Origin of the sequence: Gottfriedia acidiceleris, assembly GCF_004138285.1 — a bacterium.
In the GTDB taxonomy this organism is placed as follows: Bacteria; Bacillota; Bacilli; order Bacillales; family Bacillaceae_G; genus Gottfriedia; species Gottfriedia acidiceleris_A.
The window spans coordinates 288,358-483,925 of record NZ_SCFN01000004.1; the positions used below are offsets into that span (position 1 = coordinate 288,358).

The 195,568-nt window shown below is 33.4% G+C and carries 154 protein-coding genes, 6 pseudogenes and 4 riboswitches (1 of these 164 cut by a window edge); of the genes and pseudogenes, 42 read left to right on the forward strand and 118 right to left on the reverse strand.

Features of this window, described 5'->3' with window-relative positions:
• Positions 1 to 2,232: the 5' portion of a bifunctional acetaldehyde-CoA/alcohol dehydrogenase gene (adhE, locus tag EP747_RS08045; RefSeq protein WP_129689368.1), read on the reverse strand. It extends 372 nt beyond the left edge of the window; 2,232 of the gene's 2,604 nt are visible here — the first part of the coding sequence; its start codon is at positions 2,230 to 2,232; its stop codon lies off the left edge, out of view.
• Positions 2,233 to 2,868: 636 nt separating this feature from the next.
• Between adhE and EP747_RS08050 the strand changes: the two genes are divergently transcribed.
• Positions 2,869 to 3,477: a YitT family protein gene (locus EP747_RS08050; RefSeq protein WP_129689556.1), complete on the forward strand. Its 609-nt coding sequence runs from the start codon at positions 2,869 to 2,871 to the stop codon at positions 3,475 to 3,477.
• Between the two features lie 291 nt (positions 3,478 to 3,768).
• On the opposite strand, the pseudogene EP747_RS25330 reads toward EP747_RS08050, so the two are convergent.
• Positions 3,769 to 3,967 (reverse strand): annotated as a pseudogene (locus tag EP747_RS25330) (histidinol dehydrogenase); the annotation flags it as partial.
• Between the two features lie 196 nt (positions 3,968 to 4,163).
• On the opposite strand from EP747_RS25330, the gene EP747_RS08060 reads away from it, so the two are divergent.
• Positions 4,164 to 4,589: a MarR family winged helix-turn-helix transcriptional regulator gene (locus EP747_RS08060; RefSeq protein ID WP_129689372.1), complete on the forward strand. Its 426-nt coding sequence runs from the start codon at positions 4,164 to 4,166 to the stop codon at positions 4,587 to 4,589.
• A gap of 79 nt (positions 4,590 to 4,668) precedes the next feature.
• On the opposite strand, the gene EP747_RS08065 is transcribed toward EP747_RS08060, so the two are convergent.
• The 5 genes from EP747_RS08065 to EP747_RS08085 form a co-directional block, all read right to left on the reverse strand.
• The gene (locus EP747_RS08065) at positions 4,669 to 5,715 is read right to left on the reverse strand and encodes a polyamine ABC transporter substrate-binding protein (protein WP_129689374.1); all 1,047 of its coding nucleotides are present in this window, start codon (positions 5,713 to 5,715) and stop codon (positions 4,669 to 4,671) included.
• A gap of 142 nt (positions 5,716 to 5,857) precedes the next feature.
• Positions 5,858 to 6,664, reverse strand: a complete 807-nt coding sequence (locus EP747_RS08070) for an ABC transporter permease (protein ID WP_129689376.1) — start codon at positions 6,662 to 6,664, stop codon at positions 5,858 to 5,860.
• On the reverse strand, positions 6,665 to 7,516 hold the full coding sequence (locus tag EP747_RS08075) for an ABC transporter permease (RefSeq protein WP_328590713.1): 852 nt from the start codon (positions 7,514 to 7,516) through the stop codon (positions 6,665 to 6,667).
• A complete protein-coding gene (locus EP747_RS08080; RefSeq protein WP_129689377.1) occupies positions 7,513 to 8,487 on the reverse strand; it encodes an ABC transporter ATP-binding protein in 975 nt (324 codons plus the stop codon). The genes EP747_RS08075 and EP747_RS08080 overlap by 4 nt, the downstream gene beginning before the upstream one ends.
• 115 nt (positions 8,488 to 8,602) lie before the next feature.
• Entirely contained in the window at positions 8,603 to 9,991 is a 1,389-nt protein-coding gene (locus tag EP747_RS08085; RefSeq protein ID WP_235832787.1) for an aldehyde dehydrogenase, read from the reverse strand.
• 329 nt (positions 9,992 to 10,320) lie between these two features.
• On the opposite strand from EP747_RS08085, the gene EP747_RS08090 reads away from it, so the two are divergent.
• Positions 10,321 to 10,941: a DUF47 domain-containing protein gene (locus tag EP747_RS08090; protein ID WP_129689379.1), complete on the forward strand. Its 621-nt coding sequence runs from the start codon at positions 10,321 to 10,323 to the stop codon at positions 10,939 to 10,941.
• 11 nt (positions 10,942 to 10,952) lie between these two features.
• On the forward strand, positions 10,953 to 11,963 hold the full coding sequence (locus tag EP747_RS08095) for an inorganic phosphate transporter (RefSeq protein ID WP_129689380.1): 1,011 nt from the start codon (positions 10,953 to 10,955) through the stop codon (positions 11,961 to 11,963).
• A gap of 45 nt (positions 11,964 to 12,008) precedes the next feature.
• On the opposite strand, the gene EP747_RS08100 is transcribed toward EP747_RS08095, so the two are convergent.
• Positions 12,009 to 13,214, reverse strand: a complete 1,206-nt coding sequence (locus EP747_RS08100) for a D-alanyl-D-alanine carboxypeptidase family protein (RefSeq protein ID WP_129689381.1) — start codon at positions 13,212 to 13,214, stop codon at positions 12,009 to 12,011.
• A gap of 221 nt (positions 13,215 to 13,435) precedes the next feature.
• On the reverse strand, positions 13,436 to 14,104 hold the full coding sequence (locus EP747_RS08105; RefSeq protein ID WP_129689383.1) for a DNA alkylation repair protein: 669 nt from the start codon (positions 14,102 to 14,104) through the stop codon (positions 13,436 to 13,438).
• A gap of 197 nt (positions 14,105 to 14,301) precedes the next feature.
• On the opposite strand from EP747_RS08105, the gene EP747_RS08110 reads away from it, so the two are divergent.
• A complete protein-coding gene (locus EP747_RS08110) occupies positions 14,302 to 15,513 on the forward strand; it encodes an MFS transporter (protein WP_129689385.1) in 1,212 nt (403 codons plus the stop codon).
• 239 nt (positions 15,514 to 15,752) lie between these two features.
• On the opposite strand, the gene katG is transcribed toward EP747_RS08110, so the two are convergent.
• The 6 genes from katG to EP747_RS08140 form a co-directional block, all read right to left on the reverse strand.
• Positions 15,753 to 17,936, reverse strand: a complete 2,184-nt coding sequence (katG, locus tag EP747_RS08115) for a catalase/peroxidase HPI (RefSeq protein WP_129689386.1) — start codon at positions 17,934 to 17,936, stop codon at positions 15,753 to 15,755.
• Between the two features lie 487 nt (positions 17,937 to 18,423).
• Positions 18,424 to 18,705: a cytochrome aa3 quinol oxidase subunit IV gene (gene qoxD, locus EP747_RS08120; RefSeq protein WP_069035468.1), complete on the reverse strand. Its 282-nt coding sequence runs from the start codon at positions 18,703 to 18,705 to the stop codon at positions 18,424 to 18,426.
• Positions 18,702 to 19,292, reverse strand: coding sequence for a cytochrome c oxidase subunit 3 (locus EP747_RS08125; protein WP_025672298.1), 591 nt, complete (start codon positions 19,290 to 19,292; stop codon positions 18,702 to 18,704). Before EP747_RS08125 ends, qoxD begins: the two co-directional genes overlap by 4 nt.
• Positions 19,270 to 21,234, reverse strand: a complete 1,965-nt coding sequence (gene qoxB / locus EP747_RS08130; protein WP_129689388.1) for a cytochrome aa3 quinol oxidase subunit I — start codon at positions 21,232 to 21,234, stop codon at positions 19,270 to 19,272. Before qoxB ends, EP747_RS08125 begins: the two co-directional genes overlap by 23 nt.
• Entirely contained in the window at positions 21,234 to 22,133 is a 900-nt protein-coding gene (gene qoxA / locus EP747_RS08135; protein WP_129689390.1) for a cytochrome aa3 quinol oxidase subunit II, read from the reverse strand. Before qoxA ends, qoxB begins: the two co-directional genes overlap by 1 nt.
• A gap of 675 nt (positions 22,134 to 22,808) precedes the next feature.
• Positions 22,809 to 23,498, reverse strand: coding sequence for an alpha/beta fold hydrolase (locus tag EP747_RS08140; protein WP_129689392.1), 690 nt, complete (start codon positions 23,496 to 23,498; stop codon positions 22,809 to 22,811).
• 161 nt (positions 23,499 to 23,659) lie between these two features.
• Here EP747_RS08140 and EP747_RS08145 point away from each other — a divergent pair, with 161 nt between their 5' ends.
• The 3 genes from EP747_RS08145 to EP747_RS08155 all read left to right on the forward strand — a co-directional run bounded on the left by EP747_RS08145 (position 23,660) and on the right by EP747_RS08155 (position 26,285).
• Positions 23,660 to 23,989, forward strand: coding sequence for a DUF1904 family protein (locus EP747_RS08145; protein ID WP_129689394.1), 330 nt, complete (start codon positions 23,660 to 23,662; stop codon positions 23,987 to 23,989).
• A 249-nt stretch (positions 23,990 to 24,238) separates the two neighbouring features.
• Entirely contained in the window at positions 24,239 to 25,597 is a 1,359-nt protein-coding gene (locus tag EP747_RS08150; RefSeq protein WP_129689396.1) for an arsenic transporter, read from the forward strand.
• A gap of 22 nt (positions 25,598 to 25,619) precedes the next feature.
• Positions 25,620 to 26,285: a DUF2642 domain-containing protein gene (locus EP747_RS08155; RefSeq protein ID WP_129689398.1), complete on the forward strand. Its 666-nt coding sequence runs from the start codon at positions 25,620 to 25,622 to the stop codon at positions 26,283 to 26,285.
• 118 nt (positions 26,286 to 26,403) lie between these two features.
• Here EP747_RS08155 and EP747_RS08160 read toward each other — a convergent pair whose 3' ends face one another.
• The 5 genes from EP747_RS08160 to EP747_RS08180 form a co-directional block, all read right to left on the reverse strand.
• The gene (locus EP747_RS08160) at positions 26,404 to 27,615 is read right to left on the reverse strand and encodes a DUF4097 family beta strand repeat-containing protein (protein ID WP_129689400.1); all 1,212 of its coding nucleotides are present in this window, start codon (positions 27,613 to 27,615) and stop codon (positions 26,404 to 26,406) included.
• Positions 27,612 to 28,067, reverse strand: coding sequence for a hypothetical protein (locus EP747_RS08165; RefSeq protein WP_129689402.1), 456 nt, complete (start codon positions 28,065 to 28,067; stop codon positions 27,612 to 27,614). The genes EP747_RS08160 and EP747_RS08165 overlap by 4 nt, the downstream gene beginning before the upstream one ends.
• A 14-nt stretch (positions 28,068 to 28,081) precedes the next feature.
• Positions 28,082 to 28,543, reverse strand: coding sequence for a hypothetical protein (locus EP747_RS08170; protein ID WP_129689404.1), 462 nt, complete (start codon positions 28,541 to 28,543; stop codon positions 28,082 to 28,084).
• Positions 28,540 to 29,088 carry an RNA polymerase sigma factor gene (locus EP747_RS08175; RefSeq protein WP_129689406.1) on the reverse strand — a complete coding sequence of 183 codons (549 nt, stop codon included), beginning with the start codon at positions 29,086 to 29,088 and terminating at the stop codon, positions 28,540 to 28,542. The genes EP747_RS08170 and EP747_RS08175 overlap by 4 nt, the downstream gene beginning before the upstream one ends.
• Positions 29,089 to 29,399: 311 nt before the next feature.
• Positions 29,400 to 30,560 (reverse strand): CapA family protein, encoded by a 1,161-nt coding sequence (locus tag EP747_RS08180; protein ID WP_129689407.1) that lies wholly within the window; start codon positions 30,558 to 30,560, stop codon positions 29,400 to 29,402.
• Positions 30,561 to 30,975: 415 nt separating this feature from the next.
• Between EP747_RS08180 and EP747_RS08185 the strand changes: the two genes are divergently transcribed.
• The 3 genes from EP747_RS08185 to EP747_RS08195 are packed head-to-tail and all read left to right on the forward strand — an operon-like array spanning position 30,976 to position 34,331.
• A complete protein-coding gene (locus EP747_RS08185; protein WP_129689409.1) occupies positions 30,976 to 31,926 on the forward strand; it encodes an AAA family ATPase in 951 nt (316 codons plus the stop codon).
• A complete protein-coding gene (locus EP747_RS08190; protein WP_129689410.1) occupies positions 31,927 to 33,126 on the forward strand; it encodes a DUF58 domain-containing protein in 1,200 nt (399 codons plus the stop codon).
• A gap of 17 nt (positions 33,127 to 33,143) precedes the next feature.
• The gene (locus tag EP747_RS08195) at positions 33,144 to 34,331 is read left to right on the forward strand and encodes a hypothetical protein (protein ID WP_129689412.1); all 1,188 of its coding nucleotides are present in this window, start codon (positions 33,144 to 33,146) and stop codon (positions 34,329 to 34,331) included.
• Positions 34,332 to 34,490: 159 nt separating this feature from the next.
• Here the strand turns inward: EP747_RS08195 and menC are convergent, their stop codons facing one another.
• The 4 genes from menC to EP747_RS08215 are packed head-to-tail and all read right to left on the reverse strand — an operon-like array spanning position 34,491 to position 38,526.
• Complete coding sequence (menC, locus tag EP747_RS08200; protein ID WP_129689414.1) at positions 34,491 to 35,606, reverse strand: o-succinylbenzoate synthase; 1,116 nt, start codon at positions 35,604 to 35,606, stop codon at positions 34,491 to 34,493.
• Positions 35,607 to 35,633: 27 nt separating this feature from the next.
• Positions 35,634 to 36,476 carry a GNAT family N-acetyltransferase gene (locus tag EP747_RS08205; protein WP_235832788.1) on the reverse strand — a complete coding sequence of 281 codons (843 nt, stop codon included), beginning with the start codon at positions 36,474 to 36,476 and terminating at the stop codon, positions 35,634 to 35,636.
• Positions 36,477 to 36,489: 13 nt separating this feature from the next.
• Entirely contained in the window at positions 36,490 to 37,626 is a 1,137-nt protein-coding gene (locus tag EP747_RS08210) for an amidohydrolase (RefSeq protein WP_129689415.1), read from the reverse strand.
• A gap of 24 nt (positions 37,627 to 37,650) precedes the next feature.
• The gene (locus EP747_RS08215; protein WP_235832789.1) at positions 37,651 to 38,526 is read right to left on the reverse strand and encodes a MurR/RpiR family transcriptional regulator; all 876 of its coding nucleotides are present in this window, start codon (positions 38,524 to 38,526) and stop codon (positions 37,651 to 37,653) included.
• A 295-nt stretch (positions 38,527 to 38,821) separates the two neighbouring features.
• Here EP747_RS08215 and EP747_RS08220 point away from each other — a divergent pair, with 295 nt between their 5' ends.
• Together EP747_RS08220 and EP747_RS08225 are read left to right on the forward strand one after the other, a co-directional pair.
• Entirely contained in the window at positions 38,822 to 39,931 is a 1,110-nt protein-coding gene (locus EP747_RS08220; RefSeq protein WP_129689417.1) for a glycosyltransferase family 4 protein, read from the forward strand.
• Positions 39,924 to 40,706: a HipA family kinase gene (locus EP747_RS08225; RefSeq protein WP_129689419.1), complete on the forward strand. Its 783-nt coding sequence runs from the start codon at positions 39,924 to 39,926 to the stop codon at positions 40,704 to 40,706. The genes EP747_RS08220 and EP747_RS08225 overlap by 8 nt, the downstream gene beginning before the upstream one ends.
• Positions 40,707 to 40,774: 68 nt before the next feature.
• On the opposite strand, the gene EP747_RS08230 is transcribed toward EP747_RS08225, so the two are convergent.
• From EP747_RS08230 to EP747_RS08245, 4 genes are all read right to left on the reverse strand, one after another.
• Complete coding sequence (locus EP747_RS08230) at positions 40,775 to 42,085, reverse strand: UDP-glucose dehydrogenase family protein (protein ID WP_129689421.1); 1,311 nt, start codon at positions 42,083 to 42,085, stop codon at positions 40,775 to 40,777.
• Position 42,086: 1 nt separating this feature from the next.
• Positions 42,087 to 42,998 carry a UTP--glucose-1-phosphate uridylyltransferase GalU gene (galU, locus tag EP747_RS08235; protein WP_129689422.1) on the reverse strand — a complete coding sequence of 304 codons (912 nt, stop codon included), beginning with the start codon at positions 42,996 to 42,998 and terminating at the stop codon, positions 42,087 to 42,089.
• Between the two features lie 729 nt (positions 42,999 to 43,727).
• Entirely contained in the window at positions 43,728 to 45,347 is a 1,620-nt protein-coding gene (locus EP747_RS08240) for a glycosyltransferase family 4 protein (protein ID WP_129689424.1), read from the reverse strand.
• A complete protein-coding gene (locus tag EP747_RS08245) occupies positions 45,344 to 46,441 on the reverse strand; it encodes a CotS family spore coat protein (RefSeq protein ID WP_129689426.1) in 1,098 nt (365 codons plus the stop codon). The genes EP747_RS08240 and EP747_RS08245 overlap by 4 nt, the downstream gene beginning before the upstream one ends.
• 288 nt (positions 46,442 to 46,729) lie before the next feature.
• On the opposite strand from EP747_RS08245, the gene EP747_RS08250 reads away from it, so the two are divergent.
• Positions 46,730 to 47,704: an NAD-dependent epimerase gene (locus tag EP747_RS08250; RefSeq protein ID WP_129689427.1), complete on the forward strand. Its 975-nt coding sequence runs from the start codon at positions 46,730 to 46,732 to the stop codon at positions 47,702 to 47,704.
• A gap of 251 nt (positions 47,705 to 47,955) precedes the next feature.
• On the opposite strand, the gene EP747_RS08255 is transcribed toward EP747_RS08250, so the two are convergent.
• Together EP747_RS08255 and EP747_RS08260 are read right to left on the reverse strand one after the other, a co-directional pair.
• Complete coding sequence (locus EP747_RS08255) at positions 47,956 to 52,110, reverse strand: S8 family serine peptidase (RefSeq protein ID WP_129689429.1); 4,155 nt, start codon at positions 52,108 to 52,110, stop codon at positions 47,956 to 47,958.
• Between the two features lie 138 nt (positions 52,111 to 52,248).
• Positions 52,249 to 53,529: a helix-turn-helix domain-containing protein gene (locus EP747_RS08260; protein ID WP_165346914.1), complete on the reverse strand. Its 1,281-nt coding sequence runs from the start codon at positions 53,527 to 53,529 to the stop codon at positions 52,249 to 52,251.
• Positions 53,530 to 53,971: 442 nt separating this feature from the next.
• On the opposite strand from EP747_RS08260, the gene EP747_RS08265 reads away from it, so the two are divergent.
• Genes EP747_RS08265 through EP747_RS08275 form a run of 3 tightly spaced genes read left to right on the forward strand, consistent with a single transcriptional unit; the run spans position 53,972 to position 57,813 of the window.
• The gene (locus EP747_RS08265) at positions 53,972 to 55,534 is read left to right on the forward strand and encodes a spore germination protein (RefSeq protein WP_129689433.1); all 1,563 of its coding nucleotides are present in this window, start codon (positions 53,972 to 53,974) and stop codon (positions 55,532 to 55,534) included.
• Positions 55,535 to 55,559: 25 nt separating this feature from the next.
• Positions 55,560 to 56,663 (forward strand): GerAB/ArcD/ProY family transporter, encoded by a 1,104-nt coding sequence (locus EP747_RS08270; RefSeq protein ID WP_129689435.1) that lies wholly within the window; start codon positions 55,560 to 55,562, stop codon positions 56,661 to 56,663.
• Positions 56,650 to 57,813, forward strand: coding sequence for a Ger(x)C family spore germination protein (locus EP747_RS08275; RefSeq protein ID WP_129689437.1), 1,164 nt, complete (start codon positions 56,650 to 56,652; stop codon positions 57,811 to 57,813). The genes EP747_RS08270 and EP747_RS08275 overlap by 14 nt, the downstream gene beginning before the upstream one ends.
• A 62-nt stretch (positions 57,814 to 57,875) precedes the next feature.
• On the opposite strand, the gene EP747_RS08280 is transcribed toward EP747_RS08275, so the two are convergent.
• The 4 genes from EP747_RS08280 to kynU form a co-directional block, all read right to left on the reverse strand.
• Positions 57,876 to 58,916: a CotS family spore coat protein gene (locus tag EP747_RS08280; RefSeq protein ID WP_165346916.1), complete on the reverse strand. Its 1,041-nt coding sequence runs from the start codon at positions 58,914 to 58,916 to the stop codon at positions 57,876 to 57,878.
• 391 nt (positions 58,917 to 59,307) lie between these two features.
• Positions 59,308 to 60,099, reverse strand: a complete 792-nt coding sequence (locus tag EP747_RS08285) for an alpha/beta hydrolase (RefSeq protein ID WP_328590715.1) — start codon at positions 60,097 to 60,099, stop codon at positions 59,308 to 59,310.
• A gap of 164 nt (positions 60,100 to 60,263) precedes the next feature.
• The gene (locus EP747_RS08290; protein WP_129689443.1) at positions 60,264 to 61,694 is read right to left on the reverse strand and encodes an amino acid permease; all 1,431 of its coding nucleotides are present in this window, start codon (positions 61,692 to 61,694) and stop codon (positions 60,264 to 60,266) included.
• A gap of 38 nt (positions 61,695 to 61,732) precedes the next feature.
• The gene (kynU, locus tag EP747_RS08295) at positions 61,733 to 63,019 is read right to left on the reverse strand and encodes a kynureninase (RefSeq protein WP_129689445.1); all 1,287 of its coding nucleotides are present in this window, start codon (positions 63,017 to 63,019) and stop codon (positions 61,733 to 61,735) included.
• Between the two features lie 223 nt (positions 63,020 to 63,242).
• Between kynU and EP747_RS08300 the strand changes: the two genes are divergently transcribed.
• Positions 63,243 to 63,854, forward strand: coding sequence for a TetR/AcrR family transcriptional regulator (locus EP747_RS08300; RefSeq protein ID WP_129689447.1), 612 nt, complete (start codon positions 63,243 to 63,245; stop codon positions 63,852 to 63,854).
• 51 nt (positions 63,855 to 63,905) lie between these two features.
• Here the strand turns inward: EP747_RS08300 and EP747_RS08305 are convergent, their stop codons facing one another.
• Together EP747_RS08305 and EP747_RS08310 are read right to left on the reverse strand one after the other, a co-directional pair.
• Positions 63,906 to 65,435 carry a long-chain-fatty-acid--CoA ligase gene (locus EP747_RS08305; protein WP_129689449.1) on the reverse strand — a complete coding sequence of 510 codons (1,530 nt, stop codon included), beginning with the start codon at positions 65,433 to 65,435 and terminating at the stop codon, positions 63,906 to 63,908.
• A 30-nt stretch (positions 65,436 to 65,465) separates the two neighbouring features.
• Positions 65,466 to 66,647, reverse strand: coding sequence for a CaiB/BaiF CoA transferase family protein (locus tag EP747_RS08310; RefSeq protein WP_129689451.1), 1,182 nt, complete (start codon positions 66,645 to 66,647; stop codon positions 65,466 to 65,468).
• Between the two features lie 241 nt (positions 66,648 to 66,888).
• Between EP747_RS08310 and EP747_RS08315 the strand changes: the two genes are divergently transcribed.
• Complete coding sequence (locus tag EP747_RS08315; RefSeq protein ID WP_129689452.1) at positions 66,889 to 67,122, forward strand: hypothetical protein; 234 nt, start codon at positions 66,889 to 66,891, stop codon at positions 67,120 to 67,122.
• Between the two features lie 520 nt (positions 67,123 to 67,642).
• Here EP747_RS08315 and EP747_RS24195 read toward each other — a convergent pair.
• The gene (locus EP747_RS24195) at positions 67,643 to 67,792 is read right to left on the reverse strand and encodes a hypothetical protein (protein WP_165346918.1); all 150 of its coding nucleotides are present in this window, start codon (positions 67,790 to 67,792) and stop codon (positions 67,643 to 67,645) included.
• 262 nt (positions 67,793 to 68,054) lie between these two features.
• Between EP747_RS24195 and speB the strand changes: the two genes are divergently transcribed.
• Together speB and EP747_RS08325 are read left to right on the forward strand one after the other, a co-directional pair.
• A complete protein-coding gene (gene speB, locus EP747_RS08320) occupies positions 68,055 to 68,993 on the forward strand; it encodes an agmatinase (protein ID WP_129689453.1) in 939 nt (312 codons plus the stop codon).
• A 762-nt stretch (positions 68,994 to 69,755) separates the two neighbouring features.
• A complete protein-coding gene (locus tag EP747_RS08325) occupies positions 69,756 to 70,337 on the forward strand; it encodes a TetR/AcrR family transcriptional regulator (protein ID WP_165346920.1) in 582 nt (193 codons plus the stop codon).
• Between the two features lie 41 nt (positions 70,338 to 70,378).
• Here EP747_RS08325 and EP747_RS08330 read toward each other — a convergent pair whose 3' ends face one another.
• From EP747_RS08330 to EP747_RS08355, 6 genes and pseudogenes are all read right to left on the reverse strand, one after another.
• The gene (locus EP747_RS08330; protein WP_129689455.1) at positions 70,379 to 70,633 is read right to left on the reverse strand and encodes a spore coat protein; all 255 of its coding nucleotides are present in this window, start codon (positions 70,631 to 70,633) and stop codon (positions 70,379 to 70,381) included.
• 13 nt (positions 70,634 to 70,646) lie between these two features.
• On the reverse strand, positions 70,647 to 70,835 hold the full coding sequence (locus EP747_RS08335) for a hypothetical protein (RefSeq protein WP_129689456.1): 189 nt from the start codon (positions 70,833 to 70,835) through the stop codon (positions 70,647 to 70,649).
• Between the two features lie 123 nt (positions 70,836 to 70,958).
• Positions 70,959 to 72,446 carry an amino acid permease gene (locus EP747_RS08340; RefSeq protein ID WP_129689457.1) on the reverse strand — a complete coding sequence of 496 codons (1,488 nt, stop codon included), beginning with the start codon at positions 72,444 to 72,446 and terminating at the stop codon, positions 70,959 to 70,961.
• Between the two features lie 732 nt (positions 72,447 to 73,178).
• A pseudogene (locus EP747_RS25335) lies at positions 73,179 to 73,343 on the reverse strand (alkyl sulfatase C-terminal domain-containing protein); the annotation flags it as partial.
• Between the two features lie 17 nt (positions 73,344 to 73,360).
• A complete protein-coding gene (locus tag EP747_RS25340) occupies positions 73,361 to 73,549 on the reverse strand; it encodes an alkyl sulfatase C-terminal domain-containing protein (protein ID WP_419179291.1) in 189 nt (62 codons plus the stop codon).
• Between the two features lie 313 nt (positions 73,550 to 73,862).
• On the reverse strand, positions 73,863 to 74,885 hold the full coding sequence (locus EP747_RS08355; protein ID WP_129689459.1) for an AI-2E family transporter: 1,023 nt from the start codon (positions 74,883 to 74,885) through the stop codon (positions 73,863 to 73,865).
• Between the two features lie 364 nt (positions 74,886 to 75,249).
• On the opposite strand from EP747_RS08355, the gene EP747_RS08360 reads away from it, so the two are divergent.
• Positions 75,250 to 75,636, forward strand: a complete 387-nt coding sequence (locus EP747_RS08360; protein WP_235832790.1) for a hypothetical protein — start codon at positions 75,250 to 75,252, stop codon at positions 75,634 to 75,636.
• Positions 75,637 to 75,701: 65 nt separating this feature from the next.
• Positions 75,702 to 75,830 (forward strand): hypothetical protein, encoded by a 129-nt coding sequence (locus tag EP747_RS25080; RefSeq protein ID WP_268895602.1) that lies wholly within the window; start codon positions 75,702 to 75,704, stop codon positions 75,828 to 75,830.
• A 7-nt stretch (positions 75,831 to 75,837) separates the two neighbouring features.
• Here EP747_RS25080 and EP747_RS08365 read toward each other — a convergent pair whose 3' ends face one another.
• Genes EP747_RS08365 through EP747_RS08375 form a run of 3 tightly spaced genes read right to left on the reverse strand, consistent with a single transcriptional unit; the run spans position 75,838 to position 79,488 of the window.
• Positions 75,838 to 76,335: a (2Fe-2S)-binding protein gene (locus EP747_RS08365; RefSeq protein WP_129689460.1), complete on the reverse strand. Its 498-nt coding sequence runs from the start codon at positions 76,333 to 76,335 to the stop codon at positions 75,838 to 75,840.
• Positions 76,335 to 77,168: an FAD binding domain-containing protein gene (locus EP747_RS08370; protein WP_129689461.1), complete on the reverse strand. Its 834-nt coding sequence runs from the start codon at positions 77,166 to 77,168 to the stop codon at positions 76,335 to 76,337. Before EP747_RS08370 ends, EP747_RS08365 begins: the two co-directional genes overlap by 1 nt.
• A gap of 1 nt (position 77,169) precedes the next feature.
• Positions 77,170 to 79,488 (reverse strand): xanthine dehydrogenase family protein molybdopterin-binding subunit, encoded by a 2,319-nt coding sequence (locus tag EP747_RS08375; protein WP_129689462.1) that lies wholly within the window; start codon positions 79,486 to 79,488, stop codon positions 77,170 to 77,172.
• Positions 79,489 to 79,807: 319 nt separating this feature from the next.
• Here EP747_RS08375 and EP747_RS08380 point away from each other — a divergent pair, with 319 nt between their 5' ends.
• Genes EP747_RS08380 through EP747_RS08390 form a run of 3 tightly spaced genes read left to right on the forward strand, consistent with a single transcriptional unit; the run spans position 79,808 to position 83,386 of the window.
• Positions 79,808 to 81,196 carry a spore germination protein gene (locus EP747_RS08380; RefSeq protein WP_129689463.1) on the forward strand — a complete coding sequence of 463 codons (1,389 nt, stop codon included), beginning with the start codon at positions 79,808 to 79,810 and terminating at the stop codon, positions 81,194 to 81,196.
• Positions 81,186 to 82,256: a GerAB/ArcD/ProY family transporter gene (locus EP747_RS08385; protein WP_129689464.1), complete on the forward strand. Its 1,071-nt coding sequence runs from the start codon at positions 81,186 to 81,188 to the stop codon at positions 82,254 to 82,256. The genes EP747_RS08380 and EP747_RS08385 overlap by 11 nt, the downstream gene beginning before the upstream one ends.
• The gene (locus EP747_RS08390; protein WP_129689465.1) at positions 82,253 to 83,386 is read left to right on the forward strand and encodes a Ger(x)C family spore germination protein; all 1,134 of its coding nucleotides are present in this window, start codon (positions 82,253 to 82,255) and stop codon (positions 83,384 to 83,386) included. Before EP747_RS08385 ends, EP747_RS08390 begins: the two co-directional genes overlap by 4 nt.
• Before the next feature lie 45 nt (positions 83,387 to 83,431).
• Here the strand turns inward: EP747_RS08390 and EP747_RS08395 are convergent, their stop codons facing one another.
• From EP747_RS08395 to EP747_RS08455, 13 genes and pseudogenes are all read right to left on the reverse strand, one after another.
• A complete protein-coding gene (locus EP747_RS08395; RefSeq protein ID WP_129689466.1) occupies positions 83,432 to 84,331 on the reverse strand; it encodes a LysR family transcriptional regulator in 900 nt (299 codons plus the stop codon).
• Between the two features lie 789 nt (positions 84,332 to 85,120).
• Positions 85,121 to 85,969, reverse strand: coding sequence for a lipase family protein (locus EP747_RS08400; protein WP_129689560.1), 849 nt, complete (start codon positions 85,967 to 85,969; stop codon positions 85,121 to 85,123).
• A 2-nt stretch (positions 85,970 to 85,971) separates the two neighbouring features.
• Complete coding sequence (locus EP747_RS08405) at positions 85,972 to 86,838, reverse strand: lipase family protein (protein WP_129689467.1); 867 nt, start codon at positions 86,836 to 86,838, stop codon at positions 85,972 to 85,974.
• 216 nt (positions 86,839 to 87,054) lie between these two features.
• On the reverse strand, positions 87,055 to 87,495 hold the full coding sequence (locus EP747_RS08410) for a ferritin family protein (RefSeq protein ID WP_129689468.1): 441 nt from the start codon (positions 87,493 to 87,495) through the stop codon (positions 87,055 to 87,057).
• Between the two features lie 204 nt (positions 87,496 to 87,699).
• Positions 87,700 to 88,125, reverse strand: a complete 426-nt coding sequence (locus tag EP747_RS08415; protein ID WP_129689469.1) for a MarR family winged helix-turn-helix transcriptional regulator — start codon at positions 88,123 to 88,125, stop codon at positions 87,700 to 87,702.
• Between the two features lie 101 nt (positions 88,126 to 88,226).
• The gene (locus EP747_RS08420) at positions 88,227 to 88,763 is read right to left on the reverse strand and encodes an NAD(P)H-dependent oxidoreductase (protein WP_129689470.1); all 537 of its coding nucleotides are present in this window, start codon (positions 88,761 to 88,763) and stop codon (positions 88,227 to 88,229) included.
• Between the two features lie 146 nt (positions 88,764 to 88,909).
• The gene (locus EP747_RS08425) at positions 88,910 to 90,814 is read right to left on the reverse strand and encodes an APC family permease (protein WP_129689471.1); all 1,905 of its coding nucleotides are present in this window, start codon (positions 90,812 to 90,814) and stop codon (positions 88,910 to 88,912) included.
• Positions 90,815 to 90,892: 78 nt separating this feature from the next.
• Positions 90,893 to 91,027: riboswitch (cyclic di-AMP (ydaO/yuaA leader) on the reverse strand.
• A 128-nt stretch (positions 91,028 to 91,155) separates the two neighbouring features.
• The gene (locus tag EP747_RS08430; RefSeq protein WP_129689472.1) at positions 91,156 to 91,344 is read right to left on the reverse strand and encodes a hypothetical protein; all 189 of its coding nucleotides are present in this window, start codon (positions 91,342 to 91,344) and stop codon (positions 91,156 to 91,158) included.
• A 108-nt stretch (positions 91,345 to 91,452) separates the two neighbouring features.
• Entirely contained in the window at positions 91,453 to 91,641 is a 189-nt protein-coding gene (locus EP747_RS08435) for a hypothetical protein (RefSeq protein ID WP_056473887.1), read from the reverse strand.
• Between the two features lie 235 nt (positions 91,642 to 91,876).
• Positions 91,877 to 93,007: a cation:proton antiporter gene (locus EP747_RS08440; RefSeq protein ID WP_129689473.1), complete on the reverse strand. Its 1,131-nt coding sequence runs from the start codon at positions 93,005 to 93,007 to the stop codon at positions 91,877 to 91,879.
• A 261-nt stretch (positions 93,008 to 93,268) separates the two neighbouring features.
• Positions 93,269 to 93,562 (reverse strand): annotated as a pseudogene (locus tag EP747_RS08445) (ArsB/NhaD family transporter); the annotation flags it as partial.
• A gap of 23 nt (positions 93,563 to 93,585) precedes the next feature.
• Positions 93,586 to 94,239 carry a potassium channel family protein gene (locus tag EP747_RS08450; RefSeq protein ID WP_129689475.1) on the reverse strand — a complete coding sequence of 218 codons (654 nt, stop codon included), beginning with the start codon at positions 94,237 to 94,239 and terminating at the stop codon, positions 93,586 to 93,588.
• Positions 94,240 to 94,275: 36 nt separating this feature from the next.
• Complete coding sequence (locus EP747_RS08455; RefSeq protein ID WP_129689476.1) at positions 94,276 to 95,616, reverse strand: TrkH family potassium uptake protein; 1,341 nt, start codon at positions 95,614 to 95,616, stop codon at positions 94,276 to 94,278.
• A gap of 162 nt (positions 95,617 to 95,778) precedes the next feature.
• On the opposite strand from EP747_RS08455, the gene EP747_RS08460 reads away from it, so the two are divergent.
• Entirely contained in the window at positions 95,779 to 97,020 is a 1,242-nt protein-coding gene (locus EP747_RS08460; RefSeq protein ID WP_129689477.1) for a cation:proton antiporter, read from the forward strand.
• A gap of 199 nt (positions 97,021 to 97,219) precedes the next feature.
• On the opposite strand, the gene EP747_RS08465 is transcribed toward EP747_RS08460, so the two are convergent.
• The 7 genes from EP747_RS08465 to EP747_RS25345 form a co-directional block, all read right to left on the reverse strand.
• The gene (locus EP747_RS08465) at positions 97,220 to 97,588 is read right to left on the reverse strand and encodes a MerR family transcriptional regulator (RefSeq protein ID WP_129689478.1); all 369 of its coding nucleotides are present in this window, start codon (positions 97,586 to 97,588) and stop codon (positions 97,220 to 97,222) included.
• A gap of 12 nt (positions 97,589 to 97,600) precedes the next feature.
• On the reverse strand, positions 97,601 to 98,311 hold the full coding sequence (locus tag EP747_RS08470) for an SDR family NAD(P)-dependent oxidoreductase (RefSeq protein ID WP_129689479.1): 711 nt from the start codon (positions 98,309 to 98,311) through the stop codon (positions 97,601 to 97,603).
• 193 nt (positions 98,312 to 98,504) lie between these two features.
• Positions 98,505 to 100,868: a universal stress protein gene (locus EP747_RS25190; RefSeq protein WP_129689480.1), complete on the reverse strand. Its 2,364-nt coding sequence runs from the start codon at positions 100,866 to 100,868 to the stop codon at positions 98,505 to 98,507.
• Positions 100,869 to 100,917: 49 nt separating this feature from the next.
• On the reverse strand, positions 100,918 to 101,478 hold the full coding sequence (gene kdpC / locus EP747_RS08480; RefSeq protein ID WP_129689481.1) for a potassium-transporting ATPase subunit KdpC: 561 nt from the start codon (positions 101,476 to 101,478) through the stop codon (positions 100,918 to 100,920).
• Positions 101,479 to 101,502: 24 nt separating this feature from the next.
• On the reverse strand, positions 101,503 to 103,542 hold the full coding sequence (kdpB, locus tag EP747_RS08485; protein WP_129689482.1) for a potassium-transporting ATPase subunit KdpB: 2,040 nt from the start codon (positions 103,540 to 103,542) through the stop codon (positions 101,503 to 101,505).
• A 32-nt stretch (positions 103,543 to 103,574) separates the two neighbouring features.
• Positions 103,575 to 105,248 carry a potassium-transporting ATPase subunit KdpA gene (kdpA, locus tag EP747_RS08490; RefSeq protein ID WP_129689561.1) on the reverse strand — a complete coding sequence of 558 codons (1,674 nt, stop codon included), beginning with the start codon at positions 105,246 to 105,248 and terminating at the stop codon, positions 103,575 to 103,577.
• Positions 105,249 to 105,281: 33 nt separating this feature from the next.
• Entirely contained in the window at positions 105,282 to 105,359 is a 78-nt protein-coding gene (locus EP747_RS25345) for a potassium-transporting ATPase subunit F (RefSeq protein ID WP_098121507.1), read from the reverse strand.
• 481 nt (positions 105,360 to 105,840) lie between these two features.
• Positions 105,841 to 105,982: riboswitch (cyclic di-AMP (ydaO/yuaA leader) on the reverse strand.
• Between the two features lie 130 nt (positions 105,983 to 106,112).
• Positions 106,113 to 106,250, forward strand: a riboswitch (cyclic di-AMP (ydaO/yuaA leader).
• Between the two features lie 114 nt (positions 106,251 to 106,364).
• On the opposite strand from EP747_RS25345, the gene EP747_RS08500 reads away from it, so the two are divergent.
• The 4 genes from EP747_RS08500 to EP747_RS08515 all read left to right on the forward strand — a co-directional run bounded on the left by EP747_RS08500 (position 106,365) and on the right by EP747_RS08515 (position 110,835).
• Positions 106,365 to 106,742 (forward strand): DUF2294 domain-containing protein, encoded by a 378-nt coding sequence (locus tag EP747_RS08500; RefSeq protein WP_129689483.1) that lies wholly within the window; start codon positions 106,365 to 106,367, stop codon positions 106,740 to 106,742.
• Between the two features lie 29 nt (positions 106,743 to 106,771).
• Positions 106,772 to 107,197 (forward strand): CBS domain-containing protein, encoded by a 426-nt coding sequence (locus EP747_RS08505; RefSeq protein WP_129689484.1) that lies wholly within the window; start codon positions 106,772 to 106,774, stop codon positions 107,195 to 107,197.
• A 779-nt stretch (positions 107,198 to 107,976) separates the two neighbouring features.
• Positions 107,977 to 109,350 carry an aspartate aminotransferase family protein gene (locus EP747_RS08510; RefSeq protein ID WP_129689485.1) on the forward strand — a complete coding sequence of 458 codons (1,374 nt, stop codon included), beginning with the start codon at positions 107,977 to 107,979 and terminating at the stop codon, positions 109,348 to 109,350.
• Between the two features lie 18 nt (positions 109,351 to 109,368).
• A complete protein-coding gene (locus EP747_RS08515; protein WP_129689486.1) occupies positions 109,369 to 110,835 on the forward strand; it encodes a CoA-acylating methylmalonate-semialdehyde dehydrogenase in 1,467 nt (488 codons plus the stop codon).
• 306 nt (positions 110,836 to 111,141) lie between these two features.
• Here the strand turns inward: EP747_RS08515 and EP747_RS08520 are convergent, their stop codons facing one another.
• The 6 genes and pseudogenes from EP747_RS08520 to EP747_RS08545 form a co-directional block, all read right to left on the reverse strand.
• Positions 111,142 to 111,363: a hypothetical protein gene (locus EP747_RS08520; protein WP_129689487.1), complete on the reverse strand. Its 222-nt coding sequence runs from the start codon at positions 111,361 to 111,363 to the stop codon at positions 111,142 to 111,144.
• Positions 111,364 to 111,388: 25 nt separating this feature from the next.
• The gene (hydA, locus tag EP747_RS08525) at positions 111,389 to 112,786 is read right to left on the reverse strand and encodes a dihydropyrimidinase (RefSeq protein WP_129689488.1); all 1,398 of its coding nucleotides are present in this window, start codon (positions 112,784 to 112,786) and stop codon (positions 111,389 to 111,391) included.
• On the reverse strand, positions 112,783 to 114,090 hold the full coding sequence (preA, locus tag EP747_RS08530; protein ID WP_129689489.1) for an NAD-dependent dihydropyrimidine dehydrogenase subunit PreA: 1,308 nt from the start codon (positions 114,088 to 114,090) through the stop codon (positions 112,783 to 112,785). Before preA ends, hydA begins: the two co-directional genes overlap by 4 nt.
• Before the next feature lie 15 nt (positions 114,091 to 114,105).
• Positions 114,106 to 115,443, reverse strand: a complete 1,338-nt coding sequence (locus tag EP747_RS08535; protein WP_419179288.1) for an NAD(P)-dependent oxidoreductase — start codon at positions 115,441 to 115,443, stop codon at positions 114,106 to 114,108.
• A gap of 886 nt (positions 115,444 to 116,329) precedes the next feature.
• On the reverse strand, positions 116,330 to 116,899 hold the full coding sequence (locus EP747_RS08540) for a TVP38/TMEM64 family protein (protein ID WP_129689491.1): 570 nt from the start codon (positions 116,897 to 116,899) through the stop codon (positions 116,330 to 116,332).
• 206 nt (positions 116,900 to 117,105) lie between these two features.
• Positions 117,106 to 117,294: pseudogene (locus tag EP747_RS08545) on the reverse strand (zinc metallopeptidase); the annotation flags it as partial.
• Between the two features lie 179 nt (positions 117,295 to 117,473).
• Between EP747_RS08545 and EP747_RS08550 the strand changes: the two are divergent.
• Genes EP747_RS08550 through EP747_RS08560 form a run of 3 tightly spaced genes read left to right on the forward strand, consistent with a single transcriptional unit; the run spans position 117,474 to position 121,128 of the window.
• Positions 117,474 to 118,913 (forward strand): spore germination protein, encoded by a 1,440-nt coding sequence (locus EP747_RS08550; RefSeq protein WP_129689492.1) that lies wholly within the window; start codon positions 117,474 to 117,476, stop codon positions 118,911 to 118,913.
• The gene (locus EP747_RS08555) at positions 118,910 to 120,007 is read left to right on the forward strand and encodes a GerAB/ArcD/ProY family transporter (protein WP_129689493.1); all 1,098 of its coding nucleotides are present in this window, start codon (positions 118,910 to 118,912) and stop codon (positions 120,005 to 120,007) included. The genes EP747_RS08550 and EP747_RS08555 overlap by 4 nt, the downstream gene beginning before the upstream one ends.
• On the forward strand, positions 120,004 to 121,128 hold the full coding sequence (locus EP747_RS08560) for a Ger(x)C family spore germination protein (protein WP_129689494.1): 1,125 nt from the start codon (positions 120,004 to 120,006) through the stop codon (positions 121,126 to 121,128). Before EP747_RS08555 ends, EP747_RS08560 begins: the two co-directional genes overlap by 4 nt.
• 160 nt (positions 121,129 to 121,288) lie before the next feature.
• On the opposite strand, the gene EP747_RS25195 is transcribed toward EP747_RS08560, so the two are convergent.
• On the reverse strand, positions 121,289 to 124,834 hold the full coding sequence (locus EP747_RS25195) for a S8 family serine peptidase (protein WP_129689495.1): 3,546 nt from the start codon (positions 124,832 to 124,834) through the stop codon (positions 121,289 to 121,291).
• Between the two features lie 461 nt (positions 124,835 to 125,295).
• Here EP747_RS25195 and EP747_RS25350 point away from each other — a divergent pair.
• Positions 125,296 to 125,361 (forward strand): annotated as a pseudogene (locus EP747_RS25350) (hypothetical protein); the annotation flags it as partial.
• A gap of 211 nt (positions 125,362 to 125,572) precedes the next feature.
• Here EP747_RS25350 and EP747_RS08570 read toward each other — a convergent pair.
• From EP747_RS08570 to EP747_RS08630, 13 genes are all read right to left on the reverse strand, one after another.
• Positions 125,573 to 125,851 (reverse strand): gas vesicle protein, encoded by a 279-nt coding sequence (locus tag EP747_RS08570; protein ID WP_129689496.1) that lies wholly within the window; start codon positions 125,849 to 125,851, stop codon positions 125,573 to 125,575.
• Positions 125,852 to 125,864: 13 nt separating this feature from the next.
• Entirely contained in the window at positions 125,865 to 126,149 is a 285-nt protein-coding gene (locus EP747_RS08575) for a gas vesicle protein K (RefSeq protein WP_129689497.1), read from the reverse strand.
• The gene (locus EP747_RS08580; protein ID WP_165346922.1) at positions 126,124 to 126,324 is read right to left on the reverse strand and encodes a gas vesicle protein; all 201 of its coding nucleotides are present in this window, start codon (positions 126,322 to 126,324) and stop codon (positions 126,124 to 126,126) included. Before EP747_RS08580 ends, EP747_RS08575 begins: the two co-directional genes overlap by 26 nt.
• Positions 126,321 to 127,127 carry a GvpL/GvpF family gas vesicle protein gene (locus tag EP747_RS08585; protein WP_165346924.1) on the reverse strand — a complete coding sequence of 269 codons (807 nt, stop codon included), beginning with the start codon at positions 127,125 to 127,127 and terminating at the stop codon, positions 126,321 to 126,323. The genes EP747_RS08580 and EP747_RS08585 overlap by 4 nt, the downstream gene beginning before the upstream one ends.
• Entirely contained in the window at positions 127,124 to 127,360 is a 237-nt protein-coding gene (locus EP747_RS08590) for a gas vesicle protein GvpG (protein WP_129689498.1), read from the reverse strand. The genes EP747_RS08585 and EP747_RS08590 overlap by 4 nt, the downstream gene beginning before the upstream one ends.
• Positions 127,357 to 128,109: a GvpL/GvpF family gas vesicle protein gene (locus tag EP747_RS08595; RefSeq protein ID WP_129689499.1), complete on the reverse strand. Its 753-nt coding sequence runs from the start codon at positions 128,107 to 128,109 to the stop codon at positions 127,357 to 127,359. The genes EP747_RS08590 and EP747_RS08595 overlap by 4 nt, the downstream gene beginning before the upstream one ends.
• A 1-nt stretch (position 128,110) precedes the next feature.
• Entirely contained in the window at positions 128,111 to 128,995 is an 885-nt protein-coding gene (gvpN, locus tag EP747_RS08600; RefSeq protein WP_165346926.1) for a gas vesicle protein GvpN, read from the reverse strand.
• An 11-nt stretch (positions 128,996 to 129,006) separates the two neighbouring features.
• A complete protein-coding gene (gvpO, locus tag EP747_RS08605) occupies positions 129,007 to 129,267 on the reverse strand; it encodes a gas vesicle protein GvpO (RefSeq protein ID WP_129689501.1) in 261 nt (86 codons plus the stop codon).
• 54 nt (positions 129,268 to 129,321) lie between these two features.
• Positions 129,322 to 129,558: a gas vesicle protein GvpJ gene (gvpJ, locus tag EP747_RS08610; RefSeq protein ID WP_069033480.1), complete on the reverse strand. Its 237-nt coding sequence runs from the start codon at positions 129,556 to 129,558 to the stop codon at positions 129,322 to 129,324.
• A gap of 326 nt (positions 129,559 to 129,884) precedes the next feature.
• Positions 129,885 to 130,916, reverse strand: a complete 1,032-nt coding sequence (locus EP747_RS08615) for a C40 family peptidase (protein ID WP_129689502.1) — start codon at positions 130,914 to 130,916, stop codon at positions 129,885 to 129,887.
• A gap of 21 nt (positions 130,917 to 130,937) precedes the next feature.
• Positions 130,938 to 132,023 (reverse strand): dipeptide epimerase, encoded by a 1,086-nt coding sequence (locus EP747_RS08620; RefSeq protein WP_129689503.1) that lies wholly within the window; start codon positions 132,021 to 132,023, stop codon positions 130,938 to 130,940.
• A 165-nt stretch (positions 132,024 to 132,188) separates the two neighbouring features.
• Positions 132,189 to 132,506, reverse strand: a complete 318-nt coding sequence (locus EP747_RS08625; protein WP_129689504.1) for a DUF3870 domain-containing protein — start codon at positions 132,504 to 132,506, stop codon at positions 132,189 to 132,191.
• A gap of 510 nt (positions 132,507 to 133,016) precedes the next feature.
• On the reverse strand, positions 133,017 to 136,604 hold the full coding sequence (locus tag EP747_RS08630) for a bifunctional 2',3'-cyclic-nucleotide 2'-phosphodiesterase/3'-nucleotidase (protein ID WP_129689505.1): 3,588 nt from the start codon (positions 136,602 to 136,604) through the stop codon (positions 133,017 to 133,019).
• Between the two features lie 132 nt (positions 136,605 to 136,736).
• Between EP747_RS08630 and EP747_RS08635 the strand changes: the two genes are divergently transcribed.
• Positions 136,737 to 137,639 (forward strand): LysR family transcriptional regulator, encoded by a 903-nt coding sequence (locus EP747_RS08635; RefSeq protein ID WP_129689506.1) that lies wholly within the window; start codon positions 136,737 to 136,739, stop codon positions 137,637 to 137,639.
• A gap of 691 nt (positions 137,640 to 138,330) precedes the next feature.
• Here the strand turns inward: EP747_RS08635 and EP747_RS08640 are convergent.
• From EP747_RS08640 to EP747_RS08650, 3 genes are all read right to left on the reverse strand, one after another.
• A complete protein-coding gene (locus EP747_RS08640) occupies positions 138,331 to 142,497 on the reverse strand; it encodes a S8 family serine peptidase (RefSeq protein ID WP_129689507.1) in 4,167 nt (1,388 codons plus the stop codon).
• Between the two features lie 100 nt (positions 142,498 to 142,597).
• A complete protein-coding gene (locus EP747_RS08645) occupies positions 142,598 to 146,653 on the reverse strand; it encodes a S8 family serine peptidase (protein ID WP_129689508.1) in 4,056 nt (1,351 codons plus the stop codon).
• Between the two features lie 390 nt (positions 146,654 to 147,043).
• Positions 147,044 to 148,288, reverse strand: coding sequence for a helix-turn-helix domain-containing protein (locus EP747_RS08650; RefSeq protein ID WP_129689509.1), 1,245 nt, complete (start codon positions 148,286 to 148,288; stop codon positions 147,044 to 147,046).
• Between the two features lie 425 nt (positions 148,289 to 148,713).
• Here EP747_RS08650 and EP747_RS25200 point away from each other — a divergent pair, with 425 nt between their 5' ends.
• Positions 148,714 to 152,904: a S8 family serine peptidase gene (locus EP747_RS25200; protein ID WP_129689510.1), complete on the forward strand. Its 4,191-nt coding sequence runs from the start codon at positions 148,714 to 148,716 to the stop codon at positions 152,902 to 152,904.
• Between the two features lie 549 nt (positions 152,905 to 153,453).
• Here the strand turns inward: EP747_RS25200 and EP747_RS08660 are convergent.
• From EP747_RS08660 to EP747_RS08690, 7 genes are all read right to left on the reverse strand, one after another.
• Positions 153,454 to 154,161 (reverse strand): hypothetical protein, encoded by a 708-nt coding sequence (locus EP747_RS08660; RefSeq protein WP_129689511.1) that lies wholly within the window; start codon positions 154,159 to 154,161, stop codon positions 153,454 to 153,456.
• A gap of 361 nt (positions 154,162 to 154,522) precedes the next feature.
• Entirely contained in the window at positions 154,523 to 154,804 is a 282-nt protein-coding gene (locus EP747_RS08665) for a hypothetical protein (RefSeq protein ID WP_129689512.1), read from the reverse strand.
• Positions 154,805 to 155,002: 198 nt separating this feature from the next.
• Positions 155,003 to 155,992, reverse strand: a complete 990-nt coding sequence (locus EP747_RS08670) for an aldo/keto reductase (protein ID WP_129689513.1) — start codon at positions 155,990 to 155,992, stop codon at positions 155,003 to 155,005.
• A 76-nt stretch (positions 155,993 to 156,068) separates the two neighbouring features.
• The gene (locus EP747_RS08675) at positions 156,069 to 156,653 is read right to left on the reverse strand and encodes a histidine phosphatase family protein (protein WP_129689514.1); all 585 of its coding nucleotides are present in this window, start codon (positions 156,651 to 156,653) and stop codon (positions 156,069 to 156,071) included.
• 281 nt (positions 156,654 to 156,934) lie between these two features.
• A complete protein-coding gene (locus EP747_RS08680) occupies positions 156,935 to 157,891 on the reverse strand; it encodes an ATP-grasp domain-containing protein (protein WP_129689515.1) in 957 nt (318 codons plus the stop codon).
• A gap of 15 nt (positions 157,892 to 157,906) precedes the next feature.
• Entirely contained in the window at positions 157,907 to 158,956 is a 1,050-nt protein-coding gene (locus EP747_RS08685; RefSeq protein WP_129689516.1) for an LLM class flavin-dependent oxidoreductase, read from the reverse strand.
• Between the two features lie 186 nt (positions 158,957 to 159,142).
• A riboswitch (SAM riboswitch) is annotated at positions 159,143 to 159,249 on the reverse strand.
• Positions 159,250 to 159,703: 454 nt separating this feature from the next.
• A complete protein-coding gene (locus EP747_RS08690; RefSeq protein ID WP_129689563.1) occupies positions 159,704 to 161,137 on the reverse strand; it encodes a flavin monoamine oxidase family protein in 1,434 nt (477 codons plus the stop codon).
• Between the two features lie 279 nt (positions 161,138 to 161,416).
• Between EP747_RS08690 and EP747_RS08695 the strand changes: the two genes are divergently transcribed.
• Positions 161,417 to 161,968: a DUF3231 family protein gene (locus EP747_RS08695; protein WP_129689517.1), complete on the forward strand. Its 552-nt coding sequence runs from the start codon at positions 161,417 to 161,419 to the stop codon at positions 161,966 to 161,968.
• Positions 161,969 to 162,134: 166 nt separating this feature from the next.
• Here the strand turns inward: EP747_RS08695 and arsC are convergent, their stop codons facing one another.
• From arsC to EP747_RS08725, 5 genes are all read right to left on the reverse strand, one after another.
• Positions 162,135 to 162,542, reverse strand: coding sequence for an arsenate reductase (thioredoxin) (gene arsC, locus EP747_RS08700; RefSeq protein ID WP_129689518.1), 408 nt, complete (start codon positions 162,540 to 162,542; stop codon positions 162,135 to 162,137).
• 24 nt (positions 162,543 to 162,566) lie between these two features.
• The gene (gene arsB, locus EP747_RS08705) at positions 162,567 to 163,622 is read right to left on the reverse strand and encodes an ACR3 family arsenite efflux transporter (protein ID WP_129689519.1); all 1,056 of its coding nucleotides are present in this window, start codon (positions 163,620 to 163,622) and stop codon (positions 162,567 to 162,569) included.
• Positions 163,619 to 163,984, reverse strand: a complete 366-nt coding sequence (locus EP747_RS08710; protein ID WP_129689520.1) for an ArsR/SmtB family transcription factor — start codon at positions 163,982 to 163,984, stop codon at positions 163,619 to 163,621. Before EP747_RS08710 ends, arsB begins: the two co-directional genes overlap by 4 nt.
• A 635-nt stretch (positions 163,985 to 164,619) precedes the next feature.
• Positions 164,620 to 165,327 (reverse strand): SDR family NAD(P)-dependent oxidoreductase, encoded by a 708-nt coding sequence (locus EP747_RS08715; protein ID WP_129689521.1) that lies wholly within the window; start codon positions 165,325 to 165,327, stop codon positions 164,620 to 164,622.
• A 251-nt stretch (positions 165,328 to 165,578) separates the two neighbouring features.
• Positions 165,579 to 165,995: a MerR family transcriptional regulator gene (locus tag EP747_RS08725; RefSeq protein WP_129689522.1), complete on the reverse strand. Its 417-nt coding sequence runs from the start codon at positions 165,993 to 165,995 to the stop codon at positions 165,579 to 165,581.
• Between the two features lie 239 nt (positions 165,996 to 166,234).
• On the opposite strand from EP747_RS08725, the gene EP747_RS08730 reads away from it, so the two are divergent.
• Positions 166,235 to 167,275, forward strand: coding sequence for an NAD(P)-dependent alcohol dehydrogenase (locus EP747_RS08730; protein ID WP_129689523.1), 1,041 nt, complete (start codon positions 166,235 to 166,237; stop codon positions 167,273 to 167,275).
• A 227-nt stretch (positions 167,276 to 167,502) separates the two neighbouring features.
• Positions 167,503 to 167,916: a cupin domain-containing protein gene (locus tag EP747_RS08735; RefSeq protein WP_205753814.1), complete on the forward strand. Its 414-nt coding sequence runs from the start codon at positions 167,503 to 167,505 to the stop codon at positions 167,914 to 167,916.
• 185 nt (positions 167,917 to 168,101) lie between these two features.
• Here the strand turns inward: EP747_RS08735 and EP747_RS08740 are convergent, their stop codons facing one another.
• The 14 genes from EP747_RS08740 to EP747_RS08805 form a co-directional block, all read right to left on the reverse strand.
• Positions 168,102 to 168,866: an ABC transporter permease gene (locus tag EP747_RS08740; RefSeq protein WP_129689524.1), complete on the reverse strand. Its 765-nt coding sequence runs from the start codon at positions 168,864 to 168,866 to the stop codon at positions 168,102 to 168,104.
• Positions 168,866 to 169,627 carry an ABC transporter ATP-binding protein gene (locus tag EP747_RS08745; protein WP_129689525.1) on the reverse strand — a complete coding sequence of 254 codons (762 nt, stop codon included), beginning with the start codon at positions 169,625 to 169,627 and terminating at the stop codon, positions 168,866 to 168,868. The genes EP747_RS08740 and EP747_RS08745 overlap by 1 nt, the downstream gene beginning before the upstream one ends.
• A gap of 148 nt (positions 169,628 to 169,775) precedes the next feature.
• On the reverse strand, positions 169,776 to 170,120 hold the full coding sequence (locus EP747_RS08750) for a DUF1048 domain-containing protein (RefSeq protein WP_129689526.1): 345 nt from the start codon (positions 170,118 to 170,120) through the stop codon (positions 169,776 to 169,778).
• Positions 170,121 to 170,138: 18 nt separating this feature from the next.
• A complete protein-coding gene (locus tag EP747_RS08755; RefSeq protein WP_129689527.1) occupies positions 170,139 to 170,516 on the reverse strand; it encodes a DUF1048 domain-containing protein in 378 nt (125 codons plus the stop codon).
• A 1-nt stretch (position 170,517) separates the two neighbouring features.
• Positions 170,518 to 170,841, reverse strand: coding sequence for a PadR family transcriptional regulator (locus EP747_RS08760; protein ID WP_129689528.1), 324 nt, complete (start codon positions 170,839 to 170,841; stop codon positions 170,518 to 170,520).
• A 654-nt stretch (positions 170,842 to 171,495) separates the two neighbouring features.
• Positions 171,496 to 172,956 carry a spore germination protein gene (locus EP747_RS08765; RefSeq protein WP_129689529.1) on the reverse strand — a complete coding sequence of 487 codons (1,461 nt, stop codon included), beginning with the start codon at positions 172,954 to 172,956 and terminating at the stop codon, positions 171,496 to 171,498.
• Positions 172,957 to 173,173: 217 nt separating this feature from the next.
• Positions 173,174 to 173,977, reverse strand: coding sequence for an SDR family NAD(P)-dependent oxidoreductase (locus EP747_RS08770; protein ID WP_235832791.1), 804 nt, complete (start codon positions 173,975 to 173,977; stop codon positions 173,174 to 173,176).
• Positions 173,978 to 174,052: 75 nt separating this feature from the next.
• Entirely contained in the window at positions 174,053 to 174,829 is a 777-nt protein-coding gene (locus EP747_RS08775; RefSeq protein WP_129689531.1) for a crotonase/enoyl-CoA hydratase family protein, read from the reverse strand.
• A 349-nt stretch (positions 174,830 to 175,178) separates the two neighbouring features.
• On the reverse strand, positions 175,179 to 175,568 hold the full coding sequence (locus tag EP747_RS08780) for a YidH family protein (RefSeq protein ID WP_129689532.1): 390 nt from the start codon (positions 175,566 to 175,568) through the stop codon (positions 175,179 to 175,181).
• Between the two features lie 119 nt (positions 175,569 to 175,687).
• A complete protein-coding gene (locus EP747_RS08785; RefSeq protein WP_129689533.1) occupies positions 175,688 to 176,959 on the reverse strand; it encodes an MFS transporter in 1,272 nt (423 codons plus the stop codon).
• 151 nt (positions 176,960 to 177,110) lie between these two features.
• Positions 177,111 to 179,015: an alkyl/aryl-sulfatase gene (locus tag EP747_RS08790; RefSeq protein WP_165346928.1), complete on the reverse strand. Its 1,905-nt coding sequence runs from the start codon at positions 179,013 to 179,015 to the stop codon at positions 177,111 to 177,113.
• 62 nt (positions 179,016 to 179,077) lie between these two features.
• A complete protein-coding gene (locus tag EP747_RS08795; RefSeq protein ID WP_129689535.1) occupies positions 179,078 to 180,595 on the reverse strand; it encodes a long-chain-fatty-acid--CoA ligase in 1,518 nt (505 codons plus the stop codon).
• A gap of 205 nt (positions 180,596 to 180,800) precedes the next feature.
• Positions 180,801 to 182,009 (reverse strand): iron-containing alcohol dehydrogenase, encoded by a 1,209-nt coding sequence (locus EP747_RS08800; protein ID WP_129689536.1) that lies wholly within the window; start codon positions 182,007 to 182,009, stop codon positions 180,801 to 180,803.
• An 89-nt stretch (positions 182,010 to 182,098) separates the two neighbouring features.
• The gene (locus tag EP747_RS08805; RefSeq protein WP_129689537.1) at positions 182,099 to 183,616 is read right to left on the reverse strand and encodes an aldehyde dehydrogenase family protein; all 1,518 of its coding nucleotides are present in this window, start codon (positions 183,614 to 183,616) and stop codon (positions 182,099 to 182,101) included.
• Positions 183,617 to 184,070: 454 nt separating this feature from the next.
• On the opposite strand from EP747_RS08805, the gene EP747_RS08810 reads away from it, so the two are divergent.
• Complete coding sequence (locus EP747_RS08810) at positions 184,071 to 184,979, forward strand: LysR family transcriptional regulator (protein WP_129689538.1); 909 nt, start codon at positions 184,071 to 184,073, stop codon at positions 184,977 to 184,979.
• Positions 184,980 to 185,114: 135 nt separating this feature from the next.
• On the opposite strand, the gene EP747_RS08815 is transcribed toward EP747_RS08810, so the two are convergent.
• Complete coding sequence (locus tag EP747_RS08815; protein WP_129689539.1) at positions 185,115 to 192,332, reverse strand: immunoglobulin-like domain-containing protein; 7,218 nt, start codon at positions 192,330 to 192,332, stop codon at positions 185,115 to 185,117.
• A 558-nt stretch (positions 192,333 to 192,890) separates the two neighbouring features.
• Complete coding sequence (locus tag EP747_RS08820) at positions 192,891 to 194,354, reverse strand: flavin monoamine oxidase family protein (RefSeq protein WP_235832792.1); 1,464 nt, start codon at positions 194,352 to 194,354, stop codon at positions 192,891 to 192,893.
• A gap of 181 nt (positions 194,355 to 194,535) precedes the next feature.
• On the opposite strand from EP747_RS08820, the pseudogene EP747_RS08825 reads away from it, so the two are divergent.
• Positions 194,536 to 194,712: pseudogene (locus tag EP747_RS08825) on the forward strand (TetR/AcrR family transcriptional regulator); the annotation flags it as partial.
• Between the two features lie 119 nt (positions 194,713 to 194,831).
• On the opposite strand, the gene EP747_RS08830 reads toward EP747_RS08825, so the two are convergent.
• Positions 194,832 to 195,568 (reverse strand): BclA C-terminal domain-containing protein (locus EP747_RS08830; protein ID WP_165346930.1); only part of this gene is annotated, 737 nt, incomplete at its 5' end.

A 195,568-nucleotide genomic window follows, 5' to 3' on the forward strand; every position in this document is an offset into this window, starting at 1 on the left:
TCTGCCATGAGGAATATGGAATTCCGCTCCAATTTTATGCGCTAAACTGTGGTTAATTCCTAAGAACGCATTTGCAAATGCCATACCAGCGATAGCTGATGCATTATGCATTTTTTCACGTGCTTCAAAATCGTTTCCATTTTCATATGCTTTAGGCAAATATTTAAATACTAATTTAATAGCTTGTAATGCTAATCCATCTGTATAATCATTAGCTAGAACACTTACATAAGCTTCAATTGCATGTGTTAATACATCCATACCTGTATCTGCTGTAATGCTTTTAGGAACTGTTGATACGAATTGAGCGTCAATAATTGCAACATCAGGCGTTAATTCATAATCAGCTAATGGATATTTAATATTATTAGCTTTATCAGTAATTACAGCAAAAGGTGTAACCTCTGAACCAGTACCAGAAGTAGTTGGTATTGCTACAAACTGAGCTTTACGACCTAATTTAGGGTATTTATAAGCTCTTTTTCGAATATCTAAGAATTTTTGTTTAGGTCCGTCTAAAGTAGTTTCTGGGTACTCAAAAAACATCCACATACCCTTGGCTGCGTCCATAGCTGACCCACCACCGAAAGCAATAATTGTATCTGGTTCAAATGATAACATTCTATCTGCACCCTTCATTACAGTAACATCTGAAGGATCTGGTTCTACATCTGAAAAGATTTCAATCTGAATATTCTCTTGTCTTTTTTCTAGATAATATTTAATTACGTCAACATAACCTAATTTAACCATTGCTTCGTCTGTTACAATAAATGCTTTTTTAATATTAGGCATTTTTTCTAAATATTGAGTTGAATATTTTTCAAAATAAATTTTTGGTGGCAGTTTGACCCATTGCATATTCATATTTCTTCTTCCTAATTTTTTTATATTTAATAAGTGTACAGTTGTTACATTAGTCGATACAGAGTTTTTACCGTGCGATCCACAGCCTAATGTAAGTGAAGGAATAAATGCGTTATATAAATCCCCAATTCCACCATGTGCTGAAGGAGCATTTGCAATAACACGACAAGCTTTCATTCTTAGTCCAAACTCTTTTTGAATTTCTTCATTATTACTATGAATAACTGCCGAATGTCCTAATCCTCCAAGCTCTAACATTTCTTCACAACGTTTAAATCCTTCTTCTTTACCATTTACTTTAATTGCAGCTAAAACCGGACTTAGTTTTTCTCTTGTTAAAGGTTCATTCGCACCCACGCTATTACATTCAACGATAAGAATTTTTGTTTCTACTGGTACATTTACTCCAGCTAACGCTGCTATTTCATATGCAGATTTACCAACGATGTCACCATTTACAGCACATGTAGTTTCATTTATGACAAGCTTTTCTAATTTCTTTTTATCTGCTTTTGTAGCAAAATAACAATTATTTGCTATTAACTCTGCCTTCACTTCGTCATAAACTTCTTTATCTACAATAACTGCTTGTTCAGATGCACAAATCATTCCATTATCAAATGTTTTTGAAAGAATAAGATCATTTACTGCACATTTTATTTCAGCAGATTTCTCGATATAGCATGGTACATTACCAGGGCCAACACCTAAAGCAGGTTTTCCTGTACTATAAGCCGATTTAACCATTCCAGCACCACCTGTTGCTAAAACAAGTGCTACTCCTTCATGATTCATTAAACACTTAGTTGCTTCAATAGATGGTACTTCAATCCATTGTACACAGTTTTCAGGTGCTCCAGCTTTTATTGCCGCATCACGAACGATTCTTGCTGCTTCTCTACTACATTTTTGTGCGGAAGGATGAAAAGCAAAAATAATTGGGTTTCTTGTTTTAATCGCAATAATTGCTTTAAATAATGTTGTTGATGTAGGATTAGTTGTTGGAGTGACACCTGCAATTACCCCAACAGGTTCAGCAATTTCTGTTATTCCAGTTTGTTGATCTTCACTTATAATCCCAACTGTTTTATTATCTTTTATTGAATTCCATATATATTCTGTAGCAAATATATTTTTAATAATTTTATCCTCATAGATTCCACGCCCTGTTTCCTCAACTGCCATTTTTGCTAGTGGCATATGTTGATCTAAGCCTGCTAGAACCATTGAATGTACAATTTCATTGATTTGAACTTGATTAAAGTTTTCAAATTCCCTTAATGCTTTTTGTCCTTTTACGACTAATTCATTTACCATTTCAGAAGCGTTACATATTTCATTGACAATTTTTTCTTGAACAGCCATTTGGCTCTCCTCCTCTGATGTTGGACATTAATAATCCTATTTTAGATTCATTAAGTCCCATTTATCATTTACATTTGTGAAGAATTTCACAATTTCGTTTACAAATATAATATATATCTTTTTTATTGAAAAAGCTATGTCTATTTTGTGAAATATTTCACATATTTTTCAACAAAACATGTTACCTATCTACTTATTCCATTCACTACTTCTAACATTTTGTAGATTTTTGTTAATTCTTTTCTTTTTTCAAATATTTTCGCATATGATAAAATTAAGAATAAGTTCTCATAGAACTTATTTTTCACCTGTTAGATTTTTCTAACAAAACTGGAAAAAAGGACGTGTAACCATGATTGCTCGAAGGAGCATTTGGCAACGTAAAGACTTATCCTACACTTAGCGGTTTTTATTTAGAGAACCAAAAGAACTCTAAAATAAAACTGAAGGTAGGCGAAACTATGGTTGACAGGCGATTATGTTATTTCTTCAATGATATATAGCTTTGTAGTTAGAAAGATAAAAAACTAACTACGAGCTCTATATGTACGTAGTTAGTTTAAAGCTGTACTTTTTAACTACTAACTACGAAAAGAGGAAATAACAATGAGTAACAATCGTTTGGGTGAGACCTTAATGATTTTAATTGGTTCATTTATTTTAGCCACTACACTGTATCATTTTCATTATCAAAATAATTTGGCTGAAGGTGGATTTATTGGTATTGCTTTATTAGTAAAGAATGCACTAAATATATCGCCTTCAATTACAACTTTGCTACTCGATATTCCGATTATCTTGACCGCTGGATTGTATTTAGGTAGAAAATTATTAATCAATACTACTATCGGAGCAATCTCATTTTCTGCTTTTTATTCTATTATTGAAAAAACATCTAATATTACATTTAACTTTGGAAATCATCTTTGGATACCCGCTATTTTAGGTGGAATTTTCGCTGGACTTGGTTTAGGATTAATTCTAAGAAGTGGCGGTGCAACTGGTGGAGATGATTTAATAACAATTATAATGAGCAAAAAATCAAAAATATCGATCGGTAAAGTATATTTTATTTTTGACGCTGTAATTCTTCTTTGTTCACTAACTTATCTATCATGGAATGAAGTAGGGTATACAATTCTTTCAGTTGCAATCTGTGCGAAAGTAACTGAATTGGTCTATGAAAGTAAATTTCAAAAAAAATCTGTTACAATTAAAACTAATGAAAAAAGATTACATGCTTAATGCATGTAATCTTTTTTTGTTGTTAACAGTCTGAACCTTAATGCATATAATCTTTTTTGGATTCAGAAAAATCGGTGAGCTCATTTAGAACATTTTCTGCAGCTAAATCGTATAGACAATCTTTGAATAGTATTGCCAGTCTTCGATAATCATTATATTTATCTAATAGCTCGTCCACTGATGAAGCTTCACCGATGTTTGTTTTCTTTACTTCTTCTTGTTTTTTAGCAAACTTAATTGTAAATGTGCCTAGTTTTTCAAACATTGAACCGTAGAATTCATCAAAGTTCGATACGCTTACTAATTCTTCTTCTTCAGCGTCAACTTGAAGACCATCAAATTCTCGTAAGAGTTCGTATATAATGCTACTGTACTCATCATTTAAATAAATACTTTTTTCGATCCTGTACCCGATCACTCGATAGAAATGACCATCGTTCTTTACAAATTGAACAGTATCATTTATTTTAAACTTAAAATACTTAAACATTGAACTTCACCCCTACCAATGTCTTTTATCATACTATTTACAAAATACTATAGAAACTATACAACCAAAACTTGACAAATTTAAAAATCCTGCCCAAAATCCGTGCATTCTTGAAAATGATTTAGAAAATTGGTAACCTATACGTACAATACCCAATTTATCAATTTTAAATCATAATTTAGGAGGGGATTCTGCCTTGTTAACCGAAAACGACAAACTTCTTCTAGATGATTTAACAAGTTTAATGATTCGAGTTCGAAAAAACTGGCAAAAAACTGATGAGGAAGTAAAAAACTCTTTAACTCCACCAAAATATTTGCTTTTATATTTAATATATAAAAATCAAAAAATTACTGCTTCTGAACTTGGAAGACAAATTGGATTATCTTCAGGTTCTATTACAACCGCTGTCAATAAATTGGTTAATAATCATTTAATTTCTCGAAAAAGGGATATCCGTGATCGAAGAGTTACATGGCTTGAATTAACAGATGAAGGAAAACGTTTGATTGAAGAAATCTTCAATTTCCGTCAAGAATTGTGGCTAACTTTATTCGAAAACCTATCACATAGTGAAAGAGACCAATTTCGATTTTTATTAAATAAATTAATCTCAAACTAAAAAGGTTATCTCGTAGGAGATAACCTTCCAGTGTGTAGACAAAGTACAAAAAACTTGATTTTCAGACTGTCTGAAATGATTACTTTCCAGTTTTCAATTCTGTCCAATACTTATCATATAATTCTGTTTGGTCCCCAACGTCCTGAATCCAGTTGGTTGCATCAGTTTGTTCTTTTGTTACATTAATAAACGGATTTAGTTTATACTCCGCCGAATGATATGATCCTGATTTACTATTTGGATCAGCATAGCCAATCGCCTCATAATTTTGTGCACTTACTTTCGGGTCATATAGATAGTTAATAAACTTTTCAGCTAGATCTTTTTGTTTTGCATCTTTTGGTATTGCTAAAGTATCTGCCCATCTTGATGATCCTTCTTTTGGTACAACCCATTTAATATCTTTAAGCTCTTTTTGAATATAAGCAGCATCTCCGGACCATACTTGACCAATCCAAGCATCTTCGGTAATAAACTTTTGTTTTACCGTATCTGTGTCGAATGCTAATAAGTTAGGTGTTAATGTTTTTAAATTGCTATAAGCTTTTAGCAATTCGTCTTCATTTGTTGAACTATTTGAATAGCCATTTTTAATTAATCCCATCCCAAATACTTCTCTATTGTCATCAAGTAAAGTAACATGACCTTTGTATTTTGGGTTCCATAGATCATCCCAGCTATCTATATTTTCTTTTACATATTTTGGATTATAGGCAATTCCCGTTAATCCCCCAGTATAGACAACTGAATAGTCACCTTTTGGATCAAACTCTTGATTTGTATACTCTGGTGAAATATTATTTAAATTTGGCATCTTACTTTTATCCAATTTAGCCAATATATTTTGATGAATCATTAGTTTAACCATATAATCTGAAGGTTGGATTACATCATAATTCGAACCACCAGCTTTTAGTTTTGCATACAACTCTTCATTACTTGCAAAAACTTGATAATTAATTTTAACATCATATTTCTTTTCAAATGATTCTAAAACTTTCTCGTCAAAATTATCCGCCCAGCTATAAATATTTAATTCTTTTTTTCCAACTGAACAGGCAGATAAAAGTAAACTTACTAAGCCTAAAGAAACCATTATTGTAGCAGTTTTTCTAAATATACTCATAATGCCTACTGACTACCTCCTTAAATTTTGGCTGTACTTTAGATCTATTATCTAAATCCAGTATGCCTTGGTTGATTTCTATTCCAGATGTTCGTTTTTTAGTGGAACTAGACCTAAATAAGGCACTAGATGCACTTTTACTTTAAACGATATAGGATTTTTTCTCTGATTCTTCTTGATTGTTAAGACCTTTTGTACGATAAACCTCAGAAATTACCATTAGGAAAATAATTGTAACAATTAAAATCGTCGAAATTGCATTTATTTCAGGAGTTACACCTTTTTTTACCATTCCATAAATATAAATTGGCAATGTAGTTGAACTCGGTCCCGAAACAAAAAAGCTTATGACAAAATCATCAATACTTAATGTAAAACATAAAAGTGCGGAAGCAATAATTCCAGGCATTAGCGCTGGTAAAGTTACAAATCTAAATGTCTGCCATGGTGTAGCACCTAGATCACTTGCAGCATCTTCTAAATCAGATGACATTCCTGAAAGTCTAGCTGCTAAAAGAATAATTACATATGAAATACAAAAAGTGACATGGGCAATAATAATTGTGATACTACCTAATTCAATATGAAAATTAGTAAATAGTATTAGTAATGAAAGTCCCATTAATATATCTGGAACGACAATTGGTAAGTAAACTAGCCCACTAATAAGGTTTGAAAATTTATATTTATGCTTATGTAAAGCAAGAGCACAAATAGTACCAAGAATTGTTGAAAGGATTGTCGTTACAATTGCAATAAATAAACTATTCATAAAGGCATCAATAACTTGCGGGTTATGAAATAAATTTAAGTACCAGTCAAACGTAAATCCAGTCCACTGTGCATTAATCTTTGATTTATTAAATGAAAATAGGATTAAAATTAAGATTGGTAAATATAAACAAATCAAGATAATTGTTGAAAATCCAATAAGTATAGGTTTTTTCATTTATTTTTCACCTCTACTTTTATCAGCACCAATATTTTTTGTAGCTAAATAGTAAAGTCCTATTAAACCGATTGAAGTAATAACTAAGAATATTGAAAGTGCGGAACCAAATGGCCAGTTCCTTGCTGCTAAGAATTGATTTTGAATGACATTTCCGATTAAAGCAACTTTTGATCCACCCATTACATCCGAAACGACAAACATTCCAAATGATGCAACAAAAACCAAAATACTACCTGCAAAAATCCCCTTCATCGTTAATGGAAGAGTTACATATATAAAGGTTTGAAATGGAGTAGCTCCTAAATCATTAGCAGCGTCCAATTTCCGGTTATCCAATTGTTCAATTGCAACAAAAATCGGCAACACCATAAATGGTAATAATGTATAGACCATTCCCATTATGACTGAAGGTGTATTATAAAGTAGTTGTAAAGGTTCTTTTATAATCCCAAGTTGGATTAATAATGTGTTAATAATCCCTTTTGAACGAAGGATAACAATTAATGCATAAGATCTGACTAAGAAATTTATCCAAAAAGGGATTGTAATTAATAATAGTAAAATCCTCTGCCATTTTTCATTTACAACTGTAGCTGTATATGCATAAGGATATCCAATCAAAAGAGTAATTATTGTAGTTACTAAAGCGATCCAAAAAGTTGTCCATAAAACTTTTAAATAAAGTGGGTCAAGAACTTTTACAATGTTTTCTAGTGTAAATGTTTTTTCTATTTCTCCGTACATTCCATTTTTCATAAATGCAAAACCAAAAATTAATAATAAAGGTACTAGAAAAAAAACTAATAGCCAGATAATCGTAGGTGCAATTATGTACTTTTCATTTCTCAATACATAACCACCTCATCTTCCGACTTCCAACTAATCTCAACTTTCTCATTTCTATTAAAACTTGTTTGGTCTGGCATTTGATAGACAATGATCGTTTGTTCATGTTTATGTAAATCAATGAAGATTTTATTTAGAGTCCCAACAAATTCTACATCTCTTATTATGCCTGAATACGGATTATTTTCATTTGTAGCATGCGAAACTTTAATATTCTCTGGTCTAACTGCAATTTCTTTCGCACCTTTATCAAAGAAATTATTTTCACCAATAAATGTAGCAACAAATTTGCTTGCTGGATTTTGATAGATTTCTTTCGGTGTTCCGATTTGTTCGATTTTCCCATTATTCATTACGACAATTCGATCACTCATACTCATCGCTTCTTCTTGATCATGGGTTACATAGATAAAAGTAATTCCTAATTCGCGTTGAAGATTTTTTAGTTCTCTCTGTAAATCTTTACGAAGCTTAAAATCAAGTGCTCCTAATGGTTCATCTAATAATAAGACTTTTGGATTGTTCACTATTGCACGAGCGATTGCAACCCTTTGCTGTTGACCACCGGATAACTGACTAGGTTTACGATTTCTAAACTCAGTTAATTGGGTTAATCTCATTGCTTCTTCAGCACGAACCTTTTGCTCTTCTAAGGAAATGCCTTTCATTTTTAATCCAAATTGAATATTTCTTTCAACATTCATATGAGGAAATAACGCATAGTGTTGGAACACTAAGTTCATATCCCTTTTATATGGGGGTAAACTATTAATTGCTTCTCCATTTAGTTTGATTAAACCTGACGATGGTTCTTCAAAACCAGCAATCATTCTTAAAAGAGTCGTTTTCCCACAACCACTTGGTCCTAAAATGGTTAAGAATTCTCCAGAATAAATTTCTAATGAAAGTGGAGAAATCACATTATTTTCACTAAAATTTTTCTCGACTTGTTCAATTTCAATTATATTTTTCATTTTCGCGTCCCATCTATATTAATATTTTATTATTATGTAAAAATGAATTAATTATTTTCAACATATAAAAAGCCCCTTTTGTCAAGGAGCTAAGAAACTAAGTTACAATTAACCTTTATTTTAACAATTTACGAATAAACCGTAAAGCGTTTTTTGTTGTATGATATCTAATTTTCAAGTCAATTTTAGTAGTTTGTAAAAGGACACTTTTTTCATGTGTAAAAGCAGCAAAACTGTACTCCCCATGATAATTTCCTGAACCACTTTCTCCTACCCCACCGAAAGGTAAATGCGGATTCGCCATATGATAAAGCGTATCGTTTACACATCCACCACCAAATGGAACTCTCTCTATTACTTTATTAGCTATCTGTTTACTTTCTGTAAAGACATATAGTGCTAATGGCTTAGGGTGTTGATTAATTTCATTTATTACTTCATCTATATTTTCATAGGTAAGGATTGGTAAAATGGGACCGAATATTTCTTCAGACATAATTGGTGAATCCCAAGATAGATCTGAAATTAATGTCGGTTCGATTTTATGAGATAATTGATCAAATTCCCCTCCATGTAGAATTTCACCATTATTCAAAAAGCCGACCAAACGATTAAAATGGCGATCACTGATGATCTTTGTATAATCATTATTTAGCAAAGGATTATCACTATAAAACTGAACAATTTCATTCTTTAATGCATCAATAAAATCTTTTTTTACTGAATTGTGGACATAAATATAATCTGGAGCAATACAAGTCTGTCCTGCATTCGTAAATTTCCCCCAAACAATTCTTTTCGCAGCTAGTTGGATATTCGAATCGCTATGTACTATTGTTGGGCTTTTCCCACCTAATTCAAGTATTAATGGCGTTAAATTTTTACTTGCTGCTTCCATCACAATTTTTCCAACTTGAACACTGCCAGTAAAAAAGATGAAATCAAACTTTTGTTGTAATAATATTGTGCTTTCTTCAATTCCACCATCAACTACCGCGATATATTCTTTATCAAAATTCTCATTAATAATTTTATTAATAATGATTGATGTATTTGGCGTTAATTCTGATGGTTTAATAATAGCAGTGTTTCCTCCAATTATTGCACCAATTAACGGAGCCATCGTTAATTGAAATGGATAATTCCAAGGTGAGATAATTAATGTTACTCCATAAGGTTCTCTGTAAATATATCCTTTCGTACCAATATGCGTAATCGGAGTTTTAACTTTTTTAGGCTTCATCCATTTTTTAATCTGTTTAATGGCTTCTGATATTTCTTTTAAAGTAAATCCTATTTCAGTCATATACGCTTCAAAATCTGACTTATTTAAATCCTTTTTTAAGGCTATTTTTATTTCATCCTCGTTCTCTACAATTGATTTATATAATTTTTTTAATTGCTCAATTCGAAAATTTGAAGTTTTAGTTGCACCAGTCTGAAAAAATGCTTTTTGCCTAGTTACTAATTGTGTAATTTCAGATGCTTTATATGTACTTTCCAAAATCATCACATCCTTTTTTAGTTCAATAGTTTAAACGTATAATCTAATGCTAAATTAAAATCTCACATAAAGTCAATAATTCTGTGAATACTATTATTAATATTAACTAGTGTAGGAAACGAAATATTAACTTTGTTAAGGGAATGTAAAGATATTGTAAATTTGTAAATTAATTAAACGTTTTTAATTGATTAATTTCAAAAACCAATTATTATTATTAACGTGGCCTTTACTTTTTTCGACATTTTTACATAGTTTCTGACATTTTAAAATTAACTGACAAATGTGAAGGTGATAATAAATTATATGTTTTAGTTGGAGGAATCATAATGTTTTTTGGACAAAAAAAGGATGTATTCTTTGAAAAGCTTTTAAGTATAGCTGAGAACTTGCACGTATCATCAAAGTATTACGTTGATTTTAAAATAAAAAATGCAAGCGACTTAAAGAAGTTTCAAGAAGAAATGAAAGAATATGAAACAAAAGGTGATAAGTTTATTCACTCTTTAATCGTTGAATTAAACAAAACTTTTATTACTCCAATTGAGCGAGAAGATATTTTACAACTTGCAATGAAAATGGATGATGTATTAGATGGATTTGAACATTGTTCAGCACGATTTGAAATGTATTCAATCACATCTGCTGATGATTATATGGTTAAATTCGTTGATATTCTTCAAAAAGCTGTTGAAGAAATTTTACTTGCAGTTAAGTTACTTTCCAATAAAAAATTATTAGAGATCCGTGTTCATGCAATTAAAATTAAGGATTACGAGTCTCAGTGTGATGAGCTATTACGTACATCAATTAAACAATTATTTATGAATGAGAAAGATCCAATTAAAATTATTCAGTATAAAGAAATCTACGAAAATCTAGAATCTGTAGCTGATAGTGCGCAGGATGTAGCAAACACACTTGAGCAAATTATCATGCGAAATGCGTAAGGAGTCATAAAATGGAGCATTTATTTTTACTTACGATTTTAATCGTGATTTTTGCATTTTTGTTTGATTTTATTAATGGATTTCATGATACTGCAAATGCAATTGCAACGTCAGTTTCAACAAAAGCATTGAAACCGCGTACAGCTATTTTATTAGCTGCAATAATGAATTTCATTGGTGCGATTACATTTACAGGTGTTGCAAAAACGATTACAACTGGTATCGTTGATCCGATTACAATTGAAGGATCAAACGGACTAGTTGTCGTAATCGCTGCTTTATTGGGCGGCATCTTTTGGAACTTATTGACTTGGTATTTCGGTATTCCAAGTAGTTCCTCTCATGCAATCATTGGTGCCATAGCTGGTGCTGCTGTCTCTGCAAAAGGATTTGACGTTTTAGAGGCAGACGGTTTTATTAAAATTATCGAAGCTTTATTAATTTCCCCTGTCATTGCAATTACGCTTGGTTTTATCGTTATGACAATTTTAGCAGCTATTTTTCGACGTTCTAACCTATCTAAAACTAATAAAGGTTTTAGATTAGTCCAAATTTTCACTGCTTCTTTACAGTCATTTACCCACGGTACAAATGATGCACAAAAAGCAATGGGAATTATCATGATCGCTTTAATTGCCGCTAAAATTGAACCAGCAGGTGCAGATGTTCCTTTATGGGTACGTATTGGTTGTGCTATGGCAATGGCTATTGGTACATCAGTTGGTGGATGGAAAATTATTAAAACTGTTGGTGGAAAAATCATGAAAATTCGCCCGATTAATGGTGCTGCAGCTGACTTATCATCAGCAGCTATTATTTTCACATTTACTGCTTTACATTTACCAGTAAGTACAACTCACGTAATTTCTTCTTCTATTATGGGGGTAGGTTCTGCTCAACGTGTTAAAGATGTAAACTGGGGTACTGCTCAACGTATGGTAATTACTTGGATTATTACAATCCCAATTTCAGCAACAGTATCTGCAATTTTCTATCAAATTTTAAAACTAATCTTACTTTAATGATAAAAAAGGCGAATCGTAAAAAATACGATTCGCCTTTTAAATTTACATATATTCTCTTTTTCTTTTTGGTTTTGTAATAAAGAATATTAACACCAAAAGTAAAATTACCGATCCTGCAATGATAAATGTATTCATAGAAAGGATTGTCGGTCGGTCATATGAATTAGCAGCTAATAACTCGGTACTGAAAAGTTTTTCGTTATTGGCCCATACTTCAACTCTACCAAGTTTTTGATTTTTAGAAATTCCATTTTCCTTGTATGACTTACCTATTGCATTTAAGGGTTTTATTTTAATATCGTAATTTGTATTCGTGCCTAGTGCAGTCAAAAAGGATAAATCGTTTTGTATTTTTGTTTGAATTTGATCATTTCTAATTTTTAATTCTCTCTGCCAATCACTTTGTTTTATAAGAGTTTTTTTATGGATTCTTGAAAATGCATAGGAATCTAATAACTTAATATCTTGTAGATATTGCGGTTTTGATGAGCGCAATAAAATATTAATAATCATTTGGCCGTCTTTTTTATCTATTTCAATTAAAGTATTCCTAGCTGAATCAGTATATCCAGTTTTCCCTGCATAAAAGTAAGGATTTTTAAACATTTTTCCACGATTAAAAATATATACATTCTTTTGCTTAGATGTACTAATGCGAGCATCTTTTGTACCCATTGCTTTAATTATTAATGGGTATTTTAAAGCTTCCTTTGTAATTAACGCTAAATCATGTGCAGTTGTATAATGATTTACATTGTGAAGACCATTTGGATTCATGAAATTTGTGTGATTTGCGCCAATCTTTTTAGCTTTTTCATTCATCATTTTTACAAAGTTGTCCATATTTCCGCCAACTCTTTCACCAATAGCATATGCTAAATCATTGGCACTTAAAATCATCATTGTTTTTAATGCTGTATTTCGATCTAAAACCTCTCCTTCAGAAAAAAGAATTTGGGAATTACTTTTTTCTTCTTGGATACTTCTTTTTGTCATTTGAATTTTATCATTCTCTTTTAAATGATCCATCATAACCATTGCGGTCATTATTTTAGTTGTGCTAGCTGGGAAATCAACTTTATTTGCGTTCTTACTATAAATTACTTCCCCATTATCAGCCAATATTGAAATTGCCTTATCACTAAATAGGTTTATTGCGTCTGCGTGTACAGTTTTTTGAATAAAGAAGCTACTAATTAAGCTAATACAAAGACATAATTTTATAATATTATTAAAAGTAGATTTCATAAACACTAAATCTCCTTTGAACTTTTTTCATTTAGTTATTTCGTACAGGATACATAACTCAAATTTAAATAACACAACTTGATAAAAGAGGTGTCGTTTGAAAAAACAATAATGCACCTATTATACCCTTTTCATACTAATGTCTCAACTAACTTAAATTAGCAGTAGTTTTCACTTAAAACAAAATATATCGGTTATTTCCCGGAAAATCGACACATTTATTACTTTAATTTATCAATATATTTTAATCCCTCCCTTTTGCTTAAAGGTGATAAATTAGTTTGTTTGATAAATAATTCAACCTCTTTAGGATTGATATAGGAATATTCTCTCAATGCCCAACCTATTGCTTTTTGAATGAAAAATTCTTTGCTTTCTTTGAGTAGACTGCAATAATGAAATAATCGCTCCTGTTCGGTTTTCTCCTTAAACTTCATTTGAAATAATAACGCTACTCTATTCAGCCACATATTATCTGAAGAGATCCACTTATTAGCGTACTCATCAATCAATTCTGGATAAATTAAAAAATGATAACTAATCAATCGTCCAGCAATTGTATCAACGGTATCCCACCAAGATTTTTCGACTATTAGTTGTTCATATAATTTAATCCGCTCGAGCTCTGCTTTTTTATACTGGCGGTCTAAACAAGTTAATGCAATATATTGAAATTCTCTTTCCTCTAAGCTCCAAATATCGATTATTGATTCTAAATTTGGTGGTTCACCATTACTCATTCGAAACTGTCTCAACAGTGCATTTCGTTCTGGTGCTTTAATTCCTAAAAATGCAAATCTATTTTTCATATACGCTTCCATTGCGGGTCTATTTTTATTATTTTTATGTTCTTTAAAAAATCTCATTAACTCAGTTGAATAGTTGTCCATTCTACACTCCCTATCGCTTACTATCATTATCATCTTTAAAAAAATTCGCTTAGCATAGCTACTTATTAAATGTAGTTTAAATCATTTCTTCTATTATAAATGAGCATAAAGTTTAATGAAAAGTGTATAAGGCAAAATTGTGTAAATTTTCCGAAGATTGGTTTATGATAGATAAGTCAATAAGAAAGGAGGATATTATGCAACCAGCAGTTAATACAAAGGTTATTAATCAGTCAACAATGTATCAAATTTTATTTGCAATCAGTTTAGGCCATTTATTAAATGATTCTATGCAAGCAGTTGTACCAGCCATATTTCCAATTTTAGAAAAGACAATGAATTTAACTTATACAGAAATTGGATTCATAGCCTTTGCGCTAAATATGACTTCCTCTGTAATGCAACCAGTCTTTGGGATTTTTTCCGATCGAAAGCCATCACCATTTCTCCTACCTATTGGAATGGCATCCAGTTTATTAGGAATGCTTTGCTTAGCATTTGCACCTAATTTATTTATTGTATTATTATCAGTTCTATTAATTGGTATAGGTTCTGCCATCTTCCACCCAGAGGGCTCAAAAGTAGCCTTTTTAGCGTCTGGTTCAAAAAGAGGACTCTCGCAAGCTATCTACCAGGTAGGTGGAAATACAGGGAACTCACTGGCTCCAATCTTTACAGCACTAATTTTCGTACCACTAGGACAAAAAGGTGCTGCATGGTTTACAATTCTAGCTGCCATTGGAATTTGTGTATTAATTTATGTATCTACATGGTATCGAAATAAACTGAAAGAAAACCCGTTTAAATTAAAAAGTAAGGGTCAGTCTTCAGGTGAAAATATCAAAATTACTTCAGCTGTAAAATTTGCTATTATACTGCTAATATTTATTACATTTGCACGTTCTTGGTACTCAGCAGGCATAGGTAATTATTATCAGTTTTATTTAATTAAAAGTTATGGTTTATCGATTAAAAGCACACAATTATATTTATTTATCTTTATGATTGCAGGCGTAATAGGTACTTTCATAGGTGGAACGCTAGCTGATCGATTTGGAAAACGGAATATGATTTTATTCTCATTAGTTGGTACATTTCCATTAGCCTTGTTATTGCCTCATATCTCTTTGCTAGCAGTTATTCCAATATTATTTTTAATTGGAATCATTAGTTCAAGTTCTTTTAGTGTAATTGTTGTTTACGCTCAAGAACTCGTTCCTGGAAAAGTTGGTTTAGTGAGTGGATTAATAGTTGGTTTAGCATTTGGAATGGGTGCTTTAGGAGCAGTATTATTAGGTGTAATTGCCGATGCAACTAGCCTAAATTTCGTAATGAATTTATGTAGCTTCTTACCACTATTAGGATTAGTAGCTTTTATGCTGCCAAATGATCGTAAAAAGTCAGCTTAGGTAAGAAGGTATTTTCCAAAAAAACTTTAAAACTTAATTTACATGCTAAAAAGGCTGTCTATATGACGGCCTTTTGTATGCTGTTGAAAAAGAACTTTGTTAATTAATTATATAAATTTATCACTTATTAGCAAGACTTGCTCCCTATAATCTGCTGGGCACAAAAGAAATATCCTCCCTGATTGATCAGGAAGGATTTTTCTTTAACGCATATTATTAAGAATATATTGTATGTTGCCTCATACGAGGTCGAAGCGATCTGCATTCATGACCTTAACCCATGCAGCTATAAAGTCACGTACAAACTTCTCTTTGTTATCGTCTTGAGCATACACTTCAACTATTGCACGTAGCACTGAATTTGAACCAAACACTAGGTCAACACTAGTTGCTGTACGTACTACTTCACCAGACTTGCGATCACGTCCTTCAAATACGTCTCCGTCTACAGGTGTCCACGCAATTCCCATGTCTAGCAAGTTAACAAAGAAGTCATTAGTAAGTGTACCAACTCGGTCAGTAAATACTCCGTGTTGTGTGCCATTATAGTTTGTACCTAATACGCGCATGCCGCCAATAAGTGCAGTCATTTCTGGTGCGGTAAGGCCTAACAATTGTGCTTTATCTACTAATAACTCTGCTGAATTTACACTATACTGTTTCTTTTGATAGTTACGGAATCCATCAGCGATAGGCTCTAGCACTGCAAAGCTTTCTATATCTGTTTGCTCTTGTGTTGCATCGCCACGTCCTGGAGTAAAAGGAACCTTTACATCAAAACCTGCATCTTGTGCAGCTTTTTCTACCGCGGCACTACCACCAAGTACAATCAAGTCGGCCATGCTGACTTTCTTATGTAGATGGTTTTGAACGCTCTCTAATACATTCAGTACCTTTGAAAGTTGGTCAGGCTGATTTACTTCCCAATCCTTCTGTGGGGCTAGTTGGATACGAGCTCCATTAGCACCGCCACGCATATCTGAGCCACGGAAAGTACTTGCTGAAGCCCAAGCAGTATTTACCAACTCGCTAATTGTAAGTTCTGTGTCTAGGATCATTAATTTGATCTTTTCAACCTCTTCATCAGTTATCTCATATTCAGAAGCAGGTACAGGATCTTGCCAAATTAGAACTTCCTCTGGGACTTCTGGACCTAAATATCTAGAACGAGGCCCCATATCTCTGTGTGTTAGTTTAAACCACGCACGAGCAAATGCATCAGCAAAATCTTCTGGATTTTCATGGAAACGACGAGATATCTTTTCGTAATCTGGATCAAAACGCAATGCCATATCAGCGGTAGTCATCATTGTTGGAACGCGAACGGTTGGATCTTCTGCGTCTGGAGCAAGATCCTTCTCCTCAGGATTTACAGCAAGCCACTGAAATGCACCTGCCGGACTCTTAGTAAGCCACCATTGATATCTAAACAATAGATCAAAGTAACCATTATCCCACTTTGTTGGGTTTGCAGTCCATGCACCTTCAATACCACTAGTAATCGTGTCACGTCCTTTCCCAGAGCCATGAGTGCTTAGCCAGCCTAAGCCTTGTGATTGAATAGGTGCTGCTTCTGGTTCTGGACCAACATGAGCTGCATCTCCTGCGCCGTGAGCTTTACCAAAAGTATGCCCTCCCGCGATTAGTGCAACTGTTTCTTCATCATTCATTCCCATACGAGCAAATGTTTCACGAATGTCACGACCACTTGCAATAGGATCTGGATTACCGTTTGGCCCTTCTGGGTTAACATAGATAAGACCCATCTGAACAGCAGCCAGTGGATTCTCAAGCTCACGATCACCCGTGTAACGCTTATCCCCTAGCCATTCCGCTTCAGTACCCCAATAGACGTCTTCTTCTGGATGCCAAACGTCTTCGCGACCTCCTCCAAAACCAAATGTTTTCCCGCCCATTGATTCAATAGCAACATTACCTGTTAGTATAAATAAATCAGCCCAAGAAATCTTGTTACCATACTTTTGCTTAATCGGCCAAAGCAGTCGACGAGCTTTATCGAGATTACCGTTATCTGGCCAACTATTAAGTGGAGCAAAACGCTGTATACCAGTTCCTCCTCCTCCACGGCCATCACCTGTACGATATGTACCTGCTGAGTGCCAAGCCATACGTATAAAGAATGGACCATAATGTCCATAATCAGCAGGCCACCAATCTTGACTGTTTGTCATTAGATTGTGGAGATCCTGTTTAAGCGCTTGATAGTCTAACTTTTTAAATGCTTCTGCATAATTAAATTCTTCATCCATAGGGTTAGATTTTCTGTCATTCTGGTGTAGAATGTTCAAATTTAACTGGTTTGGCCACCAGTCTTTATTTACTGTACCACCTGATTTAGGAGTAGTGGTGCTACCGTGATTAAACGGGCACTTTGCAATGTTAGAATTGTCATTCGTTTCCATATTTTTTTCCTCCTTAAAAGTAAATAAATACCCAAATAATTATGTATCTTGTATTACATTTCAAACAAGATATGATTAATTATTATGCAATCATTATATTAAACTATTACATATATTAATAGAAATAACTATCACAAATATGATATTATTCATAACATTGTGAACAATTGATGACATAACCCTGAAGGGGAATACTTTTTCCAACTTTGAAACCTTTAGTTAAATTTGAGACATCAACCAACTATTAATATAGTCTCATTTCCAACCATTTCCCTCATTGTTTTAATATAATCGTTCATTATAGCTTCGAATATTTTTTATTACCTATTTCTACATTTAATGCCAGACTACCTGCTATTTAATTAATATACCGCTTTTTTATTTTTCTTAATTAAAGGATCTTTCATTAAGTTGTGTTAGAAAATCAAAGAATCTACCTTAAAAAAGCAAAAAAAAAGCTCTTCAAATTTCGAAGAGCTTTTAACTATTACATACCCCAAATTAATGTCCAAAGAGTACCAAATACGATTGCTACTGCAATAAATACTGCGTAACCTAAATTGATATATAATACTCCTTTATTTTCATTTTCATTCATATGCATGAAAACAATTAACTGAAGACCGCCTTGTAATAATGCAGTTACAATTAAAATAATAAATGATACATTAAACGGTAAATTTAAATAGTAAACACTTAAAGCTATGATTGTTAGAACAAGTGATTGGATGAAGCCAACCACTTGATGCTTAGGGAATAATGCGCTCATCCAATCAGTCCTTTCACGTAAACAAAACTAAAGATAAAGATCCATACTACGTCTAAGAAGTGCCAGTATAATGAATAAATAAATGTTTTGTTTGCTGTAGTTTCTGTAATTCCCTCACGAGAAACTTGAATTAAGATTGCAATACCCCATAACATACCGAATGATACGTGGGCACCGTGAGTACCTAATAATACGAATAATGCTGATAATGCTCCACTACTTTGGATTGTTGCTCCTTCATGAACATAAGTAAAGAACTCTGTAATCTCTACTCCTAGGAAGACTGCTCCTAAAGCTAGTGTTAAAACAAGGAAGCTTATAAAAGCTTTTTTATGATTTAATTTTATTGCGTTCACGACTAAACCAATCGTAAAACTACTTGTTAATAGGGCAAATGTTTCTATCATTACACCTTTCATCTCAAATAATTCTTTTTGAGTAGGTGCTGAACCAGTGTTATTCGCTAAAGTGAAGTAAACTGCGAACAATGTTCCGAATAAGGCAATCTCAGCTCCTAAAAATATCCAGAAGCCTAGAATCTTATTAGAACTTTCTTCACCTAGACTATACAGAGGCCTGCTGCTCATAGTGATCACCTCGTAATTTTTTCTCTGTTTCAATAATTTCTTCTTTATGAATATGGAAGCCATGATCGCGTTGGAAAGAACGTGCAATTAAGCAAAGTGCGATAGGAACTGCAAACACAATCATTGGTACCCACCATTCAAATATTAAGAAGAAACCAAATGCCATAAATGCTGCTCCTAAAATGAATGGTATACCACTATTACTTGGCATATGAATATCTGTAATCTCACCTTCAAGTAATGATTTACCTTCTTTTTTAGCTTTCCAGAATGGATCTAAAGAATCAACTTTTGGAATAACTGCGAAATTATAAGGAGCAATTGGACTGCTTGTAGCCCACTCTAATGTTCTTGCATTCCATGGATCACCAGTTGTTTCTCTTGGTGCGTAACGTACACTGTAATAAATATTGTAAACAAGTAAAATGAATCCGATTGCTAACCCTACAGCTCCAATTGTAGCAATCATATTTAAAGGTCCGAAACCTGACTCTGCACTATAAGTATAAGTACGACGAGTCATACCTTTTAATCCTAATAAGAATAATGGGAAGAATGTTACGTTAAAGCTAACGATAATTGTCCAGAACGTAATCTTACCAATTTTTTCATCTAATTTGAAACCAAATACTTTAGGGAACCAATAGTAGAATCCTGCGATTACCGCAAAAACAGTACCTGGGATTAATACATAATGGAAGTGAGCAACTAAGAACATCGTATTATGATATTGGTAGTCAGCACTTGCCATAGCTAGCATTACACCTGTAACCCCACCGATTGTAAAGATCGGAATAAATGCTAGTGAGTACATCATTGGAACGGTAAATTCGATCTTACCTTTTCTTAATGTAAACAACCAGTTAAATATTTTAACACCTGTTGGTATACTAATTGCCATTGTTGTAATACTAAAGAAGCCATTTACAACAGAGCCTTGACCCATCGTATAGAAATGGTGAACCCATACAAGGAAACTTAACGCAGAAATGGCAATCATACTGACAACCATGCTCTTATATCCGTATAAATTCTTTCTAGAGAAAGTAGCTATAATTTCACTATATATACCGAATGCCGGAAGAATAACGATGTAAACTTCAGGATGTCCCCAAATCCAGAATAAGTTCGCCCAAAGCATGTCATTACCATGTGCCATCGTAAAGAATTGAGTACCAAATTCACGATCAAACATCATTAATGCTAAGGCTACAGTTAATACTGGGAATGCGAATACGATAATAACGTTTGTAATTAAAATACTCCAAGTAAACATTGGCAATTTCATTAATTTCAAGCCTGGAGCACGCATTTTTAAAATTGTAACGATAAAGTTAATACCAGTCATTAAAGTACCTAGACCAGCAATTTGAAGTGAAATTGCATAATAGTTATTCCCAACACCTGGGCTGAATTCCTTACTAGCTAGTGGGAAATAAGCAGTCCAACCAGCATCAGGTGATCCACCGATAACAAAGCTTAAGTTTAGAAGCATTGCACCTGCAAAGAATAACCAGAAACTAACTGCATTTAAGTAAGGGAATGCTACGTCACGAGCTCCGATTTGTAAAGGAATAACGATGTTCATTAATCCAATAATGAAAGGCATCGCCATGAACAGAATCATAATTAAGCCGTGAGTTGTAAAAATTTCATTATAATGTTGTGCATCTAATATTTTTAAATCTGGTCCTGCTAACTGTGCTCTCATTAATAACGCATCTACTCCACCACGGAATAGCATTAATAATGCACATAGAATATACATTACACCGATACGTTTATGGTCAACAGTTGTTAACCATTCTTTCCATAAATAACCCCATTTTTTAAATTTGGTTAAACCAATTACAATAGCAAGAGATACAACAACGATACTCACCATTGCGCCATAGATCATTGGTTCACCTGTTACAAAAAAGTGATCCCATTTATAACCCATTATTTCATCCCCTCCATATTATCCATGTCATGGTGATCAGATGAATCCTTCATAGAACCATGTTGATGTCCTGCATTTTTTCCTTCTGGAGCTGGTCTAAATCCTAAATGAGTCGAAGTATATGTCTTTCTACCTAAATGCTCAATTTTTAGTAATTTATTAAACTCTTTTTCTGTTAAAGCAGGAGCTGTTTCTTTAACGTCTTTAACCCAGCCGTTAAAATCTTTATCATTCATTGCCAATACTTCAAATTCCATTCCAGCAAAGCCTTTACCATTGAAGTTACTGTTCTTACCAATGAAAGAGCCTTCATTTGAAGCAACAAAATTTAATTTAGTTACCATGTCACTCATTGCGTATTTTTGTCCACCTAATTGTGGAATCCAAAAACTTGTAATCGGACCGAATGAATAAAGTCTGAATTCTACATTTCTATTCGTTGGAATATTTACATAGTTAACAGTTTCAATTCCTTGTTCAGGATAAGAGAAATGCCATTTCCAGTTTGAAGAACTTGCATAAATAACAAGTGGTTTATCATTTTCATGACCTTTTGGTACACTTTCAACTGCATTTGTTGTTTTAACAGTTACTACTGATAAAACTGCAACAATAATTATTGGGATGACAGTCCAAATAATTTCTAGTGTTTTACTTCCTTCTTCATGAGGAGGTTCGTAATCTTTTGGAAGTTTACTAGCACGATATTTATATAGAATAACAATATAAAGAATGTAAACTACTAGTAAAACTCCTAACATCATCAACATCGAGAAGATAATCGTATCCGCTTGCGTTTTAGCAACAGGACCCTTAGGATCAAGTACTGTAATCTTGTCACAAGCACCCATTACTAATGCAACCAGCATGATCATCATGCCCATTAGAAATTTTTTCATTTCGCTCTTCCTTCCTATAACGTAAGTAAAAGTTCAAAATAGTTTTTTTGAATTATTTCTTAGATAAGTATTTTTATAAATTGTCACTAAAATGACAAACAATGTCCACAGTTATAGTAAGATACTTTAATTAAAAAAACAAACAATTAATTTCCATTTTGAAGGGAAAAAAAGAGTGTTCACATTTTAGACATATTTAAAAATATGTTTTTTTCTAAAAAACCTATATCTATCAATGGTTGAACACGATTGCTCACTTATTCACAACGTTCACATTTTAGACAAATATTAGATTTTGATTAACTTTTTGTTCACATTTTCGCAACTTACATATTAGTAAATTAGTATAATAATTTTTATGAAATTTTACAAAATAATCTGTATTTTCGCACAAAAAAATAACGCAGAATGATCTGCGTCAAAAACAGGGTTATTAATTTGGTGAAGAGAAAAACTACTGTCCTAGCGCGTTCTTCTCTTCTTTAGGGTTGGGGGGGTTCTAGGGTCGCATTCCACATTTTACTTTTTAATGTGCATACAAACTAAGAACTAAGAAAAACAATGACTTATTTCTTAAACTTCTTTTATTAATCCTAGAATACCATAATTGAAAATGATTATCAATACCAATTGTTGGTTTTTTATCATCCACAGAAATATTCTAATACCAAATGATCAAGATAATATGTTCAGTAAGAACTGTGCAATCAAAGCTGGATTTTCAATATTAGGAATATGTCCTGCTTTCAAATTATGAATTGTCATCCCTCTTTCCTTTGCACGCTCTACTGATCGAAAAATTCCATAGTAAAATGGATTTTGTTCTTTTTCTGTACAGTTTATATAGGAAGTCTTAATATTGTTTAACTCCTTATTTTTAAGGTTAAGCGGAGTTTTAAAACATTTGTGAGGATGATCAGTTAGACGATGATCATATCTGTCTTCTTCTACAACAGGAACTTTCCACCCATCACCTTTTGTATCAATCAATCGCTGAATAAAATTTGCTATTTCATCTGGAAACAAATTAACAACTGCTTCACCGTCATTTAATAACATTGCATCTAAATAGATAACTTCATCAATTAATTCTGGAATTAGATCAACTACTCCTGATGCTACTGCACCACCATAGCTATGACCAATCAGAACAATATTATGTAAATTTTCATAATTAATCACATTAACAATGTCATTTATTGCTGTGTTTAAATCAACTTCTTTATTCGCTAAATGAAACCTTTCTCCGCAACCAGTCATTGTAGGTGTATATACTGTATGCCCCTCTTTTTCTAATAATATTTTTACCTCTTTCCATGCCCAGCCCCCTGAACTCATTCCGTGACAGATAACGATTGTTTTCATCTATTTCACCTTTTCACATTTTTTTGATCTTTGTGTTTTTTATACAAAGCCAAATAAATATATTCCATGTAAACGTGGTAAATCCCTATATAGTAAAAATTAAACTCATTTAATTTTCAAAGTAATTTAAGTTATAATTGTAGAAAAAAGGTGGGACATTTATGCCTCAATTATTAATTAAAGGGATTTCAACTGATGATATTTGCAAAATTAGTAAGCCATTAATCGAAGAACTCGCAGTGGTTTGTGAATGTGGAACTGATAATTTTACGATTGATTGTATCCATTCAACTTCAATTTTTAATGGTGAAATTGTAGAAAGCTTTCCATTTATTGAAGTAAAGTGGTTTGAACGTGGCGATGAAACTAGAGATCGTTTCGCAGCTACAATCGAAAAACATATTAACACATTGAATATTCCTGAATTTGAAATTGCTTTTATTACATATCAAGAAGATTGTTATTATATAAATGGAAAGAGATTTTCGTAATTGATATTTCAAAATAATTTCGGCCAGCATAACAGCTGGCCATTTTTTTTTTTGAAAGTTGAATTTTCTGAGGCAACTGTACCTATAGGACGATGTCATTTCAGGACATTTCAACTATGTGGACAAATATACAAACTAAAAAAAATGGTCTACTAACTAAGTACGAGATTACTAAAATTGAATATTAATATATTAATCGGACAAGTAGGTGACGAAAAAATACTACCGATTAGAGAAAGGTGAATAAAAATGAATTTTGAAATTGCAATGACAGCATTTATTTTCATTATGACAATGGCTGTCATATTTTGGAGACCTAAAGGAATTCATGAAGCATGGCCCGCTTCAATTGGGGCGGTATTAATTCTAATAACTGGAATTGTAAGTCGCCATGACCTACTTGACATCCTTAGCAAAATCGGTGGAGCCTCCATAACAATTATAGCAACAATTGTTATGGCTGTTATTTTAGAAAGCTTTGGATTTTTTCACTGGTCCGCAGCACGACTAGTAACATTAGCGAAAGGTTCAAGTTATCGATTATATTGGTATATACAATTACTATGTTTTTTAATGACACTACTTTTTAATAATGATGGTAGCATCCTCATTACTACACCTATATTAATTATTCTTTTAAAAAATCTCCGCCTGAAACCACATCAACAAATACCATACCTTTTATCTGGTGCATTAATTGCTACAGCTTCGAGTGCTCCAATCGGCGTAAGTAATATCGTAAATCTAATAGGATTAAAAATCGTTCATATGCCACTATATATGCAACCCTTAATGATGTTTGTACCCACAATGTTAGGCTTAATATTTATGTCGTTCATGATGTATTTCGTACTAAAGAGTAAACTTCCAGAAGTTTTACCTGCCTCAACGAATGACATTGAAGAATCTTTTTTCATCAAAAATTTTCATCCATTAAAAAGTAAAATCTCTGTTGAAACAAAAAGAAAAAGAACAAAGTTTATGCTTAAAATTCTAACTTTCGTTTTTGTTATGAGATGCTTACTGTTTGTTGCATCCTTTCTTTCAATTCCAATTGAAATTGTTGCAGTAATAGGTTCACTTATTTTACTTATATGGAGATGGTACCATTTAAGAACAAACCCTGTAGATATCTTAAAAAAGACACCATGGCAAATTCTTTTGTTTGCTTTCTCTATGTATGTAATTATTTTCGGGCTTCATAATGCTGGTCTAACTGAATTTCTTGTTAAAGAAATGGAACCAATAGTTAATCAAGGACTTTTTAACGCAACCTTGGTTATGGGTGGATTAGTAAGTTTATTATCAAATTTATTTAATAACCACCCTGCTCTTATGATTGGCACAATCAGTTTAACTGAAATGGGGCTAGATCCAGTAACATTAAAAGCAATCTATCTTGCAAATATAATTGGTAGTGATATTGGCTCTTTGTTATTACCGATTGGAACATTAGCGTCTTTAATTTGGATGCACATTTTAAAAGAAAATAAAATTAAAGTAAAATGGAAAGATTATTTAAGCGTTACAATAATTGTTATCCCATTAACAACAATTATTACATTAGTATTATTATTTTATTGGATACAATTATTTTTTGCTCATTAATTACCTATAGGAGGAGATTAAAGTGAGTGATGTATCTACATTGCTTGGAGAACAAGTCTCAGTAAGATTATCTGGAGATGTCATATTCGAAGGAATTCTTACCGATTTAGGACAAGATATTTTAGTGCTTTTTAACGGCATAAAATATTATTATATCCCTTGGATGCATATCCATATGGTATATCAAGATAATGATTTGAAAGAAAAAATAAAAAACCCTATTGAACCATCCATTAGTCAGGAAATGGAGACAATTTCTTATCGTAAAATTTTACTAAATGCAAAAGGTATATTTTCAGAAATCTATGTAACTGGTAATATAACTTTTCATGGCTATGTTATGAACGTACTAAGTGATTATTTAGTTTTTTACTCACCTGTATTTCATACAATGTATATTTCTTTATCACATTTAAAATGGATCACACCATATAACCATAAAATTATTCCGTATAATTTAAATGATGAGTCTTTCGTCGTTCATCCATCTACTACTCCTTTACACAGATCTTTAGAAACTCAACTAAAAAAAGAAATTGGAAAGCTTGTTATTTTTGATGGTGGAACAGATCCAATGAAAATTGGGCTTTTAAATAAAGTAGATAATAATCAATTAGAACTTTCCGTTGCGAGTGGACAAAATGTTTATCTAAAACTAGGACATATAAAATCTGTACACTTACCTTAGCTGGATACAACCTTTGATACAAAATGTATTTAAAGGTTTTTTTTTTTTGATTAAAAAGCAAATTCTAATGCGTCTTTAGGAAAAAAAGCCCCATGCAATGCTTGGGGCTCTTAATCTACTAATCTTTATTTACGTAAATTGATCCATTCCTCGTTTTTAAATTAAGTTGATGTTCGCCACTTCCAACGATTGCCTTATTTGTATGATTTTCATCTTTATTTTTCATTTCCCATCCAATATTCCCACTAAAACTACCATCATTTGTTTCCGCATTGATCGCTAGATTATTATCCTTTAGTAGGTCGATTTGAATTTCACCATCATCAGAAGAAATTTTACTATTACCATTTAATAATGCATCCTCAACATTAATTGCACCATTATTTGTTTTTGCGTTAATTTTTCCTTTATAATCACTTAAGCTGATTTCTCCATCATAAGTCGTTATTTCACTTGTTCCTTCTATATTTGCATGTTCAATCGAAATGCTACCATCTCTTGTAGTGGAATTTAAATAACCAGAAATATTTTTGATTGTGATTTCACCATCATTCGTTGCAATTTCACTATCACTTTTTAAATTTGCATTCGTTAAGCTGATCGAACCATTTCTGGTTTTTGCAATTAAGTTTCCAGTTATATTCTCAATATTGATTTGACCGTCATTTGAATTTATTACTGTTTTATTGTCTTTATTTGATACATTTACAGAGCCATTTTTTACGTTTATATTCGCTAAAATGCTTTTAGGCAAATCAATATTTAGCTGCGATGTATCATTATCAAAGTGAAAAATCTGACTGTCATCATTACGAATCTCGATAATCATTTTATTACCAAGTGTTTTTACTGAATAATAGTCTGATACTTTTTCACTGTCTTTTTTATCACGATCCGGAACTCTTATATTACCATTTACGTTTATCGCACTAGAATCAGTTCCATTTACACTAATTTCACTATTATTAGCTTTAATCATAACTTCATTAATTGACGAAGATAACGTTTTTGAATCATTTATTTCAATATTTTTAGATTTGAATGTATAACCAATTTCTTTGACAAACAGTTGACCAATACTAAATAGTATTGAAACAACCATCATTAATATAAGTAAAAAAATACTAAATCCATGAAAACGAAGTGAGTCTTCTTTTCTTACTAAATGGAATAGTAATATTTCAATTCCTAATAAAATACAAGCAACTGGCCATGCACTAATTAGAATCTTCGAATAAGGAATTGAAATAAAATTTTGTAGAAACCATAGTAAACCAATTGCGATTAATAGAATGCCCGCTGTTATAGTGCCAACCTTCCAATTTTTCATACTTCTTTTTTCGACTTTCCAGTTAATAATTTAATACCAAGTCCGACAAAAACAATACTGATTAGTAAATTTTGTACTAAATTATAGTCTATAAAGATATTGTAATGTCTTGAAATATAATCAGATGCGTTCTCTAATAAAGATAAGCAACCAAAACCGATTAATACCCAACCAATTAAAAACTTATTAAATTTAAATTGATGATTTACAATTGGCTTATCTACCAATTCAATGTCCTCACGATATTTACTATGATATTGAAGTGCATCAAAGTAGCTATAAAATACGATGACTGGTATAAAAAATCCAAAGCTTGAAATTAAATGTGTTAAAAATACTGTACCGAAAAATAACAGCATAAACTGCAATCCTCGACTCATTAATCCTAAATAAAAATGGCCAAGACCAGGTAAGATTGATAATAAATAAACCAATTTTTTTCGTTTTTTCAAAGTTTGTACCTCCATTATTTTTTATTTCCTTTCAAAATTTTGGGAATTGGAATTGATAGTTTAATTTTTTCACTTTTTTCAATTAACGAAGACGTCTGATCAATCGTTTGTACAACGTGACGATTTGAATTTGTAATACGTTCAGTTAATTGAAATTGGAAGAATAAAAATGTTGCTGCAGCAGCCAATACTAAATGGATTAAGCGAACTTTTTTTGAATTAGTTTTAGATTTTTTTTCATACGTTTTTTCCGAAAACTGTATTGATTCTGTTTGTTTCATTATTTCGTTCACTAGCTCATCTGAAAAATGGAAATCAGTTGGATTCATCCATTCATTGTCTAATTCATTAAGAAGTTCGAGTTCCGCCTGGCATGAGATACATTCATTTAAGTGCTGTTCAAGCAAAAGAGATTCTTTATTTGAAAGCTTCTTTTGTTGATACGATAATAGTTGGTCAGAAGTTAAATGTTTCAAATGATCCCTCCTTTATGCTTGTCTTTAATTAATCGTTTAGCTCGATATAAACGTGATTCTACAGTTTTAACGGCTACATTTAATTTCAAAGCTATTTCCCCATAGGTAAGTTCTTCAAAATAATATAATTTCAATACATCGCTATATGCCTGTGGTAATTCAATTAAATATGAATGAATAAGTTCTTTATCAATTGTTTTTATTAAAGCTTCTTCAGGTGATAATAAATTCTCTTCTGGTAAAGTAGAAAGTAATTCACTAGTTTCATTTTCCAATTGTTTAACTTGTTTTCTTTTAAAATCAATTGCTTTATTCATTGTAATTCGATAAATCCATGTGGCCAAACTTGATTCCCCGTTAAAGTTTTCGAGAGAACGATACAATTGGAGAAAGACTTCTTGCGAAATATCTTCAGCATCCTTTTGGTTATTTGAAACTTTCAGTGCTACTGCAAATACCTTTGATTGGTATATTACTATTAATTCCTTAAATAGTTGATGATTCCCCTTTACTATATTCCTTACTATTTGTTCATCCGACTCCATTGCATCACCTCGCTTCCTCTTCCATAACTTTAGACGAAGACAAATTTAAAAACCCTGCAAAAAAAATAAAGTTTTTTAAAAAAGTTTTTTAAAACAATCTTTCTTACTCAAATAAAAGAAGAATACTTGATTTCCACTACAGGTTGCCTGCTTTCCATATAACGTGACCTGATTACCCCAAATAAAATAAAAACTAATACATTAGTTAGAATATAGTTTGTGAGTAATACACTTATTTAATGAATAAACAACAAAAAAAGCTTGGAAAAACCAAGCTTTCAATGTTTAGTATAAAGCCAACATTTTAGACTCTATTGAACCTCAGGAATACTTTTTAAATCCTTAATATTTGTTCGCATATGGTTCATTATTTCGTTGTATCTCAATTTGCCATTTTTTAGATTGACATCATTAATATTTTCCAAAGACATAATTTTAAAATTACGATTATCGCGATAGTAATTATAAGTTGGAAAAAAGCTTGGATTTGCTAATTCAATTTTTACATTTTGATCAGTTTCAGTTTTAACTACATCAATTGTACCCATACCACCTATTAACTCATAGATTTCATCTTGAGCTGATAAGTAATTTCCTAATGAGTAAAAGACGATTGTTTTATTCCCCATTTTTCCAGTGATCCATGCCGGTGGTTGCAGGACGTGTGGATGATTTCCAATAATAATTTGGACTCCCATATCAGCTAATTGTTTTGCAAGATTCTTTTGGGTATTGTTCGGCATTCTTTCATATTCAATACCCCAGTGCATGGCAACTACTACTACATCTGATACTTTCTTTGCCCTTTCAACATCACTACGTATTTTAGCAAGGTCGATCAAATTTACTAAATAATCTTTTCCTTTAGGGACGGGAATCCCATTCGTACCAAATGTGTAAGCAAGAAATGAAAATCGAATATTATTTTTATTCATCACTCTAATTTGGTCGCGATCTGCTTGTGATTTAAAAGCACCTGTATATGGCATATGAATAGCGTCCCAATGGGAAATTGCACTTCGTATAATTTTTTCACCTCGATCAAGCGAATGATTATTGGCCAATGTTACAAAATCAACCCCAGCCCCTTTAAGTGCATCTCCGACTTCATATGGACTATTAAACGCTGGATACGTAGATAATCCGAATTGCTTTCCACCAATCATCGTTTCTTGATTTGCTACTAAAATATCTGGCTTTTCCATCGTTTTTCTAACTTCATCAAACATTTTATTAAAGTTATATACACCATTTGGAAGCATAGCATCTTCATAAACTTCATTATGTATTAATAGGTCCCCCACGGCACCAACAGTCACCTTCGAAACAACCTGATTCATTTTTTTTATAGGTTCTTTCTGCTCTGTATTTCGTTTATTTTCTTTTACATTGTGTTCTTCTTGAATATTATTTGTACACCCGCAAAGTAAAGCAAAAAAACAGGTCACTAATACTACAATTATTTTTTTCATCTTTTCTCTCCTGTTAAAGGGAGGTTCAGTGGAATGCATGGTATAGGTAAAAACAAAACAATCCGGAACCTATATGTAATCATATTTTTATCCTTATCATCATTTAATACTCTTTAAGAACCTTTAAAACTTCAGTCTGCCACTTACGTTTCTGACTGTCCTTCTTTTAAGTTATTTCCATTTTTTTACAAACAGACATTATATTCTACAGTGTTTATTTAAAAATATCAACCATTATTAGTCGTTTACTATAATAGATTTTAAAAATTGAGAATTATTGGACTTTACTATTGTTGAACTATTAAAATAATAGCATATTCAACAATTTTTTTGTTTTTTAAACAGTCACAATTCATATTTAATAATTCTTAAAACGTTTTGAAAGATAAGGAGATAAGGAGATAAGGAGAGAACAATGAATAGATCAGATAAGTTATTACAATTAAAGAAAGAGATTGGTAACGTGATAATTGGTAAAGAGGATGTCGTTGAAATGATTTTCATCGCTCTCATTAATAATGGGCATATTCTATTGGAAAGTGTCCCTGGTACTGGTAAGACACAATTAGCTAAAAGCTTTGCCAAAACAATTAACGGTTCGTTTAAAAGAATTCAATTTACTCCGGATTTATTACCTAGTGATGTAACAGGTATTCAATTTTTTCATCCAAAAGAACAAGACTTTCAACTTCGAATCGGTCCTGTTATGACAAATATTTTATTAGCAGATGAGATTAATCGTGCTACCCCTAGAACCCAAGCTAGTTTATTAGAAGTAATGGAAGAACGCCAGGTAACAATTGATGGAGAAACTATTCCTCTACCAAATCCGTTTATCGTTATTGCAACGCAAAATCCAATTGAATCACAACAAGGTACGTTTCCATTACCTGAAGCACAAATGGATCGATTTTTTATGCAAATTCGTTTGGAATACCCTACATTTGAAGAAGAAAAAAGCATTATGAAGTCATACCGTTCAAATACTCCATATTCGAATTTAAAAAATGTACTAACTATAGAAGAAATTGATGAAATGAAAGAACAGGTGAAGACTGTTACAATTTCGGGAGAAGTAGAGGATTATATTTTAAATATTATTCATTCAACGAGAAATCATGAAGATATTCAACTCGGCATTAGTCCACGTGGTACATTGGCACTAATGAGAGCTTCACAAGGTAAAGCATATATAAACAATAGATCATTTGTCACTCCACAAGATGTGAAAGATGTTGCGATTTATCTCCTTTCACACAGATTAGTCTTAACTCTTGAGGCATCCTTAAAGAAAAATGCTATACAAGTTATTGAATCAGTTTTAAATCAAGTTGAAGTTCCTGTAGAAGCTGGAGCTGGTCAATAAATGACTTGGAATAAAGAAATACATGGTAAAAATTCACTTGATATCCTAATTATTTTCGGGGTCATATTTCTAATTATTAATTTCTATCAACCTTCCTATTTATTAATGTTTTTAGGAGGATTTTTAATAATCATTAGTTTGATGAGCCGATACTATTTAAAGCATATTGCTGATCACCTTATCATCGAAAACGACAAGGAGCCCATTCGAGTTTCAGTCGGAGAACAGTTTAATTTACCAATAAAGATAACCCAGAATCATTGGTTACCAATTATTAACGCAACAGTTCGAATAAAATTAGAACCAATAGTAGATAGTATAAATTTTAAAACAATTAGTAGCGATTCAAATTTAGAACTAATTATCCCTATTCAACTAAAAGGTAACGAAGCGATTCAGATTTCATTACCACTTTCAGCTACTAAACGAGGTGTTACTAGAATAAAACAAGTAGAATTAAAAATTTCAAACTTTTTCAGTTTAGGTTATCTATATTTAACCTATAAACCATTTTTACATAAAGAAATTATTATTTATCCTACTTTAATTCCAGTACCTCAAATTGACCAAATAATTTCAACTAACTCATATGGTAGTTTTGTAACAAATACTAGTATGTTTGAAGATTTTCTAGCTCCGATTGGAACAAGAGACTATGTCTATTCGGACTCATTTCATCGAATTCACTGGAAAGCTAGTGCTAAAACTCAAGTACTTCAAACGAAAATTTATGAACGAACTGCTGATTATTCAATTACATTTATTATAAATTTACGAGATACTCATCATGATAATTTAAGATTAAGTATAATTAAAAACATCGAATCAATTGCTAGTAATATTGCGTATATAGTCCAATACGCTGCAATTAAAAATATTAATTATGAAATCTTTCTAAATTTGAACATGGAAAGTGGAGTTCCTGTTTATCATTTACCTATTGGTGGCGGTAAATCTCAATTAGGTAAAACTTATGATATTCTTGCTCGAATCAATGGCGCAAGAATGACACAGCCGATTGATAGATTACTGCATTACGTAGAAAAGCAACAACGAAAATCTCCAGTTGTTATTTTATGTGGGCCGTTCGGTAAGCATGGAGATCGGTATTTCGCTCAAATGCGAAAACGTGGCCAAAGCATCTATTATCTACAAGATGATTTAGAAAGTCCAACGCTAGTTCCATTTGGACAACATTAAATCGAAAGGATAATGAAATGATTTTACGTTTACTTTCTACTTACTTTTTTTCATTAGAATATCTATTACTCTATTTAATCGTTTTATTCATATATGAATCAAAAAATCAACTGCCACCTACTTTGGCAATCATTTGTATTTTTATGATTGGAACTCTATTTTTACTTTACTCATTAAGAAAAACTCAAGTATCACGAGTTATTCCGTTTCTAGCAGCCATTATTTCTGGAGGAATCAGTTACACTCTTGGCTTAAATTCCGTTACATCTATTTTATGTGCTAGCTTTATATATTTTCGACTTGATGCTTTTCTTAAAGACACTTCGTTATGGATCGAAGAACGAAATAAATTACAAATCACTTTTTATTTAACGAGTTTGGTAGTCCTCTTTTTCGGCTGGACTTCACATTATTCTTATATGAACTTGATATTATGGATAATAATCATTTTTACAATTCTATTTAGTTTAGGTAGATACTTTCAGCAAGCAGTTACTACACAAACAATTAAAAACTATCGGGGTATTATAGGTTCTATTAGTATAGCAGTCCTGCTTACTGGTATCATATCTTTAATATTACCTATCTTAAAGTGGGCGATTTTTAAATTACTAGACGGTTTATTTAGTACAGTTGGTTTTTTAGGAACCCCTTTCTTTAACTATGTAGATCACATCACTCTTAAAGAGAAAAAAATTAAGCTAGGTCAAAATTCAAGCGCTGAAGATAAACTTCCACAAAATATCCGTAATCACCATTACATTTTAGAGTCGACTCCTACTTGGGTATGGATATTATTACTGATAATCGTTTTACTCGTAATTTGGCTAGTCATCAGAAAACTTACTTATATACGTAATGAAAAACATACTGACAGGCAAGATTTCAGCATTGAATATAATGCAATACCAGAACATAATAGGAAAAAAAGACGCTTTTTCAAACACTCTGCCCCAACAGAGCAAATCAGAAAACTAATCTTCCAACTCCAAAAATATGCATCTAAATACAAGATGGGTCGACACCCAAATGAAACATTAAAAGAATGGTTGGAGCGAATACAAATATCGAATGAAGATGAATTAATCAATGCGTATAACTCTGTACGCTATGGTAAAGGTGAAATAAAGGATATTGAGAAATACGAAGAACAAGTGAAAAGAATCAAGGAAAGGATTAAAAACAAGAATAAGGAAGAAGATTAAGAACAGAGTGAAAACCCAAACCTTGTACTTAACTAGTAATGTTCGTCAAAGCAAACTGTTGATATTTACTTACGCATAAGTGGGTCATGAGTCAACACGCTAAAAAACACAAACCTATGCTTAACTTAGGTTTGTGTTTTCCTTTATATACCCTTGCATTTAATTCTTATTATATACTTTCGTACCAATTGTATATTTTTCAATATTTTTCATGTGCGGATCATATCCGATCCCCGGTTTGTTTGGTACGGTAATCATTCCATTTTCTACTGTTACTTCAGGTTCGATAATATCTTCAGCCCAATATAATGAAGATGCAGCTGTGTCACCTGGCAAAATGAAGTTAGGTAATGAAGTGATCGCAATATTATGGGCTCTTCCGATTCCTGATTCTAGCATTCCACCACACCATAATGGAATTCCATTTTCCTGGCATAGATCATGTATTTTTCTGGATTGAGTTAGTCCTCCAACTCGACCAATTTTAATATTAATAATTTTGCAGCTTTCTAGTTTTAGTGCTTTTCTAGCATCTTCTAGTGAGTGAATACTCTCGTCTAAGCAGATTGGAGTATTCATTCTTTTTTGTAAATCTGCGTGATCGATAATATCGTTGTATGCAAGTGGTTGTTCGATCATCATTAAATTATAATCATCTAATGCAATTAATTGGTCCATATCAGATAATGTGTATGCTGAGTTAGCATCCGCCATTAAAGGAATAGTTGGATAAACTTTTCGTACTTTATCGATCAGTTCAATATCCCAGCCTGGTTTTATTTTTAATTTAAATCTTTTATAGCCTTCTGCAAGTCGGTTTTCGATAATTTTAAGTGTAGAATCGATCGAATCTTGAATCCCAATGCTTACTCCTACTTCGATTTCCTTTTTAGTTCCACCTAACGCAGTTGAAAGTGAAATATTTTCTTGTTTCGCATAAAGATCCCAAATTGCGCCTTCTATGGCAGCTTTAGCCATATAGTTCCCACGAATATGTGAAAAATACTTTTCGGAAAGTTCGTCTGGATGGTTAATATCATTATTTAAAACGATTGGAATTAAATAATCTTCTAGAATATGCCAGTTTGTTTTTAAAGTTTCTTCATTATATAGTGGATCAAGCATAGCAACAGATTCAGCCCAACCTGATATACCGTCTTCGCTTATCGCTTCTAATAGAATAAACTCACGATCATACTCAGTACCAAAGCTTGTTGTAAATGGATGCAATAAATCTAGCTTCATATGGCGTAATATTACTTTTTTAATTTTCATTTACGAACTCTCCTTTATATTACTTTTCTATTTTGTCAGTACATAAAAATGAACTGGCATTTCTGATTCTGCATTCTTATAAAATCCAGTAACTTTCCATCCGCTTTGAAATAATTTTTTAAAGGACTCTCTAGTAAGCATTCGCCACTGGCTTGCAATTTTTATATTCGTTTCTCTAATTGTTCGGAAATCTTTTGGTACCGCAACAAAGGCTAAATCGTTAAACACATCAGTATCGTTTTGAATCGGTATTGGTAATCCGTCATTGTTTTCTTCCCATTTAATGAGAGAATTTTTAACTGCTTCATCTAATTCAAATGGTCTCAAATTCTCCTTTTCTTCTTCCCCTTTTGCAATATACCATTCAACTAGAAAACGGTCAGATGGAATTCCACTATTTAATAAGTCTTCCATTTCTCCATAGCAGTTTTCAATATACGTATTACAAACTCCACCTAACTTAGAAATATTTAAATATCCATTTGCTGTTTCTAATGGATCATAAGTCCAAGTAATCAGTTTATAGCCGAGTTTAAGAGCTTCTTCTCGCTGGGCAATTTTAAGCAGTTTTCCAATCCCTTTATTGCGAAACTCTTGATCAATTCCAAGCATATGAGAACAAAGATAAATATTTTGTCCATCATAGCCAGGAAAACTATATTGAAATCCAATTATTTTATCTTCAAAATATGCACCTAAAACTAAGCCGCCATTTTTTGCAGCTGTAATTGTTTGATGTATTGGAATCGAATCCTCAAAACCCCAAATTTTAGATTCTAGTTCTCGTACCTGCTCCATTTCTTCGATGGAATGGAGAACACGGAACTTAATTCCTGTATTAACTTCAGATTGATTCAGTTTGTTTAGCACATAGTTCACCTCTTCATTGTTCTTGTTCTGATGCTAATAAAATTGTTTGAGTTAGAATTTTCGCTCCATAATGAAGTGCTTCTAAATTAAAACTCATATGAGGATGATGTAACCCCGGAGTTAATCCACATCCTAAACCGACCATTGTAGCAGCAATTTGAGGATATTTATTTGTATAGAAATGGAAGTCCTCACCTCCATTTGAAATGCATTCAGGCACTACGTTTTCATGTCCGATTATTTCAGAAATGGCTCTTTCGGTAATTTTTATTGCCTGCTCGTTTTGTACGGCCGCTGGAACAAACTCTTCCATAGACCACGAAATCTTAGCTTTTGTTTCAATCATCGTTTCCTCAAAAACGTCAACTGTACGCGCGTTTAATTGATTCATAATGTCATTTGTTTGCGCTCTAACATCAAGTGAAAACTTCACCGTTTCTGGTATCGTATTTGATGCTTCATTTTCTGTTTGAATTTGGGTCATTTTAATTGAATGAGGGATATCTGTATTTAAATTTATTTGCTTTAATTTATTAACTATTTCAGCAGCTACTTCAATCGCATTAATACCATCTTGTGGCCTTGATGCATGAGCCTGAATTCCTCGAATTGTACCTTTAATCGTTTCAGCAGAACCATGTATGATCACTGGAGCTGCCTTTTGAAAAGGTACTTCCCTTTCTGGTCTTAAATGTACGCCAAACAATGAAATGACATTGTCTAATGCACCATCTTCCATCATTTGAAGGGCTCCTTCACCCTTTTCTTCGGCTGGCTGGAAGATAAATCGAATCGTATGTTTTGGCTTTATACCACTTGCAGAAATCGCCAACGCTGCATATAAAACCATCGTACTATGAGCATCATGACCACATGAGTGGTTTGCCATTACAACACCATCAACTTCTTGAACAAGTGCATCCATATCAGCTCTTAGCGCAACAACTGTATCATATTGACCTTTAATTTCAGCAATAAATCCAAAATGATTTTTAAACGTTTTAATCTCAACTTCCGAATCATTCAGTCGTTCTCTTAAATACTTTGCAGTTTTTTCTTCTTGCCAACTAGGCTCAGCTAACTTATGTAATTCCCGGTAAGTTTTTAAAATAGATTCTTTATAATAATCTAGATAAGATTGTGGATTCATAAGATTTTCTCCTAACTGTTTTTTCTATTCTATAAACACTTCATAGGTAGAATAAATTTTTTCCAATTTTTGTTGATACATTTGAATTCTTTTTTTGTCTTTTTCATATAATCCAGCAATCACTAAATTTAATAGACTAATAACTGATGCGATTGAGTTAGAACCACTTTCCACATTTTCTTCTGTAGTTAGAACAATATCTGCAATTCGACCAATTGGTGATAATAATCGATCAGTAACTGAAATTAAACTTACTCCATTTTCTTTCGTACATTCTGCAATTGTTAGTGTTTCCTTTGCATACCTTGGGAAAGAAAATGCAACAACAACTGATTTTTCTGTTAAATTACAAAACTTTTCATAAAAGTCACCCGCTGGAGAACAATACATTACGTTCCCTCTAATTGAACTTAACGTATTCGAAAACCAATACGCAGCTATATGGGATACACGATGACCAACTATTAACACATGATCAGCGTCAATAATTGCTTCAACAGCTTTTGAAATTTCTTGAATATTCGAAGGTTGTAATAAGTTTCTTAAAATATTTACTTCATTTTCGATAATTTTTGTAAAAGTATTTTGACCTTCTACATTTTTTATCTCTTCTTTTTCTTTTATATAATCGGCTTTATTTAAATGAAGAAACTCATTTTGAACACATAACTGCATATCACTGAAGCCTTCAAATTCGAGTGCATATGAAAGACGAATGACCGTCGTTTCACTTACATCAACTTTTTTTCCAATTTGATAAGCAGTTTTAAAAGCACACTCCTCAAGATTTTCAATCATATAAGTCGCTACTTTTTTTTGCCCTGGTGATAATTGAGAAAATTTTTCCTTAACTAACAATTTAAAATTAGGTCGCTCCATTATTTTTAATCCTTCCGCCACTGAAGTTTATCCTTCATTTATTTTAAATGTTGCAGTTAATACTTCTTTTTCTAATACAATATCATATCCCTAAATCAGGAGCAAGGAAAAAAAAGGTAAGTTATTCTGCTTTTAACCTAATAAATATTTGTAGTTAGTAGTTAATTGCCCTTACAATTTACCTCAATTTGAATTAACTAAAATAGGACTACTATTCAAAATTTGAATTCGGTCAAAAGCCGTAAACGTGTATACAATTAGTTTTCAAATAGGTTTAAAAGTTATTTGTATACCCTAAAACCAAGGAGGGGAAAATTTGAAAGTCTTAATAATCTGGCGTCTCTTAACAGTTGGTGGAGTAAATGCTGGCTGGAGGAATCGTTCAATTTATTTTAAAAAGTTTGGAATTGAAACTGAGTTTCTATACACAACTGATCATGGTGGATTACACATAATGGAAGATATTGCACCAGTCTATTTAACGAAGGACGAAAACGAAATTATTGATATTATTAAAAACAATGCATATGACGCAATCATTGTAGTAGATACGGGATCAGCATATAAGTGGTTACAAAAAGCTAAATATAAAGGTCCAGTTATTGTAGAAGCACGTACGCCCGAGCTCATTAAACTACAACCTCATGTAAAGAAATTCAGATCCATTGAACCTGTTTCTATTATTGTTCCATCAAATTATCAAAAAAGATTAGTTTCCATCTTAACAGATAATATCCCCATTAAAGTAATCTACAATGGTGTTGACACATCATTTTTCCATCCATTAACTCAAGAAGAAATCGCATATACAAATAACCCAATTCTTCCAAGCGATAAAAAAATTGTGTGCTGTATTGGTAGAGTCGATAAACGAAAAAACTGGCCGATGTTAATCGAAATTGCAAAATTGATAAAAAGTGAACGGTCAGATATTGAAATATGGTTAATCGGTGGCGCACAAAGTGTACAACGTGAAGAATTTGCATTGACATGGAAGGATGAAGGTTTAACTGATATCATCAAATGGTTTCCGGTCATTCCTTATCAACAAATGCCTCATGTATACGCAAAAGTTCGTCAATCAGGTGGTTGCACAATCGCTACTACAAAAGTAGAGTCATTTGGTAATACTTTTATAGAATCCATGGCATGTGGGGTCCCTGTTGTTGCTTCTAATATTATGCCTATTTCGGAAATCGTTCTCCAAGGTGAAACAGGTATGCTTTTTCGAGGACATGATGTACAGGATGCTGTAAAGAAGATTTATTCGATAGTTGATAATCAAAAACTTCATCAAAAGCTCTCACAAAATGCCATCAAACATGTTGAGCAAAATTTTGCTATTCAAAAAGTTGCCGATATTTATCGAGAGTATCTTTTAAAAATTGGTAATAGTAAAAATAGTGATGTGATTCAAAATGATTGAACCAGTTTCCTATATTAAAAAATTAGAAGGAAAATCAAATGCTCATTTAATTACTTTTAATGATGGTAGAGATTATGTTGTGAAATATTTTCGGTCTGGATTTGAGAAAACGTTACCTAACGAATGGGTTGCGTATTGCATTGCTAGATTTTTAGATTTACCAGTTCCTTATGCTCAAATCGTTTCTATTCCTGAAGAATTTTCTAAAACAATACCGGATATAGAAATGGAAGAAGTTCAACATTCAAAGTTTCAGTTTGCTTCTTTATATGTACCTGAAACGTTAAATGGGCACCAAGTTGGATCAGTTCCTAGTATTTTAAATAATAATCAGCTTGCTGGAATCATTTTATTTGATTATTGGCTGTGTAATGGAGATCGTACTCGAAAAAACATTTTACTTCGCCAAGAAAGTTTAGATCAATTTAAACTTTGGATCATTGACCATGCTGAAGCATTTGGTTCTTACAGCTGGTTAGTTTCAGAGTTAGAAACTTTGCCTCAAAAAATTATGAAAAGTTCAACCCATCAATTTATGTCCCAATATATAAATAGTGAAGAAGAATTTAATAAACAACTGCAGATCATCCAAAGATTCCCGGTACTGCTAATAGAAGAAATTGTAGAAGTAATACCTGATGATTGGGTATTATCAAAGGAAGACAAAAAGGCAATTGTAGGTAGATTAGTAAATCGTAGAAAAAAAATTCTCCCTTATCTTAAACATAAATTCGTCAAAACGATTTACCGTCCACTACATGAACAAAATGAGTAGAATATTTACTAATAAGATAAAAACGACTTCAATTTATATTGAAAGTCGTTTTTTTCATATTTATAACGTTATCGAATTATGGACGGTTTCCCAACTGGGTAATACTCTATTTTCTCACAATCTCTTACTCTGTCTTCCATAATACAGTTTCTTCCGTCAAAAATAATTGGATTCTTCATTTTATTTAGTATGCTAGGTAAGTCTAGTTCTCTAAATTCTCTCCACTCAGTAACAATAAAAATTGCATCAGTATCAGTTACACATTCATTTATTGAGCTAGCAAACGTAATATTGTTACCTAGAATTTTTTTTGCGTTTTCCATTGCAACAGGGTCATATGCAATGACTTCTGCTCCTAATTCTGTTAAAGAATTTATGATATTAATAGAAGGTGCTTCTCTCATATCGTCAGTATCTGGTTTAAAAGATAATCCTAGACATGCAATCTTTTTCCCTTTTAATATACCAAATCGTTCAATAGCTTTCTTTACGAGCAATTCGCGTTGAAAATTATTGATTGAAATAGTTTCCTTTAGAAAACCAAATTCAACCCCATTTAACTCGGCTGTATGCAATAATGCTTTAACATCCTTTGGGAAGCAAGAGCCGCCATAACCTATTCCAGCATATAAAAATGCTTCTCCAATTCGTTTATCTTTTCCCATTCCTCTTGCCACATCTTCAACATTTGCACCGAGTACTTCACAAAGATTTGCTATTTCATTTATATAACTTATTTTGCTAGCTAAAAATGCATTGGATGCATATTTAATCATCTCTGCACTTCTAATACTAGTAATTAAAATTGGTACATTTAATGGTTTATACATTTCTTCAACAATTCTAGCAGACTCTTGATTATTGCTACCAATAATGATTCGATCTGCTTCCATCGTATCTTTTATTGCAGAACCTTGTCTAAGGAACTCAGGATTTGATACCACGTCAACTACAATATCTTTACTGCAATTTCGTTGAATAATTTCCTTTACGTTTTCATTCGTTCCAACCGGAACCGTGCTTTTAATAGCAACTATTACATCTTGTTTAATATTTTTCGCAATATCAATCGCTGCACTTTCAAGATAGGATAAATCTGCTGCCCCATCTTCTCTTTGAGGGGTACCTACTGCAATTACAATAACTTGAGCATCTTCTAAGCCTTTATCATATGAGGTTGTGAAAAATAATTTTCCTAACTCTATATTTCTAGTTATTAATTCTTCTATTCCTGGTTCATATATTGGCGAAATACCTGCACATAAATTATTAATTTTAAGTTCATTTATATCAATACAAGTTACTGTGTGACCAATCTCTGCTAAACAGACTCCTGTTGTTAAACCTACATAGCCTGTACCTAATATAGAAATTTTCAAGTTACTCCACTTCCTGAATCTTCATATTTAGAGCATTATCTGATATGACCTCATTTAAAAAAGCAATCACTTCATCTTTTATATCTTCTCTATTAATCGCAAAATCAATTGTAGCCATTATAAATCCGATTTTATTTCCGATATCATATCGTTTGCCTTCGAAATTATATGCTAATACAAATTGATTTTTATTTAGTTCATTAATCGCATCGGTTAATTGTAATTCACAGCCTTGTCCCACTGAAATTTTTGTTAAAATATCAAAAATTTCCGGAGTAAGAACGTAACGGCCCATAATTGCATAATTAGATGGAGCATCTTTCAATTTTGGTTTTTCTACTAAACACTCAACTTGAAATAGATTTGCATTTTTATCGTAAGTACTTTCTTTTTGTTTAATAACGCCATATTTACTTACATCTTGATCAGGAACATTCTGAACAGCAATAACTGGAGCATTATATTTCTCGTAAACATTAATAATTTGCTGTAAGCAAGGTGTTGTAGACATAACAATGTCATCCCCTAACAAAACGGCAAACGGTTCATCTCCTATAAAACTCTTAGCACATAATATTGCATCTCCTAATCCTTTCGGTTCCTTCTGACGCACATAAAAGATTTTCACCATATTGGATATTTTCTGCATTTCTTCCAATACAGTTAGCTTGTTTGTTCGAGATAATGATTCTTCTAATTCATATGATTTATCAAAATGATCCTCGATTGCTCGTTTGCCTCTACCACTAATAATAATGATTTCTTCAATGCCAGAAGCTACAGCTTCTTCAACGATATATTGAATAGTTGGTTTATCAACTATAGGTAACATTTCCTTAGGCAACGCCTTCGTTGCCGGCAAAAAACGAGTCCCGAGACCAGCAGCGGGAATAATAGCCTTGCGGATTTTCATTAAACTTGCCTCCAAACATTTGTTCATTATACTTTATATGTAAATGAAGGAGGTCTTGTCACCATATATACCTATTATGTTTAGAAAGTTTATAACTTAAAAACTAGGTTTTTTTTAACCTGCAGTTTATTTAAATAAGAACACTAGAACAATCTATTACAAGGAAATATTTGTAGGAATTCATGTACTTATATAAATATATTTGAAAGACTTTTTGTGTTATTTGAACTAGTTTTATGCTATTGGTTCCGTGTTTTGTTATTAATTACTTTTAGTCTGACATACATTAGGCGATTTGAAGATTAATTGAGCCGTTTTAAGCATTATTTAAGACAGATTTATCATCCACGGTAATGTCATTCATTGCACCAGGATAAGCGTAAATTAGGATGGTAAGGCTTATTAAACCAAGTTTGCCGTTCATGGTATTCGCATTCATTATGCAAGTTTTAGCGTTAATTTAGTCGGCTCAAGCATTAATTAAGCCAATTTTGCCGTTCATGGTATTCGGATTCATTAAGCCAATTTTAGCGTTAATTTAGTCAACTCAAGCATTAATTAAGCCAAGTTAACTTTAATTACACAGAGTCCACAAAGTGTTCGTTTTATACGTTGCTCTCGTCTTAAAACCCATCATCAATTATTTCAAACTAAAAAAAGCTATCTCAAAAGTCCTTAAACTTATGAGACAGCCTTTTTCTATTAAGACATTTTCCAAAATATGAATTTTTATAGATTTCTATTTCTATTTCTATATAATTCAATGACGCTAGGAAATCTCTTTAATTGAAAAGGTTCAGAATTAACTTGATTAGATAGATTGTTAGATCTATTTTCTACTCTTCTTACTTGATTAGAGTATGGTTTTGAATTTGAATTATTTGTGACCTGATCAGTTACTCTTCTAATTCGTCTTAATACCCTTGGATTCTTATTAGAATTATATTCTTCATCTCTTGGAACTAATTTAGCTTTTTCAACTAGGACTTTTTCCATTGGTTCTGTTTCAATCTGAGTTAGAGTTTCTGATTCTTCTACTTTTGATTCAACAGTTGGCTCTTTTACTTCAATGATTTCTGCTTCCGGTTGTTCGTTTACTTCAGCTACATTGTTATTAGTTTCAATCAACTGTGTATTTTGTACTGCAGTTTTAAATAATGTTTGAGGTTCATATTGCTCTAATTGTTCTGTCGAAATTGATGAAGCATATTCAGTTTGGCTCCATGCAGAAAGAATTTCATCCGCTACACGACTCCATAAATATTTAGTAACTGCAAGTTCTCTACCTTTTATTCCCATATTCTTCATTAGCGTTTTGTTTGATAATATTTCTGTGATTTTGGTAGCGAATTCATTTGGATCAACTGGATTTTCTACGATTAATCCATTCTCACCTGGAATAATGACTTCAGGATTTCCCCCTCGAGCAGTTGTTACAATTGGAAGTCCAGCTGCCATTGCTTCATAGTGAACCCTTGCAAGTGGCTCTTGCCATAATGAAGTACATACAAATAAATCGGCTACTGCAAACCAGTTGTGTATTTCAAAAGGTGATACAAACCCTGTTGTAATAATCGGTACATCTTGCTTTTTTGCTATAGCTCGAATATAGGCAACATAGTCCGTAACATTATTTTGACTAAACCAATTGCTTCCTACGATGACTAAAGCTAAATCTTTGAAGGTTTTTGAAAGTGTTGGCAAAGCTCTTATTAGACGGTCTACACCTTTGTTTTCTGAAAGTCTTCCTGCAAATAAAATAACCGTTTTATTTTCTAAGCCAAACTCTTTTCTAAGTGTATTTCTCGTACTAATCATTTTTGAATCATTTCCAGGTAAGAAACGGTCAGAATCAACACCTGAGTAGATCGTTCTGATTTTATTTGCACTTTGAGGATAAAGTTCACGAATTACATTTCCTACATAATCACTTACAGTAACAATACTGGAAACTTCTTCTAATACTAAATTCGCTTCATCAACAGCGATTTTCCCAATATTAAACATATCATTATGCATGCTTAATGTGATTTTTGATTTTGGTGCTACTTTTCTAATCGGAAGGACAAGACGTGGTCTGTTAAAAATGTGGATTAAGTCAAATTGATTTTCTTTAATGTATTGAACTACGCCTTCACGATATAGTTCTAATACTTTCCCCGGCACACGAACATAATGAACACCGTCGATTGTTTCTTCATCTGGTAATGTTGGATCATTAACACCTAATACTGTTATATCGTGTACTTTACTTAAATAAGGTAAACTTCCTGCAATATAAGTCTGAATCGCACCACCTAAAACTGGAGGTACTGGTAGGTTTTCTGTACATACCATTAATATTTTCATTCTTTTCCACTCCAGTCGTTGCGAACCTCATTCAATGTTGCCCACTTTGACTGCTCTAAGTCAACGATTGATTGAATTAATTGTTTAGTAGTCTCGCCTAAAAATAATTCTGGTTCATAAAGTACTTCTTTAATGTTTTTATAAAATTCATTTGGCATTGAAAAATCAATCATTAATACTTCATATAATTCTGGTGAAATTGGATTTGCTTCGTGATATGCGTTAATCATTTCCCTTACCCATGTAGCATCCCAAGCGAATAAATCAGACATTGTACCAGATATCAATTTTCTAAGATCACGAATTGGCAAATCATATGCAACTCCATCTAAATCAATGATCCACATTCCATTTGGACCCATTTGACCATTGGACCATCCGTAATCTTGGTGAACTAAGCCCCAGCTTGCGTTTCCTTCATTCACCAAATTAAAGTAACTCGAATTGTTTAGGTCTTCCATGCTCTTTCTTGCTTGCTCTTCAAATGTATCTACTACATTTAATAAATCCTGACTAGCAGGCATTTCTTCATAAGCCAAGGCAATTGTTCTGAACCAATTCATTTTGTTATATATTTTTTCATAGCTTTTTGGCCATTTGTGCAATCTTGATGCAATTTCTGCTTGAATCGGTGGTTCATAGCCTTTACTTAATCGATGAAACTCACCAAGAGCATAACATAACTGCTTAGCACCTTCTAAATCTTTAGAAACTGGTGCCAACTCTTCAATCCATTCTGCAACGAACCATAGCTTTCCACCAGCTTCTACATATTCCTCACCATCTCTAGTTCGAACAATTGCTGGGACTCTAGCCTGTTGAACCTCAACTAAATACTTCTGAGCCCCTAAACTAAACATACTTCTAGTAGGTCTTCTGTGTAAAAGCTTAAAACTTTTTGGACCATCGTTTGTTTCAATTTTCCAAATTGCTCCGCCTTTGTCAGCTTTCGTCGTTATTACTTGCATGCTATTTACTTGAAGGTCATAAAATTTAAGTACTTCAAGCCCAATTTTTTCAATATATTCAGGCACATAGAATTCATCATGAATAAGCTCATCGACAATCCATGGCTCAATTATTATATTATTCAATTTCTCCCTCCTACTTTTTAGAGCCCATAAAAAATTCACATTTCTTTTTAATGAAATGTAATAAATAGTTGCTATTTACTTTATTGCCCTAATATTTAGACCTAATGTAATAATATGATTTTGTCCAATTATTGTGAGGGTATATGTGTATTCTATTAAAAAAGTATTTTCCCTAATCTAGTTATATACATATTTCTATTTGTATTCGAACTTTGTCGTTTTCTCCATCATATGATATTCCAACCCTTGTTAGATAAGGAGGTTTTTAACATTAAAAAAGTAGATACTATGCGCATCTTAATTACTGGATGTGCCGGATTTATTGGATTTCATCTAAGCAGGCGCCTATTAGAACAAGGTTTTCAGATCATTGGAATTGATAATCTAAATGATTACTATGACAGACGTCTAAAATTTGATAGATTGGAGCTTTTAAAGAAATATGATCATTTTAGTTTCATAAATGGCTCAATACATGAAATGGAACTACTAGAAGAACTCTTTGTACAATATAATTTCGATCTAGTCATTAATCTAGCAGCACAGGCTGGGGTGAGATATAGCTTAGAAAATCCAGGGTCATATATCCAATCAAACCTTGTAGGTTTTGCCAATTTATTAGAGTGTTGTAAAAATCATCAAATTAAACACCTCATATACGCCTCTTCTAGTTCTGTTTATGGTAATAATAAAAAAACTCCCTCTTCAATTAATGATCGAGTTGACCAACCAATTAGTTTATATGCAGCCACAAAAAAATCAAATGAATTAATGGCATATTCATATAGTCATACTTTTAATCTACCTACTACTGGATTACGTTTTTTTACGGTCTATGGGCCATGGGGTAGACCAGATATGGCACTATATAAATTTGCTAATTCAATCACTAACGGACAACCGATAGATGTTTATAATTATGGAAATATGAAACGAGATTTTACTTATATTGATGATGTAGTTGAATCAATTGTAAGAATCATTAAAAATGGGCCACCAAATGAATCCTCCTCGTATTATAAACTTTATAATATTGGTAACCATAGCCCAGTGAACTTAAATTATTTTATCGAAGTTTTAGAAAAGCAACTTGGAATAAAAGCGAATGTTAGACTATTGCCGATGGTTACGGGGGAAGTACTTGAAACATATGCCGATATTGATCAACTCGTAAATGATATTCAATATAGTCCAACTACTTCAATTGAAGACGGTATTGCTAAATTCGTTGACTGGTTTAAGGAGTATAAAAAGATAGACTAATAACTTATGTAAATAAGGTAACAAATGAAAATAACCACAAGATTGTAATTTCCCTTGTGGTTTATTTGTCTAATCTAGGTGATTTCAAGACGAAGATGAAAGCAAAATATAAACAAAAATAACTACTTTTCAAGCAATGTTCACAGCTTTTTCAATAATTTATATATTTAGTTTGCATTCATATAGCTATTCAATTTCAATAAAAAAGAAACCTCAAAGAATTAGTATCTTTAAGATTTCAAAATAAATTATTATTGAATGCCTAATGCACTCTTAACCGTTTCTAAAGTTTGAGATTTGTATTTCTTATTAGGTGTTGGTGCAAATTTAATTGTTGGATTTTGCATTAAGTAATTCTTTTCTACATAAGCCATATCCTTTGCATCAACAACACCATCAAAATTAATATCCGCTGCACGTTTATTTGTTCCCCAATAAGTTTGGATGTAAATTGCATCCATTACGTCGATTACATCATCTTTATTAACATCCCCTGCAATCGCTGGATTTAATTTATAGTAAAGATTTTGATTTACAACTTTTCCATCTTCATGGAAACCAATTGTAAAGTCTTTGTGTACTGTAAAGTGACCTGGGAAATCTAATTCTAGCTCATATTGGTCATCAGTCAATGGTAGATTTTGAATCTGGAAAACCGATGGAGAATCATCTTTACCATTGTACACAGTTCCATTTGAACTTGTTGCTTTTACTTTAACACCTAATTTTGAATAATTAATTCCTTGAGTTGCTGCTCCATTTGGATCTAGGAAAGCTTCAGCTCTTTTACTACCTCGGAACATAGAAAAAGTTGGTTCTGTAAAGAAGATTCCAGGATTACCACTTGAAACTGCTTTTGTCGTATTATTCGTATCTGTGACAGTAACACTCGACATATAAGCTGGCCATATCTCAGGCTGCGGAGTATATTCAGTGCCCATTTTGAAAGCGATATCCGCTAGTTTTAAGTCACCATTTAAAGGAGCTACACCATCTTTTGTCGTAATTGTTACGGTCGCTTCATTTAAATTTCCACTCCATACTTTATCTTCAACTTTAACATTAACTTTATCTGTCAAATTTGGAGTTGGAGTAATATTCATTGTTGCAACATCTGAGTAATGATAGAATTTATAAACAGCTTGTTTTACATCATTTGCTTTATTTAAATTCAACGTCGCATGAACGGTTTCACCCGTTTTCGCAATACGTTTTTCAGGCTGCATATAACCGTAAGTTACATCATCACGTACGACGAAAATCTCTCTACCTTCTTTAAATGTCTTATTTGATGCTGCATCTAACGCGTAGAATGAAAGTAACATAGCTCTTGTCGGATTTGTTGGAATCGTAGCAGTAAACGTTCCATCAGGATTTACAGGTACTGCTATTGCTCTTCCGCCTAATTGATCTTGATAATATAATTTTGTACTTCCTTGATTAAAGTTCATACCAAGTTTTTGCATTTCTTCTGTTTCTTTATCATAAACAGAACCAGTAATCGTTACGCTCGCTTGTCCATTTTTATATTCAAGTACATCAGGAGCATTCACTGTCATTTTTGGAGCCGTGTTATCAAAATAGAAATCGCCTTCTGATGTGAATTGTTTACCTGCATCATTTGTACCAATAATTTTCAGCTTATAATAACCTGGTTTCGCTATATCTGTGTCATATGCGATTGGTTGATCTTCATCACCAGTGAATTTGTAGTAATATCCATTAAATATTTGTGATACACCGTAAGTAATATTTTCGTCCATTCCTAAACCGTCCATTGTACCAATGAATCCAATATCTTGGCCTGTTTTTCCATCTTCAAGGATAACATCTAACGTACGCATATGAGATTTAATACTCATATATGCATTTGTATAAAGCAACTGACCAGCATAAGCTGAATCAAACACTTGAGTAAATGCTTGAGGACTCATCGCAACTGAACCCATACCCTCTTCCACTGTTTTAATACCAAACGGAACTTGGAATGTTTCTTCAGGATTATCATGATTCGTATACGTTACAAATCCTTCGTAAATTCCTAATTTCGCTGATTTCGGAACTGAGATTGCTACAGTTGATTTCTTTTTCGAATTTGCACCAACTTTAATTGACTTATCCGTAACAATCATAACGCCATTATCGTCAGCGTCTAATGAACCTCGACGATTTTTTTGGAATGTTACTTTTACGTCATACGTTTTTGCTTGATTACTATTGTTATAGATATTTAGTGAGCGTTGATCGCCAATATTTTCACCAGCAGGAGTAAATACACCAAATGCAAGTGCACCTGTTAGATCCTTAACTGTTTTTAAATTACCCTTTTTATCAGAGATGCCTTTTGTTTCATCCACAACTTCAATTCTAGTTTTTGAATGAATTGCTTCATATGGATCAACTTGTCCAGCACCAGATTCAAACACGCTATAGTCTCCGTTTAAAGGATCAGCTGTGTTCATTAAAGTTTCTTTAATTTCCGCTGGTGTTAAATCTGAATTTGCTTGTAATAATAATGCAGCTACTCCAGTTACGTTAGGCGTTGCCATTGATGTACCAGATAAATTGTCATATGCATATTGATATTTTCCATTTTGATCTGCTCCGTGCATGTAAGATGGAACAGTTGAGAAAACAGCAACACCAGGAGCCGTTACTTCAGGTTTTATATCATAAGTAATTCGAGCTGGTCCACGAGAACTGAATGAAGCTAATTTACTTCCTTCATCTGTTACTTTTCCCATTTCGTCAAAAGAGAACGTTGGAGTAGTACCAAGTTTTGAAATCATAGCAGTTGCTTGTTCGTATGACATTGTAAACGTCGGAACTAAACCATAGCTTGCACCTAAGTAAGTTGGAATAAATCCTTCATTTGCAACATTATTCGTAATGATGACTGCAACAGCACCGTGATTTTTAGCAAACTTTATTTTATCGACTAGTGCAACTGTTCCTCGGTTTACTAATGCAATCTTTCCATTAACATCAATTGATTTATAGTCAGCATCTGCACCAGTATTTGGTACTTTAACAATCTGCAGATTTCTTCCTTTTAAACTGTCAACATTGTCGCCGAAGCCTTTGCCTAATAATTTTAAATCAGCAGCTACGTCTGTAGTCCCATGTAAAGTACCTTTTGACGTTGCAATCTCTGTCTTTGTATCGTTAGCACCAACTGTTATTGCTAACGCAGATGCCCCAGGTGCACCTAAAGTGTACATTCGATCTCCAGCATTTCCCGCTGCTACAACTGCTGTGACACCTGAAAGTACGGCATTATTTAATGCAAGACTTTCGATATTCTCTGGGTCATTCGAGTTACTACCTAGAGATAAATTGATAACGTCCATTCCGTCTGCTATAGACTTATCAATGCCTGCTAAAACATTTTCAGTTGTCCCAGAACCATATTGTCCTAACACTCGATAAACATATAAATCAGCATCAGGCGCAACACCAGTTACAGCATAATCCGTATTATTTTTACCGCGTCCAGCGATAATTCCAGAAACATGTGTCCCGTGCTCTGTGTAAAAAGTTGATCCACTAAGACTTGTTTCTGCAAGACCAGATTTTTTCCAATCGTCGTATGTTGTTTCCATCGGGTCTGCATCATTATCGACAAAGTCCCAGCCTTTTACTGAGTTCGGATTGATTGATTTTGGATCTACTCCAGTTTGTGCACGATAGCCTTTATAAGCATCTGTTAAATCTGGATGATTATAGTCAATACCAGTATCGATTACCCCTACTTTGATTCCTTTTCCAGTTAGTCCTTCATCATGAAGTTTATTAATACCTGGGAATACTTCAGTTGCTACCTTGCTTGTATCCTGTGTACCTTCTGCAGCTTTAGGCGGTTCTACTTGAATAACATTATTTGGCCACACAGCTTTAACAGCATTCGATTTTAATAATGACTTTACTTTATTTGCAGGAAGTTCCATCGAAACTCCATTTAAAGAGCTTGTATATGTACGTTTAATTTTATAAACGTTTTTATTCTCTTTTAAGTCATCTTTATAAATTGTTTGTAAATCATTTTTAAATGTTTCTTGAGCCGCATCTGCTTTTTGCTCCGCATCTGAAAGTGATAAACTATTTCCGTTTGCTGCTTCTTCAATTACTGCAACTTTTGCAGGCTTGTCTTTTAATTCAACGATTACTGATAGATTTTTAGAACTCTCTAAATCTACCGAAGAAGGTAACTGTAATCCTTCTTGACTAGCAAGCTCTAATTTTTTTAAAGCTTGGCGTTGCTCTGGTGAAAGTTTAGACAGTACTTCTTCAATAGAAGATTGCGCTGCAGCCTTTACTAAAGGTGTATGATGTTTAACTGGAAATGAGCTCAAAATAACACCAGTACTTAAAGTTAAAATTGCTGTACTCTTAATCAAACGATTCATCTTGCTTTTCTCTCCCCCAACTTTATAATGTTCCCTTTCTAATTGATTATAAGTCGAGTTTATGGAATTTACTTTTTTAAAAATTCTGTCAAATGAAAATATATTCTTTCGAAATTTAGCAAAAAAAAGAAGCCCAATTTATGGGCTCATGGCATACGTATTACTTACCTGACTTTTATCGTCACTTAACATTTGAATATAATCCTCATTTAATTGATCTGTTAAATGATCTCTATAGTGCCAAATTGATAATAAGCAAATTTTAAATTTTTCTATTATTCCTGCATTCTTTACTTTTCTTGCTACTTTTATTAATTCTTTTAACCCTTCAATATATTGCTTATTTTCACATTTTAAAAGAGATTGTGCGTAGCAGAAATCCAAATACAATTGCTGTTTATACAAATTTGAGCTATTTGCCATTTCATTAATTACTTTTTCATGTAGATTGATTAACGCTGAGGCATCTTCCAATCTACCTAATTTTACAAAGGATTCTATAATTCGTGGAATGCCTACATATAGATCATCTCGGTCTTTAATCCAGTCATAGTATTCATCAACATAATGTAATTCGTCAAAATCAAGTAATGTAACATAACGATTACCTATTGCAGCCTCTGCAAAAAAATCATTTATCTGACCATATTTATTTATGATTTCAAGAACTTCATCTAAAGAATTACTTAATCTATTTAAAGCGAAGCCTTGGTATACTAACGCATAACCAAAATGTCTTTCATTCTTTGCCATTTTTTCTAATCGCTTAGCATAATGAAGGACTTTGTCCCATTGTTTTAACATATAGTACGTAGCCGTAATCCACAAAATTGTTAATTCCTGAAAATCATCTGGCATATAGCTCACATATTCTAGTACATGGACAAGCGTAGCTGGTCCTTCCTCTGTTAATCTATTTAAATAGTATTTTCTAAAATAACTAATAGCTACTTCCTCTGCAGTTTGATCTGGCATGTGATGAATAATGATTTCATATAAAGGCAAAGCCTCTTGCTCTTTCCCTTCAGCAAATAACTTTTCAGCGATTTCAAATAAATTTTGTAAATTCTTAGTACGAATTGTCTTAGATTTTTCTTCTAACATTTCTGAAATGATAAACCTTAATTCTTTTTTAAATCCATTTATTGCACATTTATAAATAAACGCTACACTTCTTCGTTTATCTAAATATCGATTCTGATTAAAGCATAATTGTGTATAGCTCGAGTAAAAATATCCTTCTGCCAAACCGAACGCTTCCGTAATGGCATCTAAATAATGCAAAGAAAGTGGCTTTTTATTATTAAATACTCTACTAATATCACTAATATGGATTCCAGAATATTTAGCTAAATCAGCTTTATTCCAATTTTTGTCATTCATTAATGTAAGAAAATCATATAGAAGTATCTGATTCATAAGCTTTCCTCTCCATACTTGGTAATAATCTTTCAATTCATCGTTTCCGCCATTTTGTCTAGATAAAAAAATGGACATTTAGGTAATATTGCACGTGATCTATTAGGTTAATTATACTATTTTGTCCTTTTTTTAAAATAGAAAATATTCAATTAGTTAATTAAATTTAATTAATTAAATAAATACTGTTTCATTATTTATTGTTTTTATTTCAGTTTGTATATTACTTTTCCTGCCCTTCTGCATTCTTTTCCTATAATGGGAAATAATACCTTTATATTTTATTAATATTTTACCTGAGGATGATTAAATTGTTCAAAAAGATTATTTCTTTTATTCCTGAATATCCAATTTTTATACAAGCTTTTGTTACTTTTATCGTTCCTGTAGGTTTATGGAAGTTTTTTAAATGGGTTCATTTTATGGAGAAAGAGTGATTTAAATGAAGCGGTGGAGGTCCAAACTAAATCAGGAAAATGCGGTATCTCTAAATGATGAAGCTCAAAATAGTAATGAGAATTTATCCAGTGATCTCCAAGTTAATTTGGATCGGATGTTTAATGAAATTGGACATAATTCTGATGTTAAATTTAGAGAATTTTTATTAGGTGAAACAGAAATTCAACTTGCAATTATTTTTATTGAAGGTTTATCAGATACTGAGCTAATTCAAAGTCATATAATGAGCGAGTTAATGGCTGGACTTTCTGCAATTGCAAATGAACAAAAAACAAATGGATTCTCTCTAAAACAAAATGAAATTAAAAAATATATTAAAGAGCAATCACTCGCAGTTTGTACAATTGAAGATGTTAATACTTATAAAAAATTAAAATCGGGAGTACTATTTGGTTCAATTGCATTATTAATAGATGGTATATCTGAATGTTTTTTAATCGGTGAAGCATTAACAAAATCAAGAGATATTAAAGAACCAGATTCAGAAGCACTAGTACGTGGACCAAGAATTGGCTTTGTTGAAAACTTATCTGATAATACAGCCCTGCTTAGGCGTTCCGGAAAAACTCCAGATTTATCATTTATAGGATTTGAGATTGGAGAAGTATCAAAAAAAGAATTAGTAATAGCGTACATTACAAATCTTGCTGATTCTAAACTTGTTGAAGAAGTAAAAAAAAGAATTAAAAGAATTGAAATTGATGCAGTCCCAGATTCAGGTTATATTGAACAATTAATTGAAGATAATTACTTAAGTCCATTTCCACAAATTCAAAGTACAGAACGACCAGATCGAGTTATGAGTGCATTAATGGAAGGTCGAGTTGCCATTTTATTAGATGGGTCACCATTTGCATTGATAGCCCCTGTAACATTTCAAATGTTAGTGCAATCACCTGAGGATTATTATGAGAGATGGGCTGCTGCTACATTGGTACGATTATTACGCTATCTTGCTTGTTTTATTGCTTTATTTGCTCCATCTTTATACATTGCATTTATTTCTTTTCACCAAGGCTTAATCCCGACAAAACTAGTATTTCATATAGCAGCTACTAGAGGCGGGGTACCTTTTCCTCCATTAATTGAAGCATTAATAATGGAAATCTCAATCGAAGTATTAAGGGAGGCTGGACTACGCTTACCTAAACCAATCGGGCAATCTTTAGGAATTGTTGGAGGGTTAATTATTGGTCAGGCCGCAGTTGAAGCAGGTATTGTTAGTACAATCATGGTTATTGTCGTTGCAGTAACGGCAATTTCCTCATTTACATTGCCACAATATAATGTCGGAATTGCCCTTCGTATGCTTCGTTTTTTATCCATGCTTTTTGCAAGTGTATTTGGTTTATATGGAGTCATATTATTTTTCCTATTAGTATGTAGTCATTTAGTTAAACTCAAAAGCTTTGGTGTCCCTTACCTAAGTCCCGTTGCTCCAGTTCGATTTAGTGATTGGAAAGATTTCATCGTAAGAGCTCCTTTATTTATGATGAAAAATCGACCTAAAAGCTTGCAGTCAAAAAGAACAAGAAGAATGAAATAGAATATGAAAGGAGGAGTACTGAGTTATGAATTCAGAGCCAATTGATCGTATATCAGCACATCAAACTGTGATGCTAATAGTAAATTTTATTTTTGGTGCAGGTATTTTATTATTACCAAGAACGATTACTGACAAAGTAAGAACGCCAGATGGTTGGATTTCCGTTATCATATCCGGCTTGATCATTACCCTCTTAGCCTTTTTGCTAGTTATGCTATGTAAACAATATCCTAACGAAACATATTTTCAATTCACTCAAAAAATAATTGGGAAATGGTTAGGAATTTCATTAAGTGTCATTATCATCATATATTATATTTGCCTTTCAGCTTTAGAGGTTCGGGTAATGTCAGAAACGACTAGATTGTTCTTACTACAAGGTACTCCTTCTTGGGCTATTTTAATTCCCTTTATGTGGGTGGGTTTATATCTAGTTCTAGGAGGGATTAACCCAATAGCTAGAATTTTGGAAATTATTTTTCCAATCACTGTATTATTCTTTCTATTAGTTATTTTTTTAGGAATAGGAATTATTGAAATTGATAACTTACGTCCTGTACTAGGTAATGGTATTAAACCTGTTCTTAATGGACTCAAAACAACTTCACTTTCTTTTTCAGGGTTTGAAGTAATTTTATTTATCTTTATGTTTATGAATGATAAAAAGAAAGTGTCAAAAACCATTCTATTCGGAATAGGTATTCCATTTGTTTTTTATACAATAACGGTTGTTGCAGTAGTCGGTGCTTTCTCGGTAGACGGTGTTTTATTGCAAACTTGGCCCGTACTTACTTATATTCGCAGCTACGATATACAAGGTCTATTTGTAGAAAGATTTGACTCATTACTCCTAGTTATTTGGATTATGCAAATTTTCGCTACATTTATCATTGCATATTATATTTGTGCCATGGGAATGGCTCAAATTTTTAATAAAAAAAGTATGAAACCGTTTCTCTTTGGTACATTACCATTTATTTACATTATTGCAATGATTCCTAAAGATATAAATCAAACTTTTGTACTGGGTGATACAATCGGAAATGCTGCCTTTTATTTATTTGGGATTATCCCTCTTCTCCTACTCGTAATTTCTTTTGTGAGGAAAAAATTAAATGAGAAAATGTAGGTATATGAGGATTTTAATAAGTTCAGTTTTTAATATAAGTCTTATAATTTTATTATCGGGATGCTGGAGTAGTAAACCAATTGAGGACTTAAACATTATAGTAGGTTCTTCTATAGATAAAGATGACAACGGTAAATTAAGATCGACTCTTCAATATGTTGTTCCTGAGGCAATGACCACAAAATCAGGTGGAGGAGTTCCCACAAAACCTTATATAAATGTGATCGGAGAAGGCATTTCTTTAGAACCTTCTGGATGGGAAACAACTTTAAGTAGGGAAGGATACATTTTTGGAGCGCATCAAAAATGTGTTGTAATTAGTGAAGAACTTGCTAGAGAAGTAAACCTACGTGAGTTGACTGATTTGTATTTCCGAGATATAGATATTCGAGGGAGTACTCTAATCTTCATTTCAAAAGGCAAAGCTACAAAAGCACTGGAAACGAGTGAACCAAATGTCATCCCTTCATTACGGATCGTTGAAACTGCTAATGAATCATTGACTTCAGAAATTGTCAGTAAAACACCATTAATAAAAATAGGTGGATTAATGAACTCTGGCTCTAGTTTCCTCCTCCAATTGTTAGAAACTACAGATAAAGGAGCTAAGTTCTCAGGCGGTGCAATTTTTAACGGTAAGAAAAATAAAATGATTGGTACTATAAATACACAAGAAGTAGAAGGGATTAATTGGATCACTGCTCAAGGTAGAGGCGGAGCAGTTAAGGCTTACACAAAGAAATCCGATGGTCCGACATGGTTTCAAATTGAAACGATGAAAAGTAAGGTGACACCTCATATAAAAGGTGACAAAATCTCTTATGACGTAAAAATTGAGGCTGAAGGTAGAATTGCAGAATATTGGAATCCTAAATTAAGACCTTTATTTGAAGAGAAAAATGTTAAAAGAATCGAAAAAGCAACTGAAGAGGAAGTTACAAAAATAGTAGAAAATGTAACAAATAAACTTCAAAATGAATATAAATCAGATGTTGCTGGATTTGGAAACGAAGTAAGAATTCAATACCCAAAAAAATGGAAAAAAATGAGTAAAAATTGGGATGAACGATTTAGTAAAGCTAAAATAAACTATGATGTTCATATTACGATCAAAGACTATGGAATGATTGGAAAGAAAAAAAACAAATAATAAATAAAGCTCGAATCCATAAATTAAAAGGATTTGAGCTTTATCATTTTAAGATTTTCGTTTTATCCTCGATAAGGTGCTTCATTTGTTTGTATGAAGACGCTAGAAATGACTCTTTCTTTACTTAATTCCAATGTAATTATTTTTTTCATTTTTAAAACTATACTAGGATCAGCCCAAAGTGTTTCCTTATTTTCGTACTGTGCCGAAAATACGTCATAAAATAAATGAGGAAATAATAAATCAGCTTTTAGAAACTGGTACTGCAAACATGCTAACGGATTGTTTTCATGATATGCGATGATTATTTTCTTCATTAACTTTGGATTCCAATTTTTTTCTTTTTTCATTACGATATTTAAAATTCTTCTCAAATCATGAATCGGCAATTCGATTTTTAACGAACTCATATTTAAGAAATATAAATTCTCGTCTTCTCCAATTATAAGATCGTTCACATCAAAATTCTGATAGCATAATGTTTTCGTTTTCGCTGTCTCCTCAACCACTTCAGCAATATATTTATCAATTATTGCTAAAGCTTTTTCACATTGCATTAAAACCGAATTTATATTTTTTAAATACAGCTTATCGATTTCATTTTGATGCTTTAACTTAGCTCGTTCTTCTTTCCATTTTGTTAATTTTATAAATTTAGTTTGTAAATCATTTTTCCAATTTGATTGAATGGATGAAACATGCTCATTTGTTAATTCTATGCCTATTGAAGCTTTATGAAAAGAAGCAATCCCATTCATCATCAAAATGAGATCTTCTTCACTCTCAAAATTCGGTCTCCTCCCATTAACAGGTTCAAATAACATAAAATATTCATCTTTTATCCTTACAAAACCATCACCTAATTTGGTTGTTAATACCTCTGGTGTAAATATGCCATTATCCCTAAGATAGTCAATTGCATAGATCATAAATTCTATATATCTTTCATCAATTAAAACTTTCTTCAATAATACTTCACCGATAGTTGTATCAATGGGCCACTCAGCTTTTTTTTCATCAATGTATTCTAAGGAACTATGTTTTACTTCTAAAGGGTAATTTGCAATTACTTTTTTTACTAAATCACTAAAAAAAGCGTCCAAAAAAGATACCTCCCAAATAATACTTATCCACTGTTAATCTATGAATATGTACATGTTTAGAGACGGCTAATCTACTAAATAAATTAGGAAGTAAATTATTTTCTACTAATAAATTTCTTACTTTTTTCTGAAATGACTGTTTGAGCTTCAAAATGTATGAATTATCTTCTTTCTATTAAGTTTACTTTTAATTTCCTAATAAATTACAACAAAAATTTCATATATTCTTATGCGTTTAAATACTTTTTGAAATAATAAATTGTTTGGGCAAAAAAAAAAAAGATCTTTTGGCTAAGATCTTTTTCATGTCCTTTTAAAAAAAATTTCTTTTAAGAAGGTCTTTTTAATCATTTTTCTTTTCCCTAAATCCCCTACTTTAATTTTTCTGCACTTAAAACGAATTTAAAAAATCCTTCATTTCATTAACTAACTCTTCAGGTGACTCATACATGCTCATATGCCCGGCACTGTTTAAAGTAGCAGTTTTAATATTATCTTTTTTGACAGAAAAAGTCTTTTCAGGTGGTATAATCTGATCGTCTTTACCTGCAAGTAAAAGTACAGGTAAACTTGTATCATTAAGGACATGATTTCGGTCGGGTCTATTTTTCATGCTTATTAGTGCATTTACGGTGCCATCTACTGAAGTTTTATACCCTATTTGCTTTGCTAATTCTATTTCTGCACTATTAGTTTGTATATTTTTTGGAGAGAAAAGTTTAGGAATTAATCCGTCCACTACGTTTTTCACTCCTTCATTTTTCACTTTTTCACTAGTTGCTACTCTACCTTTTTTTGCTTCTTCACTATCCGGAAATGCAGTAGAGTGTATTAATGAAAATCCATTTAAATAGTTAGAATATCTTTCCGCAAACGCAAGTGTAATATAGCCTCCTAGCGAGTGCCCAAACAAAGTTATTTGTTTAATGTTTAATTGATCAAGTAAATCTTTCATCACATCTGCATAATCTTCAATTGAATGCTCTTCTTTTATAGCAGTAGAGTCTCCATGTCCTGGTAAATCAACTGCTATCACACGATAATCCTCTGACAACTTTGGAATTACTTTTTCCCAATATGCATGACTTCCCATAAAACCATGAATTAAAACGATTGGCTTCCCTTTGCCTTGATCTTTATACGCAATTGATAAATTTTCAAGTTCTACTTTACTATTAATGATCCTTCAACTCCATTCGAATATAAAATATCTCTTACTAACTTAAATGAATCTTATGAACAAAATTCTGCACTTTAATTATTTTCTCCTCTCTTTTCTCTAAATAATCTTTAAATTAAAAAGGAGTGTCTCAAAAACAAGAGACACCCCTTTATACCAGATTGACATTAAAATTTATCTACTTTCTGCTTGAATACTGCTTCGTTATGTTGAATTTTCTGACCTTTATTTTTATTTATAAAAAAGTAAGCCACAGATAATACAATTAACCACGGTATACCGAATTGAAGCATAATCTTAAAGCCAGTAAACCAAGAAGTAATTGTTAGTCCTAACAATAAAATTGCTCCTAAAATTGTGAAATAAGGGAAACCAATCATTTTTACCGGTAATTTTCGCCCGCCTGCCTTTTCCCACTTCCTTCTAAAAAATAGATGCGAAATAAAGATTGTCATCCAAGTAAACATAGCACCAAACATTGAAATACCCATCATAAATGCATATGAGGAATCTGGTAATACTGCATTTACGATTCCAGCAACTACAATACCAATAGTTGAAACTGCAAGAGCATTTACCGGAACACCTTTTTTACTTACTTTTCCTAAAATATTTGGTGCATGATTAGTTTTTGAAAGTGAATATACCATACGGGTTGAAGCATATAATTGGCTATTCATCGCTGACAAAGCTGCCGTTAAAATAATAAAGTTCATAAGGCCTGATGCAAAAGGTATATTTAATATTTCCATCACCTTTACGAACGGACTTTCATCTACCCCTGCCGATTTCCATGGAACGATGATGAGCATGATTGCAATTGTTAATACATAAAAAATTGATAAACGAAAAACCGTTGCTTTAAGAGCTTTTGGAACAGCAATATCAGGCTCTTTTGCTTCACCTGCTGTAACCGCTATCATTTCTGTCCCTAGAAAACTAAATAATGAAATAAAGACGGCTACCCACATTCCCCACCAGCCAAATGGCATAAATCCTCCGTCATTTGTAAGGTTCTCTACACCAATATTTGAGTGGTTAGATGTTCCAAACAAGACATACGATCCAAGAAGGATAAAGCCAACAATTGCGCTTACTTTAATCATTGAAAACCAATACTCAAATGTTGCAAATGTATTAACACTTGTAGCATTTATATAGATTAATACTGCTGCAAAAAAGGCGATCCAAACGATTCCAGGTACAGTTGGAAACCAATATTTCATATAGACTGCAATTGCACTTACCTCTACTCCAACAGCAAGTACCTGTGCCACCCAATATGAGTAGCGAACAAGATATCCCGCCATAGGATGTATATATTTTTCGGCAATTGTTCCAAACGAACCGCTAGTAGGATGTGCAACAGTCATTTCAGCTAAGCACCCCATGAGCAGCAAAACGATGAAAGCCCCAACTGCATAACTGAGTAATACGCTTGGACCAGCAGTTTTTATTGCAAGTCCGCTTCCAAGGAATAACCCCGTCCCAATCGCACATCCCATTGCAATCATCGTTAGTTGACTAGTTTTCAACTCCCTTTTTAAGCCTTTTTCTTGCTCGTTTTCAATTTTATAATTAGTGGTGGATTTCTTCATGATTTCATCCCCTTGTCCCCTAAGATAGCCAACTAAACTTATGCCACAACTTCACGTTCATTTTTAAATTTTTCATAATGCTTTTCAGTCATGATTTTCTTAAGAGTTTGTACCACTTCCCAAACTTCCTCGTAAGAAGTGTAAAGTGCAACTGGTGCAAGACGAATAATATTTGGAGCCCTAAAGTCAGGAATAATACCATTTTCTTTCAAAGACTTACAAATACGTGCTGCTTCTTCATGCTCTAGACTTACATGTCCTCCTCGTCGTGCATCCTCTCTAGGAGATCCAATGAAAAATCCCATTTCTGCTAATTCTTGTTCAATACAATCCATTAAAAATTGATTTATTCGAAGTGATTTTTCTCGAATTGCATCAATTCCAGCTTCTGTAAAAATCTCCAAAGATCCTATTAATGGTGCACAGCTTAATACATGTGGAGTACCGATTTGATAAGCTCCAGCAGTTTCAGCAGGAGTTAGTGTGTGTTCCATATCAAATTGCTTATCCTTTCTAGAACCAAACCAACCTGCAAGTCCTGGCAATGCACCAAAATGTTTTCGATTAACAAATAATCCACCTACACCACCTGGTCCACCATTTAAGTGTTTATAATTACACCAATAGGCAAAATCAACATCCCACTTACTAAAAGAATGTGGAATTGATCCAACTGAATGACAACCATCAAAACCGATTAAAATTCCTTGTTTATGAGCCTCTTCAGTTAAGCGCTTCATATCTAAAATTTGACCACTGCGGTATAAAACTGTTGGTAAAATAATCAAAGCGACTTCTTCCGTCATTGCATTGATAATGTCGTCCTCATCTAAATAACGTCCATCTTTACTTTTTACGCAAATAAGATCTTGCTCAGGATCTAGCCCGTGTATACGTAGTTGACTTTGAAGAGCATAAATATCTGATGGGAATGTAAGCTCATCAGCTAATATCTTTTTTCTAGTCCCCTTTGGTTGGAAAAAAGTAGCTACTAACTGATGTAAATTAACCGTCGTGGAACCGGTTACAATTACTTCCTCAGATGAAGCACCAACTAATGGAGCTAACTTTTCTCCTAATTTTTCGGCCATGAAAAACCATGGATGATTTCCGTTTGTCCAACCATCAATTCCATAATGCTTCCAATCATCTAATGATTCTAGTAAAGTTCGTTCAGCTCTTTTAGAAAGTAGTCCTAATGAATTACCATCCATATAGATAGAGCCGGGTTTTAAGTAAAACTCATCTCTAAACTGTCTAAGTGAATCAAGACTGTCCATTTGTTTAGCGAATTCTAATGTTGTTTCTGAAACTTTCGTACTCATACTGTTCCTCCTCTATCATTCTACTATTTAACTATTTGTGAAAAAATCATATCAAAATAACTGACATCATGTCAATGACACGATGTCAAATTTTCTGATAATAAAAAAATTTACATTTAAAGTGCTGTTTTTTACGTTAATCATACATAGTTTTTCGGTCATTTCTTCCATTTTTATGAATTTACCTATATGCTAGAAGTAACATATGTTGGAGGATCGTAGTATGAGTAATGACAAAGTAGAATCTAAGCGTCAATTACGTTCATTAATGACAAAACAAAAACTACTAGAAGCTGCTAAAGAAGTATTTCTTGAAGAAGGATTTCAAAAAGCAACTATAACACAAATGATAAAAAAAGCTGATATTGGTTATGGAACGGCTTATGTCCACTTCAAAGGTAAAGAAGAGCTTTTAATTGTGTTAATGGAAAATGTAATGGAGAGGTTTTATGAAATTGCCGAAACTCACTTTTTTCCTGAAACGAAAGAATCCGCTGAATCGATTATTTATAAACAAGCTACTTCTTTTCTAAAAATGGCAGAAGATGAGCGAAATATGATGCAAATTTTTGAACAAGCTATTGGAGTATCTGAAATCATCTCAGACAAATGGAAAACGATTCGTGAAAAGTTTATTGATCGCATCTCGATCGATGTTAAATATGCACAAGAAACAGGTTTAGCAAGAAAAGAACTAAATCATGAACTAGTCGCGCGTGCTTGGTTTTTTACAAATGAGATGTACTTATGGGAAATCGTTCGTAATGAACAGCATTATACAATTGAAGAAATTGCAAAAACGATCACATCACTTTATACAACTGGTCTTTATTAAGAACCAAATTTAAAAGCTCAAACTTAAAGTTTGAGCTCTTTTTAATTTCTATTATGAATTTGTGCTACAATACATTTCTCGTAATATAAACTTCTGAACTTTCCCAGATGCGTTTCGAGGAAGTTGATCGATAAATTCAACAACTTTAGGAATCTTATACCCTGCCATTCTTTCACGGCAAAAAGTTTGAATCTCCTCAAGAGATGGACGATGATTTGGTTTTAGTACCACAATCGCCGTTACGACCTCTCCCCATTTAGAATCAGGCGTACCGATCACTGCTGCTTCTAAAATAGCATTATGCTCATATAAAACGTTTTCAATTTCAACTGAATAAATATTTTCTCCACCAGAAATTAGCATATCCTTACTTCGGTCAACTAACGTTATATATCCTTCTTCATCTACTACAGCTAAATCTCCTGTATAGAGCCAACCATCTTTAATCGTTTCTGCTGTTTCTTTCGGTTTTTTATAATATTCCTTCATGATTGTTTCACCTTTTAAGATCAATTCACCAACTTCACCAGGTAAAACTTCTTCATTTTGCTTATTAACTACTTTAATAATTGTATAGAGTAAAGGTGTTTTTCCTGTTTTTCCTAAATGGTGCTCATGATCTTCTGGAGAAAGATAAACCCCTGTAGGTCCCCCTTCCGTTAAACCACATAAACTGAAAAATTGATTTGTATTAAATAATTTCATGCTTTTCATTAAGATTTCAGGAGGCATAGGGGCTGCGCCGTATGCACATCTTTTTATTGAAGAAAGATCATATTGGTCAACACTTGGAACTTGCTGTAAATAGTTATACATTGTAGGAACACCAAAAAATAAAGTAATTTTATATTTTTCTATATCCTTTAAAACATTTAACGGGTTAAATTCTCGATGAATTATATTTGTCATACCTAAATATAAACCTGGTAATAGAAAGATTACGAGTTGAGCACAATGGAATAATGGAGCAACATGTAAAAGCCGATCCTGACAGCTTTGTCCCATTACCGCACTCAATCCATTTATGAGCTTTTCAATTCGTTTATAGTCGAAAAGCGCACCTTTTGGTTGTCCAGTCGTACCTGAAGTATATAGCAAATGAAAATCATCGTCTCCTGAAATCTCTACTTGGGGATCTTCGTCAATAGATGTCAACACATCAAAGAAGCTTAAACAATCCGGCGATGAAGTTGCTGGAGCAGTAATGATATTTCTTACTTTCGATGAGGACTTTGAAGCATCTAAAACGACTTTTTCTAGTTCTGAATCACAAACAACAAAAACACTATCCGACTGTTCTAAAATATATTCAACTTCTCGAGAAACAAGCCGGAAGTTAATTGGAACAACAACAGCTCCTACTTTTACAGCAGCACAATAACTAATCACAAACAAGTCAGAGTTTGCCATCATAAGAGCTAGTTTTTCACCTTTCTTTAAACCTAGTTTCTGTAATCCCCATGCAAAACGATTAACCACTTTATTGAATTCCATGAATGTGTATGTACGGTCTTGATAGACTAATGCTAATTTATCTGGGTGCCTTTGTGCGTTTAACGATAATACATTTCCAAAACTCATTTGCTTACCCCCATATTAAATAATTTAGATTTAATCAGCTGACCTAATAACTCCTTTTTCAATGAATTGATTAATTGTTTGATCATCGTATCCTAAATTTAATAAAACCTCTTTTGTATTCGTCCCAGGTTTTACCCCAACATGTTGATAAGTAGGTTTAAACACTGAAGATTTAAAAGGTGAACCAATTTGCAATTGATTTGTACCGTCATTTTTTTGGACGTTTACTAAAAGCCCCCTTTCTTTTACTTGCGGATGCTCACATGCTTCTTCAAAAGTTAAAATTGGCTCAACACACGCATCAAATTTACTAAAAATTTCGATTAACTCATTAAACGTTTTTTTACTAAATGCACGCTTTACTTCATCTTTAAATAAATCCAACTCATCCTTATCTTCACTAAAAGAATAAGGAAGAAATGGCATGATTTCTAATGCCTCACATAGTTGCTTTCGAAATGAAGGTTCAAGACTGCCAACTGAAAAGAATCGTCCATCTGCAGTTTCGTAATAGTCATAAAACACACCTCCATTTAAAAGGTGTTCCTCAGGCTTTGGATTAATTTTTTGAGTTAACCAACCAGAACCCATTAAAGATTGCAACGCAAAAGTACAATCTGTCATGCTAATATCAACCCACTGTCCTTCACCAGTTTGCTCACGATGAATTACAGCAGATAAAATGCCAATAATAGCGTGTAACGATCCACCTACTTGATCTGCAACTTGGATTCCCATCGGAACAGGACGCTCATTCTTTCTTGTTGAATAACTCAAAACACCAGTTAATGAAAGATAGTTATTATCATGTCCTGCTCGATTTCGATACGGACCTGATTGTCCATAACCAGTAATTGAACAGTAAATTAGTTTCGAATTTATTTTCTTTAATTGCTCATAACTTAAGCCAAGCTTTTCCAGCACTCCTGGTCGAAATTGTTCAATGACAATATCGTACTCCTTTACTAGCTTATAGATTATTTCAGTGCCTTCTTCGCTTTTTAAATCAAGGGTAATAGATTTTTTAGAACGATTAATCGTTTGATGTGCGGCAGATTGGTCCCCATCAAATGGAGGTGAAGTTTGTAATAAGTCGGGATGATATGGAGATTCGATTCGTAATACTTCTGCACCTAAATCCGCTAGTATCATAGTTGCATAGGGACCCGGTAATAGACGTGTAAAATCCAGAATTTTCAATTTATTCAACATAAAGTAAACCTACAATTCAATATAATTCCTCCCTCCATCTCAATAGTTTCTCGTTGTACATTAATTATTCTAGATTACTTGGTATCTCTCCTTTTTTAAAAACGAATGATAAAGCATATTATTGAATATTGATTAAAATCCACCATTTTTAACCTACTTATTTAAATTAGAAAAAGGGTTCACATATAGGCTGTGGAATATTTTTAACTTCAATAAAATAAAAAAAAGTAGGTGAAATTTTATGAAAAGATCCCATGAAACAGAAAACTCTGATGGGAAAGTTTATGTGGATGAGCACAAAATATATTCACCGATAGAGGATCTACAAAAAATAGAAGGTGTCAGTCCTTTACAGAGAAATAGTTTAGACTTAGAAAAGAAACCAAAAGCAATAAGATTTATTGGATATTTTATAATTGCATTTGTAGTCGTATCTATTTTATTTGTTATTATTGCAAATTTATTTTACTACTAAAGTATGCCGCATCTTCTTTGTTTCGATAAGCACCTTGTTTTTCAAAACATAAAAACCACCCAAAATGGACTTAACTTTTGATATGCCAATGCAAATCGATAGAAGGTTTTAAAACATGACATTGTATTAGACTAAATTTTGCAAGTAGTATTGGACAAAATTACACTATTTGAATTTTTATTAAAGTTTTATAATAAATATACACTTTTAAATATTCTTAATACTTATTATAACTGTACTTGTAAATTTCGTTCATTCAAGGAGACAAAAAATATGTACAACACACAAGCAAGTTTTAACAATCGATTTTACGATCTAACCTTAACAAACACTTATCCGAACGATATTATAACTATCGAACCTCAAAAAAAAACGTTGAGTTCGAAGTGAATGGCGATTACTGATTTAACAATTAAATGCAAAAAATGAACCGATCAGAAATGGTCGGTTCATTTTTTACAAGTTTTCATTATTCATTCAAATGAATTCACTGCTTTTAAAAACCGCTTAAAGTGGTTTTTTAATCACGCATTGCTCCTGCCTCACGAGAAGTCATTGCTCCCTGTCCATGGCTAACATCATTTTGTATTTGTTGTTTTACTTTTTGTGGATTAGTTCCTGATTTCATATCAGTTCCCATATTACCTTTTCCTTGCTGATTCTGTGGCATAAAATCCCTCCTAATATTATTGTTAAACAATCATATTATTTACAAAAACCCTTCGCATATCCCATGGAATTGACTAATTTCAAATAAAGTATGAGCAATAGTTAATTGTTAAAAAAGGCTGAATAGCCAATCCCTTTTTTGGATTCAAAAATAAATATCTTTCTAAATAATAGTTTGACTATTCAGATTTAACGAACTATAATCAAATTAAACTAACTACCGGTAGTTAATAACCGGAATAAAAAATTAGGAGATGATTTTTGTGAAATATCCACTTTCACCTGATGTAAAACCTGAGTTTTGTACAACTGGAACGTTTATGAGATTACCATCTGCAAGAGAAAATGCGAAATTAGCAATCGTTGGCATGCCTTTTGATACTGCAGCCTCATTTCGTGTTGGTGCACGATTTGCTCCTCAAGCAATCCGACAAGCTTCTATGACTTTATTTCCATATCATCCAATTCATAAGGTATATCCATTTGACGACAGCAATGCCATCGATATTGGAGATGTATCAGTTATTCCTCATAATATTCATCGAAGCTATAAACTAATGGAAGACGCAATGTTTGAATTAATGGATCGTAATATTATCCCAATTGGTTTAGGCGGTGACCATTCAATTACTTTAGCAAACCTACGAGCTGCAGCTAAAAAACATGGTCCGGTTGCGATGATTCACTTTGATTCGCATACTGACACTTGGGATACATATTACGATGAAAAATATTGGCATGGTTCACCTTTTATCCGAGCTCACGAAGAAGGACTTCTAATTCCAAACAAGGTATTCCAATTAGGTATTCGAGGCACACTGAATCATCCAGGAGACATAGATGCTAGCCATGAGCTTGGTTACAACGTTATTACTACACCGGAAATGTGCGAACGTGGTTTTGAAGGTATTTTAAAAGAAATGAAAGAAGTTATTGGAGATACACCGTGTTTCTTAACTTTTGATATTGATTTTGTGGACCCTTCTTGTGCACCAGGAACTGGGACTCTTGAAGTAGGTGGATACAATAGTATGGAAACATTAAAAATGATTCGCTCATTAACTGATTTCAATTTTATTGGCTTTGATATCGTTGAAGTACTTCCATCCTATGACCCAACTCAAATCACATCACTACTAGCTGCAACGCTAGTTCATGAATTTGCTAGTTTAGCTACATTACAAATTAATAAAGAAAACTAAAAAGTAATTTAGAAAAGCTCTGTTTCTTTTAGACAGAGCTTCCATGCTGTTGAAAAAAGAATTTGTCAATTAAACTGTTGGATTGATCATTGATATTTAAGTTGTGTCATATTGATTTCCACTACAGGGTATTCGCTTTCCATGGGGCGAGATTCTTGAGCCTCCTCGGCGCCGCCTGCTAAGGTCTCAGCCTTCCCGCTTCTCCCATAGGAGCCTGGCACCCTTTCGTCCCATTCAAGCTCTTTATAAGAAAAGAATGATCTTAAAAACAATAGAATAGGCAATTGATGAATTTTCCTTTATTAATCAAATTTGTAACTTATGATGACGACTTACACATCTTTACAAATATTAATCGTCAAAAATGTATATATTTTAATTTTTGCAAGTTAGTTAAAACATTTAAAAATCAACCAAAATCACTTATTTATCAAAAAGATATGGTAGATAAAACAATAATAAATAGACTGTTTTTCATAAAAATTCAATTAATGTTTGTATTTTTCAATATTGACTACATATTTCAACACTCTGAAAGCTCTGTTTCTTTTATACAGAGCTTTTTCCTAGTATTGAAATATAGCTGCTTTTTTATTTAATCATGAACCCTTTATGAGTAACTCATTTTCAATATTTTGCTTTTTTACTTACCACTACTCCTCCAAACAAAGCTTTTTTTACAATAAATATAAACAATATTTAGACTTCACAATGATTCCAGTTTATAATCTAGCTAACAAGAGTTAGTTTCGGAGGATGAAGATGACAAAGGATAAGATTATTGCAGCAGCACTTGCCCTGTTTTCCAAAAATGGCTATGAAGGTACAAGTTTAACTGAAATCGCAAAAGCAGTTGGAATTCAGAAACCGTCAATATATAACCATTTTAAAAGTAAGGAGGAAATCTTTCTTACAATTTATGAAAATATTTTATGGCTTCATGTGAAAAAAGTAGACGAGCTAATGGGAGAAATAAGCGAATTATCTGCAAAGGAGCAACTTTACCAAATTCTAAACTTAACATTTGAATATTATATTGAGTTCGAGGAACAATCTACTTTCGTGAACCGCGCTGTCTTTTTTTCTCCTGAACCATTAAAGGAGCAATTACATACACAGTTCATGGAATCTGAGGAAGCCATGTCGACTATTTTAAGATCAGTGATCGATAAAGGGATTAAAAATGGTGAAATTCGAATAGGAAATGTAGAAGATTTTGTCATGTCATATTATTGTCTAATTGATGGCATCTTTATTGAACTGTCCTATTATGGAGCTGAAAAGATGAAACCAAGGATTTCAAATATATGGAGAAATTTTTGGTACGGTTTTAAAAATGAATAAAAAAAGGCGTTCGATTACTCGAATGCCTTTTTTTCAGTATTTTACTGATTTGAAGTCAATTCAGATTTGAATTGTTGTACGATCTCATCTGATGCAGGTGCTGCAGGTTTGTAAAATCCTTTTTGAAGTGCATAATTGTACAATGTACGCTGACGTGCTTCATCTTGATTGCGTAATTGAATTAAAGTTTGTCTTAATTCGTTATTATTAGACTCATTAATGAATCCAGCGTAAGCTGCTAAACTAGCGTTAAGCCCTGCTAAGTAATCATTGACCATATCTTTATCTTGAAACATAATAATAATCCCCTTATCCTAAAAAATTTAAAAGCTGTTGCTTTGATTGTGTTGCTGATTGGGCGTCTCTTTGTAATAAAGCTCTTAATTCAGGATCAGAGCAGGCTTGAGCATATGCCTCTAATTTATTAGCGATTGTACTATGCCCTCCGATAATATGACGAAGGTTTTCTAATTCAAGTTCTGTTAATGAATTACTCATACTTACGATCTCCTTTCGAACATAAATTGACATTCTAACATTATTAATTTTCCAAAATCCTGTAAAAAAATACGTAAAAAAAACTCAATCTATACGAATAATAGATTGAGCTTTTTAATTTAACTATATCTCACTGCTGAAATCAGCTTCTTCTAATTTAACCTTCTTCGTTTTCATCACTACTTTATAGCCAAGGTATCCAAGAATAAATAATGGTAGTCCAATATAAGAAACTGCAATACCATACCAGTCAATTTTTTCTCCGGTAAATGCTCCATAATTCGTTCCAAGCATTGCAACTAAACATAAAACTGTCGCTAAAATCGGACCTAATGGGAACCACTTTGCTAAATAAGGTAGATCCTTTAATTTTCTTCCTTGCGCGATATACGCTTTACGGAAGCGGTAATGCGTAATTGAAATGCCTAACCAAGAAATATAACCGGCTAGTCCTGCTGCATTTAGTAACCAAGAGTATACTGTACCATCACCAAATAATGAAGTTAAAAAGCAAAGGGCACCAATTAGAGTCGTCGCAATTAATGCACTAACTGGAACTCCACCTTTGTTTACTTTTCTTAAGAACTTTGGTGCTTTTCCTTCTTCAGCTAATACCCATAGTACACGAGAACCAACATATAAGCTTGAATTACCCGCTGATAAAACTGAAGTTAATATAACTGTATTCATTGCAGCAGCTGCAAAAGCAAGTCCTGCATGTTTAAACACTAAAGTAAATGGACTGATCGCAATATTATCAACGTCTCCACCTAATAAGTTTGGATCTGTATAGCTGATTAAACAGCCGATAACGAAAATCGCTAATACGTAGAATAATAAAATACGCCAAAAGATTTGCTTGATTGCTTTTGGAATATTCTTTTCAGGATTTTCACTTTCCCCTGCAGTTACTCCGACCATTTCGGTTCCTTGGAAAGCAAAACCTACAATCATAAATACACTAAAAATCGATAAGAAACCACCTTTAAATGGTGCTTCTCCTTTTGTGAAATTATCAAATCCACCTGTATGACCGCTCATAATACCAAAAATCATTAATAATCCAATTACAATAAAAATAATGATTGTAGCTACTTTAATAATTGAAAACCAAAACTCAGATTCTCCATATCCCTTTACAGATAGTACATTTAACCCAAAAATTAAAACAAGGAATATAGAACTCCATACGATCCCTGGAGTATGTGGGAACCAATATTTCATAATTAAAGCCGAAGCCGATAATTCTAATGCAAGGATGATTGCATTGTTATACCAATAATTCCAACCAACAGCGAAACCAAGGGCTGGATCGACAAATCTTGAAGTATATGTGCTAAATGAACCCGAAATCGGAATTAAGGTTGCCATTTCAGCTAAGCTAGTCATTAGGAAATAAACCATGATACCAGCGATTAAATAAGCAACAAGAGCTCCACCTGGTCCTGCATCATGTATAGTTGCTCCACTCGCTAAAAATAGACCAGTACCAATCGTACCACCCATAGCGATCATTGTTAAATGTCTCGTTTTTAGTTTTCTTTCTAATTGCTCTTTTTTAGGCGCGTTACTTTGAATAGTGAAATCATTTTTACGGTTTGTATTTTGCATGAATACACCTCTTTGCTATAAATTAAAATTCCCCCAAATACGTAAAAGGCAGTTTAAATCTTTTAATAGCTCACATTCCAATCTATCCATTGGCATTGTCATTCGGTCAACAATTTACAAATCACAGACTAAGTTACCTATTTAATACTAAGCCTGGAAACTGAGCGATGTAAAGATGAAAATCCTCCCTTCTGAATTAAACAAAGGAACAAATCGAATACCCTCAATGCTGATAGCGTTTTCATTTTTTTTGCTTTCATCATCGAATTGTACTTAATTAAAATTATCATAATATGGCGAAAAATAGAAGGAGTTTTTTCATTGTTTAGATAATTTAGAGTTATTTAAGAATAGTTAAATTTTCAAAAATCGTATATTTATTTGAAACAATAAATATATATTAAATCCAAGTACAACATACTTCAACTATTAATTATTAGATTGGAAAAAATTATATAATGAAAGCGCTTTGTTATCGTTTAAAATTGTTTTTCCTTATTTATTAAAGCTCTAGACTTGTAAGCAGTTCCCAATAAAAGAATCTGTATATAGGAAAATCATCACTCTTTTTCAGGTGAAATGTCCTGATTTTTTATCTTTAATTTCATCGACTCTATACAAAAAAATGAATAAAACCAGTTCAAATTTTTTCTGAATTTTTAGAACGAAAAATTCAAAAAAAACATTCTTCATATCTCCAGAAGAATGTTTTTTCCACCTAATTTTAATTTCTTATGGGGTAACCCACAGATTAAAGAGATCAAATAAAGTTAACATCTCTTTAAACTTCTCTTTATTCCCAGTAATGCTTAACTTTCCATTTACAATTGCCTTATTTACATCGAGTTTCCCATACATAATTAAATAAAAAGTTACTTTATCTACAAATAATGTTGCATCAAGATTTGGAGCAGTTAAACAACACTATAATTAAAAACGGCGTCCTTTATATCAATTGTGTAATTTGTTTTCAAATCAGTAAAATTCACATTAAATGTAAAACGCTTATTCTCTGCTTTTGGACCATTAAGCGTGATCGAAATATAATCAAAAAAATCTTTTACACTCATATTTAAGATCGATTGTGCCCACGAATTTGATATACCCCATCGACTACTTTATAAAGTCCACACTAAAAATCACCTTAAACATATTTTTGTTTAGTTTATCCGGTAGATTCCAATTTATGTCAATATTAGTGCGGTCTCAGAAATTCAAAATAAAAGTGTAGTACTTTTTGATTGAGGTATCCGAATACTTTGTGTACTTTATTCATAAGGTTAAAAAGAAATCATTATCTAAAATTGAAAAACAGTTCATTAAATTTATTAAATTGAAAATGAATGAATATGTAGGTTAAATAGAAAAAAAGATGATATCGTCAACACGATATCATCTTTTAATTTATTCAGTTGATTATACTTCTTTTTTTTCATGATCTGTTACGCCTAATACATCTAATAAAAAGATGAAAACTGGTATCCCGATTATAAGACCCCATACGCCAAAAAATCGTTCAGAAAAGACTAGAATAAGAAATGTATAAAAAACTGGTAAGTTCGTTTTTGCTGAGATCAACTTTGGATTTAATAAATAACTTTCTAGCGCGTGTAAGATCAAAATCATGATGATCACATACATAATATGAGCCATTCCACCGATTGTATAGGCAATCGTACAAAGCGGAATTAATGAAATAAACATTCCTGCTACAGGGATTAATCCAAGTAAGAAAATCAAAAAGCCTAAACCGATTAACTGAGGAAATCCCATAAATCTTAAAGCTATTACCGATAGAATACAATTCACAAATGCAATTATAAACTGCGCTTCAATCACTTTTCCAAAAGAACGCGAAAATCTTTCACCAAAATAGGCCATTTCATTATAAAGAACTGATATTTTACTATTTTTAAATTTTTGAGTAAAAGCTATAATTCGAGGTTTTTCAAGTAGAAAAAAGAAGCTCAGAACTAGAGCAATTAATACTTCAATCCCCCATTGACTAATATTAGATGCATACTTATATAAAAAATCTAATCCTTGCTCCGTATAACCTGATATTTCAACCTTTTTAATTGCTGTAACGATATAGTTTATGATTCGCTCATCTGGTGGATTCATATAAAACGTTTTTATTTGGACGATTAGTTGAACAACTTGAGTTGTAATAATCGGTAAATAATTATAGATTCCAAAAACTAACCCCGCCACAATGACAACATACAAAGAGTAGACAACAACTAAACGATTAACTGGCAGTATCTTATTTAATCTATTCATAATAAATTTATGTATCCGATCCATTAAATAAGTAAAAATGAAAATTAGTAAGACTAAATTTATTATTTTCCGTATTAATATCAACACTAGAACGATACATAAAATGATCGCTAATCGTTTAAAAGTGCTACTTTGATAAAACTTTTTAACATCCATTCTACAACCTCCTTACTTTTTATCCTATTTGCCTATGTAGTATGGAATTATCTTAAACTCTATACAAGCATAACCACATCCCAAAAGGAAGTGGTTCATAAACGTTGTGTCTCTTTTCATTTTTATTTAGTAAGATCTTCATTTATGATTTTTCATTTAATAAATTCTTAATATTAAATAGCACCAATTTATATTTTATCAATTCTAAAACTAAAAATAAAGATGCTGCTACCAATAAAGTGTAGCAGCATCACGTTATTGAACTTTTTATGTCAAAATTTATTTTCCTCTCTTTGCCCTTTCCTGCTTTCTCCATTCACACTTGGGCACTTAGTGAATACTATGGGCATGAGGGTGTGATTCAATGAATGACTATAAAATTAAAGAAGATCTTCGGATTATCGCTACACTTCAAAGAGATTTAAATGTCGCTACTGCTGCACTATTATTAACTGGTCAAATTACGTTAATAGGTGTTTTTGTAACGTCTGGTGAATTTAGTCTTTCTCTAAGTGGCCCCTTATTAGGTAGAGAACGTATAGAAAGTAAATATGGAGATCAATTAACAAATACTCTCATTGATGTAATCGATATAATCATTGCAATTTTATTATTAATTGATGAAGTTCGAGTTGTAAGCTCTGTTATAGGACCTGGTAGATTCACACTCAATGTCAGTGGTCCCATTTTCGGTGCACCAGTTAGCGAACCGACACTTCCTTTTCTAAAAAAAAACGTATTACTTTTGTAAAAAAATTGTTTCAAAACATTTTGATATTGATCCGCGAATCTTTAGTAAATAAAGGAATGGTGATTATGTCTTTAACAGATATCCCTACGGTAAGACCTACTGATACCCAAGTTTTTCTTTTGGCTATTTCTGTCATTTCGTTTATTTTCTTCTTTACTCAACGAAAAGCAAGCGATTCAACACAGATGAGTTAAGAGATCACTATTCGTCTTTTTCTAACTCAGGTTTTTCTCTATTCTCGATAACTGATAAAACAGCTTCATTAATCTCTTCATAGCATGTGCATCTACAAATATTGGAAGATAGCCATTCTTTCATCGTTTCATAGGTTGGATGTGGATGCTTTAATAAAAGAGAATGACAATTCATAATAAATCCAGGAGTACAATAACCACATTGAAACGCAAAATTTTCAACAAATGCTTTTTGTATAGGTGAATCTTTTAACCCTTCAATTGTTGTTATTTGTTGACCAACTGCCTCGATGGCAAGCATAATACAAGATTTATAAACAGTACCATTCATAACAACTGAACATGCTCCGCAATCTCCATTTAAACAGCCTGGCTTTGCTCCAGTTAGACCTAGTTTAGTTCGTAACACATAAAGGAGTGTATCAACTGGACGGATCTCCACTTGTCGAATTTCATCATTAATACTTAAAGCAACACTTAATTTTTTACTTGGAGACTGGTCCATTACCTTCCCTCCATTTCTAAAATGATCTCTTCTATTGTGTTTTTTAGTACAAATAGTCGGTACTCTTTTGAGCCTTCAACATCGTCAAGAACTTCTCCGGGAATCAATTGAATTGCTTTTTGTATTCTTTCTTCTAAACTCGAGTTCGTATTATTTAGCTCGGCTTCCATTTGCTTTGAACGAAATGGAAAAGGACATAGCCCACTAAAAGCAAAACGCAATTGATTATCCGATTTAATAGATGCGATCGTCAGTAGTGGATAACCCGTATCCCATTGCTGACGTTTTTTTATGCTTATAAATGGTAGATTTATATATTTCTTATCTGTTAAAAGTTGGATTAGAAGTTGTCCGTCTTGGAGCTGAAGGTTTTGATTGAAGATTTGTTCGATTGGATAAGCCTCTATACCATTATATCCTGCAACAACTACTTGGCTTTCACAAAGCAGAAAAGGCAAAACCGCTTCCCTGTAAAAGATTTGCCCACATATATTTCCACCTAAAGTTATTTTATTTCTTGCAGTGTGGTCTGCTATTTCCATAGACGCTTTAGAGAGTAATGGAAAGAGGTTTTTTTCTTCAATATAAGTAAGTGAAAGTGCAGCGCCTGATATTAAATAGTCCTCATTAAACTCAAATAATTGACACTCTTTTAGATCTTTAATGTCGATTAGAGCATCTGTTTCGACTAGGTTTAAACGACCGAGTGTTAAGATTTCTGTTCCACCTGCGTAATAAATTGGCCTTTTGTTATTAGCTTTTAAAAAATAAAAAAGCTCCAATGCTTCTTTAATCGTCATTGGTTTATAGTATTCTTTATTAGAAGATAACAATCTATATCCCACCTTCTTTTACTTTCCATAATAGTTCAGGGATAATTGGTAAATTGTTTATGTTTACCGAAAGTGCAGTAGAAAGGCTATTACCAAGAGCAGCTGGCATTCCTAGTAACCCATGTTCCCCTACCCCTCTTGCACCAAATACAGCATCGACTTGCGGTGTTTCAACAAACGCAACTTCATATTTAGGGTTCTCTCCAAACCGAATTGGTCGATAAGTTCGTAATTGCGGATTTAGTACCTTCCCTTGCGTATCGAAATAGAATGTTTCTCTTCCTGCAAAAGATAATCCCATACTCATTGCGCCTTTAACTTGCCCAGTTGCAGTCTTAATATTTAATACTTTGCCAATATCAACGGCTGTAACTGCTTTAAGAATCCTATATTCATATGTTTTTAGATCGACTTCTACTTCTACACCATGTGCACAAACTGTCCATTCTGGTCCTGGTTTTCCAGCGCCAGTTTCTCGATTTATTGTTGTTAATCCGGTTAATATATAGTGACCCCTACCAATTATTTGTCCACCAATCGAATTTCCATTTGGAAATGTGTATCCGTAAGCAATCTCTTTAATTGGTATATTTTTAGTAGGTTCACTCCTTAAGAAAACTTTTCCATAACCGACTTCTAAATCCTCAACAGGAGCACGCAAGATAAATGTGGCTAAATCTTTTAATTGTTTAATTAAATCTTCAGCAGCTGCTAACAATGCTCTTCCTGCCATGAATGTCCCTCTACTTGCAACAGTTTTCCAATGCTCAGGTGTGTTTAATGTGTTAATCTTCATTTGAACATGAATATCGTCTACATCCATTTTTAGAATCTCTGCTAACATTTGAGTAAGTATTGTTTTAGTACCTTGACCAATCTCTACAACTCCAGATATTAAATTAATACTCCCGTCTTCATTATAGATTAATATGACACCTGAACTTGCATTTGGTGTAATGGTAGAAGTTTTCCACGAGCAACTAATTCCTTTTACTCTCAATTTATGATTGCCTAAGTCAATAACCTGACCTTCTTGCCAATTGATTAATTCTTTCATTTTTTCAATACATTTTGGTAGATTTCCAACTGTACTTGAATTTAATACAACTTGAGTAGGCGTTTGATCACCTGGTTTAATTGCGTTTCTTTCTCGTAGCTCGATAGGATCCATATTTAATTTTCTTGCAAGAATATCCATCGCTCGTTCGAATGCGAAGTGTACTTCTGAATGACTAAAACCTCTAAAAGGTGCCGGGTATGGATGATTCGTATACATACAAAATGAATCACACCAAATATTTTCGATATTGTAAGGTCCAGTACAATCAACTGCCCCTGCCCTAGTTAAATCAATTGATTTATCAGCATATGCTCCGCCATCCCATAAATATTGGATTTCTGCAACCTTGAGCATTCCCTCTTTTGTACATCCTAGTTTTACATTCGCTTCAAGACCAATATGTCCTGGAGATGAAAGCATATCATTTTCACGAGTATTATATATTTTAACTAATCTACCATTTACAGCTCTTGAAGCAATATAGGCTAATATCTCTAACTGAACTGCTCCTTTCCCACCATACCCCCCACCAACAAAAGGAGTGTTTACAATGACTTTTCCAGGCTTAATTCCAAAATAATCTCCAATTAAATTCTTAACCATAAATGGTGCTTGGGATGAGGTGGTTATCTCAATCGTGCCATCATGATGGATTTGAGCATATGAACATCTTGTCTCCATCGCAGCATGGTCAGATGGTCTGAATGCAAAACTCTCATCAATCATAACTTCGCTTTCTCTCCAGCCTTTATTAAAATCGCCTTTTCGAATTTTTATCCTAGTAGCAATATTTGTACCCGGTTCTGGATAAACTCCTTCAGTAATTTCATACTCTCCTAATTTTGGGTGTAGGAGTGGCGCATCCTGTTTAAGTGCTTCAGATGGAGAATTTACAACTGGAAGTAATTCATATTGTACTCTTACTAAATTAGCAGCTTGATTCGCTTCGTACTGGGTATCCGCTACAACGATTGCCACTACTTCACCAAAAAATCGAACGCGATCAAAAGCTATTGGATAACGGTCAAGTATTCCTTCTCCTACTAAAGGTAGATTCTCGCCAAAAATTATTTTTCTTACACCTTGTACTTTTAGAGCATCGGTAGCATCTATATTTTTAATCATTGCATGAGCGTATGGACTTGTCACTAATTGAGCATGAAGCATATCATTTGTCTCAAAGTCACCTGTATATTTAGCATGGCCTGTTACTTTTTCGAAGGACTCTTTTCGGGGGATCCCTTTTCCAATTATATGCATAAAGTTTCTCAACCCCTTTCGTATAAAAAACACTGAATTAAAACATTTTCAATATTACTAAGATGATTCTATATTTTTGCAAATTACAAACTCCTTCATATTTCTATATATAAAATTTCTTTAATATAAGATTCTCTAAAAAATTTATGTTTCGAATACTAAAAAAATGCCCAGATAGACGAATCGGGCATCCTTATATAATGAAAACTTTTCCTTAATAGATCATATAGGTATTTTAGGATTGTTTTCCATACATATCCAATTCAGTCTAGGGAATACTATTTTTATTCTTTACGGAGTTTTTAAGGAGTTGGTTTAAATGGAAGTAAATGAAAAAACCTCCATGTTAGATGAAGTCAAAAGCTCATTTCAATCAAGTTCAGATTTTAAATATAAGAAATATTCAGTTGGGGAAATTACTCTTCATTTATGTTATTTAGATACTATGATTGATTCAGAAGTTATTCAAACCCATATACTAGAACGTGTTCTTTCAAAAGATGATTCAGATCGAATAAAAACAACTATTTTGGATACTGAAGATGCAAATACACTTGATGAATGTAATCAGTTTATTCTTTCTGGTAACGTCATTGTTTTTAATGAAAATAATAAGAACAAAGCAAAGTCATATTCTGCACCTAGTAATAATAGTGATCGTTCAATATCAGAAACAGTTTCTGAAAACATCACATTAGGAGCTCATGATAGCTTTGTTGAGAGTCTAAACATCAATTCAACTTTAATTCGAAAAAGATTACGTACGAAAGAATTAATCATCAAAAATATAAAAGTTGGCAAAAAATATCCTGTGTCGATTTCCATTTTTTATTTAAACGATATAACACCTCAAACAATGATTGAAACACTTGAACAAAAATTAAAAGAGCTAGAGTCAAATGGAAAAGTTGAACCTGAGCGAATGATTGAATCTGTACATATTCAAAATATTATCGAAGAGTATCCCTCTTCTCCATTTCCACAAGTAATGTACACTGAAAGACCCGACCGAACAGTTCGTCATCTATTATCAGGTAAACCTGCAATTATGATTGATAATGATCCTAGTGCCTTATTATTTCCTTATGATCTTTATGGTTATTTTCGTAGTGTAGACGATTTTAATTTCCGATGGCTTTTTGGAGTGTTTTATTATTGTTTAAGAATATTTGCTTTTTGGATTGCTGTATTATTACCTTCAATTTATATTGCGGTGACAACTTATCATTCGAATATTTTACCAATTTCTATTTTTTATACTTTAAAACTATCAATTGAAAATGTCCCACTTCCACCAATAATTGAAGCCTTTTCGATGATGATTATTTTAGAGCTTTTGAAGGAAGCTGCTTTAAGACTTCCGAATCCGATTGGGTCTACAATCGGTACCGTTGGAGCGATTGTCTTAGGGACCTCTATTGTACAAACGAATTTAATTTCAAATTCTATGGTTGTTATCATTGCGTTCACAGCCGTTGCATCATTCTCACTTCCATCAAAGGAAATGTCGATTACTTCAAGAATTATGGGAATACCTCTATTAATCCTTTCATCAATTTTTGGATTTATTGGTATTACCTTAGGCATCTTTATGATTTTTGCTCACCTATCAAAAATTAGAGCATTTAGTTACCGTTATGTAGAAAATCCAGGTTTCTCAGAATTTGTTTTGCTAAAAAATAGGAGGGGAAAGCAACATGATCAATAATAAACACCTTTTCTATTTAATTATATTTACACAATTTGGTGTTGCCATTACAAGCTTTCCTAATGTTATTTATAAAAAAGCTGGACATGATGGTTGGATTTCGACTCTTATTGCTGGTTTGATCGTTCAAATTTTAATTTTACTTTATTATAGTTTATATAAAAATTTTCCAAACAAAAGCTTTACTGACTATACAAAACTAATCACGAATCCGTTTATTGGAACTTGTATTAATATTTGTTATTTCATCTATTTTTTGTATGTAGTGCTAATTGTATCTTTGAGATTTACTGATATTATCACGATATGGATTTTTCCAAAGAGCCCTTCTTGGCTTATACTCATTTTATTTTTATTTACAGCATATTTTGTCGCGAAAGAGGACATCCAAACAATTGCTAGAACATATGTACTCTGTACTTTTATCTTTCTGATTTTTATCTTATTTCTTCTATCTGCTTATACTAATGTTCATATAGGTAGAATATTACCAATTGGTCAAAATCCAATAAAAAGTATTAGCTCTGGTGCATATTCTTCATTTATTCAAATGTTAGGTTTTGAAATCTTTTTATTTTTATCACCAAGCTTTAAAGATACAAAAAAGAAATTATTCACTTTATCGTTCGCAAATTTTTTTACGACAATTATGTATACATTTATTATTTTCACATCGTTTATCCGATTAAGTAACAAAGAAAATAGTTATATCATAGATCCAATCCTGTATATATTTAAAACCTTTCAATCAAAAATGATTGACAGTCTAGATACACTATTTTTAAGTTTATGGACAATTGTAATTTGTGCAACAGTAGTTAACTATATTTATATCGTTAGTGAAGATGTACATAAACGCTTATCTCTAATTGTAAAAAGTAGGAAAAGTATTTTAATTTTTATTATTCTAATCATATTTGCCTTTTATCCCTTGATTTCATTACAAGTGATAAGAAGAGAAACACTCACTAACTTTGGAAGTTATTTGGACCCAATCTTTATTATCATCATTCCATTCCTATTGTTCCTTATTCATAAAGTTAGGGGGCTACTAAATTGATTCGTAAATCATTAATCTTTTTTTGTTTATTTTCATTACTTTTATTAACCACAGGTTGTTGGGACACAAGAGCAATTACTGATAAATCTTTAATCAATGGAATTAGTTTTGACTTAGATCAAGATAAGAGAATTGAAATTAGTGCATTAATTTTAGATATTATTGGTAAAGGTGCTGGCGTTTTCGACTTTCAAAACGAAACTGTTAATTCTATAAAAGATTCTGTATCTCAAGCTGGGATGAATATTCAGTCTTTTTTACCTGGAGATATAACGACATCCAAAACTAGAATAATACTTTTGGGTGAAGACTTCTCAAAAACAGAGTTTATTCATCTTTTAAGTACTTTTAAACGAAGACCTTTTTCAAATCTAAACGTTCCAGTCGCCATAACAAATAAACAACCTGCAAAAAAAGTTTTAGAATTAAAAACAGTTGGATCGAAACCTTTATCATTTATTTTAAGAGACACAATTGATCAATCTGTAACCACTTCAATTACACAAAAAATTGAGCTATATAATATATTCACGTATTCTTCTGAAAAGGTTGACTTCACTTTACCAATTATAGATATTACACCAAAAGATCGAGTAGAAGTGATTGGTTCAGGCCTACTTCATAATGGAAGTTATACAGGTCATTTCATCCCTTCAGAACAATCTCCACTTCTTTTAATGATGATGGGGAAATACGGAAATACCGGCAATTTTATTACAAAGCTTCCAAAAAAATATAAAGAACCCTATAATACGATTTCCTATGAAATTATTCGACCTAGTAGAAAATTAAAAGTTTCTACCACTAAAAATAAGATTGATGTAAATTTAAAATTGAAAGTTAAAGTCAGAATAGACGAGTCGACGACCATTAAAATGTTAGATGAACATAAATTTTGGGCATTTATCCGAGATGATTTGAATAAAAGAGTTAAAAACGTGATTGACGAAATTCAGCTTGCCAATAGTGATGTACTGGGGATTGGACAACATTTAAGGGAACATAAGCCAGAAGAGTGGAAAAAACTAAATTGGGAAAAAGAATATCCAACAATTAAAATTAAACCAAAAGTGATTGTAACCATATTAAGTACAGGGGCGATTGGAAAAGAGTCTCAGATTGAAGATTAAAAAAAAGATAGTGTAGTCAGTTGTGACCTGCCTTCACTATCTTTTTTAAATACTATTATTAAACTGTTTTTTTAATTTCTCAATAAATTCTCTTGCCAATGGTGATAAATTTTTCGATGCTAAATGAATCAACCAAAAGTCAACGTCAAAAGTAGCTTCTTCCTTTAAAGGAATGATTTTAATGTCTTCACTTATAACCATTGGACGATTCCGTATCGAAAATTCATGTAAATACAAAATTGCTTGGCTCTCTTTTACTAACTCAAAAAGCAAGCTGCTTCTATTTGATTTAAGAACAACATTCTTTGAATTCATTTTTGATATTTTTTGTAGTGTTTTATAGTCCGAGTTTTTATACATAACTATTTTGGAATTTGTTAAATCGCTAGGAGCAACTGAATCATATGTATAAAAAGGTGATTTCTTTCCAACTGCAATACACATATGTCCTTTATGTAAATGTTGAAATTCAATGAATTTTTCCTTTTTTAATTCTTCAAGTGTAGCAGGAATAAGAGCAAAATCGTAATCTTGTTTTATAAAATTTTGAATAATATCAGCTGGGTTTTCTTCAACTACTTCAAATGAAACCTCATTTTGTTCCTCATTAAACTCTACCATTGTTTCTTGAAGAAGATAAGTAAAGGTAGGCGCTGTTAAAATCTTCAAATGAGAATTACTTTTACTTTTAATATCATGAATTTCTTTATTAAGGTCTTTAATGGTACTTAATAATGTAATTGCCTTTGCTATGACTATTTGTCCTTCAAAAGTTGGTATTACACCTTGTTTTGATCGGTTAAAAATTTTTATTCCAAGCTCATTTTCTAACTGAGTAATTGATTGACTCATGCCAGAAGGTGATATAAATAATTTTTCTGCAGCTTTTGTAATTGATCTTTCTTTAGCTGCGTAAACAATATGTTCCATCTGATCGAAATTCATGTTACACCACTCTCTTTGTAGAACAGATATATTAATTTTATCTTATTTTCGAATTAAATGCATCATTCTTAGTATTAGCTATATGTAATCTAACATACTTATTGATACAGAATAAAAATTTAAAAGAGAAGCCAAATGAGCGGCTTCTCTTTTTTTGATATTATTTTAAACCCAATTGAGTTAAAACATCATCAAGTGTGACACCTTTATATGATGTCTTAGCCTTAGGTGGATTTGGAACTGTACTATTTTGTAAACCGAAGTTTTTAACTATATAATCCATATCTTTTTTGTTTATTACACCATCGAAGTTCAGCTCTCATTAAATCTTTGTTCGATTCCACTACAAACCACCTATGTAATAATATTATTGAAAAAAAAGAGCATGACGTAAATTGGGGAAATTTGAAAGTTCTTCTTTCATACTAAAGACTTAACTTTCTTTTCTTTCATTGAAACACATGTCGTAAATACAAATTTATTGTAGAAATATTAGTTTTTTTAATAGATAATCACATTCACTTTACATAATTTGTAGTTTTTTGTAATTAAAAACCACTTGAAGTTGGGGGAAAATTATCGTTTACAATAATAAGTTGATTCATTAAAGTTAATATTTATTTTAAAAATTTTCGAAATACTACATTTGGACTATAAGAGATCTTAGAGCCTAGTAAGTAAGAATGCAGAAACGTTAAAAAAATTTAATAAAACTTAATTTTTGATGACTAGAATACTATAAAAAACTCAAATCCTTGGATTACTTGGACTTGAGCAGAGCTTCTATTTTCATTGATTTTTTTCAACACAGTTTCCTTTGTAAGGAACACATATTTTTTCATTTGGACAAAAACCAGGATTTTTAAAACATAATGCATTAGTATATACCGGATCGAGTCTACTGATTGTATTAAAATAGCACCCAATATAATGATTACGAGCTATACTATTTAATTGAAAAGAAACCGGATACTTATTATTTACATGTTGATAGTATAAACCTTTAGCCGTAAATGGTGGAGGATATGCTTCTGCTGGTAGAGTAGGAATGATGTCATGGACATTGAAAATACGTACACTGTTCCATACTATCTGATTAAATCGATAAGCAAACTCAGGGTCTGCCACACGAGGGCTACCAAAGGTATAAACAGAAGGATTCTCAAAATCAGTGTTCACCGCAATATCAAAAGAGGATAAGACAGCCAATGCTCCTCCTAAACTATAACCTGTTATTAAAAGTTTTTTATTCGGTGAAAGTTTCATTAATTCTCTAATCATTTCATTTCTAGCGGATTGATAAATACATGTAAATCCTCGATGAGTTTTCCCAACATTTTCAACAAAAGGGTAATCTACTTGATACAAGTCTTGATCTGATTCGTTATCTTTAAATGAGTCTGTACCCCTAAAAGCGATAACGATTTCATTTTTTGATTCTGCAAGAAACCCAAATGGCTCAGCCTCAGGCTCTTCAACTCCTGCAAATGCATAAATTATATGGCGAAGTTCAAATCCTCTAGGTAAGATAATTTCACCTTTTTCATTTTCTATAAGCTGATTGGACTGATAGCACATTGCAGCAAGTAATATTGCGTCCTTACTATTAAAAATATTCTCAACTCGTGAGTTATTCATCATTAACTACCACCTTTTTTAATACAAGGCTTTGGACAGTTACAAGTTCGCTGAAATGGAAAACATATTTCTGAATTTGGACAAAAACCAGGGTTTCTTAAGCATAATTCCGTAGAATAATTAGGATTCAATTTACTTAAATTTTTAAAATAGCACCCAATTCCATCATTTCGAGGCGTATCATTCAACTGGAAGGAAATTGGATACTTTGTATTCACATGTTGATAATATATTCCTTCTTCTGTAAATGGTGGGGGATAAAATTTTTCTGGGAAAGTTGGAAAAGAATCATGAATATTTACGATTCTTTTACTTTTTTTCACTTCCTTATTAAATTGATAAACAAAATCAGGATCACCTACTCGAGGACTGCCATAAGTATAAATGGAGGCATTCTTAAATTTTGAATTCACTTCAATATCTAATGCAGCTAATATTGCCAACGCTCCACCATAGTTATGGCCAGTGATAAAAAGCTTTTTGTTCTTAGAAAGTTTGTTTAATTCTTTAAATAATTTGTTTCTCATAGATTGATAAATACATGTAAAACCCCGAGAAGTTTTACCACTATTTTCAACAAATGGATAATCTACTTGAAGGATGTCATACGCTGCAATAAGGTCTGCAGGATAAGAAGCGTACCCTCTAAACGCGACAATTATCTGCTCCTTTGATTCAGCAATAAAACCAAATACCTCATTTGAAGGATTCTCTACGTTTACATCAGCATAAATAATATATTTTAGCTCGTAGCCTTTTGGTAAAGTAATTGTTCCATTAAAGAAGAGTAAATACGTTTGATAGCTGAATGCAGCAAGTAATATAGCCTCTTCACTATTCAAAATATGCCTTTTTCCTGAGAGATTCATATTTTTACACCCTCTACTATAATTTGTCTAAACAGTATACGGGGCAACGAAAATAGATCCTAGCCCTTTTCCAGATTTATTCACATTTATCTTTACTTTCATAGATGCAATTTAGGTGCTAATGCAAAACTCCACACTTGTTGATTTAAATTTTTTGATTTTTGAGATGAGGTTTTCGAATTATGATCTTCCATTCTAATTGATCATCTCCCATAGCTAACCTAATTTATTTTTTGTAAAAAAATAAAGGAACCATACAGCATGATTTTGCTCATCTTTTGCTGCTCTATTAAAAGCATTTTTTATGAATTGATTTGATGTTTCATCTGAAATGCTTAAGTAAAAGTCAACTGTTTCTTGCTCATCCTTTAGTGCAAACTCCAAACCTTCAATATAAGTATCAGGACAATTTTCAGATACTTTAGCCTGTGGATGTCTACCTGTTAAGCTAGTATAAATTGAGACAAATTGGTTGTAATGTTTAATTTCATCCTCCTTTATTTCCAAAATTATTTTGCGTTCATTTTTATTCTTTGTCATATCCGCTAATTTTGTATAGCAACTAATTGCTGAATATTCACCATTTATCGCTTTTTCAATGTCATTAATTAATTTTTGATTTCTAAACAAACCACCATAATCTTGATAATAATTCATAACATCACCCTTTTTATTTAAATTAATTAGGTAAAGTTATATTTTTATAAATTTATACCTCGTATATTGTATGACTCATTCCTAGATATTAAGAATATTTTTTAAATGATGACGAATCCATAATAAGCAAATTTCAAACTATTTACGTAAACTCATAGAAATAAAAAAGAGCCTATAAAAGACTCTATTTTTCTCTATCTTAAATTATTTTATTGATTCAATTTGAATTGCAGCTTGAAAGGTATGTGACGTTATTTGTTTTGCTAAGTCCTCTCCAAGTATTTCTACATAGCGCTTATACAAGTTTTTCCAACATATTTTAATATCTTCTTGGATCGCTATTCCTTTATCAGTTAGATTAACTAATGTTAATTTCCCTTCACTTTTTCGCTCCACAAGTTTTTTGACTTCTAATTTATCTACAAATCTTGTTGTAGTTGAAGGCGCAATGTGCAAAATATTACTTAAATCTGTTTGAGTAATACTTGGTTGTTCATAAACAGCCATTAATAAAAATGCGTAAGTTGGAGAAATGCCAAGTGGAGCAAATTCCTCTTCTGCCATCTTATTCATTAATCTGGCCAAATGATTAGCAGTAAAGTATAAACAATTACTAAAATATTGTTCCATTTGCTCAGCTCCTGAATTCTCTTGTTTGTATATACAACTTACAAAATAAAACAATGTTTTGTCAATAAGTTCTTAAAACAAATGTTAACAGCATTTTATATTTAACGATTTCCACGTAAATTCGGATTTGTAATATATGAAGCTAACTCTTCAGCACTTTCTTGAAGTTTCTCATCTGTTAAATTCATAACTCCCTGTAGTAAAAATGTAGGTAAAAAGTGCATTCCACATAAGTTTGCAGTAGCTTGTAATGGTCGAGTTAATTCACTCATCGAGTAATGATTATATCCACCTGCTTGATATGCAAGTGCAGGTCCACCTGTCGAGATCGCAAGTATTAATTCTTTTCCTCGCAGTTTAGTACCTTCAGATCCGTAAGCAAATCCATAGCTTAACACAGAATCTTGCCATTGTTTTAATAATGCAGGCGTACTATACCAGTATAGCGGGAACTGAAATACAATTCGATCATGATCTAATAATAATTTTTGTTCTTTTTCTACATCAATTTCAAAATTTGGATAGCTTGCATATATGTTTTGAATTGTAACATCCTCTTGTTGAAGACGATTCATCCATGCCTTATTAACTTTTGATTGTTCGATATTTGGATGTGCAACGATAACTAAAGTTTTCATATAAATTCTCCTTTGTGTTTTCACTTGTTTGTACATACAAATATAAGTGTATTTAATAAATTTAGCAAGTATTTAATCAGTTACTTCAATGCTTCAATAAGTAAAATTAAAAAAGCATGAAATTTTAATAATTTCATGCTTTTTTACTATTTCCTCAAATGATATGGAACCGTTGTTATGACGACATCTTTCTGACTAATCAACCAAAGTCGAAGTAAAAGTGCCGTTTGATTATGTAGCAGATTATGCCACCATTTTTTTGGAATAAATTGTGGAATCACAATTTGAACGTGACTATTAGGTGAGTTTCCTTCTATTAATTTAATGAATCTTGAAAGTGGTGCAAGTACTGAACGATACGGGCTTTTTAGAACGACTAAGCGACATGGATTACCCCATTCTTCCCATTTTTCTTCCATTCTCTCAATTGATTCATCGTCAAATCCAACATAAACAGCTATCGGTTCTGTTGCAATACCTTTTGCAAATGATAATGTATTATGAACAACTCGATGTGTTCCTGAAACTAATACAACAGTTATGACTTTATTTGCTTCCGGTTTGAAAGAACTTAAATCAATACGTAATTCACTTGCTACATTTTGATAATGTTTATATATTGCTAAAGAAAAGAAAATAATTGTTGGAATTACGACTAAAACAACCCAAGCTCCATCTATAAATTTAGTAACTGCAAATATAACAGTAACAACAGATGTTACGATTAAACCTATAATATTTACTGCTAATTTGACTTGCCAATTCGGTCCTTTTACTCGTTTCCATCTTCTCGTTAAACCTAATTGAGCAATTGTAAAAGATAAAAACACACCAATTGCGTAAAGTGGAATAAGTGCATTTGTATGAGCTTGGAATGCAATGATTAATATACTAGCTGCTGCGGCAAGCGCAATAATTCCATTTGAGTAACCTAAACGATCTCCTCTGTTTGTAAATCCTCTAGGTAAAAAACCATCAGCCGCAACAATCGCTGCTAACTGAGAAAATCCTGTAAAAGTTGAATTTGCTGCTAATATTAAGATGATAAATGTAAACCATATAATGACTTGATAAAGTATCCCGTGACCAAAATACACCTTTATTAATTGAGATAACATCGTATCATTTGGATTAGGTGAAATTCCGTTCACATATAAATGATATGCAAAGCCTAAAAGTGTAATTGAAGTTATAACTCCTAGTGCTATATATGTTTTAATTGCATTTTTTTGACGAGGTTCTCTAAAAACTGGTACTGCATTTGAAATAGTTTCAATACCTGTTAAAGCTGAACATGCAGAACTAAATGCTTTTAAGACAAGTAATATACTTAATCCTTGTGGAACTGTACCAAATGTAGGTGTATGATGCTGTACAAATCCATTTTGGAATTCATCAAAGAATCCAGTAAAAATCAAAAGTAACATACAAACCATAAAGCCAAATGTTGGCCACGCAAATATTTTAGCTGATTCAGCAACCCCACGAAGATTTACAACTAATAATAAAAATACACAAAAAATAGCTAAAACCGTTTCATAAGGTGCAACAGCTGGGTATGCAGATGACACAGCTTCAAGAGCAGCAGAAACTGATACGGCTACAGTTAAAATATAATCAACTAATAGCGAACTCGAAGCAACTAGTGAAACCCAACGAGGTTTGAAATTGTCTTTTGCAATTGCATAAGCCCCACCACCACTAGGATAAGCTAATATCCCCATAATATAAGAAAGAATTAGAATCCCCAGTAAAAGAACGGTTGCTATTGTAATCGGTATGATATACCAGTGTGCTTTTGCCCCGAGACCTATTAGCTCTGTCATTCCTGCCTCTGGTCCATAGGAAACAGACGAATACAAATCTGCTGCAAGTATAGGTAAGGCAATAAACCAAATTAACTTATTATGCTGAGCATGTATTTCTGCAGTTCTCATTGGCCTACCAATAAATACACGTTTAACACTGTTAAAATTTGCAACTGAGTAATAAATTCCAAAAATTGCTAAAATAAAAAGTCCAAGTTCTATATAATCGGACGGATGATGCATGAATTTCTCCCCTTTTCTTTAAAAAAGCATACAAAAAAACACTAAGCTTTACTTAGTGTTTGCAAACAAGACTAAATAAACCCCCTTCTTTAAATGCTTACGAGGTTAGCTGTCGGATTCGGGATTAAAGAATACCCCTACCTTTACAAAAAGGATTCACCCCAATAAAGAAATGGTTCCCCCGCTCTTTTTAAGATTAAGCAACTATGGTTATGAATTAGAAAAATATAGAATTTAAATGTAAATATATAACTTCAAGATAAATTTGTAAAGAGACTTTTTTAAAATTTACAATAGAATTTTTGAAACTCAAAATAAGAGTAACCCTAATCCCGCTATTATTAGCGTACTTGATTCCAAACGATTTGTTGTGACTTACCCGTAGCTAAAGAATTCGTTAATACGTTTTGCACTTCTGTTTGATTAAACGTAGAGATTTTTTTATTAGCTTCTGACATATTTGTTTCGTAACCCGTCAATAAAATAGATAATCCACATCCAACTACTAAAGTTAAAATTTCTTTTTTCATTTTGTATTCTCCTCTCGATTATTTTCAAATAAAAAAACCATGACCAATGGCCGTGGTTTGACGTTCGTTTTTTAACGTAAGACCAACTTTTAGAACTTTCGCGACTAATTATCGCACTTGATTCCATACGATCTCTTGTGCTTTATCAACTGCTAAAGTATTTGTTAACACGTTTTGTACCTCAGTTTGATTAAACATAGAGATCTTTTTATTAACTTCTGACTTATTCGTTTCGTACCCTGTCAGTAAAATAGAAAATCCACATCCAACTACTAAAGATAAGATTGCTTTTTTCATTTTGATTTCTCCTTTCGTAATTTTTACATATAAAAAACCATGACCAATGGCCGTGGTTTGACGTTCGTTTTTAAACGTAAGACCAACTTTATCATGATAAAAATCAGTCGTCAAATGGTGCTTTTTGGAATTTTTAATGTAAACGATTACTTGAAATTAACGATTTTTGATGGTTTATTTTTGGTAATCGTTTACATATTTATTTACATTTTAAAGAGTTACATTGTAATATACTCTACTCATTAAAAAAAACTTTCATCATTGGTGGAGTAACAAGCGTAGTTACTAACACAACCACTAATAGTACCGTAAAGAATGATTGATTTAACAATTTATTCTCTAATCCTATAGAAGCAATAATTAAAGCCACTTCACCACGGGAAACCATTGCAGATCCAATTCCTAGCGAATTCCTCCATGAAAATCCTGCAACTTTCGCTCCAAATGATGAGCCAATTAATTTTGTCAAAATCGCTACAATGCTTAATACGATAATGAGGGAAATATTATCTAAAATCCCTGTAAATTTGGCCGTTACTCCAATTGAAGTAAAAAATACTGGTACAAACAATGAATAACTAATTGTCTCCACTTTTTCAAAAACTTCATGCTTAAATTCAGTTACACTAATTGCCACCCCTGCTATATAAGCTCCTATTATAGCAGCTACTCCAGTGTATTCTGCAAAATAGGCATAAACAAAACAGATTATTAGCGCAGAAGAAATCACTGTTTCAGTAACACGTAGTGTAGAAAATTTCTTCATTAAAAAAGGTACAATTTTCCAACCTATAATAATTGCAAACAAAAAGAATAATACTTTTTTTAGGATTATTTTACCTAAATTTACATCTCCACCACCACTAGCTAAGCTAAGTAAAAATGCTAATGCGATGATAACTAAAATATCATCTATTACTGCAGCACCCATTACAGTTGCCCCTGCACGAGTTTTTAATTTATTCATTTCTTTTAATACTTGTACTGAAATACTCACACTTGTTGCAGAAAGTAATAAGCCTAAAAAGCTAGACTGAATATTAGACAAGTGCATGTAATATCCAATTAAATAGCCAATTACAAATGGAACTAGAATTCCTCCAATTCCAACTAAAGTTGATGCGATTCCAGTTCGTTTAAACTCTTCAATATCGGTTTCAAGTCCTGCTATAAACATTAAAAGAATTACTCCAATTTGACTCAATTCTTTTAATATATCTGTGTCATTTATTAAGCCTAATACTGAAGGGCCCAATACGATTCCAATTAAAAGTTTTCCAAGAACTGATGGCTGCTTTAGTCTTACACTAATGTCACCAGCAATTTTTGACGCAAGTAAAATAATAGCAAGTTGAAAAATAAGCATATAAATTCAGTACTAGTTGTTACATAAAGTGCAATAACTATTACCGTATTTCACCTCCTATTTGAGAAGACTGTGATTTCACCTGAAATGCATTATTCTTATTATCTATTTATCCATTACAACTATTCATATCGATAAGCATCTAAATTTATAAAAAACATTTAGCATAATGGCCTTATAAATGTAAAAAGGAGAAGCTAACTTAGCTTCTCCTTTTTCTGTACTAACAACAGAGCTTCTTTCGTAAAAATTAGAATTTCTTTATATTTTAAGGCTCATATATAAACCTAATAAGGTAATAAATAGTACAGGAATCGTTAATACAATTCCGATTTTCAGATAAGTTCGATAAGAAATATTTATACCTTTTTGGGACAAAACATGTAACCATAATAGGGTGGCTAGTGATCCAATCGGTGTCATTTTTGGCCCTAGGTCAGAACCAATTACATTCGCATAAATAAGTCCTTCCTTTATCATGCTAGTTGTGTTTGTACTTTCAATAGCTAGAGAAGCCATCATTACTGTTGGAAGATTATTCATTAAAAAAGTAATTACCCTATTTTTTTACTCTAAATTTATTCAATATTTGAAAAACGATGCAAATCCCTATTTTCTCCAATCATTACCAATATATCCCCTTCATGTATTACCTCATCAGGTGAGGGTGATATATTAACAACTCCTTCACTTTTAATAGCAATTACAGTTAAATTATATTCTACTCGAATATTTAATTCCTTCAACGTTTTCCCTACCATCTGAGAAGGAAGCTTTATTTCTTCTATACTGTAATTATTTGCAAGCTCAATAAAGTTTAAAACATTTGGTGACATAAGCTGGTGTGCTACACGTTCACCCATGTTCTTCTCAGGATAGATAACCCAATGTGCACCTACCTTTTTCAAAACTTCTCCGTGACGCTTATCTAATGCCTTCACGACAATCTTGTTAATGTTTAGTTCATTTAACACTAATGTTGTTAAAATACTAGCTTGCATATCATTACCAATTGCTACAATAACTGAATCAAAATTACTGATTCCAATTGCTTTTAAAGACTCTTCATTGGTTGAATCTGCAATTACTGCATGTGTTGCAATATCTGCAATTTCATTAATACGTTCTTCATTAATATCGATCACTAGAACTTCATTTCCATGTTGCAATAAAGTATTCACAATACCTGACCCAAATCTTCCAAGCCCTATTACTGCATATTGTTTTTTCATATTCGAATAGCTCCTATAACTTGAATTATGGTTTATTTAACCTATCATAATTTTTCCTTTTGGACGTTTAAACGGATCTGAATGTCTTCTTAACGTAATAGCAAAAGCAACCGTCAGTGGTCCCACTCTTCCTGCAAACATTGTCAAAATAATTAGTATTCTTCCAAATGGAGTTAAATCAGGTGTTAACCCCATTGATAATCCAACTGTACCGAAAGCAGAAGTTGCTTCAAACAATATCATTAAGAAGTCCTTTCCATGTTCCGTAATAGTTAAAATCATTGTTACAAACATCACGATTAGTAAACCACTTACCGTTACAGTTAGCGCTTTATAAATTGTGTCGTACATTATGCTTCTATTAAAAAATACAACATCTTCTTTCCCTTTAATTTGTGACCGAACCGCACCTAATAAAGTAGCGAATGTAGTCGTTTTAATCCCACCTCCTGTAGAACCTGGAGATGCTCCAATGAACATAAGGATAATAATAATGAACAGTGTAGATTGTGTTAAATCAGGAATATTGAGTGTATTTGAACCTGCTGTTCTAGGGGTTACAGATTGATACAATGAACCAAGTAATTTACCAGACCAAGATAATGGCTGTATAGTTTTAGGATTGTGGAATTCCAATAAGAAAATAAGTATAGTTCCTATTATCAATAAAAAGATACTTGTACGAAGAACAACTTTTGTATGTAAAGAGAGAAATCGAGTTTCTTTGTATTCGTATAGCTCGTTCATAACAATAAAACCAATTCCTCCAAGTGTAATGAGTAAAGAAACTACTATTGTAACAATTGGGTCCGTTACATAACTAGTTAGGCTCTTAAATCCCCCCATTAAATCAAACCCAGCATTATTAAAATTTGAAATAGAATGAAATATTCCAAAATAAATAGCTTTTTTTATTGGGAAATCAAATGCAAAACGTACCGCAAGTAATATCCCACCAATTAATTCAATTACAATTGTAAAAATAAAGATTCTCTTTACCAATCGAACAATTCCCGCTATCGATAAATTGTTTAAAGACTCCTGTAATAATAATCGTTCTTTCAATGAAATTTTCTTACCTAATAGAACGGCAAAAAAAGTTGCGAATGTCATAAAACCTAAGCCACCTACTTGTATTAGCGACAATATAACCAATTGCCCAAAAACAGTAAATGTTGTACCTGTATCCACAACTACAAGTCCTGTTACACAGGTTGCCGATGTGGAAGTGAATAACGCATCCAACCATCTCAGACCTTCTCCATTTTTCGTTGCAATTGGAAGAGTTAGAAGAATAGCACCTAATAGAATGATAAATGCAAACCCAGTCACTAAAACTTTAGAAGGATCTAAGGAAAACTCTGGCCTTTTTTTCATTGTGTACAACCTCACTTTTTTCCTTGTATTGTATATTCTCATTAAATAGTTCATTTTTAGAGTTCCCATTGATGAAATGGAAATTCTAATAAATATTTCAAGTGCATCAAGGTCAATCTAAGAATAGGTAATAATGAAGAGTGTTGAGAGGAGCTTTAAACGATGGAATCAGATGTAATGAAAATAGTAGACCATGAGTTATATATCATCACTTTAGTTTTAATTTTCGGCTTATTAGCAATGAAATTAGCTGAAAAAATAAAAATTCCCGATGTAGCTCTATTTATGATAACAGGTATAATATTAGGCCAATCCGTGTTTAATATAATCTCAGTACCAAATGAATCCGCTGCTTATCAATTCATAATCGTTTTAGGATCGGTACTTATCCTTTTTGATGGAGGTAGAGCCATTCAATTCTCTGTTCTAAAGAAAGTATGGATTACGATATCACTTTTATCGATAATCGGGGTTCTCATCACTGCTACGGTAGTAGGGGTTACTGCTTTTTACATATTAAAAATACCTATTTTATATTCTTGTTTACTTGCCTCCGTTATAGCTTCAACAGACCCAGCAACTTTGATTCCTGTATTCAAACAAATTACCATTCGAGAAAAGGTAAAAGAAACAGTAGAAAGCGAGTCTGCATTTAATGATGCAACAGGTTCCATTTTAGCATTTACAATCCTGGGTGTTATTTTAGGACAAACTCAATTATCTATTACATCTAGCATATGGAGTTTTATCCAAGAGGCTGGAGGTGGTATTTTAGTAGGAGTTGTTATTGGTTTCTTAGGGGTTTTTTTCACATCCGAACACAGATGGGGATTGCTAAAAAGATACAGTAAAATTGTAAGTTTTGTTGCTGCGACCAGCTCATATATTGCAGCTGGATCTATACATTCAAGTGGATTTATGGCTACTTTTACTGCTGGTCTTATTATAGGTAATCCACAATTGTTTCGACTTCATATTTCAGAAAAAACGAGAACAACCGATGCACATTTTTCAGATACGTCTACTTTAATTATGAGAACACTTATTTTTATGTTACTAGGTACCCAAGTGAATTTTCATATTCTAAGTAAATTTTGGATACAAGGCATATTGATTGTCTTAGTATTTATGTTTATTGCAAGACCACTTACAGTCCTTGCTTGTACATTGCCTGATCGAAAAGCTAAATGGAAATGGAATGAGATTCTGTTTATGTTTTGGGTTAGAGAAACAGGTGTAATTCCAGCAGCACTTTCCGGGATGATTGTTGCAGCAGGAGTTGATTATGCAGACGAAATTACAACTGTCACCTTTATTGCTATACTAATGACGATACTAATTCAGGCTAGTACAACTGGCTATGTAGCTAAAAAGCTAGGCATTTTAGTAGATCAGACTAATTAAAATACATCTAAAAATAAGTTTTAAATTAAAGTTATTACCATTTTAAGAATTTCGATAAAAAGGAATTCTGTTTTTATAACTGATTAAATTGATTAGAAATAATCTTCGGTACTTTATCATAAAAAAATGCCCCGATTACTATTTATGTCTAACAATCCGGGGCATTTTAAACTTTTAGGTTTTGCTCTAACTTTCTGTCTTAATTTTTATCTTTCATTTCATATTCATATTTCGCAATTTTCCGTTGAATTTTCATTAAATTCTCTTCTGTTTCTTTTATTTGCTCTAATACTTTTTTTTCTTGCTGCTTCATTAGCTCTAAACGCTCAAGTAATGTTACTTCTCCGTTCATTGACCAGTCCACAAATTGCTTTATTTTCTTGATTGGCATGCCAGTGTTTTTTAAGCATAAAATCATATCGATAAATTTAAGAGAATCCTCATCGAAAATTCTATCTCCACTTTCTGCTCTCTTTAGAAAGGGTAACAATCCTTGTTTGTCATAGTATCTTAGTTGAGAAATTGTTAATTTATTCAGCTTTGCTACTTGTCCAATTGTATAATTCATGAACACTCATCCTTACCAAGGCATAATTCCTTTTGCATTTAGAATTTTACCATTGTAGTTTATATTACATAATGCATAGTCCGTAATAATTGTAGCACCTTCAGCTGTTGTTTTTCCTCCAGGTGTATTTCCATTTAGGTCAGTCGTTGTAAATCCAGGTGTAACACCAAAAATCTCTGGACCATCACTACCAAATTCTTTACCAAATGTAAGTGTTAATGAATTGTTAGCAGTTTTTGAGGAATTATAACCAAGTATATTGATTGATGCAGCTTCTCCACGATCAAATAATGTTTGTGATGCCATATCTGTCGTAACATTAATAATTTTTCCACGTTCAGAGTTTTTAACCAGAGGTAAAAATGTTTGTATCATTTGGAACGTTCCAAAGAAATTCACCTCAAATGCTTGACGTAAAGTTTCAAGTTTGATTTCACTTGGCAAAATATGAAAATCTGGTGCAATCCCTGCATTATTTATTAATAGATCTAAATGATCAGTCACTTCCATTATTTGTTTCAACGAATCTTGAATTGAATGTGTGTTAGTAACATCAACTTGTATATATGAAACATATGATAATCCTAAAGATTGAACAGCAAGATTTCCTAATTCTTCATTTCGTGCACCTAAAAATACATTATAATCCTGTTGCGCTAATTGGCGAACTACTTCTAATCCAATCCCTTTATTAGCACCTGTTACAAAAGCAAATTTAGTCATTTTTAATTCCTCCAAATTATTATTTTGTTACTTACAAATGAGAGATTACAACCTAAACCTAAGTTTAGGTCAAGGGTTTTAATCAAACTTTTTGATAAATAATTTTTTAAATGGAGAAATTAATTTATAAAAACAAAAAAAGCATGAAAATTTACCATTTCACGCTCATTTTGAAAATGATCCTTTAAAGAAATTACTGTTTTTTATTCCTTAGAAGCTTTAAAGGTTTTGCACTTTGATCTGCAACAACTAAAACATCCAAAAAACGTAATTCCCTTAACAGTTTTTGAACAATTGATCCAGTTTTTATTTCTTCCCATCTAGTACGAGCAGACTGTCCCATAATGACATGTGTTGTCTTTTTTTCACGGATATTTTTTACTAATTCGATAAAAACATGTCGTCGATCAGTTGTCTCATACAATTCAAACGAACCACCTAAACGTTCAGTTAAATCTTTTATTATTTTTAATGAAAGCTTTTCTTCTTCAGATAATTTATCATGGTCTTTAACAAAGGCCACAAACAATTTAGCTTTTAAACGATATGCTATTCGAAAGCCTCGTCGTATAAGCCTTTCACTATTGGATTTTAAATTTACACAAACAAAAATTACTTCTTCTAGTCTCCAAGGTCCTCTAAGCGTTAAATCTCTTTCCCAAGCTTCTAGACGTTCATCTACATCGTCTGCTACTTCCCTAAGCGCTAATTCTCTTAAAGCAATTAAATTTCCAGTTTTAAAAAAATTATTTAGCGATTGTTCTATTTTTATTGGAGCGTAAATTCTTCCTTCTCTCATTCTTTGCCTTAGTGCATTTGGAGAAATATCAATTAATTCAATTTCATTGGCATCTCTTAGTATATGGTCAGGAACTGTTTCTCTAACTCTAACTCCAGTTATTTGTTCAACACTATCGTTTAAACTCTCAACATGTTGAATATTCATTGTTGAAATGACTGATATTCCCGCTTCTAAAATTTCTTCAACATCTTTATATCTCTTATTAAACTTACTTCCTGGAACATTCGTATGTGCTAATTCATCTATTAAAACTACTTCTGGGTTTCTTTGTATAATTGCCTCTGTATCCATTTCCTCAAGTGTAGTTTCTTTATACGGAATGACACTTCTCGGAATAATTTCTAAATCTCCTACTTTTTCTAATGTTTCTTTTCTACCGTGAGTTTCAAGTAGTCCAATTACAATATCGATACCTTTTTTCTTAAGTTCATTTCCTTCTCTTAACATCGTGTAAGTTTTTCCCACGCCAGGAGCAGCTCCAATATAAACTTTTAATGAACCTCGTTTAATTTTATGAATTTCATGTGCAAGCTCTTGCGGGCTCAATCGACGATATGGATTTACTACTTCTTTATTTACTTGCTTTGTAGGAAGTACTCTTTCTCCATCTTTTTCCGCTCGATCAGCAACAATAAAAACATCTATATTACTGGTTTTCCTTAAAATTTTATTTACAATTGAACCATTTACGATTTCTTCCAAACGCGTTCTCTTTGATTGCCCTAATACAATACTTGTTATATTGCGATCAATAGCATATTTGATTATTTCACTTGCAATTGAATGACTAGTTAATGATAATTCTTCAAAATTACCTCCAACTTTTTCAACAAGTTTTATGATTGAGCGTCTAAACGTTAATTCATCATTTGTAAATTTTTTATTAGGTGGTTGAAAGCATACAACATGTAAATCTCCACCCAATCTTTTTGAAATTTGTTGACCCCTTCTTACTAAAATCGATCCATTCCAATGATATTGAACTGTAACTAAAATTTTTTCTGATGCTCCAGATGGTCCGATTATACCGTGTTTTTCGCGATATTCATCAAGTTCGTCATTAACCTCACTTGCAATAAAACGAAGAGCAAGTTCACGAAGAACCGCTAAATTACTTTTATGAAATAATTGGTGACGTTTTTTATTTTCTCCTTTATTGAAATAATCTTCATTTGATCTCTGTAAAATAACTTCAGGTGTAACATCTAATAACCTAACTTCATCTGCCAACGCTAAGGTTTCTTCTGGAACAAATAAATTGCTTATAACTTTGCCACCAGTCAACTTTTCAGCTTCATCATATACTTCTTTTATTTCATATATATTCATAGTCGTAATAACGCTTATATTTTTGGATATTAAATAATTAATATCGTCTAAACGTGTTGGAAACATTGCACCTGTTCGATTTTGATGTGCCAATGCATCGACAAGTACCACTTCAGGATTTCTTGCAATGATTGCATCTAAATCAAGATCTTGTTTTATTAATCCTTTTTCGCTCCAATTTATCGTAGGAATTTTTTCCAAGCACCCGATTTGATCAATTGTTTTTTGACGATTTGTCTCGCTGATTAAGCCGATCACAACATCAATCCCACGTTCTTTTAAAACGTTACCCTCCTGAAGCATATGATAGGTTTTACCAGATCCACTAACAGTTCCAATTATAATTTTTAACCAACCTTTTTTGATTTTCTGAATAGATTCTAGTAATTCATCGGGGGTTTTCCTACGAAACTGTTTATCGCTCAAGATTCCCCCTCCTTTCTATATATAAAAAAGGAGAGAAATATGCTCCCCTTTATCTTAACTTCTGTAAATCTAAGTTTAATTCTAATATATTCACACGTGGCTCCCCAAATATTCCTAATTGGCGTCCTTCTGTATGACTATTAATTAATGATACTAATTTATCCTCTGAAATTCCTGTTGCCTTAGCAACTCTAGGAACTTGGGATTTTACTGCTTCAGGTGATAAATCCGGATCAAATCCAGAGCCAGATGTTGTTACTAAATCTGCTGGTATCGTTTTACCTAGATTACTATTTTCATTTTTTAATTCTTTTATTTTATCCTTTGTTTCTTTAACATATTCTTTTGACGCAACTGCCGTATTTGTTGCAGCCGAGTCAGTAGGATTATAGTTAGCAGCAGAAGCTCTGGAATGGAACCATTCAGGTCCTTTAAATTCTTGAGCTAAAAGTTTAGAGCCTGTTACTTTTCCATTCGATTCTATTAAACTACCATCCGCTTGTTTCGGGAAAATAACTTGTGCAACTCCTGTTGTTGCTAATGGATAGCCCAATCCGCATATTATTAACAATACAATAGATGCTCTGAACGCAATCATAATTGATTTCACATTAAATCCTCCTATTCTTACTTTTTAAACAAAATGCAATGTAGATACAAGCAGATCAATTATTTTAATCCCAATGAAAGGAGCAACAACTCCACCAAGTCCATAGATTAATAAGTTTTTAGATAATAGTTTATTTGCATCCATCGGTTTATACTTCGCACCCTTCATCGCAACAGGTATGAGGATTGGAATTATGATCGCATTAAAAATTAATGCTGACAGGATTGCTGACTTCGGCGAGTTCAATCCCATAATATTTAGATAATCCAATTGTGGAATTGCCATTATAAATAGAGCTGGAATAATCGCGAAATATTTCGCAATATCATTTGCAATCGAAAATGTTGTTAATGAACCACGAGTGATTAATAACTGCTTACCAATCGCAATAACAGATAATAGTTTAGTTGGATCAGAGTCTAAGTCAATCATATTTGCTGCTTCTTTTGCAGCCATAGTTCCTGAATTCATCGCTAAACCAACATCAGCTTGAGCTAGAGCAGGAGCATCATTTGTTCCATCACCAGTCATCGCAACTAACTTACCTTCATTTTGTTCTTTTTTAATAGCAGCAATTTTATCTTCTGGTTTAGCTTCTGCAATAAACTCGTCAACCCCTGCTTCTTTCGCGATTGTTGCAGCTGTTAAGGGATTATCACCTGTACACATCACAGTTTTGATCCCCATCGCTCTTAATTCATCAAATCGCTCTTTTAAGCCTGGTTTTACTGTATCTTTTAAATAAATAACACCGTAAATCTTATGATTAATTGCAACGGCAAGTGGTGTTCCTCCTGCTTTTGCGACGACATTTGATTTTTCGTCTAACTCGCTCGGTATACTTCCACCTTTAGCAATTACATATTTTTTTACTGCCTCTACTGCGCCTTTTCGAATTTCAGTTCCATCTTTTAAATTTAGACCTGACATTCTAGTTTCAGCAGTAAACTCAATAATTTCTGATTCCTTATATTCATTTTCATCCCAAACAATACCAAGTTTCTGTGCTAACTCAACTACTGAACGACCTTCTGGGGTTTCATCTTTTACAGAAGATTTTAATGAAGCTAAAGTTATCTCTTTTTCTGTTATACTTCCAACCGGAATGAATTCACTCGCCATTCGGTTACCGAATGTAATTGTTCCGGTCTTATCTAGGATCATCGTATCAATATCTCCAGCAGCTTCAACTGCTTTACCAGACATAGCTAAAACATTAAATTGTGTTACACGGTTCATCCCTGCAATTCCGATCGCAGAAAGTAATCCACCAATCGTAGTCGGTATTAAACAAACAAGTAAAGCAATCAATGTTGCTACGTCAATTGAGACATTTAAATAATTCGCAATTGGAACAAGGGTCATTATGACGATTAAAAACACTAAAGTTAATACTGCTAATAAAGTCGTTAATGCAACCTCATTCGGAGTCTTTTGACGAGCCGCACCTTCAACTAATGAAATCATACGATCTATAAACGATTCACCAGGATCCGTTAAAATTTTAACAATGATATAATCTGAAACTACTCTAGTACCACCAGTTACAGATGAAAAATCTCCACCAGCTTCTTTAATAACTGGCGCTGATTCACCCGTAATAGCTGATTCATCGATTGATGCTAACCCTTCAATAATCTCACCATCTGAAGGAATAATTTCACTTGTATCAACTCGAACGATATCTCCTTTTCTTAAAGTAGTAGATGGTACTTCTATATATGATCCATCTTTTTGTCTTAACTTCGCATTTGTTTCTGATTTCGTTTTTCTTAATGTATCTGCTTGCGCTTTTCCACGTCCCTCTGCAAGTGCTTCAGCAAAGTTTGCGAAAAGTACTGTAAATATTAAAATTAAAAATACCGCAATATTGTATGCTCTTCCAACTGTGCTAATTCCAAAAATATCTGGTTTAATAGAAAGTATTAATGTAATAAAAGTACCAACTTCTACGATAAACATGACTGGATTTTTTATCATGACAAGTGGATTCAACTTTTTAAAAGAATCGATTATTGCCTGAGTTTTTATTTCTTTAGAAATAGGCTTATTTTCTATAGCCATATGATCAATCTCCTCTTTCGTTATTATTGCTACTATTTAAACATTCCTAAGTGTTCAGCGATTGGTCCTAGTGCAAGTACTGGGAAAAACGTTAATGCACAGACGATTAAAATAATCGCAATTAAAATAACTGTAAATAATGGTGTATCCGTTCGGAATGTTCCAGACGTTACTGCAACAATTTTCTTAGTAGAAAATGAGCCTGCAATTGCTAACATAGCAATAATTGAAATATATCGACCGAATAACATAACTAATCCAATTACGATATTATAAAAATCGGTGTTCGCTGTTAAACCACCAAATGCAGATCCATTATTAGCAGCTCCAGATGTAATGGCGTACAGCACTTCAGATAAACCATGGAACCCTGGATTTAATATAGAAGAAACTGGTCCTTTTAATGCTAATGCTAGAGCAGTTGGAACTAAGATAATTAAAGGGTGAGTTAAAATCGCAATAGATGCTAGTTTAATTTCTTTTGCTTCAATTTTCTTTCCTAAAAATTCAGGTGTTCTTCCTACCATTAGCCCACATATAAAGACAGTTAAAATGACATATAATAATCCGTTTAATAAACCAACGCCCTTACCACCGAAAACATTATTTAACATCATTTCAGCAAGTGGAACCATTCCACCAATAGGCGTTAATGAGTCGTGCATATTGTTCACCGAACCTGTTGTTGCAGCAGTAGTAACTGCTGTGAATAGAGCTGATTCAGATATTCCAAATCGAACTTCTTTTCCTTCCATATTTCCATGTATACCAAGTGCTTGTAATGCAGGTGTGCCGTTATACTCTGCAACAAATACTGCTGTAAGAAGCCCTATAAACAAAATGCCCATTGCTACAAATACTGTCCAGCCTTGTCTTTTGTTTTTAACCATTACACCAAATGCATAAACCAATGAAGTTGGTAAAAGCATCATACAAACAATGTGAACTAAATTTGATAAAGGTGTAGGATTTTCAAATGGATGAGCCGCATTTGTACTAAAAAATCCTCCACCATTTGTACCAATATGTTTAATTGATTCGAGTGCAGCAACTGGTCCCCTAGTAATTATTTGTTTAACCCCTTCAATTGTCGTCGCATCCACGGCACCTTTTAATGTTTGCGGTACACCTTGGAATACTAAAAATAAAGCAATGATAAATGATAATGGTAAAAGTACACGAGTGATCGAGCGAACTAAATCAACATAAAAGTTCCCTAGATGATCCTGACGTCCTACTAACCCTCTAATAAAAGCTATTGCAACTGCAAACCCAGTTGCCGCTGAAGTAAACATTGGAAACGTAATAGCCATCATTTGTGAAAAATATGATAGTGAATTTTCACCACTATAAGCTTGCCAGTTTGTATTTGTAATAAAAGAAGTTGCCGTATTGAATGCCAAAGCAGATGGCATATTACCTATATGATCAGGATTTAAAGGCAAATATTTTTGAAATCTAAAAATGGCATATAACATTATTAGCATCACAAAATTACTTAGCAACATCGCTAAAACGTATTTTTTCCAGCCCATTTTCTCTTCTTCACGTACACCAATTAATCGATAAATTACTCTTTCAAAAGGTCCAAAAAAACGATCTAAACCTGTTTTTTCACTGTCATATACTTTAACAAGGTAGCTACCTACTGGTTTTACTAATAAAATAATAATTAGCAATGTAACAACTACCTGTAATATTCCCATGGACATTTCATAATTCCTCCCATATGTTAATTACTAAAATTTCTCCGGTTTAATTAGCACAAAAATTAAATAAAGAATAAGTACAATTCCAATAATCGCTGGAATTAGCATTTGTTATTTCCCCCTTACGCTTTTTCGCAAAATATTGCAAATCCCCAAAAAATTGCAAAAACGATAACTAGTAAACCCACCATTGTAAGATCATTTATCATTGCAATTCTCCTTTCTTTGACCTCTAAATTCTTTTTGATACAATGTTTTTCAAGCTATTTCTGAACAATAAAAAAGACCAATGGATACTAATCTCCCAATCAAGTAACTAAAATTCAGTTTGCAAAACATAATTTCTAAATGAAATATGTCTATACAAAACTTGTTTTAGTAAATTGAAATATGGAAGAAAAGCATTCATTGGTCTACCTAACACCCAGCCAGCACAGTGCTCTCTTTGTGTTCTGTCTCCCTAATCTTTTCTATACACTTTCCAGAATTTTCCATGTAAATGCAAAATAAAAAGACCTACTTAATTATTTGCTCAGGTAAATTATTGCAAAAAGGCAATAAAAAACCCGCTCAAATTAGGCGGTCTACTGACCTCCCTCGCTTTAGCCTACGAAGTTAGCTGTCGGGTAGGATGGCGAAAGAGTATCTCATCCCTTCTACATTCATGTAAAATTAACCCCAAAAAATTGGTTCCTCCGCTTACGATAATCGTAATTAAGCCGATATTTATTTTGCTGACTTGATTATACGGCGATGTTTTTTACATGTAAAGAATTTTTTTTCAACAAAATATTTTTCGTAAATTTTTACCCCTTTACAATTTTATTTATCTCTGTATTATATACATATCAACAAAATAAATTTGTGAAATCGCTAAATCGTGAATTCGAGCGGGGGAACCATTCGTGCATTGCACATGGGGTGAATCCAATTATGGTAGGGCTACTTTTCAAGCCCGAATCCGTCAGCTAACCTCGCCAGCGTTTGAAGAGAGCAAAACTTAATCGAGCTATTAATATTTCAATATACTTTTTATTGTTATAAATAGCTACGAGAAGATTGCTCTTCTTGTAGCTATTTTTTTGTTTAAATAACAATTTGGGAGAGATATTAATGATGACATCAAAAAAAAAGTTAGAAATCGAATTAAGTGAAGCATTTATTAAATTCCAAAGAGAGCTAATTGGAAGAGGTCCTCAAGAAGCAAAAACTTATATAGTTGAAGATATGATTATTCTTCGATTTAAAGGCGTGTTAACAACAGAAGAGAAACATTTAGTTTCACATAGTACAGGAAAAAGTCTTGTAAAAAAAATGCGCCAAGTTCTTAGAGAAATGTATAGTAAAGAATATGAAGAAATCATTGAAAACCATACTGGATGCAAGGTTTTATCTAGTCATAGTGATACTAGTACGAATACTGGTGAACGAATTGAAGTTTTTGTAATGGATCAAAATATTAATAAATTACTAGAAGCTAAGAACAACTAATTATTAAAATTTATTAAGGAGTATGAAGAATGAATATCGCGTTTTTCTTCACCCCAAAAAATGAACTTGTTTTTATGAATATCAATTCTTCAATGCGTCAGGCACTTGAAAAAATGGAACACCATCGTTATTCGGCTATACCTTTAGTCGATGATAATGGCAAATATGTTGGTACACTTACTGAAGGTGATTTATTATGGAAATTAAAAAATACCCCAAGCTTATCTTTTAATAATACAGAAGAAATCAGCTTAAATGAATTATCTCTGCACAATATATATGAGCCTGTTTCTATAAATGCACAAATTGAAGATTTATTTACAAGAGCAATTTATCAAAATTTCATTCCTGTTATTGATGATCATGAAGTTTTTATCGGGATGGTTAAGAGGAAAGAAATTATTGAGTATTGTAGAAGGCGATTATTAGATGATAAAAATAGAGCAACTACATAGAACTTGTAGTTGCTCTTTTAATTTTTATTGCGCTCTTCTTTTATGGATTGTTGTTATAAATAGTTGGTTAAGATTAATTCAAAAGATTGAAACGTAAGGTGCTCGACTCATGTGGGATTAGACGGCATGAACCTTTGTATGACTCTCTCCTTGTTTCGTGTGTTTATTAAATCGATATACATAATAGATAAGCGATATGATAAATCCAATACATAAGAAAGTCAGTAAAGATGTAACACTATTCATAAAAGGGCTTGGTGTCGCCTTTATGCCTTCTTAGATTGGACTACTGTATCAGAAAATATACCGGAACGTATTCGTATAAATGATGATTCGTGTCAGTTAACGATTGGACTTGGTTGGTCAAAAAATAGATATATATCACTTGCCGCTCAAGATTTTAAAAAATACGTTATTGAATATTTTGAAAAAATTTAATCTGGTTTAAATGATATATAAAAATTAAGTAATTTACCAAAGTACAAAAGCTTATGGTATATGTTTTTAAATCGAAAGAGCTATAAACCGCGCAAGTACTGTCGGCTTATAGCTCTTTTTCCATCCCAATCGTCACCCAATAATTTGAACTTCAACGATTTTATTATCAAGTTACATTACTCCATCAATAAACAATTCACAATTTCAATAACTAACTTTATTACTAATCTAGTAATTTGTCTAATCGTAATAGGATAATATGGTCTATTCAGTAATATTAATTAGTAAAGATGTAAAATTGAGATTCCAATAAATCAATTTTGAAAGTTGGTGGCAAATTAGTGAATGATAAAACTGTAAGAACAACTCATTCTACTACCCTATCTAAGGAAGAGCTTCTTGAATTAGACCGAAAATATGTATGGCATCATATGTCGCCTCACAACCCAAACCCGATGGTTCTAGTTTCCGGTAAAAATAGTACAGTCACTGATATCGATGGTAAAAATTATTTAGATGGTATGTCAGGATTATGGTGTGTGAATGTAGGCTACGGTCGTGAAGAAATTGCCAAAGCCGCTGCCGAACAAATTCAAGCCATACCTTATGTTCCAATGTCCCAGGGCAATGTTCCTTCTATCTTATTGGCTGAAAAGTTAAATGAATGGCTAGGTGGAGATTATCGTATTTTTTATTCTAACTCTGGATCTGATGCAAATGAAGTAGCTTTTAAGATTGCTAGGCAATATCATCAACAAAACGGAGAACCTTTACGATATAAATTTATATCAAGATACCGTGCATATCATGGTAATTCGATGGGTGCGTTAAGTGCTACTGGTCAAGCTAACCGTAAAGTTAAATATGAACCTCTTTCTTCAGGTTTCCAGCATGTAGCTCCACCATATTGCTATCGATGCCCTTTTGGTAAAACGTATGGTGATTGCGGTATCCAATGTGCAAATGCAATAGAAGATGTTATTAATTACGAAGGTGCTGAAACGATTGCAGGGATTATAATGGAGCCAGTTATTACAGGTGGAGGAGTTATTGTACCACCTGCCGAATACTTAACAAAAGTTCGAAAAATTTGTGATAAATTTGGTATTTTGTTAATTGTTGATGAAGTAATATGTGGTTTTGGCCGTTCTGGAAAACAGTTTGGACATCAAAACTTCGGTATAAAGCCAGATATCGTCACAATGGCCAAAGGAATGACAAGTGCCTATTCACCTCTTTCAGCAACTGCAGTAAGTAGCGATTTATATGAAGTATTTAAACAACCAGGGACAGATAATCATTTTCGTCATGTTAACACATTCGGAGGAAATCCAGCTTCATGTGCAGTTGCACTTAAAAACTTAGAAATTATTGAAAGAGAAAATTTAATAGATCGTGCTGCCTATTTAGGTGAAGAGCTCCGTAAAAAATTAGATAGTTTACTAACTTATAAAAATGTTGGAGACATCCGAAGTTTTGGTTTTATTGCAGGAATTGAGCTTGTTGAAGATAAAAAAAGTAAAAAACCTGCTAGTCCAGAGTTGGTGTTAAAAATAATAACTGAATGTAAAGCACAAGGATTAATAATCGGTCGAAACGGAGATACGGTTCCAGGCTATAATAATGTCCTTACACTTTCTCCTCCATTTACAACAACTGATGAAGAGCTTGATTTTATCGTTAATACTTTAAACAAAGCATTCTCAAAACTATAATCGTACGGGGTGATATTCTTGTCTACACAAACTAATATAAAGGTTTTAAAGAATTTTATAAATGGTGAATGGATTGAAGCTTCACCAAATGCCATGACAATTCCAGTTCCAAATCCTGCTACTGAGGAAATATTAGCACTTGTACCCCTCTCAACTAAATCAGATTTAGAAACCGCTGTAAAAGCAGCTAAAAAAGCTTTTATTACATGGAGTAAAACCCCTGTTCCTAAAAGAGCAAGAATACTATTTTCATATCAACAATTGCTAATTAAACATTGGGATGAACTTGCTAATTTAATAACGATTGAGAATGGTAAAAGCTATAATGAGGCATACGGAGAAGTTCAACGTGGAATTGAATGTGTAGAATTTGCTGCCGGTGCACCAACATTAATGATGGGTAAACAATTACCTGATATTGCGACAAATATTGAATCGGCGATGTATCGATACCCTGTTGGAGTTGTTGGTGGAATAACGCCTTTTAATTTCCCAATGATGGTACCTTGTTGGATGTTCCCATTAGCGATTGCATGTGGAAACACGTTTATCTTAAAGCCTTCAGAACGTACTCCGCTTCTTGCAAATCGTTTAGCAGAACTCTTTACCGAAGCAGGTCTTCCTAAGGGTGTATTCAATATTGTTCATGGAGCACATGAAATTGTAAACGAATTACTTCAAAACAAAGATGTTCCTGCCATTTCATTTGTAGGCTCTCAGCCTGTGGCAGAATATGTTTATAAAACTGCATCTGCAAATGGTAAGCGCGTTCAAGCCTTAGCTGGTGCTAAAAACCATAGTATCGTTTTACAGGATGCAAACTTAGATGAATCGGTAAAACAAATCATTACAGCAGCATACGGTTCAGCTGGTGAACGATGTATGGCATGCTCAGTAGTCGTAGCAGTTGGCGATATTGCCGATCCTTTAATCGAAAAATTAAAAATAGAAGCGGGTAGCATTACGATTGGAAATGGACTAGATGATGATGTATTCCTAGGTCCTGTCATCCGCAGGGAACATCGCGAACGAACGGAAAAATATATTGAATGTGGAATTCAAGAAGGTGCAACCTTATTGCGTGATGGACGAAATGACTTAGTTAGAAAAGAAAAAGGTTACTTTATTGGACCAACAATCTTTGATAATGTGAACCCATCAATGAAAATTTGGAAGGAAGAAATTTTTGCACCAGTGCTTTCGATCGTTAGAGTAGAAACATTAGAAGAAGCAATCGAGCTAACAAACAAATCAGACTTCGGAAATGGAGCGTGCATTTTTACTGACAGTGCAGCAAGTATTCGATATTTCAGGGAAAACATTGAAGTAGGAATGCTCGGCGTAAATATCGGTGTACCAGCTCCAATGGCATTCTTTCCATTCTCTGGATGGAAAAACTCTTTCTATGGTGACCTACATGCAAATGGTGCAGATGGGGTCGAGTTCTATACAAGGAAAAAAATGATTACGAGTAGATTTGAGTAAATAAAATTGGGCTTTTCCATTAGTTTAGGTAACTGACTAAAGGGAAAGCCTTTTTAAATAGAAAAAATCGCATATTCCGTTAGTAGTTACGGATGCGATGCGATTTAAAATAAATTATAGGATTTTAGTTTTGGAAGCTCCTTTTTGTTCTGTCCCGCTCAGTCATTGCTTATCCGTTTAAAAACGTAGCAAAACCAACTGAAAATAAAATCATTTTTATAAATATACGTGAAATTCATCTAATTTCTTAATGAAATATCCTTAAAGAACACTCAATTTCAGGGTTTATTTGCGATTCACTGATTTTCACAAATGGACCCCAAACTGCTTAATAATCAACGAACCAAAATATTTCCGAGTATCAGCATTCATTATATGAAGAGTAATAAACTTCTCCTCTTCATCTTTATTTTCAAAGTCAACATAAGCACCGTCTAGCGTTTCTCTAACATTTTTAATCTTGTAACCTTTCTTTATAAGGGAATCGATCTGATTTCTTTCGATTAAAAATTCCTTATAAGTTGACATTGCTTTACTCCTTCCCGCTACTAAACTATTCTATTAGACTAGTTTCACCATACTTTTTCCTCTTTAAGTATTGTCCACTTCCTGCATTACCTACAAATTGCTTCTCTCTTATTACAAACTCTCCACGAACTAACACACTCACTGGCTCACCGGTTACTTCCATCCCTTCGAACGCGTTATAGTCGACTGCCATATTATGAGTTTCGGAAGAGATTGTACGTTTACTATTTGGATCAAAAATAACTAAATCTGCATCTGAACCAACTGCAATTGTTCCTTTTTGAGGATATAATCCAAATAGTTTTGCACTTCTAGTAGAAGAGATGTCAACGAATTGATTTAATGATAATCTGCCTTTTTTAACTCCTTCAGAGAACAAAATGCTTACTCGATCTTCAATCATTGGTCCTCCGTTTGGAATTTTTGAAAAATCGTCGCGACCTAGGTCTTTTTGACCCTTAAAGTCAAATGAACATTGGTCGGATCCTAATGTTTGCAGATTTCCATTTTTTAATGCATTCCATAACACATCTTGGTTCCATTTTTCACGAAGTGGTGGAGACCAAACGTATTTTGCCCCTTCAAATTCAGGCTTTTCTAGCATAGACTGATCAAGTACTAAGTATTGTGGGCATGTTTCTCCCCATATATCAATTCCATTATTTCGAGCTTCCGTTATCTTTTCAACTGCCTCGGCACAAGTAACATGAACGACATATAATTGTGAATTTGCAAGTCCAGTTAATGTAGCCGCTCTTCCTGTCGCTTCACCCTCTACTTCTGGAGGGCGTGTTAATGCATGGTAAATAGGTTCTACTTTTCCTTCAGCTAAAGCTTGATTGATTAAATAATCTACAACATCTCCGTTTTCTGCATGCACCATTACTAGTGCCCCATATTCTTTTGCTGCTAATAGAGTACGATACAATGTTGCATCATCAGCTTGAAATACATTTTTATAAGCCATAAATACTTTAAATGAAGTAATTCCCTCTTTTTCTATTACTCTAGGTAACTCTTTTAATACCTCATCATTTATTTCACCAATCATAAGATGAAAACTATAATCGATCACTGCTTTATTTTTCGATTTTTCATGCCATGTTTCGATGGCTTTTTGGAGTGGTTCTCCTTTATTTGTTAAACAAAAATCAATAATTGTTGTTGTCCCACCAAAGGCAGCAGCAATCGTTCCTGATTCAAAATCATCTTTCGTGACAGTCCCACCAAATGGCATATCTAAATGCGTATGTGGATCTACTCCACCTGGAAAAATATAATGATCTGAAGCATCAATCATTTCAGCGTCCGTACAATCTAAATTTAGTCCAATTGCAGTAATTTTATTTTCCTCTATTAAAATATCAGCCTTGTAAGTATCCGTTGCAGTAACTATCGTTCCATTTCGAATGATTTTCTTCATTTTCTTTTCCTTCCCCCCTTTAAAATTGAATATTGATTAGATCTTGCTAATACTTTTAAAGCTTGTTGACGTTCGTTCCAAGTCATCGATGGTTGATTACTTGGAACCTCTACCATGTTAATGGCACCATCGACTGGACATACAATTTTGCATAAATTGCATCCTACGCAATCTTCTTCCCGAACCTTTAAATACGATTTTCCATTCTCATCTACTGACATATCAATACATTGGTGAGATGTGTCTTCACAAGCAATATGGCATTTATTACAATTAATGCATTCATCAGTATCAATCCTAGCAACTATTTGGTAATTTAAATCTAAATTTCCCCAATCTGAATATTTATGAACCGCTTTACCTACTAGCTCAGTTACTGAAGAAAGACCTTTTTCATCTAAATAATTATTTAAACCATCAATCATGTCTTCAACAATGCGGAAACCATGGTGCATTGCTGCAGTACATATTTGAACTCCAGTCGCTCCCATTAATAAAAACTCTACTGCATTTTGCCAATTCGAAATGCCACCAATCCCGGAAATTGGAACTGATATCCGTGGATTACGTGCACATTCTGCCACCATATTTAATGCAATTGGTTTTACTGCAGGTCCACAATATCCACCATGTGCTCCCTTTCCAGCAACATGTGGAACCGTATTCCAAGAATCTAAATCTACACCCATTAAACTATTGATCGTATTAATCATACTGACTGCGTTCGCTCCACCTCGTACTGCAGCTTCTGCCGTTACAGTAATATCAGTAATGTTCGGCGTTAATTTTACAATGACAGGTGTCTTTGCAACTTCTTTTACCCAATATGTTTGTTGTTCTACAAACTCGGGAACTTGACCGGATGCAGACCCCATCCCTCGTTCTGCCATTCCGTGTGGGCAGCCAAAGTTCAGTTCTAAACCATCAACTCCAACATCCTCTACCCTTTTTACGATTTCGTGCCATTTATATTGTTGCGGTTCAACCATAAGCGATGCGATTATCGCTCGGTCTGGAAATCTTTTTTTCGTTTCATAAATTTCTTTTAAATTTACTTCAAGAGGTCGATCAGATATCAGTTCGATATTATTAAATCCCGCAACTCTTTGTCCGTTAAAGTTAATAGCAGCAAATCGGGAGGATGTATTAATAATCGGTTCTCCTAATGTTTTCCAAACTGCTCCTCCCCAGCCAGCTTCAAACGCACGTTGGACTTGATATCCAGAATTTGTTGGAGGAGCAGAAGCAAGCCAAAATGGGTTAGGTGACTGTATGCCCGCAAGATTGATTCGTAGATCTGCCATGAAAGAAAACCTCCTTTAAGTGTTTAACTGTTTATGAATCGCATAAGCTACTTCTTTTCCTTGTTGTGCTGCAGTCACTACCATTGCCTCACCTTGCCCTTTTCCAAAAATGACATCACCACAAGCAAATACTTTAGGATTAGACGTCTGAAAAGATTCTTGGTTAATTTTTACAACTCCATCTCTATGTTCTAACCCAAATTGTTCGATTAAGTCTGTATAGCGAGTTTGCCCGATCGCTTTTATGACACCATCTACCGGTATCGTGAAATTAGAATTAGGAATAAGTACAGGACGGCGGCGACCGTCTTTTCCAACTTCCCCTAACTCCAAACGAACACACTCCAATGCGATTACTTTTTCGTTCTCACCGATAATTCGAATTGGTAATGTTAACCAACGGAATTCCACACCATCTTGCTTGGCAAAATCATATTCAAATTGATAAGCGCTCATTTCTGATTGCGTCCTACGGTATAAAATTTTGACATTGCCTGCTCCTAAACGAACAGAACATGTCGCAGCATCAATTGCAGTATTGCCCGCACCTATTACAGCAATGTTTTTACCTATAAAACGATTTGATAATTCCCCTGATTTTGTCTCTTTTACAAAATCAATCGCATCGTATACTCCGTCCAAATCCTCTCCTTCAATATCTAGCATCGGAACTTTCCCCATACCTATAGCCAGAACGACCATGTCATAGTTTGCTAATAATTCTCCGGAAGAAATATCCGAACCGACTCTAGTATTCGTTTGAATTTTGACATCCAACTTTTCAATTTGTTCGACTTCCCAGCTTGATATACTCTTTGGTAACCTGAAAGAAACGATTCCATAACGATTTAATCCTCCTGCATGATTTTCCGCTTCAAAAATCGTTACATCGTAGCCAAGTAATGCAAGTTCACGAGCAGCTGCTAAACCAGAAGGACCACTACCAACGATTGCAACTGTTTTTCCGTTCTTTTTTCCAGCCTTAAATAATACTTGATTATTTTTTATCGCCCAATCAGTTGCATAACGTTGTAAATTCCCAATCATAATCGGTTTAGTAGAAGATTTTAGGACACATGCACCTTCACACAGTTCTTCTGTAGGACATACTCGAGCACAGCTTGCTCCAACAGGATTAGATGTCATAATTGTTTTAGCTGATCCTTTTAAATTGCCTGAACCAATTTTCTTTATAAACGTAGGAATGTCAATCCCAGTTGGACATGCTTTAATACATGGGGCATCATAGCAATAAAGACATCGATGTGCTTCTTCAAATGCTTCTCGTTCTGATAACCCAGGATGTACTTCTTCAAAGTTCTTCGACAAATTCTCTAATGAAACTCTATTCACTAACAACACCCTCCTATTAGGCTACAAAGTTACTTTTTAAGAAAGCAGATTATACCATCATTTTAATAATTTTCTACCGATTCATGAGTAAAGCCGTTTTCTAGTAAGAACAATTACTTACTTTCTTTCTTAAAAAGGTAAAGCTTTTTCTAAAATTGAGGTATTTCAATATATGATTAAATAAATTAATTTAGACATGTTTATATAAGGGGTTGTCAGTGTTTAATTAATGAATATTAAAGCTTCGATTTAGAAGTTAAAGAAAGCTATTCTTTTTGAATTGAATTCAATTTAAGGTTGTTGTATTCGAAAAAATAAAAACTCAAACCCATATATTAGGCTTGAGCTTTCAGAGTGTTGAAATATATTGTAGTAAATATTGAAAAATACAAACATTAAATGAATTTCTATGAAAAAATAGTCTCTTTATTATTGTTTTATCTGTCATCTTATTGATAAACAAGCGATTTTGGTTGATAGATAAATGTTTTAACTAACTTGCAAAAATTAAAGTATCTTCTTTTTTGACAATCAATATTTGTAAAGATGTGTAAGTCGTCATCATAGTTACAATTTGATTAATATAGGGTAATTCATTCGTTCAAATGACTATTCTATTGTTTTTAAGATTATTATTTTTATCAAGAAGTTGATTGGAACGAAAGGGTGCTCGACTCCTATGGGAGAAGCGGGAAGGCTAAAGACCCCGCAGGCGGCGCCGAGGAGGCTCAGGTCTCGCCCCATGGAAAGCGAGCACCCTGTAGTGGAAATCATATGACACAACTTACTTATCAATGATCAATCCAACAATTTAATTGACTAATTCTTTTTTCAACAGCATAAAAGCTCAAACCCTTATATTAGGCTTGAGCTTTTTAAATTTTTCTTAAACTTTATTCTTCACAAAAACATTAAATCGTTTTCTATAAAAATAGATCAGCAAGGCGATAATTAACAGTCCTAAAATGACTTTACCGAATAAAGTGAACTCTAACACTTGATTAACAGAATACGATTCAAATAATATGACAGGTAACTTACCAATAAAACTAGCTAACATGAAGCTTGACCATGTGATTTTTCCAAAGGAAGCAAACAATGTAATTAAACTAGATGGAATAAAAGGAATAAAACGTAGAAATAACACACTGTAAAATGCTTCTTTTCCTTCTAATCTTAAAAGCCTATTTAATCCTTTAAATTTAGTTGAATTACTAATAAATCTTTTTTGTAAACCCTTTCTATATAAAATGAAAGATACGAATGTACCAACTAATTCACCTATGAAAGAGACTAAAAATCCACCAGTAAAACCGAATAATTTAATATTGATTGCTGTCAAAAACCAAGCTGGTATAATACCAACAATACTAATTAGAACATTAATTAAAATACTAAGTATCGCAGCATAGTCTTTGTATGTATTTAAAAAATGTTCAATTGCAGAAAGTGTCATAATTTTCCCCCATTTTTTTAACCACTTAATTGTACAACATTTAGTATGATAAAAAAGCTAAGGTTACAAAAATACATAAATCTTCCAAAAATTAAAACCTATTTACTATTTTAGACATTGAAATTTTAAACATACTAACCAATTTAAATTTAATTTTTAAAACAAAAAAAGATGACTTCGAATGGTACTCGAAATCATCTTTTTGATTATTTTTTATTCTTCTTCAGTTTGTCCTTGGAAGAATATTCTAAAACTGAAATTAAGATTGCCGCTAAATTCGTAAGGGTAGCGGTTCCCAATACTTTATTTACACCTTTTCTGTCAGTATCATTGATTGCTAACATTAACGTCTTTGCTCGTGAGCTAGCATTATATTCAACTGGTAAAGTGATCAGCTAAAAACGCTACTGCGATATACGAGCCTAATAAAAACGTACAGTATAACGTTTCATTGTTCAAATTCGAAATTTATCAATAAAGAAGTAAACTATCTACATATTAAAGTACAGAATATTAACAGGTATTATGGGAAAAATAGGATAAAATTACCTAACATAGAAAAGAGGAGCATTTAATGATAGCTGACCGAAATTTAGATAAAAATGAGTTTTCACTTCGGGAATTGCTATTTAATAGTTCTGACTTTAAAACAAGCAATTTTGGTACCAGTGTACGAAGTTATCGCCTATATTATTTAGATTCAATGATTGATGAGGCAGTAGTTCAAGAACATATTATTCGTCCTTTGCTTCATAACACAACAGATAGTATACGTGAGGTTGTCCCAATTCTAGATTACAGTGAAACGGAAATTCTTTCTGTAGCAGCACAAGCTCTTGTTGATGGGAAGACTGTTGTTCAAATCAAAGGTGAATCAAATCTCTATTTACTTAGAGCAGAGCTTATTAAAGAACGCTCTGTGAACGTTCCAATAAATGAGCGTGTTTTACGTGGCTCTCACAAAGCTTTGAATGAAAATCTAAATACGAATCTAAATATTATCCGAAATCTAGTTGCCACTCCAGATCTTGTGATTAAGTATTATCAAGTTGGCAGTAAATCGAACACGAAAGTAGCTATACTTTATTTGCAGTCCCTTACAAACGAGTTAGTTTTAAAGGAATTTGAACATAGAATTTCTAAAATTAATACTGATTACATTGAAGCACCTGGTTTTTTTCAGGAACTTATTCAAGATAAAAAATTCTCGCTATTTCCTAAAATGCTCGTATCTGAAAGACCGGATCGAATATTATCTTATTTAATGGATGGGAAAATCACTTTTTTAATAGATGGTACTCCAGAGGCAGTAATCGTTCCTGTCTCGTTCTGGGCATTTTTTCAAACTCCTGATGATTACCAGGTCGGCTGGCTATTCGGTAGCGTTTTAAGATTTTTGCGAATTTTCTGTTTTATCATTGCTATTAGTTTACCTGGTACTTATGTGGCACTCGTTACCTTTGATCCGAGAGTTCTTCCACTAGATCTTGCACTGACTCTTCAAAGCTCTATGCAGTTCGTTTCAATGCCACCTATTCTAGAAGCAATAACAATGCTATTCATACTTGAAATATTAAAAGAGGCAACTGTCCGTTTACCAAATCCTGTAGGTCAGACAATCGGGGTTGTAGGTGGTATTTTAATCGGCACTGTTGTTGTTCAGTCTAATCTAATTTCAAACATGATGGTAGTTATAGTAGCGCTTACAGGGATTGCTTCCTTTATCATCCCTTCATATGAAATGAGTAATACAGCTCGTTTATTAGCTTATCCCTTTATCTTAATTGCTGCTTTATTCGGGCTAATCGGTTTGGAAGTTTCATTTCTATTGATTCTGACACATTTAGCAAGAATGAATACAATGGGAATTCCCTACTTTTATACATCGTTTAATGGCGATACGATTAAAGATACTCTTTTCAGGGCACCGATTAAGAGCTTGAAAAAACGACCAGTTGAAAGCTTGGCTAAGGACGAGAGTAGTATAAGTAAGCCAAAGGGGGAAACAAATTGATACAATTAAAAAAGGTTTCCATTAATCAACTTGTTTGCCTTGTTATACTGAACCAAGTAGGTGTCAGTGTTTTATCGATTCCATATAAAATGTCTCAAATATCAGGCTATGACTCTTGGATGTCCATTATCATTGGAGGGGTAATTGCTCAAATTGGTATCTTGATTATCTATCAACTTGGAAAAAGTTATCCCGACAGACCTTTTCAACAATACATATCAACTATTATTGGAAAGCCACTAGGATCGATCATAAACTTTCTATTTGCAGCATACTGTGCAGAATCCTGTTTAATGATCATCATTTCATATTCTGATGTCATTAATCGATGGTTGTTATTTGAAACACCTTGGTTCGTACTAATTGGATTATTGGTCATGATTACTGGGTACATCGCTTCATCAACTCTCCGATCAATCTCGACCCTTACGCAGTCAATAATGGTTATGTTTCTGATTTGTTTCGCGATCGTCTTTATTAGTGGTTTTGGAAAAGGAGACTTGCGTCATTTTTTGCCAATTGGTACTCACGGGATTGCGCCTATTCTAAAAGGTGCTTTACCAGCATTTTGGGCGTATGCTGGATACGAACTTCTCCTGTATGTATTTCCATTTGTAAAATGTAAAAAAAAGAAGGATATTTTGATTGCGATTTCAGTTGCTAATGGAATAACGACTTTATTTTATGTGTTTATAGCATTTATTGTGACGTACAACTTTAGTGAAAATCAATTAAATTTCATTCCAGAGCCAATGGTCTATATTCTACGTAAGTTCAGATGGCCAGTCGTTCAAAGTCTAGATATTCTTTTTATCACAATTTGGCTATCTGTGACGCTTGTAACAGCTTATATTTACTTATTTTTGTCAGCACGATATTTGGCTTTTCTCGGTAAAAAAGAAAAACGTAACCACCCACTTTTAGTATGGATATTAGCAATTGTATGCTTCGGGGCCGGACTATTCTTCTCAAACAGACATTTGATTCCCAAATTTTCTGAGTTTCATAATATAGCAACAGGATTTATGATTATGGGCGTGCCGACATTAATTCTACTAATATCCTTTGTAAAGAAAAAGGTGGCGAAAAAATGAAAAAAGCCTTATTTTTAATTCTACTATTGCCACTATTGACTGGATGTTGGGATCGATTGGAATTAAATAAGCTTCATTTAGTTGATGTAAATGGTTTTGACCTGGACGACAAAACAGGTGAAGTTAAAGCATTATTCCTCGTTACGAAGCTTAAAAGCACTGGACAGGGAACAGGAGTGCCAATATCAAAAATGCAGGTGCTAAAAGGACCAAGTGTAGCAGAAGCAATCGGAGAATGGGAATTTACTAATCAGTCACCTTTTATAGGAATTAGTACGAGAGTCTATTTGATAAGCCAGAGCTTTGCAGTGAATCATCCAGTTTCCGAACTTGATTTTTTACTCGATGCTCCATATTCATCTATTAATACGCCAATACTCGTAGTTGATGGAAATTTGTCAAAGGTAATGGAAACATCATCAGGTCATGATAAAGAGTTTACAAAAGAATTGAATGAGTTTATTATCTCAATGGAGAAGAACAAAACAATTCCAACAGTTTCAATGATGAATTTTATACAATCCCGCAATGAACCGTTCTCTGATTTAGCGTTACCCATGTTAAGTCCCATAAATTCAGAATTGGAATTAAGTGGTGCCTTATTATTCCGCAATGGTAAACCTACAGGGAAAAAACTTGATAGAAATCAAGTTAAAATGATGATGTTACTAGAAGGTGGTAACACAGGAAGGCAAAGATTTACTGGAAATTTCTCAAAAAAACATGGTGATAAACCATCTTCTGATACTGCGTTCAAAAATAATTATGGGTTTACAGTCAAAAGAAATTTTTCAAAAATCATCGTTTCTAATAGGTCAAGTAAATTACCGAAAATCAGCATAAAGGTTAAATTACAAGTTAGTGCTTTCGAGCTTGGTGAAGAAGGTCATAAGTTAAAGCCTAATTATGCTCGAATGGAAAAAGTACTTAATAAACATTTTGAAGAAATGGCATTGGAAACGATTAAGACTATGCAATCAGCAAATTCAGACGTTCTAGGGATTGGAAAGGAATTAAAAGCATTCCATCCAAAAATTTGGAAATCTTTAAATTGGAGAAAAGATTATCCGCGAATGTCGATTGAACCGAAATTTGACATCAGTATTCTTAATTCGAACTAAGGTAAATCAAGCTAGTGGCAAAGCTGTTCTAAAACAAACAAAAGAACCAAGAATACATTCGTATTCTTGGTTTTATTTTTAGGGGAAATATATATTTCAAATGATAAGCTACTAGTCTGACATTTTTATTTTCATTCTAGTATTTACCTAACACCTAAAATTATTGAACAACCGTTACTGTTTTAGGCGTTGTTGTTACTTTAAAACCATCCTTTGTAACAAGATCTAATGTGATCGAGTACGTTCCGTTTGGAAGATTTTTATCAGGTACCCAGTTTGCTTTCAATGTATGTTCATTTTTCAAGTAGGATGTATCAACAATTTGCCCACTTGAATTTTTTACATTAATCGTCCAGTCACCTCGGTTATAAGCATAACCAGAAATTTTTGCCGGTTTGGTTTGGTTTATACCAGTAGACGGTAGTACACTCCAAGTTTGAATCGCCATACCATATTTTATATAACTTGGATCTCCCCATGTAGTCCAAGATACATTTCCTGCATAATCAAGTGCTAAGATGACAATACTTTTCGGTTCTGCGTTAACAAGTAGAGATGTTGCCTCATTATTCACTTCATAATATTGACCATTCACATAAACAATTGCATTCATATAGTCAGTTGCACTATCTACCGCTTTAAAGGAGATTTCATATTTTCCATTCTTTGGCGTAACACTAATATCTGAAACTTTTGGAGCGATAGAATCAACGATCATTGGCATTTTAACAATCTGAGGTCTTGCGTTTGGATAATCCAATGTTGTTTTAAGCACATATTCGTATTCACCATCAGGAACATATTCTCCAGATGTGTCTTTCATATCCCATTTATAACCATCATAATTATAAACCCCATATGACAAGATATTTTTACTAAATTTCCATGGTTCCCCAGTTCCAGTGTATTCACTAAAGTCTCCTAAATATTTGATAAGATTTCCATCTTTATCTTCAATAGAGGATTCAACTTTTTCTAAATTACGTAAGGCTGTGAATCCCGCATAGATTCCAGTGTTAAGATAATTTGGCGAATAAGCAATATGATTCAGCTTAAATCCTTTTCCAGTGTATCCTAACGGCGCGCCACCTTCTGTCATATCATCCCAAAGTGCAGTATGTCCTGCAAAGGAATCATTTTCCCAAGCTGGTGAATCGATATTACGTAGTTCATCCCATTTTCCATAGAAGCCCATATAAGGAATAGATAGAGAAACTGCTTTATCTTGATCTTTCTCTACTGGTACGAGACGAACAAATCCTTCTACAAAACTATTTTTCTTTAAGGAATCTGGTAATGAGACATTAACAGTCAGCATTTTTGTTTGACCTGGTTTAATTTTAACTAAAGCTCCTGTTTTTTCTGAAACAATATTATCATTGACAGTAACAGTTGCACCACTAATACGTTCACTTGTTAATGATAAATAGTCTCTTGGTTCTGTTTGCCCATCACCATTAAAATCAAATTCCTTCGTTTCAGTTCTGTCTTTTAATAAATCAACATAGACATTGTATTCAATATCAGCACTATTATTTTTCCCTTTAGGAGCATCAAATGCTTCCATATTTAATTTAAAGCTTGTATTTTGTCCAATTTCCTTTAAAGCAACAGCTCCAGCTTTTTCTAAAGGTGTGTTTCTAGCATTGACAATAACCGGTGTATTGATCGCATTTTGAATTTTCATTAAGCCAGAACCTTGAATACGTGGTGAATAAGGAACTTCACCGTTTGTTCTTGGATCCATCACAACATTAGCTGTATTCATTAAAGCCAGCTTTGCTTTTAAAACCGTATCTTCTGAATGTGTTAATCCTTTTTGATAAAGTGCTTGTAATAATAAAGCCGAGCCACCTGCAACATGAGGCGTAGCCATCGATGTACCGCTCATTACTTCATAACTATTACCTGGTATAGTAGAATAGATATTTCCACCAGGTCCAGAAATTTCAGGTTTAAAATCTAACGTATGTGGTGCGCCCATTGATGAAAAATAAGACATCGTGTCTTTCGCTGGGTTATCTACATAAGTGCCACCTTTATACTTCAAACTTAAATATTGACCGCTTGGCATATTTTGCATTTTGTTTAACAAGGCTTCACCTAGAACTTTACTTGTTGAAGCTGTAGGTACTGCAGTTGGGGTTACTGGTAGACTAGTATAATCTGACCAACCCGCAGGTGGAATCATAATAATAGCCTTTGCTCCTGCAGCCTTTGCTGTAAATTGTATAGATGAAACAGTACTATATTGGTTTAATAGTTTTACTACTGCAATATAGCCAGTTTTACCTTTAGGATAATTTGTAGCACTCTTTCCTTCGCCTACATATACCATATCATAGCTTTGATCTGCTATTAAATTATTTGAAACCTTAAAATTATAAGAAGGTGCAAATTGAGTTTGATCTCGGAAAGGTACTGATAGACCACTTTCATCGCCTAATGCATACACATGCATTTTCGTATTTTCATAAGAAGCAACCGATAGTGCATATGGGCTTACACCTGGTGAGCCGACTGTTCCAATATCAGGATCTTGTGCATATGGTCTTAATGTAGAAGGAACTAGCCTATTCTGCGTACTGTATGCAGAATTCCCTGCTGCTACGACTACAAGTGTCCCTTGTTCTGTCGCTTCGCGGATCGCTTTTTGAATTGGATCATAATCTTCATCAACATAACCTGAATCTACGCCCAAGCTCATATTGATAACATCTGCCCCCATTGTGACAGCATGCTCAATACCAGCAATAATATCATCCTCGTAGGCTCCGCTAGCACTATCTGAAAATACCTTCTCAGCTAAAAGCTGAACTCCTGGTGCAATTCCAACTACTCCATCCTTCGTTTCGTCACCATTTGCTCCAATTGTTCCAGAAACATGTGTACCATGCGGGCTACCTTTTGGTCCAGGAATGACATTTGTATCGTTGTCTGCCCAGTCATAGCCTGTTGGGACTTTATCAGAATACCAAATTTCGTTTACATCTGTCTGTGCCATTTTTTGATTCATTTTATCTTGAGTCCATTTTTCTTTCGCCTTTGCCTCATCAGATAGATTCATATCTTTGTGAGTATAATCAATCCCTGAATCTACTACTCCTACTACTAATCCTTCCCCTTTATAACCATATTGCTCCCATACCTTTTGAGCTTGTACTAATTCTTTACTTGCTGCCATATTTTCCTTATATGTTCTTGCAACAGAAACATGTGAAACCCCTGGAATAGACTGAATCTCTTTCATATTTTTGTACTCTGTTTCTACGCTGAATCCGTTAAATCCTTCAAAATAGCGATGCTTCACTTTCATTGTATCATTCGATTTAGATTTTTTTTCTTTTGATAATTGTTCGATAACATTGTCTTGCTTTTCTGTAAATAGTGTTCGTTTATTTTGAGATGTAACCTCGTTCTCCGTTGGCTCATCTACTTGTACGATTAAATGAACAAGTTCGTCTGGTTTATAGTTATTTGTTTGAGCATCTTCACTTTTAACGTCTTTATACATTGAGTTCTCTTGATCTGTTTCACTACTCTTATTGAAGACAAGTGGAGCTCCTTGTTCTGTTATTTCGTCTGTCGGTACTGTTTGGAATGATACATCGTTATTTTCTGCAAAAACTGAAAAGGATGTAAAAATCAATGATGTTAATGCTGCTGTTGACATAACTTTGAATGCTTTCAATGTTCCATTTTTCATTACTAACTCCCCCAAAATTTAATCTATATTTATTTAAATCCACTTGCTATCCATAGATTAATAGTTACTTAAACTGGCAACTATCGTTTTACTATTTTCCTATTTTATGTGGTCACCAATAAATACAATTTAATTGTACTTTCCTTATAAATAAACTTGTATTGGGGGAATTCCCCTAATTATTTCTCCTTAGTTCATTAGTCGTAATTTCCAATAGTTAATGGATTGTAATGTAAAATAAACACGAATTTTATGTATTTATTTTGGAAAAACACGAATTATTTTGTCGGAAAATTTTATTTTTTCTAAATATAAAAAATAAAATTCGAGTGAATTTGGGGAAAATTAAACGAAAATACATTTAATTTGTAGAATATTCAAATTATTCAACAGAAAAATAAGGAAAAAGTCCTACTATAGGGAAGATTAAAATACATTAGTATTTAGAATTTTATTACAAACACATACGAATGAAGGCAAAAATAAAAGAACTAAGTGCAAACGAATACCGAACTCAGGTCTTATAAGCTACCTAACTTTTTATTGTAAAACAGTTACTTTATAAGGTAGATATTACCCCACAACATTTTAAAACAAATTAATTATCCGATCATCATTCAAGAAAAACAAAAAAAATCCGCAAAGAATAGTTTCCTTACGGGTTTCTTCATTTATTATTGAGACAGCTTCTTCTCGAAGTATAAAGGTTGACCAAGATTTTAGTAGAGTTTTTTCATACTATTCATTTTGTTGTATGCCTAACTTGTCTTCTATTCGATTAATTCGATCTTGCAAAAGCTTGCCTTTTACACTTGAATTAAAATATGGATCGTCCTGCCACCAATTTAACCCAATTTCCATCGCTTTATCAATTGAAGCAACAACAAGTCGGATCTTAATTGTGAGTAATTCAACATCTGCCAAGGCGATTTTTATATCTCCTGCGATGACGATTCCTTTATCCAAAATTTTCTCTAAAATATCTAAAATATTAGTAGATTGTGCTGAATGTTGCATATTTTCTCCTTTCTTACATTAAGTTTCCTAAAGGTCCTAAATCGATGTTTAAGTCTTTTCCTTCAAGTCCAAAAACAATTTTTAATTCTTCCATTTTTTCTTCTAAATTCAAAAGGGCTGTACCAAGTTTTTCAATTTGTTCATCTGTAAGTGTACCGCCTTCAACCCTTTTAATAGCTTGCCGCTCTACAAGTTGCCTTAGTAATTCCAAAATTGTAAGTACTAGTTGAGCTAGTCCATGTTCAACATCTTCTGGATTCATATTAATTCTTTCAGCTATTGCATGATTCGCTGTCATTCCAATTCCCCCTTTTTTGAATATTTTCAACTGCTGTCACTAGTAAGCAAATATTCACATATACCAAATCAATATCTGCAATAGAAAGGATGAGATCGCCAGAAATAACTACTCCTTTATCTAAAACGCCGTCTAAAATATCTAATAATGTGATGTTATCATTTTTACTGTTCATGCCTTTCTACAATCCAGACGAGCAAAATGATAAAATGGCCATGGTCCAGAAATCTCAACGATAATCCCTTTATCCTCATACTTTTGTATAAATTCTTTTATTAGCAGCTCAAATTTCTTTCTGCTGTCTTTTGGGATTAGAGAAGTACAGTTGTAGATCATATCTACATTTCGGCCAGTAGCATTTCGGCTCCAATTTTCTCTTGTTATATTGTCAACCGTTGAATTTATTAAGGTGTTTTCCAAGCTTTGAGATATTAAACGTAGTTCACTTTGCGCTTCATTCTCAAGTAGTTGTCCTTGCTTTTTCTTCATGAAGAATTGTTTCCCAGGAGATAGTACTTTCAATTCATCCCTCATATTTTGAATTACTTTACTATGTCGCTCCAATTCTTTAAAAAATTTGGGTTTATCATAGTACATCTTTACGTTCCATTCCTCCTTTTCTTTTAATTTCTCAAAAAGGGAAATGATATTAAGTTGCTCTTCCGATAAATCTTCTCTTAGTTTTTCTATACTTGAATAGACCGTACAAAACTTTGAAGGAAGAAATAAATAGTTTTTAGAATAAGTTACAATTGTTTCATGATGATGAACCGCATGTTTGTGTACCCATTTTGGATTGTCCATCTTCTTTTTTAGAACCGCCTCAGCAAATTCTTCTTCTCTTAAAAAACAGTAAACTGCGGTTACTTTTTCAACAATTTCAAAACAAGTTTGATCATGATCAATCCCCTTCACAGAATAAAATGGTGAATCTGTTAGTTGGCCTGTCGGTAGCAAACCATATAAATAAATGCTCAACTGCCTGCCTCCCGTTCTTTCATTTTTGCGACTTGATAACGCAAAAGTAGTTCCTCTTCCTGTTGTACATAAATGGCCTCTGTGACTTCTCCTAATTCAAACATCATTTGTAGACGGATCAATTGCTGCTCAATCGATTTCGAATCAAATAAAACGCGGTCAGCTTCCTCTTTTATTTTTTCACCTAATAGAATGATTGATTTTAGCGGAAAGGCTAAAGCTTTAAAAATCATGACTTTTCTCCTGCCTTTATGGTTAACTGAATAAAGTTATAAGCAGGCCATGGTCCAGAATATTTGAATTCTACTTTATCCTTCCAAATTTCATAGAGCTCATTAACTTTTTCATCAAAGATTTCTTCTTGCCCGCGATCAATTAAAAAAGCAGCATTAAGAAGCATTGTTTCGTATATAGGAGGGTTTGATTTAGAGGCACTCGAAAGTGTAGAAAGAGGTGAATAAATCGCTTTGTATAGGTTGTGGTGTAGAGCATAGAAAAAGTCTTTTGTTTTTTCTCCAAGTTTAATCTTTTCGTAAAAAGCTGCTTCTTTCTGCTGATTTACCTTCTCCTTAAGTTTTTGTATGTCACCATTCATACGTATTTCTTCTTCCAACCACTCCTTACGCGCAATTACTTTTAAACCAACTTCAATCTTATTGCTTATCTTCTGAAAGATTGATCGCAGTTCGTCATACAGTTTTTCTAATAATAAATGAATCTCTTCTGAAGAGGAAAATACATTATTAAAACTCATTGGAATGACGGTAAACTGTTTCATAACGAAAGAAATCACACTTTGATGGGCTAGTACATTCGTACGAGTTGGAAGATAGTCCTGATCAGGAACGTCTGAAACAATCATCACAATTTCTTTATATCGGATTGGATATAATTTAATTGCCTTTCCTTCCCATTTTGTGAAACCGAAATCGGGATTGATATTCGTTTGGATGATACAAAAAGGATAAACACCTTCACTCATTTCAACTTCCCTCCATTTGTAAACTTATAGATTTTACAATGAATTGTTTTGCTTGTGAGTATGTTTGAACTTTATCAGCTTGCTTAAGATGAAACCAAAAAATATCTGTGCATAAGATCTGAAACTGTTGATCATAAATTGTAATTGGGATATTTTTTTGCTTTGCGATCGAGGCTAGTTTAATAGTGGTACGAAGACTTTGAGGTTCAATTTTTCTACAGTGATGACGGACAATTTGCACTAAATTAACAATATAAAGACTTTCTTTTTCCGATAATCCAGTTATTTGTGAAACGATGGAACATTCTGTTTCAAAATTCATTTTTTCTATCGGAATCGTAATCAATCGATCAAGTAGTGCATCTTGTGCTTCGAATACGCCAATATACTCTTGTGGATTACTTATGAAAATAACTGAAAAGTTAGGATGCACAGGTAAAAAAGATTCTTTTCTTTTCATCCCATATAGAGGGATCACTCTTTCTTCCAACATTGATAAAAATAAGGTGTTAGTTTCTGGATGTGACCGAGTGAATTCATCATAAATCAATGTATACCCTTTTGTCGCGGCTTCTATTATCGGACCGTTAACCCATGTTTCTTTGATAGTTTCTTCCTTTTTGTAAACGGAATGAATGTAGTTATCGATTATTTTTTTGTTGGTAAAGCCATTAAAACTCCCAAGCAAATCCTTATTTGACATTTCATGATTCCCATGAATTAACAGTGATGGTCGACCCAGTTGTTTTGCAATATGAAGTGCGAGCGATGTTTTTCCAACACCAGCTGGTCCTGTAAGATGGACTGAAAATCCAGATTGTAAATATGACAGTATCCTTTCTGTTAAGCTATTCAAATAAGGAGACGATATAAAGCTTTTTTCCATAGTTTTCCCCCTCATTCATGTAGAATTGCGCCTCTAGCACGCAAAGATTTTCTTTGAAATGATACAATTTCTAATTCAGCACTAAGCAAAACAGAATAAACTCCTAATAATTCATCTTTAGCGTGAGCTTTCATATATTCTTTTTCCTCAATTACCTCAACTATTAGTTCCCAACCCTTGTCAGATTTATGGACGTGAGTAATTTTATGAACTGGTCGAATATATTGCCCAAAAAAAGTTTTTACTACTTCTAGTATTTTAATAATTTCCATAGTAGCCTCCTTGTCTAAAAAAGAAGACCAAAGCATAGCCTTGGCCCTACTTGCTTAAGCAACTTCCTCTTCCTCTTCTTCTTCTTCGTCTTTCAGCAATCCTACTGCTTCTGCATATCGTAACCAAGTATCAACACTTGCGATGACAACACGAGCTTCAATTGCTAAAAGCTCAATGCCGACTAGTGATACTCTTACAAATGCATCAATTACAACACCTTTATCAAGAATACGGTCGATTACTTCAGCTAAGCTAGAAGAATCTACACTTTTTTGAATAGAAGCCAACATATATCCCTCCTTTCCAATTAAAATAAGAAAGAAACGATAGAAAACGAGAATATTGCTTCCTTCTCAAACGATTTCCTATCTCTTTCCCTCTATCCTATGGGACAAGCAAGTTGAGAGTGATAGACTTCATTCAAAATGAATCTATTATCCTACAATCCAATTTTTTCCAACTGAAGAATAACTTCATTAATTGATTAATTAGCGGAGAAAATGCAGAATAATTCTAGTATCATAGAATCTAAATCTTAAGAGACTACTAACATTACGAGTAAAAAATAAAAACCATGAACAAGTGCAATTGTTCATGGTTTTTCAACTTTCCTTAATTATTCTTCCCAATAACGACGAGCACCTGAGAATTCTTCGATATACCCAGGAGTGTTTAGTGGAATGATTTCAACACTTCTAGCAGCATTAGGAGCCTGAATCATTAAACCATCACCGATATACATTGCAACGTGATGTACAGATCCTGTTCCGTTGTTACTTGCAAAGAATAGTAGGTCTCCAGGTTGAATCTCATCTTTGTTTACTTCCTTACCATTCTTAGATTGAGGGCCTGAGTCTCGTGGAATCGTTATACCATATGACTTAAATAAGCTATATGTAAATCCTGAGCAATCAAAACCAAATCCTGATACACCAGCCCATAAGTAGCGTAAACCAAGGAACTTCTTCGCCGTTTTAATTAAATTTTCAGGTGTTGCTTTAGGAAACTGATTTTCATTTTGATAAACTGCCACGTCTTCTTTTTTAATAAATTTATTTCCATCATCTGGTGTTGCAACCATTACAACATCCCCAAAGTCTTTAATAACAGGTAATCGCGTATTAAAGCTAATCTCCATAAACTTATGATTTAAGGCTTTTCCATCATACAACCAAGCTGTTTGACTTGATACCATAATAAACGGGGTATCCTTATAATTCTCTAAACGATCATCCGTCGTTAATTGTCTTTTCGGCATCCAACCAGGATAACCTAATGTATTACGTGGTGTAGGCTGTCCATCTACAGCAACCTTCACCCAGTCTCCCGACTCCTCTAAAATAGTTACTTTTGTACCATATACTGCTTGAGTTTCAAGATAACTTGTTAGCCAACGTCGAACTTCAGTATCTTCCATATTAGCTGACCATTGACGCGGATCAACTGGATTGCTTAAAGATGGCGCATCAATATCTCTAACTTGGAACCTACCGTTTGTTGTCCACTGGGTTGAAACAGACACATCAACGTAAGCTGTCTCCCCTGGAGTAAGTTCTTCTTGTGATTTTGCTAATGATTGACTTGTCATTGTAGAAAGTAAAGTACCTGCAACACATAAACTCAATATTAAATTTTTTGTCTTTTTCATCGTAAAACCCCTCTCCCTATTTTAACGAAGACTTTTTGATAATCTTCGGTGAAGCCCTAAACCTGGTAAGGATGATAAATGAACTTCATCCCCAATAAACTCAATTCCATCAAAATCTTGATTCTTCAACCAAAGTGGCGCATCCAAATCGATTTTTTGAATATTCGGATGAGCGGTAGCTATATGTGCTGCCGCAAGTACTGAGACCGAAGTTTCCATCATACTTCCTATCATGCAAGGAATATTCGCTCTTTCTGCAATATCTGCAATTTGCAGTGCTCTTCTAATTCCCCCCGTCTTCATCAACTTAATATTTAGAAGATCAACTGCATTCTCTTTAATAAGACGTAATGCATCTTGCGGAGAAAAAAGACTTTCATCAGCCATGATTGGTGTTTTGACGTTTTGCTTAACAAATTTTAGTCCATCAATATCTCCTGCATGTACGGGTTGCTCAATTAACTCGATATTAGAATTCAACTGTTCAAGTTCTTGGATAATCGAAACAGCTTGTCTTGGAGTCCAACCTTGGTTGGCATCTACTCGGATTGTGACGCGATTACCGACTTTTTCACGGATTGCCATAATACGTTCAATGTCAGTCGACCAATCTTTTCCGACTTTGACTTTCAAAATAGAAAAACCATCCTTGATTATTTGCATCGCATCCTGACTCATTTCATCCACTGTTCCAACACTAACGGTCATATCATTTTTTAATTGATTTGTCCGCCCTCCAAGATATTGATAGAGTGGAAGATTAAGAAGTTGGCATAATGCATCATACAGTGCAATTTCCATAGCTGCCTTCGCACTTGTATTCCCCACGCAAGAGCGTTCAATTAATAGAGAGAGTTCATTAATATTTCTAATGTCTCTTCCTACTAATAAAGGAGTAAGAACAGTCTTTAAAATGGTTTCAATACTTTCTTTCGATTCGCCAGTAATGGCTAAAGTAGGTGCTGCAGCTCCGACTCCAACTATTCCATCCTCCAACTCGACATAAACAAAGATGTTCTCTATTTCAGTAGCAGTCCTAAGAGCCGTTTTAAAAGGCTTTTTTAAAGGGAATACCTCTGTTTCCACTTTTATAGATTGAATAATCATAGTATCTTTCCTTTCTTTGCTTTAGTTTTAATACAACCTGCCACTAGTAAAAATTCCCTAGAAAATTATTAAAAAATGATGATGTAAAATAAAAAATCCAGCTATTAGAAAGGGATATGCCCTGCTAATAGCTGGATTTCATCTACGAAAATAGATAAAGCAGCATTAAGATTCAATTATTTGCATGTACTTAATATGTGCATTTTTGAAGGCTACTGTCAGTGCTTTCTGTGATGAACCAAAATAACGTGTATTAATTTCATTGGTTACCCCATCAACATTCAACATTGATTGTCCGACAAATAAGTGTTTCACAAAGGATGAAGTTAATGAAATGGTAGCTGAACAATCAGCATCAACAATAAAATGACTTGTCCGATCGACTACCAATCCAATAAAAAAAGCATTATATTTCTGCATGATTGGATTATTGGATGAAGTCTTCGCATCTCCAATAAGATAGATAGTATTTTTACTGTACAATTTATTTCCTCCCGCAAAACAGGTATTCCGTGCAAAGCTCCAACCGAAATGAAAGGAACTGGCAACGGGATATGTATTCGCTTACAGTTAATATTAATACAACAAGTTGTTTTTGACAATATATTATGAATATTCAGTTTTATAAAAGAGAGATTCAGGAAATGTGAACTATATGAATCCTCATACTTTTTTACTAAAAAATGAATAAAACAGATAGGTTAAACCAAATATATGTAAAAACTTTACATACAAATTCGGAATGATCCATCATTCTAGCAAATTAGAAAATCAAGAAGATTTAGTCGGACATTCATATCCCATTTACCGCTTTTCTCATTACGGGGCAAGATATTCAGTTTACGAAATAAACCGAATGATCCTACTTTTTTTTGTGAAACGAATACTTCTAACTTATGATAATTGGGAAAAGGTTAAAAAGTGGATTGAATCTAAAAAAAATCTCATTCTAATAGATCAGAATGAGATTTTTTTATTTAGTCGCTTGATATGTTAATTTACTTTTTGAATTCTTCCTTCAACTTCATAAACGAAAGGTCTTGGAAGTGATTTAACATAATCTACAGTTGCTTTAAGATCTTCTGGTCCTACTTCTAAATTAGTAGAACGTTCGCCAATACCATATTTTACATTTCCGTACATATAATTGTTTACTACAACTGAATATTCTTTGTTTGGATCAATTTTACTACCATTCGGTAAAAGGATGTCTACTACTTTTTTAGTCGATGAATCCCACGTATACTTAAATCCAGCAATATGGAAGTCTAAGCCTTTATCTGTAATTTGATTATTTAATACAGTCTCAATGTCTTGGCCACTAAGCATAACTTTATTTAATACATTTCCAAATGGTTGAATTGCAAATAAGTCACCAAACGTAACTTGTCCAGCATCTAGTTGCGCTCTAACTCCACCACCATTCATCATAGCGAAGTCGGCATTCATCGCAACTTTCATTCCATCTGCAATTAAATTTCCAAGTGCAAAATCACCAAGGGTTTCTGAAGATGGATATCCCTTTGGTAAAGTTTGCATAGAATCACCAACAATTTCTGCTTTAATTGGTGCAATTAAGTCTTCATATTTTTTCATGATCGCAGAAATTGTAGGGTCTGGCGTATAGTCTTTTTGATAAACTGTTACTACTTCTGCTTCTTTATTAACAATTTCACCTGTTACTGCATCTAATTCTAAATCTACATCAGAAAATGCAGAGCCATATGAATAAGCTTGGACGATTAATTTATTATCAACTACTTTGTCATTAAATACATGATTATGAGCAGCAAAAATAACATCAACTTCATCATCAACTTTTTCTGCAATATCAGTTGCATCATATAAATCTGCTTTACCAGTTTGAAGAGTTGGGTTATGTGCTAATACTACGATTGCCTCAATACCTTGTTTTTTAAGGATATCAGTATAATGGTTAATCGCTTCAACCTCATCTCGAATTTCAAGAGTTTCATTTCCTTTTCGAACGATCATTGTAGGTGTTTCTTGGGTTACCACTCCGATGAACCCAATCTTTTTACCACCAACTTCTTTGATTGTATAAGGTTGTGTGATTAATTCCCCTGTTGCAGTATCATATGCATTGGCAGCGATAATTGGAAAGTTCATTCCGTCATATCCTTTTGTCCCCTTAGGATGTTCACCACCGTTAATCATTCGCTTTAATTCAGAAATACCTTCATCAAATTCGTGATTTCCTAGTGTACCAACATCAAATCCCATCGCTTCCATTACTTCAACAGTTGGTTCGTCTTGGAATAAGGCTGAAATTAACGGACTACCACCAATCATATCTCCTGCGTGAACAATTAATGTATTTGGATTTGTTGCTTCACGTTGTTTCATTGCAGCTGCAGTGTATTCCATGCTTCCAGCTAATACTTCTTTACCATCAAGAGTAACTTTTGTATCTGTATCAAGCTGCCCATGAAGATCATTTAAACCTAATAATTGAACTTTAACGTTTTCTTTTGGTGCAGATCCTAAATCATACTTAAAAATACCGAATCCAGCATTATCAGTACGATTTGTAAACGTGATTTTACTATTTTCTTTTATAAATTCTTCAGCTCTAGGCGAAGTAGTAAATGTAACATTTACATTTCCGTTAATTGGAGCGATCGACCAGTTATTGTCTGCTGTTGGTGTTATTGTTTTTAATTCAGAAATATAATCCATTAAGATTTGACGATTTTCATCAGCTGAATCTACAACAAGTTCGCTTCCTTTAACACCTGGGAAATTACCACCACCACCAGCACGATAGTTATTTGTTACAACGATAAAGTCTTGATTTAAATCTAAAGGTTGTCCGTTATAAGTCAAATTCATTACACGACTTGAAGAACCTTTAACTAAATTCCCATTTAAATCATATCTAGCCGGCTTTGTTACATCAATTTGATAGTTAACACCGTCAATTACATCAAAATTATAAACTGGGAACGATGGATTTAATAAAGCTTGTTCTTCTGATTTATTTGGATCGATTTGATTAAATTTACCTGCAGACATTTCAATCCATTCTTTTACAGTTGAACCTTTTACTTTAATCGCCTTTAACGTATTGTCATAAAGGTATAAATCTCCTGCACTACGAATAGTTAAATCACCTTTTTTAATTTCAGTATATTCAGCTACTCCATTGCGTCCTGCTTTAAACGGTGCTCCAACTGATAAAATTGGTAAGTTTTTATATTCTGGTTTGTTTTCGCTTACATATTTTTCTACAAACCATTTTTGTGCATTCGTTACAACTTGAATTGAAGGATCATCCTTGATTAATGAAAAATAACTATGAATATCATCGGTTGTAGATCCAATTGGTGTATTTACATACTTAACTGTTGAATCATGATTTGGTTTAACAGCATTTACGATTTCTTGATCTGGAACTACTGTACTTTCTGTTTTTGTTTTACCTGTAACAGGATCCTTTACATCAGCCCATATTTCTCTAGTAGAAGACTGGGAATTTACTACTGACCATTTTCCTTTTTCTTTTTTAAGTGTTAGGTCAATTAATCCTAATGAACCACCGCCGTACCCTGCTTGAACGGCAGGAACACCATTAATTGTACCTTTTGAATTATTAACACCTGGTAATGGCTTTTTATCTGCCCCTAAAAATAATGCATCAAGTGTAGCCTCTGATTTTGCTGGAAATACTTTATGTGTATGAGAAAAAGTAATTGCATCAATACCAGGTACTTCACTTAATGAATAAATTACATCTTCAGTATTCTCTTTATTTGCATTAAAACCTGAATGAGTCATGGCAACAATAACGTCTGCACCGTCTTTTCTCATTTCAGGAATGAATTTTTTAGCTGTTTCTACGATATTTTTAGTGATAACTTTTCCATCAAGGTTTGCCTTGTCCCACTCATTAATTTGAGGTGGTACAAAACCAATAAAGCCGATTTTAATTTCTTGCTTCTTCCCTTGTTCATCAATCACTTTTTTCTTAATAATTTGATAAGGATTAAATTTGTTTTTATCATTATTAGGATTTTGATCGTGATCATCTGCGTAAACGTTTGCATTAATGTACGGAAAATCAGCATCATTATATGCTTCGTTTAAAAAGTCTAATCCATAGTTAAATTCATGATTACCTAAAGTTGCAATATCATAACCCATTATGTTCATTGCTTTAAATACAGGATGAACTTCTCCTTTTTTTAATGGGTCAATTTTTGCTTCATAAGTTCCGAGTGGAGTACCTTGTATTAAATCCCCATTATCAACTAAAACATTATTTTGAACTTCTTTTCGTGCTTCCTTTACTAAAGTAGCAGTCTTAGCTAATCCAACTTTTTCATAAGCTGCATCTTTGTAGTAATCATAGTTTAATAAATTTGTATGGATATCTGTCGTTTCCATAATTCGAAAATTTACTAAGTCCTTCTCACCTTTATTCTTAGATGCAAGCACATTTACAGGTTCAGCCTCTTTCGGTGTTGCATAAGCCGGAGTACTCACTACTGACATACTGAATAAAGATAAAGCTAATGAAAATGATAACGCTTTCGTATTTATGCGATTCTTTCTCCTCATTTATATTCCCCTTATAAAATTTATTAGGATTCCATTAAAAAACATCCCCAAAAATTATTATAAAATTAAAATAGGTTAAAATATATTTAATTATACTTAAACACAGTTAACGATTTCTTAAGGAGCAAAAAAATGAATTTAGACCATTTAGCATATATTGTTGATGTTTCGAAAACTAAATCACTATCCATGTCAGCAAAGAATCTACATATTTCTGTTTCCGCAATCTCTCAGGCTATAAATAATTTAGAAGAAGAATTCGGATTTAAAATTTTTACTCGTTTACGGCAAGGAACGATTCCAACACCTGAGGGAGAGAAATTAATTGAAAAAACCCTTAATGTGCTAGCACATGCTGAAAACTTAAAACAGCTAGCAATAAACAATAATGAAATACAAAAGGAGATTACAATTGCTTCTGTTCCTGGACTAATGCATTATATAGTAAATTTAATTAAACTAATTAAAGTCGAAAATCCAAAGTCAAAGATTAGAGTTCACGGAAAAAATTCATTAGAAATTTTAAATGATGTAAAAGAAAAAAATTTACGTTTTGGTTTAATTTGGATTTATGATGAATTGATAAAAAAGAATAAAGAAATGGTCTTTGATATCTTTCAAGAAGTTAAAATCAATGTTTGTGTGAGTAAAAATCACACACTTGCTGAATGTACACAGTTAACAATTGACGATTTAAAAAATGAAGCGTTAGTTGTCCATGATGAACAATATTTGAAATGGTATTATGAAGAATTTTTAAAAAATAAGACTGAAGTATTATTCACGACAAATAATATCGATAGCATTAGAAGTGCTGTCAAAGAAAATATTGCTATAACAATTGGCACAGACTTTGTTGTACAAAACGAACCTCTCATTCAATCTGGGGAAGCTATTGCAATCGAACTGATAAATCCTTTTCATCGTCCTTTTTATGTTGGATGTGTTCGAAATGAGTATCCTCCTCTTTCAGTAGCAGATAAAATGTATATAAACGAGTTAAAAAATGAATTTAATCGTAGGAGCAATAGTTAACAGACAGTAGATAAATAGGAAATGACCACTGCTTGATTAAGATAAAAAGCACAATTAAAAAGGCTAATCTAAAAGGTAACAGTTACCTTTTAGATTAGCCTTTTTATATAGAATAAATTAATTTAATCGTAAAATTGTTCAAAAAAATACACATTTCACATCTTAATGGTGATCACAAGCCAATCCACAAGAGCAACGATTTTTCCCAAATAACTGAAGTTGAAAATAACATACTCATAACAGGCTGTTGTGGAAATCAACCTCAACCAACTTTACTTAAGACACTAATTGGGTAAAACATTTACAATTTCTGATAATCTCTAAAAAATCCCCACAGAAACTAAACAAAGTGATATTTGTGCCTACTCAACATACTTTCTTAAAAAGTAAAATGAATTATAAAACACCTCCTATTTCTGTCCATCTTAAATCGGAAATTACTATTTCCTCTTCTTACTATTCTTTAAGCAAAATTCGTGCCAACAAAAAAACATGATTACACCCACCAAAAAGCCATTCCTCAAATCTAAAACCAACTGATTTATTTTAAAATCTACTCAATCTTTTCTCATTGAGATCATTTTATTTCCTTAAATTATGAATTCTAAATTTGTGATGTACAAAAAAAGGACTCACAAATTATTCCATGAGTCCTTTTTCCTTCAATAATTTAATTTGTCTTTTTTATTAATTACTTATATCCAACTTGTTCCAATATACTATCTAACGTTGCACCTTTATAAGAAGTCCTCGCTTTAGGTACGTTTTGAGCCGTTTTATTTTGTAATCCGAAGTTTTTAATAATATAATCCATATCCTTTTTATCAACTACTCTATCAAAGTTAAAGTCTGCAGAAGCCTTATTTGTACCCCAATATGTTTGAACAACTAATGCATCTAAAATATCAATTACATTATCTTTATTTGAGTCACCTGCTGCAGCAATTGGCATTGTAACTAGCTGATCTTTTCCTACTAACTCTCCACGTACTTCATCGGTTAAGTTTACTTGTTTGTACATTGTAAAATGCCCAGGAACGTCTACTTTTACTGTGTAATCATTTTTATCAGCTTTAAAACCATCCGCTTCAAATACACCATTTTGATTTATGATTGGTGCTTCAACGCTCGTTTTATTGTCATATGAACTAACAGTTACTTTTGCTTCTAAAGACCTTTGATCTAAATTAACATTTGTTTGGCTAGTAGAAGGATCAATTGCACCCTCTAACCTTAAAGAACCTTCTAATTTGGATATTGTTGTTTTCGTTTTATATCCTTCCATATATGTATACACATTATCCGTCTCAACATTTGATTGGTCAATTGTCGACGAATTAATAAGATGCCATGAGAACGGGGTACTTACCATATATTTATTTAATGTTTTTATATCGAAATTAAATAATTGTAAATCCTCAGGCAGTGTTTTATTACCTAAATAATTAAAAGTAAATGTGTATTGGAGTACACCTGGCCAATAACTTGGTTCTGTTGTTACTGTAACTTTTGCGTCACCGTATTGCTTAACGACGTCATTCACTTTCACATTTTCAATTACAGCCTGATCTGAAAAAACTGGTAATGAAATTTTGGTAGTTTTTAAGTTTTTAATATTATTTGAACGAACGCTATAATTAACCGTATCACCCGTCGCGATATTTTGTTTATTTGCTTTTAAATAATAGTATGGGTACGTATCTTCCACAAAAACTACTTTTAACATATTTGAAGCGTCTGCAGTTGGGTTTTTCGCAGAATCCATTCCATAAAATTGAACTTGTAATGGCTGATATTGACTGTTAACTAATATTTGATCAGAGTAATTTCCGTCTTTGTCAGTGTTAATTGGATTTGCTGGAAAACCTCCAAAAAACGATACAACTGAATTACTAGTTTGATCAACAGGTATACCATAACGATTTGCCTCTTCAACTTCTGGATCTTTTACATTGATGTTAAAATCATATAAAAACTGTCCATTTGAATCTAATTGACGATCATTATATTCTATTACTTTTTGTTCTAAATGATCAAAACTACTAGTAAGCGAAGGTGCTCCAAGTTCATATAAGAAATCTGAAGCTGCCGAAAATATTTTGCCATTTTCATTAGTACCTACTAACCTTAATTTATAATGTCCGGTTTTTATCGTTTCAGTTTCACTACTAATAGGATTTTTTGGATCTTCGGTAAATGGATAGTAATCAGTACTAAATCCTCTAGGAATATAATATGGTTGGTTTTCATTTAATTGTAAAGCATCAAATGAACCTACTAATCCAAGGTCTTGTCCAGTAATTGGATCTTGAATTAATACATCTAAAGTCTTCAAATGTGACTTTAATTCAAATGAGAAACCTAGAAACGGAACCATCGTTTCTGGCCATGAATAGTCAGTTGAAAATAATGAATTCTCTACTTTAAACGAATCAATACCCTCGTTGACAACCCTCACTCCAAACGGAATTTGGTATTGCTCCGTTTGATCTTCATTATTTGTAAATAGTATATAGCCTTCATAAGTTCCTTTTTCAGCTGTTTTTGGGATATTTAAATTAAAACTAACGGATTTTTGACTGATTCCGTTTAATTTTATCGAAGTTGGTCCCGACAAAGTTACATTATTTAATGCAGCGTCTTTTGAACCTTTTTGACCAGTTTGAAATTTAACATTAACATTAAATGTTTTAGCTTTTTCACTTCGATTTTTTAATGTAATATTACGGGAGTCAGAAATATCTTGGTCATTAAAACCAAATGATCCAAAGCTCATTCCACCTGTCAATTCTTCAACTAATTTTTGTTTACCGTTAATAATATTTGGTGTTTTATCCTTTACTATTAATTCAACATTTGAATGGATAGCTTCATACGCATCTACTCTTCCACTTCCTACTTCGAATACACTATATGCTTTTGACAATGGATCAGCTGTATTCATCAGGATCGACTTCACATCAGCCGGAGTGAGATCCTTATTTGATTGAAGTAATAAAGCTGATACGCCTGTTACATAAGGAGTAGCCATTGATGTACCTGATAAACGTTCATAAGCAAATTGATAATCCTTTGTTTTTGTACCATCAGCTGCTTGATCATTAATATAATAAGGGACAGTTGAAAGAATTGATACGCCCGGTGCAGTCACTTCTGGTTTAATATCATAATTAATTCGAGATGGACCTCTTGAACTAAAGGTAGCTAATTCATCCGATGCTGTTTGTAACTTTGAAAAATCACCAAATGAGAAATCAGTTTTTCCTTCTTTAATTGCATTAGAAATTGCTATGCCATCATCATATGCAATTGAAAAGGATGGGATTGCGTCCATGGACTCACCTAATAGTTCCTTGATTGTTCCTTCTGCTTTATTTGTTTCATCATTATACATAATGACTCCAGCAGCACCGTTTGCTTTTGCATTTTTAATTTTATCCATTAATGCAATAGAACCCCGTTTTATTAAGGCAATCTTCCCTTTAACATCTTTTCCTGTAAAATTATAAGTGTTTCCTAAACCAACATCTACAAGTTGAAAAGTTTTTCCTTTTAATGTTGTTAAATCATCTAAATAATTTTGTGCCATTTGTCTTAACACATAATTTTTATTGTTATTTACTCCAGTGTATTGATATAAATCGATTGCTACTGATGAAGCACCAACCGTTAATGCTAATGCTGATGTCCCTGGCGCTCCAAGTGAGTACATGCTATCGCCACTATTTCCTGCTGCAACTACTGTAGTCACACCACTAATTACCGCGTTATTTACTGCTACCGAAGTTGGAAATAATGGATCATTGATTGTTGCACCTAAAGACATATTTATAACATCCATTCCGTCATTTACAGCTTTATCAAGTGCAGCTATTATTCCATCGCTGTCACCACCCCCGTATGGACCAAGAACTCTATATGCATATATATCTGCATCAGGTGCTACGCCTACCTTTTTATATTCACTATCTGCCACTCCTTGTCCGGCAATTATTCCAGCTACATGTGTGCCATGCTCAGTATAATAAGCTGATGTTCCATCAAATTCTGGCTCTCCTGATTTTTTCCAATCTTCATATGTTGTTTCCATCGGATCATTATCATTGTCTATAAAGTCGTATCCACCCTTATAAGCGCCTTTTAAATCCGGGTGGTTATAATCAATACCAGTATCTAAAATACCGATTTTTATGCCTTTCCCTGTAAATCCTTCAGCATGTAAGCGATCTAATCCATCATATGGCGAGTAATTTGCAATGTTTGATTCATCTTTTTTAAGTGAACCACTTTTGTCATCTTCAGGGGGTGGATTAATGGTAAATGTTTGATTACTCCAAACTTTCTTTACCGCTTTCGATTTTAATAGTTTACTAATTTGATTAGCTGGTAAACTCATTGACACACCATTAAATGCATTTTTATATTTACGTTTAATCTTAAAATCTACTTTTTTATTGTTATCAGCTAACTGTTGAATATCTTGTTTAAATGTTTCGTGATCATGTTCTACTAAATTACTCGCTACAGCTTCAGACAGTTCTTTACCTTGAATACTAGCTTCGATTCTAGCAATTTTAGCCGGTTTATTAACAAACTCAACTATGACTGAAGTTTGCACTGCTGATGATAAATTAATATCTGAAGAAATTTTAAGTCCAGTTTCATCTGTTGTTGATAATTGGTGTAAAGCTGCTCTTTGAGCTGAAGTTAAATTTGCAAGTAGATTATCTACTTTTGAGTAACTATCTGCCTTTGTCACAACTGAATTTTTACCAATTGAACCAAAAACTACGCTAGTTGATAAAGCCAATATTGTTAACCCTTTTATAAACTTATGTTTTTGCACATGCTTATTCATTGTCTTCCTCCAAGATCATTTAGGATAAATAGAGACATTCCTTTTTCTTTAAAATACTCTTAAAAAAAGAAAAGCCAATTATCGACTTTTCTTTCTTTTATTAAATTCCTAACTCTTTTAATATGTCTTCTAATGATTTGCCTTTATATTTGTTAAGAGGTTTAGGCGCATTATCAACTGATTTATTTTGCAGTAAGTAGTTCTTCTGAACAAATTTCATATCATTTACATCAACTGTACCGTCAAAATTAATATCTGCACTTCGCTTGTTAGTTCCCCAATATGTCTGAATAGCCAATGCATCCAAAATATCAATAACTTGATCCTGGTTTACATCACCTGCTACAAGATCAGGTGCAGTGATATATTGATTTTTTGCATAGACTGTTCCGTTATATTCATAGCCAATATTTGTTCTAATCTTCGTTAAAAAATGACCTGGAACATTAAATTCAATCGTAAATAAGTCCTTACTTAAGGGAATTTTATCAAAAGCATATCTTCCATAAGTATCAATCGGTGCATTGTATTTTGTTCCATTTGAGTCATAAATGTTTACTGTTGCCCCAACTTTATCCCAATCTCTTGTACCAGGATATCCTCCGTTTTCAGGGTCACCTTCATAAAATCCCTGAGGATTAACAGATCCGTTTGCTCTAGAAAGTTTCGGGAATACTTTAAAACTATATCCACCGTTTAATACTTCTAAGTTTTCATTACTAGCGTTTATGACATTTACTGTTGGATTAATGGTTCCGCCTGTGTAAAATTCTTTTTCTTGAACTTTTAATGTTACCTCTGCAACTTCAGAGTGATCAAACTGACCACTAGGCTCATTAAAGTTAACGGTCATATCATCACCTTTAACGTCAATTGAAGCTTTGCTTGCATAATTGTCAGTAAGTTTTGCGTCAACTAACTGCACACTTTTCATTCCAAAATAATCACCAAAAGTCCATTTCACATTTTTAATATTATTTAAATTATCCAAATAAATTTTAGCTTTCACTGTATCTCCCGCTGTTGCCGTAACTACACCACTTTTAGCATAAGTAACAGGTGTGCCTTCTTTCACAAAGTAATACTGCTTTGATTCTTTGTTACCAGCCATATCATAACCATCAAATCGAAGAGGTAACACATTTAAGGATTCATCTATAGCGATTTCATCTTTATATTTGCCTTCAGCATCCATTGGGATTGGTGAAGAAGGGAAAGCCCACTCACCATAATAATAAACGAGCGAATTTGACGATTGGTCAATCGAAATTCCTTGATTCTTCATTTCGTCAACCTTTGAATCTTGAATCTGAATCTCAAATGGGTATGTTTTTTGACCTGGTTTATACTCAATAAATGGAGATGAATCATCAAGTGAGCTTTTAAATGTAGGCGTGTCTAAATCAATAAACAAGTCTTCAGTTTCGATGAATTCTTTTCCAGAAAAACTAGTGCCAATGAAAATTAATTTATACTGTCCTGGTTGAATATCGCTTGTTTCATCTGAGATTGGCTGTTTTGAGTTTCCTGTAAATTTATAATACTGTCCATTAAATGCGATTAAGTTATAATCAACATTGTCATATGCATATGTTAAATCGACCGTACCAACAAACCCAAGATCTTTACCAGTTTTAGTATCTTTTAGGACAATATCCATCTTATCCATTGGAGATCGCAAGTTAAATTTAGTATAGATCCATTGAGCTCTCATAAAATCCCATCCACCTTGATTTAATTGGTCAGGAGAATAAGCTGGATTTAAAACTTCCATGGTATTAAACCCTTCTTCAGATGTTCGTACACTAAATGGAATTCGATATACTTCTGATGAATTAGCATTATTGGTTAATGTAATATACCCTTCATAAATTCCTTTTTTTGCCTCTTTAGGAACGGTCATTCTTGCATTAATTGTTTTTGATCCATTGCCATTTATATCGATTTTATTTGGAATATTTAACTCTACCCCATTGTCTTTTAAACTGTTTGAGCCTTTCGTTTCGCTAATTGATAGAGTAAATGATTTTTTTACATTTTTATTGTTTTCGATTTTAATTGATTTTGAAACATTAATTTTGCCATCTTCATAATGATTGTCAAAGCTAAGGCCACCAGTAAATTCTTTCACCTTCATTAAGCGTTCTGCTCCTGGTACATAGGCCTTATCCTTGATTTTAAGAATTAGATCACTATGTATAGCCTGGTAAGGATCTACTCGTCCAGCACCTACTTCAAAAACACTATAATCACCATTTAGTGGATCAGCTGTATTCATCAAAATCGATTTAATATCTTCAGGTTGTAACTTAGGATTCGCTTGTAGCATTAAAGCGGCAACACCAGCTGTAAATGGAGTAGCCATTGATGTACCTGAATACCTTGAATAAGCGTATTGATAATTATCATGATCTTTTGGATTAATCATATAAGAAGGAACAGTTGATAGAACACTTACCCCTGGAGCAGTAATTTCAGGCTTCATATCAAAAGTTTGTCTTGCAGGTCCTCTTGAACTGAAATCAGCTAAATGATCTCCTTCAGTCTGTTTTTCCGAATAATTTGAGAAACTGATTGTGTTCTTTCCAGCTGCTAACATGGACCTAACTTTTTCTCCATCATTTTTTGTTAAAGAAAATGATTGTACATAGTTAACAGACTCTCCAAGATTTACCTCGATTTGACCATCAATATTATTTGTAATTAAAACCCCTACTGCACCTTTTTCTTTTGCGTTCATTATTTTTTCATCAAAGGTAATATCCCCTCGATTAATAAGTGCAATTTTTCCATTTAAATCTTTATCTGCAAAGTCAGATGCATAACCTAATCCAACATCCACTATCTCATAAGACTTACCAACTAGATTTTTAAATTGTTCATCGTAATGTCGGGCCATTCCTACTAATTCAATTGATGATTCACTTCCTATTTTCCCATTCAAAGTTGATTCTTGTATTGGAACATCACTTGCTCCTACAGTCAAAGCAAGTGCAGCTGATCCAGGTGAGCCTAAAGAATAAGCCCCCGGTCCTTCATTACCCGCTGCTACAACTGCAGTAACTCCATTTAGTACCGCATAATTAATGGCTGTACTAGTTGGAAAATACGGATCATTTACTGCTGCTCCTAATGACAAATTAATGACATCCATTCCATCATGTACTGCTCTTTCAATCCCCTCAATAACGGCTTCAGTAGTACCAGAACCATATGGGCCGAGCACGCGATAAGCATATAAATCTACATCAGGAGCTACTCCTTCAACAGTAATTTTATCGTTAGTACTCTGACCAGCTATCGTACCTGCTACATGTGTACCATGTGAGGTGTAATAAGTTGAACCATTTATTTCTGGATAACCAGAAGCTTGCCAATCTTTATAAGTTGTCTCCATTGGATCATTATCTTGATCAACAACATCGTAACCACCTTTGTATGCTTTCTTTAAATCAGGGTGGTTATAATCGATTCCTGTATCAATTACCCCTACTTTTATGCCCTTACCAGTAATACCTTCTTTATGTAATTTATCAATCTTTAAATAAGAAAGGCTCTCAACCGAAGTGTTTCCACTAGTAGTCGTACTTTTAGTTTCCACATTTTGAATAGGATCGACCTTGTATTCAACATTCTTATAGACAGCTTTCACAACTTTAGAAGACAACAGCTGTTTAATTTGATTTGCTGGCAGTTTCATTGCAACACCATTTAAAACAGTATTAAAATTTGTTGTAATTTGATGATTTACTTTTTTACTTTTTGAAGTAGGAAAAATGGTTTGAATATCTTTTTTAAACTGTTCGTGTTCTTGTAAAACTTTCTCATCCGCTTGTTCTTTTGATAGTTTTTTACCCGCTAACTCAGCATCAATTAATGCAACTTTTGAAGGTTTTGATTGAAATTGAACGATAACAGATACTTCATTATCTTTTTTTAGTTCATCTTTTTTAAAACCGACTAATCCGGTTTGCTCATTAAATTCTATTTTATTTAAAGCATTTCTTTGCTCAGCAGTTAAAGAAGAAAGTACATCTTCAGCTTTTATCTCTGCAGCTTTAGCCACTGTATTGAAAGGATGATTCACTGCAGGAAATATCATGCCTAAAGTTAAGGAAATAGCTGCTGCTTGTTTAATGAGTTTATTGTTCTTCATTCGACACCATCTTTCTTAAATTTTCAATAAACGATCGTATAATATTCCTTTCTAAATTTTCAGAAAAATATTTATAAATTTATGATAAATTACTTAAATAGTCACCAGCAATGGGGGTTATTGATTCTAGAAATCTCCTACTTTAGTAACAAAAAGACTTAAATAGAGGAATGATTCAGAAGAAAAATAACCGAAGTGAGTCGAACTTATTTATTAAAATGGGGTTATTACCAAATAAGATGATATTTTTTTAAGAAGTAGTTGCATATAAACATAAAAATTATAAAATTGGCCCCACTTAGCGTACAATTACCTGCAAAAAAATATATATTTTTAAACATGAAAAAAGCCTTGCATTCTAATACAAGACTTTTAATTAAATCTATTTTTTTAAACAAGCTCATTGTTTTTCCTGAATCTATTTACAATTGACTGGGTGAACTGATTAGCTCGTTCAACATCGCCTTTTTTGAAATAGTAATCAAACAATTTAATTTCATATGTTTCTGTGGCAAGCTCATAACCCTTTTTCTTAAAAAATGGATACGCAGCTGACTCTAAATAATCATAATATTCGTCTTTCAAATTTTGAATTTTAAATACATGTAACTGAAAATAATGTAAATACATTGTATCATTTAACTTCTTAGCTAAAGAAAGTCCTTCATGTGCTACTTTTAGCAAATCTGTTTCAGATTGTAGGCCTAACTTTGTAGCAGTGTTTAGATAACCTTCTAATGTTACTAGATAATGTGGATGACTAGGATCACGTAGCATCAAAGACTGACTATAATTTTCGAATGCTTTTTCGTAGTACCCATTTCGAAATAGTTGATAAGCATAGTTATGAAGAAGTTTTGCCTTTTGATCAATTAATCCTAAATTATCTGCCATTTCTATTAATCTTGGGTAACCAGAATCCTTTGTATCAAAAATTTCTTCTTGTTCAACTTGAATTAGCATTAGCATTTCCGTTTCAAGTATTCTATTAAAGCTGTTTGCACTCGTAAAAAATTGAAGTGCTTTATTAGCATAATGATAAGCTAGTATGCGGGAATTCATACACATATAAGCAACAGCTAAATCATAATAATATTCAGGATTATTATAATAAGTTAGATTAATTTTCTTTAAATAAGAAATTGCTAGATTATATTCACCCTGATAATCGAGGTAAAACTTCCCTTTAATATGAAATAGCATGTTTTGATCATATAGAGAAAGTTCTCGCCAACAGTCCATTTCCTCTATCAAAGATTTAACAATCTTACTTTCTCCAATTAATAAATAATATCTAGTTAAAATTAACGTGTATGATTGATAGAAATCAGGAATTTTTAATAGATTAATTCCTTCTAGCTTAGTTTTTATACTAGTTGCCTTTGCATTTAGCTTTAAAATAATCGAATCATGCCATTCTTTTAATAATGAATCCAAGCTTAAGTATGTATCAATCTCTTCTTGCATATCGATTCGTAGTCTTTTAGCTAACAACTCGATTGTTTCTTCTGATACTTCTGTAATACCACGTTCAATTTTGCTAACATGGGTACTTGAACAAATTTGGTTCCCTAAATCCGATTGCCTTAATCCTTGAAGTTCACGGTAAAATTTAATGATTTTCCCTTGGATCATGTTTTTCTCCCCTTGCTTTCTCCTCCTACGAGTATTTAACGTGATAAAACAATTTCTCCCTATAACTTTCCTGTACTAAATCGTTTTATTTTATTTATATCACTATTTTTATCTTTTTCAATAACATTATTTAACTCTTACTAAATTTCATATTGCCTATCCCCCGAATAGTAGAAAATATCGCATTAAAAATAGAAAAACCCCAAAACAGATTGTTACTTTTCTAACCTATTTAAAACAATAAAAGGCAATATTCCCTTACCTTAATACATTTCCCACAAGAATGTTAGGTTAATAGTCCTTACAGAAACCCCATTTGTAATCTATTAATCTGATTATTAACATTAATACCGTAGAAATTTTTCGAAAATTTAGAATGTGTTTTTTCGGAATTTTTTTAATTACATAATGAAAAGAGGAAAACTATGAACAAGAAAGAACAAAGATGGCTTAGTCAAACAGTAAAAAAATCAACCCCCATTGTATTATCATTAGGGCTAATCCTTCCGTCGACACACTCTGGCTTGACAAAAGCAGCTGCTAAAACCAAAAGTAATACAGAAATCAATGCAGAAAAAATTCTTGCCTCCTTAACGGATGAACAACGAGCAGCATTACAAAAGTCTGAAGCAAAGGAACTATATGGACTTCAAGGGTTTGATGAGAAAGAACTAAAAGAAGACAAAGAGATTTCTGTTATCGTTCAGTTTAAATCAAAGCCAGAACATGTAGCTGTTGTTGATGCTGCTTTAGATGGAAAATCGTTAACAAGAGATGTAGCACAAAGCAAGGTCGATCAAGATCATTCCACATTCTTAAATGATCTCAAACAAATCTTTCCTGCTAAAGCTGGTATGCAACGATCTCTTCCCTCAACTGGAAAAGGTTTAAATATGGTAGAAACACCCTACCAAATCAAGCGTTCCTTCAAAACTTCCTATAATGGAGTTTCTATGACGCTACCAGCAAACCAAGTTGAATCACTTATGCAGTCAGATGTTGTTCAAGCAATTTACAAAGATACAACATTTACAATTGAACCACCTTCTATTGCAGAATCTAATGGAAAACCTGTTAAATCGGATAAACCGGAGTCAACTGTGACAGGAGATCCTGTTTCATTCTTAGGTGTAGACAAGCTACACGAAGAAGGTATCACAGGTAAGGGCGTCAAAGTAGCTGTCATCGATACAGGAATTGACTACAATCATCCTGATCTCAAAGATGCTTACAAAGGCGGCTATGACTTTGTAAATAATGACAGTGATCCGATGGAAACGACATATGAGGATTGGAAAAAATCAGGATCTCCTGAGTTTGCTGGAAATGGTTCAGCCTATTACACCGAACATGGTACTCATGTATCTGGTACAATCGCCTCACAAGCGAAAAGTAATAGTGAGGTTTCCGTCACAGGAATTGCTCCAGACGCTGACTTATATGTTTACCGCGTACTTGGTCCATACGGTTCGGGCACTTCCTCTAATATTATAGCTGCAATCGACCAAGCAGTAATATCAGGAATGGATGTTATGAATCTTTCATTAGGTGCTGCCCTTAATGATCCATACTTTCCAACTAGTACAGCGATTAACTATGCTGTTTTAAGTGGCGTAACCGCAGTAATTGCAGCTGGAAACTCTGGACCTGGGTTCTATACTTTAGGGTCTCCTGGAGCGGCGGCTTTAGCACTTACTGTTGGTGCAAGTGATATTTCAATGCCAATTACAACCATGAAGGGTAACGTTGCATCTGGATCATCGATTGACCTACAAACGATGGCGAGAAGTTTTTCTGATGATCTCACAACATTCAAAGGAAAAAGTTTTGAAATGGTTGATGTTGGTTTAGGTAGTGATGATGACTATATCAATAAAGATGTAACAGGCAAAATCGCTTTAGTCGAAAGAGGTACCTATGCACTGGCATATAAGATTAAGTTTGCAAAAAAACATGGGGCGAAAGCAGTTCTCCTATATAACAATGTTGAAGGCCATATTGGGGCTTATCTTGGCGAAGCAAGTGACTTTATTCCTACTTTCTCAGTAACACAACAAGACGGGCAAGCTTTAAAGACGCAAGTTGCTGGAGGTAACAATAAATTTACCTTTACTGATGTATCTGTTACCGAAACAGAAGGAGATAAGCTAGCGGATTTTAGTTCTCGTGGACCTTCATTAGCCAACTTCGATGTAAAACCAGAAGTTGTCGCACCAGGTGTAAGTGTTCTTTCCACTGTACCTGCTTATATTACTAACACAAGTACACCTACTGATTACTCAAGTGCCTATGCTCGAATGAGTGGAACATCTATGGCGACACCTCATGTAGCAGGTATAGCAGCCTTAATGTTACAAGCTAATCCAAATCTGCAACCTGAAGATATTAAGACTCTTTTAATGAATACTGCGGATCCACTAAATGGAGACTATCTTCCTTATGAACAAGGAGCAGGTCGAGTAGATCCAAATGAAGCGATTCATCCGAAAATGGAAGTTCAAGTTAAAGATGAAACCCTCATTCCATTCGGAGAAGAAATGGTCAAAATTGACGAAAAGACGGGCGGAATTAGCTTTGGTGAACTTTATACAGGTGAGGATCTTTCAATTAATAAAAAAATGACTTTGCAAAACTTAGAAAAAGAAAATAAAAAGTTAACTGCAACTGTTCATTTTCAAAAGATAAAAGGTACTTCTGACCCAACTACTAGCGGAATAAAATTAGCCGTAGACCCAGTGATTCAAGTCAAGAAAAACGAAACTAAAAATGTAAACGTATCGCTTACTTTTCCGAAAACAGCAAAAGAAGGCGTCTATACTGGTTATATTATTTTAACGAACCAAAAAGATAAAAATGAGCAATATCGAATTCCTTTTAGTATACGAGCAGTAGAGGAAGGCTTTTATGGATATGCCCTCAATAAAGCTACAACAACTTTAGAATATCGAATTTCGCAAACAGAACCGATGGGAATGGCTTCAGGTACTGTTGCGCCTGTACTAACTTTTAATATGAAAACACCTATGAAAAAAATGGATATCGTTTGGCAAGATGGAAAAACCGGTCAAGATCTAGGTTATGCTACTTCATTGGATCTATCATATTTTAACACTAATACACAGATTATTTCCCCCTTAGGTATACTTGGTAGCTATTATCCATTTACTGGTGATCCTGATCATCCGATTTCTGCCATTGCTCAAAACGCAAAACCAGGTTACTACAAGATAAAGCTGATTTCGACCAATGCGACAGGTAAAACCTTTACCGGTTATCTTGATCTTTATGTAGATATTGAACAACCGGAAGTGACAACTTCTTTAGATCAAGAATCACCATTTCACGAATACAAACCTGGACAAGAAACGTATCCTTTTTCGATGCAAATTACTGATCCACAGGTGAAGGAAATGCAAGATGCTGGGATGGAAGTAGATTTATCGGATACTACTTTGCAATATAGTTTAAACAATTCAATTCCAATGTTTGTTCATATGGATAAAGATGGGAAGTTTTCTGAAGACATTGTGATGCATCCAGAAATACCAGTTCAAAGTTTCACGGTTAAAGGTAGAGATGTTGCTGTAAATAGTCCAGTAGATAAAAACTATTATTTTATTAAAGAGGGTACACCAAACGCATATATCACTAGCCCAATAAAAGAAGTAACGATGGGTGATACCGTAAAGGCAACTCTGAAATTAGATAATATTTCATCCCTATCATCTGCTAGTTGGACTTTCGCAAATCTAGATAAAAACTTTGAGATTGTCGATGCCAAACCAAATGCAGAGTTAAGCCAATATGGAGAAGCAAAAGTGACTCTTACGAATTCAAGTAGTCCAACTGTACAATTGGATCTACCATCATCAACTCAAATAAATGACAAAGTTGCTGCGGTCGATCTTACTCTAAAAGTGAAAGATTCTGTCTTTACTACTTCTGTCAAACTAGATCCTACTGTATCGATTATCAATTCAGAAGGAACTACTAATTTAATTAAAGCTGGATATACGTGGGGGTTATTATCTTCCTTCTCTGAACTTGAAGGTCCGCTTAATGCTGAAGGTTTTTTACTTCCAGGTACAACAAATAAATATAAAAATGTAGATTGGCCAAACTCGGGTGCATCCATTAAACTAACACAATCAAATTGTAACGTATTTGATATTACACCGAATTTAGTGAAGGATGTCAACCGCTTCTCAATTTCAAAATTACCACTAACTGGTGATTCATGGAAATGGGAATTCACTTTACCAGGTCACTTTATGGTCAAAATTCCGATGATGTCTGGTTTTGAATACAATGGTACTCTGTATGGTCAACAAAAGAAACTTGCAAGCTCCTACTTTATTAAACAGGCTGTTGCAGGAGATGTAAATCAAGATAATGTGATTGATGTTCTAGATGCACTATACATCCAAACATATTGGGGCACGAGCAAACGAGAAGCCGATATTAATTTTGATGGAAAAGTTGATGTGAATGATCTGAGTTTTGTAGAAAAGAATTATCTGAAACAAAATCAATATGTAGAGAATGCACCTGAACCTCTAAAACAATATAAATCTGCTACTTTAGAAAGTATTAAAATTGCTTTAGGCGTACAATAATCTATCTTTCTTATATTTCCAATACTATTACGATCGATTTTAAACTACAAAAGCCCCCTGTACTATTCGGGGGGCTTTTCAGTGCGTTGCTATATATTGTTATCAATACTGAAAAAGTTCGAACACTAAGTAAACTTCGTTGGAAAAGTAGTATATTTTATTGTTATGACTGAGGTATTACTAATATATCTCTACTATTCATTACGGACATATTGTCACACTCAGAATTTATTTCTTATAATCAAGAAATTTGTAGATATTTCCCGGGAATTTGTAAAAATTTGAAATAAAATAAATAAAATGAAATGAAATAAAATCTACTATTCAAAAGCATTATATTTATCGTATCGCTTTCTTTACCACATATTTTTAAATAAAGTATTAAGACATTGGATTTAATTACAAGTTGTATCTGCCAGCTATACGAATCAAAAAAGCCGATACACCTTTACTTATGTATCGACCTTTAAGTACTTATTAAAATAAGCAATTTCAATTGTTCTTAATTCATTTTTACAAGATTAGCATAAAAAGATTTTAATAGGCCCCTTATTTTCTAAATAATGAGAAAAGCCATCCCCATTTTTCTTTAGGCTTTTGTATCACAACTTCTAAACGTCTATTAAAATCTTCTTGTGAACGCCATTCTTTTTTCTGTTCTTCACGCATGTTTTGTATTTCTTCTTGAAAAAAATCAATTTTTTGTTTTTCTTGCTCCAATAATGTTTCGTATTGGATCTTTTGTTGTTCTGCTAATTTTTCAATTTTGATATAAGTTTTTTGGGATGAATTTCCAATATTTGCACTTATATCATGATGATCTTGTTGGAGCCTGGATACTGCAGTTTTAAGTTCTGACATATCATTTTTTAGTTGAACATTCATTTCACGTGCAGCTGCGAGTTCACCAACTAAAAATCTTAAAAACTCTTTTAATTGATTTGGATCATGTGGTAAATTTTCATATGTATCGGATATCGCAATCTGTGTTTGATCGAAACCTTCTAATCTTTCTTTTTGTTGAAATACGAGGTCTTTTGCAGTATCTTCCAGGGGCTTATCTGTATCGCGTAACGCTATAAGCACTTTAATGTCGGATTGAACAAATATACGCCGATCGCCATCTTTCAAGAACTCATATCCATTGCGCTCTAAGATTAGGCCATACTTTCGAACAGTAGGCGTTGCAATCCCCAGTTCTTCTGCTACTTCCTTGGAAGAAAAAGCTCGTTCATTCGGTTGTATATCACTTCGCATAACGGACCCCCTTTTTAACAAATATGAAGGATTTTTAGGCATATTGCAACATATATCACTCTGTGATACAAAGAAACAAGTGGAGATTTCCGACTTCAATAGTTTTGAGAGTAGCGCTCTTATCAAAACATTTTCCAATAAAAAAGTTGGAAACGGCAAAAGTTACGATTTGAACATTTGCTCCATGAATTGTTCTACAAGTAAATCTTAGAAAAGCGATATGAACGACTTATGAACAACTCATTGCAGAAAAATTACAACACCAGCAAAATGTATACTTTTGTTCTGATTCTTTACAAAAAAATGACTCCCAACTTTTATAAGACAGGAGCCGACTAATTTAGCTTTAACATAAGGCAATCTATATCGTTTTAAAAGCTTGTTTAAAACCTTCAATTCCACCATAATCTATTAGACCGACATTACCACAATTTAAACATTTAAACGGAATCGTTCCACCAAGTCCCATTGTTTGTGATAAATAAGGTTTATCACTTACCACTTCATACGATTTAATTTTATCAGCCAATTCACCAACGCCATTTGGATAATATTTTCCGTAAGACTGAACAGCACCTTTATTACCACAATTAAGACAACTTACATTTTCCTGGACAGTGTATAACTCAACAGACTTCTTCAATCCGTTCTCTCCTTTTTGTATAAAGTAGTCTTTTTTATTTTAACTGAATAACCGCTTTACCTAAATAGGTTATTAAAAATATATACTAATTAATACTTAATCATCTAGAGCTATTAAAATGATAGTGAAATCCCCTAAAAAAACCCCTTTTCTCACTTAAGAAAACTAGGGGATAAACTCATTATATTAAACTTAACATTAATTTGAACTTAAGGCACCAACTACCGGATGTGGTACATACGGCTCTTCCAAATACGCAACATCCTCGGCCGTTAACTTAACCGACAATGCCCCTACTGAATCCTCAAGATGAGAAATTTTAGTAGCACCAATAATAGGAGCAGCAACTGGTTCTTTATGTAGTAACCAAGCAAGTGCAATTTGCGATCTTGATACTCCTAGTTTTTCAGCAATCTCTGCAACACGCTCCACAACAAGTCGGTCTGTATTTTCAGTTGCACCGTATTTAGATTTTTGAGTTTCATCAGTTTCAGATCTTAGCGTCGTATTTGACCAGTCACGAGTCAATCTTCCTGATGCAAGTGGGCTATATGGAATTACGCCAATTTTTTCTTCTTTACATAGGGGTAACATCTCTCTTTCCTCTTCACGGTATATGAGGTTGAGATGATTTTGCATCGATACAAATTTGGTCCATCCATTTTTATCAGCAACATGTAGAGCCTTCAAAAACTGCCATGCATACATAGCGGAAGCACCGATATATCTTACCTTTCCAGCTTTCACTAAATCATGAAGTGCTTCCATTGTTTCTTCAATTGGAGTATTATAATCCCAGCGATGTATTTGGTATAAGTCCACATAATCTGTTCCAAGGCGTTTAAGACTTTTATCAATTTCGCTCATAATATGTTTTCGGGAAAGTCCTGAGCCGTTAGGACCTTTATGCATAGGGAAATAAACCTTCGTTGCAAGGACAATTTCATCTCTATTGGCATAATCTTTTAAAGCCCGCCCTAAAAATTCTTCACTAGTTCCGTCTGAGTAGACATTGGCCGTATCAAAAAAATTGATTCCTAAGTCCAGTGCTTTTTTAATGATTGTACGACTACTTTCCTCATCGATTACCCATGGATGAATCCATCGTTTTGCATCCCCAAATCCCATACATCCAAGGCAAAGTCTAGATATTTCTAATCCCGTATTCCCAAGCTTTGTATATTCCATTTCAAAATCCTCACTTTCAGAAATATGTAATCTATTAATCTTAAAAAGTACAATTAATAATGCTCTTTAAACTAAACTATACCTGGACTAATTCACTAAAATTATGATTGATAATCTCTACTAATTTAAATTCCCTGTTCTCATATTCAAACTTCAAAATGCAACAATTTCCTATCCGATCTTGTTGTGTAATAGAGCTAGTATGTTCCCAGCACCTCATAAAATTTCTCAATGCTGCTCCATGAGAAACAGCTAATACCACTTCATTATCTTCTTCCATTATTTTTTGACATGTAGTAGCAATTCTTTGTTGCAATTCTTTTTGGTCTTCTCCGCCAAACTTAACAAAAAAGTCACCATAAGGCAGCGTTGGATTTAAATCTTCACTTTCACCTTCAAACGTTCCGAAATTCCATTCTTTTAATCCTTTTAATCTTGTATACGGCAATTCCGTCACGATCTCTAACGTATCACTCGCTCTTTCTGAAGTGGAACAATAGGCATGGTCGAAAATAATATTTTGTTCTTTAAAGTATTTCGCAGCAGTCTCTGCCTGTTTAATTCCTAATTCTGTTAGAGGTGAATCACACCAACCTTGAATCTTCCTTCTTTTATTAAATAATGTTTGCCCATGTCTCATTAAATAAAAAGTCTTTTTCATTTGTATCCCCCTTTTTGAATCTTAAAAGCACATTTTAAAAATCAAGTGGTACGAATTCATTTGACCTTTTTTTAGCCTCAAAACTTAATTACAACTTACAATCTTATATTATCAATATATTAATTTTAATCGTTAGCATATTCCTCTCAAATAATTGCCTATTACTCTTAAATCCTCGTAAAAAATTAACTTATAAATTATTCAAAAACCAAAAAAGCCCAAACCCACTTTATATTTAGGTTTGAGCCATTTCATTTCAAAGTAATTTCAAAGAGAATTCCTTAAGATGTTGCTGTTGTAGTGTATTTTTCTTCCAAAGTCTTCTTTAAAAATGAAGCTAATTCGAGCATTCCGTATTTTCCAGCTTTTTCTTCTGCATCTGAGTTATAGTTCGTATTTGTATTGATATCGTAAGTAAAAATTGTCCCTTCAGCATTTCTGATAAATTCGATTCCCGCAACTTGAACATTATTATTAGCTAGGACTTCTTTATATTTATTTATAATTTCGTCTTCAAAGCCTTCAATGATTTGGAACTTAGGCTTCTCTTCTACTTCTTCTCCTACTGGGCAGAATAAATCGCCAATTTGGCATGCATCAGCTGGGCATAGTTCAAATCCTTCCGAAGTATCTACTCTAACAGCATAGACAAAGTTTCCGCCTACAAACTCACAACGAGTGATGTAGCTTTCAGGTGATTGGATGTATTCTTGAATAAGTGTAATTCCATCGACTGGTTCTTCAAAAGTCGGTCCTTCTACATAAGCTTTTAAAGCCTCAATACTATGGAATAGCTGTACTCCTAAGCCTTTACCAGCACGATTATGCTTCGTAATAAATGACTGTCCAGCAAAGCTACTAGCTGCCTTAATAATGTTTTGTTTTCCAACTGCAGCGATCGTTTTAGGAGTCTTCACACCATACTTGTTTAGCTCTAAATATTGTAAAACCTTACTAACTTCTAACTTCAGGGCATTCGTTCCGTTTAATACCGTACGACCATGTGCTTCAAGCCAAGCTAAAACTTGCCCAGTAAATTCAGCTGCAAAACGATGATCCCGTGTATGAGAAGAAGCACTCATTCGACTATAAAAAATCCCTTCAGGTGGTTCTGTTGATAAATCCACCGTACCTTCGTCTAAATGCCATTCCTCATAAGGAACTCCAAGCTCCTCTAACCTTTTTGTTAAATGGATTGTCCACTCACTGTTTTCATGAATTACATATACCTTACTCATTTTAATAACCCCTTTCTAGCTTTTTATTAAACTACGTTTTTGTTCTACTAATGGCATAACCTGTTTTGAAAAGCGTTCCATTTCCTCTAGTTGAGGTGAAAATTGTAATAATAATAAGTCTAAGCCAGCTTCTTCATATTGTAAAATTCGGTCTGCAATTTGCTCTGGTGTTCCTACTAGATTTGGTCTAAGACCACGATTTGAAACTGAGTAATCTTGTAATTGAATTTGTTGTTCTAATTGTGATTTTGTAGTGAAGTCTTTAAAGCCAGCATAACCGCTTGAATCTTTTACAGTCGTAATTTTTTCTAGCTCAGCCAAAGCCTCTTCTTCTGTATCTCTACAAATAACATAAGCAGCCATACCGAAAGAACTTAATGGTGCATTGCCAGATTGTTCACGGCGTACCTTCATATCTGTTACTTTTTGATTAATTTCTTCAACTGTTCCACCGTGCATTACATATGCATCACATTTTTCAACAATTGTTTGCTTACCTTTTTCACTTTCACCACCTGCATAAAGTATAGGGTTTGGTCTTTGAACTGGTTTTGGAGCAAGCTTCGTATCCTTTAAGTCATAAAATTTCCCTGAATAATTGAACGTTTCTTCTGTCCATAAGCCTTTTAGGACATCAATAAACTCCTCTGTACGAGCATAACGCTCATCATGTTCTGTAAAAATACCGCCATATTGACGCGCTTCTTCCGCCCACCATGCAGAAACGACGTTTAGCGTAAAACGACCGTTACTGATTTGATCAATATTTGCAGCCATTTTTGCTGTTACTGCTGGATTATGAAAACCTGGACGAATCGCGGTCATAATTTCGATTTTTTCCGTCACTGCAGCAAGTGCCGCTGCTGTTGACCAAGCTTCAAGTGAATCATGCTCTGGTCCTTTAATATCGTTTAAATATAATTCAGCTATTAAAGTAGTCGAATATCCCCATTTTTCAGCAGATTGAATGACCTCTTTAGCATATTCAAAGGTTGGCGGCATACTTTCGTCTTCCACATTTCGTAACCAGCCTCCAAAAATCGGTAACCAAAAACCATATTTCATTTTTATTCTCTCCTTCACCATTAAAATTGTCTAGTTTTCACATCGATTAAGTTGGGTTTATTTTTAATGGAATTCTTCTCAAAACCGAAGTACTACGGATTACGGGTTAGGTTCAACCTCCTATGTAAATAAGAAAATAAAAAGCCTCTTTCATTCAGAAAGAGGCATCGGAAACAATTTGTTTTCGACTTATCTATCAGAATGATTTCATTCTGCAGGAAGTGGCACCGTTCCTTAATAAGGAGGTTGCCGGACGTCATAGGGCCTGATCCCTCGGTCACTCTCGATAAGTTTGTGTTATGTAATTTCATTAACTGAATCATAAATCCTAGTAAACGGATTGTCAATATAGGAATTTAAACATTTTTATTAAGATAGCGCTTTCATCATTGTATTTATTAGAAAAAATAAAATTTTATAATTATTTATCATAAAAAGGAATTAATATTATTACGAAGTATTAAATACATAGTTCCAGTTCCCTTTAGTTTAACTTCAGCTTTTACTAGAAATTCAAGGTTCAGATAAATTTGTTCCTACTTATTTATTTCCGTATTTTGCTTGAAAGTTTAACTCAAGTCTGTGAGGATCAACATTTGAATCCCGAAAATGTTCTAGAAATATATTATCTTCATCTTCTTGCTTTTTTACTAACTCATGAACCTTGTTTGCGTATGTTAATATCAAATCTCCGGTATATTTGTTAATCAAAAAAAAACCAACGAATCGTTGGGTTAGTTACATTACTTATAAATTATTAATTTCATTAGCAGTACGGACTCCTGATTCTATAGCCCCTTGTATCCACCCAGGATCAGAGGATGCATGTGCTCCACCAAAATGAATCCTTCCTTCAGGTGAACTAATGTATGGACCGAGTACTTTTTGTTGGTTTGGTTTATACATAACAAATGCTCCACCTGAGAATGAAAATTGCGTCCAGCTTTGCGAATAGCCTACTAAAAATTCTTTATAAACCACATCGCCAAAAATAACTGAAAGATTAGCTAATGCTTTATCAATGCGCGTATTATTTTTCATATTATCCCAAATTGCAGCATCGTCCCCCCAGGTGTAACTGGCTAAAATTACCCCTGTTTCTTTTCCAAAATCATGACTAGGGAAATAGGCAGACTTAATAGGTAAATCAGTTACTAATTTCCCACCAAACATACCAAACTTTTCCCAAAATTTCGTCCTGAACTGTATAGCAATCTTGGTTGATTCCGCGTAATGTAGTTCTCTTATAACTTTCCATTTTTTATAAGAAATAGACTCATATGGAAAAATTTCCACAAAGTTTAATAAAGAATAAGGGATTGTTGAAATAACATAATCACATTCATGTTGACTCTGCCTATTAAGTACTTCATTTTCAGAATAAATGATTACCCTTGTATCTTCTTGTATAATTTTACTTACTCTTTCATTAAGCATAATATTGTCTTTTAATTGAGGTAAAAATGCTCTTACAAGGAAGTCAGTCCCACCTGTAACTTCATATAATTTTAAGTTTGGTGTTAAAAGTACAAGTACTTCTCTTAGTATTGCAGTAAATGATAGTTCTGGAAAACCTTCTATACCGATCATTGTATTAATCATATCAATTGCCCCTGAAGAGAGAGAATTTCCAAAAGGATTAAATCTTAAAAAGTTTTCCATAGAGTAGTGATCAAACTTTTCAATAACAATATCCCAATTTTTTGTTGGATCCTGCCTTATAAACTCTACTAAAGGTCCAATTGCAGATTCGAGTAATTCTATAGCAGTTTTTCCTTTTTCATTTGGAGCCACAGGAAAGTTTAATATATCCGGATTCATTTCGTAACTTTTTTCATTTGTTAATACATTATTGACGTAAATTAAATCATTTGGAGTACTATTAATAAATTCATTTACTTTCAAATTAAATTTATTTATTAATGCAAATGTTAAATGGTGGATTGAAGGGATACGCATAGCACCAAGTTCTGTATACTGGTAGTCAAGAAATGGTTCTCTTTTTGTATAAATCCGTCCACCAATTCTGCGATTTGCCTCGATAATCGTAACTTGGTGCCCTGCTTCTTTCAAAAGTAATGCACTAACTAAACCAGATATACCTCCACCAATTATGGTTACTCGCTTTGGTGAATTTGTCTTAGCTAATCCATTTTGAATTATCTCAAGCATTTCCTCCATTGAAAGGGCTTCTCGAACCAAAGGATACCACCTCATTTTGAAAAAAAGATTATCTTATAAACACTATTCAATTTCGAGCGAATGTAGAATTTAAACATATATTTTGTTTATATCTAAAAAAAAGCTAATCTAAATTCTGTCCATTTAGCTGTTTAAATAAAAAACACAATGTAAAAGTTTCTTTAGTGAAAGCCGATTATCTCATTTAAATAAATAGTATTAAATCCTCGATTGGTTCAATAATAATTTTCGTACCTACCTCTTTCTAAGGAGATTAGTATGAATTTATTTGAGAAAGGAAGTAAATTTATAATGGGAGTATTAAGTGGAAATCCACAAAATAAGCCTTTACATTATGGAGAAGTTTACGGTCTATGGAGTCACCTAGCGGCTACTAAAGCAGGTGTAGATACTTACCAAGTTTATATTAACCATACTGGTGATGAAGAGTTAAGAGCATTTTTAAAACAAGTAATTGAAAATTCAATGAAACCTGCAATTAAAGAAATTGAAGAAGTACTTTTACATAATGATATTGCAGTCCCTCCTACTCCATCAGAACGACCAGAAGCCGATTTAGAACAAATTCCAGCTGGTGCTAGATTACAAGATGTTCAAATCGCTTACATGGTTGCAGCTGGAAATGCCGCTGGAGTATCAGCTGATGCTACATTAATGAGCCAATCAATTCGTGAAGATATTGGTACTATGTTTGCTAGTTTTGGTGCAAAAAAAGCAAAAGATGGCGCGGCATTGCTACAAATGATGAAAACAAAAGGTTGGTTAATTCCACCACCTCTTCACCTTGAAACAAAACAACAACAGCATTAAAAAAAATTGTCCACCTATAATTAGGTGGACTCTTTTTAATGTTCATAAAAAAAATGACAAAAGGGTTCGGAATAAGAGCATTCCGCCCCCCCTTTGTCGACAATCTGAGGATTCCAGGTGTTTGGTATCCTTTTACCTTTATTTAAATAAACTTAATGATGATTTTTTACACACCAGTCTCAGCGAATTTCTTAATACGTTCTCCGATCTCATCACGTACTTTTTGAAATACTGACCACTCTTGTCCAGCAGGATCATCAAATCCCCAATGTTCACGTTTTACTTTTGGAGGAGTTACCGGGCAAACTTCATTTGCATGACCACATAATGTAACAACTAAATCCGCACTGTTTAAAATGTCATTATTAATAATATCTGAAGTTTGATTACGTATATCTATTCCTACTTCATCCATCGCTTTAATTGCATTAGGGTTTACACCATGAGCTTCAATACCCGCTGATAAAACAGTCCATTCGTTTCCTAAATATTTTTTACCCCATGCTTCTGCCATTTGACTGCGGCAAGAGTTACCAGTGCATAAGAAGTAAATTGTTTTTTTATTGTCTGCCATACTTTGCTCCACCTTTGTTTATATTTATATTGTTGTTTCTTTTGCAAAATATTTTCTTCTTAACCAAAATGCTACATTAACTAAAGCAATCATTACAGGAACTTCAACTAGTGGACCAATAACTGCTGCAAAAGCCGCCCCAGAATTAATTCCAAAAACCCCTACTGCAACTGCAATTGCTAATTCAAAATTATTACTTCCAGCGGTGAAAGCTAAAGTCGTTGATACACCATAACTCGCCCCGGATTTCTTTCCTAAGAAGAACGATACAAAAAACATAATAATGAAATAAATTAATAAAGGAATTGCAATACGTACTACATCTAAAGGAAGTTCTACAATTACTTCTCCTTTTAATGAGAACATCACAATGATTGTAAACAGTAATGCGATTAGTGTTATCGGACTAATTTTAGGAATAAATTCTTTTTCATACCATTCCCTGCCCTTAGCTTTAACAAGAATTATTCTTGTAAATAGACCTGCTAAGAAAGGGATACCTAAATAAATGAAAACTGATTTCGCAACTTCTGACATTGTGATATCAATTGTCATTCCTTCTAACCCAAATATTTTTGGTAAAACAGTAACGAAAAAGTAAGCATATACAGAGAAGAATATCATTTGAAAAATTGAGTTAAATGCTACTAACCCAGCAGCATATTCTCGATCTCCATCAGCTAAATCGTTCCATACAATTACCATAGCAATACATCTAGCTAAACCAATCATTATTAATCCGACCATATACTCTGGATAATCTCTTAAAAAAATAATTGCTAATAAAAACATCAAAACTGGACCAATTAGCCAGTTTTGAATTAATGATAAGAATAATACTTTAACATCTTTAAATACTCTTCCAATTTCTTCGTATCTAACCTTAGCTAATGGTGGATACATCATTAAAATTAGCCCAACTGCTAAAGGTATTGAAGTAGTTCCAACTTGTAATTTATTCAGATTATCAACAAGACCTGGAGTTGAGATACCAAGAATAATCCCTAAAGCCATTGCCATAAATATCCATAATGTTAGATAACGATCTAGAAACCCTAAACGTTTCTTTTGTTTATTCAATTTGAAATCCCCCCTAACTCACAACACTTTTGTCTTACAGGACTGTTATTAATCAACTTTTCAATTAAATCATCTTGTGCAGGAGTATGCTCTAAAATGGTATGAATCATAGGATAATAAGTTGATTCTTTATTTAACGAATAGTAAACCCATTGACCTTTTTTTGTTTCATTAACAATTTGCCGATCTTTTAGTTTTCGTAAGTGTTGACTAATTGCTGGCTGACTCATTTCGAATGTTTCTGTAAACTCACATACACAACACTCTTGTTTATCTAGAATTGCAACCATAGTTAATCGCGTTTTATCACTAATTATTTTTAATACATTAGCAATATCTTCAACAGATCCTAAAATAGCCATCGTTTTTCTCCTTTTTTCTTAAGTTATATATAACTAAACACTTATATAAGTATGTACTTATATTAAGATGTTTTCAAGTGAAAAATCAATTGCAAATTCAAATAAATAGAAAATATATATGAGGTAAGATTATTATAAGAAGCATAAGATTCATTACACGAACCTTAGCTTTGTAATGAACGATTACTTGAAGAACTATTATGAGTATATAAAGAAAAAAGAGCTTGTTAAGAGCTCTTTTTCTATTAAAACCTTGCAATTTCTATGCAAATCGAAAAATAACGCTTAGTTATGAGGTAGGGTAAATTGCACAAATTTGAAATTGAAGAAGAAATCATAGAATTTCACCATTAATTAAACCCTACTTTTTTTTATTACGAAACAAGAAAAAGGTGCGTTGATACTAAATTTACACACCTTAATCCAAATTTTTATATTTTATAGCTATTTAGTTAGAATCTTTTTAACTAAATCAACAAATAAGTTTTTTTCTTCCTCTGAGAGATTTTTAATCTGTTTCAGATGAAGTGTATAAAAATATAGCGAAATAAATTATTAAACTTGAGACCCAGAATTTTAATTAGCAAACTAACCAAAAAAGAGGAAATATTCTCGGAAATTGAAAACGCTAATTATTACCAATCAATCCTTTTTCCATCTCTAAAAAATCCGCCGTTCGGTCCTTCAGAGCCCATCGTCACTAGCCAAAGCATCGACTCTGCTGCTTGCTTTGGAGTTCTTGGAGCAGATGATCCCCCCATATCTGAACTTACCCATCCCGGGTCGACCGCATTTATTTTGATATCTCCATTGATTTCTGCTGCTATCAAACGTGTCATACCGTTGAGGATAAATTTAGACAACTTATAAGCCCCTACTCCCGGATATGACATTTCACTACCCGCCCCATACTCTGAGGAAACATTAATAATTCTTCCATAACCTTGTTTTTCCATGAGACTTATAAAGGACCTAATGACATGGTATGCACCGTAAAAATTGGTGTCCATTGTCCTCTCTAGCATAGAAGGCTCCGAAGCTAATAGCTTTTCATTCTTATCTAAATACACGCCTGCGTTATTAATTAATACATCTAATCTTCCATATTGTTCATTTACTGTAATCGAAGCTTGATTAATACTCTCTTTATTGGCGACATCCATTTCCACACAAGAAACATCCAAATCTAACTCCTTAAGTTTTTGTACAGCTTTTTGACCTGTTTCTAAATCTCTACTTGCCAAAATGACCCTAAATCCTTTTAACGCCAAAAGCTTAACTAGCTCAAAACCAATTCCTCGATTCCCGCCTGTTACTAGTGCAACTTGTTTATCCTGAGACATTTTAATCCTCCATTTCTGCTCATTAAATCCCCTTATCTTAAATTCCTAATATAGATACTCCTTATGTGGAGAGTTGTTTTGTAGGACTAGATAGATAATTTCTTAGTAAAATAGTTACCAATCCTAGTATCGATGAAAGAATTCCCACAATCACAACATACTGTATACCCATTTCAGATATTAATAACCCACCTACAGCTGCACCGATTGTTGTTCCTATATTACAAGAAGATAAGATATTGGGGCTTTTGTTACTTAGTATTGAAAGTCCCTATTTTATTGCTTTTAAAAATATCTTCCGTTCCTGCTTCCAAAGCAGTCTTGTAATATGAACATTTATGATTGATTATTTCCATTGTTTTTTTTAATTCTTCCATCTGTGCTTCTACACTAGCTTTTCTTTCCAAAAACATGTCATATCTTAATTGTAAAGTGGTATCCCCGTCAGAACACCATTCAATGAAATTTTTAATTTCCTTAATTGGCATCCCAGTCGATTTCAGACATTCAATTACTTTTAAAGCTTCAATATCGGATTCTTTAAACACGCGTATTCCACTGCCTGTCCGTTCTACAAAAGGCATAAGGCCTTCTTTGTCATAGTATCGCAAAGCATATACTGTAAGATTCAATTCTTTTGCTACTTCGCCGATTGAATATGTTTTCAATATTTATCTCCCTTTCTTTAAGCTTTGACCTCGAGTTAACTCTATTATTATGAAAAGGATTTTATCATGTTATTTTTTTGATGTCACATTTAAAGAACGCAAAAAAATATAATTTAATCACTTGACCTAGAGTTAACTAGAGGGAATATCATGATGGTGCAAGAGAAAAAATCTATTGAATGCTTCAACCCTAGTGTTTAATTTGTTCTCTTGAAAAATATTTTTTTGGAAGTTTTATTATGATAACTGCAAAAGCACGAGCAGTAGATGGTCCTGACAAATCCTTTCGAGTTGCTGAAATCAAACGACGTGATCTTGATTTAAATGATGTTCTAATTGAAATTAAATATGCCGGAATATGCCATTCTGATATTCATACTGCACATGGAGAATGGGGTCATGTGCACTACCCACTTGTACCGGGACATGAGATTGCTGGAATAGTCACGGATGTAGGATCTGATGTCACGAAATACAAGGTTGGTGACAGAGTTGGAGTAGGATGTATGGTAGACTCATGTGGCGATTGTGAAAACTGTCGTAAAGGAGAAGAACAGTATTGTCTTAAAGGAAATACTCCTACTTATGCTGGTGTTGACAAATACGGCGAGCCAACTCAGGGTGGCTATTCAACCCACATAGTTGTAACGGAGGATTTCGTAGTTAGAATACCAGATAACATAGAACTTGATGCTGCTGCACCATTACTTTGTGCGGGTATTACTACATATTCGCCATTAAACCATTGGGGAGCAGGACCAGGTAAAAGGATAGCTGTAATTGGTATGGGCGGTCTTGGTCATATGGCAGTAAAAATCGCACATGCAATGGGTGCAGAGGTAACTGTTCTATCACAAACATTGAACAAAAGAGACGATGGCTTACAATTTGGAGCTAACCATTACTTTGCTACAAATGATTCAGAAACATTTGAAAAACTTGCGGGTACTTTCGACCTAATTATTAACACGGTAAGTGCAAAGATTAATTTGGATGACTATTTAAGGTTACTCACTCTTGATGGTACGTTAGTAAATGTCGGTGCTCCAGCAGAGCCGTTGTCACTAAGTGTTTTTTCACTTATAGGTCATCGTCGTTCATTTGCAGGTTCAATGATTGGAGGAATTCGTGAGACTCAGGAGATGTTAGATTTCTGTGGAAAACATAGCATTGTACCTAATATTGAAGTTATTACTGCCGATCAAATTGACGAAGCATACAAGCGAGTTTTAGCTTCTGATGTAAAGTATCGGTTTGTCATCGATCCTAGCACTATGTGAGGTGTGCGTTCTAATTATTAATTATATTTTTTCTGAGATGTCCTAAAAGCATTGCTTTTGTGGCATCTTTTTAATATGTAATGTCCCGTAACTATGTGGGCTTTTATAAGTAAAACTATCTATTAATAAGTTGGGATTGAACTACTGTTAGATATAGCTATTTAGGAAATGAATATTTGTCCAACTGTTCAACTTGGTTAAAAATAAGTATGTAGGAGGAAGTAATAATGATAAAAAATGAAGAAGTAAAAAATGGTGTCATATTCCCCGTTGGAGAAAAAAATGAAGCATACGCACAATTTTTTGTAGGACAAAGTTATCTTAAAACCTTAATTGCTGATCCAAAAGTGAATGTTGGTGTTGGGAACGTGACCTTTGAACCTGGTTGCAGAAATAATTGGCATATCCATCGTGATGGATTTCAAATTTTATTAGTAACCGGTGGAGAAGGTTGGTACCAAGAAGAAGGTAAACCTGCTCAATTCTTAAAGGCTGGTGATGTTATTGTCACTCACGATGGTGTGAAACACTGGCATGGTGCTGCAAAGGATAGTTGGTTTGAACACATTGCAATAACTGCAGGTACACCGGAGTGGTTGGAACCTGTTTCAGACGAAGAATATGAAACTTCAACTAAATAGATTCTAAAAACTAGCGCATCTAATCATGAATTCGATGCGTTTTTTTGTTTTATAATAAAAAAATAAATAACCTAAACTCTAAGATAACTAAATAAAAGAAAATGCATGGGATGTCTTCTCCTAAATCCTTTTCAAAGCAAAAAAAGTACAGACTGAAAGAATTCCCCAACCTGTACTTCTTCATTTTATTTCATTCGTTTTTTATATACTTTCATCGAAATCATATAAAACAAAATCCCAATTCCCACTAACCACAACACTGCTGTTACAATGACACCATAGTCAGGCTGCCCAGCTAAAATGGAACGCACACTTTCGGCAATTGGTGTCATTGGCTGATTTTCGGCAAAAGCTCGAAGCTTGCTACCCATATTATTTGTTGGAACAAAGGCAGAACTTACAAACATTAATCCCATTAGTAGATAAGAGAACACGTTCGCACCTTCATACGATTTTGACATTAGCCCGCATGCTACTGCAATCCAAGTGAAAGAAAATACGGTAAGCAGGATCATACCAAATGCTAATAGCCATTCTACAAAATTAGCATGAGGACGGAATCCCATAATAAAAGAAATGAGAATCACCGCAGCAACTGATAATAAGTTTAATAGTAAAGTTGAGATGACATGCCCTCCCAATATCGATGATTTGGAGATTGGCATGGAATGGAATCGATCAAAGATACCTCTAGTCATGTCAGTGTTCACTCGAACTGCTGTATAGGAAATCCCCATTCCAATACACATAAGCAGCACACCTGGAACGATAAAATTCACATAATCTACTTTATTCATTGTCATGGCACTACCGAAAATATAGACAAAAGCAAGCATAAGCATAATCGGCATAAGAATCGTTGTGATAATTGTGTCAATACTTCGAAGTGAATGCTTCATCACCCGACTGCTCATTGTAATTGTATCGCTGAAAAAATGGTTTCCACTCATTACAATTCTCCTTTCTTTCCGGTAACAGCGAGGAAAATTTCCTCAAGGTTCGGCTGTTTTTCCACATATTCCACTTTTTTAGGTGGAAGAATTGCTTTTAATTCATCCAATGTTCCTTGAACGAGAATCTTTCCATCATGTAAAATCGCAATGCGGTCAGCTAGTTGTTCGGCTTCTTCTAAATATTGGGTAGTGAGAAAAACGGTAATACCAGCTTTCGCCATATCACGAATCACTTCCCACAATGCTAAACGTGCTTCAGGGTCAAGTCCAACAGAAGGCTCATCAAGAAAAACAAGTTCAGGTGACCCAAGTACTGTCATTGCTAAATCCAAGCGTCGTTTCATACCGCCTGAATAAGTAGCAAGAGCTCGATTACCAGCTTCGACTAAGTCAAAGCGGCGTAGACTTTCTTCCACAGCTTCTTTCCGATTAGGCAAGTGGCGAAGTTTTGCTACTAGGTCGAGATTTTCGCGCCCTGTCAAAATATCATCTACTGCAACGTTTTGTCCGGTTAGACTGATTTTCTCACGTACTTGTTGTGGGTTTGTTTGTAGGTTTGCATTACAAACTTCAATTTCCCCCTTATCCGCTTGCAATAATGTAGTCAAAATTTTAATAATAGTTGTTTTACCGGCACCATTTGATCCAAGTAAAGCGAAGACACTGCCTTTTTCCACTTCAAAATCTACACCTTTGAGAACCTCAATTTCTTTGAAGGATTTTTTTAGCCCTTTCACTGAAATTGCTGTATTATTCATAATCCTTTCCCTCCCATATATGAAGTTGAAGGCGCGTTTCACTGCGTACTAGCGCCTGCAACTTGTTTTGTCTATATTGACTGACAATTAATCAGTTCTTACTAATAGCTAGTTTTCCAAAAAAGTATTTTAGTGGGGTGTTCAATGCTTATTTTTTCTTACTCACACGATCTAGAACGCTTTTGTTCAAATTATTGCGTAACTTATCATCCCATCTTTTCGCTTGATCAGTAAGTCCATTAGCAAATGCTGTCAAGTCTTCACCTGTCACTTCCAATACGTCTTTGCCATCTGCAGCACCAGCTTCAAACAAATCAATGAGATCATATTGGATTCTCAGCATATCCATGCCACTTCCAGAAGCGAAACTCCACATATAGTTGCAGATTGTTTTGTAGGCTTCTGAGTAGTTTCCTGGCAAAGCTTCCACACGCGCCATCATTTCTTTGTATTCTTTTTTGTCATCAAGTATCTTTTTGATAAAATTTATCATGATTTTTAGCCCCCTACCTTATTTTTTATTCGTCCATATTTTTACTTGCTGTTCTACTCTACTTTCAATGTCTTTTTTCAAATCTACTTGCTTTCCTAATATACTCGCCGATTCTCCATCTAGTTTTGAGAGAGTCATCAATTCGTCAGCAAATGCCGCCACGTCTTCACCAGTAACATCTAGTACATGCTTGCCTTCTGCTGAACTAGCTTCAAACAGTTCATACAAATTGATGATTTCTTCACCAAATCCATATCCGAAATTCCACATGTATTTTTGAATTTTTTTGAAAACAAATGCGTAATCTTTCGGAAGGGAATTTACTTTTTTCATAAATGCTTTGTATTCCTTCTTGCTTTCTAAATCGCCAATGATTAGCTCTATAAATTTCTTCATATTACTTCTCCCCTTTTAGGATATTTATTTTTGATGAAACAAAGTCCCATTTTTTCCAAAATTGCTGTAATTCCTCATGCCCAGCTTCGGTTAATGAATAAAACTTTCGAGGTGGACCCATTTCAGAACGTTTTTTCTCAATATTTACTAATTCTTTCTTTTCCAGCCTAATCAGAATCGTGTAGACTGTACCTTCGACAACCTCTGTAAAACCTAAATCATTAAGGAGGCGAGTAATCTCATAGCCGTAAGTATCACCTCGACTAATGATTTCCAGTACACAACCTTCCAACGAACCTTTAAGCATTTCTGTTAAATTTTCCATAGCATACACCTCCTTTAACTTTGGTTAAATTAGTTTTCAGTCAATTAGTAAAGGTAAACTGTAACGATAAGTAGCAGAGCACAATAATATTGAAATAGATAAAAGCACCTCTTTAAGCTATTTAGTATTACAGATATTCAGTATTACTTAGTACCCGATAAAAAAATATATCTAAATAGTCTATGGATCAAGGATTTCATATGATAATTTTTACTGAACTCTTTTCAACTATCTAGCATGACTGATATTCAGTGTTACTTAGTAATAGTATATTGTATTACTAAGTAGAGAAAATGTGAACCATTTTATAAAAAAATTTATAAATAATTTTCAACTATTTAGTATTACAGATATTTAGTATTACTTAGTACTGGTACAGTGTATCACTTAGTAGTTAGGTTGTAAAGTAGCTAAGCAATAAATTTTTGGTTGAGAAACACGATCAGCAACCACTATTTTTGTTAAGTTTCTGTGCAGTAATTTTCCAATAAATAATATTCATTGCCAAAAATCAAATTAAATGAAAACAAAGAAAAAGCCCAAATCTTTGTTACACTTAGGTTTGAGCTTGCAGTAATTCAAGTGAAAAAGTGAGGTAGTACAGATCCACGTATTGCTCTTCGTAAGATTTTTCCTGTACATCTTTTAGGCTTCTTACTTTCCCTTATCATCATGAGGATATTTGTGTGGGCTATTTATTAATTTACGTAAATCTCCCCTATAAAAAACATCTTTAAATTCTTTAAAATTAAAAGGAATTAGTGGTGCTAAGTATGGAACGCCTACTGAACGTAAACGAGACATATGTATGATCATTATCAACAATCCAATACCCAAACCAGTGAAACCGAAAAAATTTCCTATAAAAAGAAAAATATAGCGTATAGGTTGAAGAGAGCTCGGTAATGTTCCAATTGTAAGCATCGTGCTTGTTAGGTAAGCTAGCCCCGCTACGATGAGACTAAGTGGGTGAACTAGCTTTGCATCTACCGCTGTCGTACCTATTGTAATTGTAGAGATTAAAGAAACAACTAGAATCATTTCCCTTGAGATTTTATATGAACCAATTCCTAATATTTGTAACAAAAAGATAAGCAAGAATACTTCAGCCCACAAAGGCAAAACGGTAACTGTTTCTACAAAAAACTTTTTATGAATTTCTTTCGGTACCAAATTGTCATGAAATTTTGCAAATGCAAGATAAAATCCAGGTAACAAGATAGTTATCAGAAAACTTATTATTGTTATAAGGCGAACGCTTAACTTTAATTGTTTAACATAATAGTCACTTGGTTGCTGAAAGTATTGAACGAATAAATTAGGCACAATCGTTGCAGATGGGGTACCGTTCACCATAATGGCAATTCTTCCTTCATACAAAGCGGAAGCTACAGCATCTGGCAACTCAGTATTAAAAGAAAGCGGGAAAAACGTTTTCTGTGTTCCTTCTATTGCTATTTCAATTACTCTTGACTCAAGTACATAATCAACTTGTAAAGAGTCAATTCTATTATGTACTTCTTGCAAAGCAATTTGATCAACTCGATCAGTTAAATAAACAATCGCTACATCTGTTTTTGCGATCCTTCCAAGTTTCTTCTTTTCCACCATAAATGTAGGAGATTGAATTATATTATGAAGTAAATTTAAGTTCACTTTCAATTGTTCCGAGAAAGAAATCAATGGTCCTTGAATATTACGTTGTCTCGTACTTTGCTCGACTGATCGTTGTTCCCATTGTGCTGTATCAACAAGTATGCCACTTTCAAAACCATCAATTAAAACAAGTGTTTTGCCACTAAGAATACCTTCGATTGAGGAAGAAATTGATGTTATCAACTCGACGTTTTCTGAGCGAATATGATAACATGCTAAAGTATTCATAAAAGTATCTTTATCCTTGATTCGAATACTATGTAAAGGTTCAATAATACTCTCCCGAATTAGCTCTGTATTAACAATTCCATCAATATATAATAATGCACCAATGTTGTCTCCATTTGCGTCCAATTGAATCTGTCTCACATATAATTCAGGCGAATCATGTAACCCTTCTTTTATTTTTTTTATATTTTTATTTAGGCCCTTGGTGAAATCTTGTACTTCACTATTCATATATCACCTCGAATCATTTTTATACCAATCTATTTTAGTATCTAATCATCCTTAATTAAATATTCAATTCCTCTTATTACTTTTTGAACTTACTGCTTATAGCTATAAAGCTTAAAATATTAGTTGTAAAGATAAACTAATAAACATAAATCAAAAAAGCTCAAACCTTTTTACAAAAGAATTTGAGGTTTTTTCATTCTTATGTTTTCGTAGTATGTTACATATAAATCCCACCATTTACTTGTAAAATGGCTCCATTCACATAATTTGACATAGGAGAAGCAAGATAATAGATGGATTCTGCAGCCTCTTCAATAGTCCCTGATCGCTTCTGGGGAATCATTGCTGTTAATTGTTCACGCACTTTTTTAGGAATGCCAAGTGGAATGTCGCTGATGAATTCACCTTCTTCTTTTGATTGGGTCAACCGAGTATCCATAACCCCAAAAGCGATTGCATTACAATTGATGTTAAACTGTCCCCATTCTTTTGCTACTGACTTAGTTAAGCCAAAAAGACCTGCCTTAGCTGATGCATAATTCGCTTGTCCAACATTTCCTGTCAATCCAGCTATAGAAGATACATTAATGATTTTTCTGTAATGATCAACTCCTTGTTCTATCTCTTTTTTTGCTACATTCCTCATATAAGGTGCTGCTTCTCTTATAAGACGGAAAGGTGAAACTAAATGAACTTCCATTATTTTTCGAAATTGTTCATCCGTCATCTTGTGAACAAGTCCGTCCCATGTATATCCTGCATTATTGACCAAAATATCCAATCGTCCAAAAGAATTCATTGTCTTTGCTACGATCTTTGAAGGAAACTCGTTTTCCGTTACATCTCCTGAAAAGACAATCGCTTCTCCTCCTGATTCAACAATTTTAGCTCTTACCATTTCTGCATGACCTTCATCTAAATCAGATATAACAACTTTTACGCCTTGTTTTGCTAATTTTTCTGCTGTCGCTCTACCAATCCCTCTTCCTGCCCCTGTAATTATTGCTACATTTCCTTCCAATTCGATCGCCCTCCTTCAATTATTTGATAAATCGATCTCAATTTGTATCATTATTAATGTAGTTCTTTCTATTTCTCATCCATTATTAATCATTCCATGTTTGCCTTGCTCTTGTACGAAGCGCTTAGCACCTTTCATGGATTCACCACTTTGTACAACAGTCATTCCTAAAGTGAACTCTAACTGCATTGCTTTCTCAAAATCTAGATCAAATCCTTCATAAACTGCTTTTCGGTCATTTTTCATACATAATTGAGGATATTGAGCAATTTGAGCAGCAAGTTTTTCAGCTTCTTCCTTCACTGTTCCTACTTCTACAATTCGATTGGCAAGCCCCATAGAAAGTGCTTCCTCTGCTCCAACAGATCGACCAGTTAAAATCAGATCGAGAGCACGGCTCATACCGATTAAGCGAGGTAATCGCTGTGTTCCACCATCTATCAGTGGTACACCAAAACGACGACAAAAAACACCGAATATTGCGTCTTTTTCAACCACTCTAAGATCGCACCAAATTGCTAACTCTAACCCTCCGGCGACAGCATGACCTGATACTGCAGCAATTACAGGCTTTGATAAGTTCATTCGACTAGGACCCATAGGACCATCTTTCGACATATCTATATCCAAACAATTTCCGTCGTCTACAGAAAATGCTTTTAGATCTGCGCCGGCACAGAACGTTCCACCCTTTCCATACAACACAGCTACATGTAGATTTTCATCATTTTCAAAATCACGAAATGCTTCAGCAAGCAGTTGTGCTGTCTCACGGTCAACTGCATTCCTAACAATAGGTCGATTGATTTGAATCGTACAGATATTTTCTTTTTTTTCTACTAATACCTTCATTAACTATTACCTCACATCTCTATATTTAAGTGGTTATAATTAAATCTTTTATCGTTGCTCCATTCCTTCTATGTGATAAAAATGATGGTCCATATTCCAAATAATACAATCCCTATAGCAATAATGCCTTTGATCGTGATTTAGAATTTGAGAAAGGTCACTTTTCATCCATTTAAATAGTTGACTGCAGGAGATTTTTTTATTGAGTCAACAAAAGAGGGTATTAAAGGATATGAGTTTTATAGATAGATTGAAGGCGGGTTACATTGCTTTATTTGATCCAAATCTGCAAAAAATGATCCTCAAAAAGAAGATCATTTTTGGCAAATTCTTATCAAAGTAGAAGAGTTTAAAACAATCCCCATACATCTAAATAATAAGCTCCAAAAATAATAAAAATAAGAACTAAGGCCACCGATAAATAAACAACCAATGTCCTTGAAAATTTAAACGCTTGATTATTAATATCATTTCCTTTGATAAAATAACTGATCGTTGAAATAATTAAAGCAAAAATTCCAACAATAATCGAGGATAATCCAATTATTTTTGATAATGTATCTCCTATTTTTGCATTAGAAGCCAGAGTAGAAAAATGAAGATTAGTGATTAAAAAGCCAACCCCCATAATGGTTATACTTGTTCTTACCCAAGCAAGATAAGTTCTTTCATTTGCTAAATGCTGTTGGATATATTTAGAATCAATTGTTTCTTTCTGCTTTCCTAACGCATTATTCATATTCATACCTCTATATCTTTCTTCAGAATATCCTTTTAAAAAATTCAATCGGAATATTTTCACCGTAATTAAATCTACCATTCGAGTAGAAGTACATGGATTCTTCTATAAGATTCGCATTAGAGGTTCACTAGCTTATTATCCTTTTCTGTTGAAACTTGTTGATTTCGGCTTCTGAAAAGGAATATTAATAGCGCTGCAATTACCATAGCAATTGCCATTCCATAAATTGCGATACTATATCCCCCTGCTACATTTGCACCAGAATTTTGAATAAGTTTCCCAAAAATAATTGGTGTAATAATACCCGATGAAGTCATTATTCCAAAATAAGTCCCTGTCATAACTCCTCTTCGCTGTGGGAGTATACTAACTACAATAGCTGGGCTAAGTGTGTTTACAGTAATTACCAGTGTATTTACTAACGAAAGGAGGATGATGATTGAACCCGAACCAGTTAATAGTGGATACAATGAGTACAAAAACCCTGCTAGCAAAACACTAATAGCAGAAAATAAAATCCGCGATTTCCATAAACTTTGTGTTTTTTTGTATAAACGATCTGAAATGATGGATAGTAAGATTGCTAAAATAGCCCCAATTAAACCAGAAATAGCAATTACTGATGCTGACCTTTGTTCAGATAATCCTTTTACTTTTATTAAATACGAAGGATTAAAAGTAAGTCCAAAGACAATGAATGAATAAGCAATAAAAGCAATTAAAGTTGTAAATATAAAAATAGGAGATCGTAAAGCTTTCCAAACATCTTTTCTATTAATCTCATTTTTGTTTTCCAACGTACCTACTTCTTCTTCAAAAGAAACAGTTGGTTTCATTCTTCCTAACCAAAGCCAACAAATGAACCAGACAAAGCTAAAAATACCAGAAATAAAAAATGATTGTTTCCAACCATAATTTGATATTAGAGAAACGATAATAGGAGCTGTAACAGCTATCCCAACGACATTTCCAAAATTAATAATTGATATCGCAAATCCGCGTGATTCTGGTTTAAACCATTTACTTATATGACTAATTGCAGTTGCAAGAAATGCACCTTCTCCAGCCCCTAGTAATACTCTACTCAATATTAGAATCGGTAGACTTGATGCAAACAATGCCATAGATTGCGCGATTGTCCAAACAATTGCCATAATAGCAAGTGATTTTCCAGTACCAATACGATCCGATAGAGAACCACCTATAATTCCAAATATTGAAAATAACCAAAAAAAACTGCTACCTAAAATACCAAACTCGGTAGAGGTTAAGTTCAAATCTTTCGTAATATGAATTCCAGCTAATCCTAAAATTGATTTGTCAGCAAAATTAATAATAGCCATAATAAAAAGTGACAATAAAATAATCCATTTCGCCCAACTTTTCATCCAAATTCCTGCCTCTCATCAAATCTATTCTTTATTCGATAAACCTTTGTAAACATACCTTTGAAAAACACCTGCACAATCTTTTTTTGTACCGAACATGATTGAGCAGGTGCTTATTGAAATACATTGAATCAATAATTATTTCTGTTAATTAAGGAGTTACGATATTTATACAGCGGTCGAACTCATCTAAAAGTGATAAAAATTCATTCAATTTTGTTTGGTCACCAGAAATGATTAATTTTCCTGCTCCAACTGCTTGTTCAGGTGAAAGAAGTCCAAGTAAAGTTCCATAAAATGCAAATTGATCAATTGTTAATGAAACATCTGCATTGTCATCTAACTTATTTGCTCTCGAAAATAAAACAGAATTTTCCAAATATAAAGTGTAGACTTGCTTAGAGTCTGATAATGTTACATTTATCGTTATTTTTTTACCTTCTGCTTTTGGACCGTTTAATTTAACGGCTATTAATTTTAAGAATTCGTTGACTGGCATATTCTTAATTATTCCCGAGACATCTAGCGGTGAATTTTCTTTATTAATTCCATATCTTAGTTCAGATGCACCTACAAGATAAATATTGCGCCAATTAGCTGATTCAGCTTGATACCCTAATTGTTCAAATGCGTCTGCTAATAAATTTCTAGCTTCTGAATTTTCTGGTTCAGCCATAATGACATTTTTTAATACTTGAGCGATCCAACGATATTCACCTTTTTCAAAATCAGCTTTTGCTTGTCTCAAAATATTTGTTGATCCGCCCATGTATTCAACATATTTTTGGCCAGCTTCCACTTGTGGTAATGGATCTAAATCGGAAGGATGAGCACTATAATAACCTAAATAATAATTGTAAATACCCTTTGAATTATGTTTTAAAGTTCCATAATACCCGCGATTTCCCCAGTAAGTATCCAATTCTGTTGGAAGTTTGATTATTTCAGCTATCTCATCCATCGTATATCCATGATTGGCTAAGCGCACCGTTTGATCGTGCATATATTTATATAAATCACGTTGCAATTTTATATGATTGATTGCATTATCTTTCTCCCATACAGGCCATGCATGAATCATTAGTAATGCATCAATCTCTTCATTTTCAAATAATTCGATTGTTTTATCTAGTGAATTAGCCCAATGTAATGCATCTCGCGTTTTTGCTCCTCTTACAGTATAAATTTGATGCATCAATTTATTGGCATTCTCTGATACAAATAATATTTTATAATCTCTAATATAAAAATGCATTTCAGCTGGTGCTTCTGTATTTGGCGTTAATAAAAATTCAAATGTTACACCATCAACTTCCATCGATTGGATTTCATTTTCTATTTCAACATTTGGTAACTGAAAACTCATAGTACCTGAGCCCATTGTTGGGCCAATACCTACTGATACAGAGCCTTTTGTACCGTCTGGTAAATCTTTCCCAAACTGATACTCTGCACGACGGGCCATGATTGTACCTAAAAGTGCATTCTCACTTAACGCTTCTTCTGTAAAATATTGAGGAACTATAATCGGAATATTAGGATTTTCAGCATATTTAAGCACAGCTTGAATACCGCCAAAATGATCAGCGTGACTTTGACTTATTATGATGGCTGTTACTGGCTTTTGTGGTCGATGTTTATAATATAATTCCATCGCGGCTTTAGCTGATTCATTACTTCCTAAAGCATCTACGACAATCACTCCCTGTTTTCCTTCAATAAAAAAGTTAGTTACCAATGATTGTCCACGAACTTGATATACTCCTTCTACAACTTCAAACAAACCAGATATAGCCTGTAATTGTGCATTTCTCCATAAACTAGGGTTCACAGTCTCAGGAGCAGCGTCATTTAAATAGTTTAACTGTTCAATGTCCCAAACGACTTCCCCAGAATCATCTTTAATAATCTTTGCTTCTAGTGGTGCAATAAATCCTCTATTTGCATCTAAGAAGTCCTGCCTATCATCAAAATTTAGAGAATCATATACTGCTAAATTAGCCTTTTTTGTAAAAGAAGTTGCGGGCATTGATTGAGTTAAAATGTTATTTGTCATAGGAACCTCCATGATTTAAATATAAATTTCAAAAGTTTTTATCAGAAAAATACTCTATTAAACTAATTAACTTTTACTTGTTCAACATTTAAAGCTCTTTTTAAAATCTTACCTGTACTATTCTTAGGTAATTCTTTCTTAAATTCTATTTGTTTAGGTAGCTTGTACTTTGCAAGCTTGTCCTTGCAGAAATGTAAGATATCATCCACTGTTATACTTTCATCATTCGATACAACGAAAGCCTTTACGATTTCTCCGTAATCATTATCAGTTATTCCTAATACAGCTACTTCAACAATCGCTGGATGTTGATAGATTACTTCCTCTACTTCTCTTGGATATACATTGTATCCGTTTACAATAATCATGTCCTTTATTCGATCAACAATATAGATATATCCATCTTTATCCATTTTTGCTAAGTCACCAGTATAGAACCAATCATTCTTTATGGCGTTAGTTGTTGCATCAGGCATTCCAAGATATCCAATCATGACATTTGGACCTTTGACAATTAGTTCACCTATTTCGCCTCTTGGAACTTCATTTCCAAATTTGTCGACAACCTTATTTATTACGCCTGGAATATCTACTCCGACAGACCCAATTTTTCTTATTCCTTTTATAGGATTAAATGCCGTAACAGGAGCTGTTTCAGAAAGACCGAATCCTTCAGCAATAATAGTCTTATATTTTTCCTCAAATCGTTGAAGTAATTCAACTGGCATCGATGCTCCACCTGATAAACATACACGTATAGATGCGAAATACTCAGCTGAATAATCTTTTAATTGTAATAAAAAGTTATACATCGTTGGAACACCAGCAAATAATGTCACTTTCTCATTAAAAATTGTATGAATGACTTCAATAGGATTAAATTTTTGAACAATTACGATATTAGCTCCAATCATAATTGGTGTATTAATACAAACTGTCATGCAAAATACATGGAACATTGGAAGGACAGCTAAAATGCGATCATCTTCTTTGAACTCGACAAGTTTAACAATTGACTCTGCATTTGATGCCATATTTCTGTGACTTAGCATAGCTCCTTTTGGTCTTCCTGTTGTTCCAGAAGTATATAAAATAACAGCAAGATCTTCTGCCATAATTAACGGATTTTCATTGTTTTTTGATTTATTTACAATCAACTGCTCCCAATTGAATTCAGCTTTATTAGATCCGACATAGTAAAGCATTTCGATCTGTTTTAATTCTAATTTAAGAGAATCAATGATCGTTTCCATTGTAAAATTTGATATAACGGCTTTTGCTTGGCTATTCGATAAAATATATGAAATTTCTTCTTTCGTATAGATCGGGTTAACCGGTACTACTACCCCACCTGCACGAAGAATTCCATAATAAGCGATGACAAATTCCGGACAATTCCCTAATACCAAGGCTACTTTATCACCTTTTCTAATTCCATCATGTACTAAACTAGATGCTACACATTCAACTTGTGAATATAATTCACTATACGTTATATTTTTATTTTCAAATGTAATTGCATTACGATTTGGATATTTTTCTGCACTTTTTCTTAAACTTTCATTTAGATTCCAATTCATAAAAATTTTTCTCCTCCTGATAACTACATACCATTAGTAGGCTACATTCTAGTAATTTACTAAATTAGTGAGATTAAATGAAATTGTAATACTAAAAATTGAGATAGATTAGTATTATTATGTCTTCTAACTTTATACACAAAAATTGAATATAATTGAGGCACCATCAAAGATTTTGAAGGTGCCCGGTAACTATAAATAAAAATTATGAAATTACTAAGCCAGAACCTGCAACTTCATTGGAAACTTTTGCTATTACTTCAGGTGGAATTTTGAAGAATATTCCGCAAGGATCACTATGAACCATCGCTACAATGTATCCCATATTATCGACATTAACCTCAAAATCAGCAAACGTACTAGGAAGACCAACATTTTCACGTAAATTACGGATAAATAGAACAACTTCTGCAAGGCACTCTTCTGGTTTTTCCGGTATATCTTTTAAACCTAAAGCTTGTGCAAAACCATGAATACGTTTCAAATAATATGGTGCTAGTGATTCCATTACATTTGGTAATAACACTGCATTAGCAAGTCCATGAGGAATTCCGAATTTTGCTCCAAATACGTGTGCTATATTATGAACTGGAATCGCATTAACTGAAAGACTGAAAGCAGAAATTGCCATCGAACTAGCCATTAACATATTTGATCGTGACGCAAGGTTACGCCCTTCATGAACAGCAGTAGGTAAATTATCTACAATCATACGAATCGCTTGAATTGCATATGCATCCGTCATAGGATTCGCCTGAGGTGAGAAATAAGCCTCAATTGCATGAGTTAATGCGTCAAATCCTGTAAACGCTGTAATTTTCGGTGGTAAACCAACTGTAAGCTCAGGGTCTAAAATCGCCATATCAGGGCTAATGAATGTATTTAGGATATTTGTTTTAATTCCTAATTTTTCATTAAGTACTACTGCGATTGGAGACACTTCTGCACCAGTTCCAGCTGTTGTTGCGATTGCAACGTGTGGAATTGGAATATACTGAGCTTCTGGCCAAAATTCCATTAAATTTCCAACAAGAAGCTCTTCACGAATATCATGAACCTTATTATGAAGCATCCATTTAATTGCTTTAACTGTGTCTAAAACACTTCCTCCACCAACAGCAATTAATGAATCTCCATTACATTCTTTAAAGAACTTGGCACCTCGGTTTATAATTTCACCTTTTGCATCCTGTTCAATGTCCTCAAAAACTCCTACTAGCTGTACTGCACTAGGAATCGCTTCAAATAGTTCTTTAATTTTATCTGTAATTCCCGCTTGAGTTATTCCTTTATCAACGTAAAGAACTGCTCTTTTACCACCAAGTCCTTTTATCATTTCTGGTAACATTGAACGAGCTCCAGCCCCGCTGTTTACAACTGTACGAACCGAAAACTGAAAAAATGACGTTATCATGGGATCACCTTCTCTTTTCTATTATGTTTTTTATTAGTCTTACCGAATTAATCTATTTTTTTATATTAGTAACTTTTAAATCTAGTTTTTTATAATAAGATGCCATACCAAGGTTTTTGGCTTAATTCTGGAGTAAGTGAACAATGAACATGCTTTACTTGTGTGTACTCATCTAAAGCATAACGGCCAAGTTCACGTCCAAAACCACTTTGTTTATATCCACCAAATGGTGCATCACTTCTTAACATGTGCCAATCATTGATCCAAACTGTTCCTGCTTTTAATTCACGAGAAATTTTTAGTGCTTTGTTAACATCTTTTGACCAAATACCAGCTGCTAATCCATAAATTGTGTCATTCGCAATTTCGACTGCTTCTTCAACCGTAGAGTAGCGAATCACGCAAAGTACAGGACCGAATATCTCTTCTTGAGCAATTTTCATTTTATTGTCTACATCTGCGAAAATAGTAGGTTCAATGAAATAGCCATGATCATAACCTTCACCCGTTAATCGTTTTCCTCCACAAACTAAACGAGCACCTTCTTTAATTCCAGTCTCAACATAAGATAGCACTGTATCAAGTTGTTGCTGAGAAGCCATTGGCCCCATGCCGTTTGCCATATCAAGCTGGTTTCCAATTGTAATTGAAGATGCTAAATTTGCTAAGCGCTCAACAACTTCATCATAAATCGAATCATGTACTAAAAGGCGAGTTCCAGATTCGCAAAGTTGTCCAGAATGTAGACAGAATCCAAATAAGCTACCTGGAATCGTAATGTCTAAATCAGCATCTGGTAAAACGATAGAAGGTGATTTTCCACCTAATTCTAGAGTGACTCTTTTAACTGTTCCAGCTGCTAACTCCATAATCCGTCTTCCTACTTCAGTAGATCCCGTAAATGCTACCTTATCTACATGTGGATGAGTTGCTAGCACTTCACCAACAGTAGCTCCAGGTCCTGAAACAACATTGAAAACTCCAGCCGGTATTCCAGCTTCAGTAGCTAATTCTGCTAATTTCAAAGTAGAAAGAGGTGTATTTGAAGCTGGCTTAACAACAATAGAATTACCCATTGCCAGTGCAGGGGCAATTTTCCACATTGCTAAAAGCATTGGAAGATTCCAAGGTGTAATCGCAGCTACAACACCAATCCCTTCACGCCATACTTGATTATTGCTTGGTCCTGGAAAAGGCAGTACTGGCAGTGACTCAACAAATGGATACTCAATAGTAAATTTGGCTGTCTGCTGAAGTAAATCTACTAAATATAAAATATCTAAATTTGAAATTCGTCTTACAGTTGCACCTGAGCTAATAGCTTCTAAGAATGCAAGTTCTTCAGAATGTTCGACAATCTTATTCCCAAAATTAACTAAGATCTGAGCTCTTTCTTTTGGTGATTTTTTTGACCAAATTCCTGAATCAAAAGCATTACGAGCTGAAGTTATAGCTGCTTCAGTATCTTCTCTTCCAGCTTTAGCTACCAGAGCGACTACTTCTCCAGTTGCTGGATTTTTCACACTAAACGTTTCACCACTTTTTGCTGGTGTCCATTTACCATCAATATAAAGCGGAAATTCTAATACTTTTACAGTCGTTTGCATTTAAAAACCTCCTAAAAATGTTTTATTAATATTAGATAAATAGGATTTATAGTAACACCTTTTCCTTCGAATTGGCCTTACCTCTTATTTAGAAAAAATGGTAGATCATTAGGGTATAACGATATTAGGTCATGGATCATGTTCTTTCCCCTTTTTAAATGAATTAAGATAAATTAAAATGACCTGGTTCCTCAGACTGTTTATAACAAAGAAAACGCTTGCAAAAACACATAAAAATTTTTAGAATATAAAATTAGATGAAACTTTTTTTAGCAATTTAATACAGTTTAAAAATTAAGAATTATCTGAATTAATTGTATAACGTTGCAATTACTTAGTAAAATTAAGGTTTGTAATACCTGGTTCACAATTACTAATATCTAAAATTAGAGGATTTCATTATTCTCAAAACGAATTTCTAATATAGTAATCTATATACTAAGGTGGTCATCCTATGCACATACAAAAGCTAAAGATTCTTTCTGAAGTTGCTAAAACGGGCTCTTTTTCTATAGCTGGTCAGAATCTTCATATAAGTCAATCTGGTATTAGTCAGGATATCAAAAAAATAGAAGATGAATTAGGGATAAAAATTTTCGATCGCACTCGTTATGGGGTTGTTCAATCATATGAGGGAACTAAAATTGTAAAAAAAGCAAATGAAGTTTTGTTAAAATATGAAGAATTGATCGAAGAGGCTAGAAAAATTTTGGATATACATTCTGGAAATCTCAGAGTGTCTACTATACCTGCTTTTATTACTTATTTATTGAAACCATTAATGGAATTTAAGAATTTATATTCAAATTTAACGATAGAGATTTCAGAAAATATAACTGAACTGACAGTGGAATCAGTTCAACAGAATAAAGCAGATATCGGACTGATCTGTATCTATGAAGATATTTTAAAAAATATTGAGCATTTAAATTTCGAAAGTATCGCTGAGGGAACATTAAAGGTATATGTAAGTAGTGATTCACCTTTCGCTAAAAAGAAAAAAATAACACCAGAAGAAATCATTCAGCAAACGATCGTCTTATATAATGGCGATTATATTAAATGGTTTGTTAATAATTTTCAATGTACTTTTGGGAAATTGAATATTTTATTGTCATCAAATCAAACAGAAGAACTATCTCGTTTAATCTCAAATGGATTAGCGATTGGGTTTGCCCCAGATTTTGCTACTAAAAGTAACCCTTATGTTCTGGAAGGTAAAATCGTTGAAATTGATATTATCAATTATGAACCTATTAATGTAACGCTTGGCATTATTCAAACGAAGAATAGAACTCTTACAAAAATTGAGGAACACTTAACTCGGTTTATTAAATCTGAATTACAATATTATATAAATTAAGATTCGACTTCATATTCTTACTATAAATAGTTAATTCACAACCTAAAATTGTATATTGCTAATAAAATGAAAAGATGTCTCAAATGATACGAATCATTTGAGACATCTTTTCATTTTAATTACATTGAACTACCATTACTTAACTTTTATAGTTCGTTTTACAGAATGACTTTTATTTCCAGCATTATCAATTGCGTATAGAGTAATAGTTTTTGTACCTTTACTTTGTTTTGGTAATTTCACATGAAATGTACCCTTACTTGATACTTTTGCTTTTGCAACAGTTTTATTCCCTATTGTTACAACAATTGTTGAATAAGCTTCTGCTTTACCTTTAATTTCCACACCATATTTGGAACTTACACTCAAGCTTGAGATGACCGGTGTATTTGGAGCTGTACGATCTAACACTTTTGTTTTAGATGCAGCGCTCTGATTTCCTGCAATGTCTTTTGCATAGACTGTTAGAATTGTGCCTGCTTTTTGTTTACTTACCTTTATACGATATGCTCCCTTTGTATCTGCTTTTCCAGTTGCAATAATCTTGTTTTGATTTTTAACAATAATAGATGCGTTTGCTTCGCCCGTACCAGATATTGATGTATCGTTGTTATCAATCTGATTAATCCTTGGAGCATTAGGTGCCGTACGGTCTAATACTGTCACTTTTGCTGTAGCACTTTTATTTCCAGCTTGATCTTTTGCATATGCGGTTAATGCTGTACCAGCTTTTTGTTTACTTATTTTAATTCGATATGCCCCTTTTGAATCTGCTTTTCCTGTTGCTAGTACTTTATTTTGTACGCTAATCGTAATCGATGCGTTTGCTTCGGTACTACCTGATATTGATGTATCATTGTCATCAACTGGATAGATCCTTGGTGCATTCGGAGCCGTACGATCTAATACAATTACTGATTTACTTTGTAGCCCTTGGACATATACCGTTAAAACTGTGCCAGCTTTTTGTGGGCTTATCTTTATGACAAATTTTCCATCAGCATTTGTTTTTCCAGTTCCTACTACAAGTTCTTTATTTTTCACAATAATATTTGCATTGGCTAGCGTAGTTCCTGAAATACTTGTGTCATTGTCATCAATTGTGTTGATTGTTGATACTGGTGGCTCTTCATAATTTTGTCTTAATACTGTCAGATAAAATTCTCTCGTCGTGCTCGCATTTCCTTTCTTAATAGTTGCCGTTAACGTAACAGGACGATTACCAAGCTCAAATTTAGGTCTTGTCACTGTTCCATCATTTTTAATGAAAGAAGGATTACTTGAAGACCAACTAATTGTTGTATCATTCGTCCCTTTTGTTGGTAAATTCAAGTTAGATGTTACAGAATTTTGATCTGTATTATTATTTTTAATCAAATTCCAAACAACCGATGATTTTGCTGCCAAAACAGCTGGTTCGTCAGAAGAATCTTTGCTTCTTACAAAGAAATAAAACATTTTCCCAAGTCTTGCATCACCTAGTTTTATATAAGCGTATACTGGAACGTATTGATTTTGAGCAGGTCTTGTCACTTTTCCATCATTTGCAATAACGTCTGGCATGTCCGATTCCCATCGAATTTCGACACCGTCTTTTCCAAAAGTTGTCGGGAACGTTAAATCCTTTGTAACGTCCAAATCACTTGTGTTTTCGCCAAGTAATTTGTCAGTTGTTAATCCTTGATACACACGTAATACTTTTGTTCGATCTGCGTGTTGTGTATCTCTTAGAACCGTTAGATGGAACGTTTTGTAGAATATACCGCTGTTTCGTGTGATTTTTGCAACAAGTTCCACGTGTGCATCATCTTCGTCAAATAACGGTAGGTACACGCGTCCTTGATTTGTAATATGCTTTTGATCATCAGAAGTCCATGTAATTACTGAACCATTTGATCCTCTAGTTGGTAATGATAAAGATTGTGATACATCACCTTGTTCTGTATTACCTGCTCGAATAACATCCCAAGTAATTGATGAAGAATCTTCAGCAACAGCCTGTGAATCATTTTGAGTTTTCGCATTCACTTTTAGGTTAAACGTCTTAACAGCAGTAGCAGCACCTACAGTTACAGTAGCTGTTAGTGTGATATTCGTATCTTTATCTGCTCGATATACCTTACCATCATTTGTGATGACGCTCGGATCACTACTTTCCCAGCTAATTTCTGCTAGATTATTTTTATCATAGAAAGGTAGCACTAAATTAGTCATCACATTCGTTTGCTCTGTGTTACCACCTTTTATCTTGTCCCAATTCAACTGTTCCGCTGCTTTTGTTGCTTGAGGTTGATCAGCGGCTTCTGCAGCACCAAGACGATAGACTACCACATTGAAAACTAATGGATGGTTCCCTGCAAATGGGTGACTAGGGTTCTCACCGATTGTACTTCCACCATCTATTTCAAAAAAGTTTGCTCCCGGTTTTAACTCACCTGTTGGCATACTGAATGGTTTTACCCCTGGTTCATTGTTATATCCTGTTGGGATATTTCCGCCAGTTTCTTCGTTTAACCCATCGTCATATGGACCACTTCTCCATTCTAACGTTGGATCAAATAAGTTTTTATAGAATTTATCTTCTCCCGCTACTGCTCGATTCCAATCAACCCATTCAGCATAGAAATTCATTCCAACCGCAGTTATCGACCCTTTTACATCATACGTTGAATCATAAGTAAAGAATGTTGCAGTACCCGTTGAATCAATAATTGCATTGTCAAATTTTACTTTTGGTATATACGGATTTTTGATGACAGGTACTTGGATCGTTGTCTCGTGACCTAAATAGTCAATCATCGTTACCGGGAACGTACTTTCACCTTCTGGTATACTGCCCGGATCATTATATCCAACAGGACCATTAAAGGCATATACATCTCCTAATGGTAAGTCCCACTCTGGTATTGCATTGGGGTAATAATATGTTGTAGCTTTTCTTTGTTGATTACCAACTAATAAAATTGGTGCTAAATCCGGATTCGCTGACCATGTTTTATTATTTCCATAAGGCGTTACAAGATAGCCTCCAACCCATGGATCGAAACTTTCTACATGGTAAGTCTTATTATATTGAAGTTTTATTTCTGGATTTCTACTTGCATCTTTATATGGAACAACATCAATCGGAAGTTCAGTGACTGTTTCACCATTTTTAACATTTACTTTATCGGCTGCAACACTTACATCAATCGTAATCTTGCTTGCATTTCCCATATAATCGGTAGTTGTCTGTTCGATTGAGTGATCACCATTTGCTAACACAACTGGATATCGGAACGTTTGTTCAGATCTATCTAAAGTTGTTATACTGCCCATTGATTTTTTAGTTCCACCATCAACAGCAACTTCTACTTTATAACCTCTTGAATTTGCTATTTCATCTTTCACTGTCGTACTTAACATTAGAGAAACAGGATCCCCGCTCTTTTCTACGAATGCTTTCATTTTATTCGCATTCACTGAAATCGTTGGTGCCACTGTATCTACAAATGTCTCGATACCAATAGCTGGAATTTCTGTATCATTCCAATGTTCACCATCTGCTAAACATACATACTTCACAACATACTCTCCTGCAGGTAAATCGTTTGGAACGGTATATTGTCCTTTAATCGAATACTCACTGTATTCCCCATATGCTGGTTTTTCCGTCATCACTTGATTTAGATCAAGATCGATCGGATCTCCAACAATCGTATTATTATCGTAATAATCTTTTAAAAGGACCGCTTGAATTTTTTTCACAGCACCTGTACGTCCAACTGCATTAAAGTTCAAACTAAAATTATCCCCAGGTTTTACGTTAGCAGTCCAGTACATACTTGGAATGTTGTCGCCTAAAGTAGCTGAATACATATCAATCCAAACATGATTACTTGTTTTATTAACGATAACGGTATGATATTCACCAAAATTTCCAACTTTATCAATTGGAGCAATAGTGATGATGTTTCGTCCTTCATTTAATCCAGGTACTTTTAATTCATATGTGCCATCTGCATTATGCTTTACATCTGATTTATAAGTAGTAAATGGCTCGCTTCCATTTACGGCTAGATATACACTACCGTCAACATCACCAGCTTCTCCATCATCCATCGTCCAGCGCACAGTATAGCTATCTGTATTTGTTACTTCAGGATGTATTTTTTCATCATAATCCGCTGATCGTAATAAATTTAAAGTCGGTGCAGTTGTATCCTTATACATCGGTATATAAACAGTCGGTTGAGGTTTCGCATTAGGTGCATCTGCTGTTGCCGTAACCGCAAAGTAATACTGACCATCAGGAACAGGTAGTCCTTGATTATATGCATACCAAACCCAGTTTGCTGAAATCTGAGCAGGTATACCACCTGAATATGGATCATTTTTGACATTCCATTCTTCATCTGCCAAATGAGTCACAAGATTATGTTCTTTATCGACAACATCTATTTTTATGTTTCGTGCGCTTCGAAGTAAAGCAAGCGCAGGTACTGGCGAGAATTCAGGACCAAAAGCATAAAACTTGTCACCTAAAGCGATTTGAGCCGGTGTATGTGGTTTACCGAATACCTCCTCGTACCCAAAATAAAAAGGACCTGTTTGAACTGCTAATTGTGTACCAAATCCTGACTGAGTCCACACATCTGTAGTATCTGGTGTATCGATGACTTTTGGCTCATCCCATTTCCCGTAAAAACCATTATATGGAACGTTTAATGTTGGGTTATTTGAATCTGTCGGTGTTAAATAAATATAGCCCTCAACAAATGTATTTTTTACTGTAGCATCTGTTAAAGATAAAGTAACAGTTACTCGCTTAGTTGAATTTGCTGGAATTGTAATTTCTTTTAAATCAAATAATAATTTTGCATCATCTAAATATCGGCTACGAATGTTATCCGAATTTGTCTTAAGCTCGTCTTTTAAAACATCCGTCATCACAGTTCCATTTAATTTGTAAGTTACAGCTTTATCTGAAAGATTTGAAGCAGTTAGTGTAAATGTTGTATCTTTGCCTATTTCTTTCAAACTAATACTGCCAGTACCAGTTGAGCCGGTAACAACCACAGGAGTTTTCACAGCAAGGTCTGGGCGAATCATCCCTGCGCCCTGTCTTCTAGGCTGATATTCAGTCATATAGTCACTTCGGTCAATTGAATTATTACCATTGACATAATCTCTTTTTGCTGGAATCGACGTATTCATAATTAAATTCTTCGATAACTCCGCAAAAGCTCTTGTTCCCGGTTTAAATCCTTTATCAATTAAAGCTTGCATTACATCTGCAACTGCACCAGCTACGTATGGAGCTGCCATAGAAGTTCCATCTTCGCTCTCATAAGCATTGTGTTTATTCGTATCAGCAGTTCTAACTGATGATACAATCGCATGACCAGGAGCCATTACTTCTGGTTTTAATAATAAATTACTAGTTGTCCCCCAAGATGTGAAATCCGTTGGTTGTCCTGGGTTCGATTCAGCGAATGCAGAGCTTACTTTCTCGTCACTAATTTTAAACTTGATTGACTTCTGAGTTGTTGCATCTAGTGGTCCAATAACTGGTCCACCTCCACATGTGCTAAGTGGACCAATAACAGGGCCATCACCGCCACCACATGAAAGTATATCGTCTAATGCCTTTCCATCTTCATAACTAATAAATGAAAATGGAATTGTTCCGAATCCTTGTGGATCTGGTGCTGGTTGAGAAGAACTTCCGTTATAAACGATTACTCCAGCAGCACCTTTTTGTTTCGCATTTGCTACTTTTTCTGCAAAGCTTATTGTTCCGCGCTTTATTAAAACAACTTTACCAGTTACATCTATACCATTGTAATCTGATGGTACGCCAATACGTTCATTTCCACTACTGTCTTTTCCTAGCGAAACTAATATATACTCTTTGTTTTTGTCTGCTGGCCAATTCCAGTCATCGAGACCTTCGCCAGAAATATCATTATCAACTTCGTCTGTATGAAATTTATACGTATGTTTCGATACAATATTATTTGTAGCTGCAACTGTAAATGAATCTGGATAAACACCTGGATTACCAATCTTATTTAAATCAGGAGTTTGTCCAATTTTTATTGTTTCACCCAGACCACCAGATCGATCTGAGTATGCATTAGATGCATTTCCAGCTGCAACAACGACAACATGTCCCTCATCTGTTGCATTTCGAATCGCTATTCCTAATGGATCGTTAGGGTCTCTTGTATCGAAGGAAGAAGATGAACCTAAACTCATGTTAATCACATCTGCTCCTAATGCAGAAGCATGGTCGATTCCTTTAATAATATCTTCTGTTAATGCACCGGCTTGATGATCAGAGAACACTTTTTCAGCAATAATTTGCGCTTCTGGTGCAACACCTTGTATAACAGGGCCAGATCCAGCTGCAATTCCTGCCACGTGGACACCATGTGAGCTTGTTGCATTATTTGGATCTTCCACTCGTGGGATGATATCATCATTTTGATCAGCCCAATTGTAGCCGTCTATTACTTTTAGTGAAGTTGTGCCATCTAGACGTTTAAATTTCCCCTTTTTAATTCTTGCTTTACTCATATCTTTCGGATCTGGGAATGCTTCATGAGTATAGTCAACGCCAGTATCAACTACTGCAATGACCATCCCTTCTCCTTTATAACCAATCGGTTTTCCTAAAGAAGAACCATTCCAAAGATTTTTAATTCCTGTCAAATCATGCTGTTGATTAACAGCTGGTGTAAATGTTTGTTGTAATGTAACAGCTTGAACATCTGGTAATGATTTAATATAATCTATATCTTCGAATTTGATATTATCAATACTAAACCCTTTAAATATATTTTCAAATTCGTGCTTAAACTCTAGTTTATTACTACTCTTCGTTTTACTATTTGATAATTCACTCATGATTTGGTTTTTTGTCGTTTTAATATCTTCTTGAACACTAATTGCAGCATTGGTCACAGACATTTTATTGACTCCAACATGATCAGCTGCTGTCAACTCCGAAACTGTTTGACCTTTAAGCTGAACTATGACCGAAACCTTCTCATCTGGCTTATGCGCTTCTAGGTTCGACAATTTCGCCATATCTGCTAGTTTCTTTTTCTTATCCCTTTCAACTGCAGCCTCAATAATCTTTTTACCTTTCTCATTCAAAGCATCCAGATCTTTTTGAGACAAATTAGCTGAATTTAAGTTCCCTTTACCATTCGTAACAAATATTCCTGATTTTGGTTCGGATTCTTTTACTGTGAATGGATTTTTATGACTATTTTCCTCAGCAAATACAAAATTCATGTTTGACATGACAAGGCCGAAGACCGCCATATACGACATTTTTTTCAACAATTTTTTTCTATACTTCATATTTCCTCCCCCATTGACTGAACAATCTATTAGTGAAGTTCACTTGCTCAATCGAAACCCAAGTCATAAACCTAATTATCAAGAATTTTCTTAATAATAAGATTTATTATTTTTATTGTACTTAGGCCTATATTCACTGTAAATTGGGGTTAATTTTTCGTTGCTCATGTAGATTATTTTAAGAAGAGACCAACAAAGCTTCAGTTCCACGCTCAGATTTTGTAGTAAAATGTAGAAATTTGAAATAAAATGTAGAATTAAGAAATAAATAGAACATGAATACAAAAATTTCTATTTTAAACTTGTGGGAATTCGCTAAATAAGTTAGTCAAAAATTATATTGTCAATTTACGATCGTGATAAATTATTTTAGAATAGATTCGAATTTTGCAGTTTAAGCATTGGAACTGTATGAATAGATCAAATATGTAAAAATGGGTGTTAACTAAACTGACATTGTGTTCATTAAAAAAAATCGACTATACAGCCGATCATGTTGTTCAACTAAAGCTTGCTTTAGTTACATAAGGAAATCTATTAAATTTATTTAAATATTATTTATCTACTATTAACCTCATAAGCTGTTCTAATTCCTGCTTCAATTGCCCCTTGCATCCATCCTGGTGTAGTAGATGAATGGGATCCAGCGAAATGAATTCTCCCTTCTGGCGTACTAATATACTGACCTAATTCTTTTATTTGATCGGGTTTAAACATGACAAATGCTCCTCCAGAATAAGGAAACTCATTCCAATCATGTGAATAGCCTATTAGAAACTCTGAAAACACTTCATTTCCAAATATATACGAAAGATCATTCAAGGCAATTTTTATACGTTCTGCTTGTGTCATATTATTCCAAATACTTGCATCATCTTCCCATGTGTAGCTTGCTAACATAATACCTGTGTCTACCGACGTACCAGACCCATGGCTAGGAAAATACGAAAATTTAATTGGTAGATCAGTAGTTAATTTCCCACCATGAATTCCATATTTTTCCCAAAATCTCGTTTTAAATTGTAGAGCTATTTTAGTTGAATTTGCATAATGTATTTTTCTAATAACTTTCCTCTTTTCATATGAAATAGATTCAAAGGGAAGTAAATCTACAAAGTTTAATAAAGTAAAAGGAATTGTTGAAATAACAAAATCGCTAGTAAGTTGATGCTCTGTATTAAGAATTTGATTTTCAGTATAAATTGTTACGTTTGATTCTTGCTGCACAATTTTTTTTACTCTTTGATTCGTAATAATATAGTCTTTAAGTTGTGGTAAAAATCCATTTATAAGATGATCTGTCCCACCTGTTATTTCGTAAAGTTTAAGGTCTTTTGTTATTAGGATTAAAACTTCCCTTAATATGGCTGTAAATGCAAGTTCAGAAAATCCTTCTAATCCAACAAACGTTTCAATTAGATTAATAGCTTCAGTTGATAGTGATACACCAACAGGGTTATATTTCAAAAAGTTAGCCATTGAATAATGATCATACATATTAATAATGATTTCCCAATTTTTTTCAGGATCTTGATTAATAAAATCAATAACTGGACCAACTGCTAACAAAAGTAACTCTAATGCAGTTTTTCCTTTTTCACTAGGAAAGACATTAAAATTTAATTGGTCAGGATTAGCTTTATAATTTTTATCATTTGTTAATACGTTATTAACGTAAATTAAATCATTAGGGGTACTATTAACGAATTCATTAACTGGCAAATTAAATTTTTTTATATATTCTAAAACTAAATAGTGAAATGATGGGATACGCATTGCCCCGAGATCTATATATTGATTATTTATAAAAGGTTCCCTTTTTGTGTAAATTCTACCCCCTATTCTGTTATTCGCTTCTATAATGGTAATCTGATGCCCTGCTTCTTTCAAAAGCGAAGAAGCAACTAAACCTGAAATCCCTGCACCTATAATTGTAATATGTTTTGGTGAATTCGTTTTTTGTAATCCATTTTGAATTATGTAAATCATTTGCTCCATTGAAAGTAGTAATTTTTGAATCATAGATATCACCTCATCATGCGATAAAATAACTATCAATAAGATGTTATTAGTGTACAAGATGAAATAGAACTTCAGAGATAATATGTCTATAATGATACAAATTAGTGCAACTCCACTTACAATTAGATCGAAAGAAATGTTTAAAAATGCTGTCTTTTCACTATTGAGGACTCAAGTAGCAATTTATTTACACTATCAAGATATTCAAGATTTATTAATGCAAATCACTGAAGAGATTAAAAATGACCTTACAGATAAAATTAATTCTTTAGTACAGGCAAAAGACTTAACAGAACAGCAACAACTAATAAAATTTCTTGATTATTTATATATCCAAAGAAAAAGCCTTTTTTCTTTATAGAAAAAAGGCTTTATAAAGAGTACACTGTTAACGAATCAGAGCACATTTAAATTGTCATCTCTTCAATAAAATAGTTAAAGAGTTAATGCTAAATGAAAATACTAAACTATTTGAAACTAATTTAATTTTTTAATGACAATAGAAGCGTTTACGTTCGCTTGGGTTCCTCCAATTACAGTTGCAAGTCCAACAGCTGCAGCTGAAGAATGATTTCTAAGAGTAAGCACATCAGCAGCTGCAAAAGCTACTATAGCTTGCCCGTTATTTTGCTGAGTACCAGCACCTGAACCATAGATCGTACCTGCAACCGGCAAGCCATTTACAAATAGTGCAAATTGGTTTGATTCTGTACCCGACACTGAGAAAGTAACTTCGTAAATCCCCGGAGTAATAATTGCAATTTGAGAGGTACTAGGGGTATGCGTAATTCCACTTGTCATTATTCCATTTGAATCAAAAATGACATCTGCCTCTACTGCAACCGTCTGAGGAGTTAGATTGAAGATGTATGCGAATTCTGATAAGCCACCTCCTGTTGCTCCTGCTGGACCTGTTGCTCCTACTGGACCTGTTGCTCCCGCTGGACCTGTTGCTCCTACTGGACCTGTTGCTCCCGCTGGACCTGTTGCTCCTACTGGACCTGTTGCTCCCGCTGGACCTGTTGCTCCTACTGGACCTGTTGCTCCCGCTGGACCTGTTGCTCCTACTGGACCTGTTGCTCCCGCTGGACCTGTTGCTCCCGCTGGGCCTGTTGCTCCTACTAGACCTGTCGCCCCTGCTGGACCTGTTGCTCCCGCTTGGCCTGTTGCTCCTACTAGACCTGTCGCCCCTACTAGACCTGTCGCCCCTGCTG

Bases quoted from the DNA above. Each gene is read 5' to 3' on its own strand.
- EP747_RS08050 (WP_129689556.1), top strand. From the start codon at position 2,869: ATGATTTTAATTGGTTCATTTATTTTAGCCACTACACTGTATCATTTT.
- EP747_RS08065 (WP_129689374.1), bottom strand. From the start codon at position 5,715: ATGAGTATATTTAGAAAAACTGCTACAATAATGGTTTCTTTAGGCTTA.
- EP747_RS08070 (WP_129689376.1), bottom strand. From the start codon at position 6,664: ATGAAAAAACCTATACTTATTGGATTTTCAACAATTATCTTGATTTGT.
- EP747_RS08080 (WP_129689377.1), bottom strand. From the start codon at position 8,487: ATGAAAAATATAATTGAAATTGAACAAGTCGAGAAAAATTTTAGTGAA.
- EP747_RS08090 (WP_129689379.1), top strand. From the start codon at position 10,321: ATGTTTTTTGGACAAAAAAAGGATGTATTCTTTGAAAAGCTTTTAAGT.
- EP747_RS08095 (WP_129689380.1), top strand. From the start codon at position 10,953: ATGGAGCATTTATTTTTACTTACGATTTTAATCGTGATTTTTGCATTT.
- EP747_RS08100 (WP_129689381.1), bottom strand. From the start codon at position 13,214: ATGAAATCTACTTTTAATAATATTATAAAATTATGTCTTTGTATTAGC.
- EP747_RS08105 (WP_129689383.1), bottom strand. From the start codon at position 14,104: ATGGACAACTATTCAACTGAGTTAATGAGATTTTTTAAAGAACATAAA.
- EP747_RS08110 (WP_129689385.1), top strand. From the start codon at position 14,302: ATGCAACCAGCAGTTAATACAAAGGTTATTAATCAGTCAACAATGTAT.
- katG (WP_129689386.1), bottom strand. From the start codon at position 17,936: ATGGAAACGAATGACAATTCTAACATTGCAAAGTGCCCGTTTAATCAC.
- qoxD (WP_069035468.1), bottom strand. From the start codon at position 18,705: ATGAGCGCATTATTCCCTAAGCATCAAGTGGTTGGCTTCATCCAATCA.
- EP747_RS08125 (WP_025672298.1), bottom strand. From the start codon at position 19,292: ATGAGCAGCAGGCCTCTGTATAGTCTAGGTGAAGAAAGTTCTAATAAG.
- qoxB (WP_129689388.1), bottom strand. From the start codon at position 21,234: ATGGGTTATAAATGGGATCACTTTTTTGTAACAGGTGAACCAATGATC.
- qoxA (WP_129689390.1), bottom strand. From the start codon at position 22,133: ATGAAAAAATTTCTAATGGGCATGATGATCATGCTGGTTGCATTAGTA.
- EP747_RS08140 (WP_129689392.1), bottom strand. From the start codon at position 23,498: ATGAAAACAATCGTTATCTGTCACGGAATGAGTTCAGGGGGCTGGGCA.
- EP747_RS08145 (WP_129689394.1), top strand. From the start codon at position 23,660: ATGCCTCAATTATTAATTAAAGGGATTTCAACTGATGATATTTGCAAA.
- EP747_RS08150 (WP_129689396.1), top strand. From the start codon at position 24,239: ATGAATTTTGAAATTGCAATGACAGCATTTATTTTCATTATGACAATG.
- EP747_RS08160 (WP_129689400.1), bottom strand. From the start codon at position 27,615: ATGAAAAATTGGAAGGTTGGCACTATAACAGCGGGCATTCTATTAATC.
- EP747_RS08175 (WP_129689406.1), bottom strand. From the start codon at position 29,088: ATGGAGTCGGATGAACAAATAGTAAGGAATATAGTAAAGGGGAATCAT.
- EP747_RS08180 (WP_129689407.1), bottom strand. From the start codon at position 30,560: ATGAAAAAAATAATTGTAGTATTAGTGACCTGTTTTTTTGCTTTACTT.
- EP747_RS08185 (WP_129689409.1), top strand. From the start codon at position 30,976: ATGAATAGATCAGATAAGTTATTACAATTAAAGAAAGAGATTGGTAAC.
- EP747_RS08190 (WP_129689410.1), top strand. From the start codon at position 31,927: ATGACTTGGAATAAAGAAATACATGGTAAAAATTCACTTGATATCCTA.
- EP747_RS08195 (WP_129689412.1), top strand. From the start codon at position 33,144: ATGATTTTACGTTTACTTTCTACTTACTTTTTTTCATTAGAATATCTA.
- menC (WP_129689414.1), bottom strand. From the start codon at position 35,606: ATGAAAATTAAAAAAGTAATATTACGCCATATGAAGCTAGATTTATTG.
- EP747_RS08210 (WP_129689415.1), bottom strand. From the start codon at position 37,626: ATGAATCCACAATCTTATCTAGATTATTATAAAGAATCTATTTTAAAA.
- EP747_RS08225 (WP_129689419.1), top strand. From the start codon at position 39,924: ATGATTGAACCAGTTTCCTATATTAAAAAATTAGAAGGAAAATCAAAT.
- galU (WP_129689422.1), bottom strand. From the start codon at position 42,998: ATGAAAATCCGCAAGGCTATTATTCCCGCTGCTGGTCTCGGGACTCGT.
- EP747_RS08240 (WP_129689424.1), bottom strand. From the start codon at position 45,347: ATGAAAATATTAATGGTATGTACAGAAAACCTACCAGTACCTCCAGTT.
- EP747_RS08250 (WP_129689427.1), top strand. From the start codon at position 46,730: ATGCGCATCTTAATTACTGGATGTGCCGGATTTATTGGATTTCATCTA.
- EP747_RS08255 (WP_129689429.1), bottom strand. From the start codon at position 52,110: ATGAATCGTTTGATTAAGAGTACAGCAATTTTAACTTTAAGTACTGGT.
- EP747_RS08260 (WP_165346914.1), bottom strand. From the start codon at position 53,529: ATGAATCAGATACTTCTATATGATTTTCTTACATTAATGAATGACAAA.
- EP747_RS08265 (WP_129689433.1), top strand. From the start codon at position 53,972: ATGAAGCGGTGGAGGTCCAAACTAAATCAGGAAAATGCGGTATCTCTA.
- EP747_RS08270 (WP_129689435.1), top strand. From the start codon at position 55,560: ATGAATTCAGAGCCAATTGATCGTATATCAGCACATCAAACTGTGATG.
- EP747_RS08275 (WP_129689437.1), top strand. From the start codon at position 56,650: ATGAGAAAATGTAGGTATATGAGGATTTTAATAAGTTCAGTTTTTAAT.
- EP747_RS08290 (WP_129689443.1), bottom strand. From the start codon at position 61,694: ATGAAGAAATCCACCACTAATTATAAAATTGAAAACGAGCAAGAAAAA.
- kynU (WP_129689445.1), bottom strand. From the start codon at position 63,019: ATGAGTACGAAAGTTTCAGAAACAACATTAGAATTCGCTAAACAAATG.
- EP747_RS08300 (WP_129689447.1), top strand. From the start codon at position 63,243: ATGAGTAATGACAAAGTAGAATCTAAGCGTCAATTACGTTCATTAATG.
- EP747_RS08305 (WP_129689449.1), bottom strand. From the start codon at position 65,435: ATGAGTTTTGGAAATGTATTATCGTTAAACGCACAAAGGCACCCAGAT.
- EP747_RS08310 (WP_129689451.1), bottom strand. From the start codon at position 66,647: ATGTTGAATAAATTGAAAATTCTGGATTTTACACGTCTATTACCGGGT.
- EP747_RS08315 (WP_129689452.1), top strand. From the start codon at position 66,889: ATGAAAAGATCCCATGAAACAGAAAACTCTGATGGGAAAGTTTATGTG.
- EP747_RS24195 (WP_165346918.1), bottom strand. From the start codon at position 67,792: ATGCCACAGAATCAGCAAGGAAAAGGTAATATGGGAACTGATATGAAA.
- EP747_RS08325 (WP_165346920.1), top strand. From the start codon at position 69,756: ATGACAAAGGATAAGATTATTGCAGCAGCACTTGCCCTGTTTTCCAAA.
- EP747_RS08330 (WP_129689455.1), bottom strand. From the start codon at position 70,633: ATGTTTCAAGATAAAGATATGGTCAATGATTACTTAGCAGGGCTTAAC.
- EP747_RS08335 (WP_129689456.1), bottom strand. From the start codon at position 70,835: ATGAGTAATTCATTAACAGAACTTGAATTAGAAAACCTTCGTCATATT.
- EP747_RS08340 (WP_129689457.1), bottom strand. From the start codon at position 72,446: ATGCAAAATACAAACCGTAAAAATGATTTCACTATTCAAAGTAACGCG.
- EP747_RS08355 (WP_129689459.1), bottom strand. From the start codon at position 74,885: ATGGATGTTAAAAAGTTTTATCAAAGTAGCACTTTTAAACGATTAGCG.
- EP747_RS08360 (WP_235832790.1), top strand. From the start codon at position 75,250: ATGAATGACTATAAAATTAAAGAAGATCTTCGGATTATCGCTACACTT.
- EP747_RS25080 (WP_268895602.1), top strand. From the start codon at position 75,702: ATGTCTTTAACAGATATCCCTACGGTAAGACCTACTGATACCCAAGTT.
- EP747_RS08365 (WP_129689460.1), bottom strand. From the start codon at position 76,335: ATGGACCAGTCTCCAAGTAAAAAATTAAGTGTTGCTTTAAGTATTAAT.
- EP747_RS08375 (WP_129689462.1), bottom strand. From the start codon at position 79,488: ATGCATATAATTGGAAAAGGGATCCCCCGAAAAGAGTCCTTCGAAAAA.
- EP747_RS08380 (WP_129689463.1), top strand. From the start codon at position 79,808: ATGGAAGTAAATGAAAAAACCTCCATGTTAGATGAAGTCAAAAGCTCA.
- EP747_RS08385 (WP_129689464.1), top strand. From the start codon at position 81,186: ATGATCAATAATAAACACCTTTTCTATTTAATTATATTTACACAATTT.
- EP747_RS08395 (WP_129689466.1), bottom strand. From the start codon at position 84,331: ATGAATTTCGATCAGATGGAACATATTGTTTACGCAGCTAAAGAAAGA.
- EP747_RS08400 (WP_129689560.1), bottom strand. From the start codon at position 85,969: ATGAATAACTCACGAGTTGAGAATATTTTTAATAGTAAGGACGCAATA.
- EP747_RS08405 (WP_129689467.1), bottom strand. From the start codon at position 86,838: ATGAATCTCTCAGGAAAAAGGCATATTTTGAATAGTGAAGAGGCTATA.
- EP747_RS08410 (WP_129689468.1), bottom strand. From the start codon at position 87,495: ATGAATTATTATCAAGATTATGGTGGTTTGTTTAGAAATCAAAAATTA.
- EP747_RS08415 (WP_129689469.1), bottom strand. From the start codon at position 88,125: ATGGAACAATATTTTAGTAATTGTTTATACTTTACTGCTAATCATTTG.
- EP747_RS08420 (WP_129689470.1), bottom strand. From the start codon at position 88,763: ATGAAAACTTTAGTTATCGTTGCACATCCAAATATCGAACAATCAAAA.
- EP747_RS08425 (WP_129689471.1), bottom strand. From the start codon at position 90,814: ATGCATCATCCGTCCGATTATATAGAACTTGGACTTTTTATTTTAGCA.
- EP747_RS08430 (WP_129689472.1), bottom strand. From the start codon at position 91,344: ATGAAAAAAGAAATTTTAACTTTAGTAGTTGGATGTGGATTATCTATT.
- EP747_RS08435 (WP_056473887.1), bottom strand. From the start codon at position 91,641: ATGAAAAAAGCAATCTTATCTTTAGTAGTTGGATGTGGATTTTCTATT.
- EP747_RS08440 (WP_129689473.1), bottom strand. From the start codon at position 93,007: ATGCTTATTTTTCAACTTGCTATTATTTTACTTGCGTCAAAAATTGCT.
- EP747_RS08450 (WP_129689475.1), bottom strand. From the start codon at position 94,239: ATGAAAAAACAATATGCAGTAATAGGGCTTGGAAGATTTGGGTCAGGT.
- EP747_RS08455 (WP_129689476.1), bottom strand. From the start codon at position 95,616: ATGAAAAAAAGGCCAGAGTTTTCCTTAGATCCTTCTAAAGTTTTAGTG.
- EP747_RS08460 (WP_129689477.1), top strand. From the start codon at position 95,779: ATGGAATCAGATGTAATGAAAATAGTAGACCATGAGTTATATATCATC.
- EP747_RS08465 (WP_129689478.1), bottom strand. From the start codon at position 97,588: ATGAATTATACAATTGGACAAGTAGCAAAGCTGAATAAATTAACAATT.
- EP747_RS08470 (WP_129689479.1), bottom strand. From the start codon at position 98,311: ATGACTAAATTTGCTTTTGTAACAGGTGCTAATAAAGGGATTGGATTA.
- kdpB (WP_129689482.1), bottom strand. From the start codon at position 103,542: ATGGCTATAGAAAATAAGCCTATTTCTAAAGAAATAAAAACTCAGGCA.
- kdpA (WP_129689561.1), bottom strand. From the start codon at position 105,248: ATGGGAATATTACAGGTAGTTGTTACATTGCTAATTATTATTTTATTA.
- EP747_RS25345 (WP_098121507.1), bottom strand. From the start codon at position 105,359: ATGCTAATTCCAGCGATTATTGGAATTGTACTTATTCTTTATTTAATT.
- EP747_RS08500 (WP_129689483.1), top strand. From the start codon at position 106,365: ATGATGACATCAAAAAAAAAGTTAGAAATCGAATTAAGTGAAGCATTT.
- EP747_RS08505 (WP_129689484.1), top strand. From the start codon at position 106,772: ATGAATATCGCGTTTTTCTTCACCCCAAAAAATGAACTTGTTTTTATG.
- EP747_RS08520 (WP_129689487.1), bottom strand. From the start codon at position 111,363: ATGTCAACTTATAAGGAATTTTTAATCGAAAGAAATCAGATCGATTCC.
- hydA (WP_129689488.1), bottom strand. From the start codon at position 112,786: ATGAAGAAAATCATTCGAAATGGAACGATAGTTACTGCAACGGATACT.
- preA (WP_129689489.1), bottom strand. From the start codon at position 114,090: ATGGCAGATCTACGAATCAATCTTGCGGGCATACAGTCACCTAACCCA.
- EP747_RS08540 (WP_129689491.1), bottom strand. From the start codon at position 116,899: ATGACACTTTCTGCAATTGAACATTTTTTAAATACATACAAAGACTAT.
- EP747_RS08550 (WP_129689492.1), top strand. From the start codon at position 117,474: ATGATAGCTGACCGAAATTTAGATAAAAATGAGTTTTCACTTCGGGAA.
- EP747_RS08560 (WP_129689494.1), top strand. From the start codon at position 120,004: ATGAAAAAAGCCTTATTTTTAATTCTACTATTGCCACTATTGACTGGA.
- EP747_RS25195 (WP_129689495.1), bottom strand. From the start codon at position 124,834: ATGAAAAATGGAACATTGAAAGCATTCAAAGTTATGTCAACAGCAGCA.
- EP747_RS08570 (WP_129689496.1), bottom strand. From the start codon at position 125,851: ATGCAACATTCAGCACAATCTACTAATATTTTAGATATTTTAGAGAAA.
- EP747_RS08575 (WP_129689497.1), bottom strand. From the start codon at position 126,149: ATGACAGCGAATCATGCAATAGCTGAAAGAATTAATATGAATCCAGAA.
- EP747_RS08580 (WP_165346922.1), bottom strand. From the start codon at position 126,324: ATGAACAGTAAAAATGATAACATCACATTATTAGATATTTTAGACGGC.
- EP747_RS08590 (WP_129689498.1), bottom strand. From the start codon at position 127,360: ATGATTTTTAAAGCTTTAGCCTTTCCGCTAAAATCAATCATTCTATTA.
- EP747_RS08595 (WP_129689499.1), bottom strand. From the start codon at position 128,109: ATGAGTGAAGGTGTTTATCCTTTTTGTATCATCCAAACGAATATCAAT.
- gvpN (WP_165346926.1), bottom strand. From the start codon at position 128,995: ATGGAAAAAAGCTTTATATCGTCTCCTTATTTGAATAGCTTAACAGAA.
- gvpO (WP_129689501.1), bottom strand. From the start codon at position 129,267: ATGGAAATTATTAAAATACTAGAAGTAGTAAAAACTTTTTTTGGGCAA.
- gvpJ (WP_069033480.1), bottom strand. From the start codon at position 129,558: ATGTTGGCTTCTATTCAAAAAAGTGTAGATTCTTCTAGCTTAGCTGAA.
- EP747_RS08615 (WP_129689502.1), bottom strand. From the start codon at position 130,916: ATGAAAAAGACAAAAAATTTAATATTGAGTTTATGTGTTGCAGGTACT.
- EP747_RS08620 (WP_129689503.1), bottom strand. From the start codon at position 132,023: ATGATTATTCAATCTATAAAAGTGGAAACAGAGGTATTCCCTTTAAAA.
- EP747_RS08630 (WP_129689505.1), bottom strand. From the start codon at position 136,604: ATGAGGAGAAAGAATCGCATAAATACGAAAGCGTTATCATTTTCATTA.
- EP747_RS08635 (WP_129689506.1), top strand. From the start codon at position 136,737: ATGAATTTAGACCATTTAGCATATATTGTTGATGTTTCGAAAACTAAA.
- EP747_RS08640 (WP_129689507.1), bottom strand. From the start codon at position 142,497: ATGAATAAGCATGTGCAAAAACATAAGTTTATAAAAGGGTTAACAATA.
- EP747_RS08645 (WP_129689508.1), bottom strand. From the start codon at position 146,653: ATGAAGAACAATAAACTCATTAAACAAGCAGCAGCTATTTCCTTAACT.
- EP747_RS08650 (WP_129689509.1), bottom strand. From the start codon at position 148,288: ATGATCCAAGGGAAAATCATTAAATTTTACCGTGAACTTCAAGGATTA.
- EP747_RS25200 (WP_129689510.1), top strand. From the start codon at position 148,714: ATGAACAAGAAAGAACAAAGATGGCTTAGTCAAACAGTAAAAAAATCA.
- EP747_RS08660 (WP_129689511.1), bottom strand. From the start codon at position 154,161: ATGCGAAGTGATATACAACCGAATGAACGAGCTTTTTCTTCCAAGGAA.
- EP747_RS08670 (WP_129689513.1), bottom strand. From the start codon at position 155,992: ATGGAATATACAAAGCTTGGGAATACGGGATTAGAAATATCTAGACTT.
- EP747_RS08675 (WP_129689514.1), bottom strand. From the start codon at position 156,653: ATGAAAAAGACTTTTTATTTAATGAGACATGGGCAAACATTATTTAAT.
- EP747_RS08680 (WP_129689515.1), bottom strand. From the start codon at position 157,891: ATGAGTAAGGTATATGTAATTCATGAAAACAGTGAGTGGACAATCCAT.
- EP747_RS08685 (WP_129689516.1), bottom strand. From the start codon at position 158,956: ATGAAATATGGTTTTTGGTTACCGATTTTTGGAGGCTGGTTACGAAAT.
- EP747_RS08690 (WP_129689563.1), bottom strand. From the start codon at position 161,137: ATGGAGGAAATGCTTGAGATAATTCAAAATGGATTAGCTAAGACAAAT.
- EP747_RS08695 (WP_129689517.1), top strand. From the start codon at position 161,417: ATGAATTTATTTGAGAAAGGAAGTAAATTTATAATGGGAGTATTAAGT.
- arsC (WP_129689518.1), bottom strand. From the start codon at position 162,542: ATGGCAGACAATAAAAAAACAATTTACTTCTTATGCACTGGTAACTCT.
- EP747_RS08710 (WP_129689520.1), bottom strand. From the start codon at position 163,984: ATGGCTATTTTAGGATCTGTTGAAGATATTGCTAATGTATTAAAAATA.
- EP747_RS08715 (WP_129689521.1), bottom strand. From the start codon at position 165,327: ATGTCTCAGGATAAACAAGTTGCACTAGTAACAGGCGGGAATCGAGGA.
- EP747_RS08730 (WP_129689523.1), top strand. From the start codon at position 166,235: ATGATAACTGCAAAAGCACGAGCAGTAGATGGTCCTGACAAATCCTTT.
- EP747_RS08735 (WP_205753814.1), top strand. From the start codon at position 167,503: ATGATAAAAAATGAAGAAGTAAAAAATGGTGTCATATTCCCCGTTGGA.
- EP747_RS08740 (WP_129689524.1), bottom strand. From the start codon at position 168,866: ATGAGTGGAAACCATTTTTTCAGCGATACAATTACAATGAGCAGTCGG.
- EP747_RS08745 (WP_129689525.1), bottom strand. From the start codon at position 169,627: ATGAATAATACAGCAATTTCAGTGAAAGGGCTAAAAAAATCCTTCAAA.
- EP747_RS08750 (WP_129689526.1), bottom strand. From the start codon at position 170,120: ATGATAAATTTTATCAAAAAGATACTTGATGACAAAAAAGAATACAAA.
- EP747_RS08755 (WP_129689527.1), bottom strand. From the start codon at position 170,516: ATGAAGAAATTTATAGAGCTAATCATTGGCGATTTAGAAAGCAAGAAG.
- EP747_RS08760 (WP_129689528.1), bottom strand. From the start codon at position 170,841: ATGGAAAATTTAACAGAAATGCTTAAAGGTTCGTTGGAAGGTTGTGTA.
- EP747_RS08765 (WP_129689529.1), bottom strand. From the start codon at position 172,956: ATGAATAGTGAAGTACAAGATTTCACCAAGGGCCTAAATAAAAATATA.
- EP747_RS08775 (WP_129689531.1), bottom strand. From the start codon at position 174,829: ATGAAGGTATTAGTAGAAAAAAAAGAAAATATCTGTACGATTCAAATC.
- EP747_RS08780 (WP_129689532.1), bottom strand. From the start codon at position 175,568: ATGAATAATGCGTTAGGAAAGCAGAAAGAAACAATTGATTCTAAATAT.
- EP747_RS08785 (WP_129689533.1), bottom strand. From the start codon at position 176,959: ATGAAAAGTTGGGCGAAATGGATTATTTTATTGTCACTTTTTATTATG.
- EP747_RS08790 (WP_165346928.1), bottom strand. From the start codon at position 179,015: ATGACAAATAACATTTTAACTCAATCAATGCCCGCAACTTCTTTTACA.
- EP747_RS08795 (WP_129689535.1), bottom strand. From the start codon at position 180,595: ATGAATTGGAATCTAAATGAAAGTTTAAGAAAAAGTGCAGAAAAATAT.
- EP747_RS08800 (WP_129689536.1), bottom strand. From the start codon at position 182,009: ATGATAACGTCATTTTTTCAGTTTTCGGTTCGTACAGTTGTAAACAGC.
- EP747_RS08805 (WP_129689537.1), bottom strand. From the start codon at position 183,616: ATGCAAACGACTGTAAAAGTATTAGAATTTCCGCTTTATATTGATGGT.
- EP747_RS08810 (WP_129689538.1), top strand. From the start codon at position 184,071: ATGCACATACAAAAGCTAAAGATTCTTTCTGAAGTTGCTAAAACGGGC.
- EP747_RS08815 (WP_129689539.1), bottom strand. From the start codon at position 192,332: ATGAAGTATAGAAAAAAATTGTTGAAAAAAATGTCGTATATGGCGGTC.
- EP747_RS08820 (WP_235832792.1), bottom strand. From the start codon at position 194,354: ATGATTCAAAAATTACTACTTTCAATGGAGCAAATGATTTACATAATT.